The organism is Rothia mucilaginosa (assembly GCF_001548235.1).
Classification (GTDB): Bacteria; Actinomycetota; Actinomycetes; order Actinomycetales; family Micrococcaceae; genus Rothia; species Rothia mucilaginosa_B.
Window position 1 is genome coordinate 922,744 of the sequence record NZ_AP014938.1, and the last position, 230,686, is coordinate 1,153,429.

180 protein-coding genes, 4 tRNA genes and 4 rRNA genes (2 of these 188 running past the window's edge) are annotated in these 230,686 nt (G+C 58.4%); 111 read left to right on the plus strand and 77 right to left on the minus strand.

What is annotated here, in order from left to right:
• Positions 1-1,255: the 3' portion of a serine/threonine-protein kinase gene (locus RM6536_RS03500; protein ID WP_060824067.1), read on the plus strand. It extends 770 nt beyond the left edge of the window; the window shows 1,255 of its 2,025 coding nt (coding positions 771-2,025); the start codon falls outside the window, past its left edge; it ends in the stop codon at positions 1,253-1,255.
• Positions 1,256-1,365: 110 nt separating this feature from the next.
• Here RM6536_RS03500 and RM6536_RS08990 read toward each other — a convergent pair whose 3' ends face one another.
• The 4 genes from RM6536_RS08990 to RM6536_RS09000 all read right to left on the minus strand — a co-directional run bounded on the left by RM6536_RS08990 (position 1,366) and on the right by RM6536_RS09000 (position 5,243).
• Complete coding sequence (locus RM6536_RS08990) at positions 1,366-1,569, minus strand: hypothetical protein (protein WP_141754828.1); 204 nt, start codon at positions 1,567-1,569, stop codon at positions 1,366-1,368.
• Positions 1,570-1,751: 182 nt separating this feature from the next.
• Positions 1,752-1,901 (minus strand): hypothetical protein, encoded by a 150-nt coding sequence (locus tag RM6536_RS09070; RefSeq protein WP_171840171.1) that lies wholly within the window; start codon positions 1,899-1,901, stop codon positions 1,752-1,754.
• An 80-nt stretch (positions 1,902-1,981) separates the two neighbouring features.
• Positions 1,982-4,435: an RHS repeat protein gene (locus RM6536_RS03510; protein ID WP_231917993.1), complete on the minus strand. Its 2,454-nt coding sequence runs from the start codon at positions 4,433-4,435 to the stop codon at positions 1,982-1,984.
• 295 nt (positions 4,436-4,730) lie between these two features.
• Positions 4,731-5,243, minus strand: coding sequence for a hypothetical protein (locus RM6536_RS09000; protein ID WP_145974237.1), 513 nt, complete (start codon positions 5,241-5,243; stop codon positions 4,731-4,733).
• 63 nt (positions 5,244-5,306) lie between these two features.
• Between RM6536_RS09000 and RM6536_RS09005 the strand changes: the two genes are divergently transcribed.
• Entirely contained in the window at positions 5,307-5,513 is a 207-nt protein-coding gene (locus RM6536_RS09005; protein ID WP_145974238.1) for a hypothetical protein, read from the plus strand.
• Positions 5,514-5,617: 104 nt separating this feature from the next.
• Here RM6536_RS09005 and RM6536_RS03520 read toward each other — a convergent pair whose 3' ends face one another.
• Entirely contained in the window at positions 5,618-11,728 is a 6,111-nt protein-coding gene (locus RM6536_RS03520; RefSeq protein WP_231917994.1) for a DUF6531 domain-containing protein, read from the minus strand.
• A gap of 179 nt (positions 11,729-11,907) precedes the next feature.
• Positions 11,908-12,192, minus strand: a complete 285-nt coding sequence (locus RM6536_RS03525) for a pyrophosphorylase (protein WP_005507345.1) — start codon at positions 12,190-12,192, stop codon at positions 11,908-11,910.
• A gap of 301 nt (positions 12,193-12,493) precedes the next feature.
• Here RM6536_RS03525 and RM6536_RS03530 point away from each other — a divergent pair, with 301 nt between their 5' ends.
• The 3 genes from RM6536_RS03530 (at position 12,494) to RM6536_RS03540 (ending at position 14,451) form a co-directional block, all read left to right on the plus strand.
• Entirely contained in the window at positions 12,494-12,964 is a 471-nt protein-coding gene (locus tag RM6536_RS03530; protein ID WP_049338167.1) for a DUF4190 domain-containing protein, read from the plus strand.
• Positions 12,965-13,178: 214 nt separating this feature from the next.
• Positions 13,179-13,838, plus strand: a complete 660-nt coding sequence (locus tag RM6536_RS03535) for a hypothetical protein (protein WP_049338168.1) — start codon at positions 13,179-13,181, stop codon at positions 13,836-13,838.
• A gap of 238 nt (positions 13,839-14,076) precedes the next feature.
• Positions 14,077-14,451 carry a hypothetical protein gene (locus tag RM6536_RS03540; RefSeq protein WP_049338169.1) on the plus strand — a complete coding sequence of 125 codons (375 nt, stop codon included), beginning with the start codon at positions 14,077-14,079 and terminating at the stop codon, positions 14,449-14,451.
• 96 nt (positions 14,452-14,547) lie between these two features.
• On the opposite strand, the gene RM6536_RS03545 is transcribed toward RM6536_RS03540, so the two are convergent.
• A complete protein-coding gene (locus tag RM6536_RS03545) occupies positions 14,548-17,553 on the minus strand; it encodes a choice-of-anchor M domain-containing protein (RefSeq protein ID WP_060824069.1) in 3,006 nt (1,001 codons plus the stop codon).
• A gap of 274 nt (positions 17,554-17,827) precedes the next feature.
• On the opposite strand from RM6536_RS03545, the gene RM6536_RS03550 reads away from it, so the two are divergent.
• The 6 genes from RM6536_RS03550 to RM6536_RS03575 all read left to right on the plus strand — a co-directional run bounded on the left by RM6536_RS03550 (position 17,828) and on the right by RM6536_RS03575 (position 26,218).
• On the plus strand, positions 17,828-20,158 hold the full coding sequence (locus RM6536_RS03550) for a TIGR03773 family transporter-associated surface protein (RefSeq protein ID WP_060824070.1): 2,331 nt from the start codon (positions 17,828-17,830) through the stop codon (positions 20,156-20,158).
• On the plus strand, positions 20,145-21,896 hold the full coding sequence (locus tag RM6536_RS03555; RefSeq protein WP_060824071.1) for an anchored repeat ABC transporter, substrate-binding protein: 1,752 nt from the start codon (positions 20,145-20,147) through the stop codon (positions 21,894-21,896). Before RM6536_RS03550 ends, RM6536_RS03555 begins: the two co-directional genes overlap by 14 nt.
• A 93-nt stretch (positions 21,897-21,989) precedes the next feature.
• Positions 21,990-23,075, plus strand: coding sequence for a TIGR03773 family transporter-associated surface protein (locus tag RM6536_RS03560; RefSeq protein ID WP_060824072.1), 1,086 nt, complete (start codon positions 21,990-21,992; stop codon positions 23,073-23,075).
• Positions 23,072-23,968, plus strand: coding sequence for a metal ABC transporter ATP-binding protein (locus tag RM6536_RS03565; RefSeq protein WP_060824073.1), 897 nt, complete (start codon positions 23,072-23,074; stop codon positions 23,966-23,968). Before RM6536_RS03560 ends, RM6536_RS03565 begins: the two co-directional genes overlap by 4 nt.
• Positions 23,965-24,819, plus strand: a complete 855-nt coding sequence (locus RM6536_RS03570) for an anchored repeat-type ABC transporter permease subunit (protein ID WP_060824074.1) — start codon at positions 23,965-23,967, stop codon at positions 24,817-24,819. The genes RM6536_RS03565 and RM6536_RS03570 overlap by 4 nt, the downstream gene beginning before the upstream one ends.
• Positions 24,820-25,147: 328 nt before the next feature.
• Positions 25,148-26,218, plus strand: a complete 1,071-nt coding sequence (locus RM6536_RS03575) for an alcohol dehydrogenase catalytic domain-containing protein (protein WP_060824075.1) — start codon at positions 25,148-25,150, stop codon at positions 26,216-26,218.
• Positions 26,219-26,708: 490 nt separating this feature from the next.
• Here RM6536_RS03575 and RM6536_RS03580 read toward each other — a convergent pair whose 3' ends face one another.
• Positions 26,709-28,028 (minus strand): NADH dehydrogenase, encoded by a 1,320-nt coding sequence (locus RM6536_RS03580; protein ID WP_060824076.1) that lies wholly within the window; start codon positions 28,026-28,028, stop codon positions 26,709-26,711.
• Positions 28,029-28,221: 193 nt separating this feature from the next.
• Positions 28,222-29,787: an MFS transporter gene (locus tag RM6536_RS03585; protein ID WP_060824077.1), complete on the minus strand. Its 1,566-nt coding sequence runs from the start codon at positions 29,785-29,787 to the stop codon at positions 28,222-28,224.
• A gap of 176 nt (positions 29,788-29,963) precedes the next feature.
• Here RM6536_RS03585 and RM6536_RS03590 point away from each other — a divergent pair, with 176 nt between their 5' ends.
• The 5 genes from RM6536_RS03590 to RM6536_RS03610 all read left to right on the plus strand — a co-directional run bounded on the left by RM6536_RS03590 (position 29,964) and on the right by RM6536_RS03610 (position 36,688).
• Positions 29,964-30,542 carry a TetR/AcrR family transcriptional regulator gene (locus RM6536_RS03590; protein WP_049350270.1) on the plus strand — a complete coding sequence of 193 codons (579 nt, stop codon included), beginning with the start codon at positions 29,964-29,966 and terminating at the stop codon, positions 30,540-30,542.
• A 137-nt stretch (positions 30,543-30,679) separates the two neighbouring features.
• The gene (locus RM6536_RS03595; protein ID WP_049350269.1) at positions 30,680-31,000 is read left to right on the plus strand and encodes a putative quinol monooxygenase; all 321 of its coding nucleotides are present in this window, start codon (positions 30,680-30,682) and stop codon (positions 30,998-31,000) included.
• A gap of 262 nt (positions 31,001-31,262) precedes the next feature.
• The gene (locus RM6536_RS03600) at positions 31,263-32,075 is read left to right on the plus strand and encodes an NUDIX hydrolase (RefSeq protein ID WP_060824078.1); all 813 of its coding nucleotides are present in this window, start codon (positions 31,263-31,265) and stop codon (positions 32,073-32,075) included.
• A gap of 521 nt (positions 32,076-32,596) precedes the next feature.
• Positions 32,597-34,384 (plus strand): ABC-F family ATP-binding cassette domain-containing protein, encoded by a 1,788-nt coding sequence (locus RM6536_RS03605; RefSeq protein ID WP_060824079.1) that lies wholly within the window; start codon positions 32,597-32,599, stop codon positions 34,382-34,384.
• 477 nt (positions 34,385-34,861) lie between these two features.
• Positions 34,862-36,688, plus strand: coding sequence for an ATP-binding cassette domain-containing protein (locus RM6536_RS03610; protein ID WP_060824080.1), 1,827 nt, complete (start codon positions 34,862-34,864; stop codon positions 36,686-36,688).
• 127 nt (positions 36,689-36,815) lie between these two features.
• On the opposite strand, the gene RM6536_RS03615 is transcribed toward RM6536_RS03610, so the two are convergent.
• Positions 36,816-37,439 carry a superoxide dismutase gene (locus RM6536_RS03615; protein WP_005507370.1) on the minus strand — a complete coding sequence of 208 codons (624 nt, stop codon included), beginning with the start codon at positions 37,437-37,439 and terminating at the stop codon, positions 36,816-36,818.
• Between the two features lie 1,510 nt (positions 37,440-38,949).
• On the opposite strand from RM6536_RS03615, the gene RM6536_RS03620 reads away from it, so the two are divergent.
• The 14 genes from RM6536_RS03620 (at position 38,950) to pknB (ending at position 58,330) form a co-directional block, all read left to right on the plus strand.
• The gene (locus tag RM6536_RS03620; protein ID WP_060824081.1) at positions 38,950-39,501 is read left to right on the plus strand and encodes a MarR family winged helix-turn-helix transcriptional regulator; all 552 of its coding nucleotides are present in this window, start codon (positions 38,950-38,952) and stop codon (positions 39,499-39,501) included.
• A gap of 521 nt (positions 39,502-40,022) precedes the next feature.
• Positions 40,023-40,547: a ferritin gene (locus tag RM6536_RS03625; protein ID WP_005507373.1), complete on the plus strand. Its 525-nt coding sequence runs from the start codon at positions 40,023-40,025 to the stop codon at positions 40,545-40,547.
• Positions 40,548-40,792: 245 nt separating this feature from the next.
• Positions 40,793-42,145, plus strand: coding sequence for a Na+/H+ antiporter NhaA (gene nhaA, locus RM6536_RS03630; RefSeq protein WP_060824082.1), 1,353 nt, complete (start codon positions 40,793-40,795; stop codon positions 42,143-42,145).
• Positions 42,146-42,197: 52 nt separating this feature from the next.
• Positions 42,198-45,548, plus strand: a complete 3,351-nt coding sequence (lysX, locus tag RM6536_RS03635; RefSeq protein ID WP_081094647.1) for a bifunctional lysylphosphatidylglycerol synthetase/lysine--tRNA ligase LysX — start codon at positions 42,198-42,200, stop codon at positions 45,546-45,548.
• A gap of 338 nt (positions 45,549-45,886) precedes the next feature.
• Positions 45,887-47,440 (plus strand): alanine/glycine:cation symporter family protein, encoded by a 1,554-nt coding sequence (locus RM6536_RS03640; RefSeq protein WP_060824084.1) that lies wholly within the window; start codon positions 45,887-45,889, stop codon positions 47,438-47,440.
• Between the two features lie 186 nt (positions 47,441-47,626).
• Complete coding sequence (locus RM6536_RS03645; RefSeq protein WP_060824085.1) at positions 47,627-47,977, plus strand: PLDc N-terminal domain-containing protein; 351 nt, start codon at positions 47,627-47,629, stop codon at positions 47,975-47,977.
• Positions 47,978-48,089: 112 nt separating this feature from the next.
• Positions 48,090-48,176: transfer RNA gene (locus RM6536_RS03650), tRNA-Leu, on the plus strand.
• 228 nt (positions 48,177-48,404) lie between these two features.
• A complete protein-coding gene (locus RM6536_RS03655) occupies positions 48,405-49,271 on the plus strand; it encodes an FhaA domain-containing protein (RefSeq protein WP_060824086.1) in 867 nt (288 codons plus the stop codon).
• The gene (locus RM6536_RS03660) at positions 49,271-49,735 is read left to right on the plus strand and encodes an FHA domain-containing protein FhaB/FipA (RefSeq protein ID WP_005507379.1); all 465 of its coding nucleotides are present in this window, start codon (positions 49,271-49,273) and stop codon (positions 49,733-49,735) included. The genes RM6536_RS03655 and RM6536_RS03660 overlap by 1 nt, the downstream gene beginning before the upstream one ends.
• A 3-nt stretch (positions 49,736-49,738) precedes the next feature.
• Positions 49,739-51,496 (plus strand): PP2C family protein-serine/threonine phosphatase, encoded by a 1,758-nt coding sequence (locus tag RM6536_RS03665; RefSeq protein ID WP_060824087.1) that lies wholly within the window; start codon positions 49,739-49,741, stop codon positions 51,494-51,496.
• Positions 51,489-52,949, plus strand: coding sequence for an FtsW/RodA/SpoVE family cell cycle protein (locus RM6536_RS03670; protein WP_060824088.1), 1,461 nt, complete (start codon positions 51,489-51,491; stop codon positions 52,947-52,949). The genes RM6536_RS03665 and RM6536_RS03670 overlap by 8 nt, the downstream gene beginning before the upstream one ends.
• Positions 52,942-54,381, plus strand: a complete 1,440-nt coding sequence (locus tag RM6536_RS03675) for a peptidoglycan D,D-transpeptidase FtsI family protein (protein WP_060824089.1) — start codon at positions 52,942-52,944, stop codon at positions 54,379-54,381. The genes RM6536_RS03670 and RM6536_RS03675 overlap by 8 nt, the downstream gene beginning before the upstream one ends.
• The gene (locus tag RM6536_RS03680) at positions 54,378-56,129 is read left to right on the plus strand and encodes a protein kinase domain-containing protein (protein WP_060824090.1); all 1,752 of its coding nucleotides are present in this window, start codon (positions 54,378-54,380) and stop codon (positions 56,127-56,129) included. Before RM6536_RS03675 ends, RM6536_RS03680 begins: the two co-directional genes overlap by 4 nt.
• 47 nt (positions 56,130-56,176) lie before the next feature.
• Complete coding sequence (pknB, locus tag RM6536_RS03685; protein WP_060824091.1) at positions 56,177-58,330, plus strand: Stk1 family PASTA domain-containing Ser/Thr kinase; 2,154 nt, start codon at positions 56,177-56,179, stop codon at positions 58,328-58,330.
• Between the two features lie 232 nt (positions 58,331-58,562).
• On the opposite strand, the gene RM6536_RS03690 is transcribed toward pknB, so the two are convergent.
• The 3 genes from RM6536_RS03690 to RM6536_RS03695 are packed head-to-tail and all read right to left on the minus strand — an operon-like array spanning position 58,563 to position 60,140.
• A complete protein-coding gene (locus RM6536_RS03690; RefSeq protein WP_060824092.1) occupies positions 58,563-59,195 on the minus strand; it encodes an aminodeoxychorismate/anthranilate synthase component II in 633 nt (210 codons plus the stop codon).
• Positions 59,196-59,210: 15 nt separating this feature from the next.
• A complete protein-coding gene (locus RM6536_RS09075) occupies positions 59,211-59,372 on the minus strand; it encodes a hypothetical protein (protein ID WP_005507386.1) in 162 nt (53 codons plus the stop codon).
• Between the two features lie 18 nt (positions 59,373-59,390).
• A complete protein-coding gene (locus RM6536_RS03695) occupies positions 59,391-60,140 on the minus strand; it encodes a class E sortase (RefSeq protein WP_049345744.1) in 750 nt (249 codons plus the stop codon).
• A gap of 159 nt (positions 60,141-60,299) precedes the next feature.
• On the opposite strand from RM6536_RS03695, the gene RM6536_RS03700 reads away from it, so the two are divergent.
• On the plus strand, positions 60,300-60,614 hold the full coding sequence (locus RM6536_RS03700; RefSeq protein WP_060824093.1) for a cell division protein CrgA: 315 nt from the start codon (positions 60,300-60,302) through the stop codon (positions 60,612-60,614).
• Between the two features lie 106 nt (positions 60,615-60,720).
• On the opposite strand, the gene RM6536_RS09010 is transcribed toward RM6536_RS03700, so the two are convergent.
• Together RM6536_RS09010 and RM6536_RS03710 are read right to left on the minus strand one after the other, a co-directional pair.
• Positions 60,721-61,116, minus strand: coding sequence for a hypothetical protein (locus RM6536_RS09010; RefSeq protein ID WP_145974239.1), 396 nt, complete (start codon positions 61,114-61,116; stop codon positions 60,721-60,723).
• Between the two features lie 624 nt (positions 61,117-61,740).
• Positions 61,741-62,658: an ArgP/LysG family DNA-binding transcriptional regulator gene (locus tag RM6536_RS03710; RefSeq protein ID WP_060824095.1), complete on the minus strand. Its 918-nt coding sequence runs from the start codon at positions 62,656-62,658 to the stop codon at positions 61,741-61,743.
• A 205-nt stretch (positions 62,659-62,863) separates the two neighbouring features.
• Between RM6536_RS03710 and RM6536_RS03715 the strand changes: the two genes are divergently transcribed.
• The gene (locus tag RM6536_RS03715) at positions 62,864-63,496 is read left to right on the plus strand and encodes a LysE/ArgO family amino acid transporter (RefSeq protein ID WP_060824096.1); all 633 of its coding nucleotides are present in this window, start codon (positions 62,864-62,866) and stop codon (positions 63,494-63,496) included.
• Between the two features lie 23 nt (positions 63,497-63,519).
• Here RM6536_RS03715 and RM6536_RS03720 read toward each other — a convergent pair whose 3' ends face one another.
• From RM6536_RS03720 to RM6536_RS03780, 13 genes are all read right to left on the minus strand, one after another.
• Complete coding sequence (locus RM6536_RS03720) at positions 63,520-64,590, minus strand: D-mannonate dehydratase (protein WP_231917995.1); 1,071 nt, start codon at positions 64,588-64,590, stop codon at positions 63,520-63,522.
• A gap of 409 nt (positions 64,591-64,999) precedes the next feature.
• Complete coding sequence (locus tag RM6536_RS03725; RefSeq protein ID WP_231917996.1) at positions 65,000-65,536, minus strand: GTPase; 537 nt, start codon at positions 65,534-65,536, stop codon at positions 65,000-65,002.
• Positions 65,537-65,778: 242 nt separating this feature from the next.
• Positions 65,779-68,872, minus strand: a 23S ribosomal RNA gene (locus RM6536_RS03730).
• Between the two features lie 305 nt (positions 68,873-69,177).
• A 16S ribosomal RNA gene (locus RM6536_RS03735) occupies positions 69,178-70,706 on the minus strand.
• A gap of 880 nt (positions 70,707-71,586) precedes the next feature.
• Complete coding sequence (gene dnaB, locus RM6536_RS03740) at positions 71,587-72,942, minus strand: replicative DNA helicase (RefSeq protein ID WP_060824099.1); 1,356 nt, start codon at positions 72,940-72,942, stop codon at positions 71,587-71,589.
• Positions 72,943-73,047: 105 nt separating this feature from the next.
• Positions 73,048-74,076 carry a glycosyltransferase gene (locus tag RM6536_RS03745; protein WP_231917997.1) on the minus strand — a complete coding sequence of 343 codons (1,029 nt, stop codon included), beginning with the start codon at positions 74,074-74,076 and terminating at the stop codon, positions 73,048-73,050.
• 311 nt (positions 74,077-74,387) lie between these two features.
• The gene (locus tag RM6536_RS03750; RefSeq protein ID WP_060824101.1) at positions 74,388-75,194 is read right to left on the minus strand and encodes a class I SAM-dependent methyltransferase; all 807 of its coding nucleotides are present in this window, start codon (positions 75,192-75,194) and stop codon (positions 74,388-74,390) included.
• 656 nt (positions 75,195-75,850) lie between these two features.
• Positions 75,851-76,156: a hypothetical protein gene (locus tag RM6536_RS03755; RefSeq protein ID WP_231917998.1), complete on the minus strand. Its 306-nt coding sequence runs from the start codon at positions 76,154-76,156 to the stop codon at positions 75,851-75,853.
• Between the two features lie 372 nt (positions 76,157-76,528).
• Positions 76,529-76,981 (minus strand): 50S ribosomal protein L9, encoded by a 453-nt coding sequence (gene rplI / locus RM6536_RS03760; RefSeq protein ID WP_049341934.1) that lies wholly within the window; start codon positions 76,979-76,981, stop codon positions 76,529-76,531.
• A 20-nt stretch (positions 76,982-77,001) separates the two neighbouring features.
• The gene (rpsR, locus tag RM6536_RS03765; protein WP_004005948.1) at positions 77,002-77,238 is read right to left on the minus strand and encodes a 30S ribosomal protein S18; all 237 of its coding nucleotides are present in this window, start codon (positions 77,236-77,238) and stop codon (positions 77,002-77,004) included.
• Positions 77,239-77,321: 83 nt separating this feature from the next.
• Positions 77,322-77,954 carry a single-stranded DNA-binding protein gene (locus RM6536_RS03770; RefSeq protein WP_060824103.1) on the minus strand — a complete coding sequence of 211 codons (633 nt, stop codon included), beginning with the start codon at positions 77,952-77,954 and terminating at the stop codon, positions 77,322-77,324.
• 94 nt (positions 77,955-78,048) lie between these two features.
• Positions 78,049-78,354 carry a 30S ribosomal protein S6 gene (rpsF, locus tag RM6536_RS03775; RefSeq protein WP_049332208.1) on the minus strand — a complete coding sequence of 102 codons (306 nt, stop codon included), beginning with the start codon at positions 78,352-78,354 and terminating at the stop codon, positions 78,049-78,051.
• A gap of 189 nt (positions 78,355-78,543) precedes the next feature.
• Positions 78,544-79,968, minus strand: a complete 1,425-nt coding sequence (locus RM6536_RS03780) for a CCA tRNA nucleotidyltransferase (protein ID WP_060824104.1) — start codon at positions 79,966-79,968, stop codon at positions 78,544-78,546.
• Between the two features lie 126 nt (positions 79,969-80,094).
• Here RM6536_RS03780 and RM6536_RS03785 point away from each other — a divergent pair, with 126 nt between their 5' ends.
• The 5 genes from RM6536_RS03785 (at position 80,095) to trxA (ending at position 85,387) form a co-directional block, all read left to right on the plus strand.
• Entirely contained in the window at positions 80,095-80,598 is a 504-nt protein-coding gene (locus tag RM6536_RS03785; protein WP_005504058.1) for an NUDIX hydrolase, read from the plus strand.
• Positions 80,599-80,664: 66 nt separating this feature from the next.
• Positions 80,665-82,329 carry a murein biosynthesis integral membrane protein MurJ gene (murJ, locus tag RM6536_RS03790; RefSeq protein ID WP_060824105.1) on the plus strand — a complete coding sequence of 555 codons (1,665 nt, stop codon included), beginning with the start codon at positions 80,665-80,667 and terminating at the stop codon, positions 82,327-82,329.
• A gap of 196 nt (positions 82,330-82,525) precedes the next feature.
• A complete protein-coding gene (locus RM6536_RS03795) occupies positions 82,526-83,716 on the plus strand; it encodes a serine/threonine protein kinase (RefSeq protein WP_231917999.1) in 1,191 nt (396 codons plus the stop codon).
• Between the two features lie 255 nt (positions 83,717-83,971).
• The gene (trxB, locus tag RM6536_RS03800; RefSeq protein WP_060824107.1) at positions 83,972-85,006 is read left to right on the plus strand and encodes a thioredoxin-disulfide reductase; all 1,035 of its coding nucleotides are present in this window, start codon (positions 83,972-83,974) and stop codon (positions 85,004-85,006) included.
• A 54-nt stretch (positions 85,007-85,060) separates the two neighbouring features.
• Positions 85,061-85,387, plus strand: a complete 327-nt coding sequence (gene trxA, locus RM6536_RS03805) for a thioredoxin (RefSeq protein ID WP_060824108.1) — start codon at positions 85,061-85,063, stop codon at positions 85,385-85,387.
• A 111-nt stretch (positions 85,388-85,498) separates the two neighbouring features.
• Here the strand turns inward: trxA and RM6536_RS03810 are convergent, their stop codons facing one another.
• The 8 genes from RM6536_RS03810 to rpmH form a co-directional block, all read right to left on the minus strand.
• Positions 85,499-86,797: a ParB/RepB/Spo0J family partition protein gene (locus RM6536_RS03810; protein WP_060824109.1), complete on the minus strand. Its 1,299-nt coding sequence runs from the start codon at positions 86,795-86,797 to the stop codon at positions 85,499-85,501.
• Between the two features lie 235 nt (positions 86,798-87,032).
• Positions 87,033-87,875: a ParA family protein gene (locus RM6536_RS03815; protein WP_049349949.1), complete on the minus strand. Its 843-nt coding sequence runs from the start codon at positions 87,873-87,875 to the stop codon at positions 87,033-87,035.
• A gap of 454 nt (positions 87,876-88,329) precedes the next feature.
• Entirely contained in the window at positions 88,330-88,971 is a 642-nt protein-coding gene (gene rsmG / locus RM6536_RS03820) for a 16S rRNA (guanine(527)-N(7))-methyltransferase RsmG (RefSeq protein ID WP_012904381.1), read from the minus strand.
• Between the two features lies 1 nt (position 88,972).
• Positions 88,973-89,539 (minus strand): protein jag, encoded by a 567-nt coding sequence (locus tag RM6536_RS03825; RefSeq protein WP_060824110.1) that lies wholly within the window; start codon positions 89,537-89,539, stop codon positions 88,973-88,975.
• A gap of 111 nt (positions 89,540-89,650) precedes the next feature.
• Complete coding sequence (gene yidC, locus RM6536_RS03830) at positions 89,651-90,640, minus strand: membrane protein insertase YidC (RefSeq protein ID WP_060824111.1); 990 nt, start codon at positions 90,638-90,640, stop codon at positions 89,651-89,653.
• 51 nt (positions 90,641-90,691) lie between these two features.
• Complete coding sequence (yidD, locus tag RM6536_RS03835; RefSeq protein ID WP_060824112.1) at positions 90,692-91,165, minus strand: membrane protein insertion efficiency factor YidD; 474 nt, start codon at positions 91,163-91,165, stop codon at positions 90,692-90,694.
• Positions 91,162-91,527 (minus strand): ribonuclease P protein component, encoded by a 366-nt coding sequence (gene rnpA / locus RM6536_RS03840; RefSeq protein WP_060824113.1) that lies wholly within the window; start codon positions 91,525-91,527, stop codon positions 91,162-91,164. The genes yidD and rnpA overlap by 4 nt, the downstream gene beginning before the upstream one ends.
• A 126-nt stretch (positions 91,528-91,653) precedes the next feature.
• On the minus strand, positions 91,654-91,791 hold the full coding sequence (gene rpmH / locus RM6536_RS03845; RefSeq protein ID WP_049332235.1) for a 50S ribosomal protein L34: 138 nt from the start codon (positions 91,789-91,791) through the stop codon (positions 91,654-91,656).
• 569 nt (positions 91,792-92,360) lie between these two features.
• Here rpmH and dnaA point away from each other — a divergent pair.
• The 16 genes from dnaA (at position 92,361) to rrf (RM6536_RS03925) (ending at position 108,724) form a co-directional block, all read left to right on the plus strand.
• Positions 92,361-94,064, plus strand: coding sequence for a chromosomal replication initiator protein DnaA (gene dnaA / locus RM6536_RS03850; protein ID WP_060824114.1), 1,704 nt, complete (start codon positions 92,361-92,363; stop codon positions 94,062-94,064).
• Positions 94,065-94,862: 798 nt separating this feature from the next.
• Positions 94,863-95,987, plus strand: a complete 1,125-nt coding sequence (gene dnaN / locus RM6536_RS03855; protein ID WP_060824115.1) for a DNA polymerase III subunit beta — start codon at positions 94,863-94,865, stop codon at positions 95,985-95,987.
• A gap of 221 nt (positions 95,988-96,208) precedes the next feature.
• Entirely contained in the window at positions 96,209-97,450 is a 1,242-nt protein-coding gene (gene recF, locus RM6536_RS03860) for a DNA replication/repair protein RecF (protein WP_060824116.1), read from the plus strand.
• Positions 97,443-98,138: a DUF721 domain-containing protein gene (locus RM6536_RS03865; RefSeq protein ID WP_060824117.1), complete on the plus strand. Its 696-nt coding sequence runs from the start codon at positions 97,443-97,445 to the stop codon at positions 98,136-98,138. The genes recF and RM6536_RS03865 overlap by 8 nt, the downstream gene beginning before the upstream one ends.
• 415 nt (positions 98,139-98,553) lie before the next feature.
• Positions 98,554-100,584, plus strand: a complete 2,031-nt coding sequence (gyrB, locus tag RM6536_RS03870; protein WP_060824118.1) for a DNA topoisomerase (ATP-hydrolyzing) subunit B — start codon at positions 98,554-98,556, stop codon at positions 100,582-100,584.
• A gap of 78 nt (positions 100,585-100,662) precedes the next feature.
• Positions 100,663-103,293, plus strand: a complete 2,631-nt coding sequence (gyrA, locus tag RM6536_RS03875) for a DNA gyrase subunit A (RefSeq protein WP_060824119.1) — start codon at positions 100,663-100,665, stop codon at positions 103,291-103,293.
• Positions 103,293-103,889 carry a DUF3566 domain-containing protein gene (locus tag RM6536_RS03880; RefSeq protein ID WP_060824120.1) on the plus strand — a complete coding sequence of 199 codons (597 nt, stop codon included), beginning with the start codon at positions 103,293-103,295 and terminating at the stop codon, positions 103,887-103,889. Before gyrA ends, RM6536_RS03880 begins: the two co-directional genes overlap by 1 nt.
• A 208-nt stretch (positions 103,890-104,097) precedes the next feature.
• A tRNA-Ile gene (locus RM6536_RS03885) sits at positions 104,098-104,171 on the plus strand.
• A gap of 144 nt (positions 104,172-104,315) precedes the next feature.
• Positions 104,316-104,388: transfer RNA gene (locus RM6536_RS03890), tRNA-Ala, on the plus strand.
• A 3-nt stretch (positions 104,389-104,391) separates the two neighbouring features.
• Positions 104,392-104,508, plus strand: a 5S ribosomal RNA gene (gene rrf, locus RM6536_RS03895).
• 483 nt (positions 104,509-104,991) lie between these two features.
• Positions 104,992-106,221, plus strand: coding sequence for an inorganic phosphate transporter (locus RM6536_RS03900; protein WP_060824121.1), 1,230 nt, complete (start codon positions 104,992-104,994; stop codon positions 106,219-106,221).
• 14 nt (positions 106,222-106,235) lie between these two features.
• Positions 106,236-106,529: a hypothetical protein gene (locus RM6536_RS03905; RefSeq protein WP_065423854.1), complete on the plus strand. Its 294-nt coding sequence runs from the start codon at positions 106,236-106,238 to the stop codon at positions 106,527-106,529.
• Between the two features lie 50 nt (positions 106,530-106,579).
• The gene (locus tag RM6536_RS03910; RefSeq protein ID WP_060824122.1) at positions 106,580-107,032 is read left to right on the plus strand and encodes a DUF3349 domain-containing protein; all 453 of its coding nucleotides are present in this window, start codon (positions 106,580-106,582) and stop codon (positions 107,030-107,032) included.
• A 203-nt stretch (positions 107,033-107,235) separates the two neighbouring features.
• On the plus strand, positions 107,236-108,429 hold the full coding sequence (locus tag RM6536_RS03915) for a hypothetical protein (protein WP_060824123.1): 1,194 nt from the start codon (positions 107,236-107,238) through the stop codon (positions 108,427-108,429).
• Positions 108,430-108,531: 102 nt separating this feature from the next.
• Positions 108,532-108,604, plus strand: a tRNA-Ala gene (locus RM6536_RS03920).
• Between the two features lie 3 nt (positions 108,605-108,607).
• A 5S ribosomal RNA gene (gene rrf / locus RM6536_RS03925) occupies positions 108,608-108,724 on the plus strand.
• Positions 108,725-109,019: 295 nt separating this feature from the next.
• On the opposite strand, the gene RM6536_RS03930 is transcribed toward rrf (RM6536_RS03925), so the two are convergent.
• On the minus strand, positions 109,020-109,355 hold the full coding sequence (locus tag RM6536_RS03930; RefSeq protein ID WP_049345994.1) for a hypothetical protein: 336 nt from the start codon (positions 109,353-109,355) through the stop codon (positions 109,020-109,022).
• A gap of 173 nt (positions 109,356-109,528) precedes the next feature.
• Here RM6536_RS03930 and RM6536_RS03935 point away from each other — a divergent pair, with 173 nt between their 5' ends.
• The 3 genes from RM6536_RS03935 to RM6536_RS03945 all read left to right on the plus strand — a co-directional run bounded on the left by RM6536_RS03935 (position 109,529) and on the right by RM6536_RS03945 (position 111,925).
• Positions 109,529-110,056 (plus strand): peptidylprolyl isomerase, encoded by a 528-nt coding sequence (locus RM6536_RS03935; protein ID WP_049352247.1) that lies wholly within the window; start codon positions 109,529-109,531, stop codon positions 110,054-110,056.
• Positions 110,057-110,214: 158 nt separating this feature from the next.
• Complete coding sequence (locus RM6536_RS03940) at positions 110,215-111,054, plus strand: rhomboid family intramembrane serine protease (RefSeq protein ID WP_060824124.1); 840 nt, start codon at positions 110,215-110,217, stop codon at positions 111,052-111,054.
• Positions 111,055-111,112: 58 nt separating this feature from the next.
• On the plus strand, positions 111,113-111,925 hold the full coding sequence (locus tag RM6536_RS03945) for a rhomboid family intramembrane serine protease (RefSeq protein WP_060824125.1): 813 nt from the start codon (positions 111,113-111,115) through the stop codon (positions 111,923-111,925).
• 341 nt (positions 111,926-112,266) lie between these two features.
• On the opposite strand, the gene RM6536_RS03950 is transcribed toward RM6536_RS03945, so the two are convergent.
• The 5 genes from RM6536_RS03950 to RM6536_RS03970 form a co-directional block, all read right to left on the minus strand.
• Positions 112,267-113,085 carry a shikimate 5-dehydrogenase gene (locus RM6536_RS03950; protein WP_005504124.1) on the minus strand — a complete coding sequence of 273 codons (819 nt, stop codon included), beginning with the start codon at positions 113,083-113,085 and terminating at the stop codon, positions 112,267-112,269.
• A 1-nt stretch (position 113,086) separates the two neighbouring features.
• On the minus strand, positions 113,087-113,407 hold the full coding sequence (locus RM6536_RS03955) for a glutaredoxin domain-containing protein (protein WP_060824126.1): 321 nt from the start codon (positions 113,405-113,407) through the stop codon (positions 113,087-113,089).
• A 447-nt stretch (positions 113,408-113,854) separates the two neighbouring features.
• Positions 113,855-114,019, minus strand: coding sequence for a hypothetical protein (locus tag RM6536_RS03960; RefSeq protein WP_005504128.1), 165 nt, complete (start codon positions 114,017-114,019; stop codon positions 113,855-113,857).
• A 468-nt stretch (positions 114,020-114,487) separates the two neighbouring features.
• The gene (locus RM6536_RS03965; RefSeq protein ID WP_060824127.1) at positions 114,488-115,885 is read right to left on the minus strand and encodes a galactokinase; all 1,398 of its coding nucleotides are present in this window, start codon (positions 115,883-115,885) and stop codon (positions 114,488-114,490) included.
• 252 nt (positions 115,886-116,137) lie between these two features.
• The gene (locus RM6536_RS03970) at positions 116,138-116,740 is read right to left on the minus strand and encodes a TetR/AcrR family transcriptional regulator (RefSeq protein WP_060824128.1); all 603 of its coding nucleotides are present in this window, start codon (positions 116,738-116,740) and stop codon (positions 116,138-116,140) included.
• Between the two features lie 291 nt (positions 116,741-117,031).
• Here RM6536_RS03970 and RM6536_RS03975 point away from each other — a divergent pair, with 291 nt between their 5' ends.
• The 4 genes from RM6536_RS03975 to RM6536_RS03990 all read left to right on the plus strand — a co-directional run bounded on the left by RM6536_RS03975 (position 117,032) and on the right by RM6536_RS03990 (position 121,037).
• A complete protein-coding gene (locus tag RM6536_RS03975) occupies positions 117,032-117,982 on the plus strand; it encodes a hypothetical protein (RefSeq protein ID WP_060824129.1) in 951 nt (316 codons plus the stop codon).
• Positions 117,983-118,232: 250 nt separating this feature from the next.
• Positions 118,233-119,975: a cation:proton antiporter gene (locus tag RM6536_RS03980; protein WP_060824130.1), complete on the plus strand. Its 1,743-nt coding sequence runs from the start codon at positions 118,233-118,235 to the stop codon at positions 119,973-119,975.
• 201 nt (positions 119,976-120,176) lie between these two features.
• The gene (locus RM6536_RS03985; RefSeq protein WP_060824131.1) at positions 120,177-120,674 is read left to right on the plus strand and encodes a hypothetical protein; all 498 of its coding nucleotides are present in this window, start codon (positions 120,177-120,179) and stop codon (positions 120,672-120,674) included.
• Positions 120,675-120,686: 12 nt separating this feature from the next.
• Positions 120,687-121,037, plus strand: a complete 351-nt coding sequence (locus RM6536_RS03990; protein WP_060824132.1) for a hypothetical protein — start codon at positions 120,687-120,689, stop codon at positions 121,035-121,037.
• 76 nt (positions 121,038-121,113) lie between these two features.
• Here RM6536_RS03990 and RM6536_RS03995 read toward each other — a convergent pair whose 3' ends face one another.
• From RM6536_RS03995 to RM6536_RS04020, 6 genes are all read right to left on the minus strand, one after another.
• Complete coding sequence (locus RM6536_RS03995; protein WP_171840173.1) at positions 121,114-121,638, minus strand: hypothetical protein; 525 nt, start codon at positions 121,636-121,638, stop codon at positions 121,114-121,116.
• Between the two features lie 134 nt (positions 121,639-121,772).
• Positions 121,773-122,546, minus strand: coding sequence for an HAD-IIB family hydrolase (locus tag RM6536_RS04000; RefSeq protein ID WP_060824133.1), 774 nt, complete (start codon positions 122,544-122,546; stop codon positions 121,773-121,775).
• Between the two features lie 184 nt (positions 122,547-122,730).
• Positions 122,731-123,585, minus strand: a complete 855-nt coding sequence (locus RM6536_RS04005; protein ID WP_060824134.1) for a PTS system mannose/fructose/sorbose family transporter subunit IID — start codon at positions 123,583-123,585, stop codon at positions 122,731-122,733.
• An 11-nt stretch (positions 123,586-123,596) separates the two neighbouring features.
• Positions 123,597-124,466: a PTS mannose/fructose/sorbose transporter subunit IIC gene (locus RM6536_RS04010; protein ID WP_060824135.1), complete on the minus strand. Its 870-nt coding sequence runs from the start codon at positions 124,464-124,466 to the stop codon at positions 123,597-123,599.
• Positions 124,463-125,443, minus strand: a complete 981-nt coding sequence (locus tag RM6536_RS04015; protein ID WP_060824136.1) for a mannose/fructose/sorbose PTS transporter subunit IIA — start codon at positions 125,441-125,443, stop codon at positions 124,463-124,465. The genes RM6536_RS04010 and RM6536_RS04015 overlap by 4 nt, the downstream gene beginning before the upstream one ends.
• A gap of 600 nt (positions 125,444-126,043) precedes the next feature.
• Positions 126,044-126,913: a PRD domain-containing protein gene (locus RM6536_RS04020; protein ID WP_060824137.1), complete on the minus strand. Its 870-nt coding sequence runs from the start codon at positions 126,911-126,913 to the stop codon at positions 126,044-126,046.
• Positions 126,914-127,166: 253 nt separating this feature from the next.
• Here RM6536_RS04020 and RM6536_RS04025 point away from each other — a divergent pair, with 253 nt between their 5' ends.
• The 8 genes from RM6536_RS04025 to RM6536_RS04060 all read left to right on the plus strand — a co-directional run bounded on the left by RM6536_RS04025 (position 127,167) and on the right by RM6536_RS04060 (position 136,097).
• The gene (locus RM6536_RS04025; protein WP_049354120.1) at positions 127,167-127,910 is read left to right on the plus strand and encodes a response regulator transcription factor; all 744 of its coding nucleotides are present in this window, start codon (positions 127,167-127,169) and stop codon (positions 127,908-127,910) included.
• Positions 127,911-128,003: 93 nt separating this feature from the next.
• Entirely contained in the window at positions 128,004-129,659 is a 1,656-nt protein-coding gene (locus RM6536_RS04030; protein WP_231918001.1) for a sensor histidine kinase, read from the plus strand.
• A 252-nt stretch (positions 129,660-129,911) separates the two neighbouring features.
• Positions 129,912-130,613, plus strand: a complete 702-nt coding sequence (locus tag RM6536_RS04035; RefSeq protein ID WP_060824138.1) for a TetR/AcrR family transcriptional regulator — start codon at positions 129,912-129,914, stop codon at positions 130,611-130,613.
• A gap of 189 nt (positions 130,614-130,802) precedes the next feature.
• Positions 130,803-133,598, plus strand: a complete 2,796-nt coding sequence (locus RM6536_RS04040) for an MMPL family transporter (protein ID WP_060824139.1) — start codon at positions 130,803-130,805, stop codon at positions 133,596-133,598.
• A 123-nt stretch (positions 133,599-133,721) separates the two neighbouring features.
• A complete protein-coding gene (locus RM6536_RS04045; RefSeq protein ID WP_231918002.1) occupies positions 133,722-134,126 on the plus strand; it encodes a fluoride efflux transporter FluC in 405 nt (134 codons plus the stop codon).
• Positions 134,126-134,578 (plus strand): fluoride efflux transporter FluC, encoded by a 453-nt coding sequence (locus tag RM6536_RS04050; RefSeq protein WP_060824141.1) that lies wholly within the window; start codon positions 134,126-134,128, stop codon positions 134,576-134,578. The genes RM6536_RS04045 and RM6536_RS04050 overlap by 1 nt, the downstream gene beginning before the upstream one ends.
• Positions 134,579-134,798: 220 nt before the next feature.
• Positions 134,799-135,440, plus strand: a complete 642-nt coding sequence (locus RM6536_RS04055; protein ID WP_060824142.1) for a VanZ family protein — start codon at positions 134,799-134,801, stop codon at positions 135,438-135,440.
• Positions 135,441-135,551: 111 nt separating this feature from the next.
• Positions 135,552-136,097, plus strand: coding sequence for an ArsR family transcriptional regulator (locus RM6536_RS04060; RefSeq protein WP_171840174.1), 546 nt, complete (start codon positions 135,552-135,554; stop codon positions 136,095-136,097).
• Positions 136,098-136,268: 171 nt separating this feature from the next.
• On the opposite strand, the gene RM6536_RS04065 is transcribed toward RM6536_RS04060, so the two are convergent.
• The 3 genes from RM6536_RS04065 to RM6536_RS04075 form a co-directional block, all read right to left on the minus strand.
• The gene (locus RM6536_RS04065) at positions 136,269-137,273 is read right to left on the minus strand and encodes an MIP/aquaporin family protein (protein WP_060824144.1); all 1,005 of its coding nucleotides are present in this window, start codon (positions 137,271-137,273) and stop codon (positions 136,269-136,271) included.
• Positions 137,274-137,762: 489 nt separating this feature from the next.
• A complete protein-coding gene (gene argE, locus RM6536_RS04070; protein WP_060824145.1) occupies positions 137,763-138,992 on the minus strand; it encodes an acetylornithine deacetylase in 1,230 nt (409 codons plus the stop codon).
• Positions 138,993-139,163: 171 nt separating this feature from the next.
• On the minus strand, positions 139,164-139,706 hold the full coding sequence (locus tag RM6536_RS04075) for a flavin reductase family protein (RefSeq protein WP_060824146.1): 543 nt from the start codon (positions 139,704-139,706) through the stop codon (positions 139,164-139,166).
• A 396-nt stretch (positions 139,707-140,102) separates the two neighbouring features.
• Between RM6536_RS04075 and RM6536_RS04080 the strand changes: the two genes are divergently transcribed.
• The 6 genes from RM6536_RS04080 to RM6536_RS04105 all read left to right on the plus strand — a co-directional run bounded on the left by RM6536_RS04080 (position 140,103) and on the right by RM6536_RS04105 (position 147,261).
• A complete protein-coding gene (locus RM6536_RS04080; RefSeq protein WP_060824147.1) occupies positions 140,103-142,124 on the plus strand; it encodes a DUF6541 family protein in 2,022 nt (673 codons plus the stop codon).
• Positions 142,125-142,377: 253 nt separating this feature from the next.
• Positions 142,378-143,064 carry a glycosyltransferase family 2 protein gene (locus tag RM6536_RS04085; RefSeq protein WP_231918003.1) on the plus strand — a complete coding sequence of 229 codons (687 nt, stop codon included), beginning with the start codon at positions 142,378-142,380 and terminating at the stop codon, positions 143,062-143,064.
• Positions 143,065-143,066: 2 nt separating this feature from the next.
• A complete protein-coding gene (locus RM6536_RS04090) occupies positions 143,067-143,444 on the plus strand; it encodes a DUF2304 domain-containing protein (protein WP_060824149.1) in 378 nt (125 codons plus the stop codon).
• Between the two features lie 49 nt (positions 143,445-143,493).
• Positions 143,494-144,369 carry a glycosyltransferase family 2 protein gene (locus RM6536_RS04095; RefSeq protein WP_049345952.1) on the plus strand — a complete coding sequence of 292 codons (876 nt, stop codon included), beginning with the start codon at positions 143,494-143,496 and terminating at the stop codon, positions 144,367-144,369.
• A 155-nt stretch (positions 144,370-144,524) separates the two neighbouring features.
• Complete coding sequence (locus tag RM6536_RS04100; protein ID WP_231918004.1) at positions 144,525-145,724, plus strand: hypothetical protein; 1,200 nt, start codon at positions 144,525-144,527, stop codon at positions 145,722-145,724.
• Between the two features lie 244 nt (positions 145,725-145,968).
• On the plus strand, positions 145,969-147,261 hold the full coding sequence (locus tag RM6536_RS04105) for an MFS transporter (RefSeq protein WP_060824151.1): 1,293 nt from the start codon (positions 145,969-145,971) through the stop codon (positions 147,259-147,261).
• A gap of 84 nt (positions 147,262-147,345) precedes the next feature.
• On the opposite strand, the gene RM6536_RS04110 is transcribed toward RM6536_RS04105, so the two are convergent.
• The gene (locus RM6536_RS04110; RefSeq protein ID WP_060824152.1) at positions 147,346-148,260 is read right to left on the minus strand and encodes a shikimate dehydrogenase; all 915 of its coding nucleotides are present in this window, start codon (positions 148,258-148,260) and stop codon (positions 147,346-147,348) included.
• Between the two features lie 240 nt (positions 148,261-148,500).
• On the opposite strand from RM6536_RS04110, the gene RM6536_RS04115 reads away from it, so the two are divergent.
• The 4 genes from RM6536_RS04115 (at position 148,501) to RM6536_RS04130 (ending at position 158,074) form a co-directional block, all read left to right on the plus strand.
• Positions 148,501-153,390, plus strand: a complete 4,890-nt coding sequence (locus tag RM6536_RS04115; RefSeq protein WP_060824153.1) for an NAD-glutamate dehydrogenase — start codon at positions 148,501-148,503, stop codon at positions 153,388-153,390.
• Between the two features lie 393 nt (positions 153,391-153,783).
• Positions 153,784-155,139 (plus strand): hypothetical protein, encoded by a 1,356-nt coding sequence (locus RM6536_RS04120; RefSeq protein WP_060824154.1) that lies wholly within the window; start codon positions 153,784-153,786, stop codon positions 155,137-155,139.
• Between the two features lie 33 nt (positions 155,140-155,172).
• Positions 155,173-156,888 carry a GT4 family glycosyltransferase PelF gene (gene pelF / locus RM6536_RS04125; RefSeq protein ID WP_060824155.1) on the plus strand — a complete coding sequence of 572 codons (1,716 nt, stop codon included), beginning with the start codon at positions 155,173-155,175 and terminating at the stop codon, positions 156,886-156,888.
• Complete coding sequence (locus RM6536_RS04130) at positions 156,878-158,074, plus strand: putative glycoside hydrolase family 15 protein (protein ID WP_060824156.1); 1,197 nt, start codon at positions 156,878-156,880, stop codon at positions 158,072-158,074. Before pelF ends, RM6536_RS04130 begins: the two co-directional genes overlap by 11 nt.
• 112 nt (positions 158,075-158,186) lie before the next feature.
• Here the strand turns inward: RM6536_RS04130 and RM6536_RS04135 are convergent, their stop codons facing one another.
• Positions 158,187-159,623, minus strand: coding sequence for a glyceraldehyde-3-phosphate dehydrogenase (locus tag RM6536_RS04135; RefSeq protein WP_060824157.1), 1,437 nt, complete (start codon positions 159,621-159,623; stop codon positions 158,187-158,189).
• A 289-nt stretch (positions 159,624-159,912) separates the two neighbouring features.
• Between RM6536_RS04135 and RM6536_RS04140 the strand changes: the two genes are divergently transcribed.
• The 4 genes from RM6536_RS04140 (at position 159,913) to RM6536_RS04155 (ending at position 164,111) form a co-directional block, all read left to right on the plus strand.
• Positions 159,913-160,848, plus strand: coding sequence for a carbohydrate kinase family protein (locus tag RM6536_RS04140; RefSeq protein ID WP_060824158.1), 936 nt, complete (start codon positions 159,913-159,915; stop codon positions 160,846-160,848).
• Between the two features lie 83 nt (positions 160,849-160,931).
• Positions 160,932-161,477: a YbhB/YbcL family Raf kinase inhibitor-like protein gene (locus RM6536_RS04145; protein ID WP_005504213.1), complete on the plus strand. Its 546-nt coding sequence runs from the start codon at positions 160,932-160,934 to the stop codon at positions 161,475-161,477.
• A 102-nt stretch (positions 161,478-161,579) separates the two neighbouring features.
• Positions 161,580-162,392 carry an HAD-IIB family hydrolase gene (locus RM6536_RS04150; protein ID WP_060824159.1) on the plus strand — a complete coding sequence of 271 codons (813 nt, stop codon included), beginning with the start codon at positions 161,580-161,582 and terminating at the stop codon, positions 162,390-162,392.
• 201 nt (positions 162,393-162,593) lie between these two features.
• Complete coding sequence (locus RM6536_RS04155; protein ID WP_060824160.1) at positions 162,594-164,111, plus strand: ATP-binding protein; 1,518 nt, start codon at positions 162,594-162,596, stop codon at positions 164,109-164,111.
• Positions 164,112-164,222: 111 nt separating this feature from the next.
• On the opposite strand, the gene RM6536_RS04160 is transcribed toward RM6536_RS04155, so the two are convergent.
• The 5 genes from RM6536_RS04160 to RM6536_RS04180 all read right to left on the minus strand — a co-directional run bounded on the left by RM6536_RS04160 (position 164,223) and on the right by RM6536_RS04180 (position 170,710).
• The gene (locus tag RM6536_RS04160) at positions 164,223-165,557 is read right to left on the minus strand and encodes a uracil-xanthine permease family protein (protein ID WP_060824161.1); all 1,335 of its coding nucleotides are present in this window, start codon (positions 165,555-165,557) and stop codon (positions 164,223-164,225) included.
• A gap of 256 nt (positions 165,558-165,813) precedes the next feature.
• Positions 165,814-166,899, minus strand: coding sequence for an acyl-CoA dehydrogenase family protein (locus tag RM6536_RS04165; RefSeq protein ID WP_060824162.1), 1,086 nt, complete (start codon positions 166,897-166,899; stop codon positions 165,814-165,816).
• A 30-nt stretch (positions 166,900-166,929) separates the two neighbouring features.
• Positions 166,930-167,454: a DUF4242 domain-containing protein gene (locus tag RM6536_RS04170; protein ID WP_060824163.1), complete on the minus strand. Its 525-nt coding sequence runs from the start codon at positions 167,452-167,454 to the stop codon at positions 166,930-166,932.
• Positions 167,455-167,700: 246 nt separating this feature from the next.
• Positions 167,701-168,891: a Fic family protein gene (locus RM6536_RS04175; RefSeq protein ID WP_060824164.1), complete on the minus strand. Its 1,191-nt coding sequence runs from the start codon at positions 168,889-168,891 to the stop codon at positions 167,701-167,703.
• 358 nt (positions 168,892-169,249) lie between these two features.
• On the minus strand, positions 169,250-170,710 hold the full coding sequence (locus tag RM6536_RS04180) for a peptide MFS transporter (protein ID WP_060824165.1): 1,461 nt from the start codon (positions 170,708-170,710) through the stop codon (positions 169,250-169,252).
• Positions 170,711-171,020: 310 nt separating this feature from the next.
• On the opposite strand from RM6536_RS04180, the gene RM6536_RS04185 reads away from it, so the two are divergent.
• From RM6536_RS04185 to RM6536_RS04210, 6 genes are all read left to right on the plus strand, one after another.
• Positions 171,021-171,353 (plus strand): rhodanese-like domain-containing protein, encoded by a 333-nt coding sequence (locus tag RM6536_RS04185; RefSeq protein WP_049350220.1) that lies wholly within the window; start codon positions 171,021-171,023, stop codon positions 171,351-171,353.
• Positions 171,354-171,380: 27 nt separating this feature from the next.
• A complete protein-coding gene (locus RM6536_RS04190; protein ID WP_060824166.1) occupies positions 171,381-172,988 on the plus strand; it encodes an anthranilate synthase component I family protein in 1,608 nt (535 codons plus the stop codon).
• A 79-nt stretch (positions 172,989-173,067) separates the two neighbouring features.
• Entirely contained in the window at positions 173,068-173,649 is a 582-nt protein-coding gene (gene pyrE, locus RM6536_RS04195; protein ID WP_005504234.1) for an orotate phosphoribosyltransferase, read from the plus strand.
• Between the two features lie 123 nt (positions 173,650-173,772).
• Entirely contained in the window at positions 173,773-174,519 is a 747-nt protein-coding gene (locus tag RM6536_RS04200; RefSeq protein WP_231918005.1) for a TrmH family RNA methyltransferase, read from the plus strand.
• 240 nt (positions 174,520-174,759) lie between these two features.
• A complete protein-coding gene (locus tag RM6536_RS04205) occupies positions 174,760-175,584 on the plus strand; it encodes a hypothetical protein (RefSeq protein ID WP_060824167.1) in 825 nt (274 codons plus the stop codon).
• An 87-nt stretch (positions 175,585-175,671) separates the two neighbouring features.
• The gene (locus RM6536_RS04210; RefSeq protein WP_060824168.1) at positions 175,672-176,484 is read left to right on the plus strand and encodes a hypothetical protein; all 813 of its coding nucleotides are present in this window, start codon (positions 175,672-175,674) and stop codon (positions 176,482-176,484) included.
• A gap of 190 nt (positions 176,485-176,674) precedes the next feature.
• On the opposite strand, the gene RM6536_RS04215 is transcribed toward RM6536_RS04210, so the two are convergent.
• The 3 genes from RM6536_RS04215 to RM6536_RS04225 all read right to left on the minus strand — a co-directional run bounded on the left by RM6536_RS04215 (position 176,675) and on the right by RM6536_RS04225 (position 180,330).
• The gene (locus RM6536_RS04215) at positions 176,675-177,727 is read right to left on the minus strand and encodes an ornithine cyclodeaminase (protein ID WP_005504242.1); all 1,053 of its coding nucleotides are present in this window, start codon (positions 177,725-177,727) and stop codon (positions 176,675-176,677) included.
• 308 nt (positions 177,728-178,035) lie between these two features.
• A complete protein-coding gene (locus tag RM6536_RS04220) occupies positions 178,036-179,637 on the minus strand; it encodes an amino acid permease (RefSeq protein WP_060824169.1) in 1,602 nt (533 codons plus the stop codon).
• A gap of 306 nt (positions 179,638-179,943) precedes the next feature.
• A complete protein-coding gene (locus tag RM6536_RS04225) occupies positions 179,944-180,330 on the minus strand; it encodes a hypothetical protein (RefSeq protein WP_060824170.1) in 387 nt (128 codons plus the stop codon).
• A 264-nt stretch (positions 180,331-180,594) separates the two neighbouring features.
• Here RM6536_RS04225 and fbaA point away from each other — a divergent pair, with 264 nt between their 5' ends.
• Positions 180,595-181,620, plus strand: coding sequence for a class II fructose-bisphosphate aldolase (fbaA, locus tag RM6536_RS04230; protein ID WP_012902702.1), 1,026 nt, complete (start codon positions 180,595-180,597; stop codon positions 181,618-181,620).
• Between the two features lie 201 nt (positions 181,621-181,821).
• On the opposite strand, the gene RM6536_RS04235 is transcribed toward fbaA, so the two are convergent.
• Entirely contained in the window at positions 181,822-182,403 is a 582-nt protein-coding gene (locus RM6536_RS04235; RefSeq protein WP_044150000.1) for an arsenic metallochaperone ArsD family protein, read from the minus strand.
• Between the two features lie 338 nt (positions 182,404-182,741).
• On the opposite strand from RM6536_RS04235, the gene RM6536_RS04240 reads away from it, so the two are divergent.
• The 3 genes from RM6536_RS04240 (at position 182,742) to RM6536_RS04250 (ending at position 187,314) form a co-directional block, all read left to right on the plus strand.
• Positions 182,742-183,254 carry a PTS sugar transporter subunit IIA gene (locus RM6536_RS04240; protein ID WP_060824171.1) on the plus strand — a complete coding sequence of 171 codons (513 nt, stop codon included), beginning with the start codon at positions 182,742-182,744 and terminating at the stop codon, positions 183,252-183,254.
• A 388-nt stretch (positions 183,255-183,642) separates the two neighbouring features.
• Entirely contained in the window at positions 183,643-185,247 is a 1,605-nt protein-coding gene (locus RM6536_RS04245) for a glycerophosphodiester phosphodiesterase (protein WP_060824172.1), read from the plus strand.
• Between the two features lie 405 nt (positions 185,248-185,652).
• On the plus strand, positions 185,653-187,314 hold the full coding sequence (locus tag RM6536_RS04250) for an NAD-dependent succinate-semialdehyde dehydrogenase (RefSeq protein ID WP_060824173.1): 1,662 nt from the start codon (positions 185,653-185,655) through the stop codon (positions 187,312-187,314).
• 171 nt (positions 187,315-187,485) lie between these two features.
• Here the strand turns inward: RM6536_RS04250 and RM6536_RS04255 are convergent, their stop codons facing one another.
• Together RM6536_RS04255 and RM6536_RS04260 are read right to left on the minus strand one after the other, a co-directional pair.
• Complete coding sequence (locus RM6536_RS04255; protein WP_060824174.1) at positions 187,486-188,595, minus strand: sucrase ferredoxin; 1,110 nt, start codon at positions 188,593-188,595, stop codon at positions 187,486-187,488.
• Between the two features lie 114 nt (positions 188,596-188,709).
• Complete coding sequence (locus RM6536_RS04260) at positions 188,710-189,333, minus strand: TetR/AcrR family transcriptional regulator (protein WP_060824175.1); 624 nt, start codon at positions 189,331-189,333, stop codon at positions 188,710-188,712.
• A gap of 156 nt (positions 189,334-189,489) precedes the next feature.
• On the opposite strand from RM6536_RS04260, the gene RM6536_RS04265 reads away from it, so the two are divergent.
• On the plus strand, positions 189,490-190,671 hold the full coding sequence (locus RM6536_RS04265; RefSeq protein WP_231918006.1) for an ABC transporter permease: 1,182 nt from the start codon (positions 189,490-189,492) through the stop codon (positions 190,669-190,671).
• A 128-nt stretch (positions 190,672-190,799) separates the two neighbouring features.
• Here RM6536_RS04265 and RM6536_RS04270 read toward each other — a convergent pair whose 3' ends face one another.
• The gene (locus RM6536_RS04270; protein ID WP_231918007.1) at positions 190,800-191,714 is read right to left on the minus strand and encodes a UDP pyrophosphate synthase; all 915 of its coding nucleotides are present in this window, start codon (positions 191,712-191,714) and stop codon (positions 190,800-190,802) included.
• Between the two features lie 325 nt (positions 191,715-192,039).
• Here RM6536_RS04270 and RM6536_RS04275 point away from each other — a divergent pair, with 325 nt between their 5' ends.
• From RM6536_RS04275 to RM6536_RS04285, 3 genes are all read left to right on the plus strand, one after another.
• Positions 192,040-192,432, plus strand: coding sequence for an RNA-binding S4 domain-containing protein (locus RM6536_RS04275; RefSeq protein ID WP_060824177.1), 393 nt, complete (start codon positions 192,040-192,042; stop codon positions 192,430-192,432).
• Positions 192,433-192,504: 72 nt separating this feature from the next.
• Entirely contained in the window at positions 192,505-193,932 is a 1,428-nt protein-coding gene (locus RM6536_RS04280; RefSeq protein WP_060824178.1) for an MATE family efflux transporter, read from the plus strand.
• Positions 193,933-194,145: 213 nt separating this feature from the next.
• The gene (locus RM6536_RS04285) at positions 194,146-194,802 is read left to right on the plus strand and encodes an NAD(P)H-dependent oxidoreductase (protein WP_060824179.1); all 657 of its coding nucleotides are present in this window, start codon (positions 194,146-194,148) and stop codon (positions 194,800-194,802) included.
• A 313-nt stretch (positions 194,803-195,115) separates the two neighbouring features.
• On the opposite strand, the gene RM6536_RS04290 is transcribed toward RM6536_RS04285, so the two are convergent.
• From RM6536_RS04290 to RM6536_RS04320, 7 genes are all read right to left on the minus strand, one after another.
• On the minus strand, positions 195,116-197,620 hold the full coding sequence (locus tag RM6536_RS04290; RefSeq protein ID WP_060824180.1) for a heavy metal translocating P-type ATPase: 2,505 nt from the start codon (positions 197,618-197,620) through the stop codon (positions 195,116-195,118).
• 148 nt (positions 197,621-197,768) lie between these two features.
• Complete coding sequence (locus tag RM6536_RS04295; protein ID WP_060824181.1) at positions 197,769-198,155, minus strand: hypothetical protein; 387 nt, start codon at positions 198,153-198,155, stop codon at positions 197,769-197,771.
• Positions 198,156-198,184: 29 nt separating this feature from the next.
• Positions 198,185-198,400, minus strand: coding sequence for a heavy-metal-associated domain-containing protein (locus tag RM6536_RS04300; RefSeq protein ID WP_044150011.1), 216 nt, complete (start codon positions 198,398-198,400; stop codon positions 198,185-198,187).
• Between the two features lie 63 nt (positions 198,401-198,463).
• Positions 198,464-198,901 carry a metal-sensitive transcriptional regulator gene (locus RM6536_RS09175; protein ID WP_060824182.1) on the minus strand — a complete coding sequence of 146 codons (438 nt, stop codon included), beginning with the start codon at positions 198,899-198,901 and terminating at the stop codon, positions 198,464-198,466.
• Between the two features lie 288 nt (positions 198,902-199,189).
• Positions 199,190-199,981, minus strand: a complete 792-nt coding sequence (locus RM6536_RS04310; RefSeq protein WP_231918008.1) for a hypothetical protein — start codon at positions 199,979-199,981, stop codon at positions 199,190-199,192.
• A gap of 432 nt (positions 199,982-200,413) precedes the next feature.
• A complete protein-coding gene (locus RM6536_RS04315) occupies positions 200,414-201,124 on the minus strand; it encodes a DUF6318 family protein (protein ID WP_060824184.1) in 711 nt (236 codons plus the stop codon).
• 559 nt (positions 201,125-201,683) lie between these two features.
• Entirely contained in the window at positions 201,684-204,914 is a 3,231-nt protein-coding gene (locus tag RM6536_RS04320; RefSeq protein WP_060824185.1) for a DEAD/DEAH box helicase, read from the minus strand.
• Between the two features lie 333 nt (positions 204,915-205,247).
• Between RM6536_RS04320 and RM6536_RS04325 the strand changes: the two genes are divergently transcribed.
• Positions 205,248-205,685, plus strand: a complete 438-nt coding sequence (locus RM6536_RS04325) for a hypothetical protein (RefSeq protein ID WP_060824186.1) — start codon at positions 205,248-205,250, stop codon at positions 205,683-205,685.
• A gap of 148 nt (positions 205,686-205,833) precedes the next feature.
• On the opposite strand, the gene pta is transcribed toward RM6536_RS04325, so the two are convergent.
• Both pta and RM6536_RS04335 read right to left on the minus strand, forming a co-directional pair.
• The gene (pta, locus tag RM6536_RS04330; RefSeq protein WP_060824187.1) at positions 205,834-207,924 is read right to left on the minus strand and encodes a phosphate acetyltransferase; all 2,091 of its coding nucleotides are present in this window, start codon (positions 207,922-207,924) and stop codon (positions 205,834-205,836) included.
• A gap of 217 nt (positions 207,925-208,141) precedes the next feature.
• The gene (locus RM6536_RS04335) at positions 208,142-208,765 is read right to left on the minus strand and encodes a GNAT family N-acetyltransferase (protein WP_060824188.1); all 624 of its coding nucleotides are present in this window, start codon (positions 208,763-208,765) and stop codon (positions 208,142-208,144) included.
• Between the two features lie 156 nt (positions 208,766-208,921).
• On the opposite strand from RM6536_RS04335, the gene RM6536_RS04340 reads away from it, so the two are divergent.
• From RM6536_RS04340 to RM6536_RS04385, 11 genes are all read left to right on the plus strand, one after another.
• Positions 208,922-209,809, plus strand: a complete 888-nt coding sequence (locus RM6536_RS04340; protein WP_060824189.1) for a spermidine synthase — start codon at positions 208,922-208,924, stop codon at positions 209,807-209,809.
• Between the two features lie 171 nt (positions 209,810-209,980).
• The gene (gene pheA / locus RM6536_RS04345) at positions 209,981-210,928 is read left to right on the plus strand and encodes a prephenate dehydratase (protein WP_060824190.1); all 948 of its coding nucleotides are present in this window, start codon (positions 209,981-209,983) and stop codon (positions 210,926-210,928) included.
• Between the two features lie 115 nt (positions 210,929-211,043).
• Entirely contained in the window at positions 211,044-212,354 is a 1,311-nt protein-coding gene (serS, locus tag RM6536_RS04350) for a serine--tRNA ligase (RefSeq protein ID WP_060824191.1), read from the plus strand.
• A 15-nt stretch (positions 212,355-212,369) separates the two neighbouring features.
• Positions 212,370-212,525 (plus strand): hypothetical protein, encoded by a 156-nt coding sequence (locus RM6536_RS09080; RefSeq protein WP_171840163.1) that lies wholly within the window; start codon positions 212,370-212,372, stop codon positions 212,523-212,525.
• A 101-nt stretch (positions 212,526-212,626) separates the two neighbouring features.
• Positions 212,627-213,715, plus strand: a complete 1,089-nt coding sequence (locus tag RM6536_RS04355) for a diacylglycerol/lipid kinase family protein (protein ID WP_060824192.1) — start codon at positions 212,627-212,629, stop codon at positions 213,713-213,715.
• Between the two features lie 368 nt (positions 213,716-214,083).
• Positions 214,084-215,763 carry an RNA-guided endonuclease InsQ/TnpB family protein gene (locus RM6536_RS04360; RefSeq protein ID WP_060824193.1) on the plus strand — a complete coding sequence of 560 codons (1,680 nt, stop codon included), beginning with the start codon at positions 214,084-214,086 and terminating at the stop codon, positions 215,761-215,763.
• 480 nt (positions 215,764-216,243) lie between these two features.
• Entirely contained in the window at positions 216,244-217,380 is a 1,137-nt protein-coding gene (locus RM6536_RS04365) for an acetate/propionate family kinase (RefSeq protein WP_060824194.1), read from the plus strand.
• A gap of 617 nt (positions 217,381-217,997) precedes the next feature.
• Positions 217,998-218,951: a hypothetical protein gene (locus RM6536_RS04370; protein ID WP_060824195.1), complete on the plus strand. Its 954-nt coding sequence runs from the start codon at positions 217,998-218,000 to the stop codon at positions 218,949-218,951.
• 381 nt (positions 218,952-219,332) lie between these two features.
• Positions 219,333-220,943 (plus strand): M48 family metallopeptidase, encoded by a 1,611-nt coding sequence (locus tag RM6536_RS04375; protein WP_060824196.1) that lies wholly within the window; start codon positions 219,333-219,335, stop codon positions 220,941-220,943.
• A gap of 161 nt (positions 220,944-221,104) precedes the next feature.
• Positions 221,105-222,103, plus strand: coding sequence for a bile acid:sodium symporter family protein (locus RM6536_RS04380; RefSeq protein ID WP_419865839.1), 999 nt, complete (start codon positions 221,105-221,107; stop codon positions 222,101-222,103).
• A 586-nt stretch (positions 222,104-222,689) separates the two neighbouring features.
• On the plus strand, positions 222,690-224,036 hold the full coding sequence (locus RM6536_RS04385; RefSeq protein ID WP_060824198.1) for a glycosyl hydrolase family 28-related protein: 1,347 nt from the start codon (positions 222,690-222,692) through the stop codon (positions 224,034-224,036).
• A gap of 119 nt (positions 224,037-224,155) precedes the next feature.
• Here the strand turns inward: RM6536_RS04385 and RM6536_RS04390 are convergent, their stop codons facing one another.
• From RM6536_RS04390 to RM6536_RS04400, 3 genes are read right to left on the minus strand one after another with little or no spacing between them, the layout of a single operon-like run.
• The gene (locus tag RM6536_RS04390; protein ID WP_060824199.1) at positions 224,156-224,461 is read right to left on the minus strand and encodes a hypothetical protein; all 306 of its coding nucleotides are present in this window, start codon (positions 224,459-224,461) and stop codon (positions 224,156-224,158) included.
• Positions 224,442-225,887: a hypothetical protein gene (locus tag RM6536_RS04395; protein WP_060824200.1), complete on the minus strand. Its 1,446-nt coding sequence runs from the start codon at positions 225,885-225,887 to the stop codon at positions 224,442-224,444. Before RM6536_RS04395 ends, RM6536_RS04390 begins: the two co-directional genes overlap by 20 nt.
• Positions 225,884-226,603, minus strand: a complete 720-nt coding sequence (locus RM6536_RS04400) for an ATP-binding cassette domain-containing protein (RefSeq protein ID WP_060824201.1) — start codon at positions 226,601-226,603, stop codon at positions 225,884-225,886. The genes RM6536_RS04395 and RM6536_RS04400 overlap by 4 nt, the downstream gene beginning before the upstream one ends.
• A 562-nt stretch (positions 226,604-227,165) precedes the next feature.
• Here RM6536_RS04400 and RM6536_RS04405 point away from each other — a divergent pair.
• From RM6536_RS04405 to RM6536_RS04415, 3 genes are all read left to right on the plus strand, one after another.
• Complete coding sequence (locus tag RM6536_RS04405; RefSeq protein ID WP_060824202.1) at positions 227,166-227,909, plus strand: S-layer homology domain-containing protein; 744 nt, start codon at positions 227,166-227,168, stop codon at positions 227,907-227,909.
• A gap of 374 nt (positions 227,910-228,283) precedes the next feature.
• Complete coding sequence (locus RM6536_RS04410; RefSeq protein WP_060824203.1) at positions 228,284-229,612, plus strand: glycosyl hydrolase family 28-related protein; 1,329 nt, start codon at positions 228,284-228,286, stop codon at positions 229,610-229,612.
• 497 nt (positions 229,613-230,109) lie between these two features.
• On the plus strand, positions 230,110-230,686 hold the 5' portion of the coding sequence (locus tag RM6536_RS04415) for an S-layer homology domain-containing protein (RefSeq protein ID WP_060824204.1). Its footprint extends 236 nt past the window's final position; only the first 577 of its 813 coding nucleotides appear in the window; the start codon lies at positions 230,110-230,112; its stop codon lies off the right edge, out of view.

A 230,686-nucleotide genomic window follows, 5' to 3' on the forward strand; every position in this document is an offset into this window, starting at 1 on the left:
GCCGCAGATTCCGGCTGAGGTGGCTGAGGTGCTCCACGGGATGTTGGCGGAGAACCCGGTTCAGCGTCCTGGTGCGGCTGAGGCTGCCGCTAAGCTACGTCTTTTGGCTGAGGGTTTCGCTGCTGATACGGTGCTTCCTCGGTGGGTTGAGGTGTCTTCGGGTGCTGTGGGGTACACGCCTACGGTGGTTCATGGTGCTGAGCCTGCGGTTTCTGCGGTGCCTGGGCAGAATGTTACGGAGCTGTATGGTGCGGGTATGCCGTCGCTGGGTCAGGCGCAGAATGAGACGGTTATCCGCGCTCCTTTTGTGGTGGAGCAGCCGGTATATGTGCCTGATGAGGTTGTTGAGGATGAGGAGCCTGCCCGTTCGCCGTTGCGCCGCCCGCTGGTGTGGGGCGCCATCCTGGGTTCTTTGATTCTTGTGGGTGTGCTCGCTTTTGTGGGTTTGAGCGGCGGTAAGGGTTCGTCTAAGACGGCTGAGTCGTGGTCTGCTTCGAGCCGTAGTTCGGCGTCTTTGCCGAGTGGTTTGGGTACCCGTATTGAGGGTACGTATAACCCGCGGGATAAGAGTGCCCGCCTGACTTTTGAGTTTTCCTCGCAGAAGTCGGCTCTTCGGGGCGATATTTTGCAGGTGCTTCCCGGCGTTGAGGGTGGTTCGTGTGCTTCGGTGACGTGGGACGCCGGCCAGGCGTCTTCTGGTGTGTCGAAGAATCAGTCGAGTGTGACTGCGGTGGATGTTCCGTGTTCGTGGAATCTGTCTGGGGTGAGTATCCCGGCTAATGGTGTGGTGCAGGTTCGGGCGAATGTGTCTGCTGAGTTTAAGGATTCGCGTGCTTTTGAGGAGTGGGTGAACCGTATTGATTCTGAGACGTTGAAGGCTATTTCTGACAGGGAGGTTCGTTCGACGGCGTACCCGATTCAGCGTTTGCGTTCGATTGAGTTGCGGGTTCCTTCTCGTGTGGTGAATCAGAGTGTTTTGCCTGTGACGGTGGTTCCGGTGTGGCCCAGTGGTGCGGATGAGTTGAATCCGTTGATGGTTTTGCCGCGTACGGGTGAGTTTTCGACGCTGGTTCAGGCGATTTCTCCGGATGCTCAGTTGATTAGTTTTTCGGATGGTTGTTCGGGGCATGTGTTGGTGTCTGAGGATCAGCGGGTGGTGACGGCGCTGTCGGTGACGTCTAAGTGCCGTGTGAATGCGCAGATTGGTAATTTCACGAACTTGTCCAGCAGCGACTTCGCGATTATCACCCGCTAACGGTAGTGCTCAGGCGAGCAGCTCCTGGTATGCAGAAAGCCCCTGGGCTGAGAGGTAATCTCTCAGCCCAGAGGCTTTCTCTATACGATTATTTATTGACTGAACGGTGGTTATTCTTTTATTTCTTCGAGGCGAAGAGTGTTAAAGTCTTTATCATCATTTCTCGTGCTCAATGTTTTATACATCTTATATTTCTTCCCCACTTGAATTTCAGAAACATACCCCGGAATATTTTTACCCTCCGGCGCGACATACATTTCAACAACGCCACATTCAATCGTCTCGAAAACACCTTTGGGAGAACCGTCAGTCATGTTTGATACCTGACCCCCAACGATCTCCACTCTAACCGATTTTACAGTACACACAGAATACGAATTTTTATCTTCGCTGTGTGTCGTATAGTACATAAAAGCAAACACTATTACCATACCGAGAACACACTCAATAAAAACTCTTAATTCTGGGCGAATCTTCCTCTTCAACCACTTCAAAACTATTTAATTGCTTTCATGATAACACTGGTAGAAAACATATTATTAATCATTTGATTCACCGCGCCCACAGGATTCTGAACCGCTTCCGCAACCTGATACATAGGATAAGCAACCCTATCTCGATACTTACCCGCAACGCCTGCATCCATCTTTACAGCTCCCTTTACCGAAGACTTCGAGAAATCCTTTATAGCACCTGTAGCAACTTTGTCGATATATTCATCCCAGTCTAGTTGCCGCCCCAGGACAGCTTTATCAGTAGTGTACTGAACACTAGTCTTAATAAAGCCACCACCTGTATCTGCAACAGCACCGGTAAACACATCTGTACAGCACCGGTAAACACATCTGTAGCACGACCTCGGATACCTACACGAGCAATATCTCCACTATATCCCGAAACCCCCATACCAGTCTTTAAACCTCCACTATACCGAGAACCGATTGCAGAAGCTCCGGCACCAGAAATAAACATCCCGATGCCCCCCATGACACTCTTATCCTTCACAGTATCGTCCATATAATATCCCATCACATTGTTTAGGCCGCCGGACAGCGTATCTTTTATCATGTCCTCTGCAATCTTTGATTCCTTCATCGAAGCACCAATATTCCTGCCCTGCGTAGCTACAGCAGTCTTTACCTTATGCCATTTCGATGCAAGAGCACCTGCTTCCGCCGCTTTTTGGGCAAGCCTAGTAGCCTTAGCAGCTTCAGCTGCCTTCTCTATCTTAGTCATCTTTGATGCAGCATCAGCTATTTTTTTCAAATTACCCAAACCACCAGTAAGAGCACCAGTCACAGCACCGGTAATACCTCCCTTCACGGCTTCTCTACCAGCCTTCGACCAATCGACAGGTTTACCCTTAGCTTTATCCTCAATCACTGACATGCCAGCACCCATCAAAGCACCTGATGCAGCACCAAACGCGGCACCGCCCAAAGGGCCCAAACCAGCACCAACAGCACCAATCACAGCACCAGCAATGACCATCGCACCGCCAGCCACGTACTCCCAGTTGTTCTTTACCCAACCGGTGATGCCAGAAGACGCTTTCTGCTCACGATACTTCTCAAAGTCCTCCACCGACACCGGCGACAAACCCCACGGATCCACCAAAGAAACCGGGTTACCACCCACCAGCGAGAACGGATCAGCACCCCAACCAGCACCCACCGGTGCGCTCAGGGGATCAGGTGCCGTAAAGCGAGCCACACGCGAATCCACCACGCGGGCACCAAGCACCTCAAAACCAGTAGAACCCAGCACCACACCCGAAGCCGCAGAAACACCAACCAGCGAATCCGGCAACACAGGCACACCACCAGCAGGAGCACCCTGAGCAGAAGGCACAGCAGGGGCAGCAACACCCAAAGAAGCCCAACCATACGGATCCAGCAGACCGGCACCAGAACCGGCACCAGGCACCAACGAACCCACAGAAGGCATCGACGAGCCAGCCACACCCAGCACACGCGGAACAAACGAATTCTCATCCCACACCAGCGGGTGCATCACCGAAGCAGCAAAACCAGCCACAGAACCAGCAGCGGCACCAGCACCGGTTGAGGGTACGCCAAACTCGGGTACACCAGCAGGCACACCACCGGCAGCAAGCACACGACCATCAGTAGATGCACACAGCAGCGAGAAGGACACAGCAGAATCGTCAGCAGAACCCCACGAGGCCACCGAGTTCACAAACCCGGCCGCACCATAGGTCAGGGACGAGCCAGAACCATCCGAAGAAACCTGCAGAAGACGCGAATCGTTACCGTCATACGAGAACACGCTCGTCGAGACCGGCACCAAAGTGACGCCCTCAAGTTCCACAGACTCCGGGCACTGCGGAAGCCACGCCTGAGCATCCTCAACAGCAGAGGCAAACTCAGCCGACTGGGAGTCGGTCTTCGCCTCATCCTGCACACTGTAGAGGCATACTGCACGAACACGGGCACCCTCATCAGTGACCAGCACCTTCACCCAAGCATTCTCAGGCTGAGCGCTATCAAAGTACTCAACACGCACCAGCGCACCAGCAGCATCATAGGTCCAACGCAGAGTCTCGGTACCGCGAACGGCAGAAGAGAGCATCTGTGCGTCAGTGTAGGTGTACATGACCAGACCAGCGGGCGAATCCACACCGCTAATACGACCCAAATCATCACGAATAATCTCAGTGTGCAGAGCCTCAGAAGAGTCTGCCACAGCCGAGTCTGCCACAGCGGGCTGCTCGGTCACAGAGGTCATGTGCGCACCACGGTAACCAAACTCACGAACCCAGGTGCCTGCCAGGTCAGACACCTGTGCACGCACCAGCGCATCTACCGCGTTGTACTCGAAGGAAGACTCCACACGAGACTCAGAGGTAACGGCGGTTCCATCCAGACGGTACGCGGTAATGTCAGTCTGCTTGACCATGCGGCCAGCAGCATCATACACATAAGCGCTCGACCCCAGGGGGTGCACAAACTCAGTGCGCAGACCATCAGCGTCGTAAGCGTAGGACAGCTCGTAGCCGCCGGTCTCGTCCATGTAGGCTGTGCGGAAAGACTCCGGAATCTGAGCGCCAAATTCACGGCGCTGACGGACCAGACGGCCCAAACGGTCGTAGGACTCAACGGTCACCACGGGAGCACCAAACGCATCAACGCCCCAGAGGATGATGAGGAAAGTACGCATGGCGGGTTCTCGTTTCGTGTGGTTGGTGGATATCCGCAAGTGCACCACCGGCAGGTGACGTACCTTCCCAAGGATACTCTATGTGCTTGAAAGCTCTGATAAGCAAAAATATAGAGCAATATGATGGCCTATGGGCTAATCAGCCAGAAGGTTAACTCGGTGCGAGGCTCGGGTAAAGACCAGGCGACCATTCACCGGCGGGTGATGGTGGCACTCAGATAAGCTGCCGCTGGTACGCAGAAAGCCCTTGGGTTGAGAGGAAATCTCTCAAGCCCAAGGGCTTCTTACATTCTATTTAGCCGGCTACAGGTTCAGCCTCCGGGTCCTCCTCAGCCTCCTTCTCAGGGATAGCGATACCCACAGTGACATACTTCTTCACCGACCACGCATTCATCGCCACCGACGCCGCAAAGAACAACGCAGGCAGCAACTCCAGGCGGACCAGCGAATAACCCACGTACCCGAGCGCAATACACGCGGCCAGGCCAGCCACGCCAATGCACACGACACGCAGGGTACGGTACCCCTCCGACCCCTCCTCAAGGCGGGTGCCTTGCAGGTAGAAGAGGCCTTCACGCACAATACGCAGGAACCCCGGGGTTAGGAAGAGTGCAACCGCCAGAGCTGCCGGATCGTAGCCGGAGGTCATGAAACTGGTCAGGGGAACCATGAGGCATAGAACCGTGAAAATAGCCGCTGATATAACGCCCGCACGGGTTGAGTATCTGTTCATCTGTTCCATGCGTTGCAGGTCGGGAATATCGTCGTTAGGCTCAGTAGGCTGAGCAAAGAAGAAAACGATGAACAACCCTCCAACAAGGTACCAGGAAGCAAAGTTCGTCTCCGGTGACCAGAATCCTTGAATTTCACTATGAAGTACCCCGAAAGCGGTCAGAGCCGTCAAGATAATCAAACCTGCCAGGCTGATAGAAAAAATAACTTGGCAGAAAAGATGGAAGGGACCGCCATTGGCTTTACCTACGACGCTTTCATCGTGCGCGGCGTCCATAGCTATGACAGTGATGGGACCGGCAATGAAAAACAGTGCACCCCACGGCCAGGGTCCAAAAATACATAACACCAATGACACAAGGGCCAGGAATCCCAGGGCAAACCAAAGATATATAACCCATAAGATACCTAAAACCTTGGAGAAAGTACTCATCTTACTACCTTATCAATCTATTTCTTGTGGATGTTACGCCATACATCCTCAGCAGTATGCATCGTCGATGTTGCTACAGAAGACGCACCAGCAACAAGACCACCCACAGCATAATTAACTGCAAACTTAATAGGTTGCATAGTAGTCACCTGCGACACAGCTAGATTATGCCACCAACCACGAGAGACAAACATTGTATGTTCGCCGGGAGCCATGAATCGTGCAACCTGCTTCGACATAAACTCCTTAGCCTCTCGCGCAGGAGCCATCATAGCAACATCATCAGCCACCCCTGAAGTGCCCTTCAAACCTGCCAGAGGCTTGTAATCAACAGGCTTACGAATCAGATTATTCGCCCATTTCCAATCAGTGATTTTGGCAACGGGACCAGTAGCCCAATTAGGCTTCGTAACCACGCCAGCAGCCTGCTTAGCACCAGCCAAAATACGACCACCAATACCGCCGGTAATGCCACCAACTACGGCACCAATCGCCGCATCTTTCAGCACCTCCCCCGTGTCCACAGACCCCTTCTGTGCCTTTTGGGTAATCATAGACATACCAGCGCTAGAAACTGCCCCCGATAGAGCACCTACCAGAACCATAGTTAGAGGCCCACCAGCAACAGATAGAGCACCCAAGCCTATTCCAGCAATGACCATCGCACCACCAGCCAAGTACTCCCAGTTTTCCCCGACCCACTTCTTAGTCTTGTCCCAACCGACCTTAACAGCTGTTGTTGCTTTATTCCATAGGTCCTTTGCAGAGTTAGTAGCAGCCTGATACAACTTCTTACCTTGATTCCACAAAGTTACTGCACCATTAGCAACATTTGTTGCCGTCCTCTTGACCCAACCGGTAATACCAGAAGAGCCCTTCTGCTCACGATACTTCTCAAAGTCCTCCACCGACACCGGCGACAAACCCCACGGATCCACCAAAGAAACCGGGTTACCACCCACCAGCGAGAACGGATCAGCACCCCAACCAGCACCCACCGGTGCGCTCAGGGGATCAGGTGCCGTAAAGCGAGCCACACGCGAATCCACCACGCGGGCACCAAGCACCTCAAAACCAGTAGAACCCAGCACCACACCCGAAGCCGCAGAAACACCAACCAGCGAATCCGGCAACACAGGCACACCACCAGCAGGAGCACCCTGAGCAGAAGGCACAGCAGGGGCAGCAACACCCAAAGAAGCCCAACCATACGGATCCAGCAGACCGGCACCAGAACCGGCACCAGGCACCAACGAACCCACAGAAGGCATCGACGAGCCAGCCACACCCAGCACACGCGGAACAAACGAATTCTCATCCCACACCAGCGGGTGCATCACCGAAGCAGCAAAACCAGCCACAGAACCAGCAGCGGCACCAGCACCGGTTGAGGGTACGCCAAACTCGGGTACACCAGCAGGCACACCACCGGCAGCAAGCACACGACCATCAGTAGATGCACACAGCAGCGAGAAGGACACAGCAGAATCGTCAGCAGAACCCCACGAGGCCACCGAGTTCACAAACCCGGCCGCACCATAGGTCAGGGACGAGCCAGAACCATCCGAAGAAACCTGCAGAAGACGCGAATCGTTACCGTCATACGAGAACACGCTCGTCGAGACCGGCACCAAAGTGACGCCCTCAAGTTCCACAGACTCCGGGCACTGCGGAAGCCACGCCTGAGCATCCTCAACAGCAGAGGCAAACTCAGCCGACTGGGAGTCGGTCTTCGCCTCATCCTGCACACTGTAGAGGCATACTGCACGAACACGGGCACCCTCATCAGTGACCAGCACCTTCACCCAAGCATTCTCAGGCTGAGCGCTATCAAAGTACTCAACACGCACCAGCGCACCAGCAGCATCATAGGTCCAACGCAGAGTCTCGGTACCGCGAACGGCAGAAGAGAGCATCTGTGCGTCAGTGTAGGTGTACATGACCAGACCAGCGGGCGAATCCACACCGCTAATACGACCCAAATCATCACGAATAATCTCAGTGTGCAGAGCCTCAGAAGAGTCTGCCACAGCCGAGTCTGCCACAGCGGGCTGCTCGGTCACAGAGGTCATGTGCGCACCACGGTAACCAAACTCACGAACCCAGGTGCCTGCCAGGTCAGACACCTGTGCACGCACCAGCGCATCTACCGCGTTGTACTCGAAGGAAGACTCCACACGAGACTCAGAGGTAACGGCGGTTCCATCCAGACGGTACGCGGTAATGTCAGTCTGCTTGACCATGCGGCCAGCAGCATCATACACATAAGCGCTCGACCCCAGGGGGTGCACAAACTCAGTGCGCAGACCATCAGCGTCGTAAGCGTAGGACAGCTCGTAGCCGCCGGTCTCGTCCATGTAGGCTGTGCGGAAAGACTCCGGAATCTGAGCGCCAAATTCACGGCGCTGACGGACCAGACGGCCCAAACGGTCGTAGGACTCAACGGTCACCACGGGAGCACCAAACGCATCAACGCCCGCGTGATCATAAGTCGTCATCGTACGGCGCGCAGAATCACGCTCCATACGGTACAGCAGAGAACCATTCACCGAATGGGAACAGGGAACACCGTCACGGTCATAGCCGAAGGAATGTACAGCACCATTACCGTCAGTGCTGGTCAGCAGACGACCGGCAGCATCATAGGTAGAGGTAGTGCGCACACCCAGCGGATTGGTTACCGCCAGAACATTGCCCATCAGGTCATACTCGTAGCTGGTAATACGACCGGCAGGGTCCATCACGGAGGTAACGTTACCCGCCTCGTCATAACGGTAGTGGGTCACGCCACCGGCACCATTAGTCACCGCAACCACCTGAGAAGCGGCGTCATAGGTGAACGAACGAGTACCCCACTTGTTATCGCGGATGCTCTTCACACGGCCACAAGAATCCCAGGTGTAGAACACCGGAGAAGCCACACCGGAACCGGTAATAGACAGCACACGACCGCACGCGTCATAGCGAACGCGTGCCTCAGAGCCGTCACCGTACACCTGGCGAATCAGACGGGAATCAGCGTCGTACTCGTAACGAGTCACAGACTGCTCAGCAGTACCGGCAGCCTCATAGGTTGCAGCCAGTCGACCGCACACATCGTAGCTGTACTCGGTCACACGACCCGCAGGGGAAATCATGCGTACCATCTGGTTCGAGCCGTTGTACTCGTAGCGGCTCAGACCGCCCTCAGCGTCCAGAACCTGCACGGGGTTACCCGCGCCGTCATAAACCATCGTGGAGACAGTCGGGTCGTCAGCATCGGTACTAACCTGCGGACCAGAATCCTCAGAGAGAACCTCGGTACGCACCGGGCGGCCCAGGTGGTCGCACGAGATACGCACGCGATCAACACCATCATTGGTGGTGATGGTCTTGCGCGAGGAATCGACGGAGGTACGTACACTCACACCGGTCGGGTCAATCAACGCGGTCAGGGTGCTTGCGGCATCATACTCGCGAGTCCACACACCACCGGCGGGGTCAATGGTGCGGACCAGGCGCATCAAACCATCGTAGGCGTAGCTGAACTGCGCACCACCAGGCAGGGTAATGCGGTCAATATTGCCGTTCGTATCAAAGGAACGCTCCATACGGCGACCCAGCGGGTCAACCATTGCAACAACGTCACCGCTCGGACCATACTCGTACTCGGTGCGAGCACCAGCAGGGTCCACCGAAGCAGCCAGGCGACCACCAGCAGCATACTCAAAACGCCAGCGGGAACCATCCGGATCCTGACGGCACACCATGTGACCGGCAGAATCATAGGTGAACTCAGTCTCCAGCCCAAGAGCAGAAACAACCTTCACCAGGTGACCCGCAGCAGAATACTCGCAACGGGTCAGCTGCTGCTCAGCATTACGAATACCGGTCAGCAGACCACACTCGTCATATTCAAAGGAGACGGTAACACCCTCAGGACTCACCACGCGCTGCAGCAGGCCATCAGCCCACTCAAAACGGGTCACATGACCGTTGCCATCGGTCATGGAAGAAGGGTTACGCTCAAAATCATTCGCGTACTCGTAAGTCACCGTAGTCATCGGGCTTACGGCAGGGCTCTGGGCAGGCTCCTGGCCTGAAACGGCTTCTTCAGGAGTGCGGCCCTGAGCCTCAGCTTCCAGGCGGGCACGACGAGCCAGACGGGCGGCACGGCGAGCGCGCGGATCCGTCTCAATAGCGCTCATTGCCACGGAGACTACGCGGTCTTGCTCGTCATAAGCAAAGAGGGTTTCAGCGCCCTCATCGGTGACCTCACGAATAATACGGCCGCGCTCATCGCTGTAGCGGGTAATGCGAGAACCATCGCGGTCTACCACACTCACACGGTTGCCAAAGTCATCGTAGGCATAGCTACTACGCCCACCTTCCGCGTCGACAATGGCGGTCAGGCGTGCGTACTGGTCATTGACCCACAGGTTCGTGTAGGAGGCGTCTTCGTTAGAAACGTCAGTGATACCGTTCGGCAGGTAGCGGTAGCGAACACGACGACCGTATTCAGTGTCCTGCTCAGTAATACGGCCGGCAGGGTCGTAGTAGTTCGTCACCTCAACAGCGCCGGCACTAGCCACCACGCGGTGAATCAGGCCGGCAGCGTCATGTTCATAACGGCGGGTACCGGCGTCACCGTGTACAGCGCACAGGTGGGTACGACCATCAAGGGTAACGTACTCGTAACGCACCGACTGCCCACGAGAAGAATGAATAGCGCCGACAAGGCCGCCTTCGGTGTACTCCACGTTGATACGTGCACCGCGCTGATGCACGATAGCGCGAACACGACCCTCTTCATCGCGCAGGTATGCGACAGCAGTACCTGCCCCAGCGCTCATACCCAGGTAAACACCAGTGAGGCTGAAAATGTGCTGGGTTCCAGAGTTGTCAGAGATACGCAGCAGGGACGAGGCGTCATAGTCCGTAGCGTGCAAAATATAGCGCAGGGAGGGGTCAGCAATAGAGCCCTCTTCACCCATCAGCTGGGTAAGGGGCAGCTCTTCAAGCCACCACGCTTCACGCGGGGCACGAGCATAGCCGTGGGTGCCGTCCTCACGAATCATTCGGTCGAAGGTAACCTCACGACCGTCAGCCATCGTCCAGACAGCATTCTCAACGTTCAGCTGCACACGGCTCTCAATATTCGAGGACCAGCCCGCACCGAACACACCGGATACAGCGTGCTGACCGAAGACAGCCACGCTGTTGTACATGCGAGTTACAGAGCAAGCAGAAACCACGCCGGAGAACGCCATGTCGGTCTCTTCTTCAATGAAGTTACCGGTTGCAACGTTCACAGGGTCATTCACATAACCGCTGGTAGTGGACATTCCTACTACAGCCGGCGCTGGAACTTCCAAATCATGGCGCTCAGTACTAACGCCAGCTGCACTAATTGCACCTTCCAGAGTGGAATTAGCAACGGTAATAATCTGACTCGAGCTACCGTACTTTTCAAAAGTATCGGCTACGATGCCCAGCCAAGTCTTATCATTAGCGTTCGACTTATTCCACGCTTCAAACGTGCTGATGAGATTTTCAGCATCGACGGAGCCCCACTGGCACTTAACCATAAACTCTGTAGACAAGTTACGGAGCTTGCCAGGCTCAGCATCAAAGCTAGTACCAAGGTTCGCCAAAGTATTGGAGAGAGCACGCACAGTCGAAGGGCGCGCCGAAGAAACAGTCATACTCCCTGAGCGGGTCTCAGTACTCTCACGATGACCTAGCGATGTGGTGTCAATCGAGGTATCCGGCTTATACGATGTCGGCTTAGGCGGTTCACCTCCGAACGTTTCAACCCACCATTTACGGAAACCACCCAGGTCATGCTCATAGTGGTACATAAGGTCGCGGTTCTCATTTTCCTTATGAGCTGACTCTTTGAGGCGATCCACCACATCAGCCAGTTGACGGAAGATGCTGGCGATATCACGACCATCGCTAATGGTGGTATCAATATTTGCCGCCGCAACATCGGCGTAGTGACCTTTAAACTCCTCCAGAGCCGTTGTCAGTGAGTTCTTAAGAGGGGGTAATGCATTATCAATATTCTGCGCGACGGTGCGGCAGGCATTGGCGAGGGCATCCGACGTAGCATCATCGTACTTGACTTTTTCAGTATTCAGATTCATGCTCTGTTGTCTTTCGGTGTGGTTAGTACGGAAGTGTGGTGATTAAACAGATGTAGACAGACATGTACACCATGCCTGGAAAACAACGTGGGTATAACCGAATAACAGAAAACGCCGCCTACCGCTCACCGCCCCGTAGCCGGGGAGCGGGGCGGTAAACGGCGTTTACCAGGGAAGGCTTAGGAGCCGCCACCTGCCTGGAAGATATCGGTAGAAATCTGGTTGAGCTGCTCGCGCAGGTCAGTCAGTTCCTGAGTCAGGTTACGCAGGGTGTTTTCTACGCCGGGCCAGGTGTCATTGCGGAAACGCTCAGCCAGGGGGCCGTCCCAGTTGTTGGGGTCCTTCAGCTGGTTACCCTGCTGGTTGAGGTTGTTGATTTCGTTCTGCAGACCGCCATTGATGATGTTCTGGAGAGCAGTAATGGCATCCTTGGCTGCCTGCGATGAGAGTACGCGATCGGACACGATGTTCCTCTTTCGTCGTTGAGTTGCCGGAAGATGTGCATTAGATACGCGAATATCAAATACGCACCGTTAGTGCTTTGCACCACTTCGAACATTACACTATTTCGCGGCAAAGCGCACCCTCTGCGCCCTGTTGCGAGAAAAATTTCTCATTGTAGACATTGCACAACAGTGCGTGCATATACATTTATCTACTCTCATCAAGGGATTTCTCCCGCTACGGTATCCTTAGGAAATGCCAGCCCACTGGGGTGGCACCCTATCGATAGAATCACCAACCACATACGAAATGAGGACTTTCATGTCTGAAAACACCCCGCAGCCGGTTGCACCGCAGCAGCCGCAGTTCACCCAGCAGGCACCCGCCGCACAGCCCGCATACGGCGCACCCGTCGAGGCTCCGAAGAAGAAGTGGGCGGCAGTAACCGCACTGGTTCTGGGTATTATTTCCGCTCTGACCGGCATCCTTGTTATTGGTTCGTTCCTGACCATCCCGACCATTATTTTCGCTGTAATCGCTCTGGTCATGGTTAAGAACGGCACCGGCAAGGGTAAGGGCATGGCGATTGCCGCTCTCGTGCTGGTTCTGGTGGCGTATATTGCGACCTTTGCTTTCTTCCAGATTCGTGCGGCGAACCTTGAGAAGTCTAACCGAGAGGCCCGTGAGGTTATCCAGAAGTGCGAGAACCACGAGCCCGGCTACTACATCATTGAGAAGGATGGTAAGCGTTACTGCAACGCTGGCGGCTGGGTCTACGAGATGGATAAGTAAACCGGTTTATTTGGTTCCACGATTAGCCGTCGCTGATGGAGGGGGCGTTCGTTCACGCGGCAGTCGCCGTACCTACGGGCGCCCCTCAGCCGTATCCTCCGTGGGTGCTTCAGCATCTGGCGGCGAGTACGCCCCGGAGCATCTGCAACGCATCCTCGATGCGCACTCCACTACCATCACCGACTCCAACCCGATTGAAGGAGCGAATAGCTAAATGATGTCTCAAGAATCTGCTATTACCTTTTGGGGCGTATGCTCCATCATCACGACTATTTTCACGATTCTCACCCTTGCCGCTTACATCATCAATCGACGCCGTGACGAGAAGAAGAAGCGTGAAGGCATCTACATTAGTCGTATCGATGCGCTACTGGCGTACATTATTGTCTTTATCCCGGGCTTCCCGCTTGTATGCTATTCCCTGTCATTAGAAAGGGCAGAGACGAGTACTTTCATGGAGGTTGTATACATACTCATGACTGCTTTCCTCTTGTTCTACCTGTGGCATGTCAATGCCACGTACATGAAGATTTCTTCTGAGGGTATTAATATGCACACCCCTGTTCTCGGGTCGAGGATCTGCCCCATCGGCTCGATTGATAGCGTTGTTTATAGTGAGTCCAAGGATGAAGATACCGCTAGCAGGATGTGGTTCCTCACTAAGTCGCGTGCGCGTATTAATCCGTTGAGCAAAAATTATGATGAGTACTATCTCTTGGTCATTACTCGGTTCAGGATTGAGTATGGTCGCTGGCCTGATCTGGATAATCCGGCTGACGTGGATAAGGTGAACCAGCTGGATAACCGCGATGAAGTCATTTCGTACTTTAAGCGCCAAAAAGAGATTTCGGGTCTTGCTGACGTCGATATGTAGCCTGCCGGTTTGTGGGCTGAAGGGTTCCATGAAAATAAGTGACGAAAGAGCAGAAGGTTTCCGTCATTCTCCTGTTACCACGACAAGAAAAACCGCCTCTGAACTAAGAAACGGCTTCAAAGAAAATGTTTCGAATGGCTACGATTGGACCATGGTTCGAGTTCTGAGTTGGGTAATTTAATTACACTATTTACAAATTTTCATATCTTAAAAACTTCACCGTCAAGGAGTGTATATATTGGATAAGATAAAACGAGATCAATTAATTGGCATCATAATCATCCTGGCAGTTGCTTTCTGGGTCTATGTTTACGTGCCACATTATATGCGTGACGACAGTGACGGTATCACCGCTACCTGCACCGTAACTAAGGCATATACGAAAGAGCGCGGCGGCACAGTAAGCGGTATGAATGATATTAGACCAAAAGGATTTTTTGAGACAGAAGAATGCGGTACCCTCACATTGTATGAAGCCCCAGAAGGCTGGAAGGTTCCCGCCTACGTTGCAACAGCTCAGCCTGGTAAAAAATACTTATTCCATGTCGCAAACTCATCACCTAAAAAGGAACGGGATTTTGATACGACCCGCTTTGAAGAAATCAAAGAATAACAACCTCATAAATTAAAAACAAAGCCCCCGCAGCCGAGAGTCACCCTCTCAGCCGCGGGGGCTTCACCGTATCAGCGTGTCCTCACGCGGCGAGCGCTAAGAAGCGCGGCGGCGAGAACGCAGCACCATCGCAGTGCCGGCACCAAGCACCAGTGCGCCACCCACAGCCACAGACACCGCACCGAAACCAGTACGCGCCAGGCCGCCCTGCTGGGAGCTCACGCCACCCGACGCGGCAGACACACCAGACTGACCCAAAGAGCCGCCACCAGTACCGCCACCGGAAATACCGCCCGGGTACACGCCGCCAGCAGAACCATCAGCCGAACCCTCAGAGGAGCCCTGCGCGTTCACATCACCGGCAGCACCAGAAGCGCCAGCCTGACCGGACTGCGCGGCACCAGACTGCGCGGAGCCGGGCTGGTTAGCACCTGCGGTACCACCCGGGGTTGCCGAATCCACACGGCGCACACCACTAAAGTCGTCCGCAGCCGCGTTCGGGTCCTTCGGCACGGCAGTCTCAAACGAGCACGCATCCGACGCCTTCTTACCCACAGCAACCGCAAGCTGCTGCACCGGGCTGTTCACCTCAGTACCATCAGCCAGGGTCGCAGAATAGTGCACGTCAAACATGTACTGGCCGGGCTCAGAGAACACCCAGTTCGCGTGCGCGTGCGTCGCGTAATCAATGTCGATCGTGGTCTTGCCGGTCGTCGAATCCAGCAGCACATCCGCACCGTTCAGCGACTCGGTGAACATGCCGAAGCGCGCACCCTCAGGCATGACCTTCGGCACCACGTGCAGGTGCACGGGGCCGCGCAGCTGCGAGTAGTCGATGTCCTGCGTGTTGTAGCCGGGCCAGGGCAGGCCGCTCTGCTGGGTCTGCGGCAGGCCGTAGAAGGCGGTACCGACCGGGCCCATGAAATTCAGCTTCTCATCAGCCATACGTTCGGTACGCACACGGCGGGCGTTCTCGCTGACAGTCCACACGACCGAATCGAGCGGGCGCACGGTCGAATCAGCGTCAATGATGCCGCTGTCATCACGCAGACCCACGGACAGCTGGCGGTCCTTCAGGGTCGCCTGGATGTCCAGGTGGCCGTGCGAGATCTTGGTGCGGCCGTCAATCTGGCCAGGCACGCACTGGTTACCGGGGGTTCCGGGGGTGGACGGCTGTGCAGACGGTGCCGGGCTAGTCGGAGCAGGGGCGCTCGGGGTCGGGTTCGCGGGCGCGGGGCTGGAGGGTGCCGGAGTGGAGGGCGCCGGAGCAGGCACGCTCGGTTCTGCGGAGGCGGTCGGCACCGCAGGCACGGTCGGAACCTCGCTGGGGGACACCGACGGAACGTTGCTGGGCTCAGCGGTCGGAGCCTCGGAGGGAGCCTCGCTCGGCTCAGCAGAAGGCTCGGCAGAGGGCGCGACGGTAGGCTCAGCGCTCGGCGACGGATCCACCGGGGCGGGCTTCGGCGCATCGCTAATGGGTGCGCTATCGGGAGCCAAAGCGCCGTGCGCGGTGTACTTGGTGCCCGGCTCATAGTTCGCCGCAACCTCAGTGGTGGAGGCGGAAGCGTTCATATCCGGGTGGGTCAGCATCTTCACGCGCAGAGCCGTGCCCTTGTAGAAGGACTCGTCACGGAAGGTAAAGCGCGCCACACCATCCTCGACGGAGCCTTCCAGGTCGAGGTACGGGTAGACCGGGTCATCCTGGGCGTAGAAGCCGCCGCGCATGAAGCCGCGCACCTTCGGGTCCTTGAAGCGGACCTCAACGGTGCTGAAGCCGTTGCCGTTCGGGGTGACGGTCACGTCGTAGTCCATGCTGGTCGGCGTGTACTGCTGGGTGCTGAGTACGGTGTTCGCCTGATCCGGGATTTCTTCGGGCCAGGAGCCGTTACCGTCATCGCTGTACACGCTCTCGGAGCGGCCGGGCTCGTAGGTGAGCTTGTGCGAGATCCAGCGGGACGCCTCCGCGCTGTTCGCGTCGGAGGTGTCGGGGGTGAAGACAGCCTGCAGCTGGGAGCCTTCGCTACCGAGCATTTCAGACCAGGTGGCGGTACCGTTCACAACCGGCAGGTCGGTCAGGAAGTAGCCGTTGTTGTACAGGGTCAGGGTGCCCTTGAGGTTCTTGTTCGCGGCGGTGAAGGTGATGTCGCTGAGCTTGTCGTCAGCGTCCTTGTTCTTAGCCGGGTCGGCGTCCAGGCGGTGCGGTGCCACGGACAGCACGTACTTTGCGGCGTCCAGGTCACCGACGGGTGCCGCATTGTAGCGGTCAACCGTGGGTACGGCGGTCGGGGTGCCGTCACCGAGCACGGGCTGCATGCCGCCAACCTGCCAGACCAGCTTCGACGGCTTGGAGCTAATAATGCGGCCGTCGGTGGAGCGCGCCACGGTGCGGTAGGTGACCACGTAGCGGCCGGGGCGGGTGAAGGTCGTGGTGTTGTGGGTGTGGCTACCCTTGTCGAGCAGCCAGGAGTGCCAGCCGGTCGAGCTGCTGGAGAGCATGCGGTACACGTCGGCGGGGGCGTCGTCCGGGTTGTAGCGGAAGAGCTCCATACGGCCGGGGCCCTCAACGGAGAGAATGTCGGTAGCGAACACGCCGTCACGGAAACGCTCGGTGGGCACCTTCGTGGATGCGCCCAGGCCAGCCCAGATGGGGTCCTGGTTGCCGTAGGTCAGGTGCGGTGCCATGTAGAGGGTCTGGCCGGGTTCGCCGAGGAACGCCAGGGAGGGCGAGTCGCCCAGGGTCATGGTGTACTGCGACTTGCCGTCCCTGGTGCTGTAGCCCTTGCCGACCCAGTTGACGGTCTTGTCCAGTTCGTAGGTGTCTGCGCCGGTCTTGTAGGGGTTCGCCTCGTTCATGAGGACGAAGGTGCCGTTCTGCTCGTCCCAGTATGCCTTGGGGGCGTCAACGTGGCCCTTGGTGGTGACGATTTTGCCGTCGTCGGGGCCTGCTGCAGCGGGCAGGGAGGGGGCAGCGCCGGCAAGCGCGAGCAGCGCTGCGGCGGAGAGGAATGCGGCTGCGCGGCGGAGGGCGGGCTTGCCGCCGGGGATGAAGAGTGCGGGGGTGTGTGTGGTGACCCGTCGTTGGGTCTGCTTCTGAGAGCTCATGACAACCTTTCTCATTTTTCTATCCTCTAGGGTAGCTCTTTTGCAAATAATTGTCATTTAGAACCTAAGTGAGTATAGTGATTCTCAGAAACACGTGTGCGCCGAGGCGCACCCAAAAACGCACACTACGTACATCCACAAAGAGAAAAACACGGCAGAGCGCACCCCGAGCCCAAGAGGGAAACCGGCAACAGGCCGCCGGACCCAGCACCGGGCAAACCCCGAAAACATCGGGCAACGCGCCAGCCAACGAGCAGTCATCCAAGGAGCCACCATGCAAGGACGCACCAAACCCCTGAGCCTACTCAGCGCAACCACCCTCGGATGCACCCTCGCACTCGGGGCACCCCTCGCCCTCCCTCAGGTCGGCACCTTCACCGCCGCGCAGGCACAGGAAAACCAGGCGCAGGAAAACCAGACCGGCACCCAGGCAGGTACCGAGTCGCGCGGTTACGTCAGCTACGAAGGTGACTACGTCATCGCGGGCGTACACACCGAAATGCTCAACGCCTTCCTCGACGGCAACCAGTTCACCCTCGGCACCCTCGCAGACACCGGCCCCGGCCAGCAGGGACGATTCAACCCCGCCCGCACCGTCTTCCACCTGCCCGACGTCGAGGATGCACACACCAAGGTCGTAGCAGGCTACGACTACATTGCCCCCGAAGGCACCGACATCTTCTACATTCCCTCCACCCGCACCCGCGGCCTGCTCTACCCCGGCCTCGGTGCGGAAGGAATCCGCCCCGGCGCACTCAAGGACAACACCATCAAACTTGAACTCGTGCGCAGCAGCGTACCCGAAGGCGGCCGCGCCGAAGTCTTCACCGAATCCGGTCGCGACAACCCGCGCGTCTTCAGCACCAACGACCAGCTCGCACCGCACACCATCACCGCTGGCGGCCACGAGCACCTCAGCTGGGCATTCACCCGCGAAGGCATCTACCAGCTGACGTTCCGCGCCACCGCAACCCTTGCCGACGGCACCCCGGTCAGCTCCGAGGCAACCTACACCATCGCCGTGGGCACTAACGCTGAGGACGGCTTCAAGCTCCTGAACGCGCAGAACGCCGCAAAGGAAGCAACCAAGGAAGCCACGAGCGAGGCAACCACTACCCCCGAGGCGAGCGCCACCGCCACCGAGAGCGCCACCAGCAGCCCCAGCGCATCTACCTCCGCAAGTGCTGAGGCGAGTGCATCTGCTGAGGCGAGTGCATCCACCGGTATTCGCCGCGTGGATGGATCCGTGAACGGTCAGAATGCCGCGCAGGTGACCGACCCGAACGGCGCGAAGGTAGCGGCAAATGGTGAGCAGGCATCCCAGGGTGGATCCGGTGTAACCGCTATCAGCGGCACCGACAACACTAATAACGGCTCCGACAAGGGTGAAAACAAGGGCGGCAACTCCCGCAGCAGCGTAAAGGGCTCCAACGCCCAGAACATCAGCGCACCCAGCAACGGCGGCGGCATTACCGGTAGCGGCGTGCTATCCTCCGGTCTGCCCGGCAGCCTGAACCAGCAGTGCATCGCCACCGAGGTTCCCGCCGAAGATGCCAAGGACTCCAAGGACGCTCAGAAGGACAACAAGCAGAGCAACCAGGCAGCCCAGGCACCGACCAGCATCCCCACCCTCGCCGTGGTCAACACCGCCGAGCACAGCGGCCGTGAAGAAGTCACCCACGGCCACTTCGACGTAGGCCCGATCCTCAACGGCGGCAACCTCACCAGCAGCGTGAAGGACGACCGCACCAGCCCCGCCCGCCACGTCTCCCCCGGCACCCTCGAGTTCGTGCTCAATGACGCCGCGAAGATCAACCTGCCCGCAGGCATGGAGAACATCGCCCCGGCGGGCACCCCCGTGCACATGATTGGTGCAACCCAGCAGCAGGGCGTGCCCTGGCTCGGCTGGAGCACCCAGGACCCCGAACTGCTCAAGCAGCTCGACGGCCCCGTCACCATGAGCCTCAACGGTTTTGAGGGCCCCGGCACGATGTCCACCTTCCTCTCCGGTAACTTCGGTTCCGCCGGTCAGCAGGTCTTCGATTCGCGGAGCGGCGGCTCCTTCCAGGTGCCCGCAAACACCCACCAGCACAGCAACTGGGTGTTCACCGCTGAGGGACGCTACACCGTGACTATCGGCTGGACTGCACGCCTGAAGAACGGCCAGCAGGTCAGCAGCGAATCGGTTCTGCACTTCACCGTCGGCAACCCCGATAACGCCCCGGCAAGCAACAACGCACAGGGTGGGGCAGAAACCAAGCAGGACGGCGGCAACGCTAACAACGCTAACGGCGCCAACAACGGCAGCGAGAAGAGCACCGCAAAGAACCCCGTCAACGGCACCGTCGACGAAGCCACCGGCATCGTTACCAAGCCCGACGGATCCAAGGTGCGCATCGTCGGTAAGACCGCCTCCGGTGAGGATTGCGCCCTGACCAGCCAGGAACTCGCGAACGCCCAGAAGGCAGCCGCGGCAGGCAAGCTACCGAACACCGGTGTGGTCATCGACCCGTTCATGGTCAGCACCTCCATTCTGGCGCTGGCACTCGGTGCCATGATTTTGCGTTCGGCACGCCGAAAGGGCCGCAGCGGTGACACCGCATAGCGGGCATACCGGCAACCGCGCACACGCTTATAGTCGGCGTACCGCCCTCACCCTCGCCTCCCGTATTGCGGTGGGTGCGGGGGTGGGGGCTGGTGCCTTCGCACTGAGCGGATGCGCCAGCACCGTGAACGCCTCCTCCGACCGGATGCGCGTGGTCGCCACGACCCCGATTCTGGCGGACTTGGCGCAGCAGATTGCAGGAGAGCGTGCCAGCGTGCACTCCCTGGTGCCCGCCGGTGCTGACCCGCACTCGTATGAGCCGAGCCTGCGCGATATCCGCGATGTCGCCTACGCCCGCTGCGCCCTGACGAACGGTCTGCTGCTGGAGCAGCGTAAGCTCAGCAAAATGGTTGAGGCGAACCTGCCCGCAGGCGTTGTGTCCGTGGCGGTTGCGGAGAAGATTGAGCAGTACGGCGGCAAGCTCGAAGCCATTGTTGAGGATGCCTCCCTGGACTCCATCTGGCTGGGTTTGCGCGTTGAAGAGGGCGGGCAGAACGAGTCCGCCCCCGCCGACTCTTCGGATGCAGGCATGCGCTTTGAGGTGCAGAGCGTGCGGGCGCGCACCTCTACCGATTCGTCGAATGCGCAGTTGGCGGCGTTCATTACGCAGACCTTCGGTGCGGTGGAGATGCTGTGCGATTCGCATGCGCGCGGCGTGAACCTCACCCGTGAGGGGGACACCGCGATCCGTACCGGCGATATGGGTTCGCTGGAGCTTCCGTTGCAGGCGCATACGCACCTGTCGTGGGCGTTTAGTGATGCCGGCGAGTACGCCATTGAGCTGAGCGCCACCGCGGTCAATGCGCCGGAGTCGGTGCGTTCTTCGCGCGGCACCCTGTACTGCGCGGTTGGTCGTGACCCGCAACAGCTGGTGGACCGTCTGGCGAAAGAACAGAACGTTTCTGCCTCGGACATCAAGGTTCTTTCCGCAGGTCACGCCGATATTACGGCACGCACCGGCGACGGCAGGCTCGTGCTTCGCGCGGATTCCTCCCAGGGCGCCGTAGAGTACGAACTGAACCGCACCGTGGTCGCGGTTCCCTCCCGCACCCTGCAGGAGGTGCCCGCCGGCGGTAGCTACCGTTTCCTGCGGTCGGGTGCTTCGGAGCATCGCGGTCAGGTGTACCTGCTGGCGCAGGCCGTTCTGGGCAAGCACGTGCACGGCGAAATTGACCCGCATATTTGGCATTCGGTGCCGAACGCAAAGGCGAGCGTGCAGGTCATCCGTGACGCGCTCACCTCCGCCGACCCGGAAGGTGCGAGCGAGTATGCGACCCGCACCGAGCAGGTCATGAAGGAGCTTGACGCCCTGGACGCTCAGCTGCGTCAGGTGTACGGAGGCCTGCCGGAGTCGGCACGCAACCTGGTCACCACGCACGACGGCTACCGCTACCTGGCGAGCACCTACGGGTTGCACATTGCCGGTTTTGTGAGTGCCAGCGCCAGCGGTGAGCCGAGCATTCAGCAGCGTCAGCGCCTGCGTCGCACGGTCGAGGATTTGAAGGTTCCAGCGATTTATCTGGACAAGTCCACGGCGATGCGTTCACCGGTTCTCACGGAGCTGGCTCGGGAGGCTCAAGTGCGTACCGGGGTGCTCTATTCGGACACTCTGGATGCGCAGGCTCCTCACTACGCGCAGATGATGCTGGCGAATGCTCACACGATTGCGCTGTGCTCCGGGGCTAGTTCTGGCGGCGATTCTTCGGGTGCTAGCTGCTCGGAGGCAAGCACCTCATAACCCGGTTCTGAGCTACCCACAAGCTCATATAGCCGTATTAGCATATAGATAATCTTTCACACACCGTTTCGGTCATGATTCTAGGAAGTCCTCATGATGAACTCAACCACCCCCTCCCGTTCCTCACGTAGCCGCGCCCTGCCCGCCCTGGCTCTGGGCGCCAGCCTCATGCTCGCACTCCTGGGTGTAGCACACGCGGAGACCACCCCGGCAACCGCCGAGAGCGCTTCCGCCCAGCCGAGCGACAGCAACCTCAGCCGCGGCGAGCGCGCCCTCACCCAGACCCTGTCGGCGGAGCAGCCGGTCGCATCCGGCCGCACCGAAATTTCCGCCGGCCACGTGGATATGGGTCCGCGTTTCAATAACGGCAAGTTTGAGCTCATGCTCCACGACGACCACGGCGAAACCCCCGTCTGGCGCAGCCTGGACGAGGTCATCTACCGCGGTAGCGATAAGGCGATCCTTGAGGTGCCGAACGACCCGCGCTACTCCTTCGTGGGTGCGCCCGCCGGCTCTAAGGTGTACGTCATTCCGCAGACCGAAACTAAGGGCGTGATCTGGCCGGGTTGGAACACTCAGGATCCGCAGCTGGTGTCCAAGCTGAACCGCGGCGTGAACCTGACCCTGGAGCAGGTGAGCGGCCCCGGCACGTTCAGCCTGTATCTGGAGAACGGCAACTTCTCGGCGCCGCAGGTGCTGTGGTCCTCGACCAAGAGTGAGCCGCAGAAGCTGTGGGTTGAGAAGAACACTCACACCCACGCGAACTGGGTGTTCACCGCCCCGGGCGAGTACCTGCTGAAGGTCACCGCGAGCGCTGAGCTGTCTGACGGTTCGACCGTCTCTGATACCCGCTACCTGAAGTTTGCGGTGGGTGATTCTGCGAGCGCTGATGCCCTGTACGCGATGGAAGCGCAGGCTCGCGGTTCTGCATCCTCAGGTTCGGCTTCTGCTACTTCTCAGGCCGCCGGTACCCAGGCATCCGGTACTCAGGCGTCCGGTTCTTCTTCTGCCTCCGCAGCGAGCGACCAGAGCGGTTACAAGGCAGAGTCCACTATCCCCTGGGGTGCTATTGCCGCAGGCGTGGCAGCTGTGATTGCCGTGGGCGCGTTCCTTTCGTTCCGTCGCCGCTCCTCCGCGCAGCGTGAGGCGCTGGATGAAGTGCGCGGTGACCGTTCGTGAGCGCATCGGTAACAGCGGGTACTAAGTCATCGGTAAGCTCCGGGCCCGTCCTAGAGATTTCAAACCTGTACGCCGGCTACGCGCGCCGTTCCATCCTCAAGGATCTGTCCCTGACCCTGGAGCGCGGCGAGTTTGCGGGTCTGATTGGTGCTAATGGTGCCGGTAAGACCACGCTGCTGCGCACCATTTTGGGTCTGATTCGCCCGGCGTCCGGTCAGGTTCGGGTGCTGGGTGAGTCGCCGCGTGTGGCGCGTGCGCATATTGGTTATGTGCCGCAGAAGCACCAGTTCCAGTGGGATTTTCCACTGACCGTTAAGGACACGGTGATGACCGGTCGCGTGCGTGAGATTGGGTTCTTCCGCCGCCCGGCGAAGAAGGATTGGGTGCAGGTTTTTTCGGCGATGGAACGCACCGATGTCCTGCACCTGCAGGATGCTTCCATTGCGGAGCTTTCCGGTGGTCAGCGTCAGAGGGTTCTTTTGGCGCGCGCTTTGGCGGCGAACCCCTCCCTGCTACTGTTGGATGAGCCGTTTACGGGCGTGGACGCGCCGACTCAGACCACTCTGACTCGCCTGTACCGTGAGTTGGCGGGTGAGGGCATCACGATTCTGATGTCTACGCACGACATGCTGGCGGCGCGTGAGTCCTGCTCACGTCTGTGCGGTGTGCGCGGCAATATTCACCTGGATGGTCCGGCGGACTCCTTTAGCCTGGAGCAGCTGCATACGTGGTTGCACGGTCACGATATTGAGGAGGCGCAGGGCCACGCCCGCACGGGCTTCACCTGTGCCGGTGGTGCGTTGGATGAGTACGGCCACGAGCTGCCCGATTCCTGTGCTTCTGATCATTCTCTCTCCCCCGCCCATACTGTTTCTACCGGGGGTGCCCGTTGATTACTCCTATCGATTTTCTTGCCGACCTGTTCAACCCGTCTCTGGCGTTCCTTCCGCGTGCCCTGGCGGCGGTGCTGCTCGCGTCGGTGGTGACCGGTGTGGTGGGCTGCCACGTGCTGATGCGCGGCATGGTCTTCATTGGCGATGCGGTGGCGCACTCGGTGTTCCCGGGTCTTGCGGTGGCGTTCGTACTGGGCGGCAACCTGATGGTGGGCGGTCTGACCGCGGGCGTGGTGACGGCTATTCTGGTGGCTATTTTTAGCCAGAATCAGCGGCTACGCGAGGATTCCGTGATTGGTATTTTCTTCGCGGCGTCCTTTGCGTTAGGTATTGTGATTATTTCGTTGGCGCCGGGCTATTCGGGGTCGGTACAGGACTTCTTGTTCGGCTCGATTGTGGGTGTTTCGAATGAGGACATTACCCAGGCGGCGATTATGGGTGCCATTATTCTGCTGGTGCTGTGGCTGTTCCACCGCCAAATTGTGACGGTCAGCCTGGACCGTGAGAGCGCCCGCGCGATGGGCCTGCCGGTGCTTGCCTTGGATATTGTGCTGTACGTTCTGGTAACCATTTCTGTGGTGCTGGGTTTGCAGACGCTCGGTAATGTGCTGGTGTTGGCGCTTCTGGTGATTCCGGCGTCGGCAGCCCGCCTGGCGTGCCGCCGACTGGGGTCGATGATGGTGTTCTCGCCGGTGTTTGGCGGTATCTGCTCGATTGTTGGCCTGTACCTGTCCTGGGCGTTTAACCTGCCGACCGGTGGCACGATTGTGCTGTCGATGGTGGCGGCTTTTGTGCTGGTGTGGGCGGTGACGGCGGTTCGTTCGCGAGCGCGTGCCCAGCTGAAGAGCTAAATCCAGTTGAAGAGCTAAGCCCAGCTCAACCTCGACTCAATCCAACTTTTCTCGATTAAACGCACGAGTAAACGCACGAGTAAACGCACGAGGCGCATCCCTGTTTGGGGGGGGTGCGCCTCGTGCGTTTTTTACAGGTCTTAAATACCCAAAGTGAATCATGTTCATGTTTAAAGAACCAAAAGATACACTCCGCGTAATAAAAGCGCATAATTCAACACGTCGGGTTTAATGAAAATACAACCTATCAAATATTTCTTATGGGTTGATACATGTAGTGATAAAGCAGTCACTGCACCCTCATTAGAGCTTCAAAGAAGGAGTCATCATGAAGGCATATGTATACCACGGTCCCGACCAGAAGGGTGCCTGGGAGGAAGTCCCGAACCCCACCATTCTTGAGCCCACGGACGTTATCGCCCGTGTCGACACCACCACCATTTGCGGTACTGACCTGCACATCCTGAAGGGCGACTGCCCCGAGGTGGACCACGGACGCATCCTCGGCCACGAGGCTGTCGGTACCATTACCGAGGTTGGCTCCGCGGTGACTGACCTGAAGGTCGGCGACCGCATCATCATTCCCGCCGTGACCAGCTGCGGTAAGTGCTCCTACTGTAAGGCGAACCAGCCTTCGCACTGCCAGACCGTTGGTGGTGTCGGCTGGATTTTCGGTTACATGATTGACGGCACCCAGGCAGAGTACGTGCGTGTTCCCTACGCAGAGACCTCGGTCCACCTGGTTCCGGAGGGTCTGACCGATGAGGACGTCCTCTTCCTCACCGACGCACTGCCCACCGGCTTCGAGATCGGTATTCTGAACGGCAACACCAAGCCCGGCGACACCGTCGCTGTCGTGGGTGCAGGCCCCGTGGGTCTGGGCGCAATCATGACCGCTAACCTCTGCGGTGCCGGCCGCGTCATCACCGTCGACTTCGACGACAACCGCATGAACAAGGCACTGGAGCTGGGCGCAACCGATAAGGTCAACGCGGGCGACCCGGACTTCATCGAGAAGATTAAGGCACTCTCCCCCGACGGCCTGGGCGTGGACGTGGCAATTGAGGCTGTGGGCGTTCCGCAGACTTTCGAGACCTGCACCAAGATTGTTCGCCCCTACGGCAACATCGCGAATGCCGGCGTGCACGGCAAGCCCGTTGAGCTGCCGCTGAACACCATGTGGATTTCTAACGTGAGCATCAACATGGGTCTGGTCAACTGCAACACCGTCGGTAACCTGCTGAACATGGTCCGCTCGGGTCGTCTGAACGCTAAGGCGATGGCAACCCACCGCTTCACGTTCGACCAGTTCGAGGAAGCCTACGACCTGTTCAGCCACGCTGCTGAGCACAACGTGGTGAAGGTTGTTATCTCCCGCGACCCCGAGGTTGCGGCATAGACTGCGGTAGGCTCATATACCGCTGATACTGAAACCCCGAACGTTCGTTAGGGATTTCGGTGGGATGTATTCAATACACTGCGAACATCCCCACGATTCGCCTCCGGGTGGGAGTGGGTAGGTCCCACCCGGAGCGCGAATCGTCCTCCCCTACCCCGAGATGTAGTTATTTTCTGATGATGTAGACGATGCGCCAGCTCGGGGTTTTCTGTTCCCTCAGCCCGTTCTTTGGCGGGTTTGGGGCGGTTCCTCAAGCGTGATGCACCCTCTACCGGGCGCTCTGCCGACCCGCTTCGGCGGGTTCTTCTGCCAGGCAACCTCTACCGGTGGAGGGGCGCATCATATGACTCTTCTTGGTCGGGCGGTACCTCCGATTCTGCTCGACCTTGAAGGGAAAGGAAAAGGGTCTCATGCTTACGGTTCAATGGCGAATTCGTAGGCTGCGACCCTTTTCTCATGCCCGGTTTTTCGGTGCCCCCGGGCGGGCTATTTAGTTTTTGGGCTTCTCAGTACCGGGTTTCTCACCGGCGTTCTTTTCACCGGCGCTCTCATGGTCGACGGCATCTTCTGGGATGCGGGTGAACGCCTCCGTGGGGTCGTCTGCCCCAGCTGCGGCGGATACCCCAGCTGCGGCAGAAGAGTCAGTGGCGCCTCCGATGACGGGTTCGGTGGGCGCATCAGCCAGATTCTCGGCAGGAGCCTCGACGGGCACCTCCGCGACAATAGGTTCTTCTGAGGCGGGTACTTCCGCGGCCTTCTGCTCATCCTGAGCATCCACAGACTGCTCAGAAACAGGCTGCTCAGTAGCTACCGGCTCACCGTGCGCGGATTCCTTCTTCGCATCCTTGTGCGCGTCCTTATGTTCGAGCCTGTAGATGATGCGCGGTTCCAGGCGCTCAAAACCAATCTTGGAGCGCACCCAGTTCACGAAGCGGTCGATACGGTCCTCACCCTCGGTGGTTTCCGCAACCCGGTAGTTGCGCGGCAGCATCACGCTGTCGCTGAGCACGCGCGGGTACTCATCAATCTCCTGAATACCCGCCATGTACATGTTCTCGCGGAACTGGTGAGCGAACTCCTGCTGACCGAGGAACAGCTGGTCGGCGTAGGTTTTAGCCGCCAGGCGCTCGCTGTAGGCGTCCTTGGAGTCGCGAGCGCCCTTCTTGGAGCCGTAAATATCCCAGAAGTAGAAGTACACATTGTTCGCGATAATGGCGGAGATAATGCGGTTCTGCAGGTACACGAGGGCACCGACGGCGACCGCACCAACAATCAGGAGCACCACGGCGAGCGGGGAGAGTGCAAAGTCAGACAGATTGCCGCGGTGGTTCGTGAACAGGCCAATCAGGTAGGCGATGGTGACCACGATGATGGGCACGCCGATGAAAATCACGGCCAGCGGAACCCAAATGTACAGCAGGGCACGTAGAATCAGGCGGTAGTAGCTAATCGAGTCGCCAATGGGGATGGGCGTAGGCTTCACGGAAGAGTGCGCACGCTTCATGAGCAGGCTGAAGATACGGTTGCTGTCGATGCCAACTTTACGCAGCTTCGATTCGAGGGACGCACGCTTGAGGAAGACCCGGTAGTTTTCGAGGACGACGCGCTGGTCGGAGGTGAGCTTTTCGGGGTCGGGTAGGGCGTTGAGGTCCAAGCCGGCTTCGGTGAGGAGCTTGCTCCACAGTTCCAGTCGCGCCAGTTCGGAGGGTTTTGCCGCCGCCTGCGCCTGGTAGTTCTTGTAGGAGATGAAGATGGTGCTAGCACCAATGAGTAGCGTAATAAAGGGTGCTATCCAGTCTTTGAGTCCCATGGTGGCGTTCTTCCTTGATTGTGTGGAGCCGCTGGTTCCTCTGCGGTCGGGGCTGATGCCCGCTGTTTTACCGTACCACCGGCACCTGTGCTGAACCTTTAAATGCGCAGGTGGGTGCGTAAAAATAGCCCCGCCTCCCGATGCTTAAGAGCAACGGCAGGCGGGGCTTATCTATGAGGTTTAGTGCGCTGTATTAGTGTTCAGCAGGCTTCATTTCGCGAGGAGCCTTGCGGATCATGAGGTAGCTGATAACAGCCATAACACCCATGAGCACGGCACTGAATGCGGAGCTCAGCACCACGCCGGAGTCAAAGGCGGCGAATGCGGAAGAGAGCAGCTGGTTTGCCTGCTCACCACCCACATGGCTGGCAACCGACACGGCACCGCCGAGGGTTTCCTGGGCATGGTCGGCGAGGGTTTCATCCAGGCCGGAGGGCACGACCACGTTCGCACGGTAGACGGAGGTGAGAATACCGCCCATGATGACGGTACCGAGCACCGTACCCATCTCGTAGGAGGTCTCAGAAATTGCGGATGCGGCACCCGCCTTACGCGGCGGCACGCTGGAGAGCATCAGGTCGTTCGAGATGGTCTGGGAAATACCGATACCGGTACCGAGCACGATGAAGATGAGGATAATGACCACGTCCTGATGCGCACCCAGGAAGGCGAGCACCGCGAACGCGGCAGCGTTGAGCGCCAGACCGAACGCCACGATCTGTGCGGGGTGGAATCGGCTTGCCACGCGGGCAATGGTCAGGCCGGCAATCATGGTCGCGACGGTGCCGGGAACCAGCAGCATACCGGCGTACATGGGTGCCAGGCCGGAGACCAGCTGCAGGTGCTGGGAAGCGAAGTAGATGAATCCGACGGCCACCATCATGGAGATCATATTTGCCGCAATTGCGCCGGTGAAGACGGGGTTGCGGAAGAGACGCACGTCCAGCATGGGCTGAATATCGTTCTTCTCGCGGTTGAGCTGGCGTAGCACGAACAGAACGATGAAGACCAGACCGCCGAGGATGGTGCTGATAGCCACCGCATCAAAGCCGTTCTCGGAGGTGTGGGTCAGACCGTAGGTAATGCCGGTCATGCCGACCATAATCAGCAGGATGCTCAGCGGATCCACCGGGCTGGGGTTCGGGTCCTTCGATTCGGGCACCGTCATGGGGGCAAGGATCAGGAAGGGCACCAGGATCGGCAGCGCCATGAGGAAGACGGAGCCCCAGTAGAAGTGCTCGAGCAGGAAGCCACCCACGATCGGACCCAGCGCGGCACCGGCGGAGAAGCCGGTTGCCCACACGGCGATGGCGATGCGACGCTCGTTCGCATCCGCAAAGACGTTACGGATAATCGACAGGGTCGCCGGCATGAGCATGGCACCAAAAATACCGAGCAGGGCTCGAGCTACCACGAGCAGCAGCGCCGAGGGCGTAAACGCCGCGAGAGCGGAGATAACCGCGAAGCCGGTCGAGCCGATGAGCAGCAGCTTGCGGCGACCGATACGGTCGCCGATAGCGCCCATGGGCACGAGCAGTGCGGCAAGGACCAGAGAGTAGGAGTCAACAATCCACAGCTGTTCAGCGGAGGAGGGGCTCAGCGCCTCAGCGATAGCGGGCACCGCGAAGGCAAGCACGGTGTTGTCAATGGAGACCAGGAGCACCGGCAGCATGAGGACGGCGAGCGCGGTCCAGCGCTTAGCCTTCTGCTCGGGGGCATGGATGGGCAGAGCCGTGGTCTGCGGGTTGTGATTCGTCATGGGTTGTTTTCGTGCGTCTTTTGGGTTTCGGCTGATGTGGCGGACGCGGGCGCGGCATCAGCTCGGCCTGTCTTTTTTGGGGTGGTCCGGGACGGTGTGCTCCCGGCGCGGCCCAACAGGCGAAGATTAACTATACCAACTGGACGGTATAGTTTCAAGCGGTTAGACTGGTACCCATGAGCACTCCCAACCACCGCAAACAACGAGCCAATAACTCTAGCGAGCACATCCTCGACACCTACGTCGACCTGCTGATTCACACCGGAGAACGCGCCGCAACCCTCGACGCCGTCGCCACCGCCGCCAAGGTGTCCAAGGGCGGGCTGCTCTACCATTTCTCCTCCAAGAAGGCGCTCCTCGAGGCACTCGCCGAACGCACCGTCACCCTGGCGGAAGAAGACTTTGAGACCATGGCGCAGGCACCCGAAGGGGCAAGCGCCTACTACATCAACTCCTCCATTCCGAGTGACACCCCCTTCGACCGGGCCCTCATTGCCCTCAGCCGCCTGGCACAGAATAACAACGAGCTCGCCCAGCAAACCCTAGCCCGCGTGCAGGAGGGCTGGCACTCGCTCATTCTTGCCGAGCTCGGTGACGAACGCATCGCCCGCGCCGTGCTGCTTCTGGGTGACGGAATGTACTACAACGCGGCACTCGGAGGCGACTCCGCCAGCCCGCAGAGGGCCGCAGCCATCGCGGCAGACCGTGCGGCACTCGAACGCGCCCTGCAGGTTCTCAAGGCGGCGGCTCGTTAAACCACAAAAGCCACTCTATACAGCGGTTAAAGCCACAAGCTAAAACCGCTGCCTCACACCCTATTCTTCAGCGCCACCGAGCACCCGGGGCTTAAACTGGAAGGGCACGTATCTACTCTTCAACCTAAGGAGTTCCGATGATTTTCATTGCTGTAAAGTTCCCCGTCAAGCCCGAATACGCCGACCAGTGGATTGAGAAGACCCGCGCTTTCACCGAGGCAACCCGCGCCGAGGAGGGCAACAAGTTCTTCGAGTGGTCCCGCAGCGTTGAGGACCCGAACGAGTTCGTTCTGCTCGAGGCTTTCAACGACGACGCAGCTGGCCCGCACGTGAACTCTGACCACTTCCAGCAGGCTATGAAGGACATGCGTCCGATGCTGACCGCAACCCCGAAGATTATTTCTCGCCTGATTGACGGCGAGGACTGGGACGCTATGGGCGAGCTGCAGATCGACTAGTCTGCACCCCTACTCTGCATCTAAAACTGCATAGTTAGACACTGCATAGTTAGACTCTAGAGCGCCCCTCCGCATTGTTCTATTGGACATGCCGGAGGGGCGCTTTGATGTGTCCGGTACCTGAACTTTTTCCCCTTGACACGACGCGGATGGTACCGGTTTTCGGGTCAGCGGGTGCCTTGCGTGCATTTTTACCCTATTAACCCCTTAAAATGGGTAGAGTATGCACACCTATCGATACCCATTCGCACAGGAGGCCTGAATGAGCATCGCATCCCAGCCTCTTCCCGGCGCAGTCGCCACTGAAGAGCACAACGACGTGGACCACACCTCTGTATCTCTCGCTGTCTCAACCGTGATTCTAGCTTTGCGCCCCAAGGACAACGAAACCCACCCGACCCTGTGGCTGCCGCTGGTTCGCCGCCTCCGCGAGCCTTATAAGGGCCAGTGGGCGCTTCCTGGCGGTCCGCTCAACCCGAATCTTTCCCTCGAAGAGGCAGCCGCTTCGACCCTGAAGCGCGCAACTAACCTGCAGCCCGGCTACCTGGAGCAGCTCTACGCATTCGGTGACGTTCTGCGCACCCCCGAGGCGCGCGCCGCCCGCGTTGTGGGCGAGCCCGACCCGGCACCCGGCACTGATCACGAGCGCGTGGTTTCCGTGGTGTACTGGGCGTCGATTCCCGCCACCGAGGTCGCGAACACTCGCGTGCACGAGAACATCCGCTGGTTCCCGGTGGATGAGCTGCCCGAGCTCGCCTTCGACCACAACGAAATCATTGAGTACGCGCTCTACCGTCTGCAGAACAAGGTCGAGTACTCGCGTATTGCGCACTCTTTCTTGGGCGAGGAGTTCACCCTGGCGCAGCTGCGTGAGGTGTACGAGGCGATTCTGGGTCGCACCCTGGATCCGGCGAACTTCCGCCGCCAGATTGCGGCGTCGAAGTCGATTATTGACACCGGCCGCCGCGTGGAGGGCACCCGTCACCGCCCGCCGCGCCTGTACCGTTACAACGACGCTCAGGCGTACGCGGATGCGGGCCCGCTGGGCATGTACCGCGAGCGCCACGAGGCGTAATAGCCTTTCGCGCGTTGTACGCGCGCAGATTTAATGCCTAAAAGGAGGGGCGGCACCGAGTGGTGTCGCCCCTCCTTTTGTGTCTTCTGGGATTACATCACCGGTTGCATCGCCCCTTGTCGGCGGGTTTTGCGTGGGGGTGCTTGACTCAGCACCCGTGCGCTTCCTATGCTGGAGACCTCAGCTCTTTATCCGTGTTGCCCCACCGTGGGGCAACCTAAGAGGCTGAACGCAATGTTTGACCGAAGCCACCCAAGGCACGACCGGGGTGGTATTCGGAATCTAGGAGGCATCAAAGAAATGACCCACCGAGCATAAGCCCGGACCTCACAGAATTTTTCGCGCGCTCACGCAGCAGGTTTATAGGCACAGCCATATAGTCGCTTTATCCTGCGTATTTCTGTCAGCGCGCACGCACCCGGGCACAGGTACATCCACCGTTACGCTCGGGTTTTTTCATGCCTTCACGCCTTCATGTGCGCTGGCAGGAATCCGAGCACCTACTCGAAGGAACTCGGCCCATGTCACGTCACATTACACTCGACCATATTTCGTACGCACATCCGGGTGAGCCCCCGCTTTTCACCGACCTTTCCGCGGTATTTTCTGCGCCACTCACCGGGCTTATCGGCGATAACGGCGCCGGAAAAACTACCCTCTTCAGACTTATTCTTGGCGACATAAACCCTAGTCAAGGGATAATCAGCACCCCACCGCGCATAGCGTACCTACCGCAAGATTTAGGGTTGAGTGGGCATCAGCATCTTGCTGATATTTTTGGAATTACAAAAATACTGCAGGCGCTTGATGCACTGGAATCGGGCGACTATTCCCCCTGCCTTTACGACACCATAGGCGACGCCTGGGATATTGAAGAACGTACCCTCGCAGCCCTTGCCGAACATGGTTTTGGTCCTGCCCTCACTACGACCGATACACAGGCCCGTCGCAACCTTCTGATGCGTCCTCTTAGCACCTTTTCAGGTGGTCAGACGGTCACAGCCGCACTCACCGCGCTTCTATATTCAAACCCCGAGTTCATTCTGCTGGATGAGCCCACAAATAATCTGGATTCTTCGGCGAAGAATCGGCTTTATACGGCTCTTGAAACCCTCACCTGCCCGGCACTCATCATTAGCCACGACCGCGATCTGCTGGAGCACGTGAACGTGATTGCCGAGCTTCACGCCGACCGCCAGGGGCTGGCGCATCTGCGCCTCTTCGAGGGTAACTACAGCACATACCGGCAGGCACTGGACACCGAGCAGCAGGCGGCTCAGCGTCGCGTGACCGAGGCGAAGAATGAGGCGCGTAAGGCTGTGCGTGAGCGCACCGAGAACCAGATTAAGCTCGATCGCAACGCCCGCCGAGGCCGCGAATTTGAACGGTCAAAGCGGAAACCTGGCATGGCTATGGGCCTGGATAAAAACAGTTCAGAGCGCTCTGCCGGGAAACTTCACACAGCCCACGAAAGCATGGTGGCGGATGCACGTGCAGCAGTTGGAGAAGCCCAAGAGAACCTGCGCGTGCAGGAGCGTATCTATCTGGAACTTGTTCAGGATGCGCTCCCATTGGGGCGGAAAGTACTGGAATTACATCGGGTGAAGAACAACTCTTGCGCATCTACACCACAGAGCACCGACCTTAAGAATGCATACACCCAAAACACCGTTTCACGTGAAACACAACCTTATAAAGTTGATTATCTGCTTCAAATCCAAGATTTTCCCGAGGTTCTTATCCTGACCGGACCCGAACACCTGCACATCACGGGCGCAAACGGCAGTGGCAAGACTGTGCTTCTCAATGCGATAGCGCACGCGAATGACCCTGATTACCGTTCCCCAGTGCCGCCTGCATACCAAGTGCTCTACCGCCTGGACAACACCGCATACCTGCCGCAGCGCATCATCCTCGACCCGGAGCTCACCCTCCTTGAAACCGTACAGAGGGCGAATCCCGGTGCGAGCGAACAGCATCTGCGTGACCAGCTGGCGCGCCTGCTCTTCCGTCGCGAAAGCGTACATCAGCGCATTGGGGATTTATCCGGAGGTGAGCGCTTCCGTGTCGCGGTGGCGCAGGTACTTCTGGCCAACCCGGTGCCGCAGCTACTCATATTGGATGAGCCGACGAATAACCTCGATATTTCCTCGGTGGATTGGCTGGTGCAGGCGCTCGAAGCATACACCGGCGCGCTCATTGTGGTGAGCCATGATGAGGACTTCTGCCGCCGCATCCGCATTGACCGCACACTCAACCTTTCAACAAAAACTCTCGGGAAGGAACCATTCAGGGAATCAGCACGCTGAATCTTCTCCTACAGGGGAGGGTGTTTGACTCAGCGCCCAGTCAGTTCCTATGCTGGAGTCCTCAGCTCTCTTCCGACGCCGCCCCATCGTGGGGGTAGTTACGGAGCTGAACGTATCGTTTGACCGAAGCCACCCAAGGCGCGACCGGGGCGGTATTCGGAATCTAGGAGGCATCAAAGAAATGACCCACCGAGCATAAGCCCGGACTCAGAAGAATTTTTCGCGTGCTCACGCAGCTTTTTGCACAGACACATTCTCCCTGCGCACTTCCATTTTTCTGCGTGTCTCCATCAGCGCGCACGCACCCGGGCACAGGTACATCCACCGTTACGCTCGGGTTTTTTCGCGCTCTTTTTGGGGCGATCCTCTTACCGCCACGCGCTCAGCATAGGCACCCCCAAACCGCCGGCACACTACTGCAACGCACCACCGTCGGAGTTTGAGAGCACCCGAGCATCCATACCTCAAGGAGCTCGTATGACACACGTACTTCAGCCGCAGGCGACCTTTCCCCGTTCCGCTTCTTCCCGCGATGCCCGCTCGCACGCCACTTCCCACGCGGCGGCGCACATTAGTATCGCTCATCTGCACTTTGCGCACCCGAGCCAGCCTCCGCTTTTTGCGAACCTTTCGGCGGTATTTTCGGCGTCTCTAACCGGCCTTATTGGCGATAATGGTTGCGGAAAAACAACCCTCATGAGGTTGATTTTGGGCGATTTGACCCCGAGTTCCGGTTCTTTGGCGGCGCCGGAACACATGGCGTATCTACCTCAAGATTTGGGCCTGGACCGGGAGCAGACCCTCGCCGAGCTCTGCGGAATCTCCGAGATTCTGCGGGCGCTACAGGCGGTGGAATCCGGCGAGTACTCCCCCGAACTCTATGAGACCATCGGGGATAACTGGGACGTTGAGGAGCGCACCCTGGCGGCTCTTGCGACCTACGGTTTCACCCCGGCGGCACTGATTGATCGAGACAACCCGGAGGCGATTCGGGCACTCTTTGCCCGCAGCATGCGCAGCTTCTCCGGTGGCGAAGCGGTTATTGCTGCACTTGCCTCGCTGATGATTTCTGACCCCGAGTTCATTCTGCTCGACGAGCCGACGAACAACCTGGACTCCGCGGCGAAGGCTCAGCTCTTCGCCGCGTTGGAGGCGCTACCCTGCCCGGCGCTCATCATTAGCCACGACCGCGATCTGCTGGAGCGTGTGAACGTGATTGCCGAGCTTCACGCCGACCGCCAGGGGCTGGCTCACCTGCGCCTCTTCGAGGGTAACTACAGCACCTACCGGCAGGCGCTGGACACCGAACAGCAGGCGGCTCAGCGTCGCGTGAGTGAGGCGAAGAACCGGGTGCGTTCGGCGCATCGTGAGTGGGTGCAGGCGCAGGAGATTATCTCGAAGAACATGGCACAGGTCTGGAAGGACGACCAGCCGGACACGATTCTCGACCTCGCCAAGGACGCCTCACGTCAGGCGGCGGCAAAGCTTCGAGTTCTGCGCATCGGCAAGCAGGAGCAGGCTCAGGAGGAATACCAGAACGCCCAGGATGAGGTGCGCGTGCAGGAGAAAATCTATGCCGAGCTGAGCCAGCAGCCCCTACCCGCGGGGCGCAAGGTACTGGAGCTGCACAGGGTTGATTCTCGTGGGACTAACCCTCAGCAGGTTTCACGTGAAACATTTACCACTCAGCAACCCACTAAGGTTGATTCTCTGCATTTTTCACCCGTTGAGGCAGATGGCGAGAGCCGGCAGGGAACCCCTGCGGAGCACCCCGAACACCTGATTCTCAGCGGCCCCGAGCATCTGCGCATCACCGGTGCGAACGGCAGCGGCAAGACCACCCTCCTTGAGGCAATTGCCCACGCAAAAGACCCGGAGTACCGCTCCCCCGTGCAGCCCGCCTACCGGGTCGACTATTGCCTCGAGGGGGCCTACATTCCCCAGCGCATCACCCTCGACCCGCAGCTCACCCTCCTGCAGAGCGTGCAGCGGACTAACCCCGGCGTGAGCGAGCAGCATCTGCGTGACCAGTTGGCGCGCCTGCTTTTCCGCCGTGAGAGCGTGCACCATAAGACCGGTGAGCTCTCCGGCGGTGAGCGTTTCCGCGCAGCGGTGGCGCAGGTGCTTCTGGCAGATCCGGTGCCGCAGCTACTCATGCTGGATGAGCCGACGAATAACCTCGATATTTCTTCGGTGGATTGGCTGGTGCAGGCGCTCGAAGCCTACACCGGTGCGCTTATCGTGGTGAGCCATGATGAGGATTTCTGCCGCCGCATCCGCATTGACCGCACGCTGGCGCTCTAGGGTTCCACCCCCGGAGCAACATCTGAATACAACAAACGAGTGCCCGGCACCTCCGAATATGGAGGCGCCGGGCACCCGTTTCAGTTACCTCACCGCGGCCACTTCACCGCGCTGACGAAAATCTAGATTAGAGGACCAGGCCCTTGGTCTGGGACACTGCGCGCTCGAAGCGAGCCTGAACGTCAGCCCAGTTCACAATGTTCCAGAATGCCTTGACGTACTCGCCCTTGACGTTCTGGTAGTCCAGGTAGAATGCGTGCTCCCACATGTCCAGCTGCAGAACGGGGATCAGCGCAACGGAGATGTTGCCCTGCTGGTCGTAAAGCTGCTCGATGATGAGGCGCTTGCCAACGGTGTCCCATGCGAGGATTGCCCAGCCGGAGCCCTGAATGGTCAGTGCAACATTGGTGAAGTGCTCACGGAACTTGTCGAAGGAGCCGAAGAACTCGTCGATTGCTGCTGCCAGCTCGCCGGTGGGCTTGTCGCCACCCTCGGGGGACAGGTTGTTCCAGAAGATGGAGTGGTTGGTGTGGCCACCCAGGTTGAACGCCAGGTCCTTGGAGAGCTTGGAGACGTTGCCGTATGCACCGTTCTCGCGTGCCTCTTCAAGCTGCTCGAGAGCTGCGTTAGCGCCTGCAACGTATGCTGCGTGGTGCTTGTCGTGGTGCAGCTCCATGATCTTTGCGGAGATGTGGGGCTCGAGCGCCGCGTAGTCGTAGGGGAGCTCGGGGAGGGTGTACTTTTCAGCCATGATGATGCCTTTCATTAGAAAACTTGGCTTGTATTAAAGATTACCAGCGTAGCGTTTACTTTACTTTTCATGAGTTGGGGAGCGTCACATTTATGTAAGACCTCGCTCGAACCTGTGGATTTTAGGCAAAGACTTTTCCCCACACCTGTGGATAACCCTGTGTATCAACAGGATTTTCAGGTTTGGCACCCTATTCTGCCTTGAAATACCGGGGTATGCACTCATATGAATAACAGTGCTGTAAGTTCTCCACACTGTGGATAACTACTGTGGATAACATCCTATTTTGGGGATGCGCGGGGGATAAACTGCAGAATTTTCGCCCTCATTCGAGGCGTTTTTCCTTCTACTAGCCAAAATATTGAGTGCCAACAGAGCCGCCGAGCGATCTTACGCGCCTCCTTACGCCGGAGGCGGTGGATTAAGTGCACAGGGTTATCCACAGCTGTGGAAATTTTCGGGTTCCGCGGATTTAAAGATAAAAAGGTCTTCTGTTTAAGAACTTACCCTCGGTTTTAATGGTCGTGAAAGCCTGTAATTACAAGAATTTTTCTGTAGCACTCTTAAATTAAACCTGGGGAGGACCTCGATTCTGCTCTGCCAAATCACATGCGTGTAAGTTCTCCACACTGTGGATAACCCCTGTGGATAACACTTCTGACGCGATACGGCGCAACAATACCGCGGACACACGGCACCACCACACAACACAAACCACACCGTGCAGCTACACCCCACAGCTACACAGGGCAGATACACAGCACAGGTGTTTACGCTTCCTCCCCCGACTCTGCCCCGGCTCGTACAGCGCTCTTGCGGCGCCGATATGAAGGCAAAGAAAAAGAGCACCCGACCATTGGATGCTCTTAGAGTGAGTTGATAGAAATTTGAGTTAAAAAGATACGGTACGGAATGCAGCCCAACCACGAACTGCACCCGCACCGCACATCCGTCGGTAGAAATACGAGTTACTCGTACACCGACGACAATCACCGATAAATAGAGAGTCGAACCTATCGAAGCGAGCTTCCGGTCTCGCCTCGGAGGCTTCCTTCGACCCCGTTATGTAATTAGTGTACACGGTTTCATTACGGTTGCAAAGCCAAAACCAAGATTTTTTTAAAAATTTTGTTATCGTTTCGTTATTTTTCACCCTTGGCAAGCTCTTTACACTCCCTAGAATTTTCACTCAACCCCCTAAAAACCTTGATATTCCGCGGAAGTTAGCATTATGCACGGAAGTGCTTCTTGGTACGGTCTTGTCTATACTTGTACCGGAAATCTTTTTGAATATGTCGTATTTCACTTGCTTACCCCGGGTATTTGCAGTCACTGCGTGCAAAAAGATACCCCTGGCGCCCCTCAAAAAATTAGCACCAAAGTGTCAAGCATTACTTGACCGTACCAATTTTGAGTCACCTAGTCAGACCTTTCGCTACAATGGGTGCCAACACGCCACTTCTCTCTTTAATAAGAGAGCTCCATATCCGATAAAAGAGGAATCAATCCCGTGTCCACACCAACCACGTCTGCGCAGCGGTCTGACAATACCGCACACAGCGAATCCATCCAGTGGCTCTCCCAGCAAGAGCGAGAAGGCTGGCTCTTTATCAGCTCCATCATCTTCAGCCTCACCCGCAAACTGGAAAACCAGCTGCAGAGCGAAGCTGGCATTAGTTTTGTCGAATACATGGTGCTCGCGATGCTCTCCGAGTCCAAGGATCATTCCCTCACCATGACCGAGCTGGCAATTACTACCAACACCCTCCCGGCACGCCTCTCCCGCGTTGTAGCACGCCTGGAGAAGGATGGATACGTCCGCCGCTCCCTCAGTGTAGAAGACCGCCGCGTCAGCATCTGCCATTTGCTCCCCGCAGGCGAGCAGAAGGTGCAGGAGGTCGCACCCGGCCACGTGAGCGAAGTACGCCGCCAGATTTTCGACCACCTGACCACCGAACAGGTTGAGCATCTCGCAGAAATCGGCGAGGCAGTCCTCGGCAACACCCCCTCAAACGTCATCTCGATTGATGCACTGCAGCGTGGGGACTACCCCACACAATAACCTCCTCCGCCTTCGGGCGAGAGTTGAGAGAACCAGAGATAAGGCACATTCCCCACCGGGAACGTGCCTTATCTCTTTAATAGATTTCTTAAATAGGCTCTTGCAGTCGCGAGCACTGCGGTACGCATGAACCTTAAAACCGCCTAAAGTTGCCCCGGGCATCGATACATGCGAAGAATTTTAAAAAATTTTTGCGGTATCACGTACCGCTTTGAAATGTCGGATGACCGGCTGTCGGGCGCCGGAGCATCATGCATGTACGCGGGATGTTGGGGTATCTAATGCCGCTTTAAACCGCGAAATCTCAAGGAAACGCACCCAATACCACTCAATCCAAAGAAAGTATTCAGGGCATCCACACTAAGGGTTGTGGTGACAATATGTCAGGGGTACCTTATCTGATTCACCGATTAGCCTTTTCTCTCTGTACATGACGCACCCTACCCCTTACGATAAATATCAACAGGTTGCACCGCGCCATCCCGGCACCTAAAAGCAACCACCATATAAGGAGAAACCATATGTCTAAGTCTTTCTACGACCTTCTGAACGAGCAGATTGGCCACGAATTCGCAGCATCTCACCAGTACCTGTCCATGGCTATCTGGCTCGACGGTGAGGACCTGCCCCAGCTGGCTAAGTTCTTCTACCAGCAGTCCCTCGAAGAGCGCGAGCACGCACTCATGATGGTTCAGTACAAGCTGGACCGCGGCCACAAGGTCGAGATCCCCGCTGTTCCCGCTGTGAAGAACGACTTCGCGAACGTTCAGGAAATCGTTGACATGTCCCTGGCACAGGAGAAGGTTGTCACCGGTCAGATCGAGGCTCTGTTCTCCGCAGCACGCGCTGAGAACTACGCACTGGGCGAGCAGTTCATCCTCTGGTTCCTGAAGGAACAGGTTGAGGAAGTTGCAACCATGGAGACCCTGGTGACCATCGTGAAGCGCGCAAACGGCAACCTCTTCGACCTGGAGAACTACGTTGCACGCGAGCTGGCACACGACCACGGCCAGGAGTCCGGCGCACCCGCTATCGCAGGCGCATAATCTCGCATTCGCACGACTAGAGCGCTAGTCAAACACGCAGAATACCTGCAGAAATACTAAAACGTTCCGCCCTCACCGCACCACGCGGCGAGGGCGGAACGTTTATGCATATACGCCATAAAAGCACACCGCGGTGCACCGTCCAGGAGCTAAAAGCCGCCAGCGGGTACTCGAATGCTCATACAGTGCAGAGTAAACTTAAAAGCCTTAGATGCCGCATAATATCGCGGCAGAAAGAGGAGAGAATGACTCACACCAACCCAGATACCCTCAGCCGCGGCTCATATAGCAACTCACGCCGCGTAGCCGACATTCTGCGTGCAGAATCAGTCGGCGGTACCGTACTTCTGATTGCGACGGTGCTGGCAGTAGTACTCGCCAACACCCCCGCCTCCACCTTCTACTTTGGTCTGCGAGACACCGTGGTCGGCCCGGTTATCCCCGGCTTCAACCACCTGCAGATGAGCATCGGAACCTGGGCGGCAGACGGTCTGCTCGTCGTTTTCTTCTTCCTCACCGGCCTGGAGCTGAAGAAGGAATTCGTGATTGGTGACCTCAAGTCGCCCTCCACCGCGATTGTGCCGATTGCGGCTGCCTTCGGTGGCGTGGCAGTCCCCGCGATTATCTACACGGCGCTGAACTTCACCAGCCCCACCGCTCTGCACGGCTGGGCGATCCCCACCGCAACCGATATCGCGTTCGCGGTGTCTGTTCTCGCCGCCGTGGGTACTTTCCTCCCCTCGGCGATGCGCGTCTTCCTGCTGACCCTGGCTGTGGTCGACGACCTGATCGCAATCTGCATTATCGCAATCTTCTACACCAATAACTTCCACGGCGAGTACCTGCTCTTCGCACTGATTCCGCTCGCACTTTTCGCGTTCATCGCCTACCGTGGCGAGACCATGCTGCATCTGAAGCCTCTCGCCGCATGGGTTCTGCTGTTGCCCCTGGGCATCATCACCTGGGCACTCTTCCTCGAGTCCGGCATTCACGCGACCATTTCCGGCGTGGTTCTGGGCTTCCTGGTGCCCGTGAAGATGTCCGCACGCTCCGAGGCAGCACACGCAGAACACGGTCTGGCAGAGGTGCTGGAGCATCGCTTCCGCCCCCTCTCCACGGGCATCTGCGTGCCCGTCTTCGCGTTCTTCAGCGCGGGTGTGGCCGTTGGCGGCTTTGAAGGCCTCGGACGCGCCCTCACCGACTCGGTGGCGGTCGGCATCATGGTTGCGCTGGTCGCCGGTAAAACCATCGGTATTTTCGGCACCACCTGGCTCGTGACTCGCTTCAAGAACGCTAACCTCGACCCGGACGTCGCCTGGATTGACGTGGTCGGCCTGGCTGCAACCGGCGGTATCGGCTTCACCGTGTCCCTACTGGTGGCTGAGCTGTCCTTCCCGCACGGCTCCCCGCACACCGAGGATGCAAAGATTGCGATTCTCTTCGGTTCCGTGCTCGCCGCGATTGTCGGTGCCATTATCCTTTCACGCCGTAACAAGCACTACCGTGCCCTGGCTGAGAAGGAAAGCGTGGACGCTGACGACAACGGCATCCCCGACGTCTTCGAGGGCACCTACCGTGACCCGAAGACTGAAGCCTAGCAAGAACTCCTAAGGTCTAGTACCTTCCCTACACCCCAATCCCCCACTGATAATGATGTCTCACCGCACTACCTCACGTCGCCGTACAGCACGAGCAGGGCAGGCGCCCGCACCTCCTTCAAGGTATGCAGAGATATCAGCACGCGTGGTGATTGGGGTGTATTCTTTTGCCGCGCTACTGACCACGTTCGCGTGGATTATTTCTCCTCTGCGGCACGGTCGCGGCTTCACTTGGTGGGAAGTCACCGCTGACCTGCTGAATATTCCCTCCACGCACACGCTACCCAGCGCCATTACGATGATTGTGCTTGTGTCCGGGCTGATTGTGCGCAAGCGTGCCGCTCTCATTGCAGCCATCGTTTTTCAGGTGCTTGGTGTGCTGATCGCCAGCCATAGCGCATTCACTCTGGTGTTCCCCGCGGGGATTATGCCGAAGGACCGTATTTTCTCCTCGACGGTCGATACGCTCTCCATCGTGTTTGCGTGTGCGCTGGTGCCTTTCCTTTTCTCAATTCGTTCGGCGTTCCCGGCGCGTATTGGTCGCCTCTCGTGGGTGGGTGCGGCGTTGACGGCTGTTGGCGGCATCCTGCTGACTACTCTGGTGCTCTGGTACCTCTGCCACATTGGTGTGTGGGAGCCGTTGCGTTCGGTGACCCCGTGGGAGTTGCTGATGCACGGCATGGGTATTGAGCGTACCCATCCTGGCGTGTGGTCTGCCGATGTGGTCGCTTTTTTGGCTTCTTTCGGTTACGGCGCCTCGCTGGTTGCGGCACTGTACCTGTTGGCGCGCGGTTACCGTGCCCCGGATGCGTGGACCGGCGAGAAGGAGCTGAAGATTCGCGCTCTGCTACAGCAGTACGGTGCCAATGATTCGCTCTCCTATTTTGCGACGCGTCGCGATAAGCAGGTGATTTTCTCTCCGGATCAGAAGGCGGCTATTACGTACCGTTCGGTGGGTTCGGTGTGTTTGGCGTCGAGCGACCCGGTGGGTGACCCTGATTCGTGGGATGCCGCCATTGAGCAGTGGATGCTGCAGGCGCGTAGCTATGGTTGGGTTCCTGCGGCGCTGAGCGTGAGTGAGGCGGGTGCGCGCGCCTACAACCGTGCGGGTCTGTCGATTATTCAGATGGGTGAGGAGGCTGTCCTTGAGGCGGACCGTTTCACGCTCAATGACACGTCGATGCTGCCGGTGCGGCAGGCGGTTCAGCGTGTGCGTCGCGGCGGGTACACGGCGCAGATGCATCGCTTTGCGGAGCTGGATGAGCAGCAGTGTCAGCAGGTTGCGGAGAATATTTCGGCGTGGCGTCATGGGCGTGTGGAGCGTGGCTTCTCGATGGCGCTGAATCGTGTGAATGATCCGGCGGATTCTTCGTCTGTTCTGGTGTCGGCTCATGATGAGGCTGGTCAGATGGTGGCTCTGCTGTCGTTCGTCCCGTGGGGTCCTACGGGGCTGTCTTTGGATGTTATGCGCCGCTCCCCTGAGGCACCTAATGGTGTGGTGGAGTTTATGGTGGCGTCGCTGATGGAGCAGGCGGCGTCTTTGGGTGTGCGTCGGGTGTCGCTGAATTTTGCGATGTTTGGCCATATTTTTGAGGCTGCTGATCAGGTGGGTGCGTCGGCGTGGAACCGTTTTGCTTCCCGCTCTTTGGGTGTGCTGGATCGTTTTCTGCAGTTGCGCCGCCTGTATCGTTTCAATCTGAAGTTTGCTCCGCTGTGGGTTCCTCGTTTTTTGGCGACGGAGCCGACGTTGGCGATGGCGAATGTAGTGGTTGCGTCGGGTATGGCGGAGGGCTTTTTACCGAATTTGTCGGCGCGTCGTTTGCAGGATCAGGAGCAGGTTCTTTCTGCAGATGAGCTGGAGGCTCTTCGCCAGATGCAGCTCGCTACTGTGGAAGAGCTTCCTGAGGTGTCGCGTAGCGATCAGACTCAGCACCGTCTGCGCCATTTGGATGCGCTGCGTGCGGCGGGCATGGAGCCGTATCCGCTGGGTGGTGAGAAGGGCGGTCATGACGTCTCTGTGCTGGGCGTGAAGGATGCCCTGCGTATATTCTCTTCTGAAAATATTCCAGATTCGGAATTCATGGTTTCGGGTCGTATTCGCGCGCTTCGCAACCATGGTGGAGTCCTCTTTGCAACTCTGATTGAAGGGGGTGAAACCCTGCAGGTCGTCATGGAACGCAGCCTGGTGGGCGAGCGCCCGCTGAGCCTCGCCTCCCGCAACCTGGATACTGGTGACATCATCACCGTGCAGGGCACCTACGGGGCGAGCCGTAACGGTACCCAATCGCTGATTGCCACCTCCTGGCACATGGCGTCGAAGAGCCTGCACCCCATCCCCTTCGACTCCTTTACTGACCCGGAGGCGCGTCTGCGTCGCCGTTCCACGGACCTGTTGGTGCATCCGGATCAGATGCAGAATCTGCGTCTGCGTACCGCGGTCATTAAGGCGCTGCGAGCCCGCCTGGATGCGGAGGGTTTCCTTGAGGTGGAGACCCCGATTCTGCATACGGTGCACGGTGGCGCGAGCGCGCGTCCGTTCCGCACGTATATCAATGCGTATGGTGAGGACCTAACGCTGCGTATTGCGCCAGAGCTGTACCTGAAGCGCCTGGTGGTGGGCGGTAGCGGTCCGGTGTATGAGCTGGGTCGTGATTTCCGCAATGAGGGTGCTGATGCGACCCATAACCCGGAGTTTACGGTGCTTGAGGCGTATCGTCCGTATGCGGATTATGTGCAGATGCGTGAGTTGACGGAGCGCCTGATTAAGGATGCCGCGCAGGCGATGTTTGGTTCGGTGTCTTTGCCGCTGGGCCATAAGGCGTCGAGTGAGCGCACGGTGTCTGATGTGTCGGGTCCGTGGCGTGTGGTGTCGGTGTGTGATGCCCTGTCGGAGGCGCTGGGTCGCCGCGTGGATGTGCAGACGGATTTTGAGGAGCTGCTGGCTCTGGCGCAGCAGCACGGTGTGCGTGTTCATAAGGGTATGGGCCCGGGGGCCATCGTTGAGGAGCTGTACGGTGAGCTGGTTGAGGCGCATACGGTGGAGCCGACGTTCTATACGGATTTCCCGGCGGAGACGAGTCCGCTTGCGGCGCCGCATCGTAGTGTTCCGGGTTTGGCAGAGCGCTGGGATTTGGTGATTAACGGCATGGAGATGGGCTGTGCGTATTCCGAGTTGGCGGATCCGCTGGTGCAGCGTGAGCGTCTGACGGAGCAGTCGTTGAAGGCGGCTTCGGGCGACCTGGAGGCGATGGAGGTGGATGAGGATTTCCTGTACGCCTTGGAGACGGGCATGCCGCCGACGGGTGGTTTGGGTCTGGGTGTGGACCGTTTGGTGATGCTGTTGACTCAGACGCAGATTCGTGGGGTGTTGTCGTTCCCGTTCGTGAAGCCTGAGCGTTCATAACCCAACCCGATACCCCCGCTATTCGCTATGCCCGGTGCGAGGTTTTGTGCCTTGTGCCGGGCTTCTCGCGCCCCGCCCCGCTAGTGTTGGTGGAACCCGTACGGGATCTTATATTTACTCTGCCCGTATATTAAGTATTCGTTACATTTTGCGTTGCGCCCCTTTTTAAATTGTCTAGCGGGGGTTGCACCCGACACAATGGGGTGACTAATCATACGGAGCATATACCCCTCCGTTACGCGGCGTGAGTCCGCATCACCCAGCAATGTAGCCCCCACCTCGTCCGTCTTCCGGGTTTGAGAGTGAGGGCCTTTTTGCTTTCAAGATTGGAGTACCGAGTGGATTTTCTTCTGAATATCATCGGGGACATTAATACGCAGACTGCGGGACTGACTTCCACCGTGGATGCTGTGCAGAACTGGATGTGGAGTAATTTCCTCTACTACGCTCTGATTGCGGCTGGTCTGTACATTACGATTCGTACTCGCGGCGTGCAGTGGCGTTCCATTAAGGAAATGGTTCGTGTCCTGGGTGACCCGGTTGCTCGTGAGGCTGACGGCAAGAAGAGTATTTCTTCGTTCCGTGCGTTTACTGTGTCGGCGGCTTCTCGTGTGGGTACCGGTACTGTTGCGGGTGTTGCTTTGGCTATTGCTATGGGCGGCCCGGGTGCTGTGTTCTGGATGTGGGTTATTGCTGCTGTTGGTGCGGCTTCTGCTTTCGCGGAGTCCCTTCTGGGTCAGCTGTACAAGGAGCGCGGTAAGGATTCTTACATTGGTGGTCCAGCGTACTACATGAAGCGCGGTCTGAATGCTCCGTGGATGGGTTACATCTTCGTGGCGTTCATTGTGATCACTTATGCGTTTGTGTTTGTGGCGGTTCAGACAAATGCTGTGGTGGATGCTGCGGCGAACTCGTTCAACATTGATGTTTCGGGTACTAACTCGATGGGCTTCCGCATCACTATTGGTCTAATTATGGTGGCGCTGACTGCGGCTATTATTTTCGGTGGTATTCGCGCGATTTCTTCGGTGACTGAGTGGCTGGTGCCGATTATGGCGGTGCTGTATCTGCTGCTGGGTCTGCTGGTTGTTCTGCTGAACATCTCTGAGGTTCCGAATATGCTGCTGATGATTTTCCAGGGTGCTTTCGGCATTAAGGAGTTCGTGACTGGCGGTACCATGGGTGCCGTGATTTGGGGTATGAAGCGTGGCCTGCTGACTAACGAGGCGGGTATGGGTACTGCTCCGAACGCTGGTGCGACCGCTACTATTTCTCACCCGGCTAAGCAGGGTTACGTGCAGACTCTGGGTGTTTACTTTGACACGATGATGGCGTGTACTGTGACCGCGTTTATTGTTCTGCTGTCGAATCCGACCTATGGTGATCGTTCGCGCGGTGCGTCGCTGACTCAGTCGGCTTTGGCGATGCAGCTGGGCGATTGGGCGGTTCACTTCCTGACTATCGCTATTTTCATGTTTGCGTTCTCGACTGTGATTGGTAACTACTACTACGGCGAGTCGAACATGCGTTTCGTGACTGAGCGTAAGCTGCCGATGACTATTTTCCGTGCGCTGGTTCTGGTGTTCGTGTTCTTCGGCGCGATTTCTTCGCTGGATCTGGTGTGGACTACCGCGGATATGTTGAATGCCGGCATGGTGATTGTGAACTTGACGGCGGTTCTGTTGATGACTCCGCAGGTTGTTGCGGTGTTGAAGAACTATGAGGCTCAGCGTAAGGCTGGTTTGGAGCCGATTTTCAAGGCTTCGGATATGCCTGAGTTGAAGAATCTTGCGGCATGGGATGGTACCGATGCGGTGACTACCCGTGAGTTCTGGGCTGAGTATGATGCGAAGGCTGCTGAGCGTCGTGCTGCGAAGAAGGTTAGCCGCTAGTTTCTAAGCCTTGCATAGGCTTTGTAGAGGGTCCGTCCTGCTGCGGTGCGGGGCGGGCCCTTTTATGTACCCGAGGCGCATATGGGACTGTCTATTAGCGGTAGCTCTGAACGCCTCCTCGAACTGTTCTGAGGGCCTGTGGACCCCTTCGGGTCTGTATGCTTAGAAAGGATGTTAGGAGGGCTTATGGATTGGAATGCTGTACTGGAGCTGGTGGTCACGGTCGTGTTTCTGGCGGGCATTGCGTTGGCGCTGCTGTGCTTGGTGACAATTCACCGGAATCCGTATTTTTCTGAGGTGCAGAAGTTAAAGTGGCTTCTGCTGGTGTTGTGCCTGCCGTATGTGGGTCCGGTGACGTGGTTGTTGCGTGCGCGTTTGGAACGTATTGACCGGGAACGTGCTGAGCACGAGCGTGCGGTGCGGGAGCGGGGTTCCGCAGCTACTTCTGATGCGGTTGCTTCCGGTGCGACTGCTTCCGGTGGGGTGTCCGATAGTGCCTCGGAGGCTCGTTCTGACACCTCCACCACCTCCAAGTAACAAAGCAAACAACGAGACAAGTAACGAAGGTCACACTCTCTCAATTGGACAGCACCGCGTGCAGTCCGTATAGTTTTATGTGTTGCCTGCGGTGATACACCGTAAGACACATGCGCGAGTGGCGGAATAGGCAGACGCGCACGGTTCAGGTCCGTGTGCCCGTGAGGGCGTGGGGGTTCAACTCCCCCCTCGCGCACCAACGATCCCCGGTTCGAAAGAACCGGGGATTTTTTCATATCCATAACCATTTCCCCGCTAAATGACGGGGTTCCAGAGCGATGGCGAGTGCATCACCTAAAATAGAATCGGGTGTGTTCATTCACAGGACACACAGCTAACGCACAGACACGCTCGTTAAACTGAGCCTTTCGGATAAAGACCGTTTGCGCGGTCTGTTGCTCGGAATGGTCGTTGAGAAGGAGGCGGCATGAAGTTTTTCGACAAGCTGGGCAAGCTGGAGCAAGGCATCGGTCGCACTGTCGGCCTTTCCAAGGGCTTCGGCACCTTTGCGAAGGCGGATGTTGCTAACCGCGTCCGCATCATGATGGATGACGAGTCCTACGTGGACGGCAGTGGCCGCACTATGGCTCCTAATGTCTATACTCTCCGTTTTGCGCCGGTTGATTTCCCCCGCGTACGCGAGTGGGGCAACCCGTTCGCTGTTGAGCTGTGCGATTTGGCGATTTCGCACGCCCGCGCGCAGGGTTACACCCTGATTGGTGCAGTTCGCGTGACGTTCAACGTTCTTGATTCTCTCTCTGAGGGCGAGTTTGAGGTTGTTGCGACCTTCGAGCCGTTCTCTGTGCCGGAGGCTCCGGCGTCCCCGTCGTCTCTGCGCGGTGCTACTAACTATGCGCCGGTGCGTCCGCCGCGTGAGTCTTCTTTGCCGACCCGCATTACGAAGCCTGCAGCCCAGCCGGCCCCTCCTGTTCAGCCTGCACCTCAGCAGGCTCCTGCGCCTCGCCTGAACATGCCGGTACCGTCCCCTGCGGCGGGTGCTCCCCGTTTCTTCTTGGAGATTGAGGGTCGCATGCACCCGGTGGATCGTCTGCCGTTTGTGCTGGGCCGCGGTTCTGATGCTGATCTTCGCCTGGATGATAAGGGCGTTTCTCGCCGTCACCTGCAGCTTTCGATGCAGGGTGGTGCGGTGGTCGCCTCCGATATGGGTTCTACTAATGGCACGCTGATTAATGGGGTGCCTTTGCGTGCGCCCGTGGTGCTGGCGAACGGTTCGCTGCTTCGCATGGGTAATACCCGCATCATTTTCCATAGTTCGACCGGAGGTGCCCGTTAATGGCGTCCGAACTGACTGTTACTATCCTTCGTTACGCTTTTCTGGCGCTCATCTGGTTCTTTGTTTTCCTGGTGGTTTCGGCTGCTCGCCGTGACCTTGGTTTGGGTAAGAACTATCGTGCGGCGCCGGTTGATGCTGTTCCGGAGGCTACCCATATTGCGCCTCCGCCGACTCGCCCTTCGCAGCTTGTGATTACTGCGGGTGCGCAGGCTGGCGCGATGATGCAGCTGGGTGATCACCCGATTACTATTGGCCGCGCTAATGACATTGAGGTGTCCCTGCAGGATGATTACGCCTCGGGCCGTCATGCGCGTCTGTTCCCTCAGGGTTCCCGTTGGTTCCTGGAGGATTTGAATTCTACTAATGGTACGTTCGTCAATGGCGAGCGTCTGACTCGTGCGACCCCGATTGAGCCCGGTGATGATTTCCGCGTTGGCGGTACCACCATGCAGTTGAGGGGCTAGTGTATGAAGATTGCTTTTCGTTTTGAGGCCCGCTCTGATACGGGTCTGAAACGCTCGAAAAATGATGACTCCGGCTACGGTGGTCGTTTCCTTGCTGTCGTTGCTGACGGCATGGGCGGTCACGTGGGCGGCGATGTCGCGTCGGCTACGACGGTTCTGAATCTGACTCCGCTTGACCACCCTGACTTTGAGGATGGTACCGGCGGTGTCTATCTGGCTGATGAGATTCAGAGTGCGAACCTGATTATTAATGAGCTGGCGGCGAATGATCCGCAGTTGGCGGGTATGGGTACGACCTGTACTGCCCTGCTGATTGATGGTGATTGCATTGAGTTCGCCCATATTGGTGACTCGCGTGCGTATCGTCTGCGTCCAGGCGCTGATGGTGAGTTTGAGCAGATTTCTACTGACCATACGTTTGTGCAGCGTTTGCTTAATGAGGGTCGTATTACCCCGCAGGAGGCGGAGAACCACCCGCATAAGAACGTGATTATGCGTGTTCTGGGTGATGTTGACGCCTCCCCTGAGCTGGAGTTGAAGACTCTGGACGCTGTTCCCGGCGAGCGCTGGGTGCTCTCTTCGGACGGTTTGGATGCTGTGGTGTCCCTGGCGGAGATTGAGCAGGTGATGCGTTCTACCGATGACCTGTCTGAGATTGCTGACACTCTGATTGCAATGACGTTGGAGCGTGGCGCTCCGGATAACGTGACGGTTGTGTCCCTGCAGGTGATTGACCGTGAGGTTCTGCCGGTGGATGAGCCGGTGGGTCCTTCGAGCCTACCTGAGTCTGCTTTGCCTGATTCGATTGTGGCGGAGCAGGAGGTCAGCACGAATACTCAGAAGCTTCCCGAGGTTGCTGCCACGGCTGAGGCTGCTGAAGCTCTTTTGGGCGCACACCATGATGAGGACTCTGAGGAGTCTCGTCGGTCGTTGCGCCGTTTCCGTCGTGCTCGTGACTTCTCTGGAACGCTGCTGCATAGCGGTTCTGGGGCGGTGCGTCACCATATCGGTACGTACGATAACGCCGTGGATGCGGCTCTTACGAATGCTGCGATTTTGCGTAGTGAGTTGGGTTCCCGCCCGCATCAGCTGGTTGGTGCCGCTTCGGTGGCTACTGAGACCGGCATGATTCCGGCGGTTACTTCTCGTACCCTGGAGCACCGTGCGACGGTGGCTCAGCGTGTGCCTTTGAAGGTTGAGTCTGATGAGGCGGCTCTGCCGGCTGAGTTGGAGGAGCTGATTGCTGAGGATGCTGCGGAGCGTTCGCGTCCGCGGTCGTGGTCGATTCGCCTGTTCGTTACTTTGCTGATTGCGGCTGTTTTGACGCTGGGTGCGTGGACCGGTCTGCGCTATGTGGAGCGTAGCTACTACGTGGGTGAGAGTGATGGCACGGTTGCGGTGTACAACGGTATTCCGCATGCCTTGGGCCCGATTCGTCTTTCTCACGTGGTGGAGAATACCGATATTTCTACGAGTGAGCTGAACGATCATACTCGTTCCCTGTTGCGTAATGCGATTACGGCGAAGGACCTGGATGATGCGCATCAGATTGTGTCTCGTTTGAAGACTCAGGCGGATCAGACGCGTGAGAAGGCTGAGCAGGCTGCTGCTTCAGCGTCGGCTTCCGCTTCTGCGTCTGCGTCGCCGTCTGCTTCTGCAGTTCCGAGCACCGATCCGGCTTCCGCGACCCCTGTAGCGCCTGAGCAGGCTTCTGAACAGGCTTCCGCACCTGCTGCAGAGGGCGGTGAGAACAATGGCTAAGCTCTCGTTCCGTCGTGAGTCGGATGCGCCTCGTGCACGCCGTTTCACGGAGCTTTTCCTGCTGGTTTTGGCGGTGGGTATCAGCTCCTTCGGCATGTACCTGATTGATCCGGAGCACGCTTTTGATACGTCGAAGAGCCAGTGGCTGCCGTGCACGGTGGTGCTGGGTGCCGGTGCTCTTCTGATTCATTTGGTCATGCAGTTCCGCGCCCGTTACGCTGATCCGTTTATTTTGCCGCTGGTGGTGGCTCTGAACGGTATTGGTTTGACCATGATTTATCGTCTGGATCCGCAGATTGCGGCTCCGGTGGGTGATGGTCAGCTGATGTGGACCGGCGTGTCTATGGTGCTGTGCGCGATTATTGTGTTCGTGCTCAGGGATTACCGTCTGCTGCGTAAGGTCACGTACACCTCCCTGGTGCTGTCGATGATTCTGCTCATCATGCCGCTGGTTCCGGGTCTGGGTATGGAGCTCAATGGTGCTCGTATTTGGATTCATATCGGTAACCGCACGTTCCAGCCGGGTGAGGTCGCGAAGATTACTCTGGCGATTTTCTTCGCCGGCTATTTGGCGACGCACCGTGACTTGATTCTGGTAGCTGGCCGCCGCATCGGTCCTATCAATCTGCCGCGTCTGCGCGATTTGGCGCCGGTGTTCTTGGCGTGGATTGTGAGCCTGGGTGTTCTGGTGTTCCAGAAGGACCTTGGTTCGGCGATCATGTTCTTTGGCCTGTTCATGGCGATGCTGTACCTGTCGACCGGTCGTATTTCGTGGCTGGTGGTTGCGGGTGTCGGTATGGCTGTGGGTGGCTATTTCGCGTACCACTATGTCTCGCACGTGCATGCCCGTATTTATGCGTGGGTGCATGCTTTTGATCCGGAGGTTTACCAGGCGTCTCCTGGTGGTTCGGGTCAGATTCTGCAGGGCGTTTTCGGTCTGGCTTACGGCGGTCTTTTTGGCCGCGGTTGGGGTCAGGGCCGCGCGAACCTCGTCCCGTACGCTAATTCGGATATGATCATTTCCTCGTTGGGTGAGGAACTGGGCCTGGTGGGCCTGGGCGCGATCCTGATGATGTTCATGCTCCTGGTTTCGCGCGGTTACCGTGCGGCGTTGGGTACTCGTGATGGTTTCGGCAAGCTGCTGGCTGCCGGCCTGTCTACGGTCATGGTTCTGCAGCTGTTCGTGGTGATTGGCGGCGTGACTCGCCTGATTCCGCTGACTGGTCTGACGACTCCTTTCATGTCTGCCGGTGGCTCCTCGTTGGTGGCTAACTGGATTATTGTGGCGCTGTGGTTGTCTATTTCTCATAGTGCCCGCGCACCTCACCTGGTGGCTGGTTATGATGCTCCGCAGGGTATTGACCATGCGGACACTAGCTACGAGCCGGAGGGTGCTACTAGCGTTCTGGCGCGCATTACGGCTAAGGATTCTGGAGGTGAGAAGAATGGATAGGGCTATTCGCCGCATGTGGATGTCTGCCGCGTGCGTGTTTGTCCTGCTGATGGGTACCCTCAGCTATATTCAGTTCTTCGATTCGAAGACGCTGATGAATAATCAGTGGAATTCTCGAGCGCTCTACGACAACTACGGTTCGGCACGTGGTTCGATTGTGGTTGACGGTACGGAGATTGCTTCGTCGGTGAAGTCCGATGATGAGTACAACTACCAGCGTGTGTATAACCACCCGCTCAAGTATGCGGCTCTGACGGGTTATTTCTCCACGATTTATGGCGCGACCGGTTTGGAAGCTGCTATGGATAAGGAACTTGCAGGCACGAGCGATAGCCAGTTCTACGACCGTGTGGCGCAGCTGTTCAGTGGTTCTTCCGCGCAGGGCGCTAGCGTGGAGCTTACGATCAATTCGAAGCTTCAGGATATTGCCTATAACGCGCTGCAGGGCCGTAAGGGTGCTGTGGTGGCGTTGAACCCGAAGACCGGTGAGATTCTGGCGATGGCTTCTTCGCCGTCCTATGATCCGAATCTTCTGTCGTCTCATACGAGCTCTTCGGTTTTGGCGAATTACCAGGCGCTGACTTCTGATGAGGACAGCCCCCTGTTTAACCGTGCGATTGCGGGTAACACCTATTCACCGGGTTCGACCTTCAAGATTATTGATGCGGTGGCGGCGCTGGAGTCCGGCAAGTACAACGCATCTTCGGTCATTCCGAACCCCGCGCAGTTGCCGCTGCCGGGTACGAACATTAGCCTGCCGAACTATACGGGCGGTCAGTGTGGCACCCGTACTCAGGCGACGATTGAGTGGGCTTTGGCTCAGTCCTGTAATACGCCGTTTGCGCAGATTGCGATGGATTTGGGTCAGGAGCGTATCGCGAAGACCGCTGAGAATTTTGGTTACGGCCAGGATTTGAAGATTCCTTTGACGGTTTCTAAGTCGTCTTTCCCGTCGAATCTGACCCAGAGCCAGCTTGCTCAGTCGGCAATTGGCCAGTACGACGTGAAGACCACTCCGCTGCAGGTGGCGATGACTTCTGCGGCGATTGCAAATGGCGGCGTGCAGATGAAGCCGAACCTGATTCGTTCGGTGAAGACCAGCAACCTGAGCACTTTGCAGGAGTTCTCTCCTGAGAAGCTGCGTACGTCCACTAGCCCTGAAATTGCTAACCAGGTAAAGCAGTGGATGGTGAACGCGGTTGATAATGGTATTGCACGTAATGCTGGTGTCCCCGGTGTGAAGGTGGCGGGTAAGACCGGTACCGCGGAGACCACGGCAGGTTTGAATAATTCTTGGTTTACCGGTTTCGCTCCGGCTGATGATCCTCAGATTGCGATTGCTGTGGTTTATGAGGATATTGACGTGGCGACCGGTGCCCAGTTGGCAACCAGTACTAGTAAGCAACTCTTTGAGGCGGTGTTGAACAAGTGAGGCCTGCGGCTGATATCACTTTGGGCGGGCGCTACACCCTAACTGAACGTATCGCGATTGGCGGTATGGGCGAGGTGTGGAAAGCTCGCGACAAGGTGCTTGGGCGCATCGTTGCGGTCAAGATCCTCAAGGAGGAGTACACCGGTGACCCGGGCTTCTTGGAGCGTTTCCGCGCTGAAGCCCGTAATACGGCGCTGTTGAACCACCCCGGCGTAGCGAATGTTTTCGACTACGGCGAGGAGGACAACTCCGCGTACCTGGTCATGGAGCTGGTGCCGGGCAATCCGCTCTCTAGCATCATTGAGCACGAGACTACCCTGCCTCCGGACCGTGTTCTGAACTTCATTGCTCAGACTGCTCGCGCGTTGGCTGCGGCTCATTCGCAGGGTCTGGTGCATCGTGACGTGAAGCCGGGTAACCTTATCATCACCCCGGATGATCGCGTGAAGGTGACTGATTTCGGTATTGCTCGTTTGGCTAATCAGGTGCCGTTGACGGCTACCGGCCAGGTGATGGGTACCGCCCAGTATTTGGCGCCGGAGCAGGCAACCGGTCAGGCGGCTACCGCGTCTTCGGATATGTACTCGTTGGGCATCATTGGTTATGAGTGCCTGGTGGGTCGTCGTCCGTTTACGGGTGAGTCGCAGATTGCGATTGCTTTGGCTCAGGTGAATGATCCGCCGCCGCCTCTTCCGGAGACCATTCCGGCTGCTGCTCGCGCGCTGATTATGTGCTTGTTGGCTAAGGACCCGGCTCAGCGTCCTAAGGATGCGACCGCTCTGGCGTCTGCGGTAGATGCGATTCGTCGCCGCGACCTGAAGGCTGCGGTGAAGGCTGTTCCTTCTTTGGCTCAATTCTTGGCTGAGGAGAACGCTGACGACGCGACTGTTGCGATGACCGCGATGGATGTTGCGGCGGAGCCGATTAGTGCTTCTGCTACTCCGCGTTTTGGTTCTGGTGGTCGTTTCTCGCCGGAGCCGACGACGGCACCGATTCCTCGCACTAGTGAGCAGACGATGCGTCCTGTGTCGGGCCGTGTGAAGTCTACTCCTGCTCCTGCGGCGAAGCGCGGCCCGAACGTGTGGATGTGGGTTGCGTTGCTGTTGGCGATTGTGCTGATTGCTGGCGGTATTTGGACGGTCCTCTCCTCTAATAATGGTGGCGGTTCGACTGATTCGGTTCCGAGCGCTTCTTCGTCTGCTGTTCCGACGAACACGGGTACCGTTTCTACGGTGGAGCCGACTGAGTCTGCTTCTGCCCGTGCCGCAAAGCAGAAGGTGACCGTCAACGCGATTAACTATGAGGGTCGTGAGCTGCAGGATGCGGTGAACGAGCTGAAGAACCTTGGCTTGTCCCCCAAGACTGAGGGCGTTGAGTCGAATCAGCCGGAGAACACGGTGATTTCGGTTTCTCCGACGGGTACTTTGGAGCAGGGTAATAGCGTGACTGTTCGCTATTCGACCGGTCCGAAGTCGGTGACTTTGCCGTCGAACCTTGAGGGTAAGAACGTTGATGAGGCGTCGAAGGCTGTTGCCGCTCTGGGTGTGAATGTTTCTCTGCATTATGAGAATTCAGACACTGCGGCCCCCGGTACGGTGCTTCGCACTACCCCCTCATCTGGCACCAAGGTCACGGTTGGTAGTAATGTAGACATGTATGTGGCCTCTTCCAGTTCGGGTAGGGGATCAAGTGCAAGTACTTCCGCTTCACGGTCTGCGTCGGCTTCTGCTTCCGCATCGGCGCGATAGCCCCTACGTTTTGATTTAGTTTTAGTCTTAGTAATCCAGGAGAACTTATGGACCTGTCGGTTCCCGACACGGTTGATAACCGTTACAAGGTACTCGAGGTAATCGGTACCGGTGCGATGGCAACCGTTTATGCTGCTGAGGATACTCGCCTCGGCCGCAAGGTTGCGCTTAAGATTCTGCGCCCGGAGCAGGCCCAGGACGATACGTTCCGCGCACGCTTTAAGCGTGAGGCGGAGGCTGTGGCGTCTCTGAACAATCCTGCGATTGTTGCTGTCTATGACACTGGTTCGTATAACCCCTCGCAGGATGGTGGGGAGTCTTCTTCGGAAGAGGGCACCGCTATTCCTTATATTGTGATGGAGTACGTGGAGGGTCATACTCTGCGTTCCATTCTGTCTCGTGGCGGTCACCTGCCGGTCCGTGATGCTTTGGGGTATTCCGAGCAGCTGCTGGGTGCTTTGCAGTACAGCCACTCGATGGGCATTATTCACCGCGACATTAAGCCGGCGAATATTATGGTGCTGGAGCGTACCAGCGAGGACATTGCTAAGGGTCAGCCGGGCCAGATTAAGGTCATGGATTTCGGTATTTCCCGTGCCATTGAGGAAGCTGGCGAGGCGCTGACCAAGGCTAACGTGGTGATGGGTAGCGCACGCTACATGTCTCCGGAGCAGGTCAGCGGCAAGGATGTTGATGCCCGTAGTGACCTGTACTCTGCTGCGTGCGTGATTTACGAGATGATTGCTGGTCGTTCTCCGTTTGACGCTGAGTCGAATGTTGATCTGGCGGCTAAGCACCTCTCTGACACTCCTGAGCCTCCGAGCAAGTTCACTCCGCTTGAGGTTCCGGCGGGTCTGGATGCTGTGATTCTGAAGGGTCTGGCGAAGAACCCGGATGAGCGTTATCAGAGTGCTGCTGAGTTCGCTCAGGCTTTGGTGTCGGTTGTTCGCCCGGGTGAAGAGACCGTAGTTCAGGATGCAGCGATGACTACTGCTTTTGTTCCTTCGGCGACTACCGCTTCCTTGGGTGAGGATTACGCTCCGTACACCACCTCGATTACTGAGGCTTCGGTGGAGGACGGCGGCCTCAACGGCTTCTTCGAGTACGAAGACGATGAGGAACTGTACGACGATGAGGAGTACGCGGAGTACGATGAGTCTTCGCCGCGTAAGCGTGCGTGGGTTCGTTTCCTCGTGGGTACTCTGATTGCGGCTCTGCTGGTTTTCAGTGTCGGCTCGGTTCTGTACTACCAGAACAAGCTCAATGAGGTTCCGCAGGTTCCGGTTCCGGCTGTGGTGAATGTTTCCCGTGATGATGCCGATAACCAGCTGCGTAACCGAGGCTTCGTGGTGGAGTACCGCACGGCTTACTCTGACAACATCAAGAAGGGCGACGTTATCAGCGTTGACCCGGGTGTCGGTTCAAAGGTTAATAAGGGTTCGACTGTGACCGTGACTGTTTCTAGCGGTCCGGAGAAGGTCAAGTTGCCGGATAACCTGCAGGGTCAGAGTGAGGCGTATGTCCGTAACGCTCTGAAGGACCTGGGTCTGGTGGATGGCCGCGTCTCCACTGTGGAGAGCGCTTCCGTTCCTGCCGGTATGGTTGTGGAACTGTCCCCGGAGAAGGGCTCGACCGATGATAAGGGTGCTCAGACCGTTGAGGCTGGTAGCACCGTGAACATCGTCCTGTCCTCCGGTAAGGTGAAGGTCCCCTCGCTGGTGGGTCTGACCAAGGATCAGGCTATTGCTGCTCTGACTGCTCAGGATGTTCTGCTGAACACCAACATTGAGACCGTTCAGACCAATGAGCGTCCTGCTGGTACCGTGCTTTCGCAGAGCTCTGCGGCGGGTACTCTGGTGGCTCAGAACAGCACCGTGACGATTCGTGTGGCGGCTACTCCGACTCAGACGACTGCACCGACTCAGCAGGCTACTCAGCCGGCTGCGTCGACCGGTAACCAGAACGCTACTACTGGCAACCAGAACCAGCAGCGTCAGGCTACCCAGCAGGCTACTCAGCCGGCTGCATCGACCGGTAACCAGAACGCTACTACTGGCAACCAGAACCAGCAGCGTTCTACCGCTACGGCTACTCCGGCACCGGCTGCGTCCGCCACTGCGGGTACCCGTACGATTCAGGGTACTAACGCGAATACCAATGCCAATGCGAACAACACAAACGCTAACGCAAATGCCCGCTAAGGGGTTCTAGCGGCTAGCTATATAAGGGGCGGCGCTCCACACCGTTGGGTGTGGGGCGCCGCCCCTTTCGTGTATCTGCCCGTGTGTCTGTCTGTGTGCTTTGTTCGTGTACCGGGGCTTCCTCGCGGCTACGGGCCAGATAGAGCTATCGCCTCCAGCTTCCCTGTAGCGTGACTGCTACGGGGCTTCTGGAGGCGATATAAGCCACTGAGGGCTCTAAAGGCTAGAAGGGCTAGGCCATGAGGGGTGAGAGGCTCTTAGAGCGTTCTGCGGCGCCCTGCAGGCCGGTTTCTTCGAGCCAGTTGCCGAGCATGAGGTATCCGCTTTCGGTCAGGACCGATTCGGGGTGGAACTGCACGCCGTGCATGGGGGCTTCACGGTGGCGCAGGCCCATGATGATGCCGTTGTCGGTCGTGGAGGTGGTTTCCAGGACGTCGGGCATGGTTTCGGGTACAACCGCCAGGGAGTGGTAGCGGGTTGCGGTGAAGGGGCAGGGCACGTCCTTGAAGACGGACACGTTATCGTGCACCAGCTGCGAGGTCTTGCCGTGCATCAGCTCGGGGGCGTGGGTGACGGTGCCGCCGAATGCCTCAGCAATGGCCTGGTGGCCCAGGCAGACGCCCAGCAGCGGCTTCTTTGCTTCGGCGGCCCAGCGGATGGTGTCGATGATGACGCCTGCCTCTGCGGGGGCACCGGGGCCGGGAGAGACGAGCACGCCATCGTGTTCTTCGGCGAGCTTGATGACGGTGTCAAGGTCGTATTCGTCGTTACGGATGACGGTGGTTTCGGCGCCGAGCTGCTGAATGTAGCCGACGAGGGTGAACACGAAGCTGTCGTAGTTGTCGATAACAAGGATGCGGGTCATGGCACGTCCTTAGCGCTAATGGTTGATGGTGACGTTCAGGTTGAAGGGGCCGTACTCTGCGAAGTGGGGGAAGACGAATTCCATGAGCAGGTAGACTACGGCGAGTATCAGCACGATGGCGATGATGATGCGAACCCATAGGGGGCCGGGGAGGTGGCGGAAAATCCATGCGTACATCTGCTTTTCCTCTCAGATTTAGGATTTTGCGACGGAGGCGGCAATTTCTGCGGGCGCTCCGGCTGCGGCGGGCCGCCAGGATTCGAGGCGGGCGTGGACAATGTATCGTTCGGTGTCACCGTAGCGCGGGTGGCAGGTGGTGAGCGTCAGGAGGCGCTCGGTGGGTGCTACGCCGGGCTGTCCGGGGACGGGTTCGATGACTTCTACCTGGTCGGGTTGCACGATTTCGTGGCTGTAGACGGTGTAGGTGTAGTAGCCATCTTTGGTGCGCACGTAGATGTGGTCGCCTTCGGTGAGCAGGTCAATGTCGTTGAGGACTTTACCGCGGGTTTGGCGGTGGCCTGCGAGGGAGAAGTTGCCGACCTGGCCGGGCATGGCGCTTCCTTCGTAGTGGCCGAGGCCGAGGGAGTCGAGCACGTCGGAGCTGGTGCCCTGTGTTGCGGGGCGCTGGTAGTCGGATCCGAACTTGGGGATGTAGACGACGCCGAAGACTTCACCGTGGCCGGGTTCGCTCAGACCGGCGGGAGGGGTGTTGGGGTCCCAGTCGGGGACGGGTTCGCCGGGGTTGGAGTCGAATTCCTGGACGAGGGTGCTGACGGCTTGGGATTGGGTGCGGTCTGCGTCGATGTTGGTCCACCAAAGCTGCCATGCGACGAAGAGGAGCAGTACGACTCCGATGGTGATGAGGAGTTCGCCTGTAATCTGAATGACCCAGTGCAGCACGCTGCGGGGGCGGCGCTCTGCGGTGGGTGCCGTTCCTTGACTCATGCGGTCTCCTTTGTCTTCTGGGTTATGTATGTTCTTGGGCGCCGGGTGGCGTTCCTTATCTTTCAACGCGGGGAGAAGGTGAAATCATCCCGTAAGTCTGCAAAGATAGGTGTGAACATATATTTTTAGGTTACCCATACAACAATAAGCGGAGGAAGTATGTCGACCAACTCGGCTAAGGCATCGTCCAAGAAGAAGTCTCAGAAGTCTGCTAAGTCTGAGGTGGAGGATGCAAGCGAGCTGCGTCTGCGTGAGATTGCTCGTGAGATGGAGAGCGGCACGCAGCTGAAGGAGCAGACTCCGTTGTGGTACCGCGTGATTATGTTCTCGCTGTTGGCGGTGGGCATTCTGTGGATTATTGTTTTCTACATTACGCAGGGCCTGTTCCCGATTCCTGATTTGGGTATGTGGAATGTGAGTATTGGTGTGGGCGCCATGATGGTGAGCATGCTGATGATGACTCGCTGGCGTTAGAGTTTAGACGTTAAGACTTAGGCGTTAGAGCTTATAGAGAGGCGGCCATCCCGTGTGGGGTGGCCGCCTCTCTATATGTTTGGAAGTACCGGGGTTTAGGGAGCCTCTACGGTATTTTTCTGGCCTGAAACGCTGTCCGGAAGATCGCGGTCATGGCGACCATGATGAGCAGTTCGGTGAGGGTTTGGGTGAGTACGGTTGCACTCATGAGTTTTGCTTCGGGGTTGCCGTTGTATGCCAGACGTTGTGCACAGAGCGCTACGACGGGGTAGATGATGAGGGCGTTGCGGGTGACGGCGCTGAAGGTTAAGGAGATACGTTCGGGTCGGCTCATGGCTCTACTCAGGAACCATGCGGCGACTCCTGCGAGGATAGCGTAGGTAAGGTAGAGTCCGGCGAGCCGGGGAATGAGCTGCATTTCGTTCAGTACCGCCGGGGTGTAGGCGGAGCACATGAGCGCAAGAAGCAGGCACATGAGGGGAATCATTGCGGTATCGCTCATGCTACGTACGCGTTCGTAGGCTTGTCGGCGTTGCGGTGAGCGGGCTGACCAGCGTTGTGCGAGGTAGGCGGCTACTAGGGGTAGGATGAGCGGTGTGAGGCTGAGGTAGCTTTCAGCGGGGAGGGGGAATATTTCTCCCACTACCCTCGTATCCAATATTCCTATATATGCATACACACTAGTCCATATAGGAATAAAAATAAATTGGGCACCAAGTAGATAGGGTGTTGCCGCTAGCAAACCTCGATATTCCCCTCCAGCAATACACGTAAAAACCACAACGTAATCCACGCATGGAGCCAGCAAAACAATCACTGCAGCTAGAGCAACGGGGCCACCCTCGGGAATAAAGAGGGAGACCAGGGGCGCAACGAGAATCGGGGTTCCAAAGGTAGCCGCCAGCACGACCGTACAAGCGAGCCTCTTATGCTGACCAACGCTCATGCCGGTGAGAGGCATGAGAGCAAAGTTGGTCCACAGTAGTGCGCCAAGCGCGTAAGGCACGAGCTGTTCAGAGGCGTAACTCCATCCGTTCAAACCCGCGCAGGCAACCCCCACGATCATGGAGCCGAGGTAGAGAGCCACCTGGTGGCGTTCCATAAAGCTCACGGAAGTCGTCCTCTTCTAGTAGATCAGGTCGCCTCGTGCTGCTTCGTGGACGCGGCGGGTTACGGTTTCCATGACGGGCGAGTTAATGTTCCAGCGCTGCCAGTAGAGGGGAAATTCTACGGGGGTTGCGGCAAGCTTCATGAGGTGCCCGCTTGCGAGTTCTTCGGCGCATTGCGCCTCAGGAATGAGGCCCCAGGCGATACCGGAGCTGACGGCGCGCGCATAGTCCGGGGATGAGGGAATGTAGATGGTGGGGCTTTGGGTGAAGGTTTCTTCAGCGTCCAGTCCTACTTCTTGTTCAATGAGGACTCGCGCTACGTCCTGCACGAAGTCTTTGCGGTCGTATTCGACGACGGGGGCACGATTGAGCTCTTCGCGGCTTACGCGCTTGGGCCAGCCGGGTAGGTATAGCTGCACGTAGTCGGGGGTGGCAACGCACCAGTAGCGTGCCACACCGAGGGTTTCGACGGAACAGCCGGGGATTTTTTCGGGTTTGGAGGTGATGACTGCCATGACTTCTCCGGATCGGAGCATGGCGGAGGAGTGGAATTCACCTTCTCGTCGCAGGTCGCAGAAGATGCTGTCTTCTCGACTGAGGGTTCCTACGGCGTCGAGGAACCAGGTGGCGAGTGAGTCGGCGTTGACGGCAACGGAGACGCTCTGGAAGCCGCCGGCACCCATGAGTTCACGTTCCATTTCTTGCTGCAGGAATTCGCTCTGGCGAGCGATGCGCAGCACGCTTTGCCCCGCGTCAGTAGGGGTGACGGGGTTACTTCGGCGCAGCAGGACCTTTCCGGCAATCTGTTCCATGGCTTTGATGCGCTGGGAGATGGCGGAGGGGCTCACCCGCAGAATATCTGCTGCCGCGTCGAAGGTGCCGTATTCGATGACGGTGGCGAAGGTGGTGAGCTGGTCGGTACTGAAACGTGTCATAAGAATATCTTACGCAGTGTGAAAATATTTAGATAGATTTAGGGTCCTTTTTCCCGTATTCTCGTCTCTGACGCTTCACACCTCAGCTAACGCAGGCTTTATCCCTGCGTCGTATGCTTTTGCCTGGCAAGCTGGTACTAGAAGGAGCCACCACCCGCAATATCTGCAAAGCCCATACCGTTTGGTCCACATAGAAAGTTTCACAATGTCCACTTCCCTGTCCCTGCTGTTTCTGGGTGCTACCACCACGATTTCTTTGGTGGCGGCTATCGGCGCCCAGGGAACTTTTGTGCTGCGTCAGGGTATTTTGGGTCGGCATATTACCCCGATTATTATTTTCTGCATTCTGTCGGATGCTCTGATGATTGGCTTGGGCGTTGTGGGTCTGGGCGCTCTGTTGGATGCGGCGCCGTGGTTTATTGAGGTGTTCCGTTATGTGGGTGCGGCGTTTTTGGCGTGGTTTGGTTTTGAGGCTGGCCGCCGCGTGTTTACTCCGCATTCCATTGTGGTTGATGATGCGGAAGGTGATTCTCAGTCGTTGAAGGCGGCTCTGCTGACTACGGCGGCGGTGACTTATTTGAATCCGCTGGCGTGGTTGGATACGACTATTCTTTTGGGTTCGCTGGCGAATGCACAGGGCGATCCTGGCCGTTGGTGGTACTACCTGGGTTGCTGCTGCGGTAGCCTGATCTGGTTTTTGGTGCTGGGGTATGGTTCGCGTCTGTTGCGTCCGCTTTTTGCGCGCCCTTCAGCGTGGCGTGTTTTGGATGGTGCGACGGCTCTTCTGATGGCGTACCTGGTGTTCAACCTGCTGACGATGAACCTGTCTAACCACTAGCTTTTACGCCATGACCTGGCTCTTTATACTTTCTCAGCCTCTTTTTCGGTGTTCTTCTCCTCTTCGAGGGGTATGAGCACTTCGTTTTTGGGCATGGTGAGCAGACCCAGGTAGATATCGCGAATAATCAGGATGTGCTTGATTCGCTCAATCATGGGCTTGAGGAAGCTTCGGGCGTACTTTTCGTCGCTACTGGTGGTTGCGACGAAGCTGAGCCCGGAGAACACGGCAACGATCATGGATACCTTGATGACGACGGCGTTGATGTTGGTGTCCACACCAAGGATTTTGAGGTGTTCGGGTTTGATGCTCATCCAGGATTCGATGGTGGTGTCGCTAATGGCGATGGATGAGAATCCCATGAAGAATCCAAAGACGAGCAGCATGAAGAAGGTCGCCTGAATAATCTGCCCAATCATGGGGATGATGATGAGGTTGCTCCAGGGCGCGACTTTGAGGGGTCGGTGTTCGAGAATTTTCTTCTCTTCGACCCAGTCTTGGGCGGTGTTCCAGATTCCGCCTTCAAGGGCTGCGGCGCGCTCGTAATCGTTCGCGGTAAAGCGTGCGATGTCATCGCCCCTGTAGCGCCCCAGCAGTCGCGCTGTGCGCTCCAGGGAGGTTGTGACGACGACGAACACGGCGAGTAGCCCCATGAGGCCCAGAACCGCCCAGGTGCGTGGGAAGCTGAGTCCGTTGGCGAGCTTCCAGAGGTCTGCGTTCACGAATATGAAGAGCACGGACACCATGAGTACGGGCAGTACTTTCGCTATCATGGGCGGCAGGGAGGCGAGCTGATGGATGGCGTGCTTGAGGGACCACCCGAGTACGGTATCTACGCCCAGGAAGATGGCGAGGTAGATTCCGATAACGATGAGCGGGAAGACTTGGCCGCCGTCGTAGACGAAGTCGAGGCCGTCGAGGCTGCTGGTTTCGAAGACACCGGCAGTGAAGAGCACGCCGGCAAAAAGTACGGTGAGAATACCCGTGGTGATTTGAACCCACTGCGGGGTGCGAACCATGAGTTTGTGGGTTAGAGCGATGAGCACCCCGGAGATTATCGGCAGCACGAGGAAGATGCCACCGAGAACGAGCAAGGGTAGCACTTCATCGCTGAGTGCACTGTTAGTGGTGAGGGCTTTGACGTAGTCCGGGAGGGAGCCTTTCGCGTCATCAACTATGAAAATAAGGAGATCACGCAGGAAGATGTAGCAGATGTGCATGATGCCCGCCCACAGGATCCATGGCACGGAGCGTGGGAACGCATCGAGAGCACGTTGACGTGCAGGAATGATGAGGGGCGCACCCTGTTTACGGAACCAGATATTGCTCTGCTTCAGCATGTCAGCTCTAGTGTAGTGCTGAGATTGCACTGCTTCTGCAGTTGCTTTAGCGCGTAGCCGCGCCCAGCGAGGGCGTGCAGGGCTCTGCTGCGGGGTGTTCTGGTCTGGTGTACTCATGACATACCACTCTACAGGGTTGAGAATCTTCTTTTACCCGTGAGTACTATAGTTCTTCCTTCTGGAGCTCAGCTCCAATAAAGCGGCTGTAGGCCCCCATGAGTAGCGCAGCAGCCTCTTCCTGTTCCTCGTAGATGCCCAGCTCCTCGTCTTCACGACCCGTGTAGGTGCCGCTACTGATTTCGAGCAGGGATAACGGTCCTTCTGCGGTCTCCGGGGTGAGAGCGTCCAGGATGAAGCTCAGGCTTTCTTCTGATTCTTCAGATACGCCCAGGAGGCGCCCTAGGCGTGTACCCGGGTAGGGTGCGATGGTGAGGACGTCTTCGTTCTCGCATTGGATAATACGTGCCACAGGAATGATGTCCTCGTCTGTGGTCTCTTCGAGCAGTAGCTCTGTGGAGAGGTCGATATGGCTCTCCTCGCTCTGTAGGAGCTGCCTGGGCCACCAGAGGTGAATGTATTCGGTCAGTGCTGCCCAGGCTTCGTGAGGCTCCAGTGTGCTCTCTACGTAGAGGGCTGCCGTTCGTTCTTCACCGTTGTGTTGGTGCTGCTGATCGGCTGGTTCTGGTGCGTGGGAAAACATGGGGTAGTGCATGGTTCTACTCTATCCCAGTGTGTCTGGGGAGAGCATTCTTCCTTGTAGACAAGGCTTCATAGACAGGGGTCTGAGGGCACAAAAAAAAGGGGGCAGACCCGCATGGGTCTGCCCCCTTTTTAGCTTTAGCCGTTAAAGCAAAAGAGCCCGCGTAAGCGGGCTCTTTTTATTGCCTATTGGATTGTTATCCAAAAACCATACAGTGAACGCAAACAACAAAACACTTCTTGAAAAGTAAGCCTTCGGCCTATTAGTACCAGTCAACTCCACGAGTCTTCAGTCCCCGCTTCCATACCCGGCCTATCAACCTCATCATCTATAAGGAGCCTCACACACCAAAAAGTGCCAGGAAATCTCATCTCGAAACAGGCTTCCCGCTTAGATGCTTTCAGCGGTTATCCCTCCCGAACGTAGCCAATCAGCCATGCACCTGGCGGTACAACTGACATACCAGAGGTTCGTCCGTCCCGGTCCTCTCGTACTAAGGACAGCCTTTCTCAAATTTCCAACGCGCGCAGCGGATAGGGACCGAACTGTCTCACGACGTTCTGAACCCAGCTCGCGTACCGCTTTAATGGGCGAACAGCCCAACCCTTGGGACCGACTCCAGCCCCAGGATGCGACGAGCCGACATCGAGGTGCCAAACCATGCCGTCGATATGGACTCTTGGGCAAGATCAGCCTGTTATCCCCGAGGTACCTTTTATCCGTTGAGCGACGGCCGTTCCACAACGTACCGCCGGATCACTAGTCCCGACTTTCGTCCCTGCTCGACCTGCCAGTCTCACAGTCAAGCTCCCTTGTGCACTTACACTCAACACCTGATTGCCAACCAGGCTGAGGGAACCTTTGGGCGCCTCCGTTACACTTTAGGAGGCAACCGCCCCAGTTAAACTACCCATCAGGCACTGTCCCTGAACCAGATCATGGCCCGAAGTTAGACATCCAGATTGACCAGAGTGGTATTTCAACAACGACTCCACACAAACTAGCGTCCATGCTTCACAGTCTCCCACCTATCCTACACAAGCCAAACCAAACACCAATACCAAACTATAGTAAAGGTCACGGGGTCTTTCCGTCCTGCTGCGCGAAACGAGCATCTTTACTCGTACTGCAATTTCGCCGAGTTCATGGTTGAGACAGTAGGGAAGTCGTTACTCCATTCGTGCAGGTCGGAACTTACCCGACAAGGAATTTCGCTACCTTAGGATGGTTATAGTTACCACCGCCGTTTACTGGGGCTTAAATTCTCAGCTTCGCCCAAAAAGGGCTAACCAATCCTCTTAACCTTCCAGCACCGGGCAGGAGTCAGTCCGTATACATCGTCTTACGACTTCGCACGGACCTGTGTTTTTGATAAACAGTCGCTTCCCCCTGGTCTCTGCGACCCATACACGCTCCAGGCAGCAAGTGCCCATCACGCTCAAGGTCCCCCTTCTCCCGAAGTTACGGGGGCATTTTGCCGAGTTCCTTAACCATGATTCTCTCGATCGCCTTAGTATTCTCTACCTGATCACCTGTGTCGGTTTAGGGTACGGGCGGCTAAAACCTCACGCCGATGCTTTTCTCGGCAGCATAGGATCACCAAATCCCCCAAAAACGGGGTCCCATCACGTCTCAGGCACACAGCCGGCGCATTTAACAACCGACAACCCTACACGCTTAGACCACGACAACCATCGCGTGGCTTGGCTACCTTCCTGCGTCACACCTGTTAACACGTTTACCTCCAAAGATCGGGTCCCACAACCCACACAACACACAAACAAAAGCCTGCACATCATGCTTCGCATGGTTAGCATCACAATATCAGTATGGGCGGTTTTTCACCGGTACGGGAATATCAACCCGTTATCCATCGACTACGCCTGTCGGCCTCGCCTTAGGCCCCGACTAACCCAGGGCAGATTAACTTGACCCTGGAACCCTTGATCATCCGGCGGATGAGTTTCTCACTCATCTTTCGCTACTCATGCCTGCATTCTCACTCGCATAGCCTCCACCACTGGTTTACACCGCAGCTTCACCGGCTACACGACGCTCCCCTACCCAACAACCCTCAAAGGGTCATTGCCACAACTTCGGCGGTGTACTTGAGCCCCGCTACATTATCGGCGCAGAATCACTTGACCAGTGAGCTGTTACGCACTCTTTCAAGGATGGCTGCTTCTAAGCCAACCTCCTGGTTGTCTAAGCAACTCCACATCCTTTCCCACTTAGCACACGCTTAGGGGCCTTAGTTGGTGGTCTGGGCTGTTTCCCTCTCGACAATGAAGCTTATCCCCCACTGTCTCACTGCTACGCTCTCACTTACCGGCATTCGGAGTTTAGCTGACGTCAGTAACCCGTGAAGGCCCATCGGCCATCCAGTAGCTCTACCTCCGGCAAGAAACACGTAACGCTGCACCTAAATGCATTTCGGGGAGAACCAGCTATCACAGAGTTTGATTGGCCTTTCACCCCTATCCACAGCTCATCCCCTCCATTTTCAACTGAAGTGGGTTCGGTCCTCCACGACGTCTTACCGTCGCTTCAACCTGGCCATGGATAGATCACTCCGCTTCGGGTCTAGGTCATGCCACTCAAACGCCCTATTCAGACTCGCTTTCGCTACGGATACCCCACACGGGTTAACCTCGCGACATAACACTAACTCGCAGGCTCATTCTTCAAAAGGCACGCTGTCACCCCAAAAGGCTCCAACGGCTTGTAAGCACACGGTTTCAGGTACTATTTCACTCCCCTCCCGGGGTACTTTTCACCATTCCCTCACGGTACTGATTCACTATCGGTCATTAAGAAGTATTTAGACTTACCAGGTGGTCCTGGCAGATTCACACGAGATTCCACGAGCCCCGTGCTACTCGGGTGGCCACACCACGGACAGAACAATTTCGATTACGGGACTCTCACCCTCTACGGCCGACCATTCCAAGTCGTTCACCTACCATCCTGAACATCATGCCGGCAGCCAGTTAGAACTGCCACTGTGACTCCCACAACCCCCATGATGCAACGCCTAACCGCTATCACACACCACAGGTTTAGTCTCTTCCGCTTTCGCTCGCCACTACTCACAGAATCATTACTTTATTTTCTCTTCCTGCGGGTACTGAGATGTTTCACTTCCCCGCGTTCCCCCCAACCAGCCTATACATTCAGCTGGCGGTAACTCACCATGAAGATGAGCCAGGTTTCCCCATTCGGAAATCCTCGGATCACAGCCCAGTTATCGGCTCCCCGAGGCTTATCGCAGATTCACACGTCCTTCATCGGCTCTTAATGCCAAGGCATCCACCGTGTGCCCTTAATAACTTACACACAATCAAGAAAAATAAGAATCTAAAATCAACAATCAAACCAACACCAAAGCATTGATTCAACGCAAATTCCAGAAGATGCTCGCGTCCACTATATAGTTCTCAAACAACAACCCACAACACAACAACAACACAAACAAAAACATTTGCATCATCACCATGCCAGGCAAACAAAGGAACAACACAATGTGTTACCCCAAAACCCAACAATGCGCCTCATCCAACCCAAAACCAACATTCCACCCATGAGCAAAACCACCCACCCGACACTCGCGGACAGCATGGCCAACTAAATGTGCTCCTTAGAAAGGAGGTGATCCAGCCGCACCTTCCGGTACGGCTACCTTGTTACGACTTAGTCCCAATCGCCAATCCCACCTTAGACGGCTCCCTCCCAAAAGGGTTAGGCCACCGGCTTTGGGTGTTACCAACTTTCGTGACTTGACGGGCGGTGTGTACAAGGCCCGGGAACGTATTCACCGCAGCGTTGCTGATCTGCGATTACTAGCGACTCCGACTTCATGGGGTCGAGTTGCAGACCCCAATCCGAACTGAGACCGGCTTTTAGGGATTAGCTCCACCTCACAGTATCGCAACCCTCTGTACCGGCCATTGTAGCATGCGTGAAGCCCAAGACATAAGGGGCATGATGATTTGACGTCATCCCCACCTTCCTCCGAGTTGACCCCGGCAGTCTCCTATGAGTCCCCACCATAACGTGCTGGCAACATAGAACGAGGGTTGCGCTCGTTGCGGGACTTAACCCAACATCTCACGACACGAGCTGACGACAACCATGCACCACCTGTATACCAGCCCCGAAGGGAAACACCATCTCTGATGCGGTCCAGTATATGTCAAGCCTTGGTAAGGTTCTTCGCGTTGCATCGAATTAATCCGCATGCTCCGCCGCTTGTGCGGGCCCCCGTCAATTTCTTTGAGTTTTAGCCTTGCGGCCGTACTCCCCAGGCGGGGCACTTAATGCGTTAGCTACGGCGCGGAAAACGTGGAATGTCCCCCACACCTAGTGCCCAACGTTTACGGCATGGACTACCAGGGTATCTAATCCTGTTCGCTCCCCATGCTTTCGCTTCTCAGCGTCAGTTACAGCCCAGAGACCTGCCTTCGCCATCGGTGTTCCTCCTGATATCTGCGCATTCCACCGCTACACCAGGAATTCCAGTCTCCCCTACTGCACTCTAGTCTGCCCGTACCCACTGCAATACACGGAGTTAAGCCCCGGCCTTTCACAGCAGACGCGACAAACCGCCTACAAGCTCTTTACGCCCAATAATTCCGGACAACGCTCGCGCCCTACGTATTACCGCGGCTGCTGGCACGTAGTTAGCCGGCGCTTTCTCTGCAGGTACCGTCAATCTCTCTTCTTCCCTGCTAACAGAGGTTTACAACCCGAAGGCCGTCATCCCTCACGCGGCGTCGCTGCATCAGGCTTGCGCCCATTGTGCAATATTCCCCACTGCTGCCTCCCGTAGGAGTCTGGGCCGTGTCTCAGTCCCAGTGTGGCCGGTCACCCTCTCAGGCCGGCTACCCGTCGTCGCCTTGGTGAGCCATTACCTCACCAACAAGCTGATAGGCCGTGAGCCCATCTATAACCACTACATAACGCTTTCCACCAACACCCCATGCGGAGATTGGTCGTATCCGGTATTAGACCCAGTTTCCCAGGCTTATCCCAGAGTTAAAGGTAGGTTACTCACGTATTACTCACCCGTTCGCCACTAATCCACCTAGCAAGCTAGGCTTCATCGTTCGACTTGCATGTGTTAAGCACGCCGCCAGCGTTCGTCCTGAGCCAGAATCAAACTCTCCGTTGAAAAATAGAAAAGCTTGATAATCTGATCTCAAACAGCGAATCACACACGGGGGTGCGTGACTCAAGCTGACTAAATTTGAAACCATTTGATGATTATCAAATATCAATAAATATTTGGTATTAGTTTCAGTTTCCATCACCATTCGGTGATTTTATTGAACAAAGCACACTATTGAGTTCTCAAGCAACACACCGATTCAACACCTCAACTTACTCTATTTGAGAAGTCTTACCGTTGAACGGTCATTCATGTTTTTTCATCGCTACCGCGTTCCCGCGGCAACCCAATCAACTATACCAGCGTTTCGTTTGCCATGCAAATCCGTTTTCCGTGATTCACACCACAAAGTTTCTTTCCTAAACTCTTCCATTATCACCAATCAGGCGACCCGGATTTCCTTCAAGCAAGAAACCAAAACACTATACAATTGAAAGTCATTCAACCGCTTCTGACTAGGAGAAACACCGAAGAAATCTCTTCGTTTTTTCCTCCTCGCCGCGGCGACTCATACAACTATACAGACGCCTAAACACCCATGCAACCCGAAAACGGGTGAAGTAGACCACAAATACCGGGGTTTAGGTTCATTCTGACCCAAACAGAACATCAAAACACCTAGTCAGAGCGTTTTATGGGTGCTAGAAAATCTTTAAAAAACTTCCAAAAAACCTTATAAACACAGAAGAAACCACTCAAACCCTCGCAGAATGCCCTCCTGCCCCCTCCGCAGCCCCTATTCCTATGCCCTGCCATTGATTTCTAATCCTGCACTTGGGCCGCCCATACCTATAGATACGAAAAATCCCCTCCCCTTCCATCCTGCAAGGAATAGAAGAAGAGGGGCACAGCTACAGAGTACTGAAGCTTAGTGCTGAGCTGGTTAGTACTGGGGAGGCGCCTCATTCGCCATATTGTTGAAGCGCGAGTACTTACCGCTAAACGCCAACGGGATAGTACGAGTTGGACCACCACGGTGCTTCGCAATAATCATGTCCGCCTCACCCACACGTTCACTATCCGGGTTATACATATCCTCACGATGCAGCAGAATCACCATATCCGCATCCTGCTCAATAGAACCCGACTCACGCAGATCCGAAACCATTGGACGCTTATCAGTACGCTGCTCCGAACCACGGTTCAACTGAGACAGCGCAATCACCGGAACATCCAGCTCCTTAGCCAACAGCTTCAGGCTACGAGAGAACTCCGAAACCTCCTGCTGACGCGACTCAACCTTCTTACCCGAACTCATCAGCTGCAGGTAGTCCAGCACCACAAGCTTCAAATCATTACGCTGCTTGAGGCGACGGCACTTCGCACGAATCTCCATCAGAGTCATATTCGGCGAATCATCAATAAAGAGAGGAGCAGAATCAATACGCCCCTGCAAAGTCGCCAAGTTCGTCCAGCCCTCAGTATCCAGGTCACCCTTCTTCAGACGACCCATCGAAATCTTGCCCTCCGCAGAGAGAATACGCATCGCCAACTCAGTACGACTCATCTCCAGCGAGAAAAACACAGTCGTCATCTGATGATGAATAGCCGCAGAACGAGCAATATCAAGAGCCAAAGTCGACTTACCCACACCCGGACGAGCCGCAATAACAATCATCTGGCCACCGTGCAAACCACCGGTCAGCTCATCAAACTCAATAAAGTCAGTCGGCACACCGTACACGCCATCGGGGCGGTTCGAGTTCGCATCAATCTCATTGATGGTTTCCTCCAACGCCTCAGAGAAAGACACATAGTCTTCCTTCGCGTTACCATCAGTCACCGCATAAATCTCAGCCTGCGCCTGATCCACCAAAGTATCGACCTCAGTCTCATTGGCGTAACCCAGCTGAGCGATCTTCGTACCCGCCTCAATCAGGCGGCGCATAATCGCGTGCTCCTTAACAATCTCAGCGTAATACTGAGCGTTAGCAGCAGTCGGAACCGACGCAATCAGCGTATGAATATAGGCCGCGCCGCCCACACGAGCCAGCTCGCCGCGCTTCTTCAGCTCATCAGCAACCGTAATCGCATCCGCAGGGCTACCGTGACCGTACAGAGAAAGAATCGCCTCATAAATCGTCTCGTGCGCCGGCTTATAGAAATCAGACGCACGCAGGCTCTCAACCACATCCGCAATAGCGTCCTTTGACAGCAGCATGCCACCGAGCACCGACTGCTCAGCCACATCATCATGAGGCATAGTGCGGGAACCATAATCAATGGCAGTTTCAGACATACTTATCCTCGCGTTTCAATCCGATATCTACGACGTTCCAGAAACAATTTCTGCAGAACTCCTATGCTAGTTTCTCACGAAGGCACACGCGAAACACATACACGCCTAACGGGCAGCGCACAGATAATCCTCAATCTTCTCAACGGCGAGCGCCGCACCATCCATAGTACGCATTGCCTCACCCAGCTGCCGCGCCTTAGCGCGCATGCCCTCATCGCTGAGCAGACGGTCCAGAATATCGCGCATATTGCCGCGGCGCACATCATTCTTCGTGAAACGCAGGGCGTTACCGTAGCGCACGCACTCCTCAATATTCCAGCTCTGCTCCGCCTGCATCGCAATGCCGGCAAACGGTACACCCGCCAGACACGCCGTCTGCACCGTCCCCTCACCGCCGTGGGTTATCGAGGCATCAATATGGCCGGCGAGCAGATGCGCTGGAATAGTCCCGGGAACAGTCCCGGCGAAATGGATATTGCTGCCCAGCATGCTGGTGTCCGAGAGCTGCACCCCGCCACCGACCAGCACATCCACCGGAGCGGCTGATAGCTGCCGCAGCACCTGCGTCAAAATATCTGCAGAGCCGGACGACCCCATTCCCACGTAAATCAGGGGCCGTTCTCTGGGCTCGCGAACAATCTGCGGCAGCTCACCGGGCGCACGGTAATAAATAGGCCCCACACCGACATCGGGTTCTACTAAAGAATCGCCGCGCAGCTGCGTAAACAGAGAACAGATAAGATTCACGTCGGCACTGAGCATATCCACAGTACGGCGAGGAAGCCTCAGCCCATATTCGCGTGCCACACGCACAAAAGAAGCCGGCTTATACGAAAACACCCGCGCCACCGCACGCAACCACCCCGGTGCCGCAAGCTCGCCGCCTACAGGTTTCTTCGAAAAATACGTCGACGAATAAGCGTACGGGCGCGCATAGAAAATAGGGACACCCGCAATACGCGCAGACAGCAGCATCGTCAGGTTAGAACCAATCACCACAGCATCCGCGTTAAAGTCACGAATAGCCGCGAGCTCAGCGGTGACCCGCCGACGCACCATATCGGTCGTGAAAGGATGCCGCACTCCCCTGCCCTGATCCAGCGCCATAATCTGCTCCGCCTCAGCATCGCTCATGATTGGCTCACGAAGATGCACAGGAAGCCCGGCACTTTCCAGCAGCCCTATGTACTTGGGGGAATACACGTGGAACAAGACCGTATGACCTCGCTCCCGAGCCGCACGCGCTATCTCAATGCAGCGCGTGGTTTCACCCATATTGAAGCTTTCGGGAGAGAAAAGAATACGGCTCATAACAAACTCCGGTAGGCGCACACGTGGCTGAGCCGAAATCTGCGGCTCATAACCTCACCAGTGTAAAACGGAGCCCCAGTATTCCACCGCATAACGAGGAATACCAGGGCTCCGTTTCGTTGTATAAGATTCCCTTACTTCTTACGCAGAATCATGCCGATAGCGCCAATATGGTCGGCGTGGCGGCGGAACACACCGCGCATGCCCAGCACACGCTCACGAATCTGCGGCTTACGCGCCAGGTTGAACGCAATCTTCGCAACGCCAGCGGGACCCTCATCAGCCAGCAGACGCTTCGGCTCCAGCAGAGCCATATCGGTCTGGTACACATCCAGCACCTCAAAGCCAGCCTCTTCCGCTAGTGCGGTCCACTCGGCGACAGTCAGCGGGCGGGCATTCACACGGATCGTGCGCGCCAGGTCCTTCTGAATCTCTTCCTTCAGCTCAGGGCGCAGATAATCGGGAACCAGCGACATCTCGTGAATAGCGTAGTAGCCACCCGGACGCAGCAGACGAGCCGCCTCACGCATAATCTCCAGCTTGTGCTTATCGGTCTGCATAGTCAGCATCGCCTCGCCCACCACGGCGTCGTAGCTTTCCGAGGGCAGACCGGTCTCCTGGGCGCTAGCGTTCACCACACGGTAGTTCGGCTTAGTCGATGCACCGATACGCTCGGTCACGATTTCAGCAGCCTTGGGATCAAGATCCACACCGGTGTAGCTCTTGGGGGAACGCTTCACAATCTCCAGGGCAGTAATACCCAGGCCCGGCGCAAACTCCACGACATCAATGTCGCCACCCAGAGCGCGAGCCAGCAGCCAATTGGTGGTCTCGCGGCCGCCGGGGCGCAGAACCTTCTTGCCCAGCTGAGCCAGAAGCCAGTGACCTGCCGCCTTTTCAGCGGGGCGGTCGGTACCGGGAACGGAAGGGGTCTTAGACACGGAAGACAACTCCTCAATACTTGTATTTAATATGCAAAATTTATCTTTCCCAATTCTAGACCCGCCGCCCCAAGAAAGGAAATGTGACGTTATATAGAAGTGTGGTTGCCCTTTGTTACAGCATGCCGCAACATCACTACAGCCACCCTTGCTGCACGCCCTAGAGATTAAACAGAAACTGGAGCTGGACCTCTCGATCCAACCCCAGTCTCATCACACACACATACATACGAAAATCAGAGCCACTTCCGCAAGGAAAGTCCAACTTTCTGATGGCCCTCTCGAACCATCTATATAAAGTATTACGCGTAAACCTTTATTCCCTGTAGGTTAAAGCTGTAAGAAAGCTGGGAATAGATTTTTCCTCAAACTCGGGGAGAAAATCAGGGTGCAGCATCCCGAACCTCACACGGAAACTACAAGTCGCTTTAAAAGAAGAAAGGCAAGGCGCTTTTGCCTTGCCATCCTTCTTTCGCTAGCGGGCGACCCCGCTACACGAAACACACACATTCACATCGCAGTCCTCTCGAACCAACACTTATAGTAAACACCCCCAACCTTATGGGAGGATTGAATTTCGCTGGAAACAAGCTGGGAGAAAACCAACAGAACCCTGAGAGCTTTGATATTGTGCAGTTTGTGGACTCGAAACCGGGCTAATAAGCCGCCATATACAACCCCAGCAGCACCAACGGGTTAGCCACTACAGAAATAACCGCCAGGCAAATATTAGCCACACGATACTGGCGGAACTTCACCAGACCCACCAGTGCGCACACCAGCGCAACACTGGATGCAAGGCCGCCAACAATCAGCAAAAGAAGCAGAAGAGCAGTCGCGATATTAGCGTCCGCAAATGGGATAACCGCTAGAACGCACAGCAGCAAATTGACACACTCCAACGCCACACCCGTGAACAGAAGCTGGGCACTAGAAGACAAACGTGAAAAAGATCGAGCCATGTACACCAGTCTACGGGGTCTACCAGACTACAGGGTCTACCCGTCTACGGTGCACACAGAGAATGTCGAATGTGCAGACCGGATTGGAATACCAGCAAAAGCCTCGAGGTACTTCCTATATAGAGGTGCTCCATCAAAAATCCCCTGAATAAGGGCGGCCGGATAAGGACGGAATGTCTACGCAACCGGCGCGATAACGAGAAAAACCGCGATGTTTCACGTGAAACATCGCGGTTTTCTGTACCTACAACGCACCCCGAAGAGTGCCCCAAAGGGTAAAGCAAACGGGGTGCCCCTCGCGAAGAGGAGCACCCCGTCCGACACTCAACGCCGCAGCATCAAAGCGCCAGCGTCAAATATCTAAAAACCTACTTACGCAGCAGCAACGACGTCCAGGACAACGTTAGCAACAACGTCAGGGTGCAGGCGGACAGTCACCTTGTACTCACCGGTGCGCTTGATAGCGGAACCCAGGTGGATGGTGCGCTTGTCAACGGAGCCAATGCCAGCAGCCTCAATAGCCTCAGCAATAGCCTCAGCCTTGACGGTACCGAACAGGCGGCCGTCAGCGCCAGCCTTGTGTGCAACGACAACCGGCTTAGCAGCCAGAGCCGCAGCAATTGCCTGAGCCTCTTCCAGAGAAGCCTTAGCACGAGCCGCACGAGCGGCGCGGATGGACTCAACCTGCTTCTCGCCACCCTGGGTCCAGGTCACGGCGAAGCCGCGGGGCAGCAGGTAGTTACGTGCGTAACCGTCCTTAACGGTGACAACATCGCCAGCTGCACCGAGGCCGGAAACTTCCTGAGTCAGAATGATCTTAGCCATGTTACTGTCTCTCCTTCTCTTTAGCGGCCAGCGCCGGAGTAGGGCAGCAGTGCAACTTCGCGGGCGTTCTTAATAGCCTGAGCGATCTTGCGCTGCTCCTGAACGGTCACGCCAGTCACGCGGCGAGCGCGGATCTTGCCGCGGTCGGAGATGAACTTGCGCAGAAGTGCGACGTCCTTGTAGTCGATAACGGTGACGTCAGCAGCCTTGAGGGGGTTCTGCTTGGGTTTGGGCTTACGGATTTCAGCCTTAGCCATCGTGGTGCTCCTTAGAGTTGGGAGCCCGCGGCGGATAACCGCGGGATGGATTGATAAATTACTATTCGGAAAACGAAACCGGCTTAGAACGGAGGTTCGTCGTCGGCGCCGCTACCCCAGTCATAGTTACCGCCGGACTGAGAACTCCACGGATCAGCAGCAGGAGCTGCGGGGGCCGCCGGAGCAGCCGGAGCGGAGTAGCCAGACTGGCCAGAGTAACCATTACCCTGAGCAGCAGCAAAATTATTCTGCTGAGGAGCGGAGAAACCGCCCTGAGCAGCAGCGTTGTACCCAGCGCCACCACCAAAGCCACCCTGCGCAGAGCCACCGAAGTTATTACCTCCGGCAGAACGCTGTGCGCGAGTCACCTGAGCAGTAGCAAAACGCAGAGTCGGGCCGATCTCCTCGACCTCAAGCTCAAACGAAGTACGACGCTCGCCTTCCTTGGTCTCGTACGAGCGAGACTTCAGACGGCCCTGCGCGATAACCTGAGTACCCTTCTTCAGGGTCTCTGCAACATTCTCAGCGTAACCACGCCACACCGACGCACGCAGGAACAGGGTCTCCCCATCCTCCCACTGGTTCGTCTGGCGGTTAAAAGTACGCGGAGTCGATGCGATCGTGAAATTAGCAACCGCCGCACCCGCAGGGGTGTAACGAAGCTCCGGATCGCCAGTCAGATTACCAATAACGGTAATAACGGTATCGCCTGCCATTTGATGCCTCCTCGATAAGAGTTACAAGTATGTTGAATCCAGTACAGCGCAACCCCCTGACATTTTTAGGGGGTCAGCCGACCGGCAAGACCAACTACTTGCTGGAGATCTTCTGATCCTCCGGGCGGATGATCTTGGTACGCATGACGGACTCGTTCAGGTTCAGAACACGATCGAGCTCAGCTGCGGTCTCGGGGGTAGCGGTGAAGTTCACCACTGCGTAGATACCCTCAGACTTCTTCTGGATCTCGTATGCCAGGCGACGACGGCCCCAGATATCGACGTTGTCGATGGAACCACCCTCGTTGGTCACGATCTCGAGGAACTTGGACAGCGACGGCTCAACCGCACGGTCCTCAACCTCGGGGCTGAGGATAACCATCAGTTCATATGCACGCATGATTAAACCCCTCCTTTGGGCTAAACGGCTATGGGATTTCCATAGCAGGAGATTCATAGTGCCCTACACGTGAAACACACCGGGCGGGGAACACGCATAGATTTCTTAACAATACACGAGAAAAAGCAGATAGAACAGTACCGCACCGCGTGACCTCAACCATGCGATGCGGTACCGAAACCGCAGAAGCTACGCCTGCTGACGCTGCTCCCACCACTGCAACAGACGAGCCTTCACCTCCTCCTCAGGAAGCGAACCCTCATCCAGACGCACATTCAACAAGAACTTATACGCCTCACCCACCACCGGGCCCGGCGCAATACCAAGAATCTGCATAATCTGACCGCCATCCAGATCCGGACGAATCGAATCCAGCTCCTCCTGAGCAGCCAACTCAGCAATACGACGCTCCAAATCGTCATACGCCTCAGCCAGCGAGCGCGACAGGCGACGATTACGTGTCGTCACATCAGAACGCGACACACGATGCAGACGCTCCAACTGATCGCCCGCATCACGCACATAACGGCGCACCGCAGAATCAGTCCAACCCGACTCGCGGTAACCATAGAACCGCATATGCAACTCCACCAGACGAGCCACAGCCTTAATCGTGTCATTATCAAAACGCAGCGCACGCATACGCTTCTTCACCATCTTCGCGCCCACCACCTCATGGTGCAGGAACGAGACGGAGCCGTCCTTCTCAAACTTACGAGTCTTCGGCTTACCAATATCGTGCATCAACGCCGCAAAACGCAGAATAAAATCAGGAGCCGGACACGGGCCATCCTCGTCCGTCTCCTTCTCCATCGCCTGCTCCATCACCTTCAACGAATGCGCATACACATCCTTATGGTGATGCGCAGGATCCATCTCCATACGCAATGCAGGAAGCTCCGGCAACACATAATCCGCCAGACCCGTATCCACCAGCAGATTCAAACCCACCCGCGGATAATCCGCCTCAATCAGCTTCACCAACTCATCACGCACACGCTCAGCCGAAATAATCTCAATACGGCCAGCCATCTGGCGCATCGCCTCGAAAACCTCCGGGGCAACCTCAAGATTAAAACGCGCAGCAAAACGAGCCGCACGCATCATGCGCAGCGGATCCTCGGAAAAAGACTCCTGCGGCGAGCGCGGGGTACGCAGAACGCCCTCACGCAAATCCTCAACGCCGCCAAACAAGTCAACAACCTCACCGCTGGGCAAAGCCGCCGCCATCGCGTTAATCGTGAAATCACGACGCACCAAATCGGCGCTCAAATCCGTGCCGAACTCCACCGTCGGCTTACGCGAATCCGAAACATACACCTCAGCACGGTACGTGGTCACCTCATACACCACGCCATTCTTACGCGCACTAATCGTGCCGTACTCCTTACCGATATCCCACGTATGCTCACCCCACCCACGCAGAATCTGCTCGCTCTGCTCCGGAGAAGCATCCGTCGTCAAATCAAAATCGGTAAAATGGCCGCCGTCATCCAGCAGATTGTCGCGGACAATACCGCCCACCAAGTACAGCTCAAAACCCGCCGCACGGTACAGTTCTCCCAGCTCGGCGGCATCCGGGTACTTCGACACAACATCAATAATCAGCGACATAATCCTTTAATCGTGCCAGAAAAACCACCCATGCGCCCACCCCACACCCACAACACCCCACCAAAGACAGCTATCTCACCCCAAACCGAGGCACCAAAACCTCAGCCTATCGGTTAAGGTAGAACCATGAGCATTCCCGTACCCCGCGCCCCCAAAACGCGCTTCACCGCGCCCGCGCGAGCGGTACCCGCCCCCGAAGAAGTCTCCGCAGGCGGACTCATCATCGACTTCGACCGACCCGAACAGCTACCCGTAGCCATCATCGCCCGCATCAACCGCAACGGACAACGCGAATGGTGCCTACCCAAAGGCCATATCGAACACGGCGAAACCACTGTCGAAGCCGCACAACGCGAAATCAGCGAAGAAACCGGAATCACCGGCTACCCCGTAGCCTCCCTCGGCACCATCGCCTACTGGTTCACCTCCAACGGCACGCGCATCCACAAAACCGTGCACCACTACCTCTTCGCAGCAACCGGCGGCGAACTGAGCATCGACAACGACCCCGACCACGAAGCAATCGACGTCGCATGGGTCCCCCTCGAAGAGCTCCCCACCCGCCTCTCATTCGCCAACGAGCAACACATTGCCCGTAGCGCGCGCGAATACATCACCACCCAGCTCTAAACACCCGTTAAATAGAGCCCCAAAAACTAAAAGAAGCAATCACCCGCCGAAACAGGAGAGACATACGTGGCACGTAACGACGCCCGCTCAAGCGCAATCATGGCAGCAGGCACCCTCGTCTCGCGCATCCTCGGATTCGTCAAGACCATCCTGCTCACCGTAGCCATCGGCTCACTCTCAACCGTCGGCGACGTCTTCGAAACCGCCAACACCCTACCCAACCTCATCTACGTCCTCGTAGCAGGTGGCGTCTTCAACGCAGTCCTCGTACCGCAAATCATCAAGGCGGCCAAAGCACAAGACGGCGGCGCACGATATATCTCCAAACTCGTCACCCTCACCGTCACCGCAATCGGCCTCATCACCATTATCACTGTCGCCTGCGCCTGGCCCATCATCAGCATCATGGGCTCAGGATGGAGCCCCGAACAACGGCAGCTCGGCTTCATCTTCTCCCTCTGGTGCCTACCCCAAATCTTCTTCTACGGCCTCTACACCGTCATCGGACAGGTCCTCAACGCCAAAGACGCATTCGGCGCCTACATGTGGTCGCCCGTACTCAACAACGTCATCACCATCCTGTCGCTGTTCCTATTCATCTTCCTCTTCGGCGCACAAACCCCCAACCCCAACCCCATCCACACCGTAGCAAGCTGGACCAACGCACAAACCCTTGTGCTCGCAGGCTCCTCCACCTTCGGCGTCATCATGCAGGCACTCGTCCTGTTCATCCCCCTACGCAAGCTCGGCCTGCGCCTCAAGCCCGACTTCGCATGGCGAGGCATCGGCCTGCGCGCAGCCTCCAAGCTCGCCGCCTGGACCCTCGCCTCCGGCATCATCTCCAACCTCGCGTTCCTCTACATGACCAAGGTCGCCGCAGGCATCGTCGGTCAGCGCGAACACTACGCCGCCCTCGGCATCCAGATCCCCGGCCTGCAGGCGCTCAACTACGCCTCCATGCTGTACATGCTCCCTCACGGCGTCATCGGCATCTCTATCGCCACCGTGCTCTTCAACCGCATGAGCGCCTCCGCTATCGCCGACGACAGCGACAGCGTCATCTACGCGCTCTCCCACGGCCTGCGCAACGCAGCCGTAGCCACCGTCTTCTGCATGGTCGCACTCATGGTCCTGGCAGGCCCCATCGCCGTACTCTTCAGCGGCGGCGACCCCATCGCAGCAACCATCATCGCCAAGCTCATCGTCATCACCGCGCTCGGCACCCCCACCCTCACCATCAACTACCTCTACAGCCGCGTGCTCTACGCCCGCGAAGACGCACGCACCCCCTTCCGCATCCAGGTGTACTCCGCCATCATCATGGTCATCATGAGCTTCGCAGCGTCCCTGCTCGACGCACAGTACACCGTGTACATGCTCGCCTTCATCTACCCGGTGCACAACATCCTGATCCTGTTCATCAGCCACCACATGGTCCGCCGCCGCCTCGGCTACTACGGCCAGCGCGGCATCGTCAGCACCTACGCCCGCACCACCCTCGCATCCCTCTTCGCGGGCGGCATCGCAGCCATCGCACTCTGGCTGCTCGGCGGCTACCAGCTCGACGGATTCGCCTGGGCCTCCAAGCTCACCGCAATCATCACCCTCGCCGTATGCGGCACCGTCATGGGCCTGGCATACCTCGCCGGTATACAAATCTTCCGCGTCAAGGAAGCCAACGCACTACTGGCACCCCTCACCTCCAAACTTGAGCGTTTTGCCCGCCGCTAAAGCAGCACACAACGCCCAATCCGGGTAGCTGCCCACGCACCCACCGCACCCCACACCGGGGCCCGCAGAGGACACAGGCAACCACCCGGACGCCACAAACTATCACTCAACCCCAGCATCCTTCAATGCCGGGTAGAATCTAATAGTCAGGGCCCGCCACACGGCAGGCACTATGAAACCACCTCGGGAGAACACGTTGTCGCAACAGATTCCGGTCGGATCGGTCCTCGGAGGCCGCTACGAGATCACCGCACACATCATCATTACGGCAGAATCCGACATGGTGCTTGAAGGCACCGACCAGATTCTCAACCGTAAGGTCTCGGTCGTCGTCGCATCGCCCAGCCGCAGCGCACTGCTGGAAGCAAACTCCCGCGCGCTCGCAACCAACGCACGCGGCAACATCCAAATCCTCGACCTGGGCATCACCCCCGAAGGTAGCCGCTACCTCGTCACCTCCCACACCCGCCCCGACACCCTGCTGGACACCCTGCTGGTCGAAAACCACGCACTCTCCAACGCAGAAGACGCGCTGGGCACCGAAATCTTCGGCGACTCCGAAAGCGGCAGCTCCCCCAACACCTACGAGAAGGTCTCCACCTCCACCGCCAACCAGGAGAGCATCACCGCCGCCAAGAACTGGAACGCATCCGACGGCACCGCCGTCACCGCGTACTCCGAACCCACCAGCATCTACGAAGATGACGAAGACGAAGAAGACGGCAGCCGCGGCACCTGGGCCGTCGCCCTGGCGGCAGTCCTGCTGCTCGTCATCGTCGCAGGCGGTATCCTCACCTCCCTGGGTGCAATCGGCTCCAACCAGGCAGCCGCACCGCACACCCCCAAGTCTTCTATGTCGGCATCCGAATCGGCTGCGGCAAGCGCTAGCGCATCGGCATCCCCGACCGCTAAGGCATCGAACGCACCGGCTAAGATCGCGTCCGTGGCTCGCTTCGCGCCCTCGAACCCCACGTTCATGAACGACATGGACACCCTCATCCCGAACCTGACCGACGGTAACGCCAACACCGCATGGATCAGCTACGGCTTCGGCACCGCCAACTACGCCGGCACCATCAAGGAATTCGGCCTGGCACTGAAGCTGCAGACCCCCACCGTCGTCTCCAAGCTGACCATTCAGCAGAACACCGGCACCGGCGGCTCCTTCACCGTCTACACCAACAGCTCTGCATCCCTGGACGGTGCGGTTGAGGTCGGCAAGGGCACCTTCGAAGGCAAGGATGCAGTCGTCACCCTGGACACCTCCAAGCAGAGCGCGGAAAAGGGCGCCTACGTGATCATCGTGGTCAACGAGCTGCCCCGCCTCTCCCTGCCGATTGGAACTTGGAATTACGGTCTGCGCATCAACGAAATCAAGGTGGACTAATCAACCCATAACGCGACATCCACAGGGCACTCGCACCCCAGATACACCCTAAATACAAGGGCGGGGCTTCTGAACTCAACAGTTCGGAAGCCCCGCCCTTTTGATGTCCATTTATGACTCTTTATGGCAGGGGCGCTACTCAAAGATTCACAGTGGGCGGAGTATCTGGATAAGGGTTCCCCAAGATGGAATAATCGAGGATAAAGCCCTGTTATATGGGTAGAAAGAAAGACCTACAACGGAAAGACATATCCGATGACTGAGAATCTGGGAGGCCTCTTCGGAGGCGCCGCCCTGGGCAATCTGAACCTCGCATCCGCACCCGCCACCGAAGCGGCACCGGCAGCCGAGGTTGAGGCCGACGCAACCGTCCACAACGTCATTATTGTGGGCTCCGGCCCCGCCGGCTACACCGCGGCAATCTACGCGGCACGCGCCGAGCTGAAGCCCGTCCTCTTCGCCAGCTCCCTGGCACCCGGCGGCGCCCTCATGAACACCACCGAGGTAGAGAACTTCCCCGGCTTCATTCAGGGCATCCAGGGCCCCGAGCTGATGGAGAACATTGGCCAGCAGGCTGAGCGTTTCGGTGCAGACATCCGCTACCAGGACGTAGAAAAGGTCGAACTCACCGGCGACGTGAAGAAGGTCTACACCGCAGACGGCGCCGTTCACCTGGCGAAGACTGTCATCATGACCACCGGCTCTCAGGTCCGCAAGCTCAACATCGAGGGCGAAGACCGACTCTCCGGTTACGGCGTCTCCTGGTGCGCAACCTGCGACGGCTTCTTCTTCAAAGACAAGGAAATCGCAGTGGTCGGCGGTGGCGACTCCGCACTGGAGGAGGCGCTGTTCCTGACGACCTTCGCCTCCAAGGTGTACCTGGTGCACCGCCGCGATTCTTTCCGCGCTTCGGAAATCATGCAGACCCGCGTTTTCAACAACCCTAAGATTGAGGTTGTCTGGGACTCGGCTGTTACTGCCGTTCACGGCGAGAGCAACCTCGAGTCGATTACCCTGACCAACACCAAGGATGGTTCTGAGCGTCAGCTGGCTGTTCAGGGCCTGTTCATCGCTATTGGCTCCGACCCTCGCGTGGAGCTGGTACGTGATCAGCTGGAAATTACCGAGAACCACACCATCGCGGTTCAGGGTCGTTCCTCGAAGACTTCCGTTCCCGGCGTTTTTGCTGCCGGTGACGTCATTGACCCGACCTACCGCCAGGCAATTATTGCCGCCGGTTCCGGTGCTGTTGCCGCTCTGGACGCGCAGCACTACCTCGAAAACCTCTAAACTATTCGTATTACTCGCTTGGGGAATCCGCCCCGTGTCAGAAAGGAGCACTCCGTGAGCAGTGCACAGCAGGCAACTGATGCCACTTTTGACGAACTGGTTCTGAAGAACGACAAGCCCGTTATCGTGGACTTCTGGGCTGAATGGTGCGGCCCCTGCCGCATGGTTGGCCCCGTGATTGACGAGATCGCTGGTGAGTACGCCGGTCAGGTCGACGTGGTCAAGGTGGATGTTGAGGCAAATGGCGATATCGCCATGAAGTACGGCATTACCTCTATTCCCGCCATTTACCTTTTCAAGGGTGGCGAGGTCGTCAAGAAGACCGTAGGCGCTAAGGCGAAGTCCGCTCTGCTGGCTGAGTTTTCCGAGCACCTGGGCTAATCTTTCGAGAAGCTAAAGAAAAACCCTCGGTGATGTTTCACGTGAAACATCACCGAGGGTTTTTGTATATACAACTGATTTCAGTTGCTAAATATTATTTTATGCGAAAATTTAGCCCGAGAAATCAGAATCCAAAACGCGGATAATACGGTTCAGATCCTCAACATTCGCAAACTCGATGGTCATCTTACCCTTGCGGGCACCCAGCGAAATCTTCACCGAAGTATCGAGCTTGTCAGCAAAAGCCTCCGCAATATAGTCCAGACGCTCACGGTGCTTCTGAGGCTGAGGAGCCTTACGCTCCTTCACCTCCGCAGCGCCGGATGCATGGTTCACCAGCTCCTCAGTCGCACGAACCGACAGCCCCTCGTTCACAATCTTCTGCGCGAGAGTCTCAATCTGAGCCTGGTCAGTCAGAGCCAGCAGGGCACGAGCGTGACCGGCAGAGAGAATACCCGCCGCAACGCGACGCTGCACTAGAGCCGGCAGCTTCAGCAGGCGAATCGTATTCGAAATCTGGGAGCGAGAACGACCGATGCGCTTAGCCAGCTGCTCTTGAGTAGTGTCAAACTCATCCATGAGCTGCTGGTATGCTGCTGCCTCTTCAATGGGGTTCAGCTGGCTGCGGTGCAGGTTCTCCAGCAGGGCGTCACGGAGCAGATCGCCGTCTTCAGTCTCGCGAACAATCGCAGGGATGGTGCTCAGGCCAGCCGCCTGGGTTGCACGCCAGCGACGCTCACCCATGACCAGCTCATACTTTTCTGCACCGTTTTCGCGCGAGGGACGCACGACAATCGGCTGCAGAACGCCAATCTCACGTACCGAGTGGATGAGCTCTTCCATGTCCTGCTCATCAAAGTCGGTTCGGGGCTGCTTACGGTTCGGGTGGATATCGCGAACGTTCAGCTCAGCAAACTGGGCGCCGGGAACCGGAACCAGACCGCTCTGCTCTTCGGAAGCGGACTGCGGGGTGGAGACGTCTTCACCAAAGAAGAAGTCCACCGGGCGGCGAGTCAGGGTGGTATTACGCAGTGCCGCACCCATGTCCACGCGGGGTTTCTTCTTCGATGTTTCACGTGAAACATCCTGCGAGGAGGCGGGAGTTTCGACCTTCTGCTCTACCTTCCGGGCTTCAGCAGGCTTTTCCTGAGCGGGCGCAGCTTCGGCAGGCTTATCTTCGGCAGACTCAGCTTTAGCGCTCTTGCGCTGCTTCTCCGGCTTAGCCTCGTGAGCCATTTCGAAGAGGCCGTCAGTCATCGGCTCTTCAATCGGAGCAGATACCTTCTTGGGTGCAGTCTTTACTGCAGTAGTCTTTTCGGATGCCTTCGCCTCAGCATTACCAGAATTCTTCGTACTCTGAGGGATCAGTGCCCCCAGGCCACGACCCAAGCCGCGTCGCTTTTCAGCCATCGTTACTCCTTAGGGCTCCCGGACGAGCCCGCTCATTTTTCTTCTTCATCTAGTGTAAACGAAATAAGCACTCGAAAGCAGGAGTGAAAACTGCACGGCGCATCATCCGAATTATTCCCGATAATTAATTCACTCAGGATGTTTTTTCGAGCTTCATCCAGAAAATACTACATAAAATGAGCCCTTTTGAATCATCAAGAGACAATTCAAAAGGGCTCATTTCAAAAGATTTAGATTATGCGGATCGGCGCGAGAGTTCCTGCGCCGCCTCACGGTAGGCGCGAGCGCCGGTCGACGAAGAATCGTAGGTGATGACGGTCTGCTGATAGCTGGGGGCCTCAGAGATACGAACCGAGCGAGGAATCTTCACGCTCAGAGTCTCCTCCGGGAAGTGCTCGCGCACCTCCTCTGCCACCTGGAACGCCAGGTTGGTGCGGGCATCGTACATGGTCAGCAGAATCGTGCTGATGCGCAGCTTAGAGTTCAGATGCTTCTGAATCATCTGAATATTCTTCAGCAGCTGACTCAGGCCTTCCAGAGCGTAGTACTCGCACTGGATCGGAATCAGAATCTCTTCTGCCGCGACGAAGGCATTGACGGTCAGCAAGCCGAGGCTCGGTGGGCAGTCGATGAAGACATAGTCTAGGCGTTCCATGCCCTGCTTCTCGCGCCATTCGGTGTAGTCCATCAGGGCGTTCTTGAGGCGAGTCTCGCGCGCCACCAGGGAGACCAGCTCGATCTCCGCGCCCGCGAGGTCGATATTGGCAGGGGCACAGAACAGGCCGGGCATATCGGGACATTCCTGAACAATTTCAGAAAGCGGCTTATCCTCAATCAGGACGTTGTAGACGCTGGGAACATCCACGCCGTGCTCAATGCCCAGTGCGGTCGAGGCGTTACCCTGCGGGTCGTTATCGATCACCAAGACGTTGAGCCCAGCCTCCGCGAGCGCAGCTGCGAGGTTCACGGCGGTACTGGTTTTACCCACGCCACCCTTCTGGTTCGACACGGTGAAGACACGCGTATGCACAGGCTTGGGGAGCAAATCTGCAACAGATTTCTGAGCTTGAGGAGTCATCGGGTGCCTTCCATATTCCGGGTGGTGTGTCTACGGTGATGCGTCTTCTGGTGCCTCGCGCGTGGCAATACTCGGCGGTATTTATGTGCGAGGAGGATTCAGCCTCCACTCCCCCACTGTTCACTCATCTCAGCATGTTTCACGTGAAACATACTCCGTGAGGTGATGAAGCCTGCAGTGTTTCACGTGAAACATTGGTGCTGCCCAAATGGTTTGTGGAGGACTCGGGGTCCCTTAGTGAACCATCAGGCTTTGATGTAGAAGAGTCTAAGGTTTCAATCCTTCCTTAAGGGTACCCGGCATCAGGTCAATACTCCACGCGAGAGGTCATTCTATGTACTCTACGGATGCAATTGCTACGCACACCCGAACCGGCGCACAAAAATGGGCGGTACCACCTAAGCTACGCATATTCACTAGCTCAGGCGGTACCGCCCATTCAGGACGAAAACCTTTAGAGGCGAACTCGAACCACCGTCGTCGGCTCTTCCAGCAGATCACCACCGGCGGTGAGAATCTCGGTCTCACGCGCACCGTAACGGTTCAGCTTCTTCTTCGCCTTAGTAATCTCCTCCGCGGCGCTACGGCCCTTCAGAGCCAGCAGCTCACCGGTGCCGCGCAGAATCGGCAGAGTGATGTCCAGCAGGCCCACCAGGGCGGACACAGCGCGTGCAGTCACCACATCGGCCTCCACGGCGCCCACAGCCTGCTCGGCACGCGAGCGCAGCACGGTCACGTTCTCCAGACCCAGGTCCTCAACAACCTCATTCAGCCAAATCACGCGGCGCTCCAGAGGCTCAATCAGGGTCAGCTTCAAATCCGGGCGGGCAATCGCCAGGCACAGGCCGGGCAGGCCGGCACCAGAGCCAACATCGGCCACCGACGCATTCGGTGCAATGTACTCCTGCACCACGGCACAGTTCAGCACGTGGCGAGCCCACAGGCGCGGCACCTCACGCGGACCAATCAGGCCACGCTCAATACCGGTCGTCGCCAAGTGCTGCACGTAGCGCTCCGCCAGAGGCAGACGCTCACCGAACACAGCCTCCGCAGCGGCGCGCTCGCTCTCATTGAGAGCAACCATCGAAGTCTCCATACTAGGCTCCTACCTCGGGAAGAGAAATCACCACATGGCGGCGGGGGCCCTCACCCTCAGACTCACTGTACAGGCCAGCGGCAGCCACCACATCGTGCACGACCTTACGCTCGTACGCGCTCAGCGGCTTCATGTGCTCATCACGACCGGTAGCGCGCACCTTCTCAATCGCGTCGGCAGCGATCTTCTCCAGCTGCTCACGACGCTCAGCGCGGTAACCTGCGATGTCCAGAATCAGACGGGAACGGGTGCCGTTACCAGCCAGGACGGAGAGGCGCACCAGCTCCTGCAGAGCCTCCAGAACCTCGCCGTGGCGACCAACCAGGTGGCGCAGTTCCTCATTGTCATCATCGTCATTGACAACCGACAGGTAGATGCGGTTATTGCGCACCTCAATATCAATGTCGCCGTCCATATCGACAATATCGAGGAGCTCCTCGAGGTAGTCAGCGGCAATATCGCCTTCCTCGTCGATGTCCTCGAAATCGTCTTCTTCGCCCTCAAGGGGCTCCTCTACCAGCTGCTCCTCAACGAGCTGCTCGTCCTCATATTCCATAGCTTCAGTCACAATAATCCTCGGGATGTTCGGAGGGGTGTCCTAGGGGTAAAAAGTATCTCATACACGGCGCCGGGCCCGCGCCACACATGGCGAGAACCCGGCCCGAATCACGGAAGAAAACTACTTCTTTCCGTTCTGCTTATTGCGTTGCTGCTTCTGGCGCTTCTTGCTGACCGGCTGCTGACGCTGACCCGCAGCGGCACGCTCACGAGCCTCCTGCAGATCCTTCTCGTGCTGCTCACGGGTCTTACCAATCGGAGGCAGGCCCTTCTCCGCGCGGCGAGCGTTCAGCTCACGCTCCGCCTGAGAACCGGGGGTCGGGTTATTGCGGATAACCCACCACTGCTGACCCAACGACCAGAGGTTCGACACGGTCCAGTAGTACATAACACCCAGCGGGAAGTTAATACCGGAAACAGCGAAGATAATCGGGAAGATGTACATGATCATCTGCTGCTGACGGAACATCGGAGAGTTCAGAGCCGCCTCCGACATGTTCTTCACACTCAGCTGCTTCTGAATGTAGAACTGGGTCGCACTCATCAGAACAATCATGATGACCGCCTGAACAACAGTCGCGGTAGCGTCACCAGCGCCCGGGTGCAGCATGGTCGCGAACAGCTGAGCACCGAAAATCTGCGAGTCATTGAACTGATGCACCAGATCAGCCGGCAGCATGAGCACGCTCTCATTGCTCTGCGCTGCGGTGGGAACACCCATCAGCACCTGGTACAGGCCGAAGAAGATCGGCATCTGAGCCAGAATCGGCAAGCAGGAGGCGAAGGGGTTCGTACCGTGCTTACGGTACATTTCCATCTGCTCCTGAGCCATAGCCTGGCGGGAGAGCTGGTCCTTCTTGCCCTTGTACTTCTCCTGCAGCTTCGCCATATCGCCCTGCATCGCGGTCATACCGCGCATAGCCTTAATCTGCTTGACGAACAGCGGAATGGTCAGGGTACGCATCACCAGGGTCAGGAAGATAATGCACAGAACCCAAGTCAGACCCGAAGCCGGGTCCATGCCCAGCGAGGTGAAAAGAGTGTGGAACAGCCACAGGACCACGGAGACAATCCATTTAAACGGCCAAAGAATCAAATCAAAAATATTCACGCGGGAATACTCCTTAAGGACTCGGCTAAGTCATTGTGTGGGAGGCGCCGCCTACTCAGGGCGGGCGTCACCACCGGTGTGAGGGGTGTAAAGATGGGGGTGGTTGAGCAGAATAATTTTCGGTTCTGCTCCGGGAGCGAAAGTACGCTTCCCCGCCGGAACTGGGTCGATACCTCCGGTCGCCCAGGGAACACACCGCAGAATGCGGCGCACCGTCAGGGAAAGCCCGCCCATCGCACCGTGGGTGGTCAGCGCCTCCAGGGCGTAGGCTGAGCAGGTCGGGTAGTAGCGGCACACGTCCCCGTAGAGGGGGGAGACGACCTTACGGTAGGCCTTCATGCACGCAATCAGCAGGTTCTGGGGTAGAACGTAGAGTGCCTGCAGGAACGTTTCAGGCCTCACGAATTCGTTAGGTGCTAGCGCCAGCAACTCGTCGGGGCCCAGAGCCTCAGCAGAAGCGTTATAGGTGCCGCTGTGATGCACGTGGAAGCGTTCTTCGCAGCGCTCACGCTGGGGACGACTCACAGCTTCTCCTTGCTCTGAGGCAAATCGAGCTTAGCGAAAGCAGCCTCGAGTGCCGATTCGTAGTCGCGACGCAGCTGCTCCCAGCTGGCGTTCGCGGAGGCGGGAAGCGCTCGCACCGCGATGGCGTAGCCTTCCGGATGCGCGGCGCAGGTGAACGCAGCAAGTTCACGCAACCGGCGCTTGACCAGGTTGCGTGTGACTGCGTTGCCCACCGCCTTCGACACAATGAAACCTACCTGGGTTGTTTTTCCAGGATTTTTCGCCGTAGATACAACGATGTTCCGACGTCCTGTACGGATGCCGGAACGGAAGGCGTGGGAGAATTCTGCGCTGGTGCGCATACGGTGCCGTTGAGGCAGCACGTGTTCCCCTTTACGTAGTGTGGGAGATTCGGCTCGTGTGGCGAGCTGATCTCCGCGTGTATTTCACGCTTAATGATAGTTCGCCCGCCGATGCGTGTGCATCGGCGGGCGAACTATATGCCGTGATTAGGCCGAGAGCTTTGCGCGGCCCTTACCGCGGCGGTTCGACAGAATCGCGCGGCCTGCACGGGTACGCATACGCAGACGGAAGCCGTGCTTCTTAGCGCGACGGCGGTTGTTCGGCTGGAAAGTACGCTTGCTCATACTTTGTCTCCTTGATTTTTGCGGTTCGTGCCCTCACGGGGTATCGGAACCGTACGCTTCTTGGTGCACGGAGGTACCGCGACTATTCGCAGTAGGCGGTGCACACACAACAGCACAACTTTAGAAGAGTGGAGGGCGTAAATCAAGTTCTTAACGCTTTTTTCCGCGTGATTCCGGGCTCGTTTGTGGTGTGGAGGCGGTGATTGCGGCGGGCGCACAGGATGTGGAGACACCACTGACTCAGGGGCGCATACCTGGGGATATGTGTGGCGGCGCGGTATCCACCGCGGTGCATATCCCTATTAAACCTTCTGCTATCACCAAGTTATCCACACCCAGGAACCCCCGAGCTATTCCGCTAAATATCAAGGAAGAAGCCCTGTTGTGCACTTAAATCCACCGCTTATCCACTTCTGTAATTACAAGTTTTCCACCGTGTGGAAAACTCTTGTGGATAACTTTCTCCCCCTGTGCATTAAGCGGGTAGAATCTTAATGACCTCGCGGTGGTTTCCGGCATAATTTCTTTACTGCACCACCGCTTCACATCGAGTGAAAGTAAAGATTTCCATGACCGACTCCCTTCAGGCGCGCTGGGCGCATCTGCTCTCCATCCTTGCCGCCGATCCGTCGGTGACGGCACGTCAGCGCGGTTTCGTGAATCTTGCGCAGCCTCAGGGACTGATGGGTTCTTCTCGCCTCATCATTGAGGTGCCGAATAAGCTCACCCGTGCGGTCTTCGAGGAGCAGATTAGCGCTTCGTTCCGTGCGGCTCTACACGAGGCTTTTGGTCCGTCGACCACCGCGCTTTTCGATGTGAATGAGTCGATGGTTCCGATTGAACCTGCAAGTCAGGACGTTTTCCAGGGTGAGCGTGAGGTGCCTGTTGAGCACCAGCCCGCCCCTTCGGCAGCGACGGCTTCTGCCCATCCCGAGGCGCCTGCCGGCTCGTGTGCTTTTGAGTACTACACGGAGCCGCACCCGGGCCCTGACCACTACGAGGTACCCGCTGATGAGCAGGTTACCCGCCCTTCCCTGCACGATTTGGAGGCGGAGCGTGCAGGATTCCCCTCCGCGCAGCAGGCTGCTCCGGCGGCTCCTGCTGCGGGTGCGCCAGCGCCTCGCGAGTACCCGGCACCCACTTTCGTTCCGGATGCCCCGGCGGTACCGGAGGCCCAGCAGGTGCATCCGCATGAAGACCCGGAAAACGCGCCGACTTGGGACAGCTCTGCCCGCCTGAACCCAAACTATACCTTCGACACCTTCGTGATCGGTCAGTCCAACCGCTTTGCGCACGCGAGCGCTTTCGCGGTGGCGGAGCAGCCCGGCATTGTCTACAACCCGCTGTTCATCTACGGCGGTTCGGGTCTGGGTAAGACCCACCTGCTGCACGCGATCGGCCACTACACCAAGTATCTGTACCCGAATTTGCGGGTGCGCTACGTGAATTCTGAGGAGTTCACGAATGACTTCATTAACTCGATCCGTGATGATGAGGGTTCGTCGTTCAAGCAGATTTACCGCAATGTTGACGTTCTTCTGATTGACGATATCCAGTTTTTGGCGGGTAAAGAGGCGACGATGGAGGAGTTCTTCCATACGTTTAACGCCCTGTACAACCACCAGAAGCAGATCGTGATTACCTCTGATTTGCCGCCGAAGCAGCTGACCGGTTTTGCTGAGCGTATGCGTTCGCGTTTCGGTTCGGGTCTGAACGTGGATGTGCAGCCTCCGGAGCTGGAGACTCGTATCGCGATTCTGCGGAAGAAGGCTCAGAACGAGATTTTGCCGGTGCGCGATGACGTCATGGAGTACATTGCTTCCCATGTCACGGCCAATATTCGCGAGTTGGAGGGCGCTCTGATTCGTGCGAGCGCTGCCGCCTCGATGAAGAAGCCGCCGGAGCCCATTACCCTGGCTGAGGCTGAGACCTATCTGAAGGATTTGCTCTCTGATACCGGTGGTGCGGAGATTACGTCGGCGCTGGTTTTGGCGACGGTGGCGAAGTATTTTGATGTGTCCATTGAGGATATGCAGTCGAAGTCTCGCACCCGTACGCTCACGAATGCGCGTCAGGTGGCGATGTATCTTCTGCGTGAGCTGACCGAGATGTCCCTGCCGCGTATTGGTAACGATTTGGGTGGTCGCGACCACACGACGGTGATGCACGCGGTGCGTAAGGTGAGCGCGCAGATGGCGGAGCGTCAGACGATTTTTAATCAGGTGACTGAACTGACGAATTTGATCCGCCAGGAGCAGCGCGCCGCCGGCTAGATGTGTTTTGTCCCTGTCCCGTAGCTTATTTTGTGCCTCGACTAGGTGTTTTATAGGCTTCGGGGCGGGGGTTCACGCTGGATTCAAGGACTTTAGCGACTCTCAACGCTGGATTTTCGGGGTGTGGATAAGCTGTGCTTTAACTCATGCGTTCATGTGGACGTTAAGTGCATGAATATTCAAAAGGTGTGGAATTGAGGAAATGTATAAATATCCATGCACAATGCATCCTCAGCACTGAGTGGATTCTTCCACTTAATGTCCACAGGCTACTTCCGCGTCATTGCAGGCAAGGAAGGGGTTTTCCACCGTTTCCACAAGCGTTAACAATACTACTGTACTTAAAGAAAAAATCCTCCCCATAACAAGTAGCTCTGCTCAACCGACCGAGCCGGTTCAGGTTTTTCTGTGCGCCCCTACTGAAAACGTAGATTTTCGCGGATTTGGATCGATGGCTGCACGCTATCTCTTAGGTTGGATGTGAAGGTTGGGTTTGAAGAAGAAACCAACATCGAACCATTACCTAATTCGAACCTGTTTTCGACTGGATTTACTACACCTTCCGCCTATCTTTGTAATTACAAAAATACAGCGGCTCTGCATGCCTCATCTCACCCGATTTTTCGCTGCGGGATCGACTTTCGAGTCTCTGTGTAATTACAAAATCCGGTAGGATGGATAGACGCGCGCGCGGAAGATTCACTGCGCATCAGAGCACGCGGTATATCCGGCTCTATCGTCCAAAGCTTTACGTGCGCCCACAAACTACTATCTAATTCCGTGAAAGGCGCCTTCTCGATGAAATTCACCGTTGAACGCGATGTCCTTGCCGAAGCAGTCGGCTGGACGGCACGCTCACTTCCGTTGCGTCCCACCTCCCCCGTACTCAACGGTCTGCTGATTACCGCCTCCGCAGGTGAGGTCAGCATCGCAAGCTTCGATCACGAGACCAGCGCCCGTCAGGTCATTGCAGCCGATGTTGAAGCAGAAGGCGTTTGCCTGGTTCCCGGCAAGATCCTGGCAGAAATTTGCCGCTCTTTGCCGAATGCGCCCGTCGAGTTCACAGCAGATGAGTCCGTGATTCGTCTTCACTGCCGTTCCGCTAACTTCCAGCTGGCTGGCATGCCGGTCGTGGACTACCCCGAGCTTCCCGAGCTTCCTGAAATTTCCGGTACCGTGGACGGTGCCAAATTCGCTGAAGCCGTCAAGCAGGTTCAGATTGCTGTGTCCAAGGATGAGACTCTGCCGCTGTTGACCGGTATCCGCGTAGAAATCAATGGCGACACCATGACCCTGCTCGCCACCGACCGCTACCGCCTGGCAATGCGCGAAATCAAGTGGAACCCGGTCAACCCCGATGTTCAGGCGGCTGTGCTTCTGAAGGCTAAGACCGTCTCCGAGGTCGGTAGCACCCTTTCCGGATCCGGTGAACTGTCTATTGCTCTGCCCGCCGCTGGTGAGCTGATCGGCTTCGCAGCGGGTACCCGCCGCACCACCAGCGTTCTGATGGACGGCGACTACCCCAACATCCGTGCGCTGTTCCCCGAGCAGACCCCGATTCACGCGGTGGTTCGCACCTCCGACCTGGCCGAGGCTGCTCGCCGTATCTCTCTCGTGGCGGAGCGCAACACTCCCCTGCGTCTGAAGTTCACTCAGGGTTCGGTTGCTATTGATGCCGGCCGCGGTGATGAGGCTCAGGCTTCCGAGACTCTGCAGGCGCACCTGTCCGGTGATGACATCACCGTTGCGTACAACCCCGCCTACCTCTCGGATGGTTTGAAGGTTTTCGGTACTGAGTTCGTTCGTTTCTCCTTCACCGATGCGCCGAAGCCCGCCGTGATTTCCGGTCAGAACGAGCCTCTAGCTGAGGATGACCGCAACTACCGTTACCTGCTGATGCCGGTCCGCCTACCGTCGAACTAGTTTCAGCCTTTGCCGCCCCGTACGTCTTTCGGTGCCCTGTGTGCCGCGAGTATGTGCGGGGTTGCGCTGTTTTTCTGTGCTCGTCCGCGCGGAAAAACCTAGTATTGTGACCTCTCGCGGTGCCCTCCAGCCGGGTGCTGTGAAGCCCCCTAACTAAGAACCTCCAGCTAAGAACCCCTAGCTAAGAACCAGCGTTTGAAACCCCGTGAAAGGAGCTTCCGGTGTATATCGACCATATTTCGTTGTTGGATTACCGCACCTACGCTCTGCTGAGCCTGCCTCTTTCGGCGGGAGTTACGGTGTTTCTGGGATCGAATGGTGTGGGTAAAACCAATATTGTTGAGGCGATCGACTATGCGGCGTCGCTGTCTTCGCACCGTGTGAGCCATGACGGGCCGCTGGTGCGGGCGGGGGCTTCGCGCGCCTATATCCGTACCCGTACGGTGCGCGGTTCGCAGCAGACGGTGACCGAGTTTGAGATTGCTCCGGGGCAGAGTAACCGGGTGCGCATTAATCGTGCCGCGCCGGTGCGTGCCAAGGAAGCGCTGGGTATTGCTCGCACGGTGCTGTTTTCCCCGGAGGATCTGCAACTAGTGAAGGGGGATCCCGCCGGTCGTCGTCGTTTTGTGGATGATTTGGCCAGCTCTTTGCGTCCGGTGGTTTCCGGGTACCGTAGCGAGTATGAGCGGATTTTGCGGCAGCGTAATTCGTTACTGAAATCCATGCAGCGTAAGGCGCGGGACGAGAACGCCTTGAGTACGCTCTCGGTGTGGGATGAGCAGCTGTCGACTCTGGGTGCTCAGCTGCTTTCTGCGCGTTTTCGTCTGCTGCAGCGTTTTTTGCCGCAGCTTCGCCGCGCCTACGCGGGGCTGACGGACGGCTCTAAAGAGGTCGGTTTCAACTATGAGTCGACTGTTTTTTCGAGCATGGGCGAGCGCTCGATCGAGCATGCGGCGCTGATGCGCATTGAGGACCTCAAGGAGGCTTTGATGCGTGGTTTTGCGGAGCGGCGACGCGATGAGATTGAGCGTGGCGTGACCCTGGTGGGTCCGCATCGTGAGGATATTACCCTGCTGCTCGGTGGCATGCCGGTGAAGCATTTTGCCTCGCACGGCGAGAGCTGGTCTTTTGCTTTGGCGCTGAAGTTGGCCTCCTGGTTTGTGCATGTTGAGGATGACTCCTCGGTGGGGTCTTCGCCGATTCTGATTCTTGATGATGTGTTTGCGGAGCTTGATTCTGCGCGCCGCCACCGCCTGGGTGCGATGGTTGCGGACGCGGAGCAGGTACTGATTACCTGCGCGGTGCTCAGCGATATTCCGGAGGAGCTGGGCGACTACCGCCTGGTGTCGGTGACGGCGGGGCGCGCCGAGTATGTGCAGCCTGCCGCTGGTCCTGTCACTGACTCTGCGGGGCAGCCGAATTCGACCGTTTCTGCGCTCGCGGAGGGTGACGGCGATGAGTAACCCCATTCACCCTCAAAACCATGTTTCACGTGAAACATTCGATGAATTCGCGGAACCGCAGTTTGCGGAGCCCCAAAACCCGCGCGAGGTTGACGGCGTGGGTGAGTTCTACCGTGATGAGGTGGACGCCCCCTCCGCCCTACTGACCCGTATGCGAGTGGCGGCTCAAGAACGCGGCGAGGCACCTCTGAACGCCTTCTCTGCGAATAAAATCATGCGCGATTTTGGTGCGGTCATGTCCGGTGTCGCCTCGAAAAAGAAATCACGGCGAGCGCAGGGGTGGGACCCCCGCGTCATGGGTGGGTATAGCGGCCCCGGAGAGAGCTCTCGTGACCCCAAACCCCTTGGCGGCATTGTTAGTGCTCTGATTCGTTCTCGCGGCTGGAAAGAGCCCGTGGCAGTCTCTAGCGTGCTGGCTCGCTGGGCCGAGCTAGTGGGTCCTGAAATTGCGGCACACACCCGCCCGATCAGCTTCGAAAACTCCATTGTTGAAGTCCAGTGCGACTCTACCGCCTGGACGACTCAGTTGCGCCTGATGCACGGGCACCTCATCGAGCTTTTCCGCCGCGAACTGGGTGAGGGTGTCGTAGCTCAGGTTCGCGTACTGGGCCCGAATAACGGACGCTGGAACCAGCGAGGCTATCGGCGTGCCACCGGTATGCGCGGCGTGCGCGACACCTACGGGTAGCCTTCTGGGTGCCCCCGACCCTCGAGCACCTTCTGGTTGAACGGTGTTAGGTCAAAATAAGCCTTTTTCTGCACGCTATGAAAGCTATAGAAGCGCCGGCAACCCTCACGAGGCTGTGAACTGTACCCCCTACCTTAAGAGGGGGTTGAACCACTCTAAACTGCCTTTGCGGGCTTTTGAGCGGGTAATAGCCTGCAAAAAGCTCAATAAATGACGCCCGTAGATGGTTTTAAGCTCTCTTGCTCGGTAAAATAAAAGAGACAATGCGTAAAGTGTGCCCACCTATGGGCACCACCGGCAACGCGGGTTGTACGGGCACTTTCTTGTGCTCTCTGTGAGGCGTTCTAGGCTCCCCTCTGAGCGGCCCGCCATTTTTCTTCGCCGGTTGCATCATCTACTCAAGGAGTTCTGCCTCGTGGCATCTGAACAGAATGCATCTGAACAGCAGCATGAATACGGTGCATCCGATATTACCGTGCTGGAAGGTCTGGAAGCGGTTCGCAAGCGCCCCGGCATGTACATTGGCTCGACCACTGAGCGCGGTCTGCACCACCTGGTCTACGAGGTTGTAGATAACTCGGTTGACGAGGCGCTCGCCGGTTACGCCTCCAAAATTGACGTGACCATCCAGGCTGATGGTGCTGTTCGCGTAGAGGATGACGGCCGCGGTATTCCCGTGGATGAGCACCCCACCGAGCACAAGTCCACCGTTGAGGTCGTTATGACCGTGTTGCACGCTGGCGGTAAGTTTGGCGGCGGCGGCTACTCTGTTTCTGGTGGTCTGCACGGTGTGGGTATCTCCGTGGTGAACGCGCTGTCTACCCGCGTGATTACCGAGGTGCACCGTCAGGGCTACGCATGGCATATTTCCTTCTCCAACGGTGGTGTGCCGGATGGCCCCCTGCGTAAGGGTGAGCCGTCCGATAAGACCGGCACTATCCAGACTTTCTACCCGGACCCCGAGATTTTTGAGACCGTCGAGTTCGACTTTGAGACTCTGCGCGCTCGCTTCCAGCAGATGGCGTTCCTGAACAAGGGCCTGACCATCACCCTGACCGATGAGCGCGAGAAGTTCACCGGTGACGAGGTTGCTGAAGAGGAGAAGGAAAACGTCCTCAACCGCGTGCGTGCGAACGCTGACGGTTTCACGACCGTTACTTACCGTTACGACAACGGCCTGTTTGACTACGTACACTTCCTCAACGCTGGCGCGAAGACCATCGTGAACGAGGAGATCGTCTCCTTTGAGTCCGAAGACACCGACCGCAACATGAGCCTGGAAGTGGCGATGCAGTGGACCGGCGCGTACAAGGAGTCCGTCTACTCGTACGCGAACACGATTAACACCCACGAGGGTGGTACCCACGAAGAGGGTTTCCGCGCCGCTCTGACCTCTCTGGTGAACCGTTACGCGCGTGAGAACAAGCTGCTGCGCGATAAGGACGATAACCTCACCGGTGAAGACGTGCGTGAGGGCCTGACCGCGGTCATCTCGATTAAGATTTCTGAGCCGCAGTTCGAGGGCCAGACCAAGACCAAGCTGGGTAACTCGGAGGCTAAGTCCTTCACCCAGCGTGAGGTGAACGATCACCTCAGCGACTGGTTCGGCCGTAACCCCGCGGTGGCAAAGGACATTGTTCGCCGTGCAATCACCGCCGCTCAGGCGCGTATTGCAGCCCGTAAGGCTCGCGAGACCACCCGCCGCAAGGGCCTGCTGGAGACCAGCTCCATGCCCGGTAAGCTCAAGGACTGCTCCTCGAAGGATCCGTCGATCTCTGAGATTTACCTGGTGGAGGGTGACTCTGCGGGTGGTTCGGCAGTGCAGGGTCGTGACCCGAATACTCAGGCTATTCTGCCGCTGCGCGGTAAGATCCTGAACGTTGAGCGTGCTCGCCTGGACCGTGCCCTGTCCAATGCTGAAATTCAGGCGATGATTACCGCTTTCGGTACCGGCATTGGCGACGACTTCGATATTGAGAAGGCACGCTACCACAAGATTGTTCTGATGGCGGATGCGGACGTCGACGGCCAGCACATTACGACCCTGCTGTTGACTCTGCTCTTCCGCTTTATGCGTCCGCTGATTGAGGCTGGTTACGTGTACCTGGCTCAGCCGCCGCTGTACCGCATCAAGTGGTCGAACGCTCCGCACGACTACGTGTACTCGGACGCTGAGCGTGATGAGGCTCTGGCTCGTGGTGCAGCGAAGAACCTGCGCCTGCCCAAGGAGAACGGCATTCAGCGTTACAAGGGTCTGGGCGAGATGGACTACACCGAGCTGTGGGACACCACCATGGACCCGGCTCGTCGTACCCTGCTTCAGGTGAAGATGGAGGATGCAGCTGCTGCTGACCAGATCTTCTCTGTTCTGATGGGTGAGGACGTTGAGGCTCGTCGTGAGTTTATCCAGCAGAACGCAAAGGACATTCGATTCCTCGATATCTAGCCCGAAGCGGCATATGCCTCATAGGCAATATGCAGACTGAGGCATATGTCAATCGAGATATGAAGTAATGAGAAAGTTATGAGCGAAGAACACCAGAATGAGACCACCGCAGTTGACGTAGTCAGCAATGGTGGTTCCGAAAGCGTAGGCCAGCACGGCCACATTGAACAGGTGGACCTGCAGACTGAAATGCAGCGTTCCTACCTGGACTACGCAATGGCCGTTATTATTGGCCGCGCCCTGCCGGATGTACGTGACGGCCTCAAGCCCGTGCACCGCCGCGTGATCTACGCGATGTACGATGGCGGCTACCGCCCGGACCGATCCTTCAACAAGTGCGCCCGCGTGGTTGGCGACGTGATGGGTCAGTTCCACCCCCACGGTGATAGCGCTATCTACGACACTCTGGTGCGTCTGATTCAGAGCTGGATCATGCGTTACCCGCTGGCACTGGGTCAGGGTAACTTCGGCTCCCCCGGTAACGACGGTGCCGCAGCGCCTCGATACACCGAGACCAAGATGGCCCCCATTGCCTTGGAGATGGTGCGTGACATCAACGAGGACACTGTTGATTTCCAGCCCAACTACGACGGCAAGTCCCTTGAGCCTACCGTTCTGCCCGCGCGCATCCCGAACCTGTTGATCAATGGTTCTTCGGGTATTGCTGTGGGTATGGCGACCAACATCCCGCCGCATAACCTGCGTGAGGTTGCCGAGGGCGTGGAGTGGTTCCTGAAGAACCCGCACGCCACCAATGAGGAGCTGCTGAACGCTCTGATGGCGCGCATTAAGGGCCCGGACTTCCCGACCGGTGCGCAGATTCTGGGCACCAAGGGCATTGAGGATGCGTACCGCACCGGCCGTGGCTCTATCACCATGCGCGCGGTGGTCAACGTGGAGGAAATCCACGGTCGTACCTGCCTGGTGGTCACCGAGCTGCCGTACCAGGCGAACCCGGATAACCTGGCGATTAAGATTGCTGAGCTCATCAAGGATGGCAAGGTCACCGGCATCGCGGATCTTCGCGATGAGACGTCGGGTCGTACCGGTCAGCGTCTGGTGATTGTGCTCAAGCGTGATGCTTCCCCGAAGGTTGTGCTGAACAACCTGTACAAGCACACCCAGCTGCAGGAGAACTTCTCCGCGAATATGCTCGCCATTGTTGATGGCGTGCCGCGTACCCTGTCCCTGGATGCGTTTGTGCGCCACTGGGTGGATCACCAAATGGACGTTATCGTTCGTCGTACCCGTTACCGTCTGCGTCAGGCGGAGGAAGAGGCGCACATCCTGCGTGGCCTGCTGAAGGCTCTGGATGCTCTGGATGAGGTTATTGCCCTGATTCGCCGCTCCCCCACCGCTGATGAGGCGCGTAGCGGCCTGATGGAGTTCCTGCAGATTGATGAGGCTCAGGCTCAGGCAATTCTGAACATGCAGCTGCGTCGTTTGGCCGCTCTGGAGCGTCAGAAGATTCAGGATCGCCACGATGAGCTGATGCGCATGATCGCTGAGTACAACGCGATTATTGCTTCGGAGACTCGCCAGCGTGAGATTATCTCTGAGGAGCTGGGCGAGATTGTGAACCGCTACGGCGATGAGCGTCGCACCCAGATTATGTACGGCTACAACGGCGACATGTCCATGGAAGACCTCATCCCCGAGGAAGAGGTCGTGGTCACGATTACTCGCGGCGGCTACATTAAGCGCACCCGCAGTGATCAGTACCGTAGCCAGCACCGCGGCGGTAAGGGCATTAAGGGTGCCTCGCTGCGCGGTGATGATGTGGTGGAGCATTTCTTTGTGACTACTACGCACAGCTGGATTCTGTTCTTCACGAACCTGGGTCGCGTGTACCGTGCGAAGGGTTACGAGCTGCAGGAAGCCGGTCGTGACGCGAAGGGTCAGCACATTGCGAACCTGCTGGAGTTCCAGGGCGGTGAGCATATTGCTCAGGTGATGGAGCTGAAGAGCTACGAGGATGCTGAGTACCTGGTGCTTGCTACTCGCGGCGGCATGGTGAAGAAGAGCCGCCTGAGCGATTACGATACGAACCGTACTGCCGGCCTGATTGCGATTAACTTGCGTGAGGGCGATGAGGTTGTTTCGGCGTTCACTGTGTCGGCTCAGGACGATATTCTGCTGGTGTCGCGTAACGGTATGTCGTTGCGTTTCCACGCTGATGATGCGTCGCTGCGCCCGATGGGTCGCTCCACGTCCGGCGTGACCGGTATGAAGTTCCGTGAGGGCGACGAGCTGATTTCTGCGAATGTGGTTACTGAGGGCTCCTTCGTCTTCGTGGTCACTGAGGGTGGTTACGCGAAGCGTACGAGCGTGGATGAGTACCGCGTGCAGGGTCGTAACGGTTTTGGCATTAAGGTTGCTAAGCTAGTTGAGGATCGTGGCGCCCTGGTGGGTGGCCTCATTGTGGATGAAGAGGACGAGGTGCTGGTGGTTATGGCCAGCGGCAAGGTCGTTCGCTCGAATGTGAATGAGGTTCCTGCGAAGGGACGCGATACTATGGGTGTTATCTTTGCAAAGCCCGGTAAGGGCGATTCTATTATTGGTGTTGCGCGCAACCAGGATCGTCAGCTGGATGATAGCGACGATGAAACCACTGAGAACACCGAGGCTTCGGAGTCTTCTGAGGCGCCCGGTACGGACAACGAGGGTGAAGCGGCAGCTGCCGATCTCACCGCTACTGGAGGTAACTAATGAGCAGCACTCCCGCGAGCTCCTCTCCTGCGTCGGCACAGCGTTCGGCGGCAGCTGGCGCATCCAAGTCTTCGGGTGCGGCTAAGGCTGGCGCGCGTCGCCCGGCTCAGGCGCGTTCGGGCCAGGCTCGTCCTGGTGGTACCGCTAAGCGTCCTGCCGGCAAGCGTCCTGTGAACGCTAAGCGTCCGACCGGTTCGCGTCGTCAGTTGGTGCGTCCGGCGCCGCGTTCGAAGATTCGTCGCGCGCGTCTGGTGGTTCAGAAGGTTGATACGTGGTCGGTGGCTAAGCTGATCTTCCTGCTGTCTATTGCTTTGGGCATTGTGACTGTGGTGGCTTCGGTGATTCTGTGGCTGTTCCTGCAGGCTTCTGGCGCGTTTGCTGGTGTGAACCAGCTGATTAGCTCTTTGGGTACCGGTTCGACCACTGTGGATATTTCGCAGATGATTTCGCTGGGTCAGGTTGCTTTGGTGACTACTATTTTTGCTGTGGTCAACACTGTGGTCTTTACTCTGCTGGGTATGATTGGCGCGATTCTGTACAACCTGGCTGCGAAGCTGGTTGGTGGCGTGACCTTGACTCTGAGCGATGAGTCCTAGTTTGTAGCTCTTGAGCTTTGTGTGCGGGCGGTGCCGTCTCTGGTGGAGGCGGTGCCGCCCGTTCTGCATGCTCTTGCTCTGTGTGCCCGGTATGCCCGGAAACCCCTGACAATAAAATGTGATGCAGAACATGCTTTTTCGATTTGGTGTTACCCGTAAACACCTGTATAGTTATATCTCGTTCTACGGAAGAAATTCCGCAGAAGGAGGGCGTATAGCTCAGACGGTTAGAGCGCTTCGCTGATAACGAAGAGGTCCCAAGTTCGATTCTTGGTACGCCCACTCCACATAACGAAAGGCAATAATGAAGAAATTATTGATTCTTGCTGTTCTTTCGTGTGTCACTGTGATGGTCTTGAAAAAGTACCAGAGCAATGAAGTCGTAAAGGCTTGGAAAAATAACTAAACAGTGGTTTCCGCTGAGACGGGGGCGTGGCGCAATTGGTAGCGCATCTGCTTTGCAAGCAGAGGGTTAGGGGTTCGAGTCCCCTCGCCTCCACTTTCCGGTGATTATAGCAAGAGGGAAACGCCTGGTTCCATTCCGAACCCAGAAGCTAAGACTCTTCGCGCCGATGGTACTGCACTTTTGTGGGTGTGGGAGAGTAGGTCATCGCCGGTTTATTTTTGAAAAAGACCCCGTATCGAAAGATGCGGGGTCTTTTGTTGTGTCTGCTGCCGTGATGCGGTGGATTTAGCATGGGCGCCTCGTGACAAAGCCATAACAAAGCCTCATGCTGTAAAAACCCACAGGGGCATTCTGCATGGGTAGTTTGGTGGCTCAAATGAGGTCTGAATAATAAAGGTGTGTCACAAAAAGAAAGCTGGGAGGTTCCTGAAAGTGAACACTAGGTGAACACACTTTAGCCTCTTGATGGATATAATCACCCCTCTCCCCCGTGCTCTCGCATAAGCCACATAAAACAACTTAAGTATTCCGGTGGATGCACTCTTTTTCCCGCGGAATACCGGGAGTTTCACCCCTAAAATATGGGCTCTGTCGTAAAACCCTCACGAAAACCCGCTCAATACTGTGGGTTTATCTGTTATTTCGTGTTAATTCGGAATACTTTAGATTTCACGAAAACCGACAGATAATTTTCTTGTGACTACAGAACTCATTATTCTCGTGATCGTGGTGCTTACCGCGCTCGCTTTCGACTTTACGAATGGCTTCCACGACACCGGTAATGCGATGGCAACTTCCATCGCGACCGGTGCGCTGAAGCCTAAGACTGCCGTGGCGCTGTCTGCGTCCCTGAACCTCGTTGGCGCGTTCCTCTCTGTTGAGGTGGCGCGTTCGGTCGGTAGCGGCATCGTGAACCTGGATCGTATCGATGTAACAACGGACGGGCCGGCACTGATGCTCATCGTCTTTACCGGCCTGGTTGGCGGCATCCTCTGGAACGTTTTGACCTGGCTTCTGGGTCTTCCCTCCTCCTCGTCGCACGCTCTGTTTGGTGGCCTGATTGGTTCGGCTATTGTCGCGATCGGCTTTGATGGCGTGCAGTGGATGGGTGTTCTGTCCAAGATTATTGTTCCTGCGGTCCTCTCCCCCGTCATTGCGGCTATTGTGGCGGCAACCGGCACCTGGCTGGTCTACCGCATTGCTGCTCCGGTGGCTGACGACCGTAAGCATGGTGGTTTCCGCAAGGGACAGGTTGCGACCGCATCCCTGATGTCTCTGGCGCACGGTACCAACGACGCGCAGAAGACCATGGGTGTCATCTTCCTGGCTCTGGTTGCTTCGGGTACCCTGAGCAACGAAGACGCGATTCCCCTGTGGGTGAAGGCTTCCTGTGCTATCGCTATTGCTCTGGGTACTTACCTGGGTGGTTGGCGTATTATCCGCACCCTCGGTAAGGGCATCGTTGAGGTGGACACCCCGCAGGGTGTTGCTGCTGATGGTGCGTCCGCTGCGATTATTCTGACCTCTTCGCACTTCGGCATGGCTCTGTCGACCACTCACGTGGCGTCCGGCTCGATTCTGGGTAGTGGTCTGGGTCGTAAGGGTGCTGAGGTTCGCTGGTACGTTGCTGGTCGCATGGTGGTTGCTTGGCTGATTACCCTGCCGGCTGCCGCAATTGTGGGTGCTCTGACCTGGCTGATTGGTCACGGTCTGAACGCTTTGACCGGCACCCAGTTTGTGGGCGAAATGACCGTGTTCGCTCTGCTGGTTATCTTCTGCTTCCTGATGTGGCGTCATTCCCAGAAGGACAACATTGACGCTTCGAACGTGACTGGCGACTGGGATGAAAAGGAAGGCGCTGCAGTCACCAGCGCTGACGCATCCGCAGAAGCTCAGATCCTTGCTACTGAGAAGGCAGGTTCGTAGCCGTGGAATATCTGATGGACATTGTGAACAAGGTTATTCCGGTGCTGATTGCCGGTTTGTTCTTTGGTGCGGGCCTTCCGGCGCTGTATGCGCTGGGCCTGCGTCTGCTGGCTGGTCGTACCGAGTACACTGCGGACGGTAAGCTCGTTGAAATTGAGCCTCCGGGAACGGTGGCGAAGATTGCCGCGTCTTGCATTTTTGCTATTATCGTAGCAATCGTAATCATCGGTATTCTCTGGGTCGCTAAGGACTTTATCGACCACACTTTCGGCTGGAATATCTTCGGCGTAACCGGTGGAGGCCACTAATCCCGTGAACACTAAATTGCATATGATGACTGCTTCGAAGGAGGGGCTCGATGCCTGATAAGAGCATAATCTCTCGAGTAATCGACTGGCTGAGCGTCGGGTATCCCAAGGATGTTCCGGTGCAGGACCGCGCGGCTGTGATGGCTATTTTGAAGATGCGTCTGACCGATGAGCAGCTGCAGGAAGTTGTTCGTCAGCTCATGCAGTCTCGTGCTGCTCGTGGTGAGGCGTACGTGAGTGACCAGCGTATTAACGAGTACATTCGTCGAGTGGTGGATCATACCCCGACCCCGCAGGATATTGACCGCGTCGCTAAGATTCTTGGCGCGCACGGCTTCCTGATTGCGGAGAACCACGTGAATGAGGACGCCGAGCCTACGGCTGGCGGTACCGAGTACGTGACCTACGATGATCCGACGACCGGCGAGATCCGTATCGCTGAGTTGGCTGCTGAGTCGGCTAATATCCCGGCGCCGAATGCTACCACTGCGCAGGACGACTGAATAGCCTGCGGTGAGAGTTGAGAGCTCTCATGAAGCTTGTGACCTATGGGGTGGACTGAGTCCACCCCATAGGTTTTCTTTATGCCCTTTGAGCGATGTGCCGCGGGTTGTCAGCTCGCGTGTAGGTGCGGGCGGTATTCTAGAGGGACTCACTCCCTCAAACTCATGGCGGGTTCTGTGCTCGCCCTCATTTTGGAGATTCTGTGTCTTCTTCACCTACCTCTGAACCCGAGAACTCTCACCTTAATTCCGTTCAAGAGGCCTCTCACGACTCTTCTGAGACGGTATCCGTTGCCACTGAGGACTCTGCGGCTAAGGGCCCCTCTACCCGTGTCGATGCCGCTAAAGAGGCTATCGTGGGGCAGGCGCGGCGCCTCGTGATGCCCCGCCGCTCCCTGCTTCTGACCGGTGGCGTGATTGCCGCCGCCGGGGTGCTTGCCGCGATGCCGCAGATTGCCGCCACCGGCGTGCTGGGTGAGGATGCGGCGGTGGTGGTTTCAACTGAGAAGCTGCTGGCGCGCCGTGAGCGTCTGGTTCGCGAAAATATTGATACCCGCTACCTGAAGATCGAGTCGCTGGGGCGTATCTACGTGGGGCAGCAACGCCGTGAACAGGATCTGCGTCTGGTGGGTTCTTTCTCCCTCACGGAGGCGGCGCAGGCCGATTTGGCGGCGGCTGCTACGGCGCTGACGAATCTATCCGTGTATGGTTCTCTGCATCGGCTGAGCGTCACCTACGGTGGTGCGGACTCGGCGAATGACCCGCAGAACGTCGCGAATACGGTGACGGATGCGCCGGTGGGCCCGCTGCGCGTGAACGATTCGGCAACCCTGAAAGAAGAGCAATGGCTGAAGGTGCTGACCGCTAACGCGGCGCTGGGAACTAATGCGAGCTACGCGCAGGTGGGGTTGCTGGCGGATGAGCTGCGCCTGAATGCTGTGGTGATTGATGAGAACTATGAGTCCCTGTTGAAGCGTTTCCGTGCGCTGGCTGAGCTGGATTTGAAGAATGAGCGGGTGCAGCAGATTCACCTGAATATTCAGTTGGCCCCGGAGAAGGCGCTGAGCCTGCCCTCGGGTGCGCAGTCGAAGATTTCGGTGAGTGTTGCCGAGTCTTCGCGTGTGGCAACGGTTGCTGATGTGCTGTCGAAGGCCGCCACGACGAAGGACCTGAATACTTTGGCGTCGTTCTCGCTGGTGTGGAATGCTCGTGAGAAATATCCGTCGGCGAGCCAGTGGGATGGGCTCAAGTTGGGTTTCAAAGCGCCTGAGTCGAAGGAAGAATCCGCGAAGGAGGCGCAACGCACCGCGATTCGTAAGTATCTGCAGGAAGTCAGTGGCCCCCTGCAGGCTCTGACGAAGCGTGAGGCGACGGTGCCGGGCGAGGTTATTTCCTAAAACCCGCCTAAAACCCTCGGCGGTGTGACGGGTCTAACGAAAAAAATATGCCTAAGGATTTGGTAAAGCCGCAAAAGGTGTTATAGACTAGTAAAGCACCGCGGGGGCGTGGCGCAATTGGTAGCGCATCTGCTTTGCAAGCAGAGGGTTAGGGGTTCGAGTCCCCTCGCCTCCACTTTCCGGTGATTATAGCAAGAGGGAAACGCCTGGTTCCATTCCGAACCCAGAAGCTAAGACTCTTCGCGCCGATGGTACTGCACTTTTGTGGGTGTGGGAGAGTAGGTCATCGCCGGTTTATTTTTGAACCGAGAACCCCATGTCGAAAGACATGGGGTTCTTTGTATATCTGGGATATATATCCGGGTATGCCCGGGAAATACCAAGGGTATATGCACGGGGAGGTTCAGTGCTCTATCTGCAGCACCTCCTCTCCCCCCTGATCCCCTCCGAAAAAAGACAAACAATAGCCGCCTACCAGAGTTAAAACTCTGGCGGGCGGCTATCTCTCTCATCGTCTCTTATTGGGCGCTCCCTCACGCCGCTAGCGGCGCCTCAGAACGCGTAGAGACAAAGAATAGGGGGAACGGTGCTTATGCGTTCTTCCAGGGGTCCTCCACGGGACGAGCTGCGTTGTAGGCTGCGGCGCCTGCAACACCCAGAGCAACCAGCAGGCCCAGGAATGCCAGGCCCTTACGGGGGCGCTTGCCGCCGTTACGCTCAATACGAGCCAGTTCCTTCTCAGCGGCGCGAACGGTCTTCGCGGTAGCCTTACGAGCCTTCTTCAGCGCCTTCTTGTTGCCGGTCAGCTTCTCAGCGAACATCTCAGCGGTCTTGCCTTCCAGCGCGGACTCAACGGCAGCCAGAGAAGAGACAACAGCCTGAGCCTTAGCAGCCTTGCGTGCCTTGCGCTTCTTGCAGCAGAACATGGGGTGACCTCCATCGGTTGAAATGCGCCAGCGACCAGAAAACGCCGCCGCGCGCGTAGTGTTCACCTCTCAGGATATTCAATTCCCGCCCAAAAAGCCCGCCCAACGGTGCGCCCGGGGCGAAAAAACATGTTAGATGGCGAATGAGCGCCACCCCGTGCCACAATAGAGCCATGACTAATGCAACTGCTAAGGCAACTATCCACACTAACTACGGTGACATCGTCGTCGAGCTCTTCGGCAACCACGCACCGCTGACTGTTGAAAACTTCATCGGCCTCGCTGACGGCTCCCGTCAGTGGAAGCACCCCCGCACCGGTGAAATCATGAACACCCCCCTGTACAAGGACGTCGTGTTCCACCGCATCATCAAGGACTTCATGATTCAGGGTGGCGACCCCCTGGGCATGGGCGTTGGCGGCCCCGGCTACCAGTTCAAGGACGAGATTCACCCCGAGCTCTCCTTCTCCAAGCCCTACCTGCTGGCAATGGCTAACGCAGGCCCCGGCACCAACGGTTCTCAGTTCTTCATCACCACCGTTGAGACTCCCTGGCTGAACGGCCGCCACACCATCTTCGGTGAGGTTACCGACGAGGCATCCAAGAAGGTTGTCGACGCTATTGAAAGCGTTGAGACCGGCTTCCAGGACCGCCCGGTCAAGGACGTTGTCATCTCCTCGATCGACATCGAAAAGCTCTAATAAACCCCATCAGAAGGCTCATACGAGCATTCTGCTGAAGGTGTTGAGAAAACACGTATAGTTCAGGGGCCCGCCAGGATTCTTCCGGTGGGCCTCTGCGCTTATATGCCCACGTACACCACCTTCGGACGAACCGGTACACAACCCTTGGAGGTTCAGTGGAGAACTTTCCCAACTACGCAGGCTATGGGCAGAGCCCCACGGTCTGCGCCAACCACCCCAACCGCGTGAGCTACGCCCAGTGCAAGCGCTGCAACCGCACCGTCTGCGGCGAATGTCAGGTGGCGCTGGACGTGGGTATGGTCTGCCCCGATTGCTACCGTGAACTCACGGGCGGCAGCTCGAAGGGCTCGAAAGCACAGGGCTCGAAGGCGCGAGGCTCGTTCCTGGCTCGACACTGGCACATTACGTACACGCTCATTCTGATGAACGTCGCGATGTACGGTCTGCAACAAATCATTCCCAACGAATGGGTGGTTAGGCACGGCAACATCTGGTGGCCCTACGTCCAGCACGGCGAGTACTACCGCGTCATCAGCTACGGTTTTCTGCACATGCAGCATGACCCGATGCACCTGGTGTGGAACATGATTAACCTCTTCATCTATGGCGTGTCCCTCGAACGCATGATGGGGCGCTGGAAGTTCCTTGTGGTGTACCTGGGCTCTATCGTCTTTGGAGCCTTCGGCGTGTACGTGCTGGCTCCTGGAACGAGCGTGGTGGGTGCCTCCGGTGGTCTATTCGGCCTCATGGGCTCGTTCTTGACCCTGCTAATCATCAGGAAGCAGAAGGACACCGCACGAGTGTTCGTCATGATTACTGCCCCGAACATCATCTATAGCATTATGACCCCGTCGAATATCTCCCACGCATGCCACGCGGGTGGTTTTGTCGGTGGCGTGCTGCTGACTCTGCTGTTCGTCCCGCTTGTGGATAAGCCCGAGTCCTCGAATCCGCCGCCGCAGAGCCCTCAGCCGTGGCAAAACGGCAGGTACTAAGCCTAAAAATACGTGGAAAATCTTCGGAAAATTCGGCACAAAAATCTTTGGAGGGTCAGTGGAGAACTTTCCCAACTACGTAGGCTACGGGCAGAGCCCCACGGTCTGCGTCAACCACCCCGACCGCGTCAGCTACACCCGGTGTGGGCGCTGCGGCCGAATTATCTGCGGCGAATGCCAGACGGCTCTGGATGCGGGTATAGTTTGCCCCGATTGCTACCGCGAACTCACGGGCGGCAGTTCGAAGGCGAAAGGCTCGTTCCTGGCGCGTCACTGGCACATTACGTACACGCTCATTCTCATTAATGTTGTGGTGTACGGTCTGCAACAGATCATTCCATTCCGTTGGGTGCACAACCTCGGCATGATGTCTGGTCCCCGTGTTCACCACGGCGAGTACTACCGCCTCATCACGCACGGGTTTGTGCACTCGCAAACTGACCCGATGCACCTGGTGTGGAACATGATTTACCTCTTCATCTTCGGTGTATCTCTCGAACGCATGATGGGGCGCTGGAAGTTCCTCTTCGTATATATGGCGGCTACTGTGAGTGCTGGTCTCAGCGTGTACATCTTCGCCTACTACCGTGGCGCCGTGGGCGCATCAGGCGGCGTGTACGGCCTCTACGGCGCCTTCTTCGTAATCCTGCTCCTCAGGAGGCAAAAGGACACCGCACGCCTCTTTATGCTGCTCATCGGTATTGGTGTGGTGCAGAACCTCTTCATCCCGCATATTTCCCACGCGGGACACTTTGGCGGTCTTGTCAGCGGTGCACTAGCAACCCTGCTGATTATCCCGTTCGTGAAGAAGCCGGATCCTTTGGAACCGCCGCAACAGGGCCTGCAGCGGTGGTTCAAGGGCCGCTTTTGAGCCTGAAAAACTGCGGAAATCCGCCGTGGAGGCAGGTTATCCACAGCAGTTTTCCACACTGTGTATAACTACATTCGTGTAATTCCACGAGTGTGAGTACATGCTAAAAACCTGTGGATACAGGCTAGAACGACCGAATTACACAGGGTGAATTACACGGGTGTAAGAGTTTTCCCCAGATTTCTCCACAGATGTGGAAAACCTTAAATACCAGGGTGTGTGTAATTACAAAAATTCCGGTGCTACGCACCGGATACAACAGAAGTGCCCGGAAGGATTAACCTTCCGGGCACTTTCACGTATCGAGCCCCTCACGGGGCGAAGAAGCAGCGGGTGCGACCCTAGTTCGCCTGAGCCTCCGCCTCCTCAACCTCCTCGGGGGTGAGCTCCACGCCGGTGTACAGGCGGAACTGCTCAGCAGCCTGCAGAGCAATCACCTCACCGCCGTGAATAACTTCCTTGCCCGCCGCACGAGCCGCACGAACCAGCGGAGTCTCAACGGGCATCGCCACCACGTCAAAAACCACCTGCGCCTCAGCAATAGCCTCCTGCGGGTAGGACAGCTCCTCGCTCTCCTCACCGCCAGCCATGCCAATCGGGGTCACGTTCACCAGAATCGGCGCTCGCAGATTGCCCACCTCCGGCGCCCAGGCGTACTCGTAACGCTCAGCCAGCGCACGGCCGGTCTCCTCGTTGCGGGCAATAATCATGCCCTGCGAGAAGCCCGCGTCAAAGAACGCACCAGCCACAGCAGCCGCCATGCCACCCGAACCGCGCAGCAGGAACGGCAACGACGGATCCACATTATGCGAACGCAGCAGGGAAGCCACCGCAATCACATCCGTGTTGTACGCCTTCAAGAAGCCGTCAGTGTTCACAATCGTGTTCACCGCACCAATGACCGCAGCCGAGTGGTCCATATCATCCATCAGCGGGATAACAGCCTGCTTGAACGGCATAGACACCGAGCAGCCGCGAATACCCAGCGCACGCACGCCAGCGATAGCACCCTCAATATCGGTGGTGGTCATCGCCTTGTACAGGTAATCCAGACCGTGCTTCTCGTACAGGTAATTATGGAACTTAATACCGTGATTCGACGGGCGACCAGACAGAGAAATGCAGACCGTCGTATCGCGGTTCAGCGCCGGGCGAGCCATCTTAAGCCTCGCCGCCAGCGTCGAGAGTGTTCTCAATCAGCTTCTTTACCTTGTTGCGGCTCACCAGGTCAGCGACCACAAAGTGAGTGTCGCCGGTGTCCACGGTGGGAACGGTTGCATTGCCGTCGTTGAGGGACTTTACGTGCGCCTCAGCCTGCGGATCCTCCCAAATGTTGACCCAGGTAGCGTGGTCGCCCAGCTCGCCCAGCTTAGAATCCAGAGCCTCGCAGTAGGGGCAGCCGGGGCGCCAATAAATGACGACGCCGCCATCCTTCATGACCTCGCGTGCCTTCTGCTGATCGGACTGCTGACGTTCAAACATGTGGTTCCTCCATAGATGGGGTGCTCCGCGGTCTTCAGGAGGCACTGAAACCTACCTGAGGGCGCAGCTCAATAAGTTGACATATCAAGCATAGCCGAGGGCGCAGGCGTGGGGGAGAGATCCTCATAGGACGAACGTCTGCGCATTAACGGCATACGCCCCACACCACGGTTGCCGGACCAATGATGCGGGGCGTATACAGTTCGCGAGAAAGCGCGAGCACTTGTGTCGAGTAAGAGTAAAAGAAGAGTGAAAACAGGCTACCCGGCGGTAACCGAAGCTGAGCAATATGCCGAGTGAGTCAGTGAATGAAAGAACCCAGGCGGGGCAGAACGCCCCATTATTCGAGAGAGATGTTGAGTGAAAGCCTGTATGCAAGCCCAGAGGAATGGCGCCCTACCCCATGAGGAGGCGAGGCAGAGCGCCAATCCCAGAGCGGTCGTCGTCTTACTTGCCGAACTTCTCGGTCAGCTTGGAGACGTTCTCGGTCACGACCTCTTCAACCTTGGCAACGTGCTCGTCGGTGACGACCTCCTTGCCAGCCTTCTCGTTGATGACTTCCTGAGCCTTGTCGAGGCCCTGCTCAACGGTGCCCTTGATATCGAAGCCCACGGGGGCCTCCTTTCTGCGCTTTCGCGCTCTAAAGCCTCACTCTGAGTGAGGGGGTCTGCCCGGGGCGGGCAGAAAACTGGAGTGTGATGCTTTGGTGGACGAAACCTGCAAGCTGGGCTTGTATGTGACGGTAGAACCCAGTGTAGATGCCATCCATATGCCGGACGATGCGCATCGAAACTTTACAGCTCACGGATTGCGTCCGTCGATAAGTGTACATACCCGCGAGGGCAAGAAAAACCACCCTCAGAAAACGTGGCGTCACTTTTGATCAATGACCAAAAAATTGTGGCTTATCAGCGCGTTATTACGGGGGGTCGGTGGAGGAAATTTGCAGAAACTCGCAGGAAACTTCCAGCTATGAATATTGTTCAAAACCCCGAAAAAACGCCCGCATGACACCCCGACGATTTCCAGCATGGCCCCGACGATTTATGGGTGAGTTATGGCAGACCTCAGTGCCCAACCCTAAAACACCGGAATATCCGTAGGATCAGCACCCGCAGCCCAATCATGAGACGCCGCAAAACCAGCAACCATCGGCAAAAAACGAGGCGCCGCATAGCCGCGCACAGCATACGCAGTCGCCACCGCATCCGCAGCAGCCTCCAGACGAGAGGTCGGAATCAGCGCCATCACCGCGCCACCAAAACCACCACCCACAATACGGGCACCCAGCGCACCCTGATCCAGGCACACCTGCACCGCATCATCAATCTCAGGGCGAGAAACACGCAACTCATCACGCATCGACACAAACGACTCCGTGAAAATACGGCCCGCCTCCTCAAACGCCGCGAAACCAAGCTCATCAGCATGCTGCAGTAGATAGCTCGCACGACCCACCAGAGTCATATCGTGGAACGCATGACGCACCCAACCGCGCGGGAACGAACACGGACGACCCGCATCCTCCAGGGCGTCCAGGGCGCGATTCACCGAAGAATCCACCAAATCAGCACGCCACGCCTTCGCCGCGCGCGCATCCATACCCGCGCAGGACAAGTCCTCCGGCAACGCATCACGCAAAAAACGCAGACCCAAAGCCTCAGCGCAGGCCTCAGACGCCGCACGACGAGCCGCAAAACCGCCATCCGTCAGCTCATGCGGAGTGTTCGTATCAATCACCAAAAAACTCAGGCCGTGCTGGGCAATATCCACCGCAACCGGCTCAATCGAAAAATCACGGAAATCCACCACAAGCGCCTGCTCAGGATGCGAACGCAACGACGCCGTCTGATCCAGACCACCCGTCTGCGCGCCAGCCACCTTATTCTCAGCCGTAATACACACCTGAGCCAGACGCGCACGCAACGCATCACTATCAGCTGGGGAAGCATCCGCCTCCGGGCAATCCTTACGCACCGGACACGAAAGCTCCAACAGTGCCAACGCCGTCGAACACTCCAAAGCCGCCGACGACGACAAACCGCCACCCACCGGAACACGAGAATTAATCAGCAGGTCAGCGCCAAACTCATCGGGCAGCATAATATCCCTGCCGCCCTCCTGATTCATCGCCCACGCAACACCCGCCACATAGGTGAACCAGCCCTTCAAATGACCCGGCTGAATATCACGAATCACAACCGTGCGCTCATCGCCGGGCATCTGCAACGACGAAGCACGCAACACGCCATCACGACGCAACGCACCCGCCACATAGGTGCGGTACGGCAGCGGCATCGGCAGGCACGAGCCACCCAAAAAATCAATGTACTCGCCCAAAAGATTCAGACGCCCAGGTGCCGACCACACACCATCCGGCTCATAACCATACGCAGTAATAAACTCCTCACGAACGCGGGCAATCTCCGCGCTATGGTCGGGAAGAGCCGCCCACTGGGCGGTAGTGGTCATCGACATGGAACACCTCTGATAAAGCCCAACAGGGCACTAAGACATCAACGACACCCCACCCGCACCCGATACACCCCGGATGTGAGCACGTGTCACCTCTAGACTAAAACAGAAAACCAGCGAACATCGACTCAGCCGCCAAACCGCACCGGTATCAGCGCGCGGCAGGGCAACCCAACGCACGCAAAAGCCCCGCACCCCCACGAGGGGGCACGGGGCACCATACATAACTAATAAACCAAAAGAAAGGCCAAGCGATTACGCATCCTGCGTATAGGGCTCCTGCACCACCATCATCGAATCAATCGCGGAAAGCAGATCCTGACGGTAACGGTTAAACGCATTCTCAATCAGAGGAACATCGCCACTCGCCACAGCCTCCTGCGGCGAAATCAGCGGCAGAGTCTGATATTCCTCCACCAGGCTCAACGCAATATGAGTCAACAAACGAGCACGACGCAGCGCCTCCGCATGACCCAAACCAAGCGCCTGGAACTCATGAGCCATGGCCACCACAGGCTTCAACTCACGCGGGTGCAGAGTCAGGCTCAAACGCACCACCTCAGGGCACTCACGAATCGGGTACAGCAGAGAGAACAAAAGATCACCGCGGCGAATCATCGAAGCACGAATAGCCTCCGGATTTGCCTCAGCCTCCTCAGACATCGACTTCGGGGCACGAGCCAGAATGTAATCCGCCAACAGGATCAGAAGCTGCTGCTTATTCTTCACGTGGTAGTACAGGGCGCCGGGAGCCACGTGAAGCTCCTGAGCGAGTCGGCGCATGGAAAGGTCCGCCAAACCGTAGGTCGCCAAGACCTCGTAGGCGGTATCTAGAATCTTTTCACGGGAAAGTACCACCCTTTCATTTTAGGGTGTTCAAAACTGTGAAGTGAGCAAGATGCACCCTGTGGCAAACAAAAACCCCACAAATACGCGGCACAAACCCAAAAACCAATGTTGATTCTCACTCACCCGGAGCGAACGTTTCGCGTTTCACGGGCAGTTTTACCATCAAAACGCTCCAGCACACGCAGAAAGAGGCGGTCGCCCACGCTCTCGGCATAAAATCACGTCTTAAACCGCTCAAAACCGCCAAGACAGGCAAACCTCGCGGGCGCACAGGGCAAAAGGGGGTGTTTAATATTCGGTATGAGCAATGCATTTTCTGAACTAATCGAGCGCGCCACCGCAGGTGAAGGCCTCAACCGCGAAGAAATCCACACCCTCCTCGTGGACGGTGAAGGCCAGGACTTCGCCCTCATCGAGGCCGCCTCCGTTGTGCGCCGCAACGAATTCCGCAACATGATTGCGATCCACACCGAAGACGAAGCACTCGCCGAGGCGCTGGGCACCCGCTCCATCGCCGTGGACTCCTACGACGTGCTGGATATCTCCCGCGACATCGACTCCGAAGAACTCGCGGCAACCATCGAACGTATTGCTGAATCCTCCGCCATCGGCGTGACCGTACTGCTGCCCGAAAATGCAGTGCCCATGATGCTCATGCGCGTACTGTCCATCCTGCGCCTGGCGGCACCCGCCAAGGTCATTCACCTGCCCGAAGGCTACGAACAGTCCCTGCGCTCGCTGACCTCCCTCGCAATGCACGTGGTCAGCGCTATCACCATTACCGACGACATTGAGCAGTGGCCCATGGTCAACGAGGTACTCAAGGCACTGCGTCACGGCGGCATCGTCATCTCCGGCACCGGTGGACGCGACGCCCTCGCGGGTTACCTGCGCTACCTCTCCGACCTCGGCGTGGACCTCATGGGTCACCGTGATGCACGCGGCTCCGCCTGCGGCTCGGTCGATGGTGGCGGCTGTGGCTGTGGTTCGGGTGGCTGTGGCAGCCACGAAGAGCCGGCACCTTCCTCCGGTGGTTGCGGCTGCGGTTCGGGCGGATGCGGTTCTTCCGCTGAAGCTCCGGCTGAGCCTCACGGCCACTCCCACGGTGGTGGCGGTTGCTGCGGCGGCCACGACGAGCCGAAGGAAGAGAAGGGTGGCTGCTGTGGCGGCCACGACGAGCCCGAGCCGGTCGTAGAGGAAGCCCCCGCAGGTGGTTGCGGCTGTGGTGCTGGCGGTTGCGGCTCCAAGTAGCTCGCTAGGGTAGTGACTACCTCAAACCTTATATTCCAAATATAGAATTTCCCCTGAATAACCTGCTGAAAAGCAAGGATATTCAGGGGAAAGCTCTATATTCCATACAAGGCATTAGGCTTAGCGGTAAACAACACCAGAATAAACGCTACAGAACCCCCATATCCCGAAAGCGGTATGCGCCACTCCGGTAGAGTAGAAAGACATAGCCGACTAATCCTAGCCGTGCGAAAGGAACAACACCGGACTAATGCTTTACCTCTCCGTTATCGTCATGATCCTGATTGCGACCGTGTTCATGGTCAGCGTCGGTGATCGACTCAACCTTCCCTGGCCGGTCATGATGACCCTGCTCGGCGCCGCCGCGCTCTTCATCCCCAACCGACCGGACCTCACCATCGACAGCGACATCATCCTGCCGATCTTCCTTCCGCCGCTGCTGTGGGCCATCGGCATTAAATTCTCCTGGGGCACCCTGCGCCGCCGCTGGAAATCTGTACTGCTCTACTCGGTGCTACTCACCACCGTCTCCGCCCTGGCAATTGCCGGCGCAGCCATGTGGTGGGTCCCCGGCATGACCGTCGCTGTTGCTCTCGCCGTGGGTGCTGCCGTCTCCCCGCCCGACCCCGTCGCCGTGGAAGCAGTCGCTGAGCCCGTCGGCATTCCCCGACGCCTCATCGGTACTCTGCAGACCGAAGGTAGCTTCAACGACGCTATCGCAATCGTTCTCTTCCACGCCGCAATACACTCCATGACCAGCGGCCACCACATTGACCCGCTCTCCGTTGCCAAGGACTTCGTGCTCGGCTCGATCCTGGCGGTCATTATTGGTTACATCTTCGGTTGGCTCGGCGGCTACGTTCGCCAGCGCGCTCACGACGTGGTCACCAGCAACGCCGTGACCCTCGTGATCCCCTTCGGCGCCTACCTCGCGGCTGAAAGCGTGCACGCCTCCGGCGTTATCGCCGTGGTCATCGGCGCTATCCAGTTCACCAGCACCAAATACATGGCGGCACTCGAAGCGGAAGAACGTCTCTCCTCCACCTCCTTCTGGCAGATCATTGAGCTGCTCATGACCGGTGTCGCCTTCGGCCTCATCGGCCTGCAGGCAAGTAGCATCATCGCCACCGCCGACCCCTCCCGTATCGCGGGCCTCTTCGCTGACGGCGCCCTGGTTGCCCTGGTCGCCATTCTCGTGCGCCTCATCTGGTTCACCATCGTCTGGCTTGCCGGACGCAAGAACCCCATCCACGAGGGCGCTCCCGAAAGCTTTGCCGAAGTTATCGTCATGACCTGGTCCGGCATGCGAGGCCTCGTAACCCTGATTCTTGCCCTGTCCATCCCCGTGGTCAACGGCACCGAACAGGTCCGCCAGGACGCCATCGTCATGATGCTCTCCGTACTCTTCTTCACCCTCGTGCTGCCCGGCCTGACCCTACCCATGCTCGTGAAGGTCCTTGGCGTTCAGGCTAACCACGAAGAAGAAACCGCCGTACCCGAACTACTCAAGATTGCGCAGGATGCGGCTCTTGAAGCACTGCAGGCGGAGGCGAAGGCAACCACCGACCCCGAGACCTACGCGCGCGTGAAGGAAATGTGCTCCGCTATTACCCGCCGCGATGAAATTAGCGAGGCGCTACCCGAAGAATACAAGCAGCACATGGAGAAACTTAAGGACAAGAGGAACGACTTTGTACGCCTGCGCGACGCCGCCCTCGTCGCCGCACAGAACGAGGTCATTGCCGCCCAGGACCGTTACGACTCCCACGACGTGACCCGCGTGGTGCGTAAGCTGGACATCCTGGCGCAGGCAGAAAGCATCCGCTCCTCCGGCATGTTCATTCTGCCCGCCATGACCGCCGGCGCGGTTGCCATGGAACGCTACAACCTCTGGAAGAAGCACCAGGGCACCCTGAGCACCCGCGCAATCCCCGTGGTGGAGAACGCGCCCGCCTCGCCCCTGGTCACTAACGAGGTAACCCCCAACTCCTAGCGGGAACCCTCACCGCGTACCCGAACGCCACGTTTCTGCCCCCCGCCTACTGCCCGCAAGTTATAAGGTCCCTCCTCTTTAACTCACAGGCAATAGACGGGGGCAGAGGCAGATTAAGCCTCAACTATCACCTAAAATGAGACAGGAACGTAGTGAACGTACGTTAGCTCTCTCAAACTCACGAACACATTGAAAGTAGACATGGACTTCAAGACTCTCTCGCCTGCGTACCTGACCTCCCTCGGCGTGATTTTTTGTGGCGCGCTCATGGTCGGATCCTCTATTCCCTGGCTCTTCTGGCTGGGCTGGATCCTTCTCATCCTTGCGTTGGGTCTGAACGTCCTTGCCTTTGTGCTGTCCGTGGGTAAGGCGAAGGGCGACCCGACCCCCGCACTGGTGACCAACCTGGACGGTTTCGAATCCTCCGTGGAGAACCGTATCCGCGAGCGCGCAGAGCACCGCCGCGAAGAACGAGAAGCCGCTGAACACGAGGCTACTACGCAGGAAGTAGCTCCCGCTGAAGCCCCTGAGGCTGTTGAAGCCGCTGAGCCCACCGAAGCTACCGAAGCTACCGAGGTTCGCGAGGAAGAGCCCACCGAATCTCAGCCGATTGTTGCCCCCGCCCCCGGTCGCATGAGCGTTCTGCCCTCGCGCCCCCGTTCGGGTCGCACCCCCAAGCCCCGCTCCAACGCACGCTAAGGCAGGTCGGTCGTGAATACGAAGTTTTTGCTCTCCCCGGCGTACCTGGTTTCAATTGCTTTGATGCTTTCCGGTGCGGTGCTTTCCGGTGGCCGGTTCATGCTGATCGGCTGGATTCTGTGCATTGTGGGCGTCTGCCTGAACGCCATGACCTTGGTCGTGCTGACGAACCGCGAGCAGCTGTACACCATGGACGCGAAGGCGGTTCGCGCCTCCCGCCGCGGCTTTGATGACCGCCCCGCTGTGGTGCAGCGCCTGGACGGCGATTCCGCCGCTGGTGAGGCTGAAGTAGAACTCGCCGAGGATGCCGCAGAAGAACCTGCTGAAGCACTTGTTGAAGCACCCGCGCAGAAGACCAACTAGGCATACCCCCTAAGACGCTAAAACCCCCTCAGAGAACATCTGAGGGGGTTTCTTGATGCCTGTGCACTCACGATGTTTAGCGCTGAGTACCCAGCCTCTGTGCCGCGAAATCCGCGTACTCCTGCACGTGCGCGCGAGCTTGCTTGGTCAGCGCCTTATTCTCATCCAGGATGCGCGCCGACTGCGCCGCCATCAGCTCCAGGTACTGGCGGTCGCGGGTCTTCTTCCACGCGGTGCGTGCCGCCTCCAGCTCCGCAAAATCGTTGAGCGCCTGACGCTGCATCGTGTAGCGAACCCACATGAGCACCAGAATCAGCACCAGCGGGATGAGACACGCCCAGCTCTGCCACAGCCCGTACAGCGCCGCCGCAATGGCGCCCAAAACAATCAGCACCGGGGAAATCGAGACGATGGGGGAGTCCGGGCGGTTCTTCTGGTTCTTCACGAGTGATTCACGCGCCATAGCGCGGAAGGTGTCAGAGAAGCTGGACGGGTCGTAAGACTGGGCAGGCTCCGGTTGCTGGCTCTTCTGGGACTGGCTCTTGGGAAACTGATCCTTGCCGGGCTGGATCTTACGGGGCTGAGAAGCGGAAGGGCACATAGAAACCTCACGGGGGTACACGGGGAGTAACGGGAAAGCGGGTGTTTCACGTGAAACGGGGGAGTAGGCGGCGAGTACGCGGAAGCGGCTGGCAGACGGGCGCTCGCCGCACCTAAACGCCACCTCGGCAGCTTCTACAGGGAAGCCTCAATAAACTCGTACGCCTTATCCACACAATCGGTGGTGACAGCCTTAACCTCATCGGGGGAGTAGCTGAAAGACGCCGAACGGTCAGCGTAGCGGTGCATGTCGATATCGTTCCACGAATCTCCAATCGTATGCACCTCATAGGAGCTACCCGGATGCTCCGACTGCAGGTACTCCACCAGATGCTGCAGACCGGTGCCCTTTGTGCAGGCGGGCGGCACAATATCCAGGAAATCCTGGTTCTTGTGGCAGTCCACCGAATCACCAAAACGCTCCAGAATCCAGGTGTACGCCGCCTCGCGAACCTGAGCATCCGGAATCCACAGGGGTACACCCACGTACTCGTGGTTCTGCAGGTCATCAGCCGGCAGGGGAGTGAACTCCGGCAGAATATTCGTCGAGGAGCCCACCCTATCGCAGAGGCTGTAATCGTTATCCAGAGTCGTCGCGAACAGAGCCACGCCGTCCACGGTGCTGAAATGCTCGTAGCAGGCCTGCACAACACTCACCGGAAGAGGCTGATGGTAAATCACCCGGTACTGCCGGTCGGTAATCACCGCACCCGTGTACAGCACATGGTAATCAAAGCGGATGGCGGTAGGATTCAACGCCAGCTGCGTCGCAAAAATGCTCTTACCCGTGCACGAAACCGCCAGGTTACCCTCCGCCTGCCAGCGGGCAATCGCCCGCTCGGTGGCAGGCTCCACGGCACGGTTAAACAGGATCGTGCCGTCAAGATCGAAAGCCATCAACTTGGTCATAGAAACTCCTTCACAGGGAGGGGGCGCGCCAATAGTTCGCACATGCCGCCCCCTGCATAAAACCTGCATAAAATAGGGATGCGGCCGGTACCTCTCAGTGTACCGACCGCACCCCCGCCACTTGAGATATAGCCCCTGAATCTCACGCCTTCGCAGAAGGGTGAGGGGACTTATCCACGAATTCTTAGAGAGCCAGGAAGCCCAGGTAAGAACCGAGGATACCCACGGCAAACAGAGCGAAAATCAACCAGATAGCGTTGACCTTCTTCTTCAGCAGCCACATGCACAGGAAGCACAGACCCAGCGACGCAAGGCCCGGCAGCAGATCGTTCAGCACCGACTGAACGGTCACATCCACCATCGCGCCAGCCTGGTTCTTATAGCTGGTCAGCGGCAACGGAATGTTCACGCTCGTCCAGCGGTACACCAGCGCACCCATCACAAACAGACCCATCACAGACGCGCCCTGCGTAATCTTCTGCAGGGTGTTGCCGCCCGCCTCAGTCACAATCTGGGTACCCTTCTCGTAACCGTACTTGAAACCGTACCAGCGGGTCGCCCAGCGAATCGCGGTCAGGCCGAAGAAGAACAGTAGCGGGCCCAGAATATTACCGGTCACCGCCAGGGACGCACCCAGAGCAGCCAGCACAATACGTGCGGTACCCCAGAAAATCGGGTCGCCCACACCGGCCAGTGGGCCCATCAGGCCCACCTTAACGTTGGTGATGGCGGCTTCGTCAATGTCCTTACCGGCTGCCTTCTCACGCTCCATCGCAGCGGTCACACCCATAATCGAGGATGCAACCCACGGCTGGGTATTGAAGAACTCCAGGTGGCGGGTCAGCGCCTCCGCCTGGTCTTCCTTCTTGGTGTAGAAGCGCTTAATAGCCGGAATCATGGAAACCGCGAAACCGATGGACTGCATACGCTCAAAGTTGAACGAACCAAGCAGGAAAGTGGAGCGGATGTAGGTTTCGACCTTATCGCGCTGGGTGAGCTCGGGAACTTCAACGAGCTCGACGTTCTTGTTCTCAGTCATGATGATGCTCCTTACTCGAGCTCGTTATCGAGGTCGTTTGCTGCGGCTGCCGGTGCTGCGGCGGGTACCTCGCTCTTATGGAAGAGCGGGTTCAGCTGGGTATACAGCAGACCCAGGCAAGCGCCCACAATACCGATAGCAACCAGGTTGAACTGTGCCTGACCGGACAGGGTTGCGACGAGGTCCTTCGCGCCTTCGGTGCCAGCAATCGAAATCGACTGGGTTGCCGGGATAGCGGCAGCGGCAATGAAGCCGAGGAAGAAGAAGGGCATGAGAGCCTTCGAACGCATCATGTTAATGACCATTGCGAAACCGACCACGGTAATCATGCCACCGGCAATACGCAGACCGATGGTCACCTGTTCCGGAATCATGCCCAGCAGGCGGGTCAGCTCTTCGGAGCTAATCAGAGCCACAATAGCGGTCGGGATAGCAACACGCAGACCCTGCAGAGCCATACCGCTGATGTGCATCAGCTCAATACCGCGGAAGTTCGCCGTCTTCGCGAAATTATCCGCCTGATGCTGGAAGAACACCGTAATGGTACGAACAAAAATGGTCAGAACCTGACCTGCTGCAGCCAGCGGCACAGCAATAGCAATACCGGTGGTGATGTCCTGGTGACCCTGAATCACAACAATAGCGGAGATGGTGGACGCCAGAGCCGAGTCGGGAGCCATAGCGGCACCAACATTCATCCAGCCCAGGGCGATGAGCTCCAGTGCGCCACCGAGCATAATGCCGGTAGTCGGGTCACCCAGCGCAAAACCCATCAGGGTACAAGCAACCAGGGGGCGGTGGAACTGACGCTCGTCCACCACGGATGCGACGCCCGCAATGAACGCCACGAGAACAACGAGAATAAACGTCAGGGCGCTCATGCGTCCAGGCCTTTCTGCTTAAGAATCTTTTCCAAATCAACCGGGGAGTGGTTGGGCAGCTGCTGCACCGTCAGCTTCACACCGCGCTTAATGAGTTCGCGGTAGGCTTCCAGGTGCTCCTCGGAGGCGTACACTGCGTCCGAAAGCTGAACCATGCCGGTCTTGAAGGTGACGCCACCAACGTTTACTTCGTTGATCTTGACGCCTTCGTCGAGCAGTCGCACCACGTCAACGGGGGATTCCACGACGAACATGGTCTTCATGCCGGTGTACTTGGGGTTGTTGTACACGCGGCCCGCCTTAGCGATGTCCAGGACGTTGGTCTTCACGCTGGTCGGTGCGACCTGCAGCAGCAGGGACTTGCGCAGCGGATCGTGTGCCGCGTTATCTGATGCCGCAATGAAGGTCTGCGGTGCGATATGCGGAACCCAGGTGCCTGCCACCTGACCGTGAATCAGGCGGGAGTCGATGCGGGTGAAGATGGCGTCCATGGTGCCGCCGGGAACCTGCTGAGCAGTCGGAACCTCGACCGCCTTGGTCTCTGCGGGCTTCGCCTCGGCGGGCTTGGCGGCTGCGGGCTGGTTCGCCTCCTGGAAGGAGCGAATACCCTTAGTGCCAGCCTTGTGCGCCTTGGCGACCAGGGACTTGAGGGTTGCGTTCTTACGGCCTGCGCCGGAGATGACCTCAATAAGCATCGGTACGTTGACACCGGAGACGACGTCGACGCCCTCGCGGGTGGCTGCGAACTGCGCACCGGCGTTGTAGGGGCTACCGCCGAAGAGGTCGACCAGCAGCAGGGTTTCTTCTGCTTCAGACGCCTCAACGATGCGGGTGTACTCTTCGACGAGATCTTCGGGGCCCTGACCCGGCAGGAACGTGACCGGGTGGACGTTTTCGAAGTTACCGAGGATCATGCCGGCGGTCTTCAGCAGAGCCGGAGCCGACTCGCCGTGTGCCGCCACAATGATAGTGACCATAGTGGTCCTCTCGTGTTCGTGACATGGTGTGTAGTGGCCCCGTGAGGAGCCTCATAATCCTCAGATAGTAACACGTATATTGTGTGTTTTGTGGGTTTCTTTTGGTTTTTCACACTTTAGGTTCTTGTGACATTTTTTCAAGTGTTGGAATATGGGTTTTTGGTATCAAAACACGTATTTATTGCCAGGGTGTAAAAAATTTAAACAGAACACCCAAAAAAGGTTGCCCACACGAAGGGTGAGGCGTTATTTTCGCGAAAAATCGGGAGTATTGGCATCTCGCAAGTGGGCTGACGAGGTGCTTGGTCTGAAATATCTGAATCGCGAGGGTGTGGGGAAATGATTTACGAAGAAAATACCGAATAAAAAATGGATGCCCGAATCAAAAGATGTGGGATTTATAAAAAAACCAACATTTTCCTGCGGTCTGTCCACAGAATGGTATTTCTGGAATGCGCCGCCATGAACCGTCATTTAAAAATCTAAATCGACGCGCTAACGCGCGAAAGAAAACCCGGGGCACAGAAAAGCAGGGCATAGAAAAAGCGGGACACAGAAAAAGCGACCGAGAACCCCCGGTCGCTTCCTGCCGAACATGCGCTACGCGTTAATGCCCCACATATCCCGCGCCAGACGCGCAATATGAATCGTCAAATACGTCAACTCATCACGAGTGAGGCTATGCTTCAACTGCATCTGCAGCACCAGCAAAACCTTCTGCGCACACGCGTAGGCGCGCGGTGCATCCGCACGAAGAGCCGCCAACAAACTTGGCTGCGACACCTCATCAATATCCTCCGTGCGATTCGCGGAGGCGCGGCTCGCCCGCACAAACAGGTACCGCAGATGCGTCACAAAACGTGCCGCACTCATTGAATCCGGGTCGATCTTCCGCTCGTAGCTCGCCTCAATAATTTCAAAAACCTGCGCGAAAACCTCAGTCATGCGGAATGCCTGAGACATATCCGCCGTCGCAAATTGCGCGTTGACCAGGTGCAACGCCAAAGGAATAGCCTCATTCGGGTCCAGTTCAACCTGCAGGCGCTCGCGAACCATCTGCAAAACCGCGCGGCCGTACTCCACCTCGCGCGGGTAGAGAACAGTCACCTCCGGGGCGAGCGGATACTCCACCCGCACCCCATCACGCGCACGAACCACCGCATAGTGCAGGTGATCAGCCAGCGGAAGAATAAACGAGTTCGACAGCTCCAGCGCACCCTCGGCGCGCACCTTCGACTCCAGAAGAGTGGCAATCGACAGAATCTCCGCCGGAATCTCAGACAGAGTCATGCTCAGACGCTCACCCGACATGCCCTGCTCCGGCACAAAGGTCTGCTCCACCGCAGACGGGTCAACCAGCTGACCCTTACGCTTACCAAAAGCAATGCCGCGACCAATCATCACGGACTCCTTGCCGTGATGATCCACCGTGAGGACAACATTATTGTTATAAATACGGCTAATGCGCATTCGTCGTCCTCCTTCACGGTTGTTGGGTCGCCGGAACAGAAACGGCAAAATCAAAAGATACGCAAAGGTGATTGAGTGTTACCTAAGCTAGTACAAATTCTACCGAAAGTTTGAAGCCGCCATGAAGGGTTAACGAGCAAATCCGGGGTAAAGCTGTGCTCCAGCTGTGATGCGGGCAAGCATTCCATAAGTTTGCGGCTGAAAACCAGCTCCCGCCCCGCCGTGAACCCTAAATCGCGATACTCTTAATCACATGAGCAGCAAAGCAACCGAAATCGCAAAGAACCTTCCCACGCTAGAGCACCCGGACGGTAGCCCCATCCGCGCCCTTGTCGTTGACGACGAGGAAATGCTCAAGGAACTCGTCAGCATGGGTCTGAAAATGATCGGCTGGGATGTGCAGTCCGCAGGTGACGGCCCCTCCGCGCTCGCGATTGCCCGCGATTGGCGCCCCGACGTGCTTGTGCTGGACATTATGATGCCCGGCTTCGACGGCCTGGAGCTGCTCTCTCGTATCCGTAAGTTCTACCCCGAAGTTCCCTGCCTCTTCCTGACCGCTAAGGACTCGGTCGATAACCGTATCGAAGGCCTTGCCGCCGGTGCGGACGACTACGTGACCAAGCCCTTCTCGATGGAAGAAGTAATGATCCGTCTGCACCGCCTGGTGCAGCGCTCCGGCGTTGCCGCCATTGACGACGCTGAGCTGGTCGTCGGCGACCTGGTGCTGAACCAGGACACCCGCGAGGTGACCCGCGGTGGCGAGCAGATTAACCTCACCGCAACCCAGTTCGACCTGCTGCGCTACCTCATGGAGAACGCGAAGCGCGTGGTCTCCAAGAGTCAGATTCTTGATAATGTCTGGAACTACGATTTTGGTGGTCAGGCAAATATTGTGGAGCTGTACATCTCGTACCTGCGTAAGAAGATTGACGTGGGCCGCGAACCGATGATTCACACCGTGCGCGGTGCCGGTTACGTGCTACGTCCCGCCGTCTAAGTTTATTCTCTGCTCTTCATATGGCGCGGTATAACACCCGGTTATACCGCGCCATATCAGTTATATTCCGTATTTCGAATATAGAAAGAAAGGATGCTCGTGGGCTCCTACTCACCCGGTGAACCCGCCTCCCCGGATAACGAAGCAACCCGCCCCCTGCACGCGGGTGCCCCCGCACGAGACGGTGCCGCGCCCTCTCCGGGGAACTTCTTCGTGCGCCTACGCGCCGCCTGGAAAAGCATGAGGAACCCCGAGGCGTCCCCCGAAGAACTCGGGTACGTACCCCACCTGCGTTCGCGCCTTATTGCTATCCTCGTGGCGGCCCTCGGCATTGCCTGCCTCATCATCGGCCTGTCCACCTACGTGACCCTGCAGAACTCCCTCTACCAGCAGGCACAAAGCGACCTCAAAGAAACCAGCCACCGCGTAGTGCAGCCGACCTCCCGAGACGGCAAGCGAGAAGAAGTGGACTGCAGTGACCTGCAGAGCAGCAAATCCCTCTTTGCGCCCGGTCAGGCGGCCGGAACTATCATCACCTGCGTGGAATCCGAAGGTGCCGTAGAAATCGCCAGCAAGCTCACCAAGGACGGCACCGTACAAGCCCTCTCCGCCAATGACCAGGTAACCCTCGGAACCATGGCGCTAAACGCCACCAAAGAAGAAATCCGAGAGGTCAAGCTGGAATCCGGCCTGTACCTCATCAAAATCACCCCGAAGGCCAATAGCGATGCCGACGCCCAGGTGGTCGGTATTCCGCTCGCCAACATACAGCAGACCCTCACCATCTTCGTGATTGTGGTAGCCCTCGGCTCCATCGCCGTGATGGTCGGTGCCGGCGTGGCGGGCTCCTACATTATTCGCGGCACCATGAAGCCCCTGGAGCGAGTCTCCGCGGTGGCAACCGATGTTGCGCACCTGGATTTGGAAGAGCACACCATCTCCTCGGCGGTGCGAGTGGAACCGCGCGATTCCGACCCGCGCACCGAAGTAGGCGCCGTGGGCTACGCCCTCAACCAGCTGCTGGATAACGTGAACTCCGCTCTCGAGGTGCGCGAACGCACCGAACACCAGATTCGCGCCTTCATTGCGGACGCCTCCCACGAGCTGCGTACGCCCCTTGCCGCCATTAAGGGCTACTCCGATATGCTCCGCTGGACCGAGCCGCTCAGTGAATCCGGCCAGTCCTCCCTGGCGCGTATCGACTCGCAGACCGAACGCATGTCACGCCTCGTTGAAGACCTGCTGACCCTTGCCCGCCTGGACGAGGGCCGTGAGCCCAAGTTTGAGCTCGTCGACCTGACCGAGCTGGTACTTGAATGTACCTCCGACATGCAGGCGGCGGCCCGCACCCACGAATGGCACCTGAACCTGCCCGACGAACCGGTCGAGGTCGTGGCGGATCGCTCCCAGATTCAGCGCGTGATCCTAAACCTGCTCTCGAATGCCCGCAAGCACACCGATGAGGGTACGCGCGTGACTGCGGGTCTGGCCGTGGATGCTGCACGCCGCGAGGCTGTAGTGACCGTGACCGATAACGGTCCGGGCATTGCCCCTGATTTCTTGCCGAAGATTTTTGACCGCTTCACCCGCGCCGATAAGGCACGCTCCGGTTCGGATGGAACCACCGGCCTGGGCCTGGCGATTGTGCAGGCGATTGTGCAGGCGCACGGCGGTTCGATTCAGGTGCAGAGCCAGCCGGGTCATACAGTCTTTACGGTGCGTCTGCCTTTGGAGTCGGCGCGCGCCTAATGCGCTCACTCGGTGGTTCACTGGGCGGGTAGTTGGGTGGGTGTTCGGGAGGGGCGGGGTGTGTTGTGCACTCCGCCCCTTTGGTTTGCATTTTTGGGCTGTTATAGCGCTCTGACGTGCCAAAACACTAAATTGCTTGTTGAGTAAACATTAAATCTGCACTTCAAGTTTATTGCCTTGAGTGCAAATATGTGGTGAATCTAACCCTCGAATAGTTACTCCCGGTGAAACATTACGCGTATTGTAAAAAGCATGGCTAATCTTGTTGAATCCCCCGCAAATATCACGGACAAGCGTTCCGCCCGCAAGGCAGAGAACCGCATCGCAATCGTTGAGGCAGCAGAATCCCTCATCCTCGAGGGCGGCTACGGCGCCCTCAACGCGGAAGCGCTCGCAGAACGCGCAGGCGTCTCCCGCCGCACCATCTTCAACCACTTCGCCTCTGTAGATGACGTGCTGGTCACCCGCATGAACCAGTACTTCAACCGCATCTTCGAAGAATGCGACTTCACTATCTCCGGTGAAAACGCAAGCATGGAAGCCGAAATGCTCTCCATCGCCCGCAAGGTCTTCATGAGCAACACCCTCGAAGAGTACATCGCACCCTTCGCGCACCTGCTCTACGCCCTCGAAATGGACAGCCCCGCGAAGTTCGAAGAATACTCGCACGTCATCCTCGAGCGCACCTACGACATCTTCCTCGAACAGTACCTCGCGGCATACCCCGACCTGCCCTACCTGCGCGTGGCAGTCTTCGCCTCCAACCTCTCCGAAACCATCGGTGAAGGCGTCTACTACTACCTCACCCGCGCCGAAGAAATGACGGCCAAGGTCGCAGCGGAAGCCCCCGAAGGTACCCACCCCGAAGCACTCGCCATTGAAGCAATGCGCCAGTGCGTCCTCGAAGCACTCGACTACCTGGGCCGTCTGGTCCAGGGCGAATTCGCAAGCTAAGCCCCATAGCGTCACCGCTCCAACACTCTCGCTTCGGGCACCTCACCTGCAGGTGCCCGGGGCGGGGTGTTTTTTGCCCAAAAACAGGCAGTAGCGTTCGTCATGCAGGGCAAAACTACAAGGCAAACACCGCACACCCAATACGCCACTCCCTACTCTTCACTCACTCAACTTCAAAAGGACTAATTTATGGCTACATGGCTCTACCGCATCGGTGAAGCCGCCGCCCGCCGCGCATGGGCTGTCAGCCTCATCTGGGCACTCATCATTGCCGGCGTAGCGGGTGCCTACACCGCGTTCCACGGCAAGCTCAGCAATACCTTCACCATGCCCGGAACGCAGACCCAGCAGCTCTCCGACGAGCTCGCACAGCGCTTCCCCAGCGCCAACCGCGGCTCCGGCCAGATCATTCTTACGACCGGTGACGGCACCGCCCTCACCGAAGAGCAGAAGCAGGCATTCTCCGCCGCACTGAGCGCGCTACCCAGTGAGGTGCCTTCCGTGGATGCGGTCACCGACCCGTTCACCACCACCTCCAAGCTTGCAGAAGCAAAAACCCAGCTTGACGAGGCGCACGCCAAGATTGACGCCGCCCCCTCCCAGATTGAGGACGGTAAAAAGCGGCTGAATGCCGCCGCCTCGCAGATTGAGGACGGCATGAAGCAGATTGCCGACAACGAGAAGAAGCTCGACGACTCACAGGTGCAGATTAGTGCAGGCCAGGAGCAGCTCGCCTCCGCGCAGAAGCAGGTGGACGACGCGCAGGCACAGCTGAAGGACGGCTACGCCCAGGCGGAGGCAGCAGGCTCACCCGCCGCCATGATCGAGCAGCTCAACGCCCAGCAGGCGCAGCTGACCGAACAGCAGAATGCCCTCAATCAGCAGCGCGATACCCTGACTGAGAGCCAGAAGCAGGTTGATGCGGGCCGTGCAGAAATCGCCTCGAAGAAGGACGAGCTGGCTGAGGGTCAGAAGAAGCTGGAGGAGCAGCGCAACCAGTTGCAGAAGACCGAGAATGAGCTGCCGGCGCAGCGTGAGCAGTTGGAGCGTCAGCAGAAGCTCTACGACTTCACCTCCGGCTACCGTATGGTCTCTGAGGATCAGTCGACGGCGATTGCGACGGTCTCGTTTAAGAAGAAGATTTTTGAGGTTCCGTCCGCTGATTTGCAGAAGGTTATGTCTAATATCGAGTCGGCGGACCTGCACGGTGCGACTGTCCAGTTTGACGCGAACCTGAGTGAGTCCGCGCCTGGTGGTGGCTCCCACACCGGTGAAGTTGCGGGTATGGTCATCGCCTTCATCGTGCTGATGGTTATGCTCGGCACCTTCGTGGCTGCTGGCCTGCCGATTCTCATGTCTCTGGTGGGCGTGGTGGTGGGTGTGCTCGGCACGCTCTCGCTGTCTTCTGTTATCCAGATGAGCTCCACCGCCTACACTCTGGGCATGATGCTTGGCTTGGCGGTTGGTATCGACTATTCGCTGTTCATTCTGAACCGCTACCGCACGAACCTGCTGGACGGCATGCCGAAGGTCCAGGCGATTGCCCTGGCGAATGGTACGAGCGGTAACGCCGTGGTTTTCGCGGCAAGCACCGTGATTATTGCGCTCGTGGCACTGAATGTAACCGGTATTCCTTTCCTGGGCGTGATGGGTAACGCCGCCGCGTTCTGTGTGGTGGTTGCCGCTCTGATCGCGGTGACTCTTACCCCTGCGGTGCTGTCCCTGGCGGGTACCAAAGTCATGTCGAAGAAGCTGTGGGCATCCATCGATACCCTGAAGAAGATTGAGGAACGCCGCGCGCAGGATGCCGAGCGCACCGAGAAGCCGAACGGCTGGTTGCGCTTCGTGCTGGCGCGTCCGCTGCTGACCCTGGTGGCCGGTACGCTGGCGCTGCTGGCGGTTGCCGCACCCATGACGCAGATGCGTCTGGGCCTGCCGGACGCCTCGAACTACCCCTCCGATAGCGCCGCGTATAAGTCCTACGCTCTCATCAGTGAGAAGTTCGGTGAGGGCATGAGTGCCCCGTTGGTTGCGGTCGCGCACACTCCCGCGCATATGAGCGAGGAGCAGGCTCAGCAGGCGCAGATTGATATTGCTACTGCTGTCAAGGAACGCGGCGGCTCGAACGTGCAGGCTGTGGTTCCCGGCGGTATGACCGATGACCGTACCCTCATGATTTTCCAGGTGATTCCTTCTCACAGTGCAAGCTCCGTGGAGACTGAAGAGCTCGTCCACGAGCTGCGCTCCGTGACCGTTCCGGTTCAGGGTTCTGAGGTGTCTCTCGGCGTTGCGGGTCAGACCAGCGGCAATATTGACGTCTCCGAGGTGCTTGCCCAGAAGCTGCCCCTGTACCTGGGCGTGGTGATGGGTCTGTCCTTCCTGGTGCTGATCCTGGTGTTCCGCTCGCTGATGGTTCCGCTCATCGCCTCGCTCGGTTTCCTCTTCTCGGTGCTGGCGAGCTTCGGCGCCGTGGTGTCGATTTACCAGCTGGGCTTCATGGGTGCCCTCTTCGGTGTGGACCACCCGGGCCCGGTGCTGTCCTTCTTGCCGACCCTGCTGATTGGTATTCTCTTCGGTCTTGCCATGGATTACCAGATGTTCCTGGTGACCGGCATGCGTGAAGCGTACATGCACGGCAAGGACGCACGGACTGCTATCGTAATCGGTTATAACCATGCGGTGCGTGTGGTGGTGGCTGCCGCGATCATCATGATTTCGGTGTTTGGTGGCTTCATCTTTGCCGAATCGACCATGATCCGCCCGATGGGCTTCGGCCTGGCGTTTGGCGTGCTCGTGGATGCGTTCATTGTGCGCATGACGCTGACCCCGGCGATTATGGCCCTGCTGGGCGATAAGGCGTGGTGGATGCCGAAGTGGCTGGATCGCCTCACCCCGAATATGGATATTGAGGGCGCCGCGCTGAGCGAGAAGATTCAGCAGGAGCGCGAGTCTGCCGCTACTGACTCGGGTAACAAACTCGGGTAAGGGTAAAGTATTTAGTGTGCGCTACGGCGCTCTCTAAAGACTTATGCGATGTGAAAGGGCAGGTGCACGGTGATGAGGAACCGCGCGAGTATCCGACAGGGGATAGGAGGCGTTCTGAATCGTGTGCCTGCCCCTTTTCTTGTCTTCTTGGGTGGCGGTACGGGTGCGCTGTGCCGTGTGAACACTCCTGGCGGCGTGCTGGTGGCGAACCTGCTGGGCTCGTTCACGCTGGGTCTGCTGACGGTGGTGTGGAATGCTTACGCACGCCGTGATGGTGAGGAGCGGATTCATTCGTTCCGCCTGCTCTTTGGTGCCGGTATGATGGGTGGCTACACGACGTATTCGTCGATTGCGGCGGTTTTGGCGCAGACGATTTTTCTGCCGTACACGGTGCACGAAGGGTACATGGCGCTTGCTCTTCTGGTGTTGCTTGTGGGTGGTTTGGTTGCCGCCGCGGCGGGCATGCTGACGGGTCGTTTTGTGGCGTCCCGCCTGGTGCCCGCTCGTGAGGGTGAGGAGGGTCGCTAATGTTTTTCACACTGATGGTTTTCCTCTGCGGCGGTTTGGGCGCGATGACCCGCTTCTTCGTGGATAAGGCGATGTCGCCTCGCCTGCGTACTGAGTCGTCGATTATTAGCCCGGTGTTCGTCATTAACCTGGTGGGTTCGTTCCTGTACGGGCTACTGATCATGCCGGTGTCTAATCCGCGCGCGCTGGGGGTACACTATAACGCCACGGAAGAGGTGGCGTTCTGGTGCACGGTGATTACGACCGGTCTGCTGGGTGGTTTTACGACGTTCTCGACCGCCATGGTGGAGGCGCTGACCGCCCGCTCTGAGGGTAAGACGGTGAAGTTCCTGATGCTGTGGCTGGTGCAGGTGCTTGGTGCGATGGTGGCTGCGATTGTGGGTGCACTCTTGTTTGTGTTGCTGTTTGGTCGGTATATTGCGCCGGTGTTCCCGCCGGATGTTCTGTACTGATGGCACCGACTGTAAGTGTGCGTTCCGCGTTGGGTGCCGTACAGCTTTTTCACAGTTTCGCTTAGGGTGAGCCATAGGGCGGTCTTTTACACTGGTGGTGAACGATATGCGGCGGGCATGAACAGGAACCCGCTATATACCACCAAGAATATATGTTGGAACGGGCATATATACAGGTGGGGTGCCTATATTCACTCTCACGACCTAAGGAACACACAGCATGCAGGAATTACTGAATAAACACATGATTGGCACTTTCGCCATTGAGATTGCGATGCTCACTATCGTGCTCTCCATCATTGGTTTTATCGGTATGCGCCTGCGTGCCAAGAAGACCGGTCGAGCGCACAGCGTCCGCCAGTACCTGCTGACCGCCTCCTTCGCGTTGTTCCTTGCCTCGATTCTTTCTTTGACACTAACTCCGATTGGTAGCGCAAATAGCGTCACGAACCCCGAACTCTACTATCCGCGTTTCTATGTGGGTTGGAGTTGGCAGCAGGCGTGGGATCTGACTAACGGCATGGGTCTGCGCCGCTTCGCAACCACCGTGTATGCGCAGCTCTTCTTCAATATTGCGATGTTCATCCCCCTGGGTTTCTTCACTGCGGGCTGCCTGCGTTGGGGTCTGCGCGCCACGGCGCTGAGTGGCTTCGCGCTCTCAAGCTTTATTGAGTTGAGTCAGCTGACCGGTAACTGGGGTCTGGCGGGCTTCACTTACCGCACCTTTGATGTGGATGACATTATGAATAACACTGCCGGCGCGGTTCTCGGTGCGGTCTGCATCTGGGTGGTGCGTGCGATTCGGAAGCGCCGCGCGGCTAAGCGTGACCGGGTGCTGGCAATGGCTACTGCCGCCGCGTAGAAGCCTCTGAATAGCAGACGTTTTCATAACATGATTGATATAATTCATGTTATGAAAACGTCTGCTCCTAGTCTCCTTCCTATCTTGCGTAGTGACCTGCAGGGTGAAGTGATGGCATTGCTGTTTTCTCACCCTGAGCGGCAGTACACGGTGTCTCAGATTGCCGATGCAACAAGCGCCTCATTGCCGACTGTTTCCCGAGAAGTGAATCGTCTGAATCAATCTGGTCTAGTGACTGTCCAGAATGTTGGTAAGGCCCGTATGGTGCAAGCCAAGGTTGATAATCCGGTGGGCCGGGCGATGCGTCAGCTGATTTTGGTAACTTATGGTCCTGTTCCGGTGCTCCGGGATACTTTGCAGAGTGTTTCCAATATTGAGGGTGCCGCTATTTATGGCTCGTGGGCTAGCCGTCGTTCTGGAGTGGCTGGGCACGTGCCGAACGATATTGATGTGCTGGTTGTTGGTTCTCCTTCACCTCAGAAGCTATATGAGGCTATTGATGATGCTGAGCAGAAGCTTGGCTATGAGGTGAACGTGAAGCGGTTATCTCCTGAGGCTTGGAACTCGCAGGATGGCTTCGTGCAGACTGTGCGGTCGCGTCCTATGGAGGTTCTCTTTGGGCAGCTGGAGGTGAACGATGTCCACGCTGAAGCCTAAACTGGGACCTTTTTAAGGTGCATTTCCTATCATCACCTCCGAAGCTTCTTCCGTGAGGTAGACGCAACGAACCCCTCATTTTCATAACCTGACTCGTGTTGTGCAGGTTAAAATGAGGGGTTCGCTGTTTTTAGATGAAACCCTATACAGGGAAGTTCCCAAACGGGAAGACTACTCGTCGGTCACCCGGTTTACAACACGAGTGCTGCGGTTGCCCTTGACCTCCTCGGGCAGCAGGACCGGCATGGAACCGGTCGGCGTGTAGGTTGCCGCGCGTGCCGCCGCGGTAGCGTGGGTGTCCTCAAACTCGGGGATGACCTCGGCGCTGGGTGCGCGGTACAGGTGGCTATTAGCCCACCACGCGAAGAGCAGAACCACAACCGCCAGGGCACTGGAAACGAACAGCCACGGGCTGAGCTGACCCTCGTAGTAGAGCTTGAAGAACGCGCCGCCCATGAAACCGCCGGCAATCGGGCCGCAGATCGGAACCCATGCGTAGAACCAGCGTGAAGTGCCCTTATCGTGGATGGGCAGCAGAGCGTGCATGAGGCGCGGACCGAAGTCACGGGCGGGGTTCAGTGCGTAACCGGTCTGACCACCCAGACCGATGACGAGCACGGCGACCATGAAACCGAAGGCGAGGGGCTTGAGCACGTCGTTGAGGTTGAGAGAGAGTTCTACACCGCCGCTGATGGACGGCTTGAAGTTCACACCGGTGTACAGTGCCGAGAAGACCAGCATGAACGTGCCGATCATTTCGGAGAGGGTGTTGGTGAAGTAGTTATGAATAGCGGGCACGGTGCCGAAAACGCCGAGCTTAATTTTCTTGTCGGCGGTTGCTTTCCAGTGCGGCAGGTAGTTGAGGTAGACCAGCCCGGCACCAACCATTGCGCCGAGGACCTGGGCGATGATGTAGCCGGGGACTTTCTCCCAGGGGAATTCGCCGTAGGCTGCCAGGCCGATGGACACGGCGGGGTTGAGGTGGCCGCCGGAGTATGCGTGGGAGGCGTAGACACCGAAGGTGACGGCGAAACCCCATCCGAAGGCGATGGTGAAGAAGTTGTCGCCGTGGCCTTTGGATCGGCGAAGTTCGACGTTGGCGATGACGCCGCAGCCGATGGTGCACATGATGAGCGTGCCGAAGAATTCGGCGAGGTAGGGGCTGATGGTGTACACGGGGTGTCCTTCAGGTAGTGAACTGCATGGTGGTGCAGTGCCGAGCGTGAGGGAGGTGTGGTTTTGTGTGGATTATGCCGCCTGGGTGGCGTGTTTACCCTTTGGCATCTATGGAACCTTGAATCCCCTAGAAGGGCAATACTTTGGTGTTATTTCACCCTTAGACATAAGCGGTTTTTCGGGTTTTTCGTTTAAAAATAAATGTGGAAAATGAGGGGAAAACCGGGCATAGTCCACACCTTGGACTCGTCCCTCAACTCGCGGTTGAACCCGTGGGTAAATTTATGAATAAATCCACGCATAAACTCACGAATAAACCCGTAGATCGATCAACACGTGAACCCCGCCTACACCACCTTCCGCCAGCACAGAATGCCCGGGCGCCCCATACGGGGGACCCGGGCAGATTCTATGGTTTTCAGGTTGTGGCGGCTTCTGGGCGGCTTGCGCGAGCCGCTGCGCGTGGGCTGTTACGCCCCTACTCGGTCGCTACTTCGCGCTCGCCCAGTCGAGAATCGCCTCGAAGAAGCGCTCGCATTCGCTCAGCTGCTCCAGCTCAATCCATTCGTTCGGAGTGTGCGCCTGAGCAATGTCACCGGGGCCACAGATGATGCTCTGCACGCCGGCACGCTGGAACTGGCCCGCCTCCGTGCCGTAGGTGACCTTCTGCGGCACGCCGTCGGTACCCAGCCACTCGTGCGCCAGGTGGATGAGCGGCGCGTCATCGGCGGTACCCAGACCCGGTACGGCGGCGAGTAGCTCGTGCTTCACGCCCACGCGGGAGGTGAGGCTACCGGGCTCCGCGCCGGTCAGCTTCTCGGCGCGTGCGGCGCGCGCCTGCAGATCGGGCAGAATCACCTCCGAAAGCTCACGGTCAATACGCTCCACAAAAGACTCGGTGGTCACCTGCGGCAGGGTGCGCACATCGTACTCCACGACCGCCTGCTCGGCGACAATGTTGTACTGCAGGCCGCCGGTTGCCAGGTTCACGCTGCCGGTGGAGTGGGGAATGATGAACGACTCGTCGAACGGGCCTTCTTCTTCCCACTGGTCCGCCATGTCGGTGAAGAAGGTGATGAATTCGCCGGCTGCGGCGACCGCGTTCACGCCGTGGGTTGCCAGGGAGCCGTGCTTGGGCACGCCGGTGAAGGTGACGCGGCCGCGGTGTGCACCCTTGTGCGCGGAGATAATGCGCATGCTGGAGGGCTCGCCAACAATTGCGTAGTCGGGGGCGAGGTTGCGGGCCACGAACTCCTCAATGAGGGAGGGCGCACCGACGCAACCGATTTCTTCATCGTAGGAGAACGCGAAGTGCAGGGGAGTGCGCAGCTTCGCCTCGGCAACGCGCGGCAGCAGCCAGAGCGCGACGGCGAGGAAGCCCTTCATATCGCAGACACCGCGGCCGTAGGCGCGGGTACCCTCCACGCGCAGGGTGAACGGGTCGGCGTCCCATGCCTGACCGGCAACGGGCACGACGTCCGTGTGGCCGGAGAGGATGAGCCCGCCGCGGGTGGTGCCGTCAGCGGCGGGAATGGTGACCAGCAGGTTAGCGCGGGTGCCGTCCTCGTTGTAGGTGCGCACGCCGCTGTAGCCGTAGCGGGCGAATTCGGCTTCGATGAGCTCAATGAGTTCCAGATTGGAGGTTCCGGAGACGGTGGGGATTGCGATGAGCTTTTCGAGCCAGGGGAGGGATGCGGGCTGGGTGGTCTGAGCCGTCATGACTGTTCCTTCTGAGCTGTGTTGGATGCGCCGTGTTGGGGTGCTGTGCGCTGTGTTGGGATGGATGCGCTGTGCCGTGTGCCGCGTGCGCTTTTATGTTCAGGGTACGCCGCGGGGCGGTATTCGTCGCCTCATGGTCGTCGAATACCGCCCCGTGACCCCTGCGCGGGGTTAGATGCTGTAGTTGTTCACGTTCGAGTGGTCGCCCAGCGCGTGGAAGTTACGCGAGTGGTAGACCAGCGGGGTGCCTTCGCAGCCGTTGCGGATGAACTCTTCAACCTTTGCGGTGAAGACGAGTGCGGGACCAGCCTCAACGCGGCTGAGCGGGGTTGCGCGCAGTACACGGCGCACGCCGTGGACGAGGGGCTCGCCGGTGTGGATGAATTCCCAGGTGCTGGGGTCTTCGAAGCGGGGGTAGTCGTGGGTTGCGAAGTTCTTCGCGAGGGTGACATTCTCAGCGTCGAGCATGTGCACGAGGAAGGAGGGTGCCGCCGCAATCTTTGCTGCGGAGCCGCTATTTGCCTTGAGGGAGAATGCGATGATGGGCGGTTCTGCGGCGACGGAGGTCAACGAGGAGGCGGTGAAACCTGCGGGTGCGCCGTTTTCATCAGTTGCGGTGATGATGGCGACACCTGCGGGCTGGTGGCCGAAGGCGAGCTTGAACTGCTCGGAGGTGTCGGCGAGGGGTGCCTGTGCTGCAATGGTTTCGGTCATGATCGACCCTTTCTTCTGCGGCTGCTTTTGAGGGTTCGTCCTGTGGTGTTTGCTCTGGGCGACCCTTTAGTTAAGGGGAGATATGTTTCAGAGTAAAGCTAATGGGTGCTGAACACCTTATTTATTGCCCTATGTTTCTTAGGTATACCTTTCATGACGTGGGGCGTGAAATATTACGTCATATTCTTTGCCGTTTGGGAGCTTCGAAGATGCACTCCGCCGGTTGCCCCGCTTCTGGGTCTGAGTAGTGGGTTGCGGGTGCTATCCCTCTCTCTTCTGCGGGGTTTCGCGGGGGTGAAGAGGGCTCTAGGGTATCCTTGCTTGGTACGCGAAAGCGCACCGCGCCCCGTATTTGAGGGGTTTTTCGGTGCGTGAACTGTGGGGAGAAGAGGGTTAATGAGCTGGTTGGCAACTATTCCGCTGCTGCTTTTTGCGGTCGTGTTGGCTTTTGGCCCGGGCTATGCGATGGGCTGGGCGTTGCGTGTTCCTGCGCGTCTGCGCGTTTTTTATGCGCCGCTACTGACTTTTGCCCTGGTGACTGTCTCCGCGATTGTGCTGGGTAAAACCGGTATTCCGTGGAGTCTGATTTCTTTCGTGCCGGTCGCCGCCGTGATGGTGGCTGCTGCCGCGGGTGTGATGCACCTGGTGGGCCGCCGCTGGCCCTTCGCCGTACCCGACGGCTCCAGCGAGGCGGCAGAGAACTGGGCGGGTAACACTGTGCCCGTCGCCTGGCCCGTTATCGGTGCGGTGCTGGGTGGTTTCTTGACCCTGCACGCAACCCAGCATATGGTCTTTGGCCCCGAGGCGTTCTCGCAGACCCTCGATAACTCGTTCCATATGAATGCGATCCGCTGGATTCAGGAGCACGGAGACGCCTCCAGCCTGACCATGGGCGCGGTTGCCGCTGCGAATCAGGAACCTACTTTTTATCCTGCGGGCTGGCACGACTTCGTGTACCTGATTTACAGCACGACCGGCACGAGCATCGCTACGGCAACCATTGTCATGATTCTGCTGGCGGCGGGCATTATTTGGCCCTGCTCCCTGGTGGCAATGTGCTTGAGTATTCCGCATCTGCGCCCCCTGCAGGCGCTCGCTATTCCGGCGCTGACCTGCGGTTTCTTTGCGTTCCCCGGTCTGCTGCTGTTCTGGGGTGTGCTCTTCCCGAACCTTCTTGGTTACGCCCTGCTGCCCGCGTTCGTGGCGCTGCTGCTGCACATGATTCAGCTCATGGTGCGCCGCGAGTATTCCTTCGTGCTGTCCCTGTCGCTGACGATTCTGGTGGGCCTGGGCGGTTTGGCTCTGGTGCATCCGAACGCCGTGGTTTCTGCCGCCGTGTTTGCTGTGCCCATGCTCCTGGGTGGCGTGGTGCAGGTGCTGCGTGCACGCGGCGCGTCCACGCGTGAGCGTCTGGTGGGTACCGGCGTGCTGGTGGCGCTCATCGCCGGATGCGTCAGTATCTGGTTGACGTTGCGTCCGAGCGAGGAAGCCAGCGACCTGTGGACTGCCATCATGAGCGAGGGCGAGGCGGTCTACCAGTTCCTGTTCCTGGGCCTGGAGAACGCAAACCCGCTGGGCGGTAATTTTGCTCCCGCATATCTGCTGGGGTTCTTGGCGCTGTGGGGTGTTGGTTACCTGCTGTACAAGCGCCGTAACCTGTGGCTGATTGGCAGCTGGATGCTCGTCGGCTACATGTGGATTGTTGCGGCTTCGGTGCCGCGCGGTGATTTCCGCCTGCTGATGGTTGCTCCCTGGTACACCGACCACTTCCGCCTGGCGGCTCTGGTGGTGTTCCCCGCAGTGCTTCTTGCCGGTATCGGTCTGGGTGGCACCGTGGAGGGCCTCTTCGTGCGCATCATGCATGCTATTCCGCGTGAGAAGCACGCGAAGATTGCCCCTGCGATGATGGGTGCCTCCATGGTGTTGGTGCTCGCGGTTGCGGGCCTGTCTTCCCGTACCCAGGCAATGCACGACGCAACCTTGCAGGTGGCGAACAGGTATCAGGTGACCCCGACCTCCGACATCCTGAACCAGGATGAGATGAACGTCATTAACGAGATCCAGAAGATCGTTCCCAAGGGCGACGTCATTGCGAACAACCCCTGGGACGGTAGCGCCTACATTTACGCGCTGGCTGACCGTCACCTGACCAGCTACCACTTCGAGTTCCAGACCTCCCCGAAGTATGAGCCAATCCTGAAGGATTTGAAGGATGCCCGCACGAACCCGGAAGTCTGCCGCGTCGTGAACGAGTACAACGTCCACTGGTACGTGCACTTGGAGAACCAGGGCAACTTCGGTCCCTCCCAGCAGAAGAACTATGACGGCATGGTTGCTGCTATCGGTACGGACGTTCTGACCCCGGTGTACTCTTCGGGTCCGATGACTCTGTACCGTATTAGCGCGTGCGATAACTAAGGCGATAACTAAACGGTGTCTCAGTGCTCCTACGGGGGTGAACGCATCTGCAGAAATTCGTGCACTGGTCTGCATTCTGGCGCTAAATCTGAGATACCGCGGAACCACTGATATGATGAAAGCCGGTATGTCCACTAGGGCATACTGGCTTTCACACGCACGGTAAGACACATTCGTTAGGAGGGGTAGCTGACCTATGGGTTCTCCCACATCGCCTCTTACCCCCCGCACGTATCCTCGTACGCTGGTGATTATGCCCGCATGGAACGAGGAAGAAGCACTGCCCGGCACTATTACTGAGTTGCAGGAGACGGTACCCTATGTGGACCTGGTGGTGGTCAATGACGGCTCCACCGACAACACCTCCGCTGTGGCTCGTGAGGCGGGTGCTTTTGTGATTGACCTGCCCTACAACATGGGTGTGGGTGCCGCCATGCGTACCGGCTACAAGTACGCGCAGCGCATGGGTTACGACTACGCTATGCAGGTGGATTCGGACGGTCAGCACCACCCCGAGAGCATCCCCTCGCTCATTGAGGCGGTTGAGGATTACGACATCGTGATTGGTTCCCGCTTTGCCGATGGCGCGGTGGACTATGAGGTGTCGGGTCCGCGTAAGTGGGCGATGAGCCTGCTGTCTTTCCTGTTTACCCGCGCGGCGGGTACCCCGTTCACGGATGTGACGAGCGGCTTTAAGATTGCTAACCGCCGCGGTATCGACTTCTACTGCCGCAACCTGCCCGCCGAATACCTGGGTGACACGATCGACATCACCGCCATGGCGATTAGCAACGGTTTGCGGGTGCGTCAGGTTCCGGTGCATATGCGTGAACGCCAGGGAGGTACCCCCTCCTCCGGTCCGCTGAAGTCTGCTGTCTATCTGGTTCGTTCACTGTTTGCCTACGGCATTTCGGTGAGCCGCCGCCCCGAGGAGAAGTAGCCGTGAGCGCCAGTGTTTTCTTCTTGATTCTTGCCATTCTGGTTTGCACTTTCGTGGTGATTCAGGTGCGTCACCAGCGCATGAAGGAGCGGTACGCCGCCCTGTGGCTGATTATTGGTGCCATCATCATTGTGTTGGGTGCTTTCCCGACTCTTCTGAACGGTGTGGCGGACTTTGTGGGCGTCGCCCTGCCGGTGAATCTGCTGTTCCTCCTGTCGATTCTGTTGCTGATGGGCGTGAGTATTCACCTGACCCTGGAACTGTCGCGCCTGTCGGAGAAGACCCGCATCCTGGCTGAGGAAGTTGCCATTTTGAAGGCGCTTCAGGAGCAGCCGGAGGGTGCCGCCGGTGCGAAGAAGCGTAACCAGCAGGATTCTTAAAAGCTTTACTGTCGAGACTTTCCATTTTTGTGAGTTGGAGTAATACCTCATGACCGTTGATATTCTGTTCCCCTACTACGGCGACGTCGCCATGATGAAGCAGGCTGTGCTGTCTGTGGTCGGTCAGACCAACCCGGACTGGCGTCTGATTGTTGTCGATGACGGCTACCCGGATGATTCGATCCCCGGCTGGTTCGAGTCGCTGAAGGACGAGCGCATCACCTACATGCGTAATGAAACCAACCTGGGTGCGAACGCGAACTACCGCAAGTGCTTGACCTTCGTGGAGAACGAGCTGGTCACCGTCATGGGTGCTGACGACGTTATGCTCCCCAACTACGTGCAGTGGCTTGTGGATGCGGCGGCTAAGCACCCCGAGGCGTCCATCTTCCAGCCCGGCGTGGTTGTGATTGATGAGAACAACGGCCTGTCGAACACTCTGGTGGAGCAGACTAAGGCGTTCTACCGCCCCAAGGGTGAGGCTGTTCTGCAGGGTGAGGAGCTGGCTACCTCCCTGCTGCGCGGCGCGTGGTTCTACTTCCCGTCCCTGGGCTGGCGTAAGGACGCTATCGTGGGCACCGGCTTCCGCGAGGGCCTGAACGTTATCCAGGACATGGCGCTGATCCTCGACATTACGATGCGCGGCGGCTCCCTGTACTACGACCCGCAGGTCGCGTTCATGTACCGCCGCCACGGTGGCTCTGACTCGTCCTGGCGTGCCCTGGAGGGTACCCGCTTTGAGGAGGAGCGCCGCTACTACAACACCATGGTTGAAGAGATGACTGCCCTGGGTTGGACGAAGGCTGCCCGCGTGGCTCGTATTCGTTTCTCTTCGCGTGCTCACGCGCTGACTCTGCTGCCGAAGGCGGCTCTGGCGAAGAAGTGGCAGGGTGTTAAGAACCTTGCCGAGCACGTCGTAAAGTAAAGACTTCAATCTAATAGGTGCGACCAGCAGAGAACGGAGATAGTGTGGAATCATCGGTAGAATCCCAACCGAAGAAAATGACTCGTGGTCATTCAATGGCAATTTTGGGATCGTCCGGTTTAGCTGCACTATCTTCTTTGGGAATTACCGTTATTGTGAAACGGTTTCTGGAGGGCGAAAGCCTGACGGAATTCCTTCTCTTCTGGTCGCTTCTTTTTGCCCTCTACGGCGTGGTGGTAGGTATCCAGCAGGAAGCTACCCGCGCTGTGGGCACTGCACGCCGCGATGGTAAAACAGGTGCGCGTATTGCCCCCGTGGGTGCTCTGGTAGGCCTTATTGTGGGCGGTCTGACCTTAGCAACGAGCCCTCTGTGGGCTTCTGCCCAGATTCCCTTGAGCGGGTTTAGCGGTGTGCTTCTTCTGAGTGTTGGTGTGGCTCTCTACGCTATGCACATGACTCTCTACGGTGCGGCTGCTGGCCAGGAAAGCTGGTACCTCTTCGCGAGTGTGTCGGGGTTCGACGCTATTTGGCGTATCGTAGCTATCTGCGCGGTCGGTCTGGTCTCTGCACATCTAATCGGTCTTGAAGCCGCAGCGGTTTCTCCGGTGCTTCTGTGGCTGCTGATGGTGCTTCTGCTTCCAGAAGCTCGGCGAGTTTTTAGCTCTCGTGCGGATGTTTCCGCGGGTCGTCTGCTGTATAACTACACGCTGTCGATGGGGTCGTCCACCGCTAACGCGGTTCTTATGATGGGCTTGCCGCTTCTGCTGAACGTTAGCATCGATTCAAATGACCCGTTGCAACAGGTTATTTTGGCGGTTCTGATTCTCGCGATTTCGATTACGCGCTCGCCGATTATGATTCCTTTGCAGGCTTTTCAGGGTGTGGCGGTGTCTGCTTTCTTGAAGCAGCAGAACCATCCGTTGCGTGCTTTTGCGAAGCCTGCTGGTGCGCTGTTGGGTGTGGGTCTTGTGGGCGCTGTGGCGGCTTATGTGCTGGGGCCGTGGCTGTTTGGTCTGCTTTATCCGCCGAAGCCTTCAGAGGTTGAAGCGTACGCTCAGGTGGTGATTTCTCCGGTGCTTGCGCTTCTGGTGTTTGCTTCTGCTTTCCTGGCGCTTCTGGTGCTGTCGGGGTCGCTGGTGATTGCGTTGAATATGCACCGTTCGTATGTGGCTGGTTGGGCGCTGGCGGCTGTGGTTGCTTGTGTGGTGGCGGTGTCGCCGTTGCCTCTTCTGACTCGCACTCTTCTTGCCCTGTATGCGGGGCCGATGCTTGGCCTGCTAGTACATGTGGTTGCGATGGTATGGCATGCGCGTTCTGTGTCGAGTAGCGGCAACGCTGAGATGGAGAGTATTTAATAAATAAATGATGAGGGGTTGAGCAGATATTATGCTCAACCCCTCATTTCTTTATCGCTTATGAGCTGGCTGGGGCTAGGGGTATCAGCCCGCTATTACTACTTCACACTCTGGGAACTTAGGTTAACCTATGGAAAATGCGCTGGGTGCTCCCTAGACTAAAAGGGCACATTGACAGACTGCACGGGCCGCCCACACCGCGGCCCCGCCCCTCCCAGCGGGTAAACCACCGAAGGAGCCACCCATGAGCCGACGCACCGACGCGCCCGCCCGATCACCACGACGAGCCGCCCTTGCCAGCTGGATAGGCTCCGCCCTCGAATACTACGACTTCGCCGTCTACGGCACCGCCGCCGCAATCGTGCTCAACCGCATCTTCTTCCCCGAAGACACCCCCGCCATTGGCATCCTCAAGTCCATGGTGGTTGTGGGCGTCGCTTACGTTGTGCGACCCTTCGGTGCCATGATCGTTGGCCCCCTCGGAGACCGCTACGGCCGCCGATTCGTCCTCATGCTCACGCTCTTCCTGATGGGTGCCGCCACCTTCGCGATTGGTTGCCTGCCGACCTACAGTGAGGCGGGCATTATCGCACCCACCCTGCTGGTTGCCTGCCGTATGCTTCAGGGCCTCTCCGCTGCCGGTGAGCAGGCAAGCTCCATCTCCATCTCCCTGGAGCACGCCAACGAGCATCAGCGCGCCTTCACCACCAGCTGGACCCTGCAGGGCACCCAGTTCGGCTCGCTGCTGGCAACCGCCGTGTTCATTCCCTTCGCCGCCCTGCCGGACGAGCACCTGCTTAGCTGGGGCTGGCGCGTACCCTTCTGGCTCTCCGCCTTTGTGGTGGTGACCGCCTGGCTGATTCGCCGCACCCTCTCCGAGCCGCCCGCCTACCTGCAGCGCGAAAAGCTCACCGAATCCCCGCTCATGCTGGTCTTCAAGCACCACAAGCGCGCCGTACTCACCATCGCCGTGTGCGCCATGGTCAACACCGTGAACATGGTCTTCACGACCTTCGCGCTTTCCTTCGCCACCAAGGGTTACGGCCTTGACCGCAGCACCATGCTGCTGGTGCCGGTCGCCTCCAACACCCTCGGTCTGATTGCGATTCCGCTCGCCGCCATGCTTGCCGACCGGATTGGTCGTAAGCCCGTGTTCATTACCGGTGCGGTTGCTTCGTCCCTGGTGATGTTCCCGTACCTCGGCGCGATTACCGAGGGTAACTGGGTGGGTATCTTCGCCTACGGCGTGCTCATGCACGGTGCGCTGTACTCCATGGCGAACGGCGTGTGGCCCGCCTTCTATGCGGAGATGTTCCCGACCCGCGTGCGCGTGACCGGCCTGGCGTTGGGTACCCAAATTGGCTTCGCAATTTCTGGAGGCGTCGCCCCCGCCGTGGCGACGAGCCTCGCCGGTGCCGACCTGCATAACGCGGTGCTGCCCGCCGTGTTCACGGTTGCCATGTGCGCGCTCGTGGCGTTGGGTGCGCTGACGGCTCGTGAAGGGTACAAGAAGTCCCTGGCTGAGCTGGATGCATAACCCGAACAATATATTCCATATATAGAATAAATACAGGTGGGGCTGGATAGTTAGCTATCCATCCCCACCTGCGTGTTTAACCTTCTAAGCCCCCTGCTGAGCCGCAATCAGCGTCTCAAAATGCGCCGCCATACGCTCAGCGTTCGGTTCCAGCCCGGTGAAGAGGCGGAACGCATCCACCGCCTGACCCACCGCCATGTAGCCACCCGTTAGCACCTCGCATCCGGCGGTACGCGCCGCGCGCACCAGCTGCGTCTGTTGCGGCAGATAGATGACATCCGCAACCCACAGGCCTTCACGCAACACCCCGGCACTCAGCGCCGACTCGCTCAACGGCATACCCGGATGCACGTGCATGCCCACCGGGGTTGCGTTCACCAAACCCTGAGCTTGTAGTAGAGCTTCAATCAAGTGCTCGTCGTCGCTCAGCACCTCGACCCGGGTCTGCGGGAAGAGCCCGCCCAGCTGCTCCGCAAGCTCCTGCGCTTTCGCCGCGTCACGCTCAAAGAGACTCAGACGGCGCACCCCCAGGCGGCACAGGGCGTACGCCGTGGCGCTACCGGCACCGCCAGCACCCAGCTGCACCACGTGCTCCAGGCGCGCCGGGTTCTCCGCCACCTGCGGCAGGCCGCGCTTCAATCCCGCAATGAACCCGGAGTAGTCCGTGTTGTCGCCGTAGAAGCTGCCGTCCTCGCCGATCACTACGCAATTGACCGCGCCCAGGGCGCGTGCCGCATCCGAAAGCTCGTGCAGGTGCTCCATGACCGACTGCTTGCACGGGTGCGTGATGTTGAAAGCGTTGAAGCCGAGCAGTGCCGCCGCATCCAGAAGCGCCGGGGCGGAGGCGCCATCCAGGTTCAGGGCGTCCAGGTCGACGGGGCGGTACAGGTAGCGCACCCCGTGCGCGTCCGCCTCTGCCTCGTGCATGGGAGGGGTCAGGGAGGAGGTGATGCCGTCACCAATGAGGCCCACTAGGAAAGATTCAGTACGCAAACTCATAGTTTCACTGTACGTGTCCGCCTCGTAAGATGCACCTACTTTCTTGAACCCGTACCAAATGCGCGCTGGAGTTGGGAAGAAGATAAAAATAATTTCTACGCCCACAAGAGCGATATGTCTGACAGAAACACCTCGAAGGTATAAGCTTGGTATAAGTGCTCGCGCGCCACGGCGCGCACATGAGACCACACAGACACCGTCACAGTGAAGTGATACCGATATTCGGAGGATAGATTGTCAATGACTGACAAGGCTATGGCACACTTCGCTGGCGCCGATGCATGGGTCGAGCAGTATTTCCTGAACAGCCCCGAAGATGAGCGTGAAGAGTTCACCCCGGCAGAGTTAGAGGATTTGGCTCGCACCCACCGTGCGCTGGCTCAAATCCGCCTGCCTAAGACCGCTGTCGTTGCCGCACGCAACGACGAGTACAACACCACCCTATACGTCGCGACCGACGACATGCCGCACATCGTCAGCTCCCTGACCGCATGCCTTGCCGCACACTTTGGTGGTTTCGTCACCATTCTTCACCCCACCTTCCTCGCTGAACGCGGCCCGGACGGTACCCTTCTGAGCCTGCGTGGCACCGGCATGCGCGGCAACCTTGCCAGCGGTGATACCGCCACTCTTGGCGTGCCCTCCCTCAAGCTCAGCGAGAACGCCCCGGCGGGTACCACTGTCGCTATTGAAGCCTGGATTGCGGTTCGCCTGACCCGCTACCTCACTGAGGAAGAGCAGCGCCGCTGCGAGAAGGAAGTTGAACGCGTCCTCGCTGACGTTCGTGCCTGCCACACCGACCTGGATGCTATGGTCGCCCGCGTTTTCGACCTGGCGCAGTCCATGTACGACCTGCGCGGCGCAACCCTGGGTCACGGCGAGGAATCCTACGCCGCCAACCCGCGCGGTGTGGAGCCTGCCTCCCGTGTGGAGGTGGCACAGGACTTCCTGCGCTGGCTGACCCGCGGCAACTTCGTGTTTATGGGTGTTAAGGAGCGCGTGCTGGATGGCACCTCCGGCGCTATTTCTCTGGTGGACCGCCCCGGTTCGGCGCTCGGTATTCTGCGCACCACGGAGGGTAAGAGCCGCATCCCGCTCTCAGGCGAGACTCTGGAGCGCGCCCTGTTCCCGCGCCCGCTGTACATCACGAAGGCGAACTCTCGCTCCACCGTCGCACGCAACGACTACCTGGACTACATTGGCGTGCGCCGCTTCGACCTGAACGGCCGCGTGATTGGTGAGTACGTCATTTTGGGTCTGTTCACCCGCCAGGCGTACGCGTTGCCCGCTATTGAGACTCCGCTGGTGCGTGAGCGTATCGCGATGGTGCGCCGCCGCCTCGGCTACCACCCCGGTTCTTACTCTGACAAGGCGCTTCTGGGTGCCTTGGAGGATTACCCCCGCCTGGAACTGCTGCACGCTTCCGCTAATGATTTGACCGAAACTTTTGGCGGCATCATGGGCCTGGAGGAGCGCCGCAAGACCCGCCTGTTCCTGCGCGCTGACATGTTCAACCGGTTTATTTCCGCCGTGGTGTACCTGCCTCGGGACCGCTACAACACGAACGTGTGTGCGCGAATCCAGCGGGTGTTCCAACAGGAATTTGATCTTAGTGCCATCGACCATGAGGTGTACCTGTCCTCCTCATCGTTGGCGCGCCTATTTTTCCGCATTCGACTCACCAACCCCAACGATGTGCCGAAGACGGATCATCAAGCTCTCGAAAAGCGACTGCAAGAAGCCGCCCGCTCCTGGGTGGAAGCAACCGCAGCTGCTATTGAGGCATGGAAACCCGGAGCGGAAGGCCGCCGACTCGCATCAGCCTGGGCAGATGCGACGAGCGCAGCCTACCGAGCCGATTACACAGTAGAACAAGCAATCGAGGATATCGTGATTCTTGAATCTCTCTCGGGCCAGAAGCCCGCCGCAATCAAGGTTGAAGCCGGCGAAGCCAACACCACCCGACTGAAGACCTACCTGTCCGCACCTCACACCCTCACCGAGCTTCTGCCGGTTATGCAGAATATGGGCCTGGTCGTTGTTGATCAGAAGCCCTACGAGTTCAAGCCTGAGGACGGCGAAGACTACGGCTACCTCTACGACTTTGGGGTCCAGTTCCCCGAGGGCGTGGACGCAAACGCTGTGGCTTCCCTGTACGAGGATGCCCTGAACGCCTACCTGCTCGGTGAGCGCGAGTCCGATACCCTGGACCGCCTGATCCTGGCTGAGGGCCTGACCTGGCAGGAAGTACGTCTGTTCCGTGCTCTGAACCACTACCTAATTCAGCTGGGCCTGGGCTACACTCCATCCTTCATGTCGAACACCCTGCTCGCTAACCCGGCCATCACCAAGCACCTGGTCGAGTTCTTCGAGGTCAGCTTCGACCCGAACAACGGTCTCAACGATGAGCAGCGCAACGCACGCCGTGAGGAAATCGAAGCAGCCCTGGTTGAGGAACTGAACCAGATCCCCACCCTGGACGCTGACCGCTACCTGCGCTCCCTCGGCAAGGTTATCCGCGCAATCCTGCGCACCAACGCATACCTGGCTGACCGCCCCGCACTCGCATTCAAGGTGGCACCGCAGGAGATCGACTTCGCACCCCTGCCCCGCCCCAAGTTCGAGATTTTCGTCTACTCCCCGCGCGTTGAGGGTGTTCACCTGCGCTTCGGTAGCGTCGCACGTGGTGGCCTGCGCTGGTCGGACCGCCGTGACGACTTCCGCACCGAGGTTCTGGGCCTGGTCAAGGCACAGATGGTGAAGAACGCCGTCATTATCCCCACCGGCGCGAAGGGTGGCTTCTACCCCAAGCAGCTGCCCGACCCCGCAGTGGATCGCGACGCATGGATCACCGAGGGCCGCGAGTCCTACAAGGTCTTCATCGGCTCCCTGCTGGACGTCACCGACAACCTCGCAGTTGGCAATGACGGCTCCGAGACCGTTGTCCGCCCCGAGGGTGTTGTGGCACGCGACGCTGACGACTACTACCTGGTGGTTGCAGCGGATAAGGGCACCGCGGCATTCTCCGACACCGCAAACGCAATCAGCCTGGAGCGCGGCTTCTGGCTGGGCGACGCCTTCGCATCCGGCGGCTCCGTCGGCTACGACCACAAGGCAATGGGCATCACCGCACGCGGTGCATGGGAGTCCGTCAAGCGTCACTTCGCTGAGCTCGGCCACGACGCTCAGACTGAAGAGTTCACCGCAGTCGGCATCGGCGACATGTCCGGTGACGTGTTCGGTAACGGTCTGCTCCGCTCCAAGGCAACCCGCCTGGTCGCAGCATTCGACCACCGCGACATCTTCCTGGACCCGAACCCCAACGCGGCTGTCTCCTTCGACGAGCGTCAGCGCCTGTACGACCTGCCCCGTTCCTCCTGGCAGGACTACAACCGCGACCTGATTTCCGCAGGTGGTGGCGTGTACTCTCGCGGCCTGAAGTCCATTGAGATCACCCCCGAGGTGCGCGAGGTTCTGGGCCTGGACGAGTCCGTCACCGAGCTGGCACCGACCGAGCTGATTTCTGCCATCCTCAAGGCACCGGTCGACCTGATTTACAACGGTGGTATCGGTACCTACGTGAAGGCTTCCACCGAGACCAACGCACAGGTGGGCGACAAGGCTAACGATGCACTGCGTGTCAACGGCAAGGACCTGCGCGCCAAGATCGTTGGCGAGGGTGGTAACCTCGGCTTCACCCAGCTGGGTCGTATTGAGGCTGCGCGCAACGGCGTCATCCTCAACACCGACGCAATCGACAACTCCGCAGGTGTGGAAACCAGTGACCGCGAGGTCAACATCAAGATTCTGGTGGACCGCCTCGTGGCACACGGCGAACTGCCCGTTGAAGAGCGTGCTTCCTTCATCGAGTCCCTGCAGGACGAGGTGGGCGGCAAGGTGCTCGGCACCAACGTCGAGCAGAACGTTCTGCTGCAGGGCGAGTTCCACGGTTCCTTCCTGGGCACCAACCTGTACAAGCGCCTCATGCACGACCTGGAGGAGCACGCCGGCCTGAACCGCGCCGTCGAGTTCCTGCCCACCGACGAGGAGCTGGATATTCGCCTGGAGACCACCGGCGACCGTCTGACCCGCCCCGAGCTGTCCGTCCTGGCTGCGTACGTGAAGATTTACCTCACCCACGCACTGGAGCAGACCGACTTCGCGGACGACCCCTACCTGGAAGGCGTTCTGCGCAGCTACTTCCCGGCAGCACTGGTCGAGCGCTTCGGTCAGCACCTGGATTCGCACCCGCTGCGTAAGGAAATCATCTGCACCCGCGTCGCTAACGAGCTGGTCAACATCGGCGGTATCACCTTCGCATACCGCGTGATGGAGGAGTTCAACGTCGGTATCGATTCCGTCGCACGCGCCTTCATCGTCGCTCGCGAACTCTTCGAGCTGGGCACCGCAGCTAAGCTGCACCGCGAACTGCCCCCGAAGACCCCGCTGGATGCATGGTTCACCGTCCTGCGTGACAACCAGCGCGTTCTGGATCGTGCAGTCCGCTGGTTCATCACCGAGCGTGGGGTAGTTGCAGGCACCAGCATCTCCGAGCTGCTGGAGACCTTCGGCCCCGTCGTCGAGATGCGCCACAACCTGCCCGAGTACCTCTCCGGTACTTCCCGCGAGCGTGTTCGTGCAAAGCGTGACGCAGGCGAGGCATGGGGTCTGCCCGAGGAACTCATCGTCATCTGGATTCGCGGCTTCGAGGGCTACGCCCTGCTGGACGTCATCCGTTCGGCACGCGACCACGACTTCGAGGCAACCTCGCTGGCACCGGTCTACTTCGCAACCTACGACCGCTTCAAGGTGGACGAGCTGCTCGGCCTCATCTCCGAGCTTCCCCGTAGTGACCGCTGGGAGATCCTGGCACGTCAGGCACTGCGCGGCAGCCTCTACGAGACCGCTGCAGAGTTGGCACTGTCCGTGGCTGAAGGCGCGAAGGGTGACTTCTCCACTGTTGACGGCGCCCAGAAGGCACTGGCTGAGTGGATTGAGAGCCACCCGACCCGCGTGGGCAACATTGACCGCATCCTGAAGGAGATTCGCGAAGCTGCTCCGGACGTCACCGGTCACCCGCGCCTGGCTGTGGTGTCTGTGGCACTGCGTACTCTCTCGAGCGCATCCTAATCAGCTAAGACCCTTGCGGGTCGCTGTATAAAGCATCCCGGTTCTCTCCAATCGGAGGGGCCGGGATGCTTTTGCACAGGGGGAGTTTGTACAGGGGGAGGGATATCGCAAAATCTATGCAGAAACCTCTGACAAGGAACGATACGTTTTTACACTAAATGCAGTGTAGAAATGTGTCCTAAATCCCTTCAAATATCAAGTAGAGGGTTAAGGAAACCAAAGGTTTTAGTTGATATATGCCGTATATTGATTCACGGCGGCATCAGCGCAAGCCATGGGGACCCGGCACTTCTCGGCATGACGAATCCCCACTCTGCGGCACGTGAGGCGGTGCTACCAACCAAAAACACACTGCCCCTAATCTTTACGATTATCGACTGAAAGTCTGCAAGATTGTCTACCAACCACGGTACTGAGGAAAAAAGCAACAGCGTATGGCGCCTCCTCATTAACTTTCTGCTTTACGTCTCTCCGGTCGCACTGCTGACCACCGTCTTCCCCATCGTCACCCCGACCATTAACCGGTACAACCTCGATGGTGTCCCCCTGATCCAGGTGATCCTGGCAGCGTCCATTACCGTTCCTTGGCTCAGCCAGGCGGCCTGCCTGCCCCTGTACCGTGCTATCCAGATGGAGCACAAGAAGATTGCGGACGCCCGCGAAGGCCTGCGCATTCACGCTGAAACCCTTGAGCACCAGCTCAAGCGCGCCGAAGCGCGAGCCGTACGCGCACGCATGTCCGAACCGCAGTTCCAGGACATTACCGACCTGACCGCGTTCACCCGCAACTGGCTTTACCTCTTCTTCATGACCATGCCGCTGGTACTGATCTTTGCCGTACCGGTCGCCCTCGTCCTGCACTGGACCCCGACTGCATTCGGCGCGTTCTTCGTCCTGGGCGTTCTCAACATCGCGTTCGCGCAGCTGCTGGTCATCCCGAACCTTGCGAAGAACCGCATCATCTGGTTCATCGCGTGGCTTGGTTACACTCTTGCCCTGTACTTCTTCCCGAAGGAATGGTTCCTGCCGCCGCTGGTTGGTTCGCTCATCCTGCTGGTGAGCCTCGGCAAGGACCTGGTGCACCTGCTGCACTTCGCGCGCATCCCGCTCAAGGACATTGCGCTCGACGCCCTGCGCGGCTTCTTCACCGGCTCCATCATCTGGGCCGATAAGTACATGCTCTTCCTGGTCACCGGCGGCGAAATCAACGTCGTGGCGATCTACCTGAGCCTAATCCCCTGCGTTATCGCCTACAACTACTTCTTCGTGGTGGAGGCAGACCGCGTCAACGCAAGCATCCAGCACCTGTGGACCATCTTCGACCGCCTGCCCTACAAGGGTGTTCAGGAGGAGTCTTCCAAGGCTCTGGGTGCTTCTAACCGCGCGATCCGCAACTCCCTGCTGATTTACATCGCCAGCGCCATTGTCACTGGCATCCTGATGTACATCTTCCTGCCGCAGTCCTACCCGCTGGCGCTCTCCGGTCTGGTCGTCGCGTTCCTCTTCGTTGCAGTGGCACTGCTGATCTACCAGATCGAGTACATGACCATGTACGTCACCGTGCAGCTGCTCTCCGCGGCGCACCTGGTGCTGCTCTTCATCTCCTTCATGATTCTGCCCAACGAGACCGGCTATCTGCCCATCATCGTGGGCGAGGCAGTGCTCACCTTCGCGTGCTACCGCGTCTACCGTCAGGCGTGGGCAACACCTGAGTACTCCCTCTTCTGGCGTCGAGCCCTCGCCTGGTAAGAACCGCACGGTCCGCGAAAGATACATACGACAATGACTGAACAGATGTACCGAAACCACTACGCGCCGCTGCAGCTTCTGGCTCCCGGCCCCCACTACAGCGACCCCGAATACCCGGACGTTGACGTCGCCATCATCATGGAATCCACCTACCCCTACCTCAAGGGTGGTGTGTCTGCGGTGGTGCACGATATCGTCTGCGAAAACCCGGATCTGACCTACGGCATTATTCACATCGCCTGGGATAAGAACTCCCCCCACGAAGACCTCTACGGCATGCCCGAGAACGTCAAGTGGGTCAAGGTGCTGTACCTGAGCCTGGATGTCAACCGTGACGCCTTCGCGGAAGCCTGCGACCCCTCCGCACTGCGCATGAGCTTTGCGGAGCGTCAGGCACTCACCCAGCGCCTCATGGACGGCTTCAGCGCCCTCATCGCCGGCGACGTGAACCCCCTCTGGAAGCTCTACGACGAAGGCATCAACCCCGCAACCCGCAGCTACAACCTCTTCGGCCTCTTCGGAACCCGCGAGTTCATGCAGGCGATTGCGGGCCTGGGTTTCTTCTCTGAGGTGCCCTTCGGTGAGCTCTTCTGGAAGGTGCGCGATTTCGTCTCCATCCTCTTTGCGCTCCTGCACGAGCGGATGCCGCACGCCCGCGTCTACCACGCCCACACCACCGGCTACGCGTCGCTCATCGCCGCCGCAGCCGCACGTGACCACGGCACCAGCTTCCTGCTGACCGAGCACAACCTCTACATTCGCGACACCGTGAACACCAAGCTCGAACGCAACATGGCGAAGCCCGTCACCACCGACTACGCCTTCCTCAACGAGGAGCGTGAGCACCCCGGCCTGGGCCCGGTCACCCTCGACGAGCGTGCCTGGTGTGTCTGGTTCGTTGAAATGGGACGCTTCTGCTACCCCAGTGCAGACATGGCAACCTACCTGTACCCCAAGGCGCTGGAAGAGGCGCGCGGTATTGGTGCGCCCATCGACCAGATGAACGAGGGCGAGAAGGACCGCGCAATCATCCTGCCCAACGGTATGCTCATCGAGTCCGTGGCGGAAGCCTACTACGCCCGCCAGGCGGCGCGTGCGCGCATCCTCGCTGAGGGCCGCGGCCACGTGTGGCGCTTCGTGTTCATCGCCCGTGTGGTGCCCATTAAGGGCCTGACCGACCTGATTCGCTCCCTCGCGGTGCTGCGCGATCAGGGCCTGGTGAACTTCCACCTGGACGTGCTCGGCCCCAAGGACCACCTGCCCGAGTACTACGAGCTGTGCCTGCGCACCATCGAAGAGCTCAACATGGGCGAGTACATCACCTTCCACGGCACCGTGAACGTGCGTGCGATGCTCGACCGCTTCGACCTGCTGCTCATGCCCAGCTACAATGAGGGTCAGCCGATCGTGGCGCTCGAGGCGATGGCTGCGTCCATCCCGCTGGTCAGCACCGACGTGGGCGGTATGTCCCAGCTCATCGATGATGTGCTGGTCGCCCCCGACGGCCACGAAATCGGTAACTGCGGTATCTTGACCATCCCCGGCGATATTCACGGCTTCGCGGCGGCGCTGCGCACCCTCATGGAGGAGCCCAGCATCTACGAACGCTACTGTGTGAACGCTTACGACCGTATCGTCAGCTTCTTCCAGCTGAAACTGGTCATGGACCGCTACAACACGATCTACCGCGAGCTGGGCAAGCTGCCCCCTCGCGCCCCCGAATTCGACCCGGAGTACGATGGCGAATAAACTCACCCGTTTAGGCGGACCCGGCAAGTTTGGTGCCTGGGTCCGCTACGGCGGTAAGCCCATTACCCAGAAGCAGCTCGATTTTGCGGTCAAGAACTACTCTGTCGCAATCCTGCAGCCCTGGGAACTGGACGCGGCACGCTACCTGAAGAAGCGTGCACCTCAAATGGTGGTGCTGGCGTATAAGTGCCTGTCCTCCACCCGCTCTTACGAGCCCGGCCCGATTTATTCTTCGGGTGTGTCTTACCCGCTGGCTGTGTCGATGGCGAACTCCGGTAAGGATTTCTTCGCCCACCGCCTCAACGGCGACCGTATCGAGTGGAAGGGCTACCCCAAGCACTTCCAGATGCAGGTGTGGAACACCGACTACCGCTGGCACTGGGTGGACGCTGTGGTGCGCGAAATGCGCAACTCGCCCTTTGACGGGGTTATGGCGGATAACGACGTGGAGAACGACTACTACGGTCTGGACCTGCCCATTCAGGGCGTGGAGTCCATGACGAAGATTCGTGAGCACCTGGATTTTCTGGTCGCGTACGCCGGTATTGAGCTGAATAAGATTGGCAAGATTCTGGTGCCCAATATTGCTGAGTCGCGTCTGCGTTACGGCAAGTGGGAGCGTCACAGCGCCTACGGTGGCGGCTTTGAGGAGGTGTGGCTCGGCTGGGGTCCGAACGACTACCTGTCTTCGCCGTACGCCGTGATGCAGGGCCGTGAGATTGCGAACGGCTCGGCGGGCGACGTGAACCTGGGTGCTACTTTTGCGGGCCTGGGTGGCCGTAGTGCCGCTTCGCAGAAGAAGGTGACGATTCTGCGTACCCCGCTGAGCGACCGCAAGGCTGCGATTACCGGTACGGATGAGAATTTCCTCTACGGTTTGGCGGGCTTCTGGGTGTTCGGTGGAGGCGCCTTCACCGGCATCAGCGCAACCCACCACGATGCCTACGACGAGATCCCGCACGCCCCGGAGCTCTCCTACGACCTGGGGGATCCGGTCGGCGGTATTATCGCTCAGAAGACCGCTCAGACTCGTGCCTTTACTCGTGGTTGGGCTGCCCTGAACACCGGCTCGAAGGATGTGACCGTGAAGGTTCCCTCTCATCTGGTGGATGCGGCAAACCGCCCGGTGCCTTCGAGCTTCACGCTGCGGGCGCATCAGGGTGTGGTGTACCGCCGTAAGGCGTAATTGACCGCTCATCTGCGTATATAACCTCATAAACAAACCCACCGGCAATATAGCCAAATGGCTATATGTACCGGTGGGTTCGTTATATGTGTGCTAGATGAGCTGGGGTAGCTTACTTAGCGGGGTAGGAGGGGACGTCGTAGCCGCCCATACGCTCCAGAACGCGAATCACCTGGCAGGAGTAACCGAACTCGTTGTCGTACCAGACGTAGACAATTGCGGAGTCATCGGTCACCACGGTTGCCAGCGAGTCCACAACACCTGCGGTGCGGGAACCCACGAAGTCGGTGGAAACAGCCTCGGGGGAATCCGAGTAGCCCACCTGGCGGCGCAGCTCGCCGTCGATGGACTCGCGGCGGAACAGCTCGTTCAGCTCCTCAGCGGAACCTGCGGGCTTGGTCAGCTTCACGTTCAGGATTGCCATGGAGACATCCGGGGTGGGAACGCGGATCGCGTTACCGGTCAGCTTGCCTTCCAGCTGCGGCAGAGCCTTAGAAACAGCCTTCGCTGCACCGGTCTCGGTGATGACCATGTTCAGCACAGCGGAGCGACCGCGGCGGTCACCCTTGTGGAAGTTATCAATCAGGTTCTGATCGTTGGTGAATGCGTGAACGGTCTCAACGTGGCCGCGCTCAACACCGTATGCGTCATCCAGAACCTTCAGTGCCGGAGTAATCGCGTTGGTGGTGCAGGATGCTGCGGAGAGGATCTTGTCCTCATCGGTGATGACGTTGTCGTTCACGCCGAACACGATGTTCTTCATGTCGCCCTTACCGGGAGCGGTCAGCAGAACACGAGAAATGCCGGGGCGGTTCAGGTGCTGCTCAAGGCCCGGAACGTCGCGCCAGCGGCCGGTGTTGTCCACCAGCAGAGCGTCCTTGATGCCGTACTCGGTGTAGTCGACAGTGGTCGGGTCAGAGGAGTAAATGAAGCGAACCGGAACACCGTTAGCGATGATGGTGCTGTTCTCCTCGTCCACCTCAATAACGCCCTTGAACGGGCCGTGAACAGAGTCGCGCTCCAGCAGGGATGCGCGCTTGACCAGGTCCTTATCGCCGTTCTTACGCACCACAACAGCGCGCAGGTTCAGGCCAGAACCCAGCGGCGAGGAGGAGCGCTCCAGCAGAATACGAGCCAGCAGGCGACCAATACGACCAAAGCCGTACAGCACAACGTCCTGCTCCTTAGGCTGGTCGCCCTGGTGGTTCACGGAGGAACCCAGCTGCTCGGGCAGCCACATGGACAGCTCGGGGGAGCCAGCCTCACGGTGAGCCTTGTGCAGAGCAGCAATGTTAATCGAGCATGCACCCAGGTTCAGCTCAGCCAGAGCGCGAACCAGCTCCAGGGTGTGTGCGGGGTTCAGAGGTGCACCATCAATGTGAGATACAAAATCGTGCAGCTTCAGCAGCTCAATGACAGACTTGTTGACCAGGCTACGGCCGTGAATGCTCAGCACCACACCGTTCTCGCGGTGCAGCTTACCGATGAGGGGGATCAGCTCCTCTGCGGTAGCCTCACGGTTAACCCAGGTAGCGGTTGCAGTCGTCACGTATGACCTTCTTCCTAACTTCGTCGTTGGAGGGTAGGCGCGACGGTGCTGTCGCGTCAATACCGTGCCGGGCGTTAAAGACCCGGCGTCGGTTTAAGTCTAACCCGTGCGAACCCCTCTAGAGCCTCAAAATTAGTGATATTGGGGCTAAAAGTCAGAAGAGGTAAAAGTCAGTTCCTGCACCCGCCCGGCAAGCCAACACAAGCCCTCAAAAGGAAAAGTAAAACCACTTCAAATACCCACAAAAACACACCCCACGACATGGGAAAACATAGGTAAAATTGAAACCATGTTGACTGTAATCGGTGAAGCACTCGTAGACGTCGTCCACCAGCACGACGGAGAAACCCGCGCCTACCCCGGCGGATCGCCCATGAACGTAGCCGTGGGCGCACGCCGCCTCGGCCACCCCACCAACTTCGTCGGCCACTACGGCCCCGACGCCTACGGCAAGAGCATTGACGCACACCTGGAAGCATCCCAGGTGACCCTGCCCTTCGAACACAGTGCTGAGCGCACCTCCGTCGCCCAGGCAACTATCGGTGCCGACGGCGCAGCAGAGTACGAATTCGACATCACCTGGTCCCTCGACTCCGTCGCCGAGAAGCTCACCGAACTGGCACGCACCTCCGATGCAGTGCACACCGGCTCCATCGCCGCCATGCTCGAACCTGGCGCGCACGTGGTCGCCGCAGCCTTCGAAGCCGCCCGCGACAGCGCCCTGCTCAGCTACGACCCGAACTGCCGCCCCACCCTCATCCACAATGTTGATGAGGGCCGCGCCTGGGCTGAAAAGTTCGTGTCCCTCTCCACCGTTGTGAAGGCATCCGACGAGGACCTGCAGTGGCTCTACCCCGAGCGCTCCCTCGACGACACCGCCCGCGCGTGGCTCGACCTCGGTGCAGAGCTGATGGTTATCACCCGCGGCGAAGACGGTCCCATCGCCTTCACCAAGAAGTACCCCGAGGGCATCAGCCAGCCCGCACACCGCGTTGAGGTTGCGGACACCGTCGGCGCAGGCGACTCCCTCATGGCGGCACTCATTGCGGGTCTGCTCGACCGCGGTATCGCCGGCGCTGAGGCGCGTTCCAAGGTCGCCGCACTGACCGCCGAAGACATCGCCGACCTGCTGCGTTTCTCTGCAACCGCAGCCGGCATCACCGTTTCCCGCGCGGGCGCTAACCCGCCCACCCGCGAAGAACTCGACGCCGTACTCAACGGCTAAATAATCTACGCCTCGCCGGCGGATAGCTCACTCTGTCCGCCGGCGTCGCCATATCCACCCGCACCCCAACGCTGAGGAACATCATGACCAACATTGGCACCGCACCCCTGCCCCGCGAACCCTACGCGGGCCTGCCCGACCTGCCCGAATTCACCCTGACCTCCACCGACATTCAGGACGGCGGCACCGCCCCCGAATGGATGCTCTCCGCCCTTTTCGGCGTGGCGGGCGGTCAGGACCGCTCCCCGCAGCTGTCCTGGAGCGGCTTCCCCGAGGGCACCAAGTCCTTCGTGCTGACCTGCTTCGACCCGGACGCACCGGTCCCTAGCGGCTTCTGGCACTGGACTGTCTCCAACATTCCCGCCAACGTGACCAGCATTGACACTGGCGCGGATGCACCCGCCGGCGCTCTGACGCACCGCAACGACGCCGGTGTGGCGGGCTTCCTGGGTGCTGCCCCTCCGGCTGGTCACGGCCCGCATCGCTACATCTTCTGCGTCACCGCCGTGGACGTGGAGAAGCTCGATATTGACGAGAACGCCAGCCCCGCCGTCGTGAACTTTAACCTGCTCGGCCACGGTCTGGGTCGCGCGTTCCTGACCGTCACCTACGCGGAACCGGCGGCATAGCGGCACACCGGCTCGCTGGCACAGTCTAACGAGCCCCGCGCCCTAACCAGCCCTGCACCCTGCCCAGCACCGATACACCCCACCACTGAAGGCAAACACTGCATGATTAAACTCATCGCCAGCGACCTGGATGGCACCCTCATCGGGCACGATTTCCGGTTCCGTCCGCGGACCCTGCGCGCCCTTGAGGCCGCCCGCGCCGCCGGGATTGACATCGTCTTCGTCACCGGCCGCCCGAGCCGCTGGCTCACGCCCCTGCGCGAGCAGACCGACTTCGACTCCTACGCCATCTGCTCTAACGGTGCCGTGGTGTACCACCTGGGCGCGAACGAGGTGGAAGAAGTTAACGGCGCTGATCCCGTGGTGATTGCCCGTACTCACGAGCTGCTGGAGCCCATGTTCCCCGACGCCACCTACACTCTTGAAACCGTGGATACCGTCTACATTCAGGGTCCGTACGAGGGCGGTGAGGTGCTTGAGGGTGCCCGCGTGGTGGAGGCGAAAATCGCCGAGGCGCTCGAACGTATTGGTTCAACCCCGGTCATTAAGTACCTGATTCGTGTGCCCGGAATGGACCCGGATATTCTACAGGCACGCGTGCATCAGGCGGTGGGTTCGCTGGTGTCGGTGACCCGCGGCGTGGTTGGTGAGCCGCTCGTGGAGATGGGCTCGAAGACCGTGAATAAGGGACGGATTTTGGAGAAGTTCGCGGCGCGCCACGGCATTGAGGCGCACGAGGTGATGGCCTTTGGCGACATGCCGAATGATGCGGAGATGCTCTGCTGGGCGGGGGAGAGCTTCGCCATGGCCTCGGGCCAGCCGGCACTCATTGCGAAGGTGGGGCGCACCTGCCCGTCCTTCCATGAGGATGGTGTGGCGCAGACGATTGAGGCGATGCTCGCCGAACGGTCCTAGCCGCCTAGCACTAGTTATCTAGCATGAACCATCCAGCATGAGCGGCTGGGTGAGTCTCCGCAGACATAACAGACATAACTCAGACATAAACTTTTATGTCTACACATAAAAAATTTGAGTCTAGACATAAAAATTTATGTCTAGACTCAAATTTTTGTGTCTGATTTACATCTGATTTGTGTCTAGACTAAAATTTTTTGTATGAACAACGTGGAATGGACCCCCGAATGGCTTGCTGAAACCATCAAACTACTGCGTACTCACGGCAGCGATACGCAGTTCATCGAGGTCAAAAAAGCCCACGGAGGCTACCCTGGAAGCCTAGATGCAACCCTGAGTAGCTTCTCCAATAGTTCCACGGGCGGAATCATTATCTGCGGCCTCGATGAGAATAATGACTTTGCACCTGTAGGCGTATACGACCCTGCAGACCTAGAAAAAACTCTCGGCAACAAGCTCCGCAGGGGCCTCAAGCCGCCGAACACCATGGAATCCGGCACCATCCTCTACGAAGACGCCAAAATCTTTGTTGCCACCATCCCTCCGCTGCCTCCCTACGAACGCCCCGCCTACATTGGCGGTAAAGCGTACGTGCGTTCCGGCGATGGCGACCACGAAATGAGCCGCCACGAAACCGACCTGATGGTGGCTCAGCGGACACGCATCGGATTCGATGAGGAACCGGTGGAATACACCTCCCTGGCTGACCTAGATGAAGGCCTCAAAACTGCCTATCTGCGAGACGTACGCGCTAAATCACGCCGCCTTGCTACAAGCTCCGATGAAGAGGTGCTCCGCCGCAAGGGAATTATTGCCCTCGGAACCGACAACCTTTCCCTTGCGGGCTTGTACGCCTTGGGTGCCTACCCTCAAGAGTTCAGGCCCTCGCTCAAAGTCACCGGAGTCGTCATCGACCCAAGCGGTAAAGTCCGTAACCTCGACAAATTCGAAGCGGACGGCCCCATCCCCGCCATGCTCGAAGAGACCCTGGCATGGGTCAAGCGGAACCTGGCACACCCGGTTGTTGAGCTGACCAATGGGCACCTCGTCAACGGGCAGGAAGTGCCCGATATTGCCCTTCGCGAGATCCTGTCGAATGCGCTCGTACACCGCAGCCTCAACCCCAAAGCAGATACCGAAGAGGTGCGCGTCAGGATTTTCCCCGACCGAATCTCTGTAGAAAACCCCGGCGGCCTATACGGAATCACACTCCAGCGCCTGCAAGAGTACGGCGAACGTTCCCGCGTGAACGACCGCCTGTATGACGTGTGCACGCACGTAACAACCCCCGACGACGGATACCGAGTCATCGAGGGTGAGGGTAGCGGCATCTACACGGCGCAGGAGGCGGTGCGTCAGGCAGGGCTGAAACCCATCCAGTTCATTGACGGGGTCATTCGTTTTACTGCGATTATCAGCAGGGAGCCTCTGGATGGTGCTCATGCCGCTGACGTCGGTTCACCGCAGCAGAAGTCGGACGTAGACCCGCGCCAATCGTCACCTACGGTTCCCAGTAGCCGTCAGGAGGCGGTGCTCCTCGCTCTGCGCTCGCTACGCCACCCCGCCGGTATCGACGACATCATGGGTGCTCTTCCAGAGCCTTTTGCTGAGCTGCAGAAACCGCAGGTCCGGTACGTCCTCACGAAGCTCCTTCAAGAAGGAGTTATTACCCGTGAAGGCGGTCGAGGCAACCGCAACACCGTGTACCGCCTGGCCTAATCGAACATCGGGCTAACGTGCAAAAGCGGCCCGGATGGAAACCAATCCATCCGGGCCGCTTTTCTTACAGCCTACGCCTTGGGAGAATCACTCCAGCGGGCGGTCGGGCGCCTAGTGCACCTCAGCGCTCTTCTCAGGGTCGAAGGGCTCCAGCGGGTCGCCAGCAGCCTTCGTGTACTTCGCGATGAAGGTCATCAGGTGGAAGATAATCAGGGTCGCAGCGGTACCCAGAGCAATACCAGCGAAGGACAGCTCACCGAAGGTCCAGGTGTAGTCCGCAATACCCACAATCAGCGCCACAGCGGCGGTGGTCAGGTTGATCTGGTTCGAGAAGTTCACTCGGTTCTCGCTCCAAATACGGGCACCGAGCATACCAATCATGCCGTACAGCACGGTTGCGGCACCACCCAGAACACCCGCGGGAACGGTCGCAATTGCCGCACCGAATGCGGGGAACATGGACAGCGCAATCGCGAAGATAGCAGCCACCCAGTACGCCGCGGTGGAGTACACCTTGGTCGCAGCCATCACGCCGATGTTCTCAGCGTAGGTGGTGGTACCGGAACCGCCACCCATACCGGCGATGGTGGTTGCCAGACCGTCCGCCATGAGGGCGCGGCCGGAGTAGTCGTCCAGGTTCTTACCGCTCATCAGAGCAACAGACTTCACGTGACCGATGTTCTCAGCGACGAGCACCAGAATCACGGGGATGAACAGGCCTGCGAGCTCCCAGTGGAACTCGGGGGTCTGGAAGTGCGGCAGACCGATGATGCCCTGAGTCTGCACAGCCGTATCAATCTTAGAGAAGTCCACCTCGCCGCGAATGACAGCGGTAATGTAGCCGATGCCCACACCCAGCAGGATGGACAGGCGACCAATAATGCCCTTGAAGAGCACCGAAATCAGGATGATGGAGCACAGGGTCACCAGCGCGGTCACAGGTGCCACCATGAAGTTGTCCTTAGCGCTCTTCGCCAGGTTGAAACCAATCAGCGCCACAATCGAGCCGGTTACGACCGGGGGCATGAGCTTGGTCAGCCAGCCGGTGCCAGCGAACTGAACAATCAGACCGACCAGGAACAGCGCCACACCCGCCATGACGATACCGCCGAGTGCACCAGCGGGGCCGTGCGAGTTCATGGCAGCCGCCAGGGGCGCAATGAACGCGAAGGAGGAGCCCAGGTAGGAGGGGACGCGTCCGCGGGTAATCAGCAGGAACAGGATCGTGCCGATACCCGAGAAGAACAGGGTGGTTGCCGGCGGGAATCCGGTAATGATCGGCACGAGGAAGGTTGCACCGAACATTGCGACCACGTGCTGCGCGCCGATGCCGATGGTAATCGGCCATGCGAGGCGCTCGTTCGGGGCAACAAAGGAACCGGGCTTGATGCTGCGGCCGTCGCCGTGGATCGACCAGTCAAAGCCGAGAAGCTTAGAGATGCTCAAAGGGAGCTCCTGAGGTGAATGTGGTGGTGTATAAAATTCCACATAATTCTACGCGCATATGGGTTTAGGTCTCAGCTAAACGGGTGTAAATATGAGCAGGGATACGTTGAACAGGGCATATATTCTCTTATCGTGGGCTCTGTATCCCGTTATATAGCCCAGAAAGCATCAATACCCCGTATATGCGGTTCAAGGCATATACGGGGTATTGATGCAAAGAGCGAATAAAAACACTCGCTACACACAGCTCAGTAGCTTAGAGAGCGTCACGCAGGTTCTCCAGGTGATCGTAACGCGCCAGCTCATAACGCAGGTGACCCTCGGTCGGGGACTGAACCGGCAGGAACGACGCCTCACGCAAGCGACGAGCAGTCGGGGAATCAGCCACGTAACCGGCGCCTCCAACAACCTGCAGCTCAAAGTGAGTAGCAATGGTCGCAAAGTGCGAAACACCCAGGCGCAGGCTCAGCAGGTCACGACGCTCAGCACGCTCCGGCTCAGAAGCCAGGCGAACCAGTTCCTCACGCAGGCTCTGGTACTCCGCCAGAATCAGCGGGAACTCAGGGCGGAACACGCCCTGCGAGACGTCCAGGTGCTTAGCAGCCTCCTGCAGTGCACCAGCGGCAAGACCCAGGCAGAACGACGACTGAACCAGCAGGAACGGCGCGGTCACATCGTGCAGGAAAGCCTCAATATTGTCGCTCAGAATGTCCTCGCTCGGAACGAAAACGTCCTCGAACTTCAGGGTGCCGGACTCGGTGCCGTTCAGTGCCAGCAGGTTGCGGTGGTAGTCAATGCTCAGGCCCTCGACGTCCTGGCGGACCGTCACAATGTAGCGGTTCGGGTGACTCTCCGGGGCGTTCTGCACAGCCACCGGAAGAACAATCACGCCGCCCGGGTACAGGTTCGACGCCCACGACACGGAACCGTTCAGCTTCAGACCGCCCTCAACGAGGGTACCCTCCACCTTGATCGGTGCCAGACCCGAAGCCTCCTTGTACGCCGCCGCCATGGCGGTAGTGCCGCTGACGGTCGCATCCGCCAGACCGGCGGGCAGCTCGCGGCCCACAGCGTCAAAGAACGCAATGGTCGAGCGGTGAGCCCACAGGGAGAACGCCGTGGAGGCGTCCTCGGTGGCAAGGTCGAAAGCCACCGAAACCTGGGGTACCAGGGAACCGCCGTCGCGGCCCAGGGTAATCAGACCGTCCTTAGCGATTTCGCGCAGGTTTTCGAAGGGGGAACGCTCGCCGCGGTCAACAGCATCTGCGTGGGTTCGGGCGAGTGCGAGCACCTGCTCGCGCTGGGGGTAGTCGTAGAGGGGTTCGAGAGTGAACTCGGACATGGGGTTTCTCCTAAGCGGGGAGCATCGCGTCTATGCGTGCAGCTTGAACAGTCGATCGATGGGGGTGCTGACGGCCTTACGGGCGCGAACAACAGCTTCTTCGTCGGGTGCGTCGTAGAAGCAGAGGCACTTTGCGGTGTCTTCGCGAACGTAGGTGCGCAGGAAGGAAACCTCGGGTACTTCAGCGTACTTGGGGGCGTTTGCCTTCTTGCGGGTCAGGTACTGTTCCATGGTGATTTCTGCGGGGATGTCCCACTCAACCAGGTAGTCTGCGTCCTTCTTGAGTTTCTTGATGTCTTCGAGCTCTGCGCCGACCAGGCGGACTGCGTCGGGGCCTGCGACGGATGCGCGCTCACCGATTGCTGCGGCGAGGTCGGGGCCGAATGCGGTGTTCTCGGATTCGACGATGACGAAGACAATCTTGTGGTCTGCGGAGACCTGGGTTTCGATGAGCTCGGCGCCGTTGGTCAGGGACGAGTTGACGGTCTCGATGAGTGCGGTTGCTTCGTCCTTGGACGGGTTAGCGGGGGTCAGTTCTACCAGGTACAGTGCCATGATGTTCTCCTTGGGAGGTTGCGTTGGGGTGGCCGGCCGCGTGTTTGTCCGGCCGTTCTGGAATCACCTTAGACCTGTGGTTGAAGACTGTCTAATAGATTTCTGTTCGTGGCTTAATGCGTCCTTTTTGACTCTGTATTTCGTCATGCGTGTTCACGTGGAGACATAAATCGTCACAGTTCCGCGCATTGGAACCCGCCTGCGGCCGCAGAATTTTCACGCGGGTTAATGAACCCGCAGGCGCTTCTATCCGCGTCGTCCTGCTCGTGCCGCAAAATCGTCAAGGGCACGGTTGAGAGCGGGGACGGTCCACACTTTTTGCCCCTGAATTTTGACGCGTTCTTCACGCAGAATCTGCAGCTCCACCATGCGGTTGAGCAGGCGATACACACTAGCTCGGGACCCCTGTGTGTGCTCCTCCACCATGTGTGCGGTGAAGGCGGGCTCGGTGCAGCATAGATCGGTGAGGGAACGCAGGAGAGGGGTTTTACGCTGGGTAGTGGCTAGTATCTGCTGTTGTAGATTCTCAATGTCTTGCGCCAGGATTTCTGCGTTGGTGATTGCCTTCTGCGCGGCGTTGATGAAGAGCTCGATGATGGGCTCGGCATCACCTGCACGGTAGTCGGTGAGCGCCTGAATGTACCCTTCGGTATCGTGCAACAGCCCGGAGGAGACGGGCAGAATCACGTGGCGGGTGACGCCGCGGGCGAGCAGGAGCGCGGAGATGAGGGCGCGCCCGGTTCGGCCGTTGCCGTCAGTGAAAGGGTGGATCGTTTCAAATTGGGCGTGCGCGATAGCCGCCTGCGCGAGGGGGTCAATATCGCGGCGGTTCATGAAGGCTACAAGGTCTTCGAGGGCGGCAGGAACCCTCTCGTGATGCGGCGCCACATAGTCGGCGGTTACCGGCGAATCACCCTTAATCCACACCCACTGGGTGCGGAGCACACCGGAGTCTTGCTGCAGGCCGCGGGTCAGCTCGCGGTGCATCGCGAAGATGTTATCGACGCTAATGTTTTCAGCAGTGTTCAGGGCTGCACGCATGGCGTGAACGTTGCGTGCCACCAGCTCAGCGTTAACGCCGACCTTCGACCCGCTTGCACCCAGGACAGCCAGTGAGAGCCTGCGTGCACTAACGGTGAGGTTTTCAATCTGCGAACTGGAGGCGGATTCGCCGCGCAGAAGAACCGCAGAGAAGGGGATGCTGCCGATGTGGTGGAGCCGCTCATCGAAGCGGGTCATTGCGGTGGCGTTCTCCTGGAGGCGCGCTCGCAGTGCGGGGCTGAGTTCGACGTTAAGTTCGGCAATGGAGGCGGGTACGGCGCTGGAGAAGGTGCCGGAGTTGCGGCGCGTTGCGCGTCGGGAGGCGAGGGCGTCCCGGTGAACCCAGGGGTCTTGCGGCTCCCATTCGAGGGCGGGCCAGGTGATGGCTGAGGGCATGCTTCCTCCTCCTGGGTGTCGTCTTGCTAGGTGCGTTTGGGGTGGGGTCTTAATAAGACAATACACTTCAATTTTCTTATTAAGGCGCTTAATAAGAAAATCTGCGCGGATTGTCTCATTAAGGAACATGCCCCGAACGCCCCTCCTCAACTGCCCCTCAACATTCCGGGGCTCCAGCGCTCCGGCCGCTGGGGCATACACCGGAGCATGCACCGGGAACTTATGCCAGGGCATACAGCAAGGGCCCCGAACCCTTGGTAATTCAAGGATTCGGGGCCCCTAGCCTATATGCACTAGCCTCATACGCTCACGCTGCCCGAAAAAAGCGAGCCAGCGGTCTAGACAAGCAACTTTGCGGTTACTTCACGCCGCGCATGAGCTTCTGAACCGGCTTGTGCACCAGGAACAGCAGAATACCGGTCGCGATGGTGATGATACCCATCCAGGTGAAGTAGGGAACCTCGGTCTCCATGCTGTAGAACGGAGCCAGCCAACCCGACAGCACGGTACCCATTGCCACGGAGGTGAAGTACAGCGCCATCATGTTCACGCGGTGCGCCTTCGGTGCGAGCTTGGTCGCCAGCGAAATACCCACCGGCGAAATAATCAGCTCGGCGATGGTGCAGACGAACAGAATCAGCACAATCCAGCCGACGTTCACGCTCTGAACTCCCGCCTGAGTGAGGAAGATCCAGAACGCCAGGCCGATGATAATCAGCGCTGCGGAGAACTTCAGGGTGGTGACCGGCTGGCGGTCGCCCCACTTGGTCCACAGGGCGGAGAACATCATGCCGAAGATGATGATGAAGACCGGGTTGATGGAGTTGACCAGGTTCGGGGTCAGCTCCATGCCCAGGATGTTCCAATTGAGGCGCTCATCCGAGTACACCGCCATGACGGTGAACTGCTGCTGGTACAGTGCCCAGAACACGGCGTTAGCAATCCACAGGGGAATGAACGCGGTGACGCGGGAACGCTCATCCGCGGTGACATCCTTGGCGGTCAGCATCTGCGCGAACAGGGCGATAGCGCCGATGAAGATGAAGGCCATGACCCAGTTCTTGAGGTTGTCTGCGGTCATCAGGCCGGTTGCCAGTAGAATGCCAAGAACCACGACGATACCGACCAGCGCCAGGGCGAAGTTACGCTTCTGGGCGCCGGTGAAGGGGGTACCCACGTGGTGTACGGATTCAGGCAGGTTATTGCGGGTCAGCGAGTACTGAATCAGGCCAGCAGCCATACCGATGGCGGCAAAACCGAAGCCCATGTGGAAGCCCCAGGTGCTCCAGCCCCAACCGGTCAGGAGCGGGCCGAGGAGTGCACCGGTGTTCACACCGATGTAGAAGATAGTGAAGCCTGCATCGCGGCGGGAGTCGTGGTCGCCGTAGAGCGAGCCGACCAGCACGGATGCGTTACTCTTCAGACCACCGGAGCCGATAGCGACCAGCAGCAGACCAATCACCACGCCCGGAATGCCGGGGATGAGGGAGAGGGAGATGTGACCCGCCATGATGCCGATGGCGGAGTAGAAGAGGGTACGCTCGGGGCCGAGGAGGCGGTCACCGAGTATACCGCCGAGGATTGCCATGAGGTACACGACTGCACCGTACGCACCGATAACGCCGGTGGCGAGGTCCTTGTCGAGGCCCAGGCCGCCCTTGTCTGCGGTGTAGTACAGGTAGTAGATCATGATGCCCTGCATGCCGTAGAAGGAGAAGCGCTCCCACATTTCTACGGTGAACAGGTTCGCGAGCATGCTCGGGTGGCCGAAGAAGGTCTTGGTGTCCTTGGGTTCGGCACCTGTGATGGTGTTGGACATGGTGGAAATTCTTTTCTGTTGTGCCCGGTTTTCTGTGTGACCCGGACAATATGTGTATAAGTGTATACCCTTGCCCATGCATATGTATACACGGTACGCGCCTATATTTCAAAGAATGAATTCTCTTGCAGTGCATGAAAAACCATTTCGATTTTTTCGTATGCACCGCTTCTGAATCTCACAAACCCCCAAATACCGGGCTAGATGCGCCTCGTGCCCTTAACGCGATAGAGTGGAACCACAACTATGCCCACCCGGCACCCGGCCGTACCGACCGGCTCATTTTTAATCATTTCAAAGGAGAACCCCCATGACCGCTGTACCCCAGGTTGACCCCCGCGACGTTCCCGCCGGCGCAACCATCATCGACGTGCGTGAAGACTACGAGTGGGAGGGCGGCCACGCGACCGGCGCAAAGCACATCACCCTCGGCACCATTGCTGAGCGTCTGGCAGAACTGCCTGCACCCGGCGAAGACTTCTACGTCATCTGCCACGGTGGCGGCCGTTCGAACCGCGCGGCAACCTTCCTGCGTGAGCACGGCTACGCCGCACACAACATTGCTGGTGGCACCAGCGCGTGGTTTGCTGCCGGCCTGCCGATGACCAGCGAGAACGGCGAAGCACCCGCGGTCGTTCACTAAACCGCCAGTTCGCCTGCACGCCATACAATGGAGTCCGTGACTGAAACTTCCGCGGACCGTATTTTGTCTACCCCGAACCCTCCCGCTTCTGCTTCCCCTCATGCCCTGCCGAGTATTCTGCAGAGCATCCCGTGGGATGCGCAGACGCGGGAGCTCATCGTGCGCCCGCTGCCTTTTGCGGTGAACTGCGAGGAGGCGTACCCGCTGCTGACTGGCGGTGCTGAGTATTCCTTCTGGCTGGATTCGGCGCGTGAAGAGTCACCCATGTCGGTTGCCTCGTACGTGGGTGCGGTTCCGGCGCAGCTTTCGCCCCTGCGCGTGGATTCGGCACGTGCGGCGGCTGAGTCCGGCGGGGAAGACCCCTTCGTCCAGCTGGAGGCGGCGCTCGCCTCCGCACCGCGCGTGCACCCGGATGCCGCGGCGGCAACCGGCCTGCCCGCGGGTTTGGGCGGCGGTTACGTGGGCTATTTCGGCTATGAGGCGCGTGCCGCCATGGGCTTGGAGCACGGCCACCCGGTGCCTGGCTACCTGCCGGCGCATGAGGCGCCGACCCCGGATTCTCTGTGGTTGCCGGCGGTCCGCTACCTGGTGCACGAGCATGCCCGCCCGGGTCGTGCGGCGCGCAGCTGGCTGGTGGGCGATGAGCCGTGGTGTGAGGCGGCGGAGCGGCTGCTGAGCGCGGTGCTGCCTCCGGTGCTGACCGCGGCGGGGGAGCGTGCCTCGGAAACTGCCGCCTCCAAAACTGCTTCTGACAGCACCCCCGTAAATGCCCCTGAGCTTACCGAGCCTCTGCTCTTCACTGCACCCGCCGCGGAAGCCTATATGGATTCTGTTCGCGCTAGTCAGCACGAAATCTATGAGGGCAATAGCTACGAGGTGTGCCTGACCGCGCAGACGGTCGCGCGCATCCAGAATCCGAGCCCGGAGCTTTTCTTTGAGCTGTACCGCCGCCAGCGCGCCCACAATTCGGCGCCGTATGCGGCGTATCTGCGGTGCGGTGATTTTTCGGTGCTCTCCTCCTCCCCGGAGCGTTTTTTGAGCGTGGATACGCACCGCAACGCGCAAACCAAGCCGATTAAGGGTACGGTGCCGCGCGGCGCCACCCCGGAGGAAGATGCCGCCGCCGCAGCCTGGCTACGCAGTGACCCAAAGACCCGCGCCGAGAACCTCATGATCGTGGACCTGCTGCGTAATGACCTGTCCACGGTGTCTGACCCGGCGTCCGTGCGCGTGCCGGTGCTCATGGGTGTGGAGAGCTACTCGACCGTGCACCAGCTGGTGTCCACGGTCAGCTCTCGCCTGCGCGAGGGAATTTCCGCGGTGGCCGCCGCGCGGGCGTGCTTCCCGGGCGGCTCCATGACGGGTGCGCCTAAGCCTTCGACCATGCAGATTATTGAGCGCCTGGAGGGTCGCGCTCGCGGCGTGTATTCGGGTGCCCTGGGCTTTGTGTCGGCGGATGGTTCGGCGAACCTGTCGATTGTGATTCGCACGCTCGTGGCGCACGATGAGGGCACGGTGACTCTCGCTGCCGGTGGCGCGGTGGTGGCCGATTCGGATCCTGCCGCCGAGTATGAGGAGATGCTGACGAAGCTACGCGCCGCCCTACCGCCGTCGGTGGGCCGCGTGGTGGAATAGCCTAGCGCCGGGATAACGCGGTAGTGGGATAGCGCAGGATAGCCTGCACCGCCTGCACGTGAGCCGCTACACTGGAACTATGACTAAGCTTTCTGAAAACCTCCCCATTGAAGAAGCCCGTGAACGCCTGCGCCAGCTGATTATGGAGCTGGCTGTGGTGCGCGGGCACGTGGTCCTCGCCTCCGGCAAGGAAGCCGACTACTACGTTGACCTGCGCCGCATCACCCTGCACCACGAGGCTTCTCGCCTGGTCGGTCAGGTCATGCTGGACCTGCTGGATAAGAACGGCATCGAGTTTGAGGCTGCTGGCGGTCTGACCATGGGTGCTGACCCGGTGGGTACCGCGATTATGCGTGCTGCTGGCGATCAGGACCGTGCGATTGACGCGTTTGTGGTGCGTAAGGCTCAGAAGTCTTACGGCATGGGCCGTCAGGTGGAGGGCCCGAGCGTTGAGGGTCGCCGCGTGGTTGCTGTTGAGGACACCTCCACTACCGGTGGTTCTGCGCTGACTGCTGTTGAGGCGCTGCGTAAGGCTGGCGCTGAGGTCGTAGCGGTTGCTGTGATTGTTGACCGTGCGACCGGCGCGAAGGAGCATGTGGAAGAGGTTGCGGGCGTTCCGTGCCTGTACGCGTACTCGAAGGATGAGCTGGGTCTGGACTAGTCTCTACTGGCTTGGACTAGGACCTCGTGAATTTTTAAGGCATTCCCGTTGCGGCGGGTGAACCCGTGCCGCTGGCTACTGTGTGTGGCTGGTGGTGCGGGTTTTTGTCTGTAAGATGGCTCTGTGGGCGCCGGAGTGGCGCTGGTTGTTGGCGTGAAGGTGGTTGTGATGGTTGAGAATCGTGAGGCGGCTGAGGCTGTGCCTGCGGAGGCGGCTGTAGCTGAGACTGTTGAGGGTACTGAGCAGGGTACTGCCCGTTTTGAGGTGGGTGTGGGCCCGTGGGAGGGCCCGTGGCCTGAGGGTGACCACTGGGATGAGGAGCTGCTGCGTGAGGGCGACCGTCGTAACGTGGTGGATAAGTACCGTTACTGGTCGATGGACGCGATTATTGCTGACCTGGATACGCGCCGCCATGATTTTCATGTGGCGATTGAGAATTGGCAGCATGACCTGAATATTGGCACGGTGGTGCGTACTGCGAATGCGATGTTGGCGAAGGAGGTCCATATTATTGGGCGTCGCCGCTGGAATCGTCGTGGTGCGATGGTGACGGATCGTTATCAGCATGTGCGTCATCATCCGACGATTGAGGATTTTGTGGCGTGGGCGCAGGGTGAGGGCCTGGAGATTATTGGTATTGATATTTTTCCGGATTCGGTGCCCCTGGAGACTTATGATCTGCCGAAGAAGTGTGTGCTGGTTTTTGGTCAGGAGGGCCCGGGCTTGTCGGAGGAGCTGCATGCGGCGGCTAGGGATACGTTGTCGATTGAGCAGTTTGGGTCGACGCGTTCGATGAATGCGGCGACGGCTGCGGGTATTGCGATGCATGCGTGGGTTCGCCGCCATGTGTTTGGCCAGATTCCGTCGTAGCCTGGCGGCTGTTTATGAGGTGTTTAAAGGTTCCGATGCGTTGTGTGCGCGTCGGAACCTTTTTATTGGGCTTTGGGTGGCTTAAACCACGCATGGAATTACCTAGGCGTGTTAGTGTTAACGCAAATCACAGGAGATATGAGAATCGCACTCTCAATTTCCTGGCTTCGGCTCGCTACTGGTTGCGGGTTGTGGGTATGAATGACCGCGGCGTCATTCCCCTGAAAGGAGTCGGTAACAATGAAGAAATCTGCTGCTCTGTTCGCCTGCTTTGCTTTAGCTTTAAGTTCCTGCGCCGCTGCGCCTAAAGATACTAGCCTCAAAGCCCAGCTGGATTTTGAAAATAACTATATTACTCTTCCGCTCGACGAATACGACATGAGTGACCAGGCCAAAGATATAACGGTTAGGGCGTCATTGTTGATTCGTAAAGAGTGCTACGCGAAAAAAGGATACGATTTTGAAATCGTAGAAAACGGCTGGGTTTCTAGCGGCGCCTCCCAGTACGGCTCCTGGAATGTGAAGCATGCGGCGAATCATTATACGTCCAGCAAAGTCAGAGAAGAGCAGTATAGGATTTATGAGAGCATCCCTGAAGACGTCAAGGACAGCTGCCACGAAGAGCATCGGGAAGAACTGGATGCGCTCAAGTTTGATGAGGCTCATGAGGAAAAGTACCGCCCCGTCAATCGTATCCGTGGCGAAGCGTACCAGCGTGCGCAGGGTGACCCTGAATGGAAGAAAGCCCGCTCAGATTGGTGGGACTGTCAGCGTGAGAAAGGGTTGACGCCTCGCACCGGGGACGGCGAATGGACGAGCAAAGAAGCGGCCAGAATGGCCAGTCTGAATTCTGATGATCCCAAAGTGTTGGAGGAGGAGATCCGCCTGGCAACCATTGAAGCTCAATGTAGTGAGAAGGTGAGGTTAGCTCAGCGTTTGGGTGATCTTGAGGCGTCCTATCAGGGGCCTTTGATTGAGAAGAATCAGGCGTTGCTGAATGATTTGAAGGCTGAACGTGACGCGAAGATAGCCAAGGCGCGTGAAATTATCGCCACCCACCAGTAGATATCAGTAACAAGAAGATAGGAGCTCTTGGGATAATTGGGGTAACTCCGTTTAACGCTACAACGAGGTATGGAGGAGGAAAAGCCTATGCGTAAGGCTCTCTCTGCGGTAACAGTATTCTGCCTGCTGGGGGCGTGCGTGTCCTGCTCCAACAGTGCCGAGCGGGACACCTCACGAAAAGCTGTTCTCGATTATTCAAAGAACTATATACATCTTCCACTGGACGAGTATGCCTTCGATGAACTAACAGTCCGTACGGTGAGCACGGCGTGGCACACGCTCATGTCCGAATGCTACGCGCACCACGGGCAGTCCTACGCTGTGCCCTCAATAGACACCCCGCAACCCGGGGGGCTATACGGCAACTGGAACGTCGAGTACGCCAAAAAGTACGGGTACTCCCAGAAGGAATCCCGAGGCCCAGACGATTCAGCATCAGACGACATCAACGCCCGGTGCCAAGAAGAGGTGAAAACCGCATTCTCTGAGGTTGAACTGGACGAAAAAGAATACCGGTTCGTAGGAGAGCTAAACTCACAGGCATACACCTACGCCTCCCAAACCGATGAGTGGAAAAATATCCGCTCAGAATGGTGGACCTGCCTGCGTGAACGTGGGCTAACCCCCAGAGAAGGAGAAAGCGACTGGATGTCCGAAGAAAGCGCACATTTCATGGCCTCCTCCCAAGGCAACGAAGAAACTAAGCCGGAAGAAATTCGCCTCGCAACCATCGAAGCTGAATGCAACCAGAAGGTGGGTATGGCTCAGCGTTTGGGTGATCTTGAGGCATCCTATCAGGGTCCTCTCATTGAGAAGGATCAGGCGAAGCTTAACCAGTTGAAAGAAGAGAAAGAAAAGCGTGTGGCGAGGGCGCGTGAAATTATCGCCACCCACCAGTAGCCACACCCGCTGAAGGGCAGAACGGGCGAACCAGCCGCAGAATGCCCACAAGCAAATTTCACAAGAAGGAGCCGGGGAGTGTCACCACTCCCCGGCCCTCACTTTATTCACTCTCAACCTCGCAGCCCATGCTGGCGCACCTACAGGCCCGCCAGCTCAAGGCCACTCAGCGTCAGGTTACTTTAGCCCTTTAGCCCACCGGAACGTTAACGTTCACCAGCGAGTACAGATCCTTCGGATCATCCGGGCTAGCAACCAGGTCAATGAACTGCTGCAGGTCGGTGTCCTGCGTAGCCGCACGGGCATAACGCAGACCCGAGAAGTCAGCAATCGCGAAGCCCACCGAATCAAACAGGGTAATCTGCTCATCCGACACGCGGCCGGGCTCCTCACCGGTCAGAACCTTCCAGAACTCCACCACGGGGAAGTCCGGGTCCTTCTGCTGAATCTCGCCCTCAATGCGGGTCTGCGGCGGGAACTCAACGAACACGGTGGAGCGGTCCAGAATTTCGCTTTCCAGCTCGGTCTTGCCGGGGCAGTCGCCACCAATAGCGTTCAGGTGCACGCCGGGCTTCACTTGGCGGTCCAGCAGAACCTTCGCCTGCTGCTTATCGGCGGTGCAGGTGGTAATAATGTCGGCACCCTCAACAGCCTCGTCCACGTCCTTAGCCAGGTGGATGCGGAAGCCCAGCGGCTCCAGGTTACGGCGGAACTTCTCCATCGCGTGCGGATCAACGTCGTAGACGGACAGGTCCTCAATGCCGAGCACCGCGCGCATACCCAGCGCCTGGAACTCAGACTGCGAGCCGGTACCAATCATCGCCATCTTCTTCGAATCCTTGCGTGCCAGGTGCTTAGCAACCATGGCGGACACGCCGGCGGTACGCAGCGCGGTCAGCAGGGTCATCTCAGCCAGGAACACGGGGTAGCCGTTGTCCACGTCAGCGAGCAGACCGAACGCGGTCACGGTCTGGAAGCCGCGTGCCGGGTTCGACGGGTGGCCGTTCACGTACTTGAAGGAGTAGGTGATGTTGTCGGAGGTGGGCATCAGCTCAATCACACCGAAGGGGGTGTGGGAGGCGACGCGCGGAATCTTGTCGAAGCTCTGCCACTTCTTGAAGTCTTCTTCGAGGAAGTCGACCATGCCGGCAATGATGTTGCCTACGCCGTCCTTCTGAATCCACTTCGCCATCGAGGCGACGTCAACAAATTCCACCGCGTGTGCGCTAGGACGTTCAGTCATGATTTTCTCCTTTGAATATCTGCACAAAACTTCTTTGTGCATCTGGTGGTCACTACGGATATCTATTATCTCAAAATATATTGCAGGACACACCGTATTAGAAATGCTGTAGATATGTACTTTGCTTTATGTATTACACGGATGTAATACGGAACGAACACGAAAAGACGTACAGGGAGGGGGTTCCAGACTCTATTGGCTAGAGTTTATTGGTGAGGGTCTAGCGGCTGGGGTCTAACAGCTGGGGTCTAGAACCCCCTCATTCGCCGTCACCGGGATATCACCGGGATTGGAGGCAACCGGTCGGGTTAGTGGCCCTTCGGCTTGTCCTCGTCCTCAATGTCCAGATCATCCAGGTCAATGTGGGTACGAGGCTCCGAAACGAGCTTCTTCACCACGGGGCGGGCAGCAATCACAGGCACGGAACCGGTGTAGCCTTCACGGACGCGAGCAATCTCGTTGACGCGGTCACGAACCGTGTACCAGCCGATAATCAGCAGCGGGATAACCAGCAGCAGCGATGCCAGGGTGTAGGTGCCGACCGGGTAATCCAGAGCCATCAGCACCAGCACAGCAGCGAGGAATACCATCACGGCCCAGTCGCTGAAACGACCGCCGGGTGCACGGTAGTTGGGGCGCTTGTACTTGCCCTCGCCGACCAGCTTCAGGTACTTCTGGTGCGACATAGCGATAGCCGCCCAGCTAGCCATGGTACCCACGGATGCGATGTTCAGCACGACCTCGAACGCCTGCTCGGGAACGAAGAAGTTCAGCACAACACCGAAGAGGCCAATCACACCGGTGAGCAGAATACCTGCCACGGGAACACCGGAGCGGGACACCTTAGTGGTGAACTTCGGTGCCGAACCGGCAACACCCATCGAGTGGAGGATACGGCCGGTGGAGTACAGGCCAGCGTTCAGCGAGGAAGCAGCCGCGGTAATAACGACCAGCTGCATAATCGGTGCGGTACCGTCAATGCCGATAGCGTCGAAGAAGGTCACGAACGGCGACTCTGCGTCCTTGTATGCGGTGTAGGGCATGAGCAGGCAGAGCAGAACCACGGAACCAACGTAGAAGATCGCAATACGCCAGATCACGGTGTTGATAGCGCGGGGGATAACCTTCTCAACGTTCTTGGTTTCACCACTGGTGGTGCCGACCAGCTCAATACCGGCGTAGGCGAACACAACGCCCTGAACCACGATCAGAGCGGGAAGAATGCCGTTGGGGAAGAAACCGTCATGGGCAGCGATGAGTTCAAGGCCGGGGCGGACGCCGTTGATGGGCTCACCGAAGACCAGGTACCAGATACCAACTGCCATAAAGGACAGCAGAGCAAGAATCTTAATGAGTGCGAACCAGAATTCCAGCTCACCGAAGAGCTTCACGGAGATGAGGTTCAGAGCCACGGTGACGATAACGACGATGAATGCGCTAAGCCACTGGGGAATGTCAGCGAAGAACTGGTTGTATCGACCGAACCAGCTGATGTAGATAGCGATAGCGGTGGCGTCTGCAACGGCGGTCATTGCCCAGTTCAGCCAGTACAGCCATCCGGATACGAATGCAGCCTTTTCACCGTAGAATTCGCGGGTGTAGGAGACGAAGGATCCCGAGGAGGGGCGGTGAAGGATCAGCTCGCCGAGGGCTCGAAGAATCAGGTAGCCGAAGAAGCCGATGACGGCGTAGATGACGGCGAGCATGGGGCCCGCGTCCTGCAGGCGGCTACCGGTGCCCAGGAACAGGCCGGTACCAATTGCGGAACCGATGGCGATCATCTGGAGCTGACGTGCGCCAAGTCCCTTGTGGAAGCCTTCCTGTTCGTGTGCGAACGGGTCGTCTGTGGGGGGCTTGGTGTACTGATCCGCTGCAGAAGTCTGCGGGTTCTTGTTCGGTGAGGTGCTCATGCTATACCTCCTTGGATAGTTACGTCTGAAGCACGTGTTACACGAAATGTGGTTGGGAACACGTCTGTGGGTTGTAACGACTATAGCACGGTAATTTGACTAAATATAACCCGCATCACGTAACAATTTATATACATATAATGCATATTTTATGAAAATATTTGGTTCATGTTGTATTGTGTGGTTTTAATTGTTTTGTGAAATAGATTATTTGAACTTTGAGTCTAAAAAATCAATTCCCCCACCACCGCACAGCACAAGAGCACCCACAACGGGGTGCTCCAGCAACATATTCAGAACGGAGGCTTAGCCCTCCATCAGGCGATCAATCTTCGCCCGCAACGCGCGCTCACGACGATTCAACCACCACCAGCTCGGCCAACGCATCAACGACTTACGCCCAACCTGCACGACCGAGGGGAGCTTCGCCTCCGCAAGCGCCGCATCAATCTCGTGGTCGCTCGCGCCCTCATCACGCATTTTCTCCATCATCTCAAGGGATTTTGCCATATCGCCATGCCCCAAAACATGACGACTCTTACGCTCCAGAACCTCATCCAACCGAGCGCGCACCGGGGCAATAGCCGCCGCATTCGGATGCTCACGCTCAGCACGACGCTGCGCCTGGCGGGCACGCTTCTCACGCTTCGCGTCGAGCTGTTTCGGATTATTTTTAGCGCTCGCCTTGCTCATGGGAGGATCCTTTCGCCGCATTCAGGGTGACGTGTACGCTGACCTGCACGCACAGAAGACATTTAGTCATTAACACCTCTACTTTACCGCGGTATTTGGCAGAACTTTTATTGCAGTAAACCCAAAAAAACCCACAAAAAATTAACGATAAATAAGTCGTATCTTGGTAAAATAGTGCGAGTAGGAGGCGTCTCGCGCGCCAACAAAATATGGTGAACCGGCCCTGCCTCGGTAACCGGTCGCATCTATCCAAGGAGTCAGCATATGGCTATTGCAACCCCCGAAGTTTACGCAGAAATGCTGCAGACCGCGAAGGAAAAGGGCTTCGCGTACCCCGCAGTGAACGTGACCTCCTCCCAGACCCTGAACGCTGCAATCCGCGGCTTCGCAGAGGCTGGCTCGGACGGCATCATCCAGGCATCCACCGGCGGTGCAGCATACTGGTCTGGCGCTTCCAAGAAGGACATGGTCGTTGGCTCCCTCGCCTTCGCAGCATACGCACGCGAAGTTGCTAAGCAGTACGACGTGAACATTGCACTGCACACCGACCACTGCCCCAAGGACAAGCTGGAAGGCTTCGTCCTGCCCCTGCTGGCAGAGTCCGAGAAGGCTGTTGCTCGCGGTGAAGACCCCATCTTCAACTCCCACATGTGGGACGGCTCCGCAATTGACCTGGACGAGAACCTGAAGATTGCTGCTGAGCTGATCGAGCGTACCTCCAAGGCAAAGCTCGTTCTCGAGGTTGAGATTGGTGCTGTTGGTGGCGAGGAAGACGGCGTTGAAGGCGCTATCGACGACTCCCTGTACACCACCGTTGCAGACGCAATCAAGACCGTTGAGGCAATCGGCCTGGGCGAGAAGGGCACCTACATGGCTGCTCTGACCTTCGGTAACGTTCACGGCGTGTACAAGCCCGGTAACGTTCACCTGCGCCCCGAGCTGCTCAAGGAAATCCAGACCGAGGTCGGCGCTAAGTACGGCAAGGGCGACAAGCCCTTCTACCTGGTCTTCCACGGTGGCTCCGGCTCCACCGAGCAGGAGATTGCAGACGCAGTGTCCTACGGTGTTATCAAGATGAACATCGACACCGACACCCAGTACGCATTCACCCGCCCCGTTGCTGGCCACATGTTCAGCAACTACGACGGTGTGCTGAAGGTTGACGGCGAGGTCGGCAACAAGAAGACCTACGACCCCCGCGTTTGGGGTGCAGCTGCAGAGGCAGGCATGGCCGCACGCGTGGTCGAGGCTTGCCAGCAGCTCGGTTCCGTCGGTACCTCCATCAAGTAAGGTGCTGTTCGCCCGCCGTAGCTCCCGTAGGTGCTGCCGGGTGTGAACCTAAGCTTCGTTAAGCGAAAGCGGTGCCCGCTTCCTCATCACGAGGAGGCGGGCACCGCTCTTTTAACTTTTGGGTGAAAGCCAGCCGGGGCTGGTTCTCGCGCTAGTTCCTGTGCTGAGGCTCAGCAGGCTCTTAGCGGGGGAGGGGCGGGTTTACTTGCCGCCGCAGCCGCAACCACCGCATCCGCAGCCGCCGGACTTCACAGCCACCGAACCGGAGGTGGGGATACCGTCGCCGGTGTCGCCACCCATGAGGTTCACGCGGTTACCAATCTCGGGGCCGCCGACCGGCTGAGGTGCCTTACCCGCCAGGGTTGCCGCGAAACCGGCGGGTTCGCCGCTCAGGTTCGGGATCATCGACGCCGCCGGGGAACCGGACGGGCCGCACGCAGCCGCTGCCGCGTTCGCCTTCGGCTGGGCGACCAGGTGTGCGCGGGAGAATCGCTTAATCTGCTCGGCAGTCGGGTAGGAGAAGGACACCTTCACCTCACCGTTGACGAGCATGAGCGGCAGAACCTCGCGGCCGTTCATCTCAATCTGCTCCGCCACGGGTGCGCACTCTTCAAATGCGGAAGGGTAGGAGTCGGTGGAGTACACCTCAATGTCCACGCCCGAATCCAGCGCCTCCTGCGCGGCACCCAGGAACTCGGAGCGCTCCATATCCTGCGGATCCTCCGGGTTCTCGCCGGGACCCGGAATAAATACTTCAAGAACGGTCTCAGCCGCTTCAGTCATCAGTTTCAGCCTTTTCTCTCTTATGGGCACCGGCTCGGGGGAGGGGTGCCAGTCCTTCACTAAGTGTACTCGCGACCTCAAGAGTGCAGAAGTGTGAGTTGAAGTTCCAGATTTGCGGAATATTTGCAGAATTCGAGTCGAATGACCCTCAGCTCGTGAGCTACGGGTTTAGGTGTTGTATTCTGAGTGCATATGCACCGGAGTGTGCGAACCCTGCAATTCAGGCAGGCGCCGCCCGGTGTGAAACCAAGAAGGCAACGACGCCCGCATCCGACGCGGACGCATCAGCGCTACAAATACACGCTATTCATAGCGCCACACGACCAAAAGGAGCATATATGTTCGGTTTCGGCAAGAAGAAGAAGGAAGCTGCCGCACAGGAAGCATCGTCCGCAGACGTCTACGTCGCGCCTGTTACCGGCGAGTACCTGCCGCTGAGCGAAGTCTCCGACCCCGTTTTCTCTCAGGGCGTTATGGGCGACGGCTACGCAGTGAACCCCACCGCAGGCACCATCGTCGCACCCGTCGCAGGCACCATCGCACTGATTCAGGACACCCTGCACGCATTCATGCTTCGCACCGAAAACGGCGGCGAGGTACTGGTTCACATCGGTATCGACACCGTTGAGCTCGGTGGTGACGGCTTCACCAAGATCGCTAACGTAGGCGACAAGGTTGAGGCAGGCGCACCCATCATCGAGGTCGACTGGGCAGCAATCGAGGGTCGCATCCCCTCCAAGGAAACCATGGTGATGATCACCAACACCGCAAAGTTCAACATCTCCAAGGACTCTGAGTCCCGCCGCCCCGTCGCAGCCGGCGACCGCGTCGCTCAGGCAACCAAGAAGTAAGCTGAACCAGCGAAAATAGCTCAGCTTCAACAGCGGTGAAAAACCCGCGAAAACACTTAACGCAAAAGGTCGCGTTCTGCAGGCTCAATCGGTCCACAGGCGCGGCCTTTTTCGTTACACGAGAAATTTTAACGCCGCATGAAATGCCGCTATGAAAAGCGGCGGAAAAGGAGGAACACATTCACCCGCATTACATGGCGGGCAAGAATGAGGCGCGTATAATACTCTATTTGTCTGTGAACGTAGTGAATTACCGATAAAAAATCGTTATGCTACTTAGAGTTGTAGTTTGAGTTGAGAGAATCCGGACCCTCAGCTATAAACCAAAACTTCAATGACCAACCACACACATTACGCTCAACTCATAAACGAAAAAAGGACCACTACGGTGACTGCATTCCCGAAGACCTCTAAGAATCTGAGCCGCCGCGGCTTCATCGGTGCCTCCGCACTGGCACCTGCCGCCCTCATGCTCCAGGCAGGCGAAGCCCACGCCGCAGCCAACACCCGCGCACAGCTCGCGGCAGTACACAGCGGCTCCCCCGCACATCAGCTGCTCTACAAGACCGATGAATTCTTCATCGCCCACCGCGGTGCCGGCAACATCAGCCCCGAGCACACCGCCTACGCCTACGCAGAATCTGTACGCCGAGGCGCCCTCGCCGTCGAAATTTCCGTACGCACCACCAGCGACGGCCAGTTCGTCTGCATGCACGACACCAACATCAAGCGCACCACCGGTGCGTCCATGGACGTGCGCGGCCACACCCTCGCAGAACTGCGCCAGTACAAGGTCAACATGCGCAAGAACCTGGGCGAGAAGACCGACCTCTACGACATCCCCACCCTTGAAGAGGCCATCGCCGCAATTAACGCCGTACCTGCTGGTGGCGAATACGCCTCCGTCGGCGGCAAGAAGGTCGTGCTGTTCCTCGAAGCGAAGGACGGCCCCGCACAGGCAGGCCTCGTCAAGTTCATCACCGAACGCGGCCTGCAGCGCCGCACCGTCATCAAGATGTACCGCGACGGCAGCGGTGGCTTCAAGCCCACCTCCAAGTACCTGAAGCTCGCCAACTCCGCAGGCTGCGCCACCTGGTGCTACTTCGACGGCGGCGACCCCATCGACAAGATCTCCGCAATGGCACGCCACGAAAACGTGGACGCCATCGGCGTACCCTACTACGAGAAGCCGACCGGCGCATCCCACGGCTCCATGAGCGAGGCGAACGTACGCACCCTCACCAGCCTGGGCAAGGCAGTCATCGTCTGGGAAATCCACCGCCGCTCCGCCTACGAAAAGTACAAGGCACTGGGCGTGAAGGGCTTCATGTGCCCCGACCCCTACTGGGTGATCGGTGACCCCTTCGACTCCAGCGTCAAGATTAAGACCGGCAAGCGCCCCCACGGCATGCTACCCGCCGACCCCTCCGTCGCAGCGGATATGCCCGACCTGACCGGCGCAGCCATCGTGCACAACCAGCGCTACGACGAATCCGTGCTGCTCGGCCCCCTGGCGAACTACACCACCCGCGACAAGTACACCCTCGACTTCTCCATGAAGTGGACCGGCGCACTGCCGCAGCAGGCGGGCCACTACGGCTACATTGCTTTCGGTCGCGAACACGACGGCCCCTTCGGCATCGGCAAGAAGTTCGCCGCAAACCAGGAAGACGGCACCTACGTGCTCGCTATCCGCCCCAACTACAACGGCGGCTCCGTAGCGCAGATCCTCTGCTTCGAACCCAAGCAGACCAGCCCGCGCGTACTGCACACCATGAAGCTGCGCCAGAAGGTCACCACCGGCCAGGCACTGAACTGCAAGATCGTGGTGAACAAGAACAGCTTCTACTACACGGTCAACGGCCAGTACTCCAGCCCCATCAACCACAGTGCCTACCGCGGCCCGTACGTACACTTCGGCCGCTTCCACGGCACCAACGATGGCGGTCCTCTGGAGCTGACTCGAATCGAGGCACGTCAGTCCTGGATTTGAGAGAATCGGTGGGCATAGTCCACCTGGGTGCCCGCCTCACCGCCCGCTAAGCGGTGAAGGCGCGGGTACCGGGCAGAGCGGATGCAACACCGAGCATCCCTTCCGGGCAACGCTTTCCATAATTCCTAGCTCCATGATTATTAGCTAGGCGCTCGCGCGCCGAGCGAGAATCTACCCGAGGAATCCACCTGAAGGGGGTCGTATCCAACGCGGATGCGGCCCCCTTCGGCGTGCCCGCGGTCTTTCAGGGTGGGGAGGGGGAGAGCGGAGAGCGCAGGCGAGGATAGGGCGCGCGGGGACGTGTAGGCGCGCAGGGGAGTAGAGAGGGGGTAGGGGAGCGTGCGGGACTAGAATTAAAAGCGTCAGAGTCGACCGCACCGGCCGCCCCAACCCGAAAGGCACGCCATGACTACCTCACCCGAAAGCTCCGCTCAGAAGCCCGCCGCGAAGTCCGCCGCGAAGTCCGCCCAGCTGCGAGGCCGCACCGAACCGCACATGCACAGCTTCAACATGCCGCAGCTCGAACCCATCGACCCCTACGAGCGGCCCTCCTACCCCTTCTTCTACGTGCCCACCGACCTGCTCATCGGCGGTAGCTGGGTCACCGGCGACAACGGATCCTTCCCCGTGCACAACCCCTCCTGCGGCCAAATCCTCGCGCACGTCGCCGACGCCAGCGTCGAACAGGGCATCGAAGCGCTCGACGCCGCCTGCGACGCCCGCACCTCCTGGGCGGCAACCAGCGTCCGCGAACGCGCCGACATCCTCAACCGCGCCTACACGCTCATGACACAGCGCACCGAAGTCATCGCCCGGCTCATGACCCTCGAAATGGGCAAGCCCCTCGACCAGTCCCGCGGCGAGGTCGCCTACGCCGCGAACTACCTGCGCTGGTACGCCGAAGAAGCCGCCCGCAACTTCGGCCGCACCGCCACCGCCCCCGAATCCGGGCTGCAGATCACCACCGTACGCCGCCCCGTCGGCCCCTGCCTGCTGATTACCCCCTGGAACTTCCCGCTCGCCATGGCGGCACGCAAGGTCGCCCCGGCGCTCGCCGCGGGTTGCACCGCGGTGCTCAAGCCCGCCTCCATGACCCCGCTCAGCTCCCTGTACTTCGCGTCCCTGATGCGTGAGGCGGGCCTGCCGGACGGCGTGCTGAACGTGGTGACCACCAGCCGCACCGGCGAGGTTGTCTCCGCGCTGATGGCTGATGAGCGTCTGCGGAAGGTCTCGTTCACCGGCTCCACCGCCGTGGGCCGCACCCTGCTCGCGCAGGCCTCGCAGAACGTTCTGCGCACCTCCATGGAGCTGGGCGGCAACGCACCGTTCATCGTCTTTGAGGACGCGGACATCCCCGCCGCCGTGGAGGGCGCCTACGCGGCGAAGATGAGGAACATGGGCGAGGCGTGCACCGCCGCTAACCGATTCATCGTGCACGAGGACATTGCCGAAGAGTTTACCCGCGCTTTCGTGGAGCGCATGGAGGAGACCGTCGTGGGTGACGGAACCGTTGATGGAACCGACTGTGGACCGCTAATTCAACCTTCAGCGGTTGAATCCATGCTTTTTATGGTGGAAGATGCCCTGGGTAAGGGTGCGCTCCTCGCCTGCGGCGGGTACATTCCCGAGCTTGCAGAAAATGTTCCGAGCGATACCGGCGGCATGCCCAAGAACCTGAACAAGGGCAACTTCGTGACCCCCACCGTGCTGACCGGCGTGACCGATTCGATGCGTGTGTGGCGTGAAGAAATTTTCGGCCCCGTCGCCCCGATTGCCACGTTCGGCGGCTACGGTGAGGAGGGTGAACGCACCGCCCTGAAGCTCGCCAACGACACCGAGTACGGCCTGGCGGCGTACGTGTACACGAGCAACCACCCGCGCTTTACGCGCATGGCGGCAGGACTCGAGTTCGGCCTGATCGGCTACAACTCCGGCGTCATCTCGAATGCGGCAGCCCCCTTCGGTGGTGTGAAGCAGTCCGGCATGGGTCGCGAGGGTGGCCCCGAGGGTCTGGAGGAGTACACCGAACTGCAGTACATCGGCGCGCCGAACCCGTTTGCCGGATAAGTCTGAGATCCCGGCTACAGCGAACTCTGGATGCAGTGAAGCCCCGGCGGGTACCCGAGAAGGTGCCCGCTGGGGCTTTGCGCTGTCTAATCATGCGCGGGTGCTAGAGCTGGCGCAGTGGCTAGGACTAGTGCTGCCTAGAACTGACTCTGCCTAGAGCTGGCGCAGTGGTTAGAGCTGACGCAGCGCGAGCAGCTCGCGACTGAAAGCATCCGCGGGACCCTTGCCGCAGGAGTTGGGGCGCGGCTCAAGGGTGACCCGCTCAAAGAAGGTGACCCAGGTGCGTCCGTCGGTGTGGGAGGTGAGCGCCGCCTCCATGGTGGGGTGTTCGGCGGTATCTACCGGGGGCTCGATGCCCGCCTCGCGGAGTGCGTTTAGCGCCTCCGCTGCCGATGTTTCACGTGAAACCAAACCTCCAGAGGTTACTTCTTCACCCTTTTTCTCCAGTTCGAGGCGTACGGCAACCTCCGCCGCCTGCTCCACCGGGGTATCCGTGCTGCGGCCTCGCAGACCGTGCAGCGACGGAATGGAACGACCCGCCAGCGACAGGTACGCCGCCAGCGCCGAAGGCTCCGAGAGGCGACCGTAGGTGTAGCCGGTGGGCAGCATAATGCCGACCGGGGCAAAGCGGTGACCGCCCGTATGCGAGCACTCCCAGACCGCATTACCCGGCAGGATATCCGCCAGGTGTGCCGCAATGGGGCGACCGCGCAGGGCACAGCAGCGGTCACGCTTGGAATGGGTGCACACGAGAATGGCGGGGGAATCCATGAGCTCCGCGTCGGTCGCCTGAATCAACTCCTCCGGGTTGCCCAGGGGTAGTTCGAGGAGCTGTTCGGGGGTGCTCACGCTGAACGAGTAGAGCTTCTCCTCACCCGGAGTGCAGAGCGCGTAGAGTACCCGGTGGGTCGGGTTGCCGGATGTATCCGGCACGCCGTGCAGTACACGCCCCGCCCTGCCCACCTGGCGGATCAGCAGGAACTTCAAACCCGCCTGCGAGACTGCCTCGCCCAACGCCTCCGAAAGCTCCTCGCCGAGGGCGGAGCCGTCCAGCACGTCGCGGCCCCACTGGCCCACGTGTTCGAGCGCAAGCCATGCGGTGGCGCGTCCGGCGGTGCCGCCGAGCGCCTCGTCGTCGTAGAGGGAGCAGGAGTCTGCCGGGATGCTCGTGGCACGCGTGCGGGATGAGAGCTCATCGGCGTGCGCGGCACGCAGATTCTTTAGCTCGGAGGGGTCGCTGGCGCGCGGCTCGGGGGTGGTGGGGGTGCAGGATTCAGTCATAATTCCTCGATTCTACGCCTGCAGACTGTGAGGGTGCTATAGCGCTCAAAAATCGCCGATAAATCCAAAAGACAACCGTATCAGGGTGATTTTCAGGGGCTATCGGGCGGTCAACTACTCAGGAAGAAGCGCCAAAGCGACGCGGTAGAGGCGGTCCTTCTCTTCGGCGCTACCGATGAAGGAGCGGAGCATGTACCCCTGGAAAACCATCATGAAGGCGTCTGCATGGTCGCGGGCGTAGTCGGCGATGAGCGCCTCCTGCTTGGGGGTGCGCCGTGTCGGGTCGGGGTTGATTTCGTGCAGAACGCGCAGCTGTTCGGCCGCCCAGGGGGTGAGGGCCTTGATGATGATGCCCTGCAGCAGGGGAATCGTGTCCGCGGTTGCCTTGGCAATTTCGGGTGCGTGGAGCGATTCGAGGCGGATGCGCAGCATGGCGGAGAAGTTCTCGTTAATCATTTGGTTGGTGTGGATGGTTTCGAGAATGTCCTGGGGGCCGGCGCCTTCGGGGAGCGCGGCGTAGAGTGCCTTAATGCTGGTGAGTCGCTCGTTGATGGCGCTGATGAGGATGTCTTCTTTGCCGGTGAAGTGCGAGTAGATGGATCCGGAGGACAGCCCGGAGGCTTTGATGATGTCGCTCATGGAGGTGTTGGTGTAGCCGCGTTCGATAAAGCAGGCGATGGCTGCTTCGATGATTTGGGCTCGGCGTGCGGCTTTGGTGGCTTCTGTTAGTCGGGGCATGGTTCCAGTCTAGGGAGTTGGCATAAAACTTACAAACACAATGGAAATTCTTTTTGTGACTTTGTAAACAAAATGGCTATTGTGTTTGCGCTCGGTCAAAAACGGGAGTAGAGTTCTATCCCGTAAACGAAACAGACATTTTGTTTGGAGGTTGTCATGAGCAACGAACCCACCACCGCGCCCACCGCAGAATCGGTGAGCGCCACCAACCCCACTACCACCAAGACCCCGGCAGAAACCCCCGAGCGCTCCTCCTGGATTAAGGTCATCAGCACCTCACTGCTGGCATCCCTGATCGTTGCGGTTGTTATCCTCGCCTTCACATGGCCCACCAAAACCATGGAAGCGAAAAACCTGCCCGTCTCCATCACCGGCCCTGAAGTGACCGTCAGCCAATTTGAGCAATCCCTCAAAGACCGCGGCATCGAAACCTTCGACCTGAAGCAGGCCACCTCCCGCGAAGACGCCGAAAACCAAATCAAGCAGCGCGAAACCTACGGCGCTATCGTCTTCACCGAAGGCGCAGCCCCCGAGGTGCTCACCGCCCCCGCCGCTAACGCCGCAGCAACCCAGATGCTCAACAGCGTAGCCACCCAGCTGAACGCGCAGATTCAGCAGCAGGCGCTCGCCGCTAAGACCGAAGCCCTCACCCAGGCGGTGCAGGCCGGCGGTGAGCAGGGCGCACAGGCTGCCGCTCAGCTGGAGCAGATGAAGGCAGAAGCTGAAAAGGCCTCCGCTATGACCGTGAAGACCACCGCCGTAGTGCCCCTGAGCGAGAGTGACTCCTCCGGTTCTGGTATCGCTATCTCTGCGTTTCCCCTGGTCATCGGCGGTATTCTGGGTGGTTCCTTCTCCGCCCTGCGCGTGAACGGTACCTGGCGTCGCTTCGCCACCGCTAGCCTCTACGCCGTGATTGGTGGCGCAATCACCGCCCTGATTCTGAGCACCTGGTTCGGTTTCATCCCCGGCGACTTCGCAACCCTGTGGGCAGCATTCGGCGCCACCTACCTTGCCACCGCATCCTTCATGATTGGCTTCGGTAGCCTGCTCGTCCCCGCCGCAGGCCTGGGCCTGGGCGCCGTCGTCACCATGTTTATCGGCAACCCGATTTCCGGTGCAAGCATGCCGAGCGTATTCCTGCCCGGCGCGTGGGGTGCTATCGGTCAGATGATGGTGCCGGGTGCCTCCTCGACCCTACTGCGTTCCATCGCGTACTTCCCGGAGGCTGCAACGAGCGGCCAGTGGCTGGTGCTCGGCTCTTGGATTGCCTGCGGTCTGCTCGCCGGCGTGATCGGCTGGGCTCTCAAGGAGCGCCGCACCGCAACGGTGGAGGCATAAGCGCCGCGGGTTAGACCGCCGGTGCAGCGTAGCCGGTAAAAATATAGCCGGTGCAATGTAAGAAGGGTGTGCGCCGTGTTCACTGAACACGGCACACACCCTTTCGGCTTACCGACTGTTATGCGCTGTTACTGGTTGTCGAGAACGTACTGCTTGAACTGCTCATCCTTGCGTTTGAATTCTTTGAGCTCATTCTCCAGGGCAGCCTGGTTCTTGGCGATGAGCGGCTTCTGGTACTGCGCCTCCAGGTCGTAGAGCTTCTGCGAACGGCCTACATCCTGATTGCACTGCGCCTGGATGACTGCGATTCGAATTTCTTCTTCGGAGGGGGTGTTGCTCTGAGGAATGTTCTTTTCTTCCTTGACGGTCATCTCACTATCGGGGGTGAGACCCTTGTCCTTGACGCATCGCTTCCACTCGTCGTCGAGAGATTCTTTGAGCTGCCTATCGCCTGCGGCGTTTCGAACGTCGTTCTCCACACGCCTATACGTGGCGGAGCCGAATGGGATCTCTCCAATTTGCTTCATCTCATCGACGGCGCGCTGATAGCATTCGGTGCTGACATCCTTCCCAGGGTCGGAGGAGGGCGCAGGGGAGGACAGATCCAGCGTATTCGATTCATTAGGCTCGTGGAGGCCGTACTTTTGGGCGTACTCAACGTTCCAGATTCCGTAGGTCCTGCCGTGGTTCCTGCCGGATCCCTCGGTGCGGACAAACATCTTGTAGTGCTGCCCGTGTTCGGCAAAGCACTTTTTGCGGGCGAGCTCAAGGGCTTTGGTGTAGTATTCGTCCTTGCCGGTGGTGTCGTATGCGTCCAGGGGTAGGATTACCTGGTCATTTTCTGCGTCGAAGATTGCTCGGGCACTTTCATCTTTCTCCAGCGAAGGACCGAAAGAGCACGAGGAGAGCGTGAGACCCAGCAGGATTGCGGCGGCAGCTCGCGCAAAGTTACGCCTTGCGCCGGTAGATGCTGTGCGACCGGTAGGTGCTGTATGGCGGGTATACCCTGCACTGCCGGTAGAGCTCATGCGGTGGTTAGACATGGTGTGTCTCCAATCTGTTACGGGGAGCCCGTGGCGTCGCGGCCACAACCCCCCCCCGTAGGCCACGCGAACTAGGTGGCCTTGAGAACACTTCTTGAGAAGGTGACTTAACAATACCCCTAGTGAGGGCGGGTTCGCGCTCAATAGGCTGGTGCGTGCGCTAGAAAATTTTCTGCCGCACGGTGGGTTTGCGCAGGTCACGGCTCAGCCCGGCAAAAATACGGCGGAATCACGGCGGAATCACTGCAAAAACAGCGCAAGCGCAGGACGGGTAGGCGGGCGCACCTGATTTGGTACCCCGCCCACCTCGCGCCACAATGAACACATGACCGCAGAAGACACCACCACACTAACCAGCGCCAGGCTCGACCTCTGGCTCTGGTCAGTGCGCATCTTTAAGACCCGCTCCCTCGCCGCCGACGAATGCAAAGGCGGCCACGTGCGCGTCAACGACGCACCCGCCAAGCCCTCCCAAAAACTCAAGAAAGGCGACATCGTCAAGGTCCGCTACCCCGGCTGGGAACGCGTCTTCAAAGTCGAAAAGCTCCTCGTCAAACGCGTAGGCGCGCCCATCGCCGTCACCTGCTACGAAGACCTCTCCGGCCCGCGCCCCGCCTACCTCTCCATGCCGCCGGTCGCCAAACGCGAACGAGGCAGCGGCCGCCCCACCAAGAAGGAACGCCGCGCCCTCGACGAACTGCGCGGTCGAGGCGCCTAAAGCGCATCTCACGGAGTGCACCCCGCCCCGCGTGCAGGCACCCGCCGGGGCGGCGGGGAGTAGCCTAGAGGGATGAGCACACAGAAGCACCCGAACAACGCGCCCGGTCAGAACGCCGCGAACCCCAGCGTGAATGCCGCCGCGAACACCTCCGAGCCTTCGTTGAACCGGCGCATCCTCGCCCTCGCCGTACCCGCCTTCGGCGCGCTCATCGCCGAACCCATCTTCGTGCTCACCGACTCCGCCCTCATCGGCCAACTCGGCAAGGCAGAACTCGCCGGCATGAGCATCGCCGCCACAATCGTCACCACGGTCGTGGGCCTCATGAACTTCCTCGCCTACTCCGTCACGCCCGCCGTGGCGCGCGCCTTCGGTGAGAAGAACCTGCGCCGCGCCTGGCAGATCGGCGTGGACGGCGTGTGGGTCGCCTTCGGCCTCGGCATGCTCCTCATGATCGCCGGATACGCCTTCGCAGACCCGCTGCTGCGCGGCCTCGGCGCGACCGACGAAACCATCAGCTACGCCCTCGACTACCTGCACCACTCGCTCTGGGGCATCCCGCCGATGATGATTATCCTCGCGCAGGTCGGCACGCTCCGCGGGTTGCAAGACACCGTCACCCCGCTCAAAGTCGCCACGGTCGGCACTCTCATCAACATTGCGCTGAACTGGCTGCTCATCTACCCGGTCGGCTGGGGCGTCGCCGGTTCGGCGACCGGCACCTCCCTCACCCAGTGGGGCATGGCTGCCGCGCTCGGTACGGTCATGATGCGCGGCACCCGCGAGCACGCCGTCCGCTGGGCACCCGACGTTGCCGGCATGCGTTCGGTGCTCTCGCTCGGCTCCTGGCTCATGCTGCGCACCCTGTCCATGCGCATTGCCTCCCTGCTGACCGTGTTCGTCGTGGCGCGATTCGGCACCGAACACACCGCCGCCTACCAGCTCGGCATGGGCGTATTTAACCTCTTCCTCTACGCCCTGGACTCCCTTGCCATCGCCGCCCAGGCGCTACTCGGCAAGGAACTCGGCGAACGCGACCTTAACGTAGAATCCGAGCGTGCGAAGGTGCGCCAGCTGAAAAACCGACTGCTGCGCATGAGCCTCATCTACGGCGTTATCACCGGCCTGATCTGCCCGCTCATTGGCTTCTTCGGCTCCTGGATTTTCACGCAGGATGCGCAGGTGGCGTTCCTCTTCACCATCGCCACCGTCATCATTGCGCTCGGCCAGCCCATCGCCGCGTACGTGTTCACCCTGGATGGCATCCTCATGGGCGCGCAGGACGTGAAATACCTGGCAATCGGCTGCTTCATCATGCTCGTCATGTACGTGCCCGTCATGCTCGGGCTGCACTGGGCGGTCGGCAACGGCACCATGGATGCGCTGACCGGGTATTGCGGCTTGTGGGCGGCGTATATTCTGTACTTTCAAGGAATCCGCGCGGTCATTTTCGGTCGCCGCGCCTCCTCGGACGTGTGGATGAAGGCGGGGGCCGAGTAGGGGCATCATAGGAGGTGCTGGGCAGGTGCGCTCTGGGCGCCTTGGGTACCAGCCCACCGGCTTCGTACACCCTGTAATACGACACCGGCAATACGGTCCCGCCGCTCGCGGGCGTATTTCCTGCAGGCGTAACTGACCACATTTTCCGCCGCCCGCACCCTCCGCGGGTGTAGCATGACAGGGTAATGAAACCCTCATGCAAAGGATGAAACCGTGACCGTAACCCGCGAAGAAGCCCTCGAAATTTTCGCCCGCCGCCGCGCAACCCGCGCCTACGACCCCGACCGCCGCATCAGCGACGAAGACTTCGCCGCAATCCTCGAATTTGCGCGCCTGTCGCCCAGCTCCGTCGGCACCGAGCCGTGGAAGTTCCTGGTCATCCAGGACCCCGAACTGCGTGAAAAGCTCAAGCCGATTGCCTGGGGTATGGCGGGTGCCCTCGACGACGCAAGCCACCTGGTCGTACTGCTGGCGAAGAAGGGTCTGCGCTACGACACCCCGTGGATGCGCCGCACTCTCGAAAGCCGCAACCTCACCGAGGAGCAGATGGAGGCCGCACTCGAGCGCTACGGCAACTTCCAGAAGAACGACATGAAGGTCCTGGAAAGCGACCGCGCGCTCTTCGACTGGGCATCCAAGCAGACCTACATCGCCCTGGGCAACATGATGACCGGCGCCGCAATGCTCGGCATCGACTCCTGCCCCATTGAGGGTATGAACTACGAAGCAGTGAACGAGCTGCTCGTCTCTGCCGGCCTGTTCGACCCGGAGGAATACGGCGTGTCCGTGGCTGTGACCTTCGGTTACCGTGCCCGCGAGATTGCCCCGAAGAGCCGCCGCTCCATCGAGGACCTGGTCACCTGGGCCTAAGGTTCTGCCCGGTTCTCGGCGAGGTTTTCTCAGCAAGGTTTTCTTGCCGGGTTTTGAGCTCGGGCTGTTGGGCGAGGCGTTTGAGCCAGGTGTTCGCGCCTGGTGTTCAAGCTAGGCGCTCAAGCCGCCGCCCGTGAAAACTGAATATAAAGAAATGCACCGCCTTTACACGGGCGGTGCATTTCTTTATATCTTTTACCGTGCGAAAAGCACGGCGAGATATGCTTTTGAATTTTTCGTTTGAAATCGCGCGGTTTGAAATCGCGCGGTTTGAAATCGCACGCGGCAATTCATTCTGTACAACGGCAGAGCGCTACTTCCTAAACGCCGTCAGACGCATAGAATTCAGCACCACAAACACCGAACTAAACGCCATTGCCGCACCCGCAATCATCGGGTTCAGCAGGCCCGCCACGGCGACCGGAACAGCCACCGAATTGTAGGCGAACGCCCAGAACAGGTTCGACTTAATGGTGCGCAGCGTAGCGCGGGAGAGACGCAGTGCCGTCACAACTGAAGCAATATCCGAACGGGTCAGCACAATATCGGCTGCCTCCGCGGCAACGTCCGTGCCCGAACCCATCGCAATGCCCAGCTCAGCAAGAGCCAGCGCCGGGGCGTCATTCACGCCGTCGCCGACCATCGCCACGCGGTGACCGGCAGCCTGCAACTTCTCAACCACCTGCGACTTACCCTCCGGGGTCACGCCGGCGTACACGTTCTCGGCCGAAATACCGACCTGTGAGGCGACCGCCTGCGCAACCTGCGGGGCGTCACCGGTGAGCAGGATCGGCTCCATGCCGAGCTCGCGCAGCTGCGCCATGGTTTCTGCCGCCTCCGGCTTGGGGGTGTCAGCAACCGAAATCATGCCGACCGGCTGCAGAGCGGAGGTGCTGCTCGGGGCCTCATCAAGGGCCTCGCCGCGGGCGACAACCACCGTCGTTAGACCCGCCCGGCGAGCCTGATCCAGCAGGGTCAACTGAGCCTCACTCAGCTGCGCACCCGCCGCCTGCAGGTACTCGGGAGTACCCACCACAACCAGCCGGGAGGCGCCGCTCTCGGCACCTTCACCCGCGCCGCTCAGCATGCCGCGCACGCCTCCGGGAACACCCTCAAAGCCGCTCACGCTCGGTGCCGATGCGCCCTCCGCCAGCACGCCCTGGTCACGGGCAAAACCGGCAATCGCGCGAGCAATCGGGTGCTCACTCAGCGCCTCCACGGCGGCAGCATCACGTAGAACAGACAGGGAACGTTCATTCTTGGAACCGGTGGATTCCGGCGAAATACCGGACAAGTCACCCGCCGACTCATAGTCACTAAACGTACCGTAGAAAGCCACAGACATCTCACCAGTCGTCACCGTACCGGTCTTATCCAGCACCACGCGATCAACCGTGCTCGTCGCCTCCAACACCTGCGCATTACGAATCAAAATGCCCAACTGCCAGCCGCGACCCGTACCCGCCAGCAGCGCCGTCGGAGTAGCCAAACCCAGGGCGCACGGGCAGGCCACCACCAGCACCGACACCGCTGCGTTGAACGCCGCCGCACCGTCACCGGAAATCAGCCACCAGCCGACCAGGGTCAGCGCCGAAATCGTCAAAATCACCGGCACAAACACCGCAGAAACACGGTCCGCCAGGCGAGCAATAGGAGCCTTCGTCTCCTGCGCGCTCGCCACCAGCTCACCCATCTTCGCCAAGGTCGTCTCAGTGCCCACGCGGGTTGCACGCACCGTCAACGAACCCGAAGTGTTCACCGTGGCACCCGTAACCGTATCGCCCGGATGCACCTCAACCGGCACAGACTCGCCGGTCAGCAGGGACGCATCCACCGCGGAGGTACCCTCAACCACCACACCATCCGTGACAATCTTCTCACCCGGGCGCACCAAGAACAGGTCATCCGGCATGAGGTCCTCCACCGGAACCTGCACCTGCTTCGTTACGCCCTGCTTATCGGTGCGCAGCAGAGTCGCCTCCTTCGCGCCCATGCTCAGCAGGGTGCGCAGCGCCTCCGAGGAGCGGTGACGGGTGCGGTGCTCAATTGCGCGGCCAATCAGCAGGAACAGCGTCACCATGGACGCCGAATCGAAGTACAGCGGCGCGTGGTGGCCGGTAAACATCGACCAGAAACTGCCGCCCGCATGGTGCACGTGCGCCGTCAGTGCCGGGTTCATGAGCAGCTGCGCCAACGAGTAGAAGTACGCCACGACCACGCCGAGGGACACGAGCGTATCCATCGTGGAGGAGCCGTGACGGGCATTAATGAGCGCCGCACGGTGGAACGGTGCGGCGCACCAGAACGCGACCGGCGCGGTCAGAATCGCCACGACCCAGCCCCAGTTCGGGAACTGGAACGCCGGGAACATCGAAATCAGGAAAATCGGCACACCCAAAATCGCCGCATAAATAATGCGGTCGGTAAAGCCGCCGTTCATGCTCGGGGTGCTGTGCTGGTTGCCGCCGCCGGATGCGCTCGCGTTCGTTCCAGCGCCCGCGCGCGGGCCGTTTTTGAGGTGCGCCGTGTAGCCGGCATTGTTGATGGTCTCAACGATCTGCTCGTCGCTCACACCCTCGGGCACGATGACGCGCGCCGACTCCAGCGGCAGGTTCACCGCCGGGTCAACGCCGGGGATTTTGCGGAGCTTACGCTCCACGCGACCCACGCAGGATGCGCAGGTCATACCCTGAATATCCACGTGAATGATTCGGGTGGACTCCGTTGATTTTACGGTCGTTCCGGCGGAATTAAAAAGAGAGCGCTCGCTCTGTGATGAGGGCTTCTGGGGTGCCGTTGAAGGCTGTGTAGAAGACACAATACTTCCTCAAAAATAAAAACGGGGGGGGGTAGAAAAAGGTACACCAAGCCGGGGGAGGGGCCCCGAGGGACCCCGCCCCGGACAGTGTATGGTGCAGTGTTTAGGGTGCGGCGTCGAGAGCGCGCGAGGGGAAAATCAACGCGGCTTAGTGGTCGCCGGGTAGCCCATCCGGCCTGCTCGTGCGCGGGCGAATACCGGTCACCTTCGCGCCACGATCAGACACACCGTACGCACGCTTCACGGTAGCCCGCGGGAACGGCGAAGCGTTCGCCTTCTCGCGCGCCTTCACGCCCTGCTCGTGCTCGGCGGAACGCTTATTTGCGCTCGTGCCGCTACGACGCGCGGCGCCGGTCGCATCCTCACGCGCCGTATATTCGGGGCTCTGCTTCACCCACGAATCGACCAGCGCCGCATCCAGACTCATCTGCCTGGCAACGCGGGCAATCGCGTCGCGCAGGTGCATGTTTTCAGTGCCGACAAGAGTGCGGACCGCGCCAACAATCATCGCAATGTACTGCGGAGGATAAGCCATGATGACTCCTAATCGAGCCGGCTGCCGCGCTAGACAGCGGGGGTGAAGCCAGCCTCCACGATAGCGTCTGCGACGGCCTGGGTGTTGAGGGTGCCCTCGTGCTCAATGGTCACGGTGGAGACGCCGTCCTTGACGACGTCCACGGTCACGCCGGTCACGCCGGGAACTTCGCTGACCTCTTCGCTGACGCTCATAGCGCAGTGGTTGCAGGTCAGGCCGGTTGCCTTAACGGTGGTGGTGCTCATGATGATTTCCTTTCGGTAATGGGTTGAAAACTTGGGGCCGCCCGGTGTTTGGGGGCGGGGTGTTTAGCTGCGCATGAGGCGGGAGATCGCGGCGGTTGCCTCTTTGACCTTGGCCTCTGCGATGGTCGGGTCGCCGGTGCGTTCGGATTCGACGGCGGCGCCAGTCACGCAGTGGCCGATGTGCTCTTCGAGCAGGTTCAGGGAGACGGCGTGGAGCGCCTTGGAGACCGCGGCAACCTGGGTGAGGATGTCGATGCAGTATTTATCTTCGTCGACCATGCGGGCGATGCCGCGGACCTGCCCTTCGATGCGGCGCAGGCGCTTGAGGTGCGCCTCTTTGTTGGAGGTGTAGCCGTGCTGGGTTTCGGGTGCCTCGCTGCTGCAGCATGCGCCGGTGTGCGCCTCGCTGGGTTTTTCAGCGGGGTTCTCGGCGGGCGTGCCGGATGCGGTGCTGACCTGGGCGGATGTGCTGTGGCAGCACTGGTTGCTGGTAGTTTCCATGGCTTAAGTGTATACCCTAGGGGGTATACCGCAAGGGGGTGTTACGGGTTATTACGAGGTATGGGTGCTGGGGCTTGTTGATAGGGGGATTCTTCGATAGGTTACGGCCCTGTCGATAGGTTAGTGACTTTAATGCGGGTTAAAGACCCATGGCGAAGACACTAACCTATCGAAGGGCCCCACCCCTCCCTTATGAACGGCGAAAAGCCACATGTGTTTCGAGAAGCCACCAAAGAAGTGGCTTTTCGAAACACATGTGGCTTCTCAGCATAAGACCTAACGGGGGCCTTACATGTCGGGCCAGTCGCGGTGCAGCGAATACTCCGTATCCCCGTCACCGTTATCGTTCAGGTGCCAGCGCTGACCAGTGCGAATATCAGCCTTGCGCAGGCGCGGGTTCGGGTTATCCTTCTTGCCCATAGTGGGGTCATTCTTGCAGCCCCACCTGGTGTCGTCGTAGCTACAGTCACCTGCCACACGGCCCACGTCGGTCCACCACACACGCACCAGCAAGGGATCACTGGTCGCCTGCGGGGTCACCATCATCATCTGCCACGGGCCGCCGTCCACACGGAAACGAGCCGTGTAGTGCACGGTCGCGTACGCATGGAAGTTACCAGAACGCTGGTAGGCGTAGCTGGTATCCGTTTGACGCGGACGCTCACGAGGGTAGGTGGTCACGGGCCGACCAGCCGTGTAGTTGGTTGCCTGGTCACCGTTGCCGTATTCGATGACGTAGGAGGAGGGCATGAGCTCAATTTCGACGTGTCCAGCGAGCATGTCTGCTTCGAGGCGGTAGGGGCCTCCGTCGTCGACGTAGAAGTTGATCTGGTCGCCCTTGTAGACGTTGGGGTCACCTTCTGCGCGGCCAGTGCCTGCGGGGTTGTTGTAGGACTGGTGGAGGGTCGGCTTGCCCGGCTCTAGCGACTGGGCGGCCTCAATGATTTGCGCCATCATTTGCTCCCAGGTGGGGCCGTCGTTTGCCTTGGATTTAGTGTCCTGAACAGCTTTGATGTCTGAGGGGATGCAGCTGGCGCTGCTGGGGCTGTTCAGTCCCATTGCTGGGCGACCGCGGTCCATGAATCCTGCATCAGTTTCCGGGCTGAGGTTGGTGTGTTTATAGATACCAACCTTTCCTCCCGGGGTTACGCAGTAAAGGACACCGGGGGTATTTTTAGAAGAGTAGACGTCAAAACCATTGGGGTTGTGGCTCTTTTCCCACTCATGGACTTGGGTTTTTGCTTTTTCTGCAGCTTCAGAATTTTTTGTATCTCGTACAGTATCTCCACCGGACTGGTTGCGACCAGTATCGTATCTATTGGATTTAGAAGTAGGTTTGGGCTCTGGATTGTTAAAAATAGTTCCACATACCTGCGCTGAATTTGGGTTATTGCTAACACACTCTGAATACGAGCTGAATTCTCCTTCTACTCCAGACGCGGCAGTGTAACCAGCAAGTGATATAAATAATGCTGCAATAGTATATTTGGCGAGAATCTTCATGGCAGATACTTAACCTTCGACTACCGTTGTTGACTCAACAAGCCAACGATCACCCGTATAACGCAACTTTATATCCCACATATTATTGACATCATCCCCATTCTCGAAGCTCTCCCAGCTGCCGTCAGGCTCAACATACATTGCGTAAGTCCACTGTCGGTACGCACGCCAAATATAGGTCTCCCCGTCCTCAGACCAGGGCGCACCATTCGCTACAAAGTTATGGGTACCAGCAATAACCCAACCACCCTTCTCATAAAGGGATGAAATCTTCTTGCTGAAATCAATCTCTTCCTTGAAAGAAGGGCTCACAAATTTAAGGGTTTCCGTATAGTCTCCAGTTTGAATTGAATAATTTTCATTCAAAATCCAAGCGCGAATCGTCTTTTCCAAACCAGAAATTGACTTCTCGCGGTAACCCTCTTCGGGAGCCGCAGGCTTCGGAACGTTCTGGGCGGGTCCCTTCGAATCAGCAGGGCGATACTCTCCGTCGGGTGCCTTGGAGCCGCCCGAGTAGCCGCGGACGGTAGACGGGGTTGCACTCGCCGAAGGCGACTCAGAAGCCGCCGCAGACGCCGAAGTCGTTTCAGCCGGGGTAGCAGATGCGGTGGCAGCCGCCTCGTTAGAAGCCTGCTGGCCGCACGCCGCAAGCAGGGCACCCAGGCCCACAAGTGCGCCGCTACCCAGCAGGGTACGGCGGTTGAAAATGGTCGAATCCATAGAAGATACGCTCCTATCGTCGGTGATGGTGTGATGCATATGTGCATGTCGGACCGTTATTCACGGGCCTCATTGACTGCCGGAAGGAAAACAGCCCCGTAGCGCACCCATCAAGCGCATCACTGCGCTGTGGAACACTACAGTTACCACCCTACCGCATGTTTGCCGTCGTTTGCATTCTTTTGAGGGTGGTGACGGTTGTTGGTCATTATTCGGGCTTCTCAATGTTTTATGCATCAAATATCTCTGCGCCCGCGGAGGTGCCGCCTCCACAGAATTTGTGCCATGGTTTAGCGTCTTCGACCATGGTTTTTAACTACGACCAAAGACACTAACCTATGGCACAAATCCGTAACCTATGACCGAATCTCCGGCTGCGCCAGATAGGTGAGAGCCGGTTATGGATTATGACTTAGCCTTTTCGTCGATAGGTTAGTGTCTTCACTGCGGGTTAAAGACCCACGGTGAAGGCACTAACCTATCGAAAACCTCGGTCTAAAAAGCGGGCGGCCCCCGAATACTTCTGTATCCGGGGCCGCCTGCTGCGGTTATTTAGAGCCTACGAGGCAATCTTCGCGATCTGGAACATGGACGCCGGCATCGGTCGGTCCAACGACCAGCGAATATGCATCGGCTTGGAGCCCTCGTGAGAAATGTATTTCACGGTGCCTAGGCACATGTAGGGGCGGGTGCCCATAGCGTCTTTTTGATTGCGGCGAACGAAAAGAACGATGCGTCGGCCTTGCTCCTCATGATGCTGGAAGAGCTGACCCGTCGGGCTTTCGGGGGTGGTTGCGTTCTGTGAATCCCATGCGAACTCGTCAGTGCTAATGGCGTAGTCCTTGTACATGGTGGTCGGTGAGAAGTGCTTTTCAGACTTCTCCAAATTCACCACAAGCGCAGTAGTGTTTGACGAGTTGAAGGTTTTGACTCCCTCTCGGAAACCGGTTGGCACACCAAAACTTTCCTCTTGACCCGCCAACCCGGCAAACAACTCCTCACGAGAGTAGTAGGCGTGAGTGCGCAGGGGAATATCTTCGCCCTCAAAGAGTGGCAGGGTGGAGTTGGTATCCAGAATGGCGTTGCGTTGCCAGATACTCTCCAGTTCCTGCAGTATTCCGCGGTTCTTACGTAGGGTTGCCAGACCTTTGTCGAGGCTGAACCTTTCGGTTGAGCCTACCCACTTAGCATTCGGCCAGATGGAGAACAGGAGCATCCATGCGTAGCGGCGCTGTTCATCGGTCATATCCTGCTCCCGGATGTCCGTGTTCAGTAGCTCCAGGTAGGCATTGATACGGAAGCTGTCGTTTACGTGTCTGAGTGCCTTGACGCGCCTATTCACTTCGAGAGAAATATTGTCCTGGAAGGGAACCACCAGGTCGGGGTACAGCCCACTCGCGGCCTGGAGGCTAGTCCAAGTTGTTGCGACGGGCTTAGTGACACCGGGCAGGGTCAACTCGCTACTGCGCCCGTAAATATGCGGCAGGCCCAAGCCGTAGCGGTTGATGAAGTCAACGACAGTGGGACGAATATCGGGTTCTGCAGAGTTTTGCTGCATATTTTCCAGGTAGCTCTTGACGGTGTCGAGGAGGGCGTTCTTATTCATACGCAGGGACTCACGAATTTTCTTGAGAACCTGCTTCTGAGTCAGCTCATCCAGGTGGAAGTGGCAGCCAGCCGGTAGTTCAGGGCTCTTAATATCATCCACAGTCAGGGCACCTTGTCGTGCAAAAGCGCGGTACTTGCTGTGAATCATGAAGTTCTTGTTCTGATGTCCCACAAAGTCGAGGACCGTCAGAACAGACTTCAACGGCGCACGGCGCAGGCCGCGGCCCAGCTGTTGCAGGAAGAGGGTGAGCGACTGGGTGGGGCGCAACATCAGGAGCGTATCGATGTTCGGAATATCGACGCCCTCGTTGAACAGGTCCACGGTGAAGATGGTCGTCAGCTCGTGGTTGTCATCCGCAAGATTCCCCATAACCTTGGCACGACGCTCGGCGGAATCCGTACCCACCAAGCAGTCTGCCGGGATTCCTATTTCGTTGAACTTCTGAGCCATGTATTTGGCGTGCTTGACGCTCACGCAGAAGCCGAGCGCCTTCATGCGCAGGGGGTTGTCGACCTTCTTGCGTAGCTCCTCCACAATGATGCGCAGGCGGCGTTCAGCATCCTTGTGGTCGGTGTACCGCTTTTCCAGGTCGGTTTCGTCGTACTGGCCACCCCGAACGTTGACGCGGCGCAGGTCGGTGCCGTCGGCAATACCGAAGTACTGGAAGGGCACGAGGAGGTGGTCTTCGAGCGCGTCCCACAGGCGGATGGAGGTTGCCACGTAGCCGCCAAAGTACTTGTCGGCGATGTTCACTCCGTCTTCTCGCTCCGGGGTCGCGGTCAGGCCAATGAATTCGCGGGGCTCAAAATAGTTGAAAACTTTATCCCAGCTGGCGGCATTAATGTGGTGACATTCGTCCATGATGATGACGTCAAAATAGTCTGGCGCGTAATTTTCGAGGGCGGCACCCGACAATGTTTGAATGGTCGCAAAAACAGCCTCATTATATTCAGGCTTTTTGCCGCCGGTCAGGAGCTCACCGAAATTACCTTTTAGCATGACGTCGCCAAAAGTGCGGCGCGCCTGGTCAAGGATTTCTTTGCGGTGCGCAATAAAAAGCAGCTTCAGCTTCTTGCCGGACTGCTCGCAGAGGCGCCTGTAATCGAGAGCCGAGAACACGGTTTTACCGGTACCGGTTGCGGCCACGGCGAGGTTGCGGTGACGACCCTTAGAACGAGCGTTCTGCATTTCTTCAAGCATGCGCACCTGATGCGGGAACGGGTGCACATCCAGCAGGGACGAGTCGATATCGTACTCCAGGCCCTTGCTTTTACGGCCGGTAATATCCGCCTTGGCCAGGGCAGTGTCGAGCTCCTGTTTCTCCTGGTCAGAGGCGGTGTAAAGGGTGAAATCGCCGCTCTTCCAGTAGCTTTCGAAGAGCCCCTCAAACTGGCGGATCAGGCCGGGCGTAATCGGGTTGGAGATGCGAACATTCCACTCCAGGCCGTCAGTGAGCGCGGCGCTGGACAGGTTCGAGCTGCCCACATAGCCGGTGGACATGCCGGTATTGCGGTGGAACAGCCAAGCCTTCGCGTGCAGGCGAGTGCTGTCGCCCTGGTAGCTGATTTTCACCTCGGCGCCGTACTCTTCAACGAGGCGGTCGATAGCCTTACGGTCGGTTGCGCCCATGTAGGTGGTGGTAATGATGCGGAAAGGGATACCGCGATTTTTAATAGCTTTAAGTTGCTCACTCAAACTATTAACGCCGGACATTTTAAGAAATGAGCAGAGCAAATCTACACGGTCTGCACTTTCTAATTCTTTCTGAATTTCAGTATTGAGATTCAGGTCTTTAGAAGTATTCGTCATCAGAGCAACGTCGCTTAGAGGAATGTCGGGGCGCGTAGTTTTTGCGTCAGTGAGGGTGAGCTCGCGCATCTGAATTACGTTGCTGTCGTCATCGGTCAGCAACGAGTCGTTCTGCTCTTCGGCATCCTGCGGTAGGAGCTCCATCATGCGGTTGATGAGTTCCACCTGGTGTGCGGGGGTTTTGAGGCTTTCGAGGGCGGGAGCCAGCTGGGTGGCGAAGAACTGGGTAAGCAGTTCGGGGATGTTGTAGTCGTCCTTTTCGAGGATTTCTTCCTGCCATTGCGCGCCTTCGGGGATGGGGCGGCCCATGAGCGATGTGCTCTTGAGGTGTTCGTAGAGCCCCAGGGGGAGAGTTTCGTCAGTTGTGGTCATAGCAGCAGCCTAGCAGCCCGGGCGGTTTGCCGCTGCCTGGGTGGTCACCGGCTCACGGGGTAGGGGTGGTTGGCGGCGGAATCCTGTAATTACAAAAATCCTGCCCCGCATTTTCCTCGAAAAGCCACATGTGTTTCGAGAAGCCACCAAACATGTTGCTTTTCGAAACACATGTGGCTTCTCGGCGCTTAAATTCGGTGTAAAAGTTCAGCACCCGCATGCACAACATTCACCAGCCCAAACGCTATTGATTCGCATCACATGCCGGTATTTTTAGGTATCCTTGGGGTAACACCCAGACAGAAGCCCGCCCTCCACCTCGAAAGGGGCCGCATGAAAACCTTCTGGACCAACCTACCCCTCACCATCCGTGCGGTAGCCATCTTCTGCTACGCCTACGCCGGGGTGCGCATCCTCAACCTCTTCGCTGAGGCAGGCACCGCACCGCTGACCCCGCGCACGCTCCTTGACGGTGCCCTCACCGCCGCGCTCGTCGTCGGCGCTCTCGCCCTGTACCTGGGTAACGCCCTGGGTGCTGCTCTGCGCGCCCGGCGAGAAGGCTACGAGCCCCGCCCGGTCGGCATCATCGTCGCCTACGCCCTCTTCGTGGCGGTGTGTGCCTACCTTGTCTGCCGCCTCATCGCTTACACCGTGGAGGTGGGGCTCACCTGGCTCTTCCCGCCCGCCCTCGGCCCGGTTGTGACTGCTGTGGGTATGGCTGGTATTGGCGTGATTAACTATGTGCGCCTCCGCCGCACCCGCAAGGACTAACCGGGGAATGGCACTACAAGAAACCCTGTAATTACAAAAAATCTCCCGCACCGGGTAGAGCACACCTCCAAGGCATGCCCCGCCCAGCGCGGGAGATTTCTATATCAACGGACCGCCGCAGCCTTCACGCTACAGCGCCGTGTGCACCTTACAGGCTCTGCGCCTGAATTGCGGTGATCGCAACAGTGTTGATGATGTCCTCAACGGTGGTACCGCGCGACAGGTCGTTCACGGGCTTACGCAGACCCTGCAGAACCGGGCCCACAGCGGCAGCACCCGAAGACTGCTGAACAGCCTTGTAGGTGTTGTTACCGGTGTTCAGGTCGGGGAAGACGAACACGGTAGCCTGACCAGCGACCTCGCTGCCGGGCAGCTTGGTCGACGCAATGGACATGTTCGAAGCAGCGTCGTACTGGATCGGGCCCTCGACCGCGAAGTCGGGGTTCGATGCGCGCACGAGCTCGGTTGCCTCACGCACAACGTCCACGTCTGCGCCAGCGCCGGAGGTACCGGTCGAGTAGGACAGCATAGCAACCTTGGGGGTCACGCCGAACTGGCGTGCAGTCTCTGCGGATGCCTTCGCGATGTCGGCGAGCTGCTCTGCGTTGGGGTTCGGGTTCACTGCGCAGTCGCCGTAGACCAGAACGCGGTCTTCCATCAGCATGAGGAAGACGGAGGAGACGATCTTGGTGCCGGGGCGGGTCTTGATGAACTCGAGCGAGGGGCGGATGGTGTTCGCGGTGGTGTTCACTGCACCGGAAACCATGCCGTCGGCGATGCCCTTGTACACGAGCATGGTGCCGAAGTACGAGGGGTCGGTCATGCGCTCGCGAGCAGCTTCGATGGTGACGCCCTTGTGCGCACGCAGCTCAGCGTAGGTTGCTGCGAAGTCCTCGGAGTACTCGTTGTTCTCGATGTCGATGATGCGGATCGAGCTGGGCAGTTCGATACCCTCAGCCTGGCAGATTTCTGCGATCTTGGCGGGGTTGCCGAGCAGGATCAGGTCGCAGAAGTCGCGGCGTGCAATGATTTCGGATGCACGCAGGATACGCACGTCGTAACCCTCGGGCAGGACCACGGAGCGGCGGTTTGCGCGTGCGGTCTCGATGAGGTTGTGCAGGAAGCGCAGCGGGGTCATGGATGCGGGGCGCTCAATTTCGAGGCGTGCGAGCAGTTCGTCCTTGTTGACGTGCTCGTCCCAGCCGCCCATTGCTGCTGCGAGCTTGCGCTGGTGGCCGCTTTCGAGGGTGCCGCGCACGCGGGAGACTGCGCGTGCAGACTTGAAGGTGTCCTTGGTGGTGGACAGCACGGGGAACGGTGCGTTGTCGATGAGGGAGCCGACCGCGGTGTTCTTGCCGGGCAGTGCGTCCAGGCCGCCGGTGAGCAGCACACCGGAGGGTGCGGGGAAGGTCGGTGCCAGTGCGGATGCGAGGGTTGCTGCAACGATGTCTGCACGGTCGCCGGGGACGATGACGAAGTCGCCGTCAACGAACTGGTTGAGGAAGTTGGAGACGTTCATTGCTGCGACCTTGATGCCGTGGATGTCGCGGCCGAGGTCTTCTGCCTTGATGCCTTCGGTGTCGAGCTTGAGGGCTTCGGCAACTTCACCGACGGTGGGTGCGTTCAGTTCGGGGATTTCGGGCAGCACGTAGACGGGCAGGTTTGCGTCGCCGCGCTTGACGGAGTTCTCGATTTCGTCGCGCAGTTCGGGTTCTGCACGGCCGACGATGATTGCGAGCAGGTCTGCCTTGGATGCGAGCAGTTCGGTGCGTGCCACGTCGACTGCGGTGACTGCTTCTTCGACGGTTGCTTCCTGTGCGCCGACGATTGCGACGACGGGCAGGCCGAGGTCACGGGCGATCTGGACGTTCAGGTCGAATTCGACTGAGAGCGCGTTGGCGGGCAGGTAGACGCCGTCGACGATTACGACGTCGCTGTTTGCTGCGACCTTTTCGTAGGCGGAGACTGCGCGTGCGGAGATTTCTTCGGTGTCGCCGTCTGCGATGAGTGCGAGTGCGTCGGTCATGGAGACTGCGCCGCCCACCTGCTCTTCGGTCAGGCCGAAGTGCTCACGGATGAGGCGTGCCATGGGGTCGTCGGCGATGGTTGCGCCGTCGAAGACGGGGCGGAAGAAGCCGACGCGGTCTGCGCGCTTGATGAGGGAGTCTGCTAGGCCCAGGGCTACGAGGGACTTGCCCGAGTTCTGGGACATAGCGGAGAGGTAAAGACCGGTGGTCATTGTTTTACTGTCCTTCTATGCGATGTTCGGCGCTGGGTCCCGCGGTTGCGCAGGGGTGTATGTGCTCCTGTGCGCGGGTGCGTCGAGCTTATATGTCATCTTCTATCTTAAGGCGTTGTGGGGGTGGTGCCTAACAGGGTGTGCGGTGCGCTGCGTCATGTGGGGCGGATGGGCGGCTGGTGCGGGGTGTGTGCCGCCTCGGGGTGTGGTGTGCTGTTTAGGGGGTGAGGATGCGGGTGTATCGTACGCTGCGTCCGGGTCCCCAGATGCCGCGTGCTTGGAAGTACACGCCTTCGTTACGGTAGCCGAGGCGCTCGTAGAAGGAGATTGCTCGTTCGTTTTCTGCCATGACCCACAGGTAGGAGTTTTCGTCCGGGTAGATGATGGAGTCGTAGAGCGCCTGTCCGAGCCCGGTGCCGTGTGTGTGGTTGAGGGTGTACAGGTGCGTGAGTTTGCGGGTGCCTGCGGGCAGTTCGGGAAGGTCGTCGGCGCGTTCGAGTTCCCAGGAGGAGACCTCGCACAGGGAGAGCGCCAGGCCGACCGGCTTATCCCAGTCGATGCGTGCGCCGATGGAGCAGGAGAGCTCGCCGTCGGGGGTCCATCCAGGTACGTCGTAGGCGAAGAAGCCGCGCACGGTGGGGGAGGCGATGTGGCGGTGGAAGTCTTCGAGGTATTCGTCGCGTTCGGCGCGGTGGCGGGCGGTGAAGCTTTCTCCGAGCGTGTCGAAGTAGATCGGGTCGTAGGTTTGCTCCATGCAGTCCAGCTGCAGGTTGACGTATTTTTCGGCGTCGGTCGGTTCAATCGGTGCGAGCGCGTAGCGGCCCTGACATACAAATCCCATGGGTTCTAGTCTACTCAGCCTACCCCTGTGGAGGCGGTTTGCCGCGGGTGCGTACGCTAGGGGCGTGCGGGCTGTGGTTAGGGGGTAGCGGCTAGGGGGCGGCGCTGTTGCTTTGAGGCTCTGTTGCTTTGAGTCGTGTCGGTTAGGCTAGTGGGTATGGCGAAAAAGAGCAGGGCACCCAAGAAAACCCAGAAGCAGCAGAAGAACCAGAAGAACCGCATCGACGATACCGAGAACACCCCCGTGCAGGGTGCCGCCGCTGGCGTGTACCCGATCTCTACGGGTGAGGCGGAGCTGGTCCCCGACGGCTACCACGCCGACGGCTGGCTGCTGCTCATTAATGGTGTGCAGTCTTCCCACGTGATTGTGGGTGAGCCCCGCCAGCTGGATTTTGAGTACATGCGCTGGATCGCGGCGGTCGTCTCCTCGCACGTGGAGGAGCACCTGGACGCCGCGAAGCTGCGCATCACCCACCTGGGTGGCGGCGCCTGCTCGATGGCGCGCTATTTCGCTGACCTGTACCCGACCAGCCGCAACACGGTCGTTGAGCTGGATGCCAAGCTCGCCGAGTATGTGCGCGCCTGGTTCGACATCCCCAAGGCACCGCGCGTGAAGATTCGCGTGGGCGAGGCGGGTGCCGTTACCGCGACCTTCGCGCCCGCATCCCGTGACGTGGTGATTCGTGACGTATTCGCCGGGGACACCACCCCCGAGGCGCTGACCACCGTCGAGTTCACCCGCACCGTTGCCGAGTCGCTGGCGCCCGGTGGCCTGTACATCCTCAATTGCGGTGACGGGCCAGCGCTGACCGGTGCCCGTGCTGAGGCGTCCGCCCTGCTTGAGGTGTTCGAGTACGTGTGCATTGTGGCGGATTCTGCAATGTTGAAGGGCCGCCGCCGCGGCAACGTCATTATTGCTGGCTCCCACGCGCCCCTGCCGGAGGCTGGTTCCGTGCAGGCTGCCGCTATCGCCCGTGAGCTCATGGGTGGAGGCGTGCCCGCCCAGTACTGGGACACCGCGCGGGTTCGCCAGTTCGTGAGGTAGCGGTGTCAGTCGCGGTTTAGGTCTTTCGGTAATGACTTAGGTCCTTCGGCCATAATCTAAGTTTTTCGGTGATAGGTTAGTGACTTTGGTGGGGGCTTTTAACTATCGCCAAAGACCGTAACCTATCACCGAATTCGGCGGCCCCTCCACGGCAGACGCTACTATAGTGGCATGCGATACACCTACCTTGGCCCCTCCGGCACCTTCACCGAATCCGCCCTGCTGAGCGTTCCCGGCGCATCCGACGCCGAACGCATCCCCGCCACCAGCGTGCCCGACGCGCTCGCACGCCTGAACGCGGGCGAGGTGGACGCCGCCATGGTGCCCATCGAAAACTCCGTGGAAGGCGGCGTGAGCGCCACCCTGGACGCTATCGCAGCCAGCGAGGGTGTACGCATTATCCGCGAGGTGCTCGTACCAATCCGCTTCGTGCTGGTCGCCGCGAATCCCATTAGCATCGAGGACGTTAAGACCATCTCCACCCACTCGCACGCCTGGGCGCAGGTGCGCGGCTGGGCGCAGGAGAACGTGCCCACCGCCGCCTACCTGCCCGGCTCCTCCACCGCCGCGGCGGCTGTCGGCCTGCTCGAAGAGGGCTGCACCTACGATGCGGCAATCTGCTCCCCGGCCCTGCTGAACTACCACCCGGAACTGCACGTACTGCAGGACAATATCGGCGACAACAAGAACGCCGTGACCCGCTTCGTGCTGCTCTCCCGCACCGCCGACATCCCCGAACCGACCGGCTCCGACAAGACCACCCTGACCGTGCCGCTGCCCACCAACCGCGCCGGCGCCCTGCTCGAACTGCTCGAACAGTTCTCCGTGCGCGGCGTGAACCTCTCCCGCATCGAATCGCGCCCCACCGGCGAAGGCATGGGCTCCTACTCGTTCAGCATCGACGCCGACGGCCACATCTACGAGGCACGCATGCGCGACGCCCTGCGCGGCCTGCACCGCGTCTCCCCGACGCTGAAATTCCTCGGCTCCTACCCGCGCGCCGACCACGAAAACACTGAAGTCGACGCCATCCACTCCGACGGCTCCTTCGATGCCGCACACGAATGGGTCGAGTCACTCTTCCCCAACGGCCGCCCCGCACACCTGCAGCGCCACTAGCGGCACCACTAGCAATACCACTAGACGCCCGCCGCTAGACACCCCCGCACCTACCCGCGCCCCACCAGCGCAAACCCCGCCCACAACCCACCGCAAGATTAGGTAGGATAAAACAGTGATTGATATTAACCTCCTCCGCGAAAACCCCGACGTCTTCCGCGCCTCCCAGCGAGCACGCGGCAAGGACGAAACCCACGTCGACCGCATCCTCGAAGCCGACACCGCACGCCGTGCACTCATCGGCGAATACGAGAACCTGCGCGCCGAGCAGAACGCCTTCGGCAAGAAGGTTGCCAAGGCCCCCAAGGAAGAAAAGCCCGCCCTCGTCGCACAGGCCAAGGAACTAGCAACCCGCGTCAACGAAGCAAAGGCAGCCTCCGAAGCAAAAACCGCCGAATACGAGGAACTGATCAGCAGCATCGAAAACCTCATCATCGACGGCGTACCCGTCGGCGGCGAAGACGACTACGTAGTCGTCAAGGAAGTTGGCACCCCCCGCGACTTCGCAGCTGATGGCTTCGAACCGCGCGACCACCTCGAAATCGGTGAACTCGTCGACGGCATCGACATGGCACGCGGCGCAAAGGTCTCCGGCGCACGCTTCTACTTCCTCAAGGGCCAGGTAGCACGCCTGGAGCAGGCGCTCATGTGGATGGCGCTCGACCTCGCAACCGAGCACGGCTTCACCATGATGACCACCCCCACCCTGGTACGCCCCGAAATCATGAACGGCACCGGCTTCAACGTCAAGCACGACGACGAAATCTACCGTCTCGAACGCGACGACCTGTACCTCGTCGGCACCTCCGAGGTGGCGCTCGCCGGCTACCACACCGACGAAATTCTCGACTTCGAGAAGGGCGCGAAGAAGTACCTCGGCTGGTCCTCCTGCTACCGCCGCGAGGCTGGCTCCGCAGGTAAGGACACCCGCGGCATCATTCGCGTGCACCAGTTCAACAAGGCTGAAATGTTCGTCTACTGCCCCGTCGAGCAGGCAGAAGAGATTCACGCCCAGCTGCTCGCCCTCGAAGAGGAAATGCTGCAGCGCTGCGGCCTCGCATACCGCGTGATTGACACCGCCGCAGGCGACCTGGGCACCTCCGCAGCCCGCAAGTTCGACTGCGAGGCGTGGGTCCCGACCCAGGGTACCTACCGTGAGCTGACCTCCACCTCGAACTGCACCACCTACCAGGCACGCCGCCTGAACATCCGCGAGCGCACCCCGGACACCGTGGACGAGGCAGGCAACGTGCGTAAGGGCCGCACCCGCTCCGTAGCGACCCTGAACGGCACCCTGGCAACCACCCGCTGGTTGGTAGCCATCCTGGAGACTCACCAGCAGGCTGACGGCTCCGTGCGTATCCCCGAGGCTCTTCGCCCGTACATGGGCGGTGCTGAGGTTATTCCGGCAGTAGCTGCTGAATAAAGGATTCCTGCTGGAGTGAGTCTCCACTCCGGCGGGGGATTTGGTGCCTCGCGCGCTCGGAATCCCCCACCTCCGTCCCACCAGCAGGCAGACGGCTCCGTGCGTATCCCTGAGGCTCTTCGCCCGTACATGGGTGGTGCCGAGGTTATCCCCGTAGTAGCTGCTGAGTAAGGGAAAACCCCGCCCGCTGAGTAATCTCATAACCAGCTAAAAAACCCGCTCACCGCGTAAACGGTGGGCGGGTTTTCGCGTATCCCGGTAATCTAAGAACTATGCCTCTATACCGTAAACTTCTTGGTGTTTCCGCGGCGGCGGCGCTGACCGCCTCCGTCACTCGTGCCCGCCGTGAAGCACGCCGACGCGCTATCGAACTGGGCGCGCCCTTCGGTGTTCTGCCGACCCTGCCCACCGGTGAGGCGCAGCGCGTGGGCGTGGTGTACAACCCCAGCAAGCCCGGCGCTGCGGCGGCTATCGAGATTCTGGAACGTACCCTCGCGGCGAACGGCCACCCGCAGCCGCTGGTGCGCACCACCCGCGTGGACGAGCCCGGTTCCGAGGCCGCCCGCGAGCTGATCGCTGAGGGTGTTGACCGGCTCATTGCTGCCGGTGGTGACGGTACGGTGCGTGCTGTGGCGGCGGCGCTGGCGCATCATGAGGGGCATAAGCCGCGCCTGGGTATTCTGCCAATGGGTACCGGTAACTTGCTGGCGCGTAACCTGTATATTCCGGTCAGTGACGTGGCGGCGTGCGTGAATATTGCGCTCAACGGTGCAGGTCAGGCTGTTGATGCGATTGAGATGACGACGACGAGCACCCCCGGCGAAGAAACCGAACACACGTTCTTTGTGATGAGTGGTGCCGGCTTTGACGCGCTTGTCATGAATGATACGAACGAGGAGATTAAGGCGAAGTTCGGCTGGGTGGCGTACGTGCAGTCCGGCATGAAGCATATGCTGGGCAGGTCGCACCCGGTGCGTATTAGCGTGGACGGTGGGGAGCCTCGTACTTTGCCGATGCGGTCGGTGCTGATCGCGAATTGTGGCCGTCTGCAGGGCGGTATTCGCCTGGCGGATATGACGGATGTGCACGACGGTAATCTTGAGGTGATTGTGGCGTCGCCGCGTGACCTAGTGGAGTGGGGTCTGCTGATGGCGAAGGTTACGCGCCGCACGATTCTGGGTTCGCCGCGCATTGAGCTGCCGGTGATCCGCCACCTGGTGGGGTCTGAGGCGGTGTTGGAGTTCCCGGATGGTGCGCAGCCCGTTGAGGTGGATGGTGACCCGGCACCGTCGGCGCACCGTATTAGCGCGCGCGTGCTGCCTGCCGCCGTGGAGGTGGCGGTCCACCCCGAGGTGCTTTAGCGGGGGTGGTGAAGGTACTGTGGGAGGGGCTGGCACCACCCCCGAATCACCTATATGTGACCTGGATTATGAAAAAATCGCGGTTTTTTTCACTATTTCCTGAAAATCAGAGGGGATAGTGAAAAAATCGGCGATTTTTTACACTATTTTTCTCGCTGCCCACCCCGGTGTAGTCCTCGTTTCTAGACGCTGCGCCCCAACAAAAATCCCACGGATCGGTTCTACGGCTGTGGGGGAATTTATTTTCAAAATATTCTTGGGTACCCCAAAATACCCCCTTATCTTGTCAGGGGTATCCCATATGATTGTGGGTGTGAGAGATGTCCACACTGGTTATCTCAATAGCTTGTAGGAGAGGAGGAAAGGCCATGGCTAAGAAAATCAGCACCGACGCTGACACTACACTCCGCGCCTATAAATTCCGCCTCGATCCCACCCAGGCACAGGCGTCCGCCCTAGCACAATGCGCAGGCGCAGCACGCTACGCCTACAACCTCCTCACTGCCCACAATCTCGATGTCTCCCGCGCCCGAGCAGACTACTGGCACACCCGCATTGACGCAGGCGCCGACGAGACCACCGTTAAGGCTGAGCTCAAGGCATTAGCCAAAAGCGATGCAGCGTATAAGTCCATTGGTTATGCAGCATACGGAACCCAGTACCTGACCCCTGAAATTAATCGCCACCGCGTTGCTAGCAACGCAATCACCGACGGTGCCGACCCTGCCTCCGTATGGCCCGAGACTGAGCGATCCTCCGAGCCGTGGATGCACACCATCCCCCGCCGAGTCCTCGTCTCTGGGCTGCAATCTGCCGATAAGGCATGGAAGAATTTCTTTGATTCCCGTACCGGTGCTCGTGCTGGCCGACTTGTCGGCACGCCCCGCTTCAAGCGCAAGGGCGCAAGCCGTGACTCCTTCACTATCCCTACCCCGGAGACTATCGGCGCTTACGGTACCCCTTACAAGCAGGGTGAGCCTGAATACGCACGCCGTAAGGCACAGCTGAAGCGCCGCGGCATCAAGACCACCCCGACCATTGAGGACTACCGACACGTGCGCCTCTCGCACCTGGGTGTTATTCGTACTCATAACACTACGAAGCCTCTGGTGAAGGCCGTGCGAGCTGGCGCTCAGGTTCGCTCTTACACGGTATCTCGTGCCGCCAACCGGTGGTATGTCTCTATCCTCGTCGAGCTCACCCGCCCGTCTGCGACCCCCACCCGTGCCCAGCGTTCCGCTGGTGCTGTCGGTGTGGACCTGGGCGTACGCTACCTCGCCGCGCTCTCTGACGAGCAGGCGCCCCAGCGCTTCGCACAGTACCCTTCCCTGGAGTTCACCGGTGACGGTGCCCCCACCCTGGCTAACCCCCGCTGGGCACGTACCGCCGAGAAGCGCCTGGTACGCCTGCAACGTGCTCTCTCACGTGCTCAGAAGGGTTCTAAGCGTCGTGCCCGTATTGTGCAGCAGATTGCACGGCACCACCACCTAGTAGCCTTGCGCCGTGAGTCCGGGTTGCATCAGGTCTCTAAGCGCCTGAGCACCGGGTACACCCTCATCGGGCTTGAAGACTTGGCTGTGGCGGGTATGACCGCTTCAGCTGCCGGTACCATCGAGGCACCGGGCAAGAATGTGCGCCAGAAGGCCGGGCTGAACCGGTCCATTCTGGATGCCGCTTTTAGTACGCTGCGCCGTCAGCTGGAATACAAGGCCAGCTGGTACGGCTCACAGGTACAGATTATTGACCGCTTCTTTGCATCCTCTCAGACGTGTAGCGCCTGCGGAGCACGAGTGAAAACCAAGCTCGGACTCCACATGCGTGTCTTTGAGTGTGTGGCCTGTGGTGTGCGGATTGATCGTGACGTGAACGCGGCACGTAATATCCGTGCGGAGGCTGTACGGATGTATGAGGCGCTACTCGCCCCCGGCACGGGGGAGAGTCTAAACGGACGCGGAGTCGCTGGCTCTGATGCTGCCGGTTCGGTGGTGTTGGGGGATGTGGCGTTGGATGCGTCAAGGCCAGCTGCCATTGGCGGCGGGTCACCGTAGACGAGTGATTGTCTACTCATCCCGCGCCCGTGGGGATGAGCCGGGGATGAGTAGACGATTACTCGTCTACGGTGAGGTGTTCCCTGTATGCGCAGGGATGAGCCCTCGTAGACCGGCACGCCCTCAGTCCCAGTGGGGGTTTCCCCGTATGCGCGGGGATGAGCCCTTCGGATCCGCTCAAGAGTAGGGCGCCACACGGTTTTCCCCGTATGTGCGAGGATGAGCCCCCAACCTTTGATGAGGTGAAACTTCAAGAGCCGTTTTCCCCGTATGCGCGGGGATGAGCCCAAGGTCGTCAGAATCCACTGGGACTGCACCGTGTTTTCCCCGTATGTGCAGGGATGAGCCCCCGCGCCTCCTGCCCCTCGATGTCACCCCCAGTAAAAACCCCCGTTAAAAACACAGCCGGGGCCGTCTCGCACGCAGGCTCGAAAAGTGCGAGAATGGAACGAAAAGAAAACTACGAAAGAAGATACTTTCATGCTTATTCTCGTTGTGAACGCTGGTTCTTCCTCCCTGAAGTACCAGGTGCGTGACACCTCCCTGCCCGAGGCAGAGCAGATGCTGACCTCCGGCCTCGTCGAAAACATCGGCACCGACGTGCCCAACCACGAGGTCGCATTCGACATCATGTCCGAGAAGCTTGAGCCTGTCCTGCACGGCCGCGAGCTGCAGGCAGTCGGCCACCGCGTGGTGCAGGGTGCAGAGAAGTTCACCCACCCCACCCTGCTGACCGAGGAAGTTGTCCAGCAGATCGACGACCTCTCCCCGCTGGCACCGCTGCACAACCCCGCACACGTTCAGGGCATGCGCGCAGCAATGCACAAGTGGCCCTCCCTGCCGCAGGTCGCTATCTTCGACACCGCGTTCCACTCCACCATGCCCGAAGAAGCATGGCGCTACGCAATCCCCTACGACCTGGCTGACAAGTACAGCATCCGCCGCTACGGCTTCCACGGCACCAGCCACGAGTACGTCTCCCACGTTGCAGCTGACATGCTCGGCATTGCACGCGACGAGTTCAACGGCATCGTCGCACACCTCGGTAACGGTGCGTCCGTGACCGCTGTGAAGGGCGGCAAGTCCGTGGACACCTCCATGGGCTACACCCCGCTGGCTGGCCTGATCATGGGCACCCGCTCCGGCGACATCGACCCCTCGGCGCTGACCACCATCCTGTCTCGTGAAGGCATTGACGGTGAACGCCTGGACACCATCCTGAACAAGGAGTCCGGTCTGCTCGCACTGGCTGGCTCCAACGACATGCGTAAGGTCGTTGAGGCTGCACAGTCCGGCGACGAGCGTGCACAGCTCGCACTGGACATGACCTCCTACCGCCTGATGAAGTACATTGGCGGCTACAACCTGGTCGTTGGCGGCGCGCAGGCACTGATCTTCACCGCAGGTATCGGTGAGAACTCCGGTGACTTCCGCAAGCTGGTCCTGGACCGCCTCGGCGCTCTCGGCATCAAGTACAACGAGGAAGAGAACGCTAAGCGTTCCCCCGAGCCGCGCGTGATTTCCACCGAGGATTCCGCTATCAAGGTGCTGGTCATCCCCACCAACGAGGAGAAGGCTATCGCTGAGGCTACCGAGGAGCTCGTCAAGGGCCTCTAAGCCCCACGCACCCCGCCGTGTAAGCGGTTGAATATGGGCAGTCCGCTGCAGTTCCCGTTCCGTACGGGTGCTGCAGCGGACTTGTTTATGAGCGTCCATTAGTATAAATGCGTATGATTCAACTTACTTTACGATGCAATATTACGGCAATGTGGCATATATTGCATATGTATTATGTATCACGTAGAAAATAAAAATGAAAGTTAACTTAAAATATGGGACTAGATTCTGCATAGAGTGAAAAATTTTTGCTTGTGTGGGAAAGTTTTATGTAAAAATATGCACTAAGTGTACCGACTCGCAACATTCCAACATTGATGGCAGTTAAGGTTGAGGGTGAAAAAAGGTTGATAATCCTAGATTAATTCTGTTAGGAATTTTTTATTAACCCAAGTTGTTGCACAACGTTGAACAATAAATACAAATTTTTTGTGCTTTCATGTAACGAGTGTTCATCGAAAAGAACTGAAGCGGATTTATAGCCGCAAAAGAATTCTGAGAGCGCACTCTGAATTACACGTTAAACACATACTGCGATAACCTTTATGTCTGTATTTTTATGCCGAAATAAAGTGAATCAATGTACAAAACTCATTCCAATTGAGAGAGATTTGGTAATGGATATTCACTCGACTAAGAGCCACTCCGACCAGAGTGGAAAGCTGATGGGCCGTCGCGCCCTGGTCAAGGGTGTAGCGTGGGCAGCACCCGTTGTGGCAGCAACCGCCGCAGTACCCGCCTACGCCGCATCCAAGAACCCTTGCGAATACGGCACCATCGTATCCGTGCCCTGGGGTGAACGTGCCGAACGTCGCCGCTACAAGGGCACCGTCAACGAAGAGTACGAATGGGCAGTGATGCCCACTTCCAACTGCAGCCCCCATCCGCAGACCTACTTCATTGACAACACTACCCCCGAGCGTAAGCTTGCTTACCCTTGGGGTCGTTACGAGGGCGTAAGTGACTTCCCGCCGATTTACCCCCCGAACGGCAAGGACACCCCCGACTACAGTTCCAAGGATGGCGTTGGTGGTGTTGGTGGCGGCGTTATCATCAACGTTCGTGTTGAGAACGTTGCAGGTAACGTCTCCTACGCACCGACCCCCACCGGCCAGGATCGTTTCGCATTCGGTGAGGCTGAAGCCAACCGTAAGAACAACATGTACTACGCTGAAGGCTACAAGGGCAAGGGCGCAAACCCCCCGGTCGTTCGCCTCAACGACAACTACAAGGGCAGCCGCTCTACCTACATTGCTCACGGTAAGTACAACTACCTGCACTTCCCGGATGGTCCCCGTCCTCCCAAGGAAAATAGCCCCATGTGGACTTATGCATACGGTAAGCACTACACGACCGCTGAAGGTCGCGACGGCTGGTCCTGGGACATTCAGGTGATGGCTAACATTACCCATCCCAACGCTGGTGCAGACGTTGTGTCGTACATGACCTACCTGCGTAAGCACACCTACGGTGACCCCGCACATCAGTCGGCAAAGGTCATTCCGGTGCAGTATCGCGTTATTGTGACTTCCCCCTGGGGTACCGTCACTTATCTTTCGGCAGCTGTTTAATATCAGCTTGCATTAGGTCTAAATGGAGTAGTGACCCATTCGACCTATTTCAATCTTGGATTGAGATTTATATATTTGTGATGTCTATTTGAGTATAAAGTTGATAGATTTTTAGTGTATTAGGGGGTGGTATCCCTAATAAGTAGACACTAGTCTTCTGTCAGCCTTTGGAGGGGCCGGTTCGTACCATGTGTGCGGAACCGGCCCCTCTGCATGCATCAGTAGGGAGAAAAACCAAGCATTGCGTCTCTTGGCGGGCTATTGCAGGAGAGACGAGAAGTGATGGGCATTCTATGAGAAAAAGCGCATTCACATTCACTAGTACGTGCTCAAAAACGATAGAGTGGAATCAGATAACACTCGATACGAAGCGGACGAGACATGACTCAACCCCCTGAAAACCACCAGCAGCCCGGCGGGCAGTTCAACGCCCAGCCCGGCCAGCAGGCATTCCGTGCCCCCGGTGAGCCCCTCCCGCAGGACCTCTCCGCCGGCTGGCTCCCCGAAGATGAGCGCCAGAAGCCGGTCAGCCCCCTGCCCCAGCCGAGGCTCTTCGCCTACCAGTCGATGCTGCCGCCGAAGGTGCTGCACGCGCTGCGTCACCCCTCCGAAATTCCGTGGCTGGTCGCCGCCTACGCGGTTACCGCGGTCGGCTACATTGTGCTGTTCATGGCGCTCGCTGACCTGTTCAGCTCGATGATGCGTTACGTCTTCAGCTCAACCGGTGAAGGCTCGGTTCGTGTACCTTCTTCCGGTAGCACCACGGCAAGCATGGAAGACCTGATTTTCCAGACGGTTGGTCTGCTCATCCTGGGCCCGATTGCTGTGTTCATTGTTCGTGCAATCTACTACGCGCAGCAGCGTGTGCGCGGTGTGCGCATCACCCCCACCCAGTTCCCTGAGGCGTACCAGATGCTCGCCGAAGCAGCTGAGGCGGCAGGTCTGCGCCGCGTACCGGATGCGTACGTTGTTCTCGGTAACGGCACCATGAACGCTTTCGCGGCAGGTCACGGCTTCCGCCGTTACATCTGCCTGTACTCTGATCTGTTCGAGATCGGCGGTAAGTCCCGTGACCCGGAGGCACTGCGCTTCATTATTGGCCACGAGGTTGGTCACATCGCCGCAGGTCACGTCGGTTATTTCCGTCTGATTTTCACCATGCTGTTCAACCAGATTCCGGTGCTGTCGAGTGCGCTGTCCCGCTCGCAGGAGTACACCGCCGACAACTTCGGCTACCGCTTCTGCCCCGAGGGCGCTGAGGGCGCTGTCAAGGTGCTTGCGGCAGGTAAGTACCTGAACAAGCAGGTCAACTTCGATGAGCTTGCCGACCGTGCCGTCACCGATCGCGGCCTTGCCGTCTGGTACGTGAACCTGCTGGCAAGCCACCCCGTTCTCACCTGGCGTGCGCACGCGCTGCGTGACCGCACCCAGCCCGGCCGCCTGTTCTGGCGCCCGACCGAGAACCCGGTCAAGGACGCCGCACCGCGTGTTCCTGTCCTGATCCCGGCGGCGGAGCCGGTGCACATGTGGCCCGACCCGATTCAGTCCACCGAGTTCATGCGTGAACACCAGGACGCGTGGGCTGACTACACCCTGGAAACCGTGGACGTGTACCCCAAGCCTGAGAACGCCCCCGCGTTCGATGCGAACTCTACGCTGTTCGCTGGCTGGCTCACCGAGCAGGCTCGTGCTTTCCACGGTCAGCGTTGGGATGCGTACGCTGCCGCCGGTGGCGCGCCGGCACCGGGTGCTCCCGGTGGCCCGCAGGCGCCCGGTCAGCCGGGTGCGCCTCAGCCTAATTTTGGTGGCGCACAGCCGAACTTTGGCGAGTCCCAGCCCGGTACTGCCCAGCCCGGCAATACTCAGCCCGGTTACGGCCAGTACGGTAGCAACCAGTACGGCACTGACTCTGCCACCCCGAACCAGTACGGTAGCTCCTCTGAGGGCGGCTCGTACGGTCAGGGTTACGGCTTCGATAGTGATAAGAAGTAGTTCCTGAGCTGTAGGCTCAAGAACCTAGGCCCAAGAACCTTGATGAACCCGTCGGGATGCATCGTGCATTCCGGCGGGTTCAGCCGTTAACTGCCTCGTGCGTGACCCTCAGGTGAGAAGGCGCGCCCGTCACTGCATCCGCCGCGTGCCGCGGTCATAGAATGGAGACCATGCTTTCATCACTTCGCTCCATCAAACTTGACCCGCTGCTGACCATGCTCATTAGCGCGGTCATCCTCGCCATTATCGTGCCGGCGCGCGGCGACTTCGCCGAATGGTTCAGCACCGGCACCAAGTTCGCGGTTGCCCTGCTGTTCTACCTGTACGGCGCTCGTCTCTCCACTGCGGAGGCTATTCGCGGTCTGACCCACTGGCGTCTGCACCTGATGATTTTGAGCTGCACGTTCGTGCTGTTCCCCCTGGTCGGTTTGGCGCTCTCACCGCTGCGTTTTGTGCTTGGTGATGGGTTGTACATGGGCATTCTGTTCTTGACCTTTGTGCCCTCGACCGTGCAGGCGTCGATTGCGTTCACCTCGATTGCGGGCGGTAACGTGGCGGCGGCGATTGTGAGCGCCTCGCTCTCCTCGATTGTGGGTGTGGTGGCGACCCCGCTGCTCGCCATGCTGCTGATGAACACGGGCCATATTGAGTTCTCCGGAACGGTCTTCCTGGACATCGCCATTCAGCTGTTCCTGCCGTTCGTGCTCGGCCAGTTGACGCGCCGCTGGGTGGGTGAGTTCGCCAAGAAACCGACCACCAAGTGGCTGGATAAGTTCTCGGTCATGATGATTGTGTATTCGGCGTTCTCTGCCTCGGTGGTGCAGGGCGTGTGGACGCGCGTGGCGTGGTGGCAGATCGCGCTGCTGGTCGTGCTCATGGCGATTATTGTGGTGTTCATGCTGTGGCTGACCGACCTGCTGGCTAAGCGTCTGGGTTTCAACCGTGCCGACCGTATTACGATTCAGTTCTGCGGTTCGAAGAAGTCGCTGGCGGCTGGCCTGCCGATGGCGATCATTATTTTTGGCGCGGGTTCGCTGGGTCTGATGATGCTGCCGATCATGATTTTCCATCAGGTTCAGCTGATGATTTGTACCTGGCTTGCGGGACGCTATGCACGCCTGGATGTGGTGGGTGCCGCCTCTGCAAAGGAAGTTCAGTAGGGGCTTGCACCCTGTCTGCTGGGCGCTCGCCGGGTGCTATGCCGGGCCTCTGAGTCTGTGAGATAAGCCTCTGATGAGGGGTTTTAATGGGGGACTTTGGGTCGTATCAATCGGTTTATGAAGTGATTTGGCGCGCACTGCCAAAAATTCCCTGACTAGTGCATTTGTGTACAAAATGTGGTATTTGTACTGGTCAGTTGGGTTTTTGTGGGGTATGTGCACTCTATTGCATAAAAGTGACCGAGGAGACAATCAGCACTATCGGGCGTTGATTGTTAAAAGCACTCTAATTTTGCCCTAGAATATTTTCTCGTGGGTTAGACAGATTCGCATCCTGTATGCAAGAATTTATGACTCACATGGGAACGGTTGAGATTCACTCCCTCACACCGCCCACGAGCGTTGATGCAGCGGATTCACTCCCCGCCCGCATCCCACACTGGAAGAGACTCACTCACTCAACCGGAAGGAAGCTCAAACCAATTATTCACTCAAACACAACTGGATACACTCAGCTTAACAACGCGCTTAGATTCTATCTATGCGCTAATCGCTGTTCTGTATCCGCCAAGAAAGAGGACACACCATGGCTACCATCATGAGCGTGAACGTATGCGATTCCAAGTACAACGCTGACCCGACCGGCGTACGAGACTCTACTAGCGCTATCCAGAAGGCTATTGATGACGTTGCTGCACAGGGCGGCGGCTCCGTGGAGATTCCCGGCGGCATGTACCGCGTCTCCTACCCCTTCATCGAAATGAAGCACCGCGTCGAGATCTTCGGCCACGGTCAGGCAACCCGAATCGTCGCTTTCACCGACAAGAGCATCCCGTCGTCTAAGAACGGTAGCTACGAATGCACCGGCGTTTTCCACACCGGTAGCTACACCACCCCCATGAGCGGTGGCACCAACCAGAACAAGCCCATGCGTATGGGCGTGCGTGACCTGTTCATCCGCACCAACAAGTACAACCTGCCGCTGGATTCTAAGAGCAACCAGATTTTCCTGGAGAAGCATACCCAGCCCGTTGACAACGTTGCAGGCGTCATCTTCCACACCCGCATTGCGGACGCTAACCCCGGTGAGCCGGACGCAGTGCCCACCCTGTCCAACATCGAAATCTGGGATACCGCCATTGGCGTTGCGATCCTGGGCCTGGACGACCAGGGCATGAAGATTGACAAGATCCGCATCCGCCAGACCCTGCGCCAGGGCCTGCTGGTTGGTAAGCCTGTCGGCCACCCGCTGCGCCGCCGTGAGGGTGACACCCCCGGCGCGGCAGATAACAAGTTCTCCATGATTGACGTCTCTGACGCAAACATGAGCTTCGGCACCTACGCAGGTATTGAGATTTACACTTCTCAGTCCAAGTTCGAGGCGTCCACCAGCTGGTTCAACAAGCGCAACATGGGTAAGAACGCCCTGTACGAGGTGAAGACCCGCCACGTGGGCGCAGGCTGGTTCATTCAGGGCACCCGCAACATGTTCATTGGCTGCACCGCCCAGGAGAACGCCGGTCACGGCTGGCTCGTGGAGTGGGGTAACAACCAGTTCATTGGCTGCCTGGGTGAGTCTTCCAGCTTCCAGGATGCTGTTACCGGCGGTGCTCGAGGTGACGAGGCGGCGAACTGGTACATTGGCCGTAACGCACGCGGTAGCCGTTTTGTGGCTCCTCGTTCGCACAACCCTTACAGCTGGGCGAAGGCTTCCCTGTACGGTTTCTACATTGAGAACAACATTCGCGATATGCACATTACGACTGCGTCTGCGAAGGATGACCGTATTGGTGAGAACAACATGATTGGCCGCCGTGTTCACGTGACCGGTGCTATGGGCGATAACGTGCTCATTGAGGTGGATCACATTCGCCACGCGACTTTCGCGCCGAAGCAGCTGGAGAAGCGCGGCAACGGCGTGTTCATGGGCTAACCTTCACAGGTTAGGCTCTGCGGGCTGAGGCTCGTGATCACAAAATCTTAAAACGCACACGTCTGAGGGGCGGGGAGTAATCCCCGCCCCTCAAGCATTATTGCTGGTCCTGTAATAGGTTATTTTTCAGACTGAGCGCGGCGTACCGACGGTCGGTTATACGCCACAACCACGGCGAAGATAAAGAGCGTCAAGAGAATAAGCGTCACCACCACGGGCGCAGGATTTACCATGCTCATTTGCATGCGAACTCCTCCGTCCGGGACCGCCTCTGATTGCAAGCGTATCGCACCGAAGAACGCCTCTCCCATAGGACTATTCTCGCCCAGGCTAAAGAGCGTGTAGATGGTGCTTCCAATAACTACCGCTACAGTGGCTACTGCAGCAGTAGCAAGCGAAGAAATACTATAGATGAACCATTTCATGGCGCACTCCTTTTTCATTGCGGGAAATTCCCAAGACACTAAAGAACACGGCGAATCCAAGAAGCACCGCAATGATGGTCACGTTAACCTCCGTCGGGAGCCTAAACATATTCAGGCCCAACGCAAAAGTTGCAACGGCCGATAGCAGAAGAATCACACCAATAACCACAGAGAATGGATTTCCCTTTTCAGGCGGGAAGATAATACCCACAAGATTAGTCATGACGATGGATACCAACCCAAACCCAAAAACGGTCAGGATATCTGATAGCTGACCTCCTTGCGCTAGATAAACCGTTCCAAGAACTGCACCTAGCGTAAGCATGATCGTTGCCTGCGAACCAATCAGCTGAAGGTAAAACACACCTGCCGATTGGCGGAATGGAGTAAGGCGACGCAGGGGTTCAGAGGATGCGTACGCGTAGATTCCCAAGAAAGCCGGGAGCATAATGTACGCCGGAGGCGCATTCCAACTCTTCCAAGGAATTGCGAAAGCTGCCACCACAGCAGATACCAGCACAAACTGGTTCTCGAAGCTACGGAACTGCATCAGCACCAAAGTGCCCAATCGAGTACTCGCAAGACTTCCAGGTAGCGCAAGGAAGTAGCTCCTGAGCGGGGTGTAGTCCTTCGGCGCAATTGCTATAGCTAAAGCTAGTAGCAGTCCACATACTCCTAGCAAGGCGAGTACAGCACCCGCTGCTCCTAGTACCCCTCCGATAGCTTCCTCAATACGGAGAAACGCCAGCTGGGGCACCCATGGGGCAGTATCTTCAAGCAAACGAATCCGCATGTACTCCACACTTTGGTCACGCATCATGCTAAATGCAATAGCCATAAGACCCACAAGAAGAGCAGGAATCACAAGACCGCGCAAACGTGCCATTCCCACGAGGGCAAGGAGTCGCTCTACTCCCAAATGAATTACTAGCAGGATCAGGTAAGTAACAAGAGCTGGTGACACAACACCCAACAGGAAGAGCTCCGCAGCTTTCCACCCCACGACAATGCTACAAGCAATAGCCAGCGCACTTGAAAGAGCAATAGTAGCTGTTCCGACAAGAAGCATCTCGAATACAACACTCGCAATCAGGCGTTCCTTATTGGTCGCGGGAAGAGTGTATGTCAGTTCTGTTAGCTCATCTGCTTTCAGGAATAGGATTCGCACAATTGTGTAAAATGCGGCAACCCAAAAAACAGATGAGATACCCATTCCTTCCAGAATCGGCGCTATTATTTCCGGGTTATTAAATGTTTGCCTAACAACACTGATACTCAGCAGAACATATCCTGCGTATAGTGCTAAGACACCAAAAAACGCGGTGTAACGAATTGGTCGATTTGCCAGAACTCCCCTTCCTAAAACACGGCGGCGCAGGAAGAGGAAATAAAAATGGACGAGCTGATAAACCGCACTGAACCTCATAGGTCCCCCTCGATTTCATCCACAGTTTTTCGGACCATAGCATCGAGAGTTCCATAGCGTTCTAGCAGAGCATTGGTAGCGTCGTCCTCGAGCACTACTCCGCGGTGGAGGAAGGTAACACGGTCTGCGCACCTTTCTAGGAGCGTGAAATCATGGCTACATAGCAGGATTCCGCATCCTTCATTGCGTAATGTACGCATATCTCGTTCAAAGGTGTAAATTGCATCGATGTCGATTCCGTTAAGCGTCTCATCAATGAGAGTGAGCGGTCGACGCAATAGCAACGCTGCAATGAGCTGAGTTTTCTTGCGCATACCGTGGGAGTAATCTTCCATCAGGTCGTGCTGTCGACCCGTCATCTGGTAACGCTTAAAGTACTCCGCTACAGCATTCTCATCCACTTTCTCCTTGTACAGAGAGTGGATAAAACGCAGATATTCCAGACCGGTCAGGAATTCCGGTAGATAGTCGTTGCTTGCCAGGTACATCAAGGAGGTGCGAGCAGCAAGGCTCTGATGCTCATGACCACTAATCTGAATATCGCCCTTCTTGGAGTGTAGAAGGTTACTTATCAGCTTCATGAGCGTGGATTTTCCAGAGCCATTAGGTCCAATCAATCCATGAATTTCTCCGGAAGAAACTTGGAGATGAACGTCAGTAAGGGCGGGTTTCCCAGCCCCGTACGCGTAGGTAATATCGTGCGCGTTGAGAAGCATTTATGCCACGCCCTTCGTCGTGTGTTGATTAGGGATCATCCAGTGATTGCCAAGTTATGCCGGGGTCTTCAATGCGCCTGCAATCATGCAATCAACGATGCTCGCACGGAACCTACACAGTGGATACTGTCGACATTTTTACTGCTTCAGACTGTGTTGTCTTCAGACTGTGTTGTCTGCTGCGACCGGCCCAAATACAGATAAGTCCAGTCTGGTGATACGCCAGGCTGGGCTCATGCACTTAAGTGTAATATACGCGGTGTGCATCGCGACACTATCTAACTAAAAAATTTTCTCATGAGGTGTTAAGCGCTTGAGGGGCGGGGAGTAATCCCCGCCCCTCAGTGTTTAAGTTTTTAGTTCCAAAGGTTGCTGGGTAATTTCTTTAGCTATTTCCGCTGCCGAATGTAGCTTTTCCGGGACGGACAGCCGTTTCAATAAGCAAAGATACAGGTGACACATTGCCTACATGCAACGGGGTTCAGATTCCTTAATGTGGTGCTAGTATTTAGCTGATTCACTCAACATGTCGTTCTCACATCACCGATTTCTGGAGAGTAACATGACCCCCCTCCCTCGCCCCCTCAAAGCATTGGGGGTAGCAGGCATTGCCGCATCCTTGATGCTGGCACCCCTCCCCGCACATGCGGAAGGGAACAACCTCTACCGCAACCCCAGTAAATTTTATACTGGCGCAGTTAGTGACTGTCTCCTGGATAAGCAATACGGACGCGGCCAGATAGCAGATATCTGGGCATATTGTAATGGCTTGATTTCTACAGGCGTTTACGAAATTCCCAATAGTTCTGCCAGCAGAATGGACGTTATCGCTGCTTTATACCGTCTAGCAGGATACCCTGAAGTCAAAAACCTACCTGAAGTATCCCCATACGCAGACGTGGAGACCTATGACCCAACCTACCCTCTTGCTATTTGGGCATCACGTGAGGGAATTACAAGTGGCTGGTCTGATGGCAAGTTCCATCCCAATGATTATGCAACTACCAGCACCGTCATCGCTTTCCTCTACCGTGCTGCCGGTAGCCCACAAAAGCTGTGGTACCGCACATGGGAACATTACAACTACGCAGCTAAAGATATTACCCCCATCGGAAAACCTTTCTGGAAAGAAACTTCCTGGTACACCGTAGCTATCGCTCCGTACCCCAAGGTACCCGTTAACGAAAACGAACCGGATAATCTCAAGACCGCTAAACCCACCACCATCCTTGACAGGAGGACGGTATATTCAATGATTCGAGATTTTCATACTTCCGGGTACCAGGTTGTCGGAACCCACAAATAAAATATGATGCATACGCCTGAGGGGCGGGGAGTAATCCCCGCCCCTCGGCGTTTAACCCGCACCCAAAACAGCCGAAAAACCGTAGAAAAACAGGGTAGGGGAGCAGGCATCACAGCGCCCGGTCATCGCCTCCACACGCCCAATGCGGTACCCTTGAGCAGGAGGCAGGTCTGCCGGTGCACAGACCCGCACACGTCAAAACACCCGCAGAAATGCGCCCAACACACCGCACCACACAAACTCAACACTGCACCCACGCAGCGCCGTACTCACTCAACACCGTATTCACCGCATACAGCCGTATTCACTCAATTCACTCACCCGCGCCGCCTTCAGCACCGAACGCGGTACCCATCGAAAGAATTGAGCCCCTCATGCCCGATACGCCCATGAGCATCAACGCCATCAACTACGGCGCAGACCCCACCGGTGCCAAAGACTCCACCGCAGCCATCCAGCGAGCCGTCGACGCTGTCGCCGCACGCGGCGGCGGATCCGTAGAACTCCCCCGCGGCATCTACCGCGTCTCCTACCCCTTCATCGACATCAAGCACCGTGTCGAAATCTTCGGCTACGGCTCCTCAACCGTCGTCATCGCGCACTCCGACCGCGCCATCCCCACCACCGCCAACGGCCACACCGAATACACCGGCGTGTTCCACGTCGGCAGCTACACCACCCCCGTCTACGGCAACTACAACGCCAACAAGCCCATGCGTATGGGCGTACGCAACCTGCACATCCGCACTAACGCCGCCAACACCCCCATCAGCAGCTACCCGCTCGATGCGCACACCACCCCGCTGAATAACGTCGCCGGCGTCATCTTCCACACCCACCTGACCGGCGACATGCTCAACGAACCGGACATCGTGCCCGTTATCGCCGGCGTGGAAGTCTGGGACACCGCCATCGGCGTTGCCGTGCTCGGCCTGGATGACCAGGGCATGAAAATTGACGACGTGACCATCCGCCGCACCCTCAACCAGGGCCTGCTGCTCGGCAAACCCGCCGGCCACCCCCGCCGCCCCAACGAAGGCCAGAACTCCGGCGCGGCAGACAACAAGCTGCGCGGTATCGACGTTGCCGAGGCGAATCTCAGCGGCGGCTCCTACGCCGGTATCGAGGTGTACGCGGCGCAGGCTAAGTTCGAAAACTGCTCCAGCAACAGTAACCACCGCACCAGCAACAAGAATGCCCTCTACGAGCCCGCCACCCGCCACGCCGGCGCAGGCTGGATCGTGCAGGGTGAACGCAACATGTTCATCGGCTGCACCGCCCGCTCCAACGCGGGTCACGGCTGGATTGTTGAATGGGCGCACAACATCTTCATCGGATGCGAAGCGGAAGGCTCCAGCTGGGCTGGCACCGTCAGCGGTGCCGCAGGTGCCGACGAGGCCGCCAACTGGTACATCAGCCGCAACGCGCGCGGTACCCGCATGGTCGCGCCCGTCTCCTACAACCCGCCGGAGAAGGCGGCCTCCCTGTACGGCTTCTACATTGAAAACAAGATTTACGACCTGCGCATCACTGAAGGTACCGCCAAGGACGACCGCATCGGCGATGGTAATATGCTCGGCCGCCGCGTGTACATCACCGGCGAGATTGGCGCGAACGTGGTCATTGAGGTTGAGGAGCTGCGCCACTCCACCTCGCCCGCCGGTCAGCTCACCAAGGAAGCCTACAACGTGATGCGCGGTTAGTAGAGACTGACGGCAACTGACGGCAGCTAGTAGACACGCCCGAACCGGTCCAGGACTTTCCTGTGAATCGTGAGGGAGGCGCGTGTGCCCTAGTGGGCGCGCTATACCGCTCAATAGCACAGCAGCTGCGAATGGAATATGTACCATTCGCAGCTGCTTTGTCGTTTAGAACAATGTTTAATTTTTAATTGATAAAAGTCTCAATTGAATATTGAATAAAATATCAATATGTACTTTAAACTTTCTATGGTGGTGTAAAACAGTCCATTCACTGTGCACCACCATAGCCGTGCGACAGTATGTGGAACACACACATCATTGGTGCACACCAAAACCGCGTATAGCCGCACGTCAAACCCTATTCATTGCCGCTTCTCACTATTCCTCAACGCACTCCTTTCCCCTTTTCTTATTCGCTCCGTTCGGCGACCCCGCGGTCGACCCAAAAATCGGTTCCTTCCGGCCGGTTCCCAACCACAATTACATAAGGACAGCCCATGCTTCCGGTTATCTCCCGAGTCCTCACACCCACCACTCGCGCACGCCGCATCTTTGCACTCACTCTCGCGCTCGCCCTCGGTGCCCTGCCCGTAGGCACCTCCGCCATCGCCTCCCACCAGGCTGTAGCTCACGCCGCCGAACCTGCCGCAGCCAACGGCCTCATCAAACTTCACCAGCCCAAGGACGACCCCAGCTACGCCGAATGCGTCGCCACGTTCCTAGGCACAATGAGCGCCACCCCCGGCGTGTGGGCGGTCTGCCACGGCTACCTCGACAGCGAAGAATACACCGTCACCCGCCGCCACAGCAGCGCAACCGTCACCCGCGGCCAGCTCGTGCGCATGCTCTACCGCATGGCGGGATCGCCGACCGTCAAGGACCTCCCGAAAACCTCGCCCTACAAGGATGTGGCAACCACTAACCCGGACTACCCCGCCTACATCTGGGCGGCGGATGCGGGCATCACCTCCGGCTGGGATGACGGGCTCTTTCACCCGGATGACTATGCCACCCGCCACACCCTCGCCGCGTTCCTGTATCGCGCCGCGGGTAGCCCCGACGGTGCCGCGCGCC

Coding starts and splice junctions, on each gene's coding strand:
- RM6536_RS08990 (WP_141754828.1), bottom strand. CDS start 1,569: ATGACTGACGGTTCTCCCAAAGGTGTTTTCGAGACGATTGAATGTGGC.
- RM6536_RS09070 (WP_171840171.1), bottom strand. CDS start 1,901: ATGGATGCAGGCGTTGCGGGTAAGTATCGAGATAGGGTTGCTTATCCT.
- RM6536_RS03510 (WP_231917993.1), bottom strand. CDS start 4,435: ATGCGTACTTTCCTCATCATCCTCTGGGGCGTTGATGCGTTTGGTGCT.
- RM6536_RS09005 (WP_145974238.1), top strand. CDS start 5,307: ATGAAGTACCCCGAAAGCGGTCAGAGCCGTCAAGATAATCAAACCTGC.
- RM6536_RS03520 (WP_231917994.1), bottom strand. CDS start 11,728: ATGAATCTGAATACTGAAAAAGTCAAGTACGATGATGCTACGTCGGAT.
- RM6536_RS03530 (WP_049338167.1), top strand. CDS start 12,494: ATGTCTGAAAACACCCCGCAGCCGGTTGCACCGCAGCAGCCGCAGTTC.
- RM6536_RS03535 (WP_049338168.1), top strand. CDS start 13,179: ATGATGTCTCAAGAATCTGCTATTACCTTTTGGGGCGTATGCTCCATC.
- RM6536_RS03545 (WP_060824069.1), bottom strand. CDS start 17,553: ATGAGCTCTCAGAAGCAGACCCAACGACGGGTCACCACACACACCCCC.
- RM6536_RS03550 (WP_060824070.1), top strand. CDS start 17,828: ATGCAAGGACGCACCAAACCCCTGAGCCTACTCAGCGCAACCACCCTC.
- RM6536_RS03560 (WP_060824072.1), top strand. CDS start 21,990: ATGATGAACTCAACCACCCCCTCCCGTTCCTCACGTAGCCGCGCCCTG.
- RM6536_RS03575 (WP_060824075.1), top strand. CDS start 25,148: ATGAAGGCATATGTATACCACGGTCCCGACCAGAAGGGTGCCTGGGAG.
- RM6536_RS03580 (WP_060824076.1), bottom strand. CDS start 28,028: ATGGGACTCAAAGACTGGATAGCACCCTTTATTACGCTACTCATTGGT.
- RM6536_RS03585 (WP_060824077.1), bottom strand. CDS start 29,787: ATGACGAATCACAACCCGCAGACCACGGCTCTGCCCATCCATGCCCCC.
- RM6536_RS03590 (WP_049350270.1), top strand. CDS start 29,964: ATGAGCACTCCCAACCACCGCAAACAACGAGCCAATAACTCTAGCGAG.
- RM6536_RS03595 (WP_049350269.1), top strand. CDS start 30,680: ATGATTTTCATTGCTGTAAAGTTCCCCGTCAAGCCCGAATACGCCGAC.
- RM6536_RS03600 (WP_060824078.1), top strand. CDS start 31,263: ATGAGCATCGCATCCCAGCCTCTTCCCGGCGCAGTCGCCACTGAAGAG.
- RM6536_RS03605 (WP_060824079.1), top strand. CDS start 32,597: ATGTCACGTCACATTACACTCGACCATATTTCGTACGCACATCCGGGT.
- RM6536_RS03610 (WP_060824080.1), top strand. CDS start 34,862: ATGACACACGTACTTCAGCCGCAGGCGACCTTTCCCCGTTCCGCTTCT.
- RM6536_RS03615 (WP_005507370.1), bottom strand. CDS start 37,439: ATGGCTGAAAAGTACACCCTCCCCGAGCTCCCCTACGACTACGCGGCG.
- RM6536_RS03625 (WP_005507373.1), top strand. CDS start 40,023: ATGTCTAAGTCTTTCTACGACCTTCTGAACGAGCAGATTGGCCACGAA.
- nhaA (WP_060824082.1), top strand. CDS start 40,793: ATGACTCACACCAACCCAGATACCCTCAGCCGCGGCTCATATAGCAAC.
- lysX (WP_081094647.1), top strand. CDS start 42,198: ATGATGTCTCACCGCACTACCTCACGTCGCCGTACAGCACGAGCAGGG.
- RM6536_RS03645 (WP_060824085.1), top strand. CDS start 47,627: ATGGATTGGAATGCTGTACTGGAGCTGGTGGTCACGGTCGTGTTTCTG.
- RM6536_RS03655 (WP_060824086.1), top strand. CDS start 48,405: ATGAAGTTTTTCGACAAGCTGGGCAAGCTGGAGCAAGGCATCGGTCGC.
- RM6536_RS03660 (WP_005507379.1), top strand. CDS start 49,271: ATGGCGTCCGAACTGACTGTTACTATCCTTCGTTACGCTTTTCTGGCG.
- RM6536_RS03665 (WP_060824087.1), top strand. CDS start 49,739: ATGAAGATTGCTTTTCGTTTTGAGGCCCGCTCTGATACGGGTCTGAAA.
- RM6536_RS03670 (WP_060824088.1), top strand. CDS start 51,489: ATGGCTAAGCTCTCGTTCCGTCGTGAGTCGGATGCGCCTCGTGCACGC.
- RM6536_RS03675 (WP_060824089.1), top strand. CDS start 52,942: ATGGATAGGGCTATTCGCCGCATGTGGATGTCTGCCGCGTGCGTGTTT.
- pknB (WP_060824091.1), top strand. CDS start 56,177: ATGGACCTGTCGGTTCCCGACACGGTTGATAACCGTTACAAGGTACTC.
- RM6536_RS03690 (WP_060824092.1), bottom strand. CDS start 59,195: ATGACCCGCATCCTTGTTATCGACAACTACGACAGCTTCGTGTTCACC.
- RM6536_RS09075 (WP_005507386.1), bottom strand. CDS start 59,372: ATGTACGCATGGATTTTCCGCCACCTCCCCGGCCCCCTATGGGTTCGC.
- RM6536_RS03695 (WP_049345744.1), bottom strand. CDS start 60,140: ATGAGTCAAGGAACGGCACCCACCGCAGAGCGCCGCCCCCGCAGCGTG.
- RM6536_RS03700 (WP_060824093.1), top strand. CDS start 60,300: ATGTCGACCAACTCGGCTAAGGCATCGTCCAAGAAGAAGTCTCAGAAG.
- RM6536_RS09010 (WP_145974239.1), bottom strand. CDS start 61,116: ATGAGCGATACCGCAATGATTCCCCTCATGTGCCTGCTTCTTGCGCTC.
- RM6536_RS03710 (WP_060824095.1), bottom strand. CDS start 62,658: ATGACACGTTTCAGTACCGACCAGCTCACCACCTTCGCCACCGTCATC.
- RM6536_RS03715 (WP_060824096.1), top strand. CDS start 62,864: ATGTCCACTTCCCTGTCCCTGCTGTTTCTGGGTGCTACCACCACGATT.
- RM6536_RS03725 (WP_231917996.1), bottom strand. CDS start 65,536: ATGTTTTCCCACGCACCAGAACCAGCCGATCAGCAGCACCAACACAAC.
- dnaB (WP_060824099.1), bottom strand. CDS start 72,942: ATGTCTGAAACTGCCATTGATTATGGTTCCCGCACTATGCCTCATGAT.
- RM6536_RS03745 (WP_231917997.1), bottom strand. CDS start 74,076: ATGAGCGATGCTGAGGCGGAGCAGATTATGGCGCTGGATCAGGGCAGG.
- RM6536_RS03755 (WP_231917998.1), bottom strand. CDS start 76,156: ATGGCTCGATCTTTTTCACGTTTGTCTTCTAGTGCCCAGCTTCTGTTC.
- rplI (WP_049341934.1), bottom strand. CDS start 76,981: ATGGCTAAGATCATTCTGACTCAGGAAGTTTCCGGCCTCGGTGCAGCT.
- rpsR (WP_004005948.1), bottom strand. CDS start 77,238: ATGGCTAAGGCTGAAATCCGTAAGCCCAAACCCAAGCAGAACCCCCTC.
- RM6536_RS03770 (WP_060824103.1), bottom strand. CDS start 77,954: ATGGCAGGCGATACCGTTATTACCGTTATTGGTAATCTGACTGGCGAT.
- rpsF (WP_049332208.1), bottom strand. CDS start 78,354: ATGCGTGCATATGAACTGATGGTTATCCTCAGCCCCGAGGTTGAGGAC.
- RM6536_RS03780 (WP_060824104.1), bottom strand. CDS start 79,968: ATGTCGCTGATTATTGATGTTGTGTCGAAGTACCCGGATGCCGCCGAG.
- RM6536_RS03785 (WP_005504058.1), top strand. CDS start 80,095: ATGAGCATTCCCGTACCCCGCGCCCCCAAAACGCGCTTCACCGCGCCC.
- trxB (WP_060824107.1), top strand. CDS start 83,972: ATGACTGAGAATCTGGGAGGCCTCTTCGGAGGCGCCGCCCTGGGCAAT.
- RM6536_RS03810 (WP_060824109.1), bottom strand. CDS start 86,797: ATGGCTGAAAAGCGACGCGGCTTGGGTCGTGGCCTGGGGGCACTGATC.
- RM6536_RS03815 (WP_049349949.1), bottom strand. CDS start 87,875: ATGACTCCTCAAGCTCAGAAATCTGTTGCAGATTTGCTCCCCAAGCCT.
- rsmG (WP_012904381.1), bottom strand. CDS start 88,971: ATGGAGACTTCGATGGTTGCTCTCAATGAGAGCGAGCGCGCCGCTGCG.
- rpmH (WP_049332235.1), bottom strand. CDS start 91,791: ATGAGCAAGCGTACTTTCCAGCCGAACAACCGCCGTCGCGCTAAGAAG.
- dnaA (WP_060824114.1), top strand. CDS start 92,361: ATGACCGACTCCCTTCAGGCGCGCTGGGCGCATCTGCTCTCCATCCTT.
- dnaN (WP_060824115.1), top strand. CDS start 94,863: ATGAAATTCACCGTTGAACGCGATGTCCTTGCCGAAGCAGTCGGCTGG.
- RM6536_RS03865 (WP_060824117.1), top strand. CDS start 97,443: ATGAGTAACCCCATTCACCCTCAAAACCATGTTTCACGTGAAACATTC.
- gyrA (WP_060824119.1), top strand. CDS start 100,663: ATGAGCGAAGAACACCAGAATGAGACCACCGCAGTTGACGTAGTCAGC.
- RM6536_RS03880 (WP_060824120.1), top strand. CDS start 103,293: ATGAGCAGCACTCCCGCGAGCTCCTCTCCTGCGTCGGCACAGCGTTCG.
- RM6536_RS03905 (WP_065423854.1), top strand. CDS start 106,236: ATGGACATTGTGAACAAGGTTATTCCGGTGCTGATTGCCGGTTTGTTC.
- RM6536_RS03910 (WP_060824122.1), top strand. CDS start 106,580: ATGCCTGATAAGAGCATAATCTCTCGAGTAATCGACTGGCTGAGCGTC.
- RM6536_RS03930 (WP_049345994.1), bottom strand. CDS start 109,355: ATGTTCTGCTGCAAGAAGCGCAAGGCACGCAAGGCTGCTAAGGCTCAG.
- RM6536_RS03935 (WP_049352247.1), top strand. CDS start 109,529: ATGACTAATGCAACTGCTAAGGCAACTATCCACACTAACTACGGTGAC.
- RM6536_RS03950 (WP_005504124.1), bottom strand. CDS start 113,085: ATGGCTCGCCCGGCGCTGAACCGCGATACGACGGTCTGCATTTCTCTG.
- RM6536_RS03955 (WP_060824126.1), bottom strand. CDS start 113,407: ATGTTTGAACGTCAGCAGTCCGATCAGCAGAAGGCACGCGAGGTCATG.
- RM6536_RS03965 (WP_060824127.1), bottom strand. CDS start 115,885: ATGTCGATGACCACTACCGCCCAGTGGGCGGCTCTTCCCGACCATAGC.
- RM6536_RS03975 (WP_060824129.1), top strand. CDS start 117,032: ATGAGCAATGCATTTTCTGAACTAATCGAGCGCGCCACCGCAGGTGAA.
- RM6536_RS03980 (WP_060824130.1), top strand. CDS start 118,233: ATGCTTTACCTCTCCGTTATCGTCATGATCCTGATTGCGACCGTGTTC.
- RM6536_RS03985 (WP_060824131.1), top strand. CDS start 120,177: ATGGACTTCAAGACTCTCTCGCCTGCGTACCTGACCTCCCTCGGCGTG.
- RM6536_RS03995 (WP_171840173.1), bottom strand. CDS start 121,638: ATGTGCCCTTCCGCTTCTCAGCCCCGTAAGATCCAGCCCGGCAAGGAT.
- RM6536_RS04000 (WP_060824133.1), bottom strand. CDS start 122,546: ATGACCAAGTTGATGGCTTTCGATCTTGACGGCACGATCCTGTTTAAC.
- RM6536_RS04005 (WP_060824134.1), bottom strand. CDS start 123,585: ATGACTGAGAACAAGAACGTCGAGCTCGTTGAAGTTCCCGAGCTCACC.
- RM6536_RS04010 (WP_060824135.1), bottom strand. CDS start 124,466: ATGAGCGCCCTGACGTTTATTCTCGTTGTTCTCGTGGCGTTCATTGCG.
- RM6536_RS04015 (WP_060824136.1), bottom strand. CDS start 125,443: ATGGTCACTATCATTGTGGCGGCACACGGCGAGTCGGCTCCGGCTCTG.
- RM6536_RS04020 (WP_060824137.1), bottom strand. CDS start 126,913: ATGCGCATTAGCCGTATTTATAACAATAATGTTGTCCTCACGGTGGAT.
- RM6536_RS04025 (WP_049354120.1), top strand. CDS start 127,167: ATGAGCAGCAAAGCAACCGAAATCGCAAAGAACCTTCCCACGCTAGAG.
- RM6536_RS04030 (WP_231918001.1), top strand. CDS start 128,004: ATGCTCGTGGGCTCCTACTCACCCGGTGAACCCGCCTCCCCGGATAAC.
- RM6536_RS04035 (WP_060824138.1), top strand. CDS start 129,912: ATGGCTAATCTTGTTGAATCCCCCGCAAATATCACGGACAAGCGTTCC.
- RM6536_RS04040 (WP_060824139.1), top strand. CDS start 130,803: ATGGCTACATGGCTCTACCGCATCGGTGAAGCCGCCGCCCGCCGCGCA.
- RM6536_RS04050 (WP_060824141.1), top strand. CDS start 134,126: ATGTTTTTCACACTGATGGTTTTCCTCTGCGGCGGTTTGGGCGCGATG.
- RM6536_RS04055 (WP_060824142.1), top strand. CDS start 134,799: ATGCAGGAATTACTGAATAAACACATGATTGGCACTTTCGCCATTGAG.
- RM6536_RS04060 (WP_171840174.1), top strand. CDS start 135,552: ATGGCATTGCTGTTTTCTCACCCTGAGCGGCAGTACACGGTGTCTCAG.
- argE (WP_060824145.1), bottom strand. CDS start 138,992: ATGACGGCTCAGACCACCCAGCCCGCATCCCTCCCCTGGCTCGAAAAG.
- RM6536_RS04075 (WP_060824146.1), bottom strand. CDS start 139,706: ATGACCGAAACCATTGCAGCACAGGCACCCCTCGCCGACACCTCCGAG.
- RM6536_RS04080 (WP_060824147.1), top strand. CDS start 140,103: ATGAGCTGGTTGGCAACTATTCCGCTGCTGCTTTTTGCGGTCGTGTTG.
- RM6536_RS04085 (WP_231918003.1), top strand. CDS start 142,378: ATGCCCGCATGGAACGAGGAAGAAGCACTGCCCGGCACTATTACTGAG.
- RM6536_RS04095 (WP_049345952.1), top strand. CDS start 143,494: ATGACCGTTGATATTCTGTTCCCCTACTACGGCGACGTCGCCATGATG.
- RM6536_RS04105 (WP_060824151.1), top strand. CDS start 145,969: ATGAGCCGACGCACCGACGCGCCCGCCCGATCACCACGACGAGCCGCC.
- RM6536_RS04110 (WP_060824152.1), bottom strand. CDS start 148,260: ATGAGTTTGCGTACTGAATCTTTCCTAGTGGGCCTCATTGGTGACGGC.
- RM6536_RS04115 (WP_060824153.1), top strand. CDS start 148,501: ATGACTGACAAGGCTATGGCACACTTCGCTGGCGCCGATGCATGGGTC.
- pelF (WP_060824155.1), top strand. CDS start 155,173: ATGACTGAACAGATGTACCGAAACCACTACGCGCCGCTGCAGCTTCTG.
- RM6536_RS04130 (WP_060824156.1), top strand. CDS start 156,878: ATGGCGAATAAACTCACCCGTTTAGGCGGACCCGGCAAGTTTGGTGCC.
- RM6536_RS04140 (WP_060824158.1), top strand. CDS start 159,913: ATGTTGACTGTAATCGGTGAAGCACTCGTAGACGTCGTCCACCAGCAC.
- RM6536_RS04145 (WP_005504213.1), top strand. CDS start 160,932: ATGACCAACATTGGCACCGCACCCCTGCCCCGCGAACCCTACGCGGGC.
- RM6536_RS04150 (WP_060824159.1), top strand. CDS start 161,580: ATGATTAAACTCATCGCCAGCGACCTGGATGGCACCCTCATCGGGCAC.
- RM6536_RS04155 (WP_060824160.1), top strand. CDS start 162,594: ATGAACAACGTGGAATGGACCCCCGAATGGCTTGCTGAAACCATCAAA.
- RM6536_RS04165 (WP_060824162.1), bottom strand. CDS start 166,899: ATGTCCGAGTTCACTCTCGAACCCCTCTACGACTACCCCCAGCGCGAG.
- RM6536_RS04170 (WP_060824163.1), bottom strand. CDS start 167,454: ATGGCACTGTACCTGGTAGAACTGACCCCCGCTAACCCGTCCAAGGAC.
- RM6536_RS04175 (WP_060824164.1), bottom strand. CDS start 168,891: ATGCCCTCAGCCATCACCTGGCCCGCCCTCGAATGGGAGCCGCAAGAC.
- RM6536_RS04180 (WP_060824165.1), bottom strand. CDS start 170,710: ATGTCCAACACCATCACAGGTGCCGAACCCAAGGACACCAAGACCTTC.
- RM6536_RS04185 (WP_049350220.1), top strand. CDS start 171,021: ATGACCGCTGTACCCCAGGTTGACCCCCGCGACGTTCCCGCCGGCGCA.
- RM6536_RS04190 (WP_060824166.1), top strand. CDS start 171,381: ATGGAGTCCGTGACTGAAACTTCCGCGGACCGTATTTTGTCTACCCCG.
- pyrE (WP_005504234.1), top strand. CDS start 173,068: ATGACTAAGCTTTCTGAAAACCTCCCCATTGAAGAAGCCCGTGAACGC.
- RM6536_RS04205 (WP_060824167.1), top strand. CDS start 174,760: ATGAAGAAATCTGCTGCTCTGTTCGCCTGCTTTGCTTTAGCTTTAAGT.
- RM6536_RS04210 (WP_060824168.1), top strand. CDS start 175,672: ATGCGTAAGGCTCTCTCTGCGGTAACAGTATTCTGCCTGCTGGGGGCG.
- RM6536_RS04215 (WP_005504242.1), bottom strand. CDS start 177,727: ATGACTGAACGTCCTAGCGCACACGCGGTGGAATTTGTTGACGTCGCC.
- RM6536_RS04220 (WP_060824169.1), bottom strand. CDS start 179,637: ATGAGCACCTCACCGAACAAGAACCCGCAGACTTCTGCAGCGGATCAG.
- RM6536_RS04225 (WP_060824170.1), bottom strand. CDS start 180,330: ATGAGCAAGGCGAGCGCTAAAAATAATCCGAAACAGCTCGACGCGAAG.
- fbaA (WP_012902702.1), top strand. CDS start 180,595: ATGGCTATTGCAACCCCCGAAGTTTACGCAGAAATGCTGCAGACCGCG.
- RM6536_RS04235 (WP_044150000.1), bottom strand. CDS start 182,403: ATGACTGAAGCGGCTGAGACCGTTCTTGAAGTATTTATTCCGGGTCCC.
- RM6536_RS04240 (WP_060824171.1), top strand. CDS start 182,742: ATGTTCGGTTTCGGCAAGAAGAAGAAGGAAGCTGCCGCACAGGAAGCA.
- RM6536_RS04250 (WP_060824173.1), top strand. CDS start 185,653: ATGACTACCTCACCCGAAAGCTCCGCTCAGAAGCCCGCCGCGAAGTCC.
- RM6536_RS04255 (WP_060824174.1), bottom strand. CDS start 188,595: ATGACTGAATCCTGCACCCCCACCACCCCCGAGCCGCGCGCCAGCGAC.
- RM6536_RS04260 (WP_060824175.1), bottom strand. CDS start 189,333: ATGCCCCGACTAACAGAAGCCACCAAAGCCGCACGCCGAGCCCAAATC.
- RM6536_RS04265 (WP_231918006.1), top strand. CDS start 189,490: ATGAGCAACGAACCCACCACCGCGCCCACCGCAGAATCGGTGAGCGCC.
- RM6536_RS04270 (WP_231918007.1), bottom strand. CDS start 191,714: ATGTCTAACCACCGCATGAGCTCTACCGGCAGTGCAGGGTATACCCGC.
- RM6536_RS04275 (WP_060824177.1), top strand. CDS start 192,040: ATGACCGCAGAAGACACCACCACACTAACCAGCGCCAGGCTCGACCTC.
- RM6536_RS04280 (WP_060824178.1), top strand. CDS start 192,505: ATGAGCACACAGAAGCACCCGAACAACGCGCCCGGTCAGAACGCCGCG.
- RM6536_RS04295 (WP_060824181.1), bottom strand. CDS start 198,155: ATGGCTTATCCTCCGCAGTACATTGCGATGATTGTTGGCGCGGTCCGC.
- RM6536_RS04300 (WP_044150011.1), bottom strand. CDS start 198,400: ATGAGCACCACCACCGTTAAGGCAACCGGCCTGACCTGCAACCACTGC.
- RM6536_RS09175 (WP_060824182.1), bottom strand. CDS start 198,901: ATGGAAACTACCAGCAACCAGTGCTGCCACAGCACATCCGCCCAGGTC.
- RM6536_RS04310 (WP_231918008.1), bottom strand. CDS start 199,981: ATGGACCGCGGTCGCCCAGCAATGGGACTGAACAGCCCCAGCAGCGCC.
- RM6536_RS04315 (WP_060824184.1), bottom strand. CDS start 201,124: ATGGATTCGACCATTTTCAACCGCCGTACCCTGCTGGGTAGCGGCGCA.
- RM6536_RS04320 (WP_060824185.1), bottom strand. CDS start 204,914: ATGACCACAACTGACGAAACTCTCCCCCTGGGGCTCTACGAACACCTC.
- RM6536_RS04325 (WP_060824186.1), top strand. CDS start 205,248: ATGAAAACCTTCTGGACCAACCTACCCCTCACCATCCGTGCGGTAGCC.
- pta (WP_060824187.1), bottom strand. CDS start 207,924: ATGACCACCGGTCTTTACCTCTCCGCTATGTCCCAGAACTCGGGCAAG.
- RM6536_RS04335 (WP_060824188.1), bottom strand. CDS start 208,765: ATGGGATTTGTATGTCAGGGCCGCTACGCGCTCGCACCGATTGAACCG.
- RM6536_RS04340 (WP_060824189.1), top strand. CDS start 208,922: ATGGCGAAAAAGAGCAGGGCACCCAAGAAAACCCAGAAGCAGCAGAAG.
- pheA (WP_060824190.1), top strand. CDS start 209,981: ATGCGATACACCTACCTTGGCCCCTCCGGCACCTTCACCGAATCCGCC.
- RM6536_RS04355 (WP_060824192.1), top strand. CDS start 212,627: ATGCCTCTATACCGTAAACTTCTTGGTGTTTCCGCGGCGGCGGCGCTG.
- RM6536_RS04360 (WP_060824193.1), top strand. CDS start 214,084: ATGGCTAAGAAAATCAGCACCGACGCTGACACTACACTCCGCGCCTAT.
- RM6536_RS04365 (WP_060824194.1), top strand. CDS start 216,244: ATGCTTATTCTCGTTGTGAACGCTGGTTCTTCCTCCCTGAAGTACCAG.
- RM6536_RS04370 (WP_060824195.1), top strand. CDS start 217,998: ATGGATATTCACTCGACTAAGAGCCACTCCGACCAGAGTGGAAAGCTG.
- RM6536_RS04375 (WP_060824196.1), top strand. CDS start 219,333: ATGACTCAACCCCCTGAAAACCACCAGCAGCCCGGCGGGCAGTTCAAC.
- RM6536_RS04380 (WP_419865839.1), top strand. CDS start 221,105: ATGGAGACCATGCTTTCATCACTTCGCTCCATCAAACTTGACCCGCTG.
- RM6536_RS04385 (WP_060824198.1), top strand. CDS start 222,690: ATGGCTACCATCATGAGCGTGAACGTATGCGATTCCAAGTACAACGCT.
- RM6536_RS04390 (WP_060824199.1), bottom strand. CDS start 224,461: ATGAAATGGTTCATCTATAGTATTTCTTCGCTTGCTACTGCTGCAGTA.
- RM6536_RS04395 (WP_060824200.1), bottom strand. CDS start 225,887: ATGAGGTTCAGTGCGGTTTATCAGCTCGTCCATTTTTATTTCCTCTTC.
- RM6536_RS04400 (WP_060824201.1), bottom strand. CDS start 226,603: ATGCTTCTCAACGCGCACGATATTACCTACGCGTACGGGGCTGGGAAA.
- RM6536_RS04405 (WP_060824202.1), top strand. CDS start 227,166: ATGACCCCCCTCCCTCGCCCCCTCAAAGCATTGGGGGTAGCAGGCATT.
- RM6536_RS04410 (WP_060824203.1), top strand. CDS start 228,284: ATGCCCGATACGCCCATGAGCATCAACGCCATCAACTACGGCGCAGAC.